Annotated in this window: 216 protein-coding genes, 2 tRNA genes and 1 other RNA gene (2 of these 219 cut by a window edge); 95 read left to right on the forward strand and 124 right to left on the reverse strand. The window is 64.6% G+C overall.

From position 1 onward, the window contains the following. A protein-coding gene (locus BMG00_RS02645; RefSeq protein WP_078573307.1) for a transglutaminase family protein crosses the window boundary here: on the reverse strand, positions 1-1,015 show its start. It extends 2,360 nt beyond the left edge of the window; only the first 1,015 of its 3,375 coding nucleotides appear in the window; the start codon lies at positions 1,013-1,015; the stop codon falls past the left edge of the window. A 328-nt stretch (positions 1,016-1,343) separates the two neighbouring features. Here BMG00_RS02645 and BMG00_RS02650 point away from each other — a divergent pair, with 328 nt between their 5' ends. After that, positions 1,344-2,345: a Fe(3+) ABC transporter substrate-binding protein gene (locus tag BMG00_RS02650; RefSeq protein ID WP_078574232.1), complete on the forward strand. Its 1,002-nt coding sequence runs from the start codon at positions 1,344-1,346 to the stop codon at positions 2,343-2,345. 6 nt (positions 2,346-2,351) lie between these two features. Here BMG00_RS02650 and BMG00_RS02655 read toward each other — a convergent pair whose 3' ends face one another. Next, entirely contained in the window at positions 2,352-3,128 is a 777-nt protein-coding gene (locus BMG00_RS02655; protein ID WP_078528349.1) for a hypothetical protein, read from the reverse strand. A gap of 158 nt (positions 3,129-3,286) precedes the next feature. On the opposite strand from BMG00_RS02655, the gene BMG00_RS02660 reads away from it, so the two are divergent. From BMG00_RS02660 to BMG00_RS02690, 7 genes are all read left to right on the forward strand, one after another. After that, a complete protein-coding gene (locus tag BMG00_RS02660; protein WP_078573308.1) occupies positions 3,287-4,222 on the forward strand; it encodes a nucleoside hydrolase in 936 nt (311 codons plus the stop codon). Between the two features lie 212 nt (positions 4,223-4,434). Continuing rightward, on the forward strand, positions 4,435-5,865 hold the full coding sequence (locus BMG00_RS02665) for a protein adenylyltransferase SelO (protein ID WP_078573309.1): 1,431 nt from the start codon (positions 4,435-4,437) through the stop codon (positions 5,863-5,865). Positions 5,866-5,891: 26 nt separating this feature from the next. Continuing rightward, positions 5,892-6,608, forward strand: coding sequence for an endonuclease/exonuclease/phosphatase family protein (locus BMG00_RS02670; protein WP_078528358.1), 717 nt, complete (start codon positions 5,892-5,894; stop codon positions 6,606-6,608). A 63-nt stretch (positions 6,609-6,671) separates the two neighbouring features. Next, positions 6,672-7,547 carry a DMT family transporter gene (locus BMG00_RS02675; protein ID WP_078573310.1) on the forward strand — a complete coding sequence of 292 codons (876 nt, stop codon included), beginning with the start codon at positions 6,672-6,674 and terminating at the stop codon, positions 7,545-7,547. Positions 7,548-7,649: 102 nt separating this feature from the next. Continuing rightward, positions 7,650-8,924, forward strand: a complete 1,275-nt coding sequence (gene eno, locus BMG00_RS02680) for a phosphopyruvate hydratase (RefSeq protein WP_078528364.1) — start codon at positions 7,650-7,652, stop codon at positions 8,922-8,924. 168 nt (positions 8,925-9,092) lie between these two features. Further along, complete coding sequence (locus BMG00_RS02685) at positions 9,093-9,824, forward strand: haloacid dehalogenase type II (protein ID WP_078573311.1); 732 nt, start codon at positions 9,093-9,095, stop codon at positions 9,822-9,824. After that, positions 9,814-10,239: a cupin domain-containing protein gene (locus BMG00_RS02690; RefSeq protein WP_078573312.1), complete on the forward strand. Its 426-nt coding sequence runs from the start codon at positions 9,814-9,816 to the stop codon at positions 10,237-10,239. Before BMG00_RS02685 ends, BMG00_RS02690 begins: the two co-directional genes overlap by 11 nt. Before the next feature lie 37 nt (positions 10,240-10,276). On the opposite strand, the gene BMG00_RS02695 is transcribed toward BMG00_RS02690, so the two are convergent. The 3 genes from BMG00_RS02695 to BMG00_RS02705 all read right to left on the reverse strand — a co-directional run bounded on the left by BMG00_RS02695 (position 10,277) and on the right by BMG00_RS02705 (position 12,384). After that, positions 10,277-10,525: a DUF2798 domain-containing protein gene (locus tag BMG00_RS02695; protein ID WP_078528374.1), complete on the reverse strand. Its 249-nt coding sequence runs from the start codon at positions 10,523-10,525 to the stop codon at positions 10,277-10,279. Between the two features lie 183 nt (positions 10,526-10,708). After that, on the reverse strand, positions 10,709-11,155 hold the full coding sequence (locus BMG00_RS02700; RefSeq protein ID WP_078573313.1) for a DUF4405 domain-containing protein: 447 nt from the start codon (positions 11,153-11,155) through the stop codon (positions 10,709-10,711). Between the two features lie 119 nt (positions 11,156-11,274). Then, complete coding sequence (locus BMG00_RS02705; protein WP_078528380.1) at positions 11,275-12,384, reverse strand: anhydro-N-acetylmuramic acid kinase; 1,110 nt, start codon at positions 12,382-12,384, stop codon at positions 11,275-11,277. Positions 12,385-12,443: 59 nt separating this feature from the next. Here BMG00_RS02705 and tyrS point away from each other — a divergent pair, with 59 nt between their 5' ends. After that, entirely contained in the window at positions 12,444-13,691 is a 1,248-nt protein-coding gene (tyrS, locus tag BMG00_RS02710; protein WP_078528383.1) for a tyrosine--tRNA ligase, read from the forward strand. 156 nt (positions 13,692-13,847) lie between these two features. Here the strand turns inward: tyrS and BMG00_RS02715 are convergent, their stop codons facing one another. The 7 genes from BMG00_RS02715 to BMG00_RS02745 form a co-directional block, all read right to left on the reverse strand. Next, the gene (locus tag BMG00_RS02715; RefSeq protein ID WP_425443993.1) at positions 13,848-14,594 is read right to left on the reverse strand and encodes an alanyl-tRNA editing protein; all 747 of its coding nucleotides are present in this window, start codon (positions 14,592-14,594) and stop codon (positions 13,848-13,850) included. Continuing rightward, positions 14,578-17,112, reverse strand: coding sequence for a DUF3772 domain-containing protein (locus tag BMG00_RS02720; RefSeq protein WP_078573314.1), 2,535 nt, complete (start codon positions 17,110-17,112; stop codon positions 14,578-14,580). The genes BMG00_RS02715 and BMG00_RS02720 overlap by 17 nt, the downstream gene beginning before the upstream one ends. Beyond that, a complete protein-coding gene (locus BMG00_RS02725; protein ID WP_078573315.1) occupies positions 17,109-18,140 on the reverse strand; it encodes a cysteine synthase A in 1,032 nt (343 codons plus the stop codon). Before BMG00_RS02725 ends, BMG00_RS02720 begins: the two co-directional genes overlap by 4 nt. Before the next feature lie 70 nt (positions 18,141-18,210). Continuing rightward, a complete protein-coding gene (locus BMG00_RS02730) occupies positions 18,211-19,335 on the reverse strand; it encodes an NUDIX domain-containing protein (protein WP_078573316.1) in 1,125 nt (374 codons plus the stop codon). 81 nt (positions 19,336-19,416) lie between these two features. After that, the gene (locus tag BMG00_RS02735) at positions 19,417-19,902 is read right to left on the reverse strand and encodes a TrgA family protein (protein WP_078528395.1); all 486 of its coding nucleotides are present in this window, start codon (positions 19,900-19,902) and stop codon (positions 19,417-19,419) included. Positions 19,903-20,212: 310 nt separating this feature from the next. Continuing rightward, positions 20,213-21,661: an IMP dehydrogenase gene (gene guaB / locus BMG00_RS02740; protein ID WP_078528398.1), complete on the reverse strand. Its 1,449-nt coding sequence runs from the start codon at positions 21,659-21,661 to the stop codon at positions 20,213-20,215. A gap of 122 nt (positions 21,662-21,783) precedes the next feature. After that, complete coding sequence (locus BMG00_RS02745) at positions 21,784-22,746, reverse strand: TDT family transporter (protein WP_093469877.1); 963 nt, start codon at positions 22,744-22,746, stop codon at positions 21,784-21,786. A gap of 120 nt (positions 22,747-22,866) precedes the next feature. Between BMG00_RS02745 and speB the strand changes: the two genes are divergently transcribed. Continuing rightward, complete coding sequence (gene speB / locus BMG00_RS02750) at positions 22,867-23,838, forward strand: agmatinase (protein WP_078573318.1); 972 nt, start codon at positions 22,867-22,869, stop codon at positions 23,836-23,838. Between the two features lie 154 nt (positions 23,839-23,992). On the opposite strand, the gene hflX is transcribed toward speB, so the two are convergent. From hflX to trkA, 4 genes are all read right to left on the reverse strand, one after another. Then, a complete protein-coding gene (hflX, locus tag BMG00_RS02755) occupies positions 23,993-25,279 on the reverse strand; it encodes a GTPase HflX (RefSeq protein ID WP_078573319.1) in 1,287 nt (428 codons plus the stop codon). 29 nt (positions 25,280-25,308) lie between these two features. Next, positions 25,309-25,542, reverse strand: a complete 234-nt coding sequence (hfq, locus tag BMG00_RS02760) for an RNA chaperone Hfq (RefSeq protein ID WP_038060695.1) — start codon at positions 25,540-25,542, stop codon at positions 25,309-25,311. Between the two features lie 173 nt (positions 25,543-25,715). Next, positions 25,716-27,239, reverse strand: coding sequence for a TrkH family potassium uptake protein (locus tag BMG00_RS02765; protein ID WP_078528409.1), 1,524 nt, complete (start codon positions 27,237-27,239; stop codon positions 25,716-25,718). 13 nt (positions 27,240-27,252) lie between these two features. Then, entirely contained in the window at positions 27,253-28,629 is a 1,377-nt protein-coding gene (gene trkA, locus BMG00_RS02770; protein ID WP_078528412.1) for a Trk system potassium transporter TrkA, read from the reverse strand. Positions 28,630-29,081: 452 nt separating this feature from the next. Between trkA and BMG00_RS02775 the strand changes: the two genes are divergently transcribed. The 3 genes from BMG00_RS02775 to BMG00_RS02785 all read left to right on the forward strand — a co-directional run bounded on the left by BMG00_RS02775 (position 29,082) and on the right by BMG00_RS02785 (position 32,263). Further along, positions 29,082-29,666, forward strand: coding sequence for a hypothetical protein (locus BMG00_RS02775; RefSeq protein ID WP_078573320.1), 585 nt, complete (start codon positions 29,082-29,084; stop codon positions 29,664-29,666). 83 nt (positions 29,667-29,749) lie between these two features. Continuing rightward, positions 29,750-30,979: a surface lipoprotein assembly modifier gene (locus BMG00_RS02780; RefSeq protein ID WP_078573321.1), complete on the forward strand. Its 1,230-nt coding sequence runs from the start codon at positions 29,750-29,752 to the stop codon at positions 30,977-30,979. A gap of 192 nt (positions 30,980-31,171) precedes the next feature. Next, complete coding sequence (locus tag BMG00_RS02785) at positions 31,172-32,263, forward strand: LuxR C-terminal-related transcriptional regulator (protein WP_078573322.1); 1,092 nt, start codon at positions 31,172-31,174, stop codon at positions 32,261-32,263. A 96-nt stretch (positions 32,264-32,359) separates the two neighbouring features. On the opposite strand, the gene BMG00_RS02790 is transcribed toward BMG00_RS02785, so the two are convergent. The 5 genes from BMG00_RS02790 to BMG00_RS02810 form a co-directional block, all read right to left on the reverse strand. Further along, on the reverse strand, positions 32,360-33,748 hold the full coding sequence (locus BMG00_RS02790; protein ID WP_078528424.1) for a TRAP transporter large permease: 1,389 nt from the start codon (positions 33,746-33,748) through the stop codon (positions 32,360-32,362). Between the two features lie 3 nt (positions 33,749-33,751). Next, positions 33,752-34,435, reverse strand: a complete 684-nt coding sequence (locus BMG00_RS02795) for a TRAP transporter small permease (RefSeq protein WP_078573323.1) — start codon at positions 34,433-34,435, stop codon at positions 33,752-33,754. 106 nt (positions 34,436-34,541) lie between these two features. Beyond that, positions 34,542-35,552 (reverse strand): DctP family TRAP transporter solute-binding subunit, encoded by a 1,011-nt coding sequence (locus tag BMG00_RS02800; protein ID WP_078528430.1) that lies wholly within the window; start codon positions 35,550-35,552, stop codon positions 34,542-34,544. Between the two features lie 242 nt (positions 35,553-35,794). Further along, complete coding sequence (locus BMG00_RS02805; RefSeq protein WP_078528433.1) at positions 35,795-37,024, reverse strand: sigma-54-dependent transcriptional regulator; 1,230 nt, start codon at positions 37,022-37,024, stop codon at positions 35,795-35,797. Beyond that, complete coding sequence (locus tag BMG00_RS02810; protein WP_245794937.1) at positions 37,021-38,772, reverse strand: ATP-binding protein; 1,752 nt, start codon at positions 38,770-38,772, stop codon at positions 37,021-37,023. The genes BMG00_RS02805 and BMG00_RS02810 overlap by 4 nt, the downstream gene beginning before the upstream one ends. Positions 38,773-38,879: 107 nt before the next feature. Between BMG00_RS02810 and BMG00_RS02815 the strand changes: the two genes are divergently transcribed. Next, positions 38,880-40,070: a cytochrome P450 gene (locus BMG00_RS02815; protein WP_078573325.1), complete on the forward strand. Its 1,191-nt coding sequence runs from the start codon at positions 38,880-38,882 to the stop codon at positions 40,068-40,070. A gap of 12 nt (positions 40,071-40,082) precedes the next feature. Here BMG00_RS02815 and BMG00_RS02820 read toward each other — a convergent pair whose 3' ends face one another. Then, positions 40,083-40,544 carry an Lrp/AsnC family transcriptional regulator gene (locus BMG00_RS02820; protein ID WP_078528441.1) on the reverse strand — a complete coding sequence of 154 codons (462 nt, stop codon included), beginning with the start codon at positions 40,542-40,544 and terminating at the stop codon, positions 40,083-40,085. A 142-nt stretch (positions 40,545-40,686) separates the two neighbouring features. On the opposite strand from BMG00_RS02820, the gene cobA reads away from it, so the two are divergent. The 6 genes from cobA to BMG00_RS02850 all read left to right on the forward strand — a co-directional run bounded on the left by cobA (position 40,687) and on the right by BMG00_RS02850 (position 45,483). Further along, positions 40,687-41,439 (forward strand): uroporphyrinogen-III C-methyltransferase, encoded by a 753-nt coding sequence (gene cobA, locus BMG00_RS02825; RefSeq protein WP_078573326.1) that lies wholly within the window; start codon positions 40,687-40,689, stop codon positions 41,437-41,439. After that, positions 41,436-41,723 (forward strand): DUF2849 domain-containing protein, encoded by a 288-nt coding sequence (locus BMG00_RS02830; RefSeq protein WP_078573327.1) that lies wholly within the window; start codon positions 41,436-41,438, stop codon positions 41,721-41,723. The genes cobA and BMG00_RS02830 overlap by 4 nt, the downstream gene beginning before the upstream one ends. A 3-nt stretch (positions 41,724-41,726) precedes the next feature. Then, the gene (locus tag BMG00_RS02835; protein WP_078573328.1) at positions 41,727-43,394 is read left to right on the forward strand and encodes a nitrite/sulfite reductase; all 1,668 of its coding nucleotides are present in this window, start codon (positions 41,727-41,729) and stop codon (positions 43,392-43,394) included. Next, positions 43,381-44,151: a phosphoadenylyl-sulfate reductase gene (locus tag BMG00_RS02840; protein WP_078573329.1), complete on the forward strand. Its 771-nt coding sequence runs from the start codon at positions 43,381-43,383 to the stop codon at positions 44,149-44,151. Before BMG00_RS02835 ends, BMG00_RS02840 begins: the two co-directional genes overlap by 14 nt. After that, positions 44,148-44,519, forward strand: a complete 372-nt coding sequence (locus BMG00_RS02845) for a DUF934 domain-containing protein (RefSeq protein ID WP_078528455.1) — start codon at positions 44,148-44,150, stop codon at positions 44,517-44,519. The genes BMG00_RS02840 and BMG00_RS02845 overlap by 4 nt, the downstream gene beginning before the upstream one ends. A gap of 145 nt (positions 44,520-44,664) precedes the next feature. Further along, positions 44,665-45,483, forward strand: a complete 819-nt coding sequence (locus BMG00_RS02850) for a ferredoxin--NADP reductase (protein WP_078528457.1) — start codon at positions 44,665-44,667, stop codon at positions 45,481-45,483. Positions 45,484-45,687: 204 nt separating this feature from the next. Here BMG00_RS02850 and BMG00_RS02855 read toward each other — a convergent pair whose 3' ends face one another. From BMG00_RS02855 to pdxH, 6 genes are all read right to left on the reverse strand, one after another. After that, positions 45,688-45,933 carry a hypothetical protein gene (locus BMG00_RS02855; protein ID WP_038072778.1) on the reverse strand — a complete coding sequence of 82 codons (246 nt, stop codon included), beginning with the start codon at positions 45,931-45,933 and terminating at the stop codon, positions 45,688-45,690. Between the two features lie 101 nt (positions 45,934-46,034). After that, the gene (locus tag BMG00_RS02860; protein ID WP_078573330.1) at positions 46,035-49,688 is read right to left on the reverse strand and encodes a vitamin B12-dependent ribonucleotide reductase; all 3,654 of its coding nucleotides are present in this window, start codon (positions 49,686-49,688) and stop codon (positions 46,035-46,037) included. A 520-nt stretch (positions 49,689-50,208) separates the two neighbouring features. Beyond that, positions 50,209-50,285, reverse strand: a tRNA-Pro gene (locus BMG00_RS02865). Between the two features lie 40 nt (positions 50,286-50,325). Continuing rightward, on the reverse strand, positions 50,326-50,823 hold the full coding sequence (locus tag BMG00_RS02870; RefSeq protein ID WP_078573331.1) for a DUF192 domain-containing protein: 498 nt from the start codon (positions 50,821-50,823) through the stop codon (positions 50,326-50,328). Beyond that, a complete protein-coding gene (locus BMG00_RS02875; protein WP_078529002.1) occupies positions 50,793-51,329 on the reverse strand; it encodes a cold-shock protein in 537 nt (178 codons plus the stop codon). Before BMG00_RS02875 ends, BMG00_RS02870 begins: the two co-directional genes overlap by 31 nt. A gap of 135 nt (positions 51,330-51,464) precedes the next feature. Then, a complete protein-coding gene (gene pdxH, locus BMG00_RS02880) occupies positions 51,465-52,088 on the reverse strand; it encodes a pyridoxamine 5'-phosphate oxidase (RefSeq protein ID WP_078573332.1) in 624 nt (207 codons plus the stop codon). Positions 52,089-52,228: 140 nt separating this feature from the next. Here pdxH and fabI point away from each other — a divergent pair, with 140 nt between their 5' ends. From fabI to trpE, 7 genes are all read left to right on the forward strand, one after another. Further along, on the forward strand, positions 52,229-53,050 hold the full coding sequence (gene fabI / locus BMG00_RS02885) for an enoyl-ACP reductase FabI (RefSeq protein WP_078528468.1): 822 nt from the start codon (positions 52,229-52,231) through the stop codon (positions 53,048-53,050). Between the two features lie 8 nt (positions 53,051-53,058). Next, entirely contained in the window at positions 53,059-53,676 is a 618-nt protein-coding gene (locus BMG00_RS02890; RefSeq protein ID WP_078528471.1) for a LysE family translocator, read from the forward strand. 10 nt (positions 53,677-53,686) lie between these two features. Continuing rightward, entirely contained in the window at positions 53,687-54,193 is a 507-nt protein-coding gene (gene gpt / locus BMG00_RS02895; protein WP_078528474.1) for a xanthine phosphoribosyltransferase, read from the forward strand. A 4-nt stretch (positions 54,194-54,197) separates the two neighbouring features. Further along, entirely contained in the window at positions 54,198-54,704 is a 507-nt protein-coding gene (locus BMG00_RS02900) for a DUF2127 domain-containing protein (protein WP_158521671.1), read from the forward strand. Positions 54,705-54,873: 169 nt separating this feature from the next. After that, complete coding sequence (locus BMG00_RS02905; protein ID WP_078573334.1) at positions 54,874-56,055, forward strand: aminotransferase; 1,182 nt, start codon at positions 54,874-54,876, stop codon at positions 56,053-56,055. Between the two features lie 65 nt (positions 56,056-56,120). Continuing rightward, positions 56,121-57,962, forward strand: coding sequence for a SurA N-terminal domain-containing protein (locus BMG00_RS02910; protein ID WP_078573335.1), 1,842 nt, complete (start codon positions 56,121-56,123; stop codon positions 57,960-57,962). Between the two features lie 11 nt (positions 57,963-57,973). Further along, the gene (gene trpE, locus BMG00_RS02915) at positions 57,974-59,485 is read left to right on the forward strand and encodes an anthranilate synthase component I (RefSeq protein WP_078528486.1); all 1,512 of its coding nucleotides are present in this window, start codon (positions 57,974-57,976) and stop codon (positions 59,483-59,485) included. 108 nt (positions 59,486-59,593) lie between these two features. Here the strand turns inward: trpE and BMG00_RS02920 are convergent, their stop codons facing one another. Then, complete coding sequence (locus tag BMG00_RS02920) at positions 59,594-61,300, reverse strand: divergent polysaccharide deacetylase family protein (RefSeq protein ID WP_078573336.1); 1,707 nt, start codon at positions 61,298-61,300, stop codon at positions 59,594-59,596. Between the two features lie 164 nt (positions 61,301-61,464). On the opposite strand from BMG00_RS02920, the gene BMG00_RS02925 reads away from it, so the two are divergent. The 6 genes from BMG00_RS02925 (at position 61,465) to lexA (ending at position 66,349) form a co-directional block, all read left to right on the forward strand. Continuing rightward, complete coding sequence (locus BMG00_RS02925; RefSeq protein WP_078573337.1) at positions 61,465-62,058, forward strand: anthranilate synthase component II; 594 nt, start codon at positions 61,465-61,467, stop codon at positions 62,056-62,058. A gap of 2 nt (positions 62,059-62,060) precedes the next feature. Beyond that, positions 62,061-63,083, forward strand: coding sequence for an anthranilate phosphoribosyltransferase (gene trpD, locus BMG00_RS02930; RefSeq protein WP_078529004.1), 1,023 nt, complete (start codon positions 62,061-62,063; stop codon positions 63,081-63,083). Beyond that, positions 63,080-63,877, forward strand: a complete 798-nt coding sequence (gene trpC, locus BMG00_RS02935) for an indole-3-glycerol phosphate synthase TrpC (RefSeq protein WP_078528494.1) — start codon at positions 63,080-63,082, stop codon at positions 63,875-63,877. Before trpD ends, trpC begins: the two co-directional genes overlap by 4 nt. Next, positions 63,874-64,359 (forward strand): cyclic pyranopterin monophosphate synthase MoaC, encoded by a 486-nt coding sequence (gene moaC, locus BMG00_RS02940; RefSeq protein WP_078528498.1) that lies wholly within the window; start codon positions 63,874-63,876, stop codon positions 64,357-64,359. The genes trpC and moaC overlap by 4 nt, the downstream gene beginning before the upstream one ends. A 2-nt stretch (positions 64,360-64,361) precedes the next feature. Further along, positions 64,362-65,546 carry a molybdopterin molybdotransferase MoeA gene (locus BMG00_RS02945; RefSeq protein ID WP_078574234.1) on the forward strand — a complete coding sequence of 395 codons (1,185 nt, stop codon included), beginning with the start codon at positions 64,362-64,364 and terminating at the stop codon, positions 65,544-65,546. An 89-nt stretch (positions 65,547-65,635) separates the two neighbouring features. After that, positions 65,636-66,349 carry a transcriptional repressor LexA gene (lexA, locus tag BMG00_RS02950; protein WP_078573338.1) on the forward strand — a complete coding sequence of 238 codons (714 nt, stop codon included), beginning with the start codon at positions 65,636-65,638 and terminating at the stop codon, positions 66,347-66,349. A 110-nt stretch (positions 66,350-66,459) separates the two neighbouring features. On the opposite strand, the gene BMG00_RS02955 is transcribed toward lexA, so the two are convergent. Beyond that, the gene (locus BMG00_RS02955) at positions 66,460-68,574 is read right to left on the reverse strand and encodes a ComEC/Rec2 family competence protein (RefSeq protein ID WP_078573339.1); all 2,115 of its coding nucleotides are present in this window, start codon (positions 68,572-68,574) and stop codon (positions 66,460-66,462) included. A 112-nt stretch (positions 68,575-68,686) separates the two neighbouring features. Here BMG00_RS02955 and gltX point away from each other — a divergent pair, with 112 nt between their 5' ends. The 7 genes from gltX to BMG00_RS02990 all read left to right on the forward strand — a co-directional run bounded on the left by gltX (position 68,687) and on the right by BMG00_RS02990 (position 75,583). Beyond that, on the forward strand, positions 68,687-70,081 hold the full coding sequence (gene gltX, locus BMG00_RS02960) for a glutamate--tRNA ligase (RefSeq protein ID WP_078528508.1): 1,395 nt from the start codon (positions 68,687-68,689) through the stop codon (positions 70,079-70,081). Positions 70,082-70,160: 79 nt separating this feature from the next. Further along, positions 70,161-71,456 carry a citrate synthase gene (gene gltA, locus BMG00_RS02965; RefSeq protein ID WP_078573340.1) on the forward strand — a complete coding sequence of 432 codons (1,296 nt, stop codon included), beginning with the start codon at positions 70,161-70,163 and terminating at the stop codon, positions 71,454-71,456. Between the two features lie 136 nt (positions 71,457-71,592). After that, entirely contained in the window at positions 71,593-72,009 is a 417-nt protein-coding gene (locus BMG00_RS02970) for a DUF1284 domain-containing protein (RefSeq protein WP_078528514.1), read from the forward strand. 86 nt (positions 72,010-72,095) lie between these two features. Beyond that, positions 72,096-72,770 (forward strand): SDR family NAD(P)-dependent oxidoreductase, encoded by a 675-nt coding sequence (locus BMG00_RS02975; RefSeq protein ID WP_078529008.1) that lies wholly within the window; start codon positions 72,096-72,098, stop codon positions 72,768-72,770. A 126-nt stretch (positions 72,771-72,896) separates the two neighbouring features. Continuing rightward, on the forward strand, positions 72,897-73,682 hold the full coding sequence (gene surE, locus BMG00_RS02980) for a 5'/3'-nucleotidase SurE (RefSeq protein WP_078528517.1): 786 nt from the start codon (positions 72,897-72,899) through the stop codon (positions 73,680-73,682). After that, positions 73,679-74,338, forward strand: a complete 660-nt coding sequence (locus tag BMG00_RS02985) for a protein-L-isoaspartate(D-aspartate) O-methyltransferase (protein WP_078528520.1) — start codon at positions 73,679-73,681, stop codon at positions 74,336-74,338. Before surE ends, BMG00_RS02985 begins: the two co-directional genes overlap by 4 nt. 54 nt (positions 74,339-74,392) lie before the next feature. Then, a complete protein-coding gene (locus tag BMG00_RS02990) occupies positions 74,393-75,583 on the forward strand; it encodes a LysM peptidoglycan-binding domain-containing protein (protein WP_078573341.1) in 1,191 nt (396 codons plus the stop codon). Between the two features lie 49 nt (positions 75,584-75,632). Here the strand turns inward: BMG00_RS02990 and BMG00_RS02995 are convergent, their stop codons facing one another. Beyond that, the gene (locus BMG00_RS02995) at positions 75,633-76,058 is read right to left on the reverse strand and encodes an Lrp/AsnC family transcriptional regulator (protein WP_078528526.1); all 426 of its coding nucleotides are present in this window, start codon (positions 76,056-76,058) and stop codon (positions 75,633-75,635) included. Positions 76,059-76,179: 121 nt separating this feature from the next. On the opposite strand from BMG00_RS02995, the gene rocF reads away from it, so the two are divergent. From rocF to BMG00_RS03010, 3 genes are all read left to right on the forward strand, one after another. Next, entirely contained in the window at positions 76,180-77,106 is a 927-nt protein-coding gene (rocF, locus tag BMG00_RS03000; protein ID WP_078573342.1) for an arginase, read from the forward strand. Further along, positions 77,106-78,161: an ornithine cyclodeaminase gene (locus BMG00_RS03005; protein ID WP_425443994.1), complete on the forward strand. Its 1,056-nt coding sequence runs from the start codon at positions 77,106-77,108 to the stop codon at positions 78,159-78,161. Before rocF ends, BMG00_RS03005 begins: the two co-directional genes overlap by 1 nt. A gap of 70 nt (positions 78,162-78,231) precedes the next feature. After that, positions 78,232-79,542, forward strand: coding sequence for an NAD(P)/FAD-dependent oxidoreductase (locus BMG00_RS03010; RefSeq protein WP_078573343.1), 1,311 nt, complete (start codon positions 78,232-78,234; stop codon positions 79,540-79,542). A gap of 25 nt (positions 79,543-79,567) precedes the next feature. Here the strand turns inward: BMG00_RS03010 and BMG00_RS03015 are convergent, their stop codons facing one another. The 4 genes from BMG00_RS03015 to BMG00_RS03030 form a co-directional block, all read right to left on the reverse strand. Then, the gene (locus tag BMG00_RS03015; RefSeq protein WP_078573344.1) at positions 79,568-80,410 is read right to left on the reverse strand and encodes an ATP-binding protein; all 843 of its coding nucleotides are present in this window, start codon (positions 80,408-80,410) and stop codon (positions 79,568-79,570) included. Continuing rightward, entirely contained in the window at positions 80,407-81,276 is an 870-nt protein-coding gene (gene tatC / locus BMG00_RS03020; protein WP_078528538.1) for a twin-arginine translocase subunit TatC, read from the reverse strand. Before tatC ends, BMG00_RS03015 begins: the two co-directional genes overlap by 4 nt. Continuing rightward, positions 81,273-81,809, reverse strand: a complete 537-nt coding sequence (tatB, locus tag BMG00_RS03025; RefSeq protein WP_078573345.1) for a Sec-independent protein translocase protein TatB — start codon at positions 81,807-81,809, stop codon at positions 81,273-81,275. The genes tatC and tatB overlap by 4 nt, the downstream gene beginning before the upstream one ends. Before the next feature lie 70 nt (positions 81,810-81,879). After that, entirely contained in the window at positions 81,880-82,101 is a 222-nt protein-coding gene (locus tag BMG00_RS03030) for a twin-arginine translocase TatA/TatE family subunit (RefSeq protein WP_078528544.1), read from the reverse strand. A gap of 189 nt (positions 82,102-82,290) precedes the next feature. Between BMG00_RS03030 and BMG00_RS03035 the strand changes: the two genes are divergently transcribed. The 3 genes from BMG00_RS03035 (at position 82,291) to BMG00_RS03045 (ending at position 84,032) form a co-directional block, all read left to right on the forward strand. Next, positions 82,291-82,689 (forward strand): helix-turn-helix transcriptional regulator, encoded by a 399-nt coding sequence (locus BMG00_RS03035; protein WP_078573346.1) that lies wholly within the window; start codon positions 82,291-82,293, stop codon positions 82,687-82,689. Between the two features lie 38 nt (positions 82,690-82,727). Then, positions 82,728-83,363, forward strand: coding sequence for a MarC family protein (locus BMG00_RS03040; RefSeq protein ID WP_078528550.1), 636 nt, complete (start codon positions 82,728-82,730; stop codon positions 83,361-83,363). A gap of 75 nt (positions 83,364-83,438) precedes the next feature. Then, complete coding sequence (locus BMG00_RS03045) at positions 83,439-84,032, forward strand: retropepsin-like aspartic protease family protein (protein WP_078573347.1); 594 nt, start codon at positions 83,439-83,441, stop codon at positions 84,030-84,032. A 254-nt stretch (positions 84,033-84,286) separates the two neighbouring features. On the opposite strand, the gene BMG00_RS03050 is transcribed toward BMG00_RS03045, so the two are convergent. From BMG00_RS03050 to BMG00_RS03095, 10 genes are all read right to left on the reverse strand, one after another. Beyond that, entirely contained in the window at positions 84,287-85,525 is a 1,239-nt protein-coding gene (locus tag BMG00_RS03050; protein WP_078573348.1) for a glycerate kinase type-2 family protein, read from the reverse strand. A gap of 193 nt (positions 85,526-85,718) precedes the next feature. Then, positions 85,719-86,840 (reverse strand): c-type cytochrome, encoded by a 1,122-nt coding sequence (locus BMG00_RS03055; protein WP_078573349.1) that lies wholly within the window; start codon positions 86,838-86,840, stop codon positions 85,719-85,721. Then, positions 86,821-88,131 carry a sulfite dehydrogenase gene (gene soxC, locus BMG00_RS03060; protein WP_078528562.1) on the reverse strand — a complete coding sequence of 437 codons (1,311 nt, stop codon included), beginning with the start codon at positions 88,129-88,131 and terminating at the stop codon, positions 86,821-86,823. Before soxC ends, BMG00_RS03055 begins: the two co-directional genes overlap by 20 nt. A gap of 59 nt (positions 88,132-88,190) precedes the next feature. Further along, on the reverse strand, positions 88,191-89,882 hold the full coding sequence (gene soxB, locus BMG00_RS03065) for a thiosulfohydrolase SoxB (protein ID WP_078528565.1): 1,692 nt from the start codon (positions 89,880-89,882) through the stop codon (positions 88,191-88,193). A gap of 151 nt (positions 89,883-90,033) precedes the next feature. Then, a complete protein-coding gene (gene soxA, locus BMG00_RS03070; protein ID WP_078528568.1) occupies positions 90,034-90,894 on the reverse strand; it encodes a sulfur oxidation c-type cytochrome SoxA in 861 nt (286 codons plus the stop codon). 133 nt (positions 90,895-91,027) lie between these two features. Beyond that, the gene (gene soxZ / locus BMG00_RS03075) at positions 91,028-91,357 is read right to left on the reverse strand and encodes a thiosulfate oxidation carrier complex protein SoxZ (protein WP_093469887.1); all 330 of its coding nucleotides are present in this window, start codon (positions 91,355-91,357) and stop codon (positions 91,028-91,030) included. Between the two features lie 23 nt (positions 91,358-91,380). Continuing rightward, a complete protein-coding gene (gene soxY / locus BMG00_RS03080; protein ID WP_078528571.1) occupies positions 91,381-91,800 on the reverse strand; it encodes a thiosulfate oxidation carrier protein SoxY in 420 nt (139 codons plus the stop codon). Between the two features lie 34 nt (positions 91,801-91,834). Beyond that, complete coding sequence (soxX, locus tag BMG00_RS03085; protein ID WP_078573350.1) at positions 91,835-92,314, reverse strand: sulfur oxidation c-type cytochrome SoxX; 480 nt, start codon at positions 92,312-92,314, stop codon at positions 91,835-91,837. A gap of 234 nt (positions 92,315-92,548) precedes the next feature. Then, positions 92,549-93,103: a thioredoxin family protein gene (locus tag BMG00_RS03090; RefSeq protein WP_078573351.1), complete on the reverse strand. Its 555-nt coding sequence runs from the start codon at positions 93,101-93,103 to the stop codon at positions 92,549-92,551. A gap of 17 nt (positions 93,104-93,120) precedes the next feature. Further along, positions 93,121-93,858: a cytochrome c biogenesis CcdA family protein gene (locus tag BMG00_RS03095; protein WP_078573352.1), complete on the reverse strand. Its 738-nt coding sequence runs from the start codon at positions 93,856-93,858 to the stop codon at positions 93,121-93,123. 98 nt (positions 93,859-93,956) lie between these two features. On the opposite strand from BMG00_RS03095, the gene BMG00_RS03100 reads away from it, so the two are divergent. The 3 genes from BMG00_RS03100 (at position 93,957) to BMG00_RS03110 (ending at position 96,018) form a co-directional block, all read left to right on the forward strand. Further along, positions 93,957-94,424 (forward strand): hypothetical protein, encoded by a 468-nt coding sequence (locus tag BMG00_RS03100; RefSeq protein WP_210401934.1) that lies wholly within the window; start codon positions 93,957-93,959, stop codon positions 94,422-94,424. Positions 94,425-94,620: 196 nt separating this feature from the next. After that, a complete protein-coding gene (locus tag BMG00_RS03105; protein ID WP_038072691.1) occupies positions 94,621-94,926 on the forward strand; it encodes an ArsR/SmtB family transcription factor in 306 nt (101 codons plus the stop codon). A gap of 45 nt (positions 94,927-94,971) precedes the next feature. Beyond that, the gene (locus tag BMG00_RS03110) at positions 94,972-96,018 is read left to right on the forward strand and encodes a YeeE/YedE family protein (protein ID WP_078528584.1); all 1,047 of its coding nucleotides are present in this window, start codon (positions 94,972-94,974) and stop codon (positions 96,016-96,018) included. Between the two features lie 6 nt (positions 96,019-96,024). On the opposite strand, the gene BMG00_RS03115 is transcribed toward BMG00_RS03110, so the two are convergent. The 3 genes from BMG00_RS03115 to BMG00_RS03125 form a co-directional block, all read right to left on the reverse strand. Beyond that, positions 96,025-96,936: an HNH endonuclease gene (locus BMG00_RS03115; protein WP_245794938.1), complete on the reverse strand. Its 912-nt coding sequence runs from the start codon at positions 96,934-96,936 to the stop codon at positions 96,025-96,027. Between the two features lie 192 nt (positions 96,937-97,128). Then, complete coding sequence (locus tag BMG00_RS03120; RefSeq protein WP_078573354.1) at positions 97,129-100,386, reverse strand: efflux RND transporter permease subunit; 3,258 nt, start codon at positions 100,384-100,386, stop codon at positions 97,129-97,131. After that, positions 100,376-101,356, reverse strand: a complete 981-nt coding sequence (locus tag BMG00_RS03125; RefSeq protein ID WP_420604789.1) for an efflux RND transporter periplasmic adaptor subunit — start codon at positions 101,354-101,356, stop codon at positions 100,376-100,378. The genes BMG00_RS03120 and BMG00_RS03125 overlap by 11 nt, the downstream gene beginning before the upstream one ends. 203 nt (positions 101,357-101,559) lie before the next feature. On the opposite strand from BMG00_RS03125, the gene serS reads away from it, so the two are divergent. Together serS and BMG00_RS03135 are read left to right on the forward strand one after the other, a co-directional pair. Then, positions 101,560-102,849: a serine--tRNA ligase gene (gene serS / locus BMG00_RS03130; protein ID WP_078573356.1), complete on the forward strand. Its 1,290-nt coding sequence runs from the start codon at positions 101,560-101,562 to the stop codon at positions 102,847-102,849. An 82-nt stretch (positions 102,850-102,931) separates the two neighbouring features. Next, positions 102,932-103,144, forward strand: coding sequence for a hypothetical protein (locus tag BMG00_RS03135; RefSeq protein WP_078528598.1), 213 nt, complete (start codon positions 102,932-102,934; stop codon positions 103,142-103,144). A gap of 67 nt (positions 103,145-103,211) precedes the next feature. On the opposite strand, the gene BMG00_RS03140 is transcribed toward BMG00_RS03135, so the two are convergent. The 4 genes from BMG00_RS03140 to BMG00_RS03155 form a co-directional block, all read right to left on the reverse strand. Continuing rightward, on the reverse strand, positions 103,212-104,060 hold the full coding sequence (locus BMG00_RS03140; protein ID WP_078528601.1) for a hypothetical protein: 849 nt from the start codon (positions 104,058-104,060) through the stop codon (positions 103,212-103,214). 185 nt (positions 104,061-104,245) lie between these two features. Further along, entirely contained in the window at positions 104,246-105,784 is a 1,539-nt protein-coding gene (gene der, locus BMG00_RS03145) for a ribosome biogenesis GTPase Der (RefSeq protein WP_078528604.1), read from the reverse strand. A gap of 49 nt (positions 105,785-105,833) precedes the next feature. Then, the gene (locus tag BMG00_RS03150) at positions 105,834-107,165 is read right to left on the reverse strand and encodes an outer membrane protein assembly factor BamB family protein (RefSeq protein WP_245794939.1); all 1,332 of its coding nucleotides are present in this window, start codon (positions 107,163-107,165) and stop codon (positions 105,834-105,836) included. An 82-nt stretch (positions 107,166-107,247) separates the two neighbouring features. Then, positions 107,248-107,925 (reverse strand): hypothetical protein, encoded by a 678-nt coding sequence (locus tag BMG00_RS03155; RefSeq protein WP_078573357.1) that lies wholly within the window; start codon positions 107,923-107,925, stop codon positions 107,248-107,250. Positions 107,926-108,110: 185 nt separating this feature from the next. Here BMG00_RS03155 and BMG00_RS03160 point away from each other — a divergent pair, with 185 nt between their 5' ends. Together BMG00_RS03160 and BMG00_RS03165 are read left to right on the forward strand one after the other, a co-directional pair. Then, positions 108,111-109,256 carry an efflux RND transporter periplasmic adaptor subunit gene (locus BMG00_RS03160; RefSeq protein ID WP_078573358.1) on the forward strand — a complete coding sequence of 382 codons (1,146 nt, stop codon included), beginning with the start codon at positions 108,111-108,113 and terminating at the stop codon, positions 109,254-109,256. Continuing rightward, positions 109,253-112,807, forward strand: coding sequence for an efflux RND transporter permease subunit (locus tag BMG00_RS03165; RefSeq protein WP_078573359.1), 3,555 nt, complete (start codon positions 109,253-109,255; stop codon positions 112,805-112,807). The genes BMG00_RS03160 and BMG00_RS03165 overlap by 4 nt, the downstream gene beginning before the upstream one ends. A gap of 171 nt (positions 112,808-112,978) precedes the next feature. Here BMG00_RS03165 and BMG00_RS03170 read toward each other — a convergent pair whose 3' ends face one another. Both BMG00_RS03170 and BMG00_RS03175 read right to left on the reverse strand, forming a co-directional pair. Next, positions 112,979-114,829 carry an ABCB family ABC transporter ATP-binding protein/permease gene (locus tag BMG00_RS03170; RefSeq protein WP_078573360.1) on the reverse strand — a complete coding sequence of 617 codons (1,851 nt, stop codon included), beginning with the start codon at positions 114,827-114,829 and terminating at the stop codon, positions 112,979-112,981. A 138-nt stretch (positions 114,830-114,967) separates the two neighbouring features. Then, a complete protein-coding gene (locus tag BMG00_RS03175; RefSeq protein WP_078573361.1) occupies positions 114,968-116,260 on the reverse strand; it encodes a LysM peptidoglycan-binding domain-containing protein in 1,293 nt (430 codons plus the stop codon). Positions 116,261-116,407: 147 nt separating this feature from the next. Here BMG00_RS03175 and BMG00_RS03180 point away from each other — a divergent pair, with 147 nt between their 5' ends. Beyond that, positions 116,408-116,962: an LOG family protein gene (locus tag BMG00_RS03180; RefSeq protein WP_078573362.1), complete on the forward strand. Its 555-nt coding sequence runs from the start codon at positions 116,408-116,410 to the stop codon at positions 116,960-116,962. On the opposite strand, the gene rarD is transcribed toward BMG00_RS03180, so the two are convergent. The 5 genes from rarD to BMG00_RS03205 form a co-directional block, all read right to left on the reverse strand. Further along, the gene (rarD, locus tag BMG00_RS03185) at positions 116,959-117,867 is read right to left on the reverse strand and encodes an EamA family transporter RarD (RefSeq protein ID WP_078528625.1); all 909 of its coding nucleotides are present in this window, start codon (positions 117,865-117,867) and stop codon (positions 116,959-116,961) included. The genes BMG00_RS03180 and rarD overlap by 4 nt on opposite strands. 309 nt (positions 117,868-118,176) lie before the next feature. Continuing rightward, positions 118,177-118,632 (reverse strand): host attachment family protein, encoded by a 456-nt coding sequence (locus BMG00_RS03190; RefSeq protein ID WP_078573363.1) that lies wholly within the window; start codon positions 118,630-118,632, stop codon positions 118,177-118,179. 425 nt (positions 118,633-119,057) lie between these two features. Then, positions 119,058-119,657, reverse strand: coding sequence for a superoxide dismutase (locus tag BMG00_RS03195; protein ID WP_078573364.1), 600 nt, complete (start codon positions 119,655-119,657; stop codon positions 119,058-119,060). Positions 119,658-119,747: 90 nt separating this feature from the next. Then, positions 119,748-120,629 carry a DMT family transporter gene (locus BMG00_RS03200; protein ID WP_245794940.1) on the reverse strand — a complete coding sequence of 294 codons (882 nt, stop codon included), beginning with the start codon at positions 120,627-120,629 and terminating at the stop codon, positions 119,748-119,750. Between the two features lie 188 nt (positions 120,630-120,817). Beyond that, positions 120,818-121,837, reverse strand: a complete 1,020-nt coding sequence (locus BMG00_RS03205) for a ribose-phosphate pyrophosphokinase (protein WP_078528634.1) — start codon at positions 121,835-121,837, stop codon at positions 120,818-120,820. A gap of 120 nt (positions 121,838-121,957) precedes the next feature. On the opposite strand from BMG00_RS03205, the gene BMG00_RS03210 reads away from it, so the two are divergent. From BMG00_RS03210 to purF, 5 genes are all read left to right on the forward strand, one after another. Then, positions 121,958-122,557, forward strand: coding sequence for a 2-hydroxychromene-2-carboxylate isomerase (locus BMG00_RS03210; RefSeq protein WP_078573365.1), 600 nt, complete (start codon positions 121,958-121,960; stop codon positions 122,555-122,557). Then, the gene (locus tag BMG00_RS03215) at positions 122,558-123,373 is read left to right on the forward strand and encodes an alpha/beta fold hydrolase (RefSeq protein WP_078528641.1); all 816 of its coding nucleotides are present in this window, start codon (positions 122,558-122,560) and stop codon (positions 123,371-123,373) included. Between the two features lie 4 nt (positions 123,374-123,377). After that, positions 123,378-124,742, forward strand: a complete 1,365-nt coding sequence (gene radA / locus BMG00_RS03220; protein WP_078528644.1) for a DNA repair protein RadA — start codon at positions 123,378-123,380, stop codon at positions 124,740-124,742. 22 nt (positions 124,743-124,764) lie between these two features. After that, positions 124,765-125,379, forward strand: a complete 615-nt coding sequence (locus BMG00_RS03225; RefSeq protein ID WP_078528647.1) for a CvpA family protein — start codon at positions 124,765-124,767, stop codon at positions 125,377-125,379. 105 nt (positions 125,380-125,484) lie between these two features. Further along, the gene (gene purF / locus BMG00_RS03230) at positions 125,485-126,963 is read left to right on the forward strand and encodes an amidophosphoribosyltransferase (RefSeq protein ID WP_078573366.1); all 1,479 of its coding nucleotides are present in this window, start codon (positions 125,485-125,487) and stop codon (positions 126,961-126,963) included. A gap of 236 nt (positions 126,964-127,199) precedes the next feature. Here the strand turns inward: purF and BMG00_RS17570 are convergent, their stop codons facing one another. The 4 genes from BMG00_RS17570 to BMG00_RS03250 are packed head-to-tail and all read right to left on the reverse strand — an operon-like array spanning position 127,200 to position 128,887. After that, positions 127,200-127,565 carry a hypothetical protein gene (locus BMG00_RS17570; RefSeq protein ID WP_078573367.1) on the reverse strand — a complete coding sequence of 122 codons (366 nt, stop codon included), beginning with the start codon at positions 127,563-127,565 and terminating at the stop codon, positions 127,200-127,202. Beyond that, positions 127,562-127,954 carry an MliC family protein gene (locus BMG00_RS03240; protein ID WP_078573368.1) on the reverse strand — a complete coding sequence of 131 codons (393 nt, stop codon included), beginning with the start codon at positions 127,952-127,954 and terminating at the stop codon, positions 127,562-127,564. The genes BMG00_RS17570 and BMG00_RS03240 overlap by 4 nt, the downstream gene beginning before the upstream one ends. Continuing rightward, positions 127,951-128,328, reverse strand: a complete 378-nt coding sequence (locus tag BMG00_RS03245; protein ID WP_078573369.1) for a cell division protein ZapA — start codon at positions 128,326-128,328, stop codon at positions 127,951-127,953. The genes BMG00_RS03240 and BMG00_RS03245 overlap by 4 nt, the downstream gene beginning before the upstream one ends. Next, positions 128,321-128,887 (reverse strand): hypothetical protein, encoded by a 567-nt coding sequence (locus tag BMG00_RS03250; protein WP_078573370.1) that lies wholly within the window; start codon positions 128,885-128,887, stop codon positions 128,321-128,323. The genes BMG00_RS03245 and BMG00_RS03250 overlap by 8 nt, the downstream gene beginning before the upstream one ends. A gap of 197 nt (positions 128,888-129,084) precedes the next feature. Here BMG00_RS03250 and tkt point away from each other — a divergent pair, with 197 nt between their 5' ends. The 3 genes from tkt to BMG00_RS03265 are packed head-to-tail and all read left to right on the forward strand — an operon-like array spanning position 129,085 to position 132,929. After that, entirely contained in the window at positions 129,085-131,103 is a 2,019-nt protein-coding gene (gene tkt, locus BMG00_RS03255) for a transketolase (RefSeq protein ID WP_078573371.1), read from the forward strand. Between the two features lie 41 nt (positions 131,104-131,144). Continuing rightward, the gene (locus BMG00_RS03260; protein WP_158521672.1) at positions 131,145-132,032 is read left to right on the forward strand and encodes a DMT family transporter; all 888 of its coding nucleotides are present in this window, start codon (positions 131,145-131,147) and stop codon (positions 132,030-132,032) included. A gap of 12 nt (positions 132,033-132,044) precedes the next feature. Further along, positions 132,045-132,929: a lysophospholipid acyltransferase family protein gene (locus tag BMG00_RS03265; RefSeq protein WP_078528678.1), complete on the forward strand. Its 885-nt coding sequence runs from the start codon at positions 132,045-132,047 to the stop codon at positions 132,927-132,929. A 47-nt stretch (positions 132,930-132,976) separates the two neighbouring features. On the opposite strand, the gene BMG00_RS03270 is transcribed toward BMG00_RS03265, so the two are convergent. From BMG00_RS03270 to BMG00_RS03290, 5 genes are all read right to left on the reverse strand, one after another. Then, a complete protein-coding gene (locus BMG00_RS03270; protein WP_078573373.1) occupies positions 132,977-134,578 on the reverse strand; it encodes an APC family permease in 1,602 nt (533 codons plus the stop codon). Between the two features lie 121 nt (positions 134,579-134,699). Next, positions 134,700-136,115 (reverse strand): aldehyde dehydrogenase family protein, encoded by a 1,416-nt coding sequence (locus BMG00_RS03275; protein ID WP_078573374.1) that lies wholly within the window; start codon positions 136,113-136,115, stop codon positions 134,700-134,702. A gap of 61 nt (positions 136,116-136,176) precedes the next feature. Then, entirely contained in the window at positions 136,177-136,962 is a 786-nt protein-coding gene (locus BMG00_RS03280; protein WP_078528685.1) for a metal ABC transporter permease, read from the reverse strand. Then, on the reverse strand, positions 136,955-137,710 hold the full coding sequence (locus BMG00_RS03285) for a metal ABC transporter ATP-binding protein (protein ID WP_078528686.1): 756 nt from the start codon (positions 137,708-137,710) through the stop codon (positions 136,955-136,957). Before BMG00_RS03285 ends, BMG00_RS03280 begins: the two co-directional genes overlap by 8 nt. Continuing rightward, on the reverse strand, positions 137,707-138,204 hold the full coding sequence (locus BMG00_RS03290; protein ID WP_093469891.1) for a Fur family transcriptional regulator: 498 nt from the start codon (positions 138,202-138,204) through the stop codon (positions 137,707-137,709). Before BMG00_RS03290 ends, BMG00_RS03285 begins: the two co-directional genes overlap by 4 nt. Positions 138,205-138,294: 90 nt before the next feature. On the opposite strand from BMG00_RS03290, the gene BMG00_RS03295 reads away from it, so the two are divergent. From BMG00_RS03295 to BMG00_RS03305, 3 genes are read left to right on the forward strand one after another with little or no spacing between them, the layout of a single operon-like run. Beyond that, positions 138,295-139,260 (forward strand): zinc ABC transporter substrate-binding protein, encoded by a 966-nt coding sequence (locus BMG00_RS03295; RefSeq protein ID WP_078573375.1) that lies wholly within the window; start codon positions 138,295-138,297, stop codon positions 139,258-139,260. A gap of 31 nt (positions 139,261-139,291) precedes the next feature. Further along, entirely contained in the window at positions 139,292-140,059 is a 768-nt protein-coding gene (locus BMG00_RS03300) for a 2-dehydro-3-deoxygalactonokinase (RefSeq protein ID WP_078573376.1), read from the forward strand. A gap of 22 nt (positions 140,060-140,081) precedes the next feature. Then, complete coding sequence (locus tag BMG00_RS03305) at positions 140,082-140,603, forward strand: GbsR/MarR family transcriptional regulator (RefSeq protein ID WP_078573377.1); 522 nt, start codon at positions 140,082-140,084, stop codon at positions 140,601-140,603. 280 nt (positions 140,604-140,883) lie between these two features. Here the strand turns inward: BMG00_RS03305 and BMG00_RS03310 are convergent, their stop codons facing one another. After that, the gene (locus BMG00_RS03310; protein ID WP_078573378.1) at positions 140,884-141,948 is read right to left on the reverse strand and encodes a YeiH family protein; all 1,065 of its coding nucleotides are present in this window, start codon (positions 141,946-141,948) and stop codon (positions 140,884-140,886) included. A 119-nt stretch (positions 141,949-142,067) separates the two neighbouring features. Here BMG00_RS03310 and BMG00_RS03315 point away from each other — a divergent pair, with 119 nt between their 5' ends. Beyond that, positions 142,068-142,961 carry a LysR family transcriptional regulator gene (locus BMG00_RS03315; protein ID WP_078528701.1) on the forward strand — a complete coding sequence of 298 codons (894 nt, stop codon included), beginning with the start codon at positions 142,068-142,070 and terminating at the stop codon, positions 142,959-142,961. Here BMG00_RS03315 and BMG00_RS03320 read toward each other — a convergent pair. From BMG00_RS03320 to BMG00_RS03360, 9 genes are all read right to left on the reverse strand, one after another. Further along, positions 142,949-143,308, reverse strand: coding sequence for a response regulator (locus tag BMG00_RS03320; protein ID WP_078528704.1), 360 nt, complete (start codon positions 143,306-143,308; stop codon positions 142,949-142,951). The genes BMG00_RS03315 and BMG00_RS03320 overlap by 13 nt on opposite strands. A 4-nt stretch (positions 143,309-143,312) precedes the next feature. Then, positions 143,313-143,618 (reverse strand): hypothetical protein, encoded by a 306-nt coding sequence (locus tag BMG00_RS03325; RefSeq protein WP_078528707.1) that lies wholly within the window; start codon positions 143,616-143,618, stop codon positions 143,313-143,315. A gap of 435 nt (positions 143,619-144,053) precedes the next feature. Further along, on the reverse strand, positions 144,054-145,373 hold the full coding sequence (locus tag BMG00_RS03330) for an acetamidase/formamidase family protein (protein ID WP_078528710.1): 1,320 nt from the start codon (positions 145,371-145,373) through the stop codon (positions 144,054-144,056). Positions 145,374-145,433: 60 nt separating this feature from the next. Further along, positions 145,434-145,835: a RidA family protein gene (locus tag BMG00_RS03335; RefSeq protein WP_078573379.1), complete on the reverse strand. Its 402-nt coding sequence runs from the start codon at positions 145,833-145,835 to the stop codon at positions 145,434-145,436. Between the two features lie 6 nt (positions 145,836-145,841). Continuing rightward, positions 145,842-148,172 carry an acetamidase/formamidase family protein gene (locus BMG00_RS03340; RefSeq protein ID WP_078573380.1) on the reverse strand — a complete coding sequence of 777 codons (2,331 nt, stop codon included), beginning with the start codon at positions 148,170-148,172 and terminating at the stop codon, positions 145,842-145,844. A 93-nt stretch (positions 148,173-148,265) separates the two neighbouring features. Beyond that, positions 148,266-149,501: an acetamidase/formamidase family protein gene (locus BMG00_RS03345; RefSeq protein ID WP_078528719.1), complete on the reverse strand. Its 1,236-nt coding sequence runs from the start codon at positions 149,499-149,501 to the stop codon at positions 148,266-148,268. Between the two features lie 42 nt (positions 149,502-149,543). Then, positions 149,544-151,139 (reverse strand): amino acid ABC transporter permease/ATP-binding protein, encoded by a 1,596-nt coding sequence (locus tag BMG00_RS17860; protein ID WP_078574236.1) that lies wholly within the window; start codon positions 151,137-151,139, stop codon positions 149,544-149,546. 92 nt (positions 151,140-151,231) lie between these two features. Further along, positions 151,232-152,149: an ABC transporter substrate-binding protein gene (locus tag BMG00_RS03355; RefSeq protein WP_078528725.1), complete on the reverse strand. Its 918-nt coding sequence runs from the start codon at positions 152,147-152,149 to the stop codon at positions 151,232-151,234. Positions 152,150-152,539: 390 nt separating this feature from the next. Continuing rightward, positions 152,540-152,616, reverse strand: a tRNA-His gene (locus BMG00_RS03360). Between the two features lie 130 nt (positions 152,617-152,746). On the opposite strand from BMG00_RS03360, the gene BMG00_RS03365 reads away from it, so the two are divergent. Beyond that, a complete protein-coding gene (locus BMG00_RS03365; protein WP_078528728.1) occupies positions 152,747-152,956 on the forward strand; it encodes a DUF6324 family protein in 210 nt (69 codons plus the stop codon). 4 nt (positions 152,957-152,960) lie between these two features. Here BMG00_RS03365 and BMG00_RS03370 read toward each other — a convergent pair whose 3' ends face one another. Further along, on the reverse strand, positions 152,961-153,419 hold the full coding sequence (locus tag BMG00_RS03370; protein ID WP_078573381.1) for an MmcB family DNA repair protein: 459 nt from the start codon (positions 153,417-153,419) through the stop codon (positions 152,961-152,963). Positions 153,420-153,472: 53 nt separating this feature from the next. Beyond that, entirely contained in the window at positions 153,473-153,823 is a 351-nt protein-coding gene (locus BMG00_RS03375; protein WP_078573382.1) for a hypothetical protein, read from the reverse strand. Between the two features lie 142 nt (positions 153,824-153,965). On the opposite strand from BMG00_RS03375, the gene ssrS reads away from it, so the two are divergent. Beyond that, a non-coding RNA gene (ssrS, locus tag BMG00_RS17930) (6S RNA) lies at positions 153,966-154,121 on the forward strand. Positions 154,122-154,187: 66 nt separating this feature from the next. Here ssrS and BMG00_RS03380 read toward each other — a convergent pair. The 5 genes from BMG00_RS03380 to BMG00_RS03400 form a co-directional block, all read right to left on the reverse strand. After that, positions 154,188-154,532, reverse strand: a complete 345-nt coding sequence (locus tag BMG00_RS03380) for a hypothetical protein (protein WP_078573383.1) — start codon at positions 154,530-154,532, stop codon at positions 154,188-154,190. Positions 154,533-154,662: 130 nt separating this feature from the next. After that, positions 154,663-155,157 carry a transcription antitermination factor NusB gene (nusB, locus tag BMG00_RS03385; RefSeq protein ID WP_078528740.1) on the reverse strand — a complete coding sequence of 165 codons (495 nt, stop codon included), beginning with the start codon at positions 155,155-155,157 and terminating at the stop codon, positions 154,663-154,665. Then, positions 155,154-155,699, reverse strand: a complete 546-nt coding sequence (locus BMG00_RS03390; protein WP_078528743.1) for a 6,7-dimethyl-8-ribityllumazine synthase — start codon at positions 155,697-155,699, stop codon at positions 155,154-155,156. Before BMG00_RS03390 ends, nusB begins: the two co-directional genes overlap by 4 nt. A 3-nt stretch (positions 155,700-155,702) precedes the next feature. Further along, entirely contained in the window at positions 155,703-156,860 is a 1,158-nt protein-coding gene (ribB, locus tag BMG00_RS03395) for a 3,4-dihydroxy-2-butanone-4-phosphate synthase (protein ID WP_078528746.1), read from the reverse strand. Beyond that, complete coding sequence (locus BMG00_RS03400) at positions 156,857-157,492, reverse strand: riboflavin synthase (protein ID WP_078528749.1); 636 nt, start codon at positions 157,490-157,492, stop codon at positions 156,857-156,859. The genes ribB and BMG00_RS03400 overlap by 4 nt, the downstream gene beginning before the upstream one ends. A gap of 207 nt (positions 157,493-157,699) precedes the next feature. On the opposite strand from BMG00_RS03400, the gene BMG00_RS03405 reads away from it, so the two are divergent. From BMG00_RS03405 to BMG00_RS03415, 3 genes are all read left to right on the forward strand, one after another. Then, positions 157,700-158,986, forward strand: a complete 1,287-nt coding sequence (locus BMG00_RS03405) for a capsule biosynthesis protein (RefSeq protein WP_078528752.1) — start codon at positions 157,700-157,702, stop codon at positions 158,984-158,986. 200 nt (positions 158,987-159,186) lie between these two features. Beyond that, positions 159,187-160,197 (forward strand): polysaccharide biosynthesis/export family protein, encoded by a 1,011-nt coding sequence (locus tag BMG00_RS03410; protein WP_093469895.1) that lies wholly within the window; start codon positions 159,187-159,189, stop codon positions 160,195-160,197. Then, on the forward strand, positions 160,197-162,215 hold the full coding sequence (locus tag BMG00_RS03415) for a capsular polysaccharide biosynthesis protein (RefSeq protein ID WP_078573384.1): 2,019 nt from the start codon (positions 160,197-160,199) through the stop codon (positions 162,213-162,215). The genes BMG00_RS03410 and BMG00_RS03415 overlap by 1 nt, the downstream gene beginning before the upstream one ends. Here BMG00_RS03415 and ribD read toward each other — a convergent pair. From ribD to dnaG, 7 genes are all read right to left on the reverse strand, one after another. Next, the gene (gene ribD, locus BMG00_RS03420; protein ID WP_245794941.1) at positions 162,185-163,288 is read right to left on the reverse strand and encodes a bifunctional diaminohydroxyphosphoribosylaminopyrimidine deaminase/5-amino-6-(5-phosphoribosylamino)uracil reductase RibD; all 1,104 of its coding nucleotides are present in this window, start codon (positions 163,286-163,288) and stop codon (positions 162,185-162,187) included. The genes BMG00_RS03415 and ribD overlap by 31 nt on opposite strands. After that, positions 163,285-163,755 (reverse strand): transcriptional regulator NrdR, encoded by a 471-nt coding sequence (gene nrdR, locus BMG00_RS03425; protein WP_078528764.1) that lies wholly within the window; start codon positions 163,753-163,755, stop codon positions 163,285-163,287. The genes ribD and nrdR overlap by 4 nt, the downstream gene beginning before the upstream one ends. Before the next feature lie 141 nt (positions 163,756-163,896). Beyond that, a complete protein-coding gene (locus tag BMG00_RS03430) occupies positions 163,897-164,313 on the reverse strand; it encodes a secondary thiamine-phosphate synthase enzyme YjbQ (protein ID WP_078573386.1) in 417 nt (138 codons plus the stop codon). Further along, positions 164,313-164,627, reverse strand: a complete 315-nt coding sequence (locus BMG00_RS03435) for a hypothetical protein (RefSeq protein ID WP_078573387.1) — start codon at positions 164,625-164,627, stop codon at positions 164,313-164,315. Before BMG00_RS03435 ends, BMG00_RS03430 begins: the two co-directional genes overlap by 1 nt. A 73-nt stretch (positions 164,628-164,700) precedes the next feature. After that, positions 164,701-165,072, reverse strand: coding sequence for a hypothetical protein (locus BMG00_RS03440; protein ID WP_078573388.1), 372 nt, complete (start codon positions 165,070-165,072; stop codon positions 164,701-164,703). A 51-nt stretch (positions 165,073-165,123) separates the two neighbouring features. Next, positions 165,124-167,118 carry an RNA polymerase sigma factor RpoD gene (gene rpoD / locus BMG00_RS03445; protein WP_078528771.1) on the reverse strand — a complete coding sequence of 665 codons (1,995 nt, stop codon included), beginning with the start codon at positions 167,116-167,118 and terminating at the stop codon, positions 165,124-165,126. A 183-nt stretch (positions 167,119-167,301) separates the two neighbouring features. Beyond that, positions 167,302-169,254 carry a DNA primase gene (dnaG, locus tag BMG00_RS03450; RefSeq protein WP_078573389.1) on the reverse strand — a complete coding sequence of 651 codons (1,953 nt, stop codon included), beginning with the start codon at positions 169,252-169,254 and terminating at the stop codon, positions 167,302-167,304. Between the two features lie 354 nt (positions 169,255-169,608). On the opposite strand from dnaG, the gene BMG00_RS03455 reads away from it, so the two are divergent. From BMG00_RS03455 to BMG00_RS03470, 4 genes are all read left to right on the forward strand, one after another. Then, positions 169,609-171,369: a pilus assembly protein TadG-related protein gene (locus tag BMG00_RS03455; RefSeq protein ID WP_078573390.1), complete on the forward strand. Its 1,761-nt coding sequence runs from the start codon at positions 169,609-169,611 to the stop codon at positions 171,367-171,369. Positions 171,370-171,392: 23 nt separating this feature from the next. Next, complete coding sequence (locus tag BMG00_RS03460) at positions 171,393-172,010, forward strand: TadE/TadG family type IV pilus assembly protein (RefSeq protein WP_078573391.1); 618 nt, start codon at positions 171,393-171,395, stop codon at positions 172,008-172,010. Between the two features lie 14 nt (positions 172,011-172,024). After that, positions 172,025-172,666 (forward strand): hypothetical protein, encoded by a 642-nt coding sequence (locus BMG00_RS03465; RefSeq protein ID WP_078528778.1) that lies wholly within the window; start codon positions 172,025-172,027, stop codon positions 172,664-172,666. Between the two features lie 115 nt (positions 172,667-172,781). Next, positions 172,782-173,693 (forward strand): pirin family protein, encoded by a 912-nt coding sequence (locus BMG00_RS03470; RefSeq protein WP_078573392.1) that lies wholly within the window; start codon positions 172,782-172,784, stop codon positions 173,691-173,693. Between the two features lie 6 nt (positions 173,694-173,699). Here the strand turns inward: BMG00_RS03470 and BMG00_RS03475 are convergent, their stop codons facing one another. Next, on the reverse strand, positions 173,700-175,394 hold the full coding sequence (locus BMG00_RS03475) for an NAD+ synthase (RefSeq protein ID WP_078573393.1): 1,695 nt from the start codon (positions 175,392-175,394) through the stop codon (positions 173,700-173,702). Between the two features lie 169 nt (positions 175,395-175,563). Next, the gene (gene phaZ, locus BMG00_RS03480) at positions 175,564-176,874 is read right to left on the reverse strand and encodes a polyhydroxyalkanoate depolymerase (RefSeq protein ID WP_078528784.1); all 1,311 of its coding nucleotides are present in this window, start codon (positions 176,872-176,874) and stop codon (positions 175,564-175,566) included. Positions 176,875-176,987: 113 nt separating this feature from the next. Between phaZ and phaC the strand changes: the two genes are divergently transcribed. The 3 genes from phaC (at position 176,988) to phaR (ending at position 180,077) form a co-directional block, all read left to right on the forward strand. Continuing rightward, on the forward strand, positions 176,988-178,781 hold the full coding sequence (phaC, locus tag BMG00_RS03485; protein ID WP_078573394.1) for a class I poly(R)-hydroxyalkanoic acid synthase: 1,794 nt from the start codon (positions 176,988-176,990) through the stop codon (positions 178,779-178,781). 143 nt (positions 178,782-178,924) lie between these two features. Further along, entirely contained in the window at positions 178,925-179,374 is a 450-nt protein-coding gene (locus tag BMG00_RS03490; protein ID WP_078528788.1) for a phasin, PhaP, read from the forward strand. Between the two features lie 151 nt (positions 179,375-179,525). Then, positions 179,526-180,077, forward strand: coding sequence for a polyhydroxyalkanoate synthesis repressor PhaR (phaR, locus tag BMG00_RS03495; protein ID WP_078528790.1), 552 nt, complete (start codon positions 179,526-179,528; stop codon positions 180,075-180,077). Positions 180,078-180,294: 217 nt separating this feature from the next. On the opposite strand, the gene BMG00_RS03500 is transcribed toward phaR, so the two are convergent. From BMG00_RS03500 to BMG00_RS03510, 3 genes are all read right to left on the reverse strand, one after another. Next, positions 180,295-182,760, reverse strand: coding sequence for an ATP-dependent helicase (locus BMG00_RS03500; RefSeq protein WP_078573395.1), 2,466 nt, complete (start codon positions 182,758-182,760; stop codon positions 180,295-180,297). Positions 182,761-182,838: 78 nt separating this feature from the next. Beyond that, positions 182,839-183,657, reverse strand: coding sequence for an inositol monophosphatase family protein (locus BMG00_RS03505; protein ID WP_078573396.1), 819 nt, complete (start codon positions 183,655-183,657; stop codon positions 182,839-182,841). A 133-nt stretch (positions 183,658-183,790) separates the two neighbouring features. Continuing rightward, positions 183,791-184,156, reverse strand: a complete 366-nt coding sequence (locus tag BMG00_RS03510) for a helix-turn-helix domain-containing protein (RefSeq protein ID WP_078528796.1) — start codon at positions 184,154-184,156, stop codon at positions 183,791-183,793. A 384-nt stretch (positions 184,157-184,540) separates the two neighbouring features. On the opposite strand from BMG00_RS03510, the gene BMG00_RS03515 reads away from it, so the two are divergent. After that, positions 184,541-185,503 carry an NADPH:quinone oxidoreductase family protein gene (locus BMG00_RS03515; protein WP_078529016.1) on the forward strand — a complete coding sequence of 321 codons (963 nt, stop codon included), beginning with the start codon at positions 184,541-184,543 and terminating at the stop codon, positions 185,501-185,503. Here the strand turns inward: BMG00_RS03515 and BMG00_RS03520 are convergent. Beyond that, on the reverse strand, positions 185,500-186,348 hold the full coding sequence (locus BMG00_RS03520) for a LysR family transcriptional regulator (RefSeq protein WP_078528798.1): 849 nt from the start codon (positions 186,346-186,348) through the stop codon (positions 185,500-185,502). The two genes, BMG00_RS03515 and BMG00_RS03520, sit on opposite strands and share 4 nt — an antisense overlap. A 113-nt stretch (positions 186,349-186,461) precedes the next feature. Between BMG00_RS03520 and BMG00_RS03525 the strand changes: the two genes are divergently transcribed. Together BMG00_RS03525 and BMG00_RS03530 are read left to right on the forward strand one after the other, a co-directional pair. Further along, complete coding sequence (locus BMG00_RS03525; protein ID WP_078574237.1) at positions 186,462-186,689, forward strand: DUF1127 domain-containing protein; 228 nt, start codon at positions 186,462-186,464, stop codon at positions 186,687-186,689. Between the two features lie 133 nt (positions 186,690-186,822). Then, the gene (locus BMG00_RS03530; protein WP_078574238.1) at positions 186,823-187,545 is read left to right on the forward strand and encodes a Bax inhibitor-1/YccA family protein; all 723 of its coding nucleotides are present in this window, start codon (positions 186,823-186,825) and stop codon (positions 187,543-187,545) included. Positions 187,546-187,624: 79 nt separating this feature from the next. On the opposite strand, the gene BMG00_RS03535 is transcribed toward BMG00_RS03530, so the two are convergent. Continuing rightward, positions 187,625-188,344, reverse strand: a complete 720-nt coding sequence (locus BMG00_RS03535; RefSeq protein WP_078573397.1) for a PAS domain-containing protein — start codon at positions 188,342-188,344, stop codon at positions 187,625-187,627. A 208-nt stretch (positions 188,345-188,552) separates the two neighbouring features. Here BMG00_RS03535 and BMG00_RS03540 point away from each other — a divergent pair, with 208 nt between their 5' ends. The 3 genes from BMG00_RS03540 to BMG00_RS03550 are packed head-to-tail and all read left to right on the forward strand — an operon-like array spanning position 188,553 to position 190,598. After that, positions 188,553-189,431, forward strand: a complete 879-nt coding sequence (locus BMG00_RS03540; protein WP_078573398.1) for a YicC/YloC family endoribonuclease — start codon at positions 188,553-188,555, stop codon at positions 189,429-189,431. A 4-nt stretch (positions 189,432-189,435) separates the two neighbouring features. Continuing rightward, positions 189,436-190,080: a guanylate kinase gene (gmk, locus tag BMG00_RS03545; RefSeq protein ID WP_078528804.1), complete on the forward strand. Its 645-nt coding sequence runs from the start codon at positions 189,436-189,438 to the stop codon at positions 190,078-190,080. After that, complete coding sequence (locus BMG00_RS03550) at positions 190,077-190,598, forward strand: gamma carbonic anhydrase family protein (protein ID WP_078528806.1); 522 nt, start codon at positions 190,077-190,079, stop codon at positions 190,596-190,598. The genes gmk and BMG00_RS03550 overlap by 4 nt, the downstream gene beginning before the upstream one ends. Here the strand turns inward: BMG00_RS03550 and BMG00_RS03555 are convergent. Beyond that, positions 190,595-191,002, reverse strand: coding sequence for a hypothetical protein (locus tag BMG00_RS03555; RefSeq protein WP_078573399.1), 408 nt, complete (start codon positions 191,000-191,002; stop codon positions 190,595-190,597). The genes BMG00_RS03550 and BMG00_RS03555 overlap by 4 nt on opposite strands. 246 nt (positions 191,003-191,248) lie before the next feature. Between BMG00_RS03555 and BMG00_RS03560 the strand changes: the two genes are divergently transcribed. Further along, the gene (locus BMG00_RS03560) at positions 191,249-192,307 is read left to right on the forward strand and encodes an ATP-binding protein (RefSeq protein WP_078529022.1); all 1,059 of its coding nucleotides are present in this window, start codon (positions 191,249-191,251) and stop codon (positions 192,305-192,307) included. A gap of 8 nt (positions 192,308-192,315) precedes the next feature. Here BMG00_RS03560 and BMG00_RS03565 read toward each other — a convergent pair whose 3' ends face one another. The 3 genes from BMG00_RS03565 to BMG00_RS03575 form a co-directional block, all read right to left on the reverse strand. Beyond that, a complete protein-coding gene (locus tag BMG00_RS03565; protein WP_078528809.1) occupies positions 192,316-192,789 on the reverse strand; it encodes a flavin reductase family protein in 474 nt (157 codons plus the stop codon). Further along, positions 192,776-193,405 (reverse strand): FAD synthetase family protein, encoded by a 630-nt coding sequence (locus BMG00_RS03570; RefSeq protein WP_078573400.1) that lies wholly within the window; start codon positions 193,403-193,405, stop codon positions 192,776-192,778. Before BMG00_RS03570 ends, BMG00_RS03565 begins: the two co-directional genes overlap by 14 nt. 62 nt (positions 193,406-193,467) lie before the next feature. Beyond that, positions 193,468-195,033 (reverse strand): 4-hydroxyphenylacetate 3-hydroxylase N-terminal domain-containing protein, encoded by a 1,566-nt coding sequence (locus BMG00_RS03575; protein ID WP_078573401.1) that lies wholly within the window; start codon positions 195,031-195,033, stop codon positions 193,468-193,470. A 160-nt stretch (positions 195,034-195,193) separates the two neighbouring features. Between BMG00_RS03575 and BMG00_RS03580 the strand changes: the two genes are divergently transcribed. From BMG00_RS03580 to BMG00_RS03595, 4 genes are all read left to right on the forward strand, one after another. Next, on the forward strand, positions 195,194-195,940 hold the full coding sequence (locus tag BMG00_RS03580; protein WP_146642550.1) for an IclR family transcriptional regulator: 747 nt from the start codon (positions 195,194-195,196) through the stop codon (positions 195,938-195,940). 131 nt (positions 195,941-196,071) lie between these two features. Then, positions 196,072-196,941, forward strand: coding sequence for a dioxygenase family protein (locus BMG00_RS03585; protein WP_078573403.1), 870 nt, complete (start codon positions 196,072-196,074; stop codon positions 196,939-196,941). 88 nt (positions 196,942-197,029) lie between these two features. Continuing rightward, the gene (locus tag BMG00_RS03590) at positions 197,030-198,211 is read left to right on the forward strand and encodes a muconate/chloromuconate family cycloisomerase (protein ID WP_078573404.1); all 1,182 of its coding nucleotides are present in this window, start codon (positions 197,030-197,032) and stop codon (positions 198,209-198,211) included. A 4-nt stretch (positions 198,212-198,215) separates the two neighbouring features. Further along, positions 198,216-198,851, forward strand: a complete 636-nt coding sequence (locus BMG00_RS03595; RefSeq protein ID WP_078573405.1) for a glutathione S-transferase N-terminal domain-containing protein — start codon at positions 198,216-198,218, stop codon at positions 198,849-198,851. Positions 198,852-198,878: 27 nt separating this feature from the next. On the opposite strand, the gene BMG00_RS03600 is transcribed toward BMG00_RS03595, so the two are convergent. From BMG00_RS03600 to BMG00_RS03625, 6 genes are all read right to left on the reverse strand, one after another. After that, positions 198,879-199,766 (reverse strand): LysR family transcriptional regulator, encoded by an 888-nt coding sequence (locus BMG00_RS03600; protein ID WP_078528822.1) that lies wholly within the window; start codon positions 199,764-199,766, stop codon positions 198,879-198,881. 115 nt (positions 199,767-199,881) lie between these two features. Beyond that, on the reverse strand, positions 199,882-200,751 hold the full coding sequence (locus tag BMG00_RS03605) for a transporter (protein WP_078573406.1): 870 nt from the start codon (positions 200,749-200,751) through the stop codon (positions 199,882-199,884). 115 nt (positions 200,752-200,866) lie between these two features. Continuing rightward, positions 200,867-201,928: a 4-hydroxy-2-oxovalerate aldolase gene (dmpG, locus tag BMG00_RS03610; protein WP_078573407.1), complete on the reverse strand. Its 1,062-nt coding sequence runs from the start codon at positions 201,926-201,928 to the stop codon at positions 200,867-200,869. Beyond that, positions 201,925-202,842, reverse strand: a complete 918-nt coding sequence (locus BMG00_RS03615) for an acetaldehyde dehydrogenase (acetylating) (protein WP_078574239.1) — start codon at positions 202,840-202,842, stop codon at positions 201,925-201,927. The genes dmpG and BMG00_RS03615 overlap by 4 nt, the downstream gene beginning before the upstream one ends. A 22-nt stretch (positions 202,843-202,864) precedes the next feature. Further along, the gene (gene dmpH / locus BMG00_RS03620) at positions 202,865-203,671 is read right to left on the reverse strand and encodes a 2-oxo-3-hexenedioate decarboxylase (RefSeq protein WP_078573408.1); all 807 of its coding nucleotides are present in this window, start codon (positions 203,669-203,671) and stop codon (positions 202,865-202,867) included. Beyond that, positions 203,668-204,468: a fumarylacetoacetate hydrolase family protein gene (locus BMG00_RS03625; protein ID WP_281251058.1), complete on the reverse strand. Its 801-nt coding sequence runs from the start codon at positions 204,466-204,468 to the stop codon at positions 203,668-203,670. Before BMG00_RS03625 ends, dmpH begins: the two co-directional genes overlap by 4 nt. A gap of 249 nt (positions 204,469-204,717) precedes the next feature. On the opposite strand from BMG00_RS03625, the gene BMG00_RS03630 reads away from it, so the two are divergent. The 5 genes from BMG00_RS03630 (at position 204,718) to pcaD (ending at position 209,689) form a co-directional block, all read left to right on the forward strand. Next, positions 204,718-206,184, forward strand: a complete 1,467-nt coding sequence (locus BMG00_RS03630; RefSeq protein WP_078573409.1) for a 2-hydroxymuconic semialdehyde dehydrogenase — start codon at positions 204,718-204,720, stop codon at positions 206,182-206,184. A 91-nt stretch (positions 206,185-206,275) separates the two neighbouring features. Next, a complete protein-coding gene (locus BMG00_RS03635) occupies positions 206,276-207,163 on the forward strand; it encodes a LysR family transcriptional regulator (RefSeq protein ID WP_078528832.1) in 888 nt (295 codons plus the stop codon). A gap of 230 nt (positions 207,164-207,393) precedes the next feature. After that, a complete protein-coding gene (locus tag BMG00_RS03640) occupies positions 207,394-207,654 on the forward strand; it encodes a 2-hydroxymuconate tautomerase (protein ID WP_078528834.1) in 261 nt (86 codons plus the stop codon). A gap of 29 nt (positions 207,655-207,683) precedes the next feature. Continuing rightward, positions 207,684-208,697 carry a catechol 2,3-dioxygenase gene (locus BMG00_RS03645; RefSeq protein ID WP_078528836.1) on the forward strand — a complete coding sequence of 338 codons (1,014 nt, stop codon included), beginning with the start codon at positions 207,684-207,686 and terminating at the stop codon, positions 208,695-208,697. A gap of 209 nt (positions 208,698-208,906) precedes the next feature. After that, positions 208,907-209,689 (forward strand): 3-oxoadipate enol-lactonase, encoded by a 783-nt coding sequence (gene pcaD, locus BMG00_RS03650; protein ID WP_078573410.1) that lies wholly within the window; start codon positions 208,907-208,909, stop codon positions 209,687-209,689. A gap of 65 nt (positions 209,690-209,754) precedes the next feature. On the opposite strand, the gene pcaF is transcribed toward pcaD, so the two are convergent. From pcaF to BMG00_RS03665, 3 genes are read right to left on the reverse strand one after another with little or no spacing between them, the layout of a single operon-like run. Continuing rightward, positions 209,755-210,960, reverse strand: coding sequence for a 3-oxoadipyl-CoA thiolase (gene pcaF / locus BMG00_RS03655; protein ID WP_078573411.1), 1,206 nt, complete (start codon positions 210,958-210,960; stop codon positions 209,755-209,757). Position 210,961: 1 nt separating this feature from the next. Next, positions 210,962-211,633: a 3-oxoacid CoA-transferase subunit B gene (locus BMG00_RS03660; RefSeq protein ID WP_078528842.1), complete on the reverse strand. Its 672-nt coding sequence runs from the start codon at positions 211,631-211,633 to the stop codon at positions 210,962-210,964. Further along, entirely contained in the window at positions 211,630-212,352 is a 723-nt protein-coding gene (locus tag BMG00_RS03665; RefSeq protein WP_078573412.1) for a 3-oxoacid CoA-transferase subunit A, read from the reverse strand. The genes BMG00_RS03660 and BMG00_RS03665 overlap by 4 nt, the downstream gene beginning before the upstream one ends. A gap of 104 nt (positions 212,353-212,456) precedes the next feature. Between BMG00_RS03665 and BMG00_RS03670 the strand changes: the two genes are divergently transcribed. After that, positions 212,457-213,218 carry an IclR family transcriptional regulator domain-containing protein gene (locus tag BMG00_RS03670; RefSeq protein WP_078573413.1) on the forward strand — a complete coding sequence of 254 codons (762 nt, stop codon included), beginning with the start codon at positions 212,457-212,459 and terminating at the stop codon, positions 213,216-213,218. A 9-nt stretch (positions 213,219-213,227) separates the two neighbouring features. Here the strand turns inward: BMG00_RS03670 and BMG00_RS03675 are convergent, their stop codons facing one another. The 12 genes from BMG00_RS03675 to scpA form a co-directional block, all read right to left on the reverse strand. Next, a complete protein-coding gene (locus BMG00_RS03675; protein WP_078573414.1) occupies positions 213,228-214,850 on the reverse strand; it encodes an FAD-dependent oxidoreductase in 1,623 nt (540 codons plus the stop codon). Positions 214,851-214,974: 124 nt separating this feature from the next. Then, positions 214,975-216,036, reverse strand: coding sequence for a dipeptidase (locus BMG00_RS03680; protein WP_078573415.1), 1,062 nt, complete (start codon positions 216,034-216,036; stop codon positions 214,975-214,977). Further along, positions 216,033-216,794: an ABC transporter ATP-binding protein gene (locus BMG00_RS03685; RefSeq protein ID WP_078574241.1), complete on the reverse strand. Its 762-nt coding sequence runs from the start codon at positions 216,792-216,794 to the stop codon at positions 216,033-216,035. Before BMG00_RS03685 ends, BMG00_RS03680 begins: the two co-directional genes overlap by 4 nt. A gap of 10 nt (positions 216,795-216,804) precedes the next feature. Beyond that, positions 216,805-217,632 carry an ABC transporter ATP-binding protein gene (locus BMG00_RS03690; protein WP_078573416.1) on the reverse strand — a complete coding sequence of 276 codons (828 nt, stop codon included), beginning with the start codon at positions 217,630-217,632 and terminating at the stop codon, positions 216,805-216,807. Then, positions 217,629-218,528: a nickel transporter permease gene (gene nikC, locus BMG00_RS03695; protein WP_078529028.1), complete on the reverse strand. Its 900-nt coding sequence runs from the start codon at positions 218,526-218,528 to the stop codon at positions 217,629-217,631. The genes BMG00_RS03690 and nikC overlap by 4 nt, the downstream gene beginning before the upstream one ends. Positions 218,529-218,530: 2 nt before the next feature. Continuing rightward, positions 218,531-219,583, reverse strand: coding sequence for an ABC transporter permease (locus BMG00_RS03700; protein WP_078528849.1), 1,053 nt, complete (start codon positions 219,581-219,583; stop codon positions 218,531-218,533). 1 nt (position 219,584) lies between these two features. Next, positions 219,585-221,180, reverse strand: coding sequence for an ABC transporter substrate-binding protein (locus tag BMG00_RS03705; RefSeq protein ID WP_078573417.1), 1,596 nt, complete (start codon positions 221,178-221,180; stop codon positions 219,585-219,587). Positions 221,181-221,414: 234 nt separating this feature from the next. Beyond that, positions 221,415-221,834, reverse strand: a complete 420-nt coding sequence (locus tag BMG00_RS03710; protein ID WP_245794942.1) for an AAA+ family ATPase — start codon at positions 221,832-221,834, stop codon at positions 221,415-221,417. 32 nt (positions 221,835-221,866) lie between these two features. After that, positions 221,867-222,895, reverse strand: a complete 1,029-nt coding sequence (locus BMG00_RS03715; protein WP_078573418.1) for an endonuclease/exonuclease/phosphatase family protein — start codon at positions 222,893-222,895, stop codon at positions 221,867-221,869. Continuing rightward, on the reverse strand, positions 222,895-223,593 hold the full coding sequence (locus tag BMG00_RS03720) for a molecular chaperone DjiA (RefSeq protein ID WP_078528852.1): 699 nt from the start codon (positions 223,591-223,593) through the stop codon (positions 222,895-222,897). The genes BMG00_RS03715 and BMG00_RS03720 overlap by 1 nt, the downstream gene beginning before the upstream one ends. 17 nt (positions 223,594-223,610) lie before the next feature. After that, a complete protein-coding gene (locus BMG00_RS03725; protein WP_078573419.1) occupies positions 223,611-224,099 on the reverse strand; it encodes a GNAT family N-acetyltransferase in 489 nt (162 codons plus the stop codon). A gap of 133 nt (positions 224,100-224,232) precedes the next feature. After that, positions 224,233-225,352, reverse strand: partial view of a methylmalonyl-CoA mutase gene (gene scpA, locus BMG00_RS03730; RefSeq protein WP_078528854.1) — the 3' portion only. The gene runs 1,010 nt beyond the window's last position; 1,120 of the gene's 2,130 nt are visible here — the last part of the coding sequence; its start codon lies off the right edge, out of view; the stop codon is at positions 224,233-224,235.

Raw genomic sequence — 225,352 nt, forward strand, 5'->3', positions numbered from 1 at the left:
CAAAGGTCGGCTCGCCTCCCATCGTCAGGCGCACATCGCCCGCCTTCAGGCTTTCATCGACCTTGCGCCCCAGCGCGTTGAGCCGCTGCCACGCCTCGTCGGAGAACGGCTTGGTGATGCGCGGATGTTCAGCCACGCGGTTCACCGTCATGTCGAAAGCGAAATTCACCTCCGGGCTGCCGACCGAGGAAAAGCCCCCCGAAATCGGCGCGGCATTGCGGAAATGGGGCGTGGCGGCGAGCGGGATATGGCTCTCGCCGGTCAGCAGCCCCGAGGTCGGATCAAGCCCGATCCAGCCCGCGCCCGGAATGAAGACCTCGCACCAGGCATGCAGGTCGGTGAAGTCGTGATCGGTGCCCGACGGCCCATCCAACGCCTCGAGATCGGGTTTCAGCTGGATCAGGTAGCCCGAGACGAAGCGCGCCGCGAAGCCGAGATGGCGCAGCACCTGCACCAGCAGCCACGAGCTGTCCCGGCAGGAACCCGACTTCTTGCCCAACGTCTCCTCGGGCGTCTGCACGCCGGGATCCATGCGGATCGTGTAATCGACGACGTTGGAGATCTTCGCATTGAGCGAGACGAGGAAATCCACTGTGCCCTTGATCGTGTAATCCAGCTCGCCGATGAACTGGGCGAGCAGCGGACCTTCGGGCTCGGGGGTGCGGTAGATCGAGAGATCCTCGCGCAGTTCCTCGGGGTAATCGAAGGGCCATTCCTCGGCATATTCCTCGGTGAAGAAATCGAACGGGTTGTAGACGGTCATATCCGCCGTCAGATCGACCTCGATCTTCAGTTCGGTCACCGGCTCGGGAAAGACGAAGCGCGCCAGCCAGTTGCCGTAAGGGTCTTGCTGGTGGTTCACGAAATGCCCGCCGGGGCTGACCTTGAGCGAATGCGAGATCACCCTTGTGCGCGAATGCGGCGCAGGGCGTAGCCGGATGATCTGCGGGCCCAGCGTCACCGGCCGGTCATATTTGTAATGGGTCAGGTGATAGATGCTGGCATGAATTGCCATCCGCTCGGCTCCCGCGTCTGCTCCGTACCGGGCCAGATTACGCCGCCCTTCGGCGGGCGAAACCCGCAATCCGTCAAATGCAGGTCAGTTTCGCCACTCATCTGCGCAGATGCGCGTTTTTTGGGCGTCACCGCCGTGACCAGCCCCCGCAACCACGAAGACCCAACCACAGCCCCCCAATCCACACGCGCCCCAGGCGCTGTCGATCAACACGGATCGAGCCGGCGCGCGTCGCTTTAAAATTTATTTCCGACTACTTCACTCAACTATTGACGCACCGGTGATCCGCCTCTACCTCTCGCCTCGGAAAAAGCGAATGGAGACGCAAATGAATCGGACCCTTGCCATCGCCCTGATCACCACCGCGATCGCAGCGCCCGCGCTGGCTGATGTGAACATCTACTCTCACCGTCAGCCCGAGCTGATCCAGCCGGTGCTCGATGCCTTTACCGCGAAGACCGGGATCAACGTGAACACGGCCTATGTCGAGAAAGGCATGGTCGAGCGCCTGAAAGCCGAGGGCGATCGCTCTCCCGCCGATCTGGTGATGACCGTCGATATCGCGCGCCTCGAAGAGGTGGTGAATGCCGGCGTCACGCAAGCGGTCGACAGCGCGATCCTCACCGATGCGATCCCGGCCCCGTTCCGCGATGCGGGCAACCAGTGGTTCGGCCTGACCTCGCGGGCGCGGATCGTCTATGCCTCGAAGGATCGCGTCGCGGATGGCGAAGTGACCACCTATGAGGATCTTTCAAGCGAGAAATGGAAAGGCCGGATCTGCACCCGCTCCTTCACCTCGGATTACAACGTGGCCCTGACCTCGGCCCATCTCGCGCATCACGGGGCGGAGGCCACGAAGACCTGGCTCGAAGGACTCAAGGCGAACCTTGCCAAGAAGCCCGAGGGCAATGACCGCTCGCAGGTGAAGTCGATCTGGGCGGGCGAATGCGATATCTCGCTGGGCAACACCTATTACATGGGGCAGATGCTCGCCGATCCCGAACAGACCGAATGGGCCAATTCCGTCCGCATCGTCTTTCCCGTCTTCGAGGATGGCGGGACGCATATGAACGTCTCGGGCGTCGCGATGACCAAGGCGGCGCCGAACCGCGAGGACGCGCTGAAGCTGATGGAATTCCTCGTCTCGGACGAGGCCCAGCAGATCTACGCCCAGACCAACCACGAATTCCCGATCAAGCCGGGCGTCGCGCGCTCGGAACTGGTGCAGAGCTGGGGCGAGTTCACGCCAGACACGCTCACGCTCGACACGCTGGCCGAATTGCGCCCCGAGGCGCTGAAACTGATCGACGAGGTCGATTTCGACGGCTGAGCGGGCTTACTGCGCGGCTACGGCGAGGGCGGGATCGGCCCCGATCCGAACGCCCTCGATCGCGGCAAGCTCTACCAGATCGCGCTGGAAGCGGCGGCGCAACCGCGCCCCGGCCAGCGTATCGAACTCCGCGATCGGCGCGCCCTGCGGCTGCCGGTCGTGGAACTTCGCGAGTCGCTGCATCTGCTTGGGACCGATATGGATGCCGGAATGATGCAGCCGCTGCATCATCGCGATCACGCTGTCGGACTGGCGCACGGGCTGGATCGGCTCGGGCGCGACCGAGGCCCCCGGCACCAGCGCCGCGAGCGCTTCCTCGAAAAGGACGGGTGCGGGCAGCACGATGATCTCACGCGGATTGAGCGCGGCCTTGAGATCGCTCACCACCTCGACCCAGCCGCGCGCGCGCGCCAGAAGACGCGGCACCGCACCGTTGAAAGGCTTGAGCGCACGTTTCTCGGCCAGGTCGCGCCAGAGCATCGGGTAATAGGCGTCATAGCAGGGAAGATGCAGAACCACCCGGCCGATCGGCGCATTCACGATCTGGGCGAAACGCGCCGCACGTTCGCGGGTGCGCGCGAAGAAATGGAAGAGCCCCGAGGCGCTGTCCCCGATCAGGCGCGAATCGAGATGGATCTGCCCCAGCGGATGCGGACCAAGCACCGCCGCACCATATCCCGCAGCCGCGAGCGCCTTCTGGCCATGCGCAAGACTGCGCGCCATTTGCGCACCAAGCCCGCCAGATGCCGGGGCCGCGATGAAGATATGGTGCTGCCTGATCATGAAACACTCCGCCCTTGTCACTCTGGTCGACCGTCGAACTAGACAGCGAATGTGGCGAAATAGCGCCGGGTTGGGGAAAGCTTCGGGGCGACGCGGCGCGGCTGGACTTCGCCGACCGCCCGCGCCAGTCTGCGCGAACCCGCAGCGAGGAGATCCCAATGGCACGCAAGATCATCATCGACACCGATCCCGGCCAGGATGACGCGGTTGCGATCCTGCTCGCGCTGGCGAGCCCCGAGCTCGATGTGCTGGGCATCACCTGCGTCGCAGGCAACGTGCCGCTGGCGCTGACATCGAGGAATGCGCGCGTGGTCTGCGAACTGGCGGGCCGGACCGAGGTGCCGATCTTTGCGGGCTGCGACCGTCCGCTCGAGCGCAAGCTGGTCACCGCGGAATATGTGCATGGAAAGACTGGGCTCGACGGGATCGCCCTGCCCGAGCCCGAGATGGCGCTGCAAGAACGTCACGCGGTCGATTTCCTGATCGAGACGCTGCGTTCCGAGCCTGCGGGATCGGTCACGCTCTGCCCTCTGGGACCGCTGACCAATATCGCCACCGCCTTGCAGCGCGCCCCCGATATCGCGGCGCGAATCTCGGAGATCGTGCTGATGGGCGGGGCCTATTTCGAGGTCGGCAACACCACACCCGCGGCCGAGTTCAACATCCATGTCGACCCGCAGGCCGCCGAGATCGTGTTCCGATCCGGCGTGCCGCTCGTGGTGATGCCGCTCGACGTGACGCATAAGGCGCTGACCACCCGTGCCCGCGTCGAAGCCTTCCGCAATCTCGGCACGCCGGTCGGCCATGCGGTCGCGAGCTGGACCGATTTCTTCGAGCGTTTCGACATGGCGAAATACGGCTCGGAAGGCGCGCCGCTGCATGACCCCTGCGTGATCGCCTATCTGCTCAAGCCCGATCTCTTCACGGGGCGTCATATCAATGTCGAGATCGAGACCACATCCGAGCTGACGATGGGCATGACGGTCGCCGATTGGTGGCGGGTGACGGACCGTGCGCCCAATGCGATGTTCATGGGCGATGTGGATGCGGCCGGGTTCTATGCGCTCCTGACCGAACGGCTCGCGCGGCTTTGAGGTGTCGGAGGGGGCGCTGCCCCCGTCGCCGGAGGGCGACAAATACTGACGAAACAGGAGGCTAGGCCTCCATCGCCGGCGGGCGACAAAAACTGACGAAGCAGGGGGCGCTGCCCCCGCCGGCCTGCGGCCAGCCCCCCGAGATATTTGGATCAAGAAGAAGGGGATTGGATTGCGCACGAAGCGGCATAAATAAGGACGAAGGAGCTCCAATGACCATTTCCTTCGACAACAGCTATGCCCGCCTGCCCGAGCGGTTTTTCGAGCGTCAGAACCCCGTGCCGGTAAAGGCCCCGGAACTGGTCGTGCTCAACCGGGATCTGGCGGCGCGGCTGGGGCTGGATGGGGATTGGCTGGAAAGTCCCGACGGTATCGCGATGCTGGCCGGGAATGCGCTGCCCGAGGGGGCGGAGCCGATCGCGCAGGCCTATGCGGGGCATCAGTTCGGAGGCTTCGTGCCGCGGCTGGGCGACGGTCGCGCGGTGATGCTGGGCGAGGTCGTGGCCCCTGATGGCGCGCGGTTCGATCTCCAATTGAAAGGTGCGGGGCGGACGGAGTTCTCGCGCGGACGTTCGGACGGGCGCGCCTGGATCGGGCCGGTCTTGCGCGAATATGTGCTCAGCGAGGCGATGGCGGCACTCGGCGTGCCCACGACGCGGGCGCTGGCGGCGTTGCGCACCGGCGAGACGGTGGTGCGCGAGGCCAGCGGGCGGCCGGGCGCGATCCTCGTGCGGGTGGCCGCGAGCCATATCCGCGTCGGCACCTTCCAGTATTTCGCCGCGCGCGACGACCTGGAAGGATTGGAAACGCTTCTCAACACCCTGATCGAGCGCCATTATCCGGAATGCGAGACGCCGCTGGAGGTGCTGCAGGCGGTTGCGGCGCGTCAGGCCGAGCTGGTCGCGCACTGGATGGCTCTGGGCTTCATTCACGGAGTGATGAATACCGACAATATGGCGCTCTCGGGCGAGACCATCGACTATGGTCCTTGCGCCTTCATGGATCATTACCATCCGGGGCGGGTCTTTTCCTCGATCGACCAGTTCGGGCGATATGCCTATGCGCGCCAGCCGCAGATCGCGGTCTGGAACCTCGCGCAATTCGCCACCTGTCTGCTGCCCTTGATGGGAGAGCGCGAGGTCGCCGTGGAGGAGGCAAGCGCCGCGGTCGACAGTTTCATCGGGGTCTATCAGCGCGCGTGGCTGCGCCGGATGGGACGCAAGATCGGGATCGCGGAGGCCAGCGAAGAGGATCTGCCGCTGATCGAGGACCTGCTGGGCCGCATGGCGACCGAGAAGGCCGATTTCACACGTGTTTTCAGTGCCCTGCGGCGCGATCCTCAGACGGCGCGCGCCGAGTTCACCGAGCCCATGGCCTTCGATCTGTGGCGCGAAACCTGGGAGGCCCGTATCGCGCGTGAGGCTGACCCGGCAGGCGTGATGGCCACCGAAAACCCGCTGCGCATTCCGCGCAATCACCGGGTCGAGGAGATGATCGCGGCGGCGATGGAGGGCGATGACGCGCCCCTGCACCGGCTTCTCGAAGCCCTCTCCGAACCTTTCGCGGAAGATACGCGTTATGGCGAATACGAGGCTGCGCCGCGCCCCGAGCAAAGGGTCCAGCGCACCTTCTGCGGCACATGAGCTTCGCGAGTTAAGGCATTGAAAAAATGACGGTTCGGATCGCCTCCTACAATCTTCATAAATGCGTGGGCACTGACCGGCGGCATGATCCCGAACGCGTCGTCGCGGTGATCAACGCGCTGCAGGCCGACGTGATCGCCTTGCAGGAGGTCGACAAGCGGATGGGCGCACGGCCCGCCGCGCTGCCGCAGAAGCTGATCGAGGCCGAGACCGATTTCGTCCGCCATGATATGCCGCGCACCGGGCCGGACAGTCTGGGCTGGCACGGGCAGGTCGTTCTGGTGCGACGCGGCTCGAAGGTGCTCGATGTGGAGCCGATCACCCTGCCGGGACTCGAGCCGCGCGGGGCGCTGGCGGTCAATATCGTGCCCGACAGCGGCGCGCCCTTCCTGCTGGTGGCCGCGCATCTGGGGCTGCGCCGGATGGACCGGCGCGCACAATGGTCACGCATCGCCCGCGCGATGCAGGACGCGAACCCCCATCCCGCCCTAGCGATCGGCGATTTCAACGAATGGCGCGCCAAGCACGGATTCGAGGCGCTGACCGGGTTTCACATCCATGAGCCGGGCGCCACCTACCCCTCGCGCGCGCCGGTTGGGCGCCTCGACCGCATCGTCACGAGTCCCGGGTTGCGGGTGGTGCGCAAGGGCGTGCTCGACACGCCGGTGGCGCGCATTGCCTCGGATCACCTGCCGATCTGGGCCGATATCGGCGGGATCCGCCATCGTCCGCTATCGGAGTGAGCGCGCTTGCCCTGTCCCGCCCACACGGCTAGAGGGGTTTGACCATCCGGTCAGAGGGCGATCATGGACAATCTGCGCGAGAACTTTCACGGCTCCTTGCTGATGGTCGCTGCCATGGCGGGCTTTGCGCTGGAGGACATGTTCATCAAGGCGATGGGCGCGCGGCTGCCGGTGGGCGAGGTACTGGCGCTTCTGGGCGCGGGTGGCGCGCTGATCTTCGGCGCAATCGCGCTCTGGCGCGGCGATCGGCTGATTTCGCGCGACCTGCTCGCGGGGCCGGTGCTGTTGCGCAATGCGGGCGAGATCCTCGGCACTATCTGTTTCGTCTCGGCGGTGATCTTCACCCCTCTCGCCCAGGCCTCGGCGATATTGCAGGCCACACCGCTTGCCGTGACGCTCGGCGCGGCACTGTTTCTGGGCGAGACCGTCGGCTGGCGGCGCTGGTCGGCGATCCTGATCGGCTTTGCGGGCGTGTTGATCGTGATCCGGCCCGGCACGGAGGGCTTCTCCGTCCTCTCGCTTCTGGCCGTGGTCGCGGTGGTGGGGCTTGCGGTGCGCGATCTGGCGACGCGCCGCGTGCCGCGCGCGATCACCTCGATGCAGCTTGCGACCTACGGGTTCGGCGTTCTGGTGCCTGCGGGTGTCGCGATCGGCCTGGTCACGCCCGAGCCGGTGCTGATGCCGAGCCTGGCCGAATGGGGGATGATCGCGGGCGCGCTGATCGTGGGGCCTCTGGGCTATTACGCGCTGATCGCGGCAATGCGGATCGGCGAGGTCTCGGTGATCACGCCGTTTCGCTACACGCGCCTGATCTTCGCGATGGCGATCAGCTGGGCGGTCTTTTCCGAGCCGCCGGACCGCTGGACGCTGATCGGCGGCGCGGTGATCGTCGCGTCGGGGCTCTATACGCTATGGCGGCAAGCCAGGTTGCGTCGCTAACAGCCCTCTTTCGCGCATTTTTCACCGCCCGCGCTCTTTTCGCGCCTGCGGCACGGGTCTATAGAGTCGCCAAGCATTCACTGGAGCCCGAGGAGAGCGCCCATGAGCACCATCATCGACATTCACGCCCGTGAGATCCTGGACAGCCGCGGCAACCCGACCGTCGAGGTCGACGTGATCCTCGAAGACGGCACGATGGGCCGCGCCGCAGTGCCCTCTGGCGCCTCGACCGGCGCGCATGAAGCCGTGGAGCGCCGCGACGGCGACAAGGCGCGCTACATGGGCAAGGGCGTTCTGGAAGCCGTGATGGCGGTCAATGGCGAGATTGCCGAAGCCCTCGTGGGCGAGGACGCGACCGAGCAGGTCGAGATCGACCGCGCGATGATCGAACTCGACGGGACCGAAAACAAGGGCCGTCTGGGTGCGAACGCCATTCTCGGCGTGTCGCTGGCCTGCGCCAAGGCCGCCGCCGATTTCTCGGCCCTGCCGCTTTACCGCTATGTCGGCGGCACCTCGGCCCGCGTGCTGCCTGTCCCGATGATGAACATCATCAATGGCGGCGAACACGCCGACAACCCGATCGACATCCAGGAATTCATGATCATGCCGGTCTCGGCGGGCAATATCCGCGACGCGGTGCGCATGGGTTCGGAAGTCTTCCACACGCTCAAGAAAGAACTCTCGGCGGCGGGCCTGTCGACGGGGCTCGGCGATGAGGGCGGCTTCGCGCCCGAGCTGGCTTCGACCACGGCCGCTCTCGACCTGATCCTGAAGTCGATCGAGAAAGCGGGCTACAAGCCGGGCGAAGACATCTACCTCGCGCTCGATTGCGCCTCGACCGAATATTACAAGGGCGGCAAATACGAGATGAAGGGCGAAGGCCTGAGCCTGACCTCGAAAGAGAATGTCGACTATCTCGAAAAACTGCTGGGCGCCTATCCGATCATCTCGATCGAGGACGGCATGGCCGAGGATGACTGGGAAGGCTGGAAGCTGCTGACCGAGCGTCTCGGCGACAAGGTTCAGCTGGTGGGCGACGACCTCTTCGTCACCAACCCGGCGCGTCTGGCCGACGGCATCAAGCAGGGCGTGGCGAACTCGATGCTGGTGAAGGTCAACCAGATCGGCACCCTGACCGAGACGCTGCAAGCCGTGGATATGGCGCATCGCGCGCGCTACACCAACGTGATGAGCCACCGCTCGGGCGAGACCGAGGATGCGACCATCGCCGATCTGGCCGTCGCGACCAATTGCGGGCAGATCAAGACCGGCTCGCTCGCGCGCTCGGATCGTCTGGCGAAATACAACCAGCTGATCCGCATCGAGGAAAGCCTCGGCGAGACGGCGGAATATGCCGGGCGCTCGATCCTGAAGTAATCTCGCCCGACGTCGCTTTGCTTCGACTTGGTCGAAATATCCCCGCCGGAGGCACCCCGCCCCGGCGGGGTTTTCTTTTGCGCCCCGCCCGGAACAGCCGCGAAGCGGCCCGGGCAGCGCCCGACCGCCCCCTCGGTCGGGCCCCGCCCTCCGTCAGGGATGACGACGATGGCAGGCGCAGCGATTGCACCCGCGCGCGATCCGGGTCAGTCTCGGGCCATGATTGAGGCTCTTATCTTCGATGTGTTCGGCACCTGTGTCGACTGGCGCAGCGCCATTGCGCGCGAGGTGGCGGCCGTGCTGCCAGAGGTGGACGCGCTGGCTTTCGCCGATGCTTGGCGCGGAGAATACGACCCGGCCATGGCGCGCATTCGCGAGGGCGGGCGGGGCTATGTCGCGCTTGATGACCTGCACCGCGAAAACCTCCACCAGGTGGCCGCGCGCTTCGGGGTCGCGGCTCCCGACGACCTTTCCCACGCCTGGGAGCGGCTCGATCCCTGGCCCGACACCTTGGCGGGACTGAGTGCGTTGAAAAGCCAGGCGATCATCGCGCCCTGCTCGAACGGGTCGATCGCGCTGATGACCCGGCTTGCGCGTCATGCGGGGCTGCCCTGGGATTGCATCCTCGGTGCGGATCTGGCGCGCGATTACAAGCCCAAACCCGAGGTCTACCTGGCAAGTTGCGCCGCGCTGCGCCTGCCCCCCGAGGCAGTGATGATGGTGGCGGCCCATAACAGCGACCTGGCGGCGGCGCGCGCCTTGGGGCTGAAAACCGCGTTCATCCCGCGCGTCACCGAATACGGGCCCGACCAGCGTCGCGATCTCGGGCCGGAGGCCGATTGGGACGTGATCGCACCGGATTTTCTTGCACTGGCAAAGACGCTCGCGCATGGAGGCTGAGGCGATCATCGAAGCTCTCGGGCTTGAGCCGCATCCCGAGGGCGGGCATTACCGCCAGACATGGGCGGCCGAGGCCGCACCGGGGGAGCGTCCCGCGGGCACCTGTATCTATTTCCTGCTCAAGGCGGGCGAGAACAGCCATTGGCACCGGGTCGATGCAGCGGAAATCTGGCATTTCCACGCGGGCGCGCCGCTGACGCTAAGCGTCGCCAGCGCCGACACCGGGCTCAAGCAGGATCTGCTCCTTGGCCCCGATGTGCTGGCAGGCCAGCGCCCGCAAGCGATCGTGCCGGCGCATCATTGGCAATCGGCGCGTTCCTTGGGCGACTGGACGCTGGTCAGCTGCACCGTCTCGCCGGGATTTCGCTTCGAGGGGTTCGAGCTGGCCGCGCCCGGCTTCGACATCCCGCACTGAGGTGCCAACCCTGCAGCCGACCGTGTCCCGCTGCCGTTCAAATGTCGCGGGCCAGACGCTGCATGATGATCGAGGACATCTTGAACGCCAGCGGGCCGACGCCAAGCGACAGGATAAAGGCAACCGGCCAGGCGGTCAGGTAATGGTGCATCCAGATCGCCATCCATCCCTCGGGAAAGCCCAGTGGCATGACAGAGAAAAGAAAGGTCATCATGAAGGCCATCATGCAGGAGATGAGGAGCTGGGCGAGAAGGATCATGCGCTTTGCGCGCTGCGAGTCAGTCATGGGTATCGGCTCTCGGTCTGAAACGGGCTGCGCCCGGGTTGATCGTAAGCCGTGGGTTCGAAAATCGACTAGCTCCCGCGGGGATCGCGGTGACCGGGGTAACCAACCGGTCGCACGTTTCTCGGCCTGACCGGATTAGCCCGCCGACCTGCGCCGGTCAATCTTCCCTATGCCTGTCGGCGGTCATCTGCCCCCGGTGCGGAACCATGCCGCCAGACTGTCCAGCCAGCTGACCGGTGGCCACCAGAGTATGGCAAGCACGATCACGCCCCCCACCAGCCCAACGGCCAGCGCCAGTTCGCGGCGGTGGCAGAGCGTGCGCGCAGCCGCCGACCAGAGCAGGTTGCGGATCACCGGCCAGTGCAGCCAGATATGCCAGACCCCGGCCCCGATGAAGAGAAGCCCCATTGACAGGTGCAAAAGCTCCCATTGCGTGCGCCCGAGACCAAGCAGAGACCAGTCGAGTTCGCGGGCAAGACGGCCTGCGGGGGCGACGGTCACGGCCAGCCCCGAAACGACCATGACAAGGAAGCTGAGCCCTACGAGGAACACCGCCGCCGCGCGGGACGAGAACGGCGCCTGCTTGCGGGCGGCGGGGGTCGGGCAAGGGTCTTGATCGGAATGGGACATGACGCGGCTCCGAGAGATTTCGCGCCAGATTAGGCACATCCGGGGAAAGAAACCATGATCGCGGTCAAATCCGCCGCTTCCCGGTCAGACCACCCAGTCAGGCCACCCAGTCGGTCCGCTCAGTCGGGCTGCGAGATCTTACCCCCGCCGATCAGCGCCGCGACCCCGGTCGTCGAAGGCCCGGAGGTCGGCATCCCGCGCGCCACGCGCACCGCGAGATAGGCGAAAGCCTGCGCTTCGAGCATGTCCCCGTCGAGCCCGATATCCTCGACCGGCTGGACCGGGCAGTTGATCCGCGATTGAAGCGCCACCATCAGCGCCTGATTGAGCCGCCCGCCACCGGTTACGTAAATCGCGGCGGGGGGCGCGGGGTAATGCTCCCCCCCGCGCGCCACGGCGGCGGCGGCACAGGCCGTCAGCGTCGCGGCCGCATCGGCGTCATCGAGCGCGCTCACCAGCGTCAGAATGTCGTGGAAATCGTTTCGGTCGAGCGATTTGGGTGGCATACGCAGGAAGAACGGATGGCCGAGGAAGGTCTCGAGCACGCCCTCGTCCACCTGCCCCTGAAGCGCAAGCTCGCCCCCGGCGTCGAATTCTCCCTTCAGCCGCAACCGGATCAGGTCGTTGATCGGCGCATTCGCGGGGCCTGTATCGAAGGCCAGCACCGCGCCCGGCACCTCCGCGCTCGGCTGGCGGGGATCGATCCAGCTCACATTGCCGACGCCGCCGAGATTGAGAAACACCACCGGCGCCTCGAGCCCCGCATGCTTTGCGCAGGCGAAATGGAAAAACGGCGCAAGCGGCGCGCCCTGCCCGCCCATCTCGACATCCATCGAGCGGAAGTCCCACACCACCGGTTTGCCCAGAACCTCGGCCAGCACCGTGCCGTCGCCCGCCTGATGGGTGCGGCGCGGGCCTTGGCGCCCCTCGGGATCATGCGCGAGCGTCTGTCCGTGAAAGCCGATCAGACGCGCCTCGCCCAGCCCGCTGAGAAGCTCGGCATGGGCGGTCTCGACCACCTCGGCCGCCTCATCGACCCCGGCCTCGCCCGGCCAGCGGCCAAGCGCTGCGTGAAGGGCTGCGCGTTCGCTTTCTGTATAGGGGCGGTAATCGGAGCGGCCGAAATCGAGGATCCGCGCCCCATCGGTCAGCACGAGCGCCGCATCCACACCGTCCAGAGACGTGCCCGACATGGCACCTGCTGCCCAGACCGGCCCGGATTTCAACATGGCTTCCCTCTCGCCGCCTGTCCCGATATATGCACGTGCAGCGAAAAGGAACAAGCACGATGACCTACCATCCGAAATCAGACTTCATGCGCGTGATGATCGAGCGGGGCTTTCTGGCCGACTGCACCGATTATCAGGGGCTGGACGAGGCTTTGGTCAAAGGCACCGTGCCGGGCTATATCGGCTTCGACGCGACGGCGAAATCGCTGCACGTGGGCTCGCTGATCCAGATCATGATGCTGCGCTGGCTGCAAAAGACCGGCCACCAGCCGATCACGCTGATGGGCGGCGGCACGACGAAGGTGGGTGACCCCTCCTTCCGCGCCGACGAACGCCCGCTGCTGACGCCCGATCAGATCGACGACAATATAGCGGGCATCAAGCAGGTCTTCGCGAAATACCTCGATTACGAGGCCGAGACGCCGGCGCTGATGCTCAACAATGCCGAATGGCTCGACGGGCTGAACTACCTCGATTTCCTGCGCGATATCGGGCGGCATTTCTCGGTCAACCGGATGCTGTCGTTCGAGAGCGTGAAATCGCGTCTCGACCGCGAGCAGAGCCTCAGCTTCCTCGAATTCAACTACATGATCCTGCAGGCCTATGACTTCCTGGAGCTGAACCGCCGTTATGGCTGCCTCCTGCAGATGGGCGGCTCGGATCAGTGGGGCAATATCGTCAACGGGATTGATCTCACGCGCCGCGTTCTCGATCAGGAAATCTTCGGCCTGACCTCGCCGCTTCTGACCACCTCGGACGGCAAGAAGATGGGTAAATCGGCGAGCGGGGCGATCTGGCTCAACGAGGACATGCTGTCCTCCTACGAGTTCTGGCAGTTCTGGCGCAACACGACCGATGCCGATGTGGGCCGCTTCCTCAAGCTCTATACCGAGCTGCCCATCGAGGAATGCGACCGCCTCGGCGCGCTCGAGGGCTCGGAGATCAACGACGCCAAGATCATCCTCGCCAACGAGGTCACGGCGCTGTGCCACGGCCGCGCAGCGGCCGAGGCGGCCGAGGCCACCGCGCGCGAGGTCTTCGAGAAAGGTGGCGTGGGCGATGACCTGCCCACCCTGACCCTCGATGCGGGCGAACTCGGCGAGGGCATCTCGCTTGCGCAACTCGTCGTGCGCTCGGGGCTCGCGAAATCGGGCAAGGACGGCAAGCGCCTGATCGCGGAAGGCGGGCTCAAGGTCGATGACGAGACCTGCACCGATGCGGGCCGCATGTTCGCCGCCGCCGACCTGGCGAAACCGGTGAAGCTCTCCGCCGGCAAGAAACGCCACGCGCTGGTCGAGCTCGGCTGAGACCCGCGCCCAACCCGGGCGTCACATCCAAACACCTGCGCGCCGCCACCACTCCGGGGGCGCGCAAACACCTCTCCCCCTTCTTCTTGATGAAAATATCTCGGGGGTGAATGGCGCAGCCAGAGGGGGCAGCGCCCCCTGCCCGGTCCCCGGCCCTCAGGCCAGATGCAGATGGACCCGCCGGTTGAGCTTGCCCTTCTTCTCGATCTTGCCGATCTTGAGCGGCCCGATCTCGCGGGTCGAGGCGACATGGGTGCCGCCGCAGGGCTGAAGGTCGATACGATCCGCCCCCTCGCCGATCGCGATCAGCCGCACCCAGCCCTGACCCGTCGGCGGGGCGACCGACATCGTCTTCACCAGTTCGGGCCGAGCCTCAAGTTCCTCGTCGGTGATCCATTGTTCGGTAACCTTGAGGTCGCGCGCCACCCAGTCGTTGAGCTGGCGCTCGATCGCCTCGAGATCCTCGGGCTTCTCGGGCATATCGAAATCGAGCCGTCCCTTTTCCGCGCCGATCTGCCCGCCCGTCACCGGCAGCGGGATCGCGACCGAGAGAAGGTGTAGCGCGGTGTGGACGCGCATGTGACGGTGACGTCGCTCCCAGTCGATCTCCTGACGCACCAGCTTCCCGACGGGCGGCAGGGGCTGCGGTTCGGCGGGCACGAGGATCACCGCCCCCGGCGCGCCCGGCTCGGCCTTCACGGCCGTGGCGATCTCGATTTCACCGCCCTCCCAGCGCAACCGTCCACTATCGCCGGGCTGGCCGCCGCCGGTGGGATAGAAGATCGAATCCGCGCAATAGATGCCGCCTTCCTCGGTCAGCCCCGTCACGCGAGTCTCGAGGTCACGCGCATAGGGGTGAACCCGGAAACTTTGCGCCTCGGGCATCTCAACGATCTCCTCCATCGGACCCTCCATCCTGTTGTTGGACGCCTTCCATCCCTTCGCCGGGCTGGGGCGTTCCCAGATCCTCGCGCGTCACGGGATGGGGCGTCTTGTCCGCCATGTCCGGTGCCGTTTCCGGTTCGGGCTCGGGTTCGGGCTCGCGTTCGGGTTTCGCCAGAGCGCCCTGCAAAACCTCGGGATTGCGCAGCCAGACGTCGCGTTGCGCGAAGGGGATCTCGATCCCGGCCTCGGTGAAGCGTTGATTGATCTCGTGGTTCATCTCGGATTTCACCCGCATGATGAAATTCACATCCGACAGGATGACCCGTACCTCGAAATCGAGACTGTCCGCGCCGAAGCCGTTGAAGATCACCGTCGGCTCGGGGTTCATCATCACCAGAGACTGGTTCTTCGCGATTTCAAGCAGGATCTCCTCGACCTTGCGGGTGTCAGTTCCATAGGCCACGCCCACCGGCAGGATCAGCCGCCCCGTGAGATTGCCGCGCGTCCAGTTCGTCACCTGCCCCGCGATCAGGTCGGCATTGGGCACGATGACCTCGGTGCGATCGAAGGTCTCGATCCGTGTCGAGCGCACCGAGATCGCCTTTACGACGCCCATCTGACCGCCGACCTCGATCCAGTCACCCTCCGAGATCGGACGCTCGATGAGCAGGATGATGCCCGAGACGAAGTTCTGCACGATGGTCTGCAGGCCAAAACCTACCCCGACCGAGAGCGCGCCCGCGACGATGGCGAGCGAGCTCAGATCGATCCCGGCAGCGGAAATGGAGATCACCGCGGCAAGGAAGATCCCCATATAGCCGACGCCGGAAATGATCGCGTTCTGGCCGCCCTTGTCGATTTTCGTCTTGGGCAGAAGCGACGCCTTGAGCGCGCCTTGCAGCAGCCGCGTGACCATCAGGCCGATCACGAAGATGATCGCGAAGGTCAGGAAGACACCGGGAGAGATCGTCACACCGCCGAGCGACATCCCGTTGCGGAACCGCGTCCACAGCTCCAGCAGATCGGAGGAGCGCGCCCCCCAGATCAGCGCCGCGAAGGGAAGCGCTGCGAGGCCCAGCAGGAAGCCGATCAGCGTCGGGGTCAGCGACTCGCGCCCTTCGTCGTTGCGCCGGGTGATGAAGACATAGAGATCGGTCAGGAAGAGATGCAGCACCAACACCAGAGCGATCAGCCCCAGTGTCATGATCGTCGGCCAGATCAGCGCGTTTGCCGCGTTCACATACCCGATCCCGCCAAGAACCGGCGCGATCACGGAAACCACGATCAACGTATTGCCCAGAAGCCCCACGAGACGATCGCGGAAGGCGCTTTCCTCGCTCGCGCTGGTCTCGTTACGCAGGTGGCGCCGCAGCAACTGGCCGAAGCGGAACAGAAGGATAGCGGCCAGCACCTGAAGCGGGAAGGCAAGCACGCCGAACCCCGCATCGAGCAGCTTGCCGACCGAGTCGACTGCCTCGGAGGTCGTGGCACCGGTATCGAGCGCCGCCTCGCCGCGCTTGACCACCCAATCGCCGAACGGGCCCTGCATGGCGGCGAGAACCGCGAGCGATACCGTGAGCAGCCGTCCTTCGCGGCGCCGTTCGGGTTGCAGCGTGAAGGGCGCGGACTGGCGGTCATTGCGAGGGAAGACCCTCCCCGCCAGCCAGATCGCCGCGAAGAAGGCCGAAACGACCGCCCCCACCGCCATCAGGAACTCGGTCCAGCGCGTGCCGAATAGCGCGGTCTGGATCAGCGCCGTCACAAGGAGCGTCACACCGACGATCGGCAGCGTGATCTGACCGATGGAGACGAGGAAGTCGGTCACTCGCTGCGTGCGCCACGCGAGCCGCTTCTCGATCAGATCGGCCAGTTTCATGATCCAGCGCCGTCCGCGCGCAACCAGAACCAGCGCGACCAGCAACAATCCCACGATCACCGGCGCCCGGTCTCGCGCGGTCGCATAGGGGTCGGGTTTTTCGAGCTGCGCCCTCATCTCGGAGGCCAGCGCGCCTCCCAGCCCCGAGAGCACCTTGATCCCCGCGGGCCAATTGATGGGGTTGAGCGGAGAGGGCGTGAGCCGCATCAGTTTGTCGGTCTGGCGCGCCCGGAGCAGCCTGTCGATATTGGCGATGATGCTGTCGGCGCGGCTCGCGGCCTCGGTGGCGCGGATCCCGGGCGCCTGCAACTGCGCAAGCTGGTCATTGAGCGCCTTGCGCCGCTCGGCGATCGCCTGATCCTCGGTCTCGCCCTCCTTGGGGGCAGGACCGAGCGCGTCGATCTGCGCCTTCACCGTCGAAATCTGCGTCGCATTCGTGCTCTCGGCCTGCTGGAACTTCGCGCGCCAGTCGGTCAGCGTATTGCGGATATCGTCAAAGGCCGCCTCTGCCGCGCTGTCGTCCTGCACCATCGTTTCGGCGCGCGAGGCGAGCTTGTCCCACGCGGCATAATCAAGCGGTGCGCTGGTCTGCGCCTGCGCCAGCACCGGCAGGGCCAGCGCAAGCACCAGCAACAGAAGGCGGGTCACGCGCAGGATCATTCCGCGAAGACCTCCGGGACGTCACGCGGCGCACGGTCGAGCCATTCCGGCACCGGCAGCGCCTTGCCCTTGAGGAAATCGGGGTTGTAGAGCTTGGACTGGTAGCGCGTGCCATAATCGCACAGCACCGTCACGATCGTGTGCCCCGGCCCCATTTCCTGCGCCATCCGGATCGCACCGGCGACGTTGATGCCCGACGAGCCGCCCAGGCACAGACCTTCTTCGGAGAGCAGATCGAACAGGATCGGCAAAGCCTCGGTGTCGGGAATGTTGAAGCTCATGTCCGGGGTGAAGCCTTCCAGATTCGCCGTGATGCGCCCCTGCCCGATCCCTTCGGTGATCGAGGAGCCCTGCGAGACAAGTTCGCCGGTGGTGTAGAAGCTGTGCAGCGCCGCGCCATCGGGATCGGCCAGCGCGATCTTCACGCCCTTGGGCTGAAGCGCAAGGCCCACCCCCGCGAAGGTGCCGCCCGAGCCGACCGAGCAGATGAACCCGTCCACCTTGCCGCCGGTCTGGTCCCAGATTTCTGGCCCTGTGGTCTCGATATGAGCCTGACGGTTCGCGGTATTGTCGAACTGGTTCGCCCAGATCGCGCCGTTCGGGTCGGTCTTGGCGATCTCCTTCGCCAGCCGCTCGGAATAGCGCACGTAATTGTTGGGGTTGCGATAAGGCGCGGCCGGAACCTGCACCAGCTCGGCACCTGCCAGCCGCAGCATGTCCTTCTTTTCCTGGCTCTGCGTCTCGGGGATCACGATCACCGAGCGGAACCCCATCGAAGAGCCCACGAGCGCCAGCCCGATCCCGGTATTCCCGGCCGTGCCTTCGACGATCGTGCCGCCGGGGGACAGTTCTCCGCGCCGGATCGCGTCGCGGATGATGTAGAGCGCCGCGCGGTCCTTTACCGACTGGCCCGGATTGAGGAATTCGGCCTTGCCGAGGATCGTGCACCCCGTCGCCTCGGAGGCCTTCCTGAGCTTGATAAGCGGTGTATTCCCGATCGCCGCCGCCAGATCCTCACTGATGCGCATCTCCACTCTCCCTTCGCGCGCCCCGTATCGGGGCCGTTGGATCCAGACTTAGGCCGCCGGGCGGCGCACCTCAAGCCTCGGCGCGAAGGCGATCGCGCATCCGGTCGAGCCAGAGCGTGAGAAGAATCAGCGGCGCATTGCCCGCCTCACCCGTATTCACAAGCCCGAGAAGCGCCTCGAAGGACAGAAGATGCGGGCGGATATCCTCGCCCTCGTCCGCCACCCCACCGGGCGCGCCGGCGCCATCGGGCAGGTCGGCAATGCCGATATAGGAATAGATGAACTCCGATTTTGCGCCCGGCGACGGATAATAGCGCGGCGCCTCGATCAGGCGCTCTATGGTGATCCCCGCCTCCTCACCGGCTTCGCGCAAAGCCGCCTGTTCGGGTGTCTCGCCGGGATCGACGCGCCCCGCGATCGCCTCGATCATCCATGGGTTGGGCTCGCCGCGCGCGAGCGGACCGGTGCGAAACTGCTCGACCAGCAACACCCGGTCGCGTTTCGGATCATAAGGCAGAACGACGGTCGCATCCCCGGAAATGAACGCGGCACGGTCGAGCTTCTCGCTCATCCCGCCTGCGAAGAGGCGGTGGCTCAGATCGTAATCTTCAACCGCAAAAAACTTCGCGTAGCCAACCGATTGCGCCTCGATCTTCAGATCCGCCCCGGTCACGGAACGGCGTAACGCCTGCGGCATCGGCTCGGCGCGCGCACGCAGGGTCGAGGCCGCGCGCACGAGGATGGCGTGGTAACGTGCATTGGCGCGCTCGGGCCCGATCGCCTCGGCCTCTGCGATGAAGCGGCGCGCGCCTTCCGTCTTGAGCGCGGCCCATTTCGGCGCCCAATCCGAGAGCGTCCAGGGCGCGCCAATCTCCCAGCGCCCCGCCTGCGGCAACCAGAGCTTGGCCAGGCGCGGCCCCTGCGCGGTCGACACCTCGCGCTCGACAGCGTCATAGCCCGCCTCATACCACGCAATCCGGTCCGCCTCGGACGCGGTCAGATCCACGAGAAGCCCCTGCGCCGCGGCCCCCTCTTCGGGCCGGAGGATCGGAAAGCCCAGCCCCTGCCCGTCGCTGCAGGCCTCATGGACCGCAAAGCCCGGCAGGCGCGCGGGGCGCAGCGCGGGAACACGACCGATCACGGCTTCCAGAAGTGGCGGGTGGCAGAGCGTTCCGTAGAAGAAATGGCGTATCATCACAGTCCAAAGCAAACGCCGCGCGATTTGCGCGGCGCGGCACAGCCTGCGGAAGCGGCCGGGGATGTCAAGCGATGGAGATCAGCGCCCGAAGCGGCGATGGCCGTATTCGGAGAGCACACCGGCGAGCATCGCGCCGATCCCGAGAGTCAGAATGGGTTGCAGGCTCAACGAAGCCAGTCCGATCCCGATGCCTTGTCCGGCCACGTCGGTAATCGCCGAGAGAACGTCATCGTAGCGCATCCGGACCGCGAGCTTGAACATCTGGATCGTGCCGAGAAAGGCGAATGTCGCCGCCAGCAGGTAGATCGCGCCGCGCAGGCCGTCATTGCACGCATCGACCCAGCGCCGCCCCGGACGAACGCCCACGACGCGCCAGCCGAACATCAGCCCGAAGGAAGCCATGATCAGCGGAAGCTCTTCCGCCCCATCGGTCCCGGCGGGTATCATGGGAACGATGCCCTGTGCAGCAAAGAACCCCGCCGCCGCGAGAGCCAGCCCCGCGAAGAGCTTCGACATCGTCGGGATCTGGACTTGCGAATTGCGGACGACAACGCGCTGCATCATTGTTTCCTCATTCCTCGACACGAGGCTGTTCAGTTCGTAGCGCTCAGAGTTAACGAACAAGTTAGGCGAAACTATGGCGAGTGACGTAGCGGCAAACGGCGCGATATCACCGCACCGCCGCCCCCCTCGCACCATTCCGGGGGCATCCTTGGCACTGATCGCGGCAAGCGATTGGCCGTTCTCGATTTTTGACGCCTGCCAAGGCCCGATCAGGTGCCGCTGCCACGTTCATCCCTTGGTCGAAAGAAAAACGGCGCGCCTCCCGCGAAGAAGGCGCGCCCATGTTCCTTGATCGGATCGCGCGACCGTGTCAGCCGATGCGGTAGTTCGGCGATTCCCGCGTGATCTGCACGTCGTGGACGTGGCTTTCCTTGAGCCCCGAACCGGTGATCTTCACGAAGTTGCAGCCGCCGCGCATATCGGCGATCGAGCCGTTCCCGGTATAGCCCATCGCCGCGCGTAGACCGCCCACGAGCTGGTGGATCACCGCACCCGCCGGCCCCTTGTAGGGAACCTGCCCCTCGATCCCCTCGGGCACGAGCTTGTCATTCGCCGCGTCCTTCTGGAAATAACGGTCGGCCGAGCCGCGCGCCATCGCGCCCAGCGAGCCCATGCCGCGATAGCTCTTGTAGGAGCGGCCCTGGTAGAGGATGACCTCGCCGGGGCTTTCGTCGGTTCCGGCGATGGCCGAGCCGACCATCGCGCAGCTAGCGCCCGCCGCGATGGCCTTGGCGAAATCGCCCGAGAACTTGATGCCGCCATCGGCGATGATCGGGATGTCACCCGCAGCGGCAGCCGCATCCATGATTGCGGTAAGCTGGGGCACGCCCACGCCCGCAACGATCCGGGTGGTGCAGATCGAGCCCGGCCCGATGCCGACCTTCACCGCATCCGCACCCGCGTCGATCAGCGCCTTCGTGGCTTCGGCCGTGGCCACGTTGCCGGCGATCACCTGCGTCTTGGCGGACAGTTTCTTGATCCGCTCGACAGCCTCGATCACGCCCTGGCTGTGGCCATGGGCGGTGTCCACGACGACGATATCGACGCCCGCATCGATCAACGCCTCGGAACGCTCGAAGCCCGCATCGCCCACCGAGGTCGCGGCCGCCACGCGCAGACGACCCAGCTCGTCCTTGCAGGCGGTCGGGTTGAGCACCGATTGCTCGCTGTCGCGCAGGGTCAGAAGCCCGGTCAGCTTGCCGCTCGCGTCGGTGACCAGAAGCTTCTCGATCCGGCGCTCGCGCATCATCGCGATTGCCTCGGCGCGGTCCGCGGGCTCTTGCAGGATCGCGAGCCGGTCCTTGGTCATCATCACCGAAACGGGCGTGTCGTCCTTTTGCGCAAACCGCATGTCGCGGTTGGTCACGATCCCCACCACGCGGCGGTTCTCGTCGACAACCGGGAAGCCCGAGAAGCCGAAGCGCTCGCTCAGCGCCTTGGCGTCGGCCAGCGTCTGGTCGGGACGCAGCGTGATCGGGTTATAGACGATCCCGCTCTCGAACCGCTTCACCCGGCGCACCTCGTCGGATTGCTCGGTCACCGAAAGGTTCTTGTGAATCACGCCCATACCGCCTGCCTGCGCCATGGCGATCGCCATGCGCGCCTCGGTCACAGTGTCCATTGCCGAGGACAAAAGCGGGATGTTGAGCTTGATCTGCTTGGTCACATAGGTCGAGACATCGGCCGTCGCGGGCAGCACCGAAGAAGCCGCGGGAACAAGAAGTACGTCGTCGAAGGTGAGTGCCTCGCGAATCTGCATGGGGGGTCTCCGGTGTCCAGATGCGTTTGGCAGTTCCCTGTTTCACGCAAATGGCACGAAGGCAACCCCCAAGGCGCGCAACCCGTTGTGCAGACGCTCCGACCCGGCCCCGCTGGCAGCCCTCAGGCGATGGCCGCGTTGGTCTTCATCGCGAGCTGCCCCTTGGCCCAGAGCTTGAACACCCGGATCGCGATCGGAATGACGATCACGGTCGCCGCGATCAGCATGACCGCCCCCGGCATCACCCAGGGCCCGCCCTGTGCGAGCCAGCACCCCGCAAGCGCCGTCACCGGGAAGGTGAACGCGCCCCAGAGCGGACTGAAACCACCCTCAAGCAACCAGCGGATCGACACGAGAAGAACGAGCGCGTAAAGCCCCGCGAGACCGGCCATCACCTGCGCGATCCCGACCGCGTCGAACCCGGTCGCGACCGTGCCCAGAAGGGCCGCCGGCGCGAGATGGATCGCAAGCAGCGGACGCAGCGGCGCGGGCACTTTCTCGCGGGCGAACTGGTTGATCGAGGCAAGCCAGATCCCCACCGCCGCGCCGAAGGCCACCCAGAACATCGCGAGCGCGGGTTGCACCAGCCCCAGCGCCTGCGCCGCGACCGCACCGACGATCCAGCCCGAGAAGGTCAGCTGCCAGGTCGGATTGACCCGGCGCTGCTCGGCGGGGCCCGTAGCCAGCACGTAGATCACCATCGCGCTGAAGCCCAGATGCACCGCGACAGCCAGCCAGAACAGAGCCACCGCCACCGCCCCGTAAGGCGCCAGCGCGGCCGCTACGAGATAGATCACCAACACCCCCGCCGCGAGGCCCGCCCGCCCCGGCAGGATGCGCAGATCCTCGGTCACCACCCCCGGACGGCGGGCGACCTTCGCGACATAGGCCAAAAGCGTGAACAGAGCGAGCAGCGTGACCGCGCCAAGAAACAGCTCGGCCAGATCCGGCGGCAGCGCAAATTCGCGCACCCCGCGCCGCCACGCGATCCCCAGCCCCATCAGCCCCAGCACCGGTGGGAACATTGCCGGTGGCGTGCGGCGAAACAGGCCCTTGGGCGTCATCTTGGGCGGGGCGAAGGACATGGGCGGTTTCCTCTCTGAGCGTCGCACCAGTCTTATCCCCGCAAAACGGGCGCTTGCAATATTTCCCGCAGGGCGAAAAGCTGTCGCTCCAGACGACATCGGACATGAAAGGTGGCGAGAATGGCGGGGCATGGCTACGAGACCGGGCGGCTCAACCTCCCTTTCGTGGGGATCTCGACCTTCGGCAAGCGCGACTACGTGGCCGACTGGGACAAGATCGAGGCCGATATCGCCGTGATGGGCGCCCCCTTTGACAGCGGCACCCAATTCCGCGGCGGTGCGCGCTTCGGTCCGCGGTCGGTGCGCGAGGCCTCGACGCTTTTCTCCTTCGGCCATGCGGGCGCCTACGACCACGAGGACGACGCGACCTATCTCGGCCCCGAGGTAACGATCGTCGATATCGGGGATGCCGATATCGTTCACACCGATACCGGGCGCAGCCATGCCAATATCGAGACCGGCGTGCGCGCGATGCTTGCCGCCGGCGCGTTGCCGGTGGTGATCGGAGGCGATCACTCGGTCAACATCCCCTGCATCCGCGCCTTCGCCGAGAATTGCGCCGAGAAGGGTCCCATCCATATCGTCCAGATCGACGCCCATCTCGACTTCGTCGATGAGCGCCACGGCGTCACGCAAGGCCATGGCAACCCGATGCGCCGCGCGGCTGAAAAGGATTACGTCTCGGGCATCACCGCGCTCGGCATCCGCAACGTCTCCTCGACCGCGAAGGACGGCTATGACGCGGCCCGCGCCATGGGCGACGATTTCCTCAGCGTTCGTCAGGTGCGCAAGCTCGGCACCGAAGGCGTGCTGGGGCGCATCCCCGAGGGCGCACGGATCTATGTCACGATCGACATCGACGGGTTCGACCCCTCGATCGCACCGGGCACCGGGACGCCCAGCCATGGCGGGTTCCTCTACTACGAAGTGCTCGAGATCCTGCAGGGGATCGCGAAGCGCCACGAGGTCGTGGGCATCGATCTGGTCGAGGTCGCCCCCGATTACGACCCGAGCGGCACGACCCCGATCCTCGCAGCTCAGATTCTGCTGAATTTTCTCGGTTTCATCTTTCACGCCCGCTCCACTCGCTGAGACGCACCGTGCGCGCCCCGACCCGAGCGCTCGTGGCACGGCCGGATGCCTCCGGCGGAGATATTTAAATCAAGAAGAAAGCCCGCCCCTTCTTCTTGACGAAAATATCTCGGGGTGAATTGGCGCAGCCAAGAGGGGCAGCGCCCCTGCCCCCTCAAAGCGCGCGGAAACGGCTGCGTTGGCTGCCCGACCATTCCACCTCGAAGGACCAGCCGTCATCGATCTGGCGCTCCGTGCGCACGACGTTCTGCTCGTGCAGCCAGGCGCGCTTGCGGCCTTCGGCGAAGGGCAGTGCTATCTCTTCGATGAAGCGCTCCTCGGCGAGCTTGTCGTCGATCGCGCCCAGCAGTCCCGATATCCCCTCGCCGGTGAGCGCCGAGATCGCCTGAAGATCGGGTTCGCGGCTTTCCTGCACCAGAAGTGCCGCGCGCGGCTCGGGCGGGACTGCATCGATCTTGTTCCAGACCTCGATCAGCGGCACGTCCTTGGCGACACCCAGCTTGGCGAGGATGTCGTTCACGTCCTGCGCCTGTTCCTCGGTCTCGGGATGCGAGATGTCGCGCACATGCAAGATCAGATCGGCTTCCAGGACCTCTTCGAGCGTCGCACGGAAGGCCGCGACAAGCTGGGTGGGCAGATCCGAGATGAAGCCCACCGTATCGGACAGGATCACCTTGCGCCCCGAGGGCAACGTGAGGCCGCGCATCGTCGGGTCGAGCGTGGCGAAGAGCATGTCCTTGGCCAGCACGTCCGCGCCGGTTACGCGGTTGAAAAGGGTGGACTTTCCGGCGTTGGTATAGCCTACCAGCGCGACGATCGGGAACGGCACCTTGCGGCGAGCGGCGCGGTGCAGCTCGCGGGTCTTCACGACCTTGGCGAGCTGGCGGCGCAGGCGCACGATCTGTTCGTCGATGGCACGGCGGTCGGCCTCGATCTGGGTCTCGCCGGGACCGCCGACGAAACCAAGACCGCCGCGCTGACGCTCGAGGTGGGTCCAGGCGCGCACCAGCCGGGTGCGCTGATAGCTCAGCGCCGCCAGTTCCACCTGCAACACACCTTCACGGGTGCGCGCGCGATCGGCGAAGATCTCGAGGATAAGCCCGGTCCGGTCGAGGAGCTTCACCCCCCATTCCTTTTCGAGGTTGCGCTGCTGCACGGGCGTCACCGGCCCGTCGATCAGCACCAGATCGACTTCGTTCGCCTCGAGCCGCTCCTTGATCTCGGCAAGTTTTCCCGAGCCGAAAAGATGCCCCGGCTCGGGTTTTCTGAGCTTCGCGATCTCGGAACCCACGACCTCCAGATGCGGCAGCGCGGCCGCCAGCGACACCGCCTCGGCCAGCGCGAATTCGGGCAAGTGCCGCTGGCCCTCTCGCGACGGAATGTCGGGATGGATGACGTAGGCCCGCGTTTCGGGCGTCTCGGTGGAATTCGTCTCGCTCAAGATGCGGTTCGCTCAGGCCGCGATGTCGCTCAATCGTCGCCTTCGTAGAGCGAGATCGGCTGGCCCGGCATGATCGTGGAGATCGCATGCTTGTAGACCAGCTGCGATTGCCCGTCACGACGCAACAACACGCAGAAGTTGTCAAACCAGGTGATAACGCCTTGCAGCTTCACCCCGTTGATGAGGAAGATCGTGACGGGAACCTTTGTCTTGCGCACATGGTTGAGGAATGCGTCTTGCAGGTTCTGTTTGTCGCCAGCCATTTTATTTTTGCCCTTATTCTTGTCGCGCGTCCCGGGCGGCCCCACACGGCCAGCCCTCTTGCTGACAAGTATGCAGCGCCGCGCGGGAGATTCCAGCCCCAAAAACATATTGTTAGGCACAAGGCGGCTTTTTGCGCACGATCTGGAAACTTATTTGCCCTCGAACCGGAACCTTACGAGCGCCAGAATTCGGGATTGAACAGCGCGATGATGGCGAGCGTCTCGAGCCGCCCGAGCACCATCGCCAGTGCGAAGATCGCCTTGATCGGGTCGCTCAGATGGGCCCAGCTCAGGGGCACATCCGCCGCGATCCCGGCAAGCGGCCCGGTATTCGAGAGCGCCGCGATCGTGAGGATCGTCGCGGGCTCGAAGGACAACCCGAAGAGCGAGACCGCCATCATCACCGCCGCGATCGAAATCGCGAAAAGCATGAAGAAAATCCAGCTGATATAGGCGCCCTCCCGGCGCAGTCTGCGCGCCATCGAACCGCCACCCGCGATCGAATTGGGGTAGATCAGCTTGTCGAGTTCGCGCTCGCCATGGCGCAAGAGCGCATAGACCCGCAACAGGCGCACACCGCCCGCCGTGGTGGCGACCCCCCCGCCGATGATCGCGAGCCCCGCGAGGATCAGCCCCGGCGTGCTCAGCCCCGACCAGTCGCGCGCATCGTGCCAGGCGCTCGATTCGAAACCTGTGGTGGTCAGGAAGGACAGCGAGGTGAAAAGCGAGCCCCAGATCGAGTTGAAGATCGCCCCGAAATCGGCGGGCATGCGCACTTCGAGCGCCGCGATCCAGTGGCGCACGAACAGGAAGGCCGGCACGATCAGCACCAGCGCCGCAGCGAGGCGCAATTCGGGATCATTGCCGAGCCGTTCGGAGGCGCGCAACTCCCCCCCGCCGGGCCAGAGCCTTCGCGAGAGCGCGGGCAGAAGGAAGACGAAGATCAGCGCCTCACCCGCGAGCCCGGAGCCGGTGCCCTGCATCCCGCCCACCGGCGAGATGCCCGAGGTTGACAGCGTCGACATCGCATGGATCAGCGCCACCAGCGGCTCGTCGCCCGCCATCAGCAAGACCACCCAGAGCAGGATCGTCAGCCCGGCATAGATCGGCGCGATGGTCACGGCGTAATGCGCGATGCGCTCGGACGTCTCGGCGCCCCCGTCGGCGGCGGGGGCCGCGGCGCTCGGGGCGCCCGAGGGCCCGCCCGAGAAGAAGACCTCGAAGCCCCCAAGACGCATCGGCGCGAGCACCGCGATCGCCATCACGAGGATAAAGAAGCCCCCCATCCACGCGACCAGCCCGCGCCACAGATGCACCGATCCGATCAGCCGCTCGGGCTCGTAGAGTGTCCCGCCGGTGGTGGTGAAGGACGAGACCATCTCCCACCAGCTGTTGAAAAAGCTCGTATCTGGCACTGCCACGTCGAAGGGCACGGCCAGCATCGCGGGCAGGATGGTGAAGGCGCCCAGCATCGTCAGCAGGCTCGCCCGCCCCGCCCGGCGCGGGCGCGGGTTGGCGGCATTGGCCAGCGCCACCAGCGCGGTGAGGAACAAAAACAGCGTGCCCGAATAAAAGAACGAGCGCGCGGTGTGGTGGTGATGGGTAATCAGCGCATGGGTCGCAGGCAGATACATCGCCAGCGCCGAGGCCCCCATCAGAAGGATCGGCAGCGGCAAGGCCCGGATCGCGCGCTCCATCGCCCGCCCGCTCTCAGAAGAAGTCGATGGAGACCTGCAACAGGCGCTCCACCTCTGGAACATCGGGGGTCAGCGCGAAGAGCACGACGATATCGCCCTCTTCGATGCGGGTATTGCCAAGCGGCTTGACGATCTTGTCGCCCTTGCGGATCGCGCCCAGCAGCACGCCTTCGGGGAAATCCACCTCGCGCACCGCCTTGCCCGACATCGGAGAAGTGCCCATGACCTGCGCCTCGATCACCTCGGCCTCGGCATCCCCGATCGAGTAGATCGCACGCACCCGGCCGTGGCGGATGTGGCGCAGGATCGAGGACACGGTGGTCGCACGCGGGTTGATATAGGCGTCGATATCAAGCGCCGAGAGCAAGGGCGCAAGCGTCGGGTCGTTGATCAGACAGATCGCCATCTTGCAGCCCGCCTGCTTGGCGCGCACCGAGACGAGGATATTGGTCTTGTCGTCATCGGTGACGGCCAGCACCGCATCGGCGCTTTCGATATTGGCTTCCTCGAGCAGTTCCGCGCTCATCCCGTCGCCATTGAGCACGATCGTGCGGTCGAGCGCATCGGCCGCGCGTTCGGCCTGGGCACGGTTGCGCTCGATGATCTTCGCGCGTACCCGGTCGGTGCGCGCCTCGAGCGCGCGCGCGACGCCAAGCCCCACATTGCCGCCGCCGATGATCACCACGCGCTCCTGCTTGCGGGTCGCCTTGCCGAAGATGTCGAGCGTGCGGGTCACGTCATCGATATGGGCGAAGACGTAGATCTGATCGCCGGCAAAGAGCTGATCGCCCGGCTCGGGCGCGAACAGCCGGCCCTCGCGGCGGATACCCACCACGAGCGCGCGCAGGGTCGAGAACAGGTCGGTGAGCTGGCGCAGCGGCGTGTCGAGTACCGGGCAATCAGCATCGAGCTCCATCCCCAGAAGCTGCAATTTTTCGTCGAGGAAGCTCTCGGTATCGAAGGTCGAGGGGGCCGCGAGACGCTGGAGTGCGGCCTCGGCCACTTCGCGCTCGGGGCTGATCACCACGTCGATCGGCAGGTGATCGCGGCGATAGAGGTCGGAATATTGCGCCTGAAGATAGCTCTGCGCCCGGATCCGGGCGATCTTGCGCGTGATCCCGAAGACCGACATCGCGACCTGACAGGTCACCATGTTGACCTCGTCGGAATGGGTCGCGGCGATCATCAGGTCGCAATCGCGCGCGCCTGCCTGTTCGAGGATATCGGGATGGGAGGCAAAACCCACCACGCCCTGCACGTCGAGCGTATCGGCGGCGCGGCGCACGAGGTCGGGATTCGAATCGACCACCGTCACGTCGTTACGCTCGCCCGCGAGATGCCGTGCGATCTGCCAGCCGACCTGACCTGCCCCGCAGATGATGACCTTCATGGCAAATAACTCCGCGCCCCGTCTCTGGCCCTATCTAGGCCGCCTTGCCCGGAAGGGTCAAACGAGAAGCGTGCGCACCCCTGCCGAGCGTGGATTTTACGTCACCCGCGCGCTGCCTCCGGCGGAGATATTTTCATCAAGAAGAAGGGGGCGGCGGGGCTGTCAGTTCCGGCAGTCCCGCGTCGCGATCGCGGAGCGCGCAGAGGCAGGGATCCCGGAAAGGCGCGCAGTACCCCGCAGGGATGCGCGGGTTTGGTGGAGGCCTTGAGAAGCCCTCTCCATCGATTTGTTCTCATTTCATTTTTCGTATCCGAAACAGATCCCAGAACGACCGAGAAGAGCCGAACCTATAGTTTCTCATAGATTGCGCCGCGCCTGCACGGTGACGTGAAATACCCGTGATCGGTCCGAGGGGGTCGGGCCGAGACGACTCAAGGAAGCAGGGATTTTTCATGACTTACAAACTCGTGCTCGCGGCGTCTGCCGCCTGCCTCGCATTGGCCGCCTGCAACACCAGCAGCGGCTCTTCCAGCTCTCTGACATCGGCCCAGGCCCAGAATGTGGATGCCACCTACGCGGACTATCAGGACCGTATCGCCAACGAAGATCTGACCATGGTCACACCGCAGGGTCAGGCCACGATGTCGGGCTATATGGGTGTCGGCGGCATCAATCCCGAAGACGACACCACCGTCGCGCTTGGGGAGCTGACGATGAATGTCGACTTCGACGGAGGCACGCTCACCGGGACGGCCGACAATTTCGGCATCTATTCCGGCGATCCGCTCGTGAAGGATACAGGCGTGACCGGCTCGCTCAACGTGGCGGGCACGGTCAGCGGATCGGGCCTTGATGCCAATGCCTCGGGGCACATGTCCGATGGCAGCGGCACCGGCGCCGATTTCGACCTTACCATGTCGGGCAGTTTCTACGACGACGCGGGCACGCTCACCACGGTCGGCGATCTCACCGGCACGATGGACGAGAGCGGGGATGTGACCGAGGTTTCGGGCGGCTTCTACGCCACCGCAAACTGAGGCAGGCCCATTTCCGTCATCCTGGGACCGGGAGCCAAGCCCCCGGTCCTTCCCATCCGGCCAACCGATCCCGGCAACGCGTGATGCGAAACTTCCTTCCGTTCAAGCGGCTCTGGCTCGCGCTCTCGATCTGCGCCGGGCTTGGAGCCGGTGTGCCGGCGCAGGCCGAGACCCGTCGCTCCGTCACCGATTGGGTCAGCATCGCCGACACGCAACTTTCGCTCGGCAAACCGGCCAAGGCGGTCGCGATCTTCGGTGAGATCGCGGCCCACCATCCCGATTACGCCCCGGCGCGGGAGGGATTGCGCCGCAGCCTCGACGCCTTCGGATCGGTCCGGCGCAGCGAGGCATTCCTGCGTTATGCACTCGCTGAAGACCCCGAGCGTACGCAGGCCCTGCTGGCCGCCTGGCAGGCGCTCGACCGCGACCATCCGTTGCGCCTCTCGGCCTCGGCCTCGATGCTGCCAAGCAACAATATCGATCATGTCGCCTCCGAGCGTTTCCTCGTGACCGATTTCGGCACCTTCCTGATCAACGATGGCGGGCAGGAAAGTTCGGGCGTGGGGCTGGGCTTCGATCTGGCGCTGGACTGGGTGATCCATCCCCGGCCCGGTCATCGGGTCCGGTTTCGTGCCGCCTATGCCGGTGCGTGGTTCGATCAACCGGATCTGCGCTATGGCGAGCCCTCGCTCGCATTGCGCTATGAACATCTCGGCGGCAGCGCGCCTTGGGCGCTGGAGGCGGAGCTGAGCGAACGGCGCTATGGCGGCGGCGCCTCGAAGGACGCACGCTCCGACGCATTCACCCGAAGCCTGAGCTTTTCCAAGGCCTGGCGTACGGGGCCGGGCGAGCGCGTGTTGCTCCAGATCGACGGCGCCTATCGCAGCTACACGACGACACCTTACCTCAACGGCCCGCGCTACGGTGTCAAGCTGGAGCACCGCACGCGGCTGGGCAAACGCGGGCGGCTGAGCTACGGGCTGAGCCTCGAACGCGCCCTGCCCCGCACCGGTTATCACCGCTACAGCGGCGCGCAACTGCATGTCGGATTCGATCGCCCGCTCCTGAAAGGTGTGCGCGGCGGGATCACTCTGGGGCTTGGCGAACGCCGTTACGACGCCGACTTCCCGGTCGTGGGTGAACGGCGGCGGGATCGGACGGTAAGCATTGGGCTGAGCGCGGAGCTGGGGCGGGTGAAACTCTTGGGGCAAGCGCCGAAGATCAGCTGCACGGCGCGGAGCACGCGATCGAACATCGCCCTCTATACGACCAGTTCGATTGATTGCGCATTCTCCCTCAAGCTTGAATTCTGAAGAAAATCAGGCATCTTCAATGTCGGTTATACAAGTTTCTTCCGTTCGTTTTCACTCTGTCTCGTGGCGTGACCGCAAGACCCTTCCACCGATCGGATTAGTGGCTTCATGGTCCGGATATCGCGACGCTCCAAATTCGCGGGACGCAGGCGCCCGTCTCGTTCCCGCATGTGCGATCCATGAACTCGTCCGATGAATAAGCTCCTATCGCATCACGACATTTACGACGCGGCGCTCGACGACACCCTCTTCAACATGCTGCCCAGCATGCTGGCGCGCGAGATCGACGTGCCCTCGGCGCTGTTCATCTGGCTCCATCCGGGCGATTACCGAGAGATCACCGCCGGGACACAGGCGCAGGCCAATCTCGATTACAACCAGTTCGAGGGCCACGACCCCTGGCTGGCGCAGGGCACGCCCGACAAGATCGGCACGGGAGCGTTCAGATTGTCGAGCGCCGTGAGCCCGCAAGATCTCGAACGAAGCGAGATGTATAACGAGTTCATCTTGAAGAACCGTCTGGATCGGTACTGGTGTCTCGGCCTCATCCAGGACACGCGCGACGGTCTGGTGGCCACAGCCTTCCACAAGGGCAAGAACGCAGAGGATTTCACCGATCAGGAGACCGCGACGATCAATGCGCATGTGGCCGATCTCGGGCGTTTGCACACGATCCGGCGCGAATTGCACCGATCCAGCATTCACGACGTCACCGCCGCCGATCACACCCTGCTCGATGATGCGCCGATCTTCGAGCTCGATCACGAGGGGCGCCTGTTGCGGATGAACGGCATGGCCGAGATGCTGGTCATGCTGCATCCGCTGCTCGTGCTCAGTTTCAGGCGCGAACTGGTGTTCCGAGGGCCAATGCATTCGGCGTTCCGCCACGCGATCGCCAAGGCAGCCAAGGCCCCCAAACGCGAGGCGGGCCTGTTCGATCTGCCCCAGATCCGCGCGACGGACGGTCGGATGATTCCGCGCCTTCGCCTGAACCTGCTGCCGCGCACCGCTGGTGGGCGCAGGGTGTTGGTGATCGTGACGACCGAGGAAGAGACGGGCTTGCGACAGATGATCGACGCCCCGCGCGAGCACATCGCGCTCACCCCGCGCGAACGCGATGTGCTTCACGGGCTGATCTGCGGCCGCAGGCGCGACCAACTGGCCCATGACCTCGATCTCGCGATCCCGACCGTCGATCTGCACAGCGCCAACCTGCGGCGCAAGCTCGGTGCGAGAACGATCGCCGAAGCGGTCGCGATCGCCCTGAAACTCGGACTGCTCTGAGCACCCAGGCGCAAGAAAAAGCGCGCCGCATGGCCAGGCCATGGGCGCGCAGGTCGGGATGCGGGACAGCTGACCTTTCGGCCCTGCCCCGGCGCTTTATTTCACGATCGTCTCCGGCCCCATCGCCATCGTCGGCAGCCAGGTCGAGAGGAACGGCACATAGGTTATCAGGATCAGGAAGACGAAGAGCACCGCAAGGAACGGCGCGGCCGCCTTCACGACCCGCATGATCGGCATCCCCGCCACCCCGGAGGTCACGAAGAGGTTCAGACCCACCGGCGGCGTGATCATCCCGATCTCCATGTTTACCACCATGATGATACCCAGATGGATCGGGTCGATCCCCAGTTCCATCGCGATCGGAAACACCAGCGGCGCGACGATCAGGATCAACCCCGAGGGCTCCATGAACTGCCCGCCGATCAGCAGGATCACGTTGACGATCACGAGGAACATGATCTTGCCGAGCCCCGCGCCGATCATCGCCTCTGTGATCTTCTGCGGGATCTGCTCGTCGGTGAGCACGTGCTTGAGGATCAGTGCGTTGGCGATGATGAACATCAGCGTGATCGTCAGCTTGCCCGCCTCGAACAGCGTGTCGCGGGTGGCCTTGTGCCAGAACACCTCAAGGATCGCCTGCGGCCGTTGCAGCAGCGAGAGCTTCGTCTCGCCCTGATCGAGCGGTCCCATGTCGCGATAGATGAAATTCGCCACGATCCAGGCATAGACGGCGGCGACGGCCGCGGCCTCGGTCGGGGTGAAGATACCGCCGGTGATGCCGGGGATGCCGTAGAGGCCGACCATGATGATCACGATCAACATCAGCCCCCAGAACGCATCGCGGAAGCTCGCCCAGACCTCGCCCCAGCCCAGCCAGTCGCCTTTGGGCAGGTTGCGGCGGATCGCGATGAAGAGGATCGTCGCCATCAGCATCAGGCCGGCGAGAATGCCGGGGATGACGCCCGCGAGGAACATCCGGCCGACCGAGACATCGGTCGCCGAGGCGTAGACCACCATCACGATCGAGGGCGGGATCAGGATGCCGAGCGTGCCGGCGTTACAGATCACGCCAGCGGCGAAATCCTTCGAATAGCCGACCTGCCGCATCGCCGCGATCACGATCGAGCCGATGGCGACCACCGTCGCGGGGCTCGAGCCCGACAGCGCCGCGAAGAGCATGCAGGCAAAGACGCCCGCGATCGCCAGACCGCCCGGGAAATGCCCCACCACGGCGATTGCGAAGCGGATGATGCGCTTGGCCACGCCGCCCGTCGACATGAAGGACGAGGCGAGGATGAAGAACGGGATCGCCAGCAGCGTCGCGTGGTTGTCCATCGCATCATAAAGCGACTGCGCGATCGAGGCGAGCGAGGCATCCGAGAAGATCAGCAGAAACAGCGTCGAGGCGAGGCCCAGCGAGACCGCGATCGGCACGCCGACCAGCATGAAGCCGACCACCATCAGAAAGAGGAAAAGGATATCCATGCCTCAGTCGTCCTTGTTCATATGGGCCACATCGGCCACCTGGTCCTCGGCCTCGTGGCTCACGATCAGCGCCGAGCGCTTGCCGAGCGCGATGCCGATCCCCGCCTGCACGAAGCGGATCAGCAGGAGGCCGACCCCGAAGGGCAGGATGAAATAGGGGATGAAACGGGGCAGCTTGTCATAGGCCTCGCCCTGATTGACGAGGTTGCCCAGCCAGACCGCGAGCCCATGCGCCATCGGCACCTGGTCGGTCTCGTAGAAGGCACGGTCGCGGGTCTGGATGAAGCCGGTCGGGAACCAGCGCCCGCCCGTCTGCTCGAGCCCCGCGAAGGGCGCCCAGTAATCCCATGCGCCTTTCATCAGCAAAGCCGCGTACAGGATGCACAGAGCCGCCGCCAGCAGGCCCATGACCCGGCGCGGCCCCGGGCGCATCATGTTGATCACCGCGTCGACGCCCAGATGCGCGGTGACCTTCACCGCGTAGGACATGCCCAGAAGAACCAGCCAGGCAAAGAGGATCAGCGTCACCTCCAGCCCCCAGATCAGCGAGGAGTTGAAGACATAGCGCAGCACCACATTGACGAATGTGACCAGGGTCATCACGCCGAGGATCAGCGCGATCAGGGTCTCTTCGGCATGGTGGATGGCGCGCGCGAGGGCGGAGCGCGGCTCGTAACGCTGCGACATGAGGCTCTCCTTGCTTGGCGGAGTAATGGGCGCGCGCGATGTGTGGGGGCCGCGCGCGCCGGGGAACGGGCAAGACCCTGCGAGGCCTGCCCGTTCGGGGTTCCGATCAGTGCTTGGCGTTGATCGCCTGGGCCGCGTCGATGTTTTCCTGGCCCACGTCGTCCTTGAACTGATCCCAGACCGGCTTCATCACATCGACCCATTGCTGACGCTGCTCGGGGGTCAGTTCGCGGATCACGCCGCCGGCGTCGATGATCGACTGCTTCGAGTTCGCTTCGACCTCGTTGATCGCAGCGTTACGCTCGACGGTGACCTCATGCAGGATAGTCGCGATCTGATCGCGGATCGCCGGATCGAGGCTTTCCCACCAGTCGACCGAGGTCACGACCATGTAGTCGAGCAGGCCGTGGTTGGTCTCGGTGGTGCCGTCCTGAACTTCGTAGAACTTCTGGCCGTAGATGTTCGACCAGGTGTTCTCCTGCCCGTCGACGACGCCCGTCTGAAGCGCACCATAGACTTCCGAGAAGGCCATCGGCTGCGGCGAGGCGTCAAGCGCCTTCATCTGGGCGATCAGCACGTCGGAGGGCTGGACGCGGAATTTCAGACCCGCAGCATCGCCCGGCACCAGCAGAGGCTTGTTGGCCGAGAACTGCTTCAGGCCCGAATGCCAGAACTCGAGACCCTGCAGACCGCGACGCACCATCGCGTTCTTCATGCCCTGACCGATTTCCGAATTCTGGAACTCGTCCACGGCATCCATGTTCTTGAACATGAAGGGCAGGTCGAAGATGCGGTAAGTCTTGGTGAAGGTCTCGAATTTCGACAGCGACGGCGCCGCCATCTGAACGTCGCCCTGAAGCATCGCCTCGAGAACCTGGTCATCGTTGTAGAGCGTCGAGTTCGGGTAGACCTCGACACAGGCCTTGCCGTCCATCTCGGCGTTCACGCGCTTGGCGAACAGCGATGCGGCGATCCCTTTGGGGTGCTTGTCGGTATTGGTGACGTGGCTGAACTTGATGACCATTTCGCCATCGTCGCAGCCTTCCGGATTGGCCATGGCGATACCGGCCGAAGCCACGAGGGCGAGCGCCGAAATGGCGGCGGTGAATTTCTTCATGTTTTCCTCCCGAAAATCAGTCCGTGCCGGTCCTCCCCGGCATTGGCGCCAGCAAAAAGCCGCCGGCGCATGGGATCAACAATTTCGTGAAAGCATTGTGACGCAGGTCATTTTCTTATTCGTTTCAATGACCTGCAGACCGAGGCTAACAACTCCCCGCTGCGTGCATGTGCGGAATTCCGCACATCCAACCACCGCCCGATGCGAGATTTCGCCACGAGTCGCCTCGCATGGCGCGGCGCCTAGCCGCGGTAATCCTCGGGACGCAAACCATGCCGCGTGAGCTTGTCATAGAAGGTCTTGCGCGGCAGGCGCAGCGCGGCCGCCGCCTCGGTCGCATTGCCCTTCGCGCGCGCCAGCGCCTCGGCCAGCAGCGACTTCTCGACCGCGGCCATCCTCTCGGCAAGGCCCAGCTCGGCCGCCGGTTCGGTCTCCGCATCCAGCCCCATCGCGAAACGCATGGCTTCGGACATCAGCGCGCGGGCATTGCCGGGCCAGTCGCGCGCCATCAGCTGCGCGGTCAGTTCCGGTGGAATGTCAGGCACCCGCAGGTTCGCCTGCTCGCAGGCGGTCGCGACGTAGTGCCGAAAGAGCGCCGGGATGTCCTCGGGTCGCTCCGAGAGCGAGGGAATGCGCACCTTGAGCGCCTCCAGCCGCCAATAGAGATCGGGATGGAACCGCCCCGCGCGCGCCTCGCCCGGAAGATCGCGATAGGTCCCCGCGATGAGGCGCGTGGCGGGGCGGGTCTCCAGCAGTTCGATCAGCGCGAATTGCGCGGGTTGTGGAAGGTCGGCCACCTCGTCGAGATATAGGGTTCCCCCCTCGGCCTGCGCAAAACCCGCCTCGAGCCCCGCGACGTCCAACCCCGCCGCGGCGAGCTTGACGAAGGGTCGCCGCGCGCTGGTCGAGAGCAGGTGGATCACCTCGGCAAGCTTCGAATTGCCCGCCCCGGGCGCTCCGGTGATCAGCACCTCCGCCCCCGAACGTGCCGCACGCCGGGCCGCCTCGCGCAACCCCTCGGCCACCGGCGAGTCGCCTACGAGAATTCGCGACGCCGCATCGCCGCGCTTGCCGGCCGCGCGCGAAAACCGCGCCTCCATCACGCGTGCACGGGTTTCAAGCGCCTTCTCGACCACGGCCAGCAAATCTTTGCCCGAACATGGTTTTTCAAGAAAATCAAAGGCACCCCCCGCCATTGCGCGCACCGCCATGGGCACGTCGGCCTCGCCGGTCAGCAATACCACCGGCAGCTCGGGATCGGCCTTCTGCACGAGATCGAGGAGCGCGAACCCGTCCTTGCCCGGCATCCGGATATCGGTGACCACCACGCCCTCGAACTCGGTCGAGATATGGTCCTTGGCCTCGATATAGCTGCCTGCCAGCGTGGGGCGCAGTCCCGCAAGCTCGAGCGTCTGGCCCAACGCCTCGCGCACCGCCCGATCGTCATCGACAAAGAGAACCCGCCGCATCATGCCCTGACCTCGTGTCGCATCGCCTCGCGCTCGACGGCTTCGCGCAGATCGACCGTGAAGATCGCCCCGCCCTCGGGCGCATTCTCGCCGCGCAGATTGCCGCCAAAGCCCTGCACCAGCCCATAGGAGATCGACAGGCCGAGGCCAAGCCCCTCGGCCGAGCCTGCTTCCTTGGTCGAATAGAACGGATCGAAGATGCGTTCGGGATCGACGATGCCCGGGCCGGTGTCGCGCAGGGTGAGGCGGATCATGCCGCCCTCACGCGACAGGCGGATCGTGATGCGCCGCACGGGCTGGTCTTCCATCGCCTCGATCGCATTGGAGAGCAGGTTGATCACGACCTGACTCAGGCGCACCTCGCCCCCCATCACGATCGCAGGGAAATCGGGGCGTTGCCAGTCGACGCTGACACCCGATTTGACAAGTCGCTGATCGAGCATCTCAAGCGCGCTTTCGACCACCGCCGCGAGCCCCACGCGGCTCGCCGGTTCGCTTTCCTGCCGCGCGAAGGCGCGCAGGTTGCGAATGATGCGCCCCATCCGATGCGCCATCCCGCCGATCTTGCCGAGCGTCTCGCCCGCCTCCTCGGATCGGCCCCGGCTCAGCAGCAGCTCGGCATTCTCGGCATAAGAAGAGATCGCCATCAGCGGCTGGTTCAATTCGTGACTGATCCCCGCCGACATCTGCCCGAGTGCCGAAAGCTTGCCCGCCTGAACGAGTTCGGCCTGCGTGCGCCGCAACTCCTCGTTGGCACTCGAGAGCTCCGCCGTTCGCTCCGCGACGCGGGCCTCCAGCGCGGCATTGGCCTCGGCCAGCGCGCGACGGCGCTCCCAGAGCGCGAAGATCACCGCGCCGACCGCAAGGAGCCCCGCGGCCGTGGACAGCGCCGCAAGCCGCGCCGAGCGCAACACCGGATCGGCCGCGGCAAGCGCATGGCCTTCCATCCCGATCACCGGCAGATCGCGCGAAACCTCCAGCGCGGGACCAGCGAGAGAACCCGCCCCCGAGACCAGTTCGCGCCCCCCGAGATCGCGCCGGTGAAGCTGGATCACCCCGGCGATCGACCCGGCCGGATACAGCGCCGCATCGGGCGCCGCGCCACGCTCGGTCAGCAGCACCAGATCGGTACGGTTGGCGAGAAAGCTCACCCCCTCCGCATCGGTGAACCAGACCGGGACCGGGTTGCCGCGCCCTTCGGCTTCGACATCCTCGGCCGAAAGCCGTAGCAAGACGATACCATCCACCGCCCCCGATGCCCCGAAGACCGGCGCGGCAAAGGTGAAAAGCCGCGCGCCCGTCGCCGGGTCGACGAAATGATCCGATCCGGTCGCGCCCTGCGCCGCACGCGCCAATGCCCGGCTCATCACGATCCGTTCGGAGGCGTCCACCGGACCGGCGAGAACCGCGCCATCGGGCGCGATCAGCCAGATGTCGCGTGCACCCGCATGATCGGCAAGCCGTTGCAGCGTCAGGCTTACCGCCGCATCGCGCCAGTCGCCCGCCGCGCGCCCCTCCCGCGCAAAGCTCTCGGCCAGCGCCACCACCTCGGGGTGATCGGCCGCCAGAACCGCGACCTCGCGGAATTGCAAGAGCGCCGCAACCAAGCGGTCGGAGGCCAGCCGCAGGTCGGACGCGCCCTGCGTCGCGATCCGCGCCAGCCCGTCGCGCGCCGAGACCCGCCAGACCCCGATCGAAGCGGTCAGCGTCAGACCGATCCAGATGATCAAAATGGCAACGCGCCCCAGCATCGCGACCCTCCTGCCCTTTCGTGAGGCTTCGCGCGATCCGATGCAAGCCAAGCCTTGCATCACGCGCCGCCATCGGGCCAACTGCACCTGCCAAGACCGGAGCGTGCATGCAGATCCTCTCCCAATCCCCGCTCGATCCCGATTTCGTCCAGAATCCCTACCCGTTCTATGACCGCGTCCGCCAGGGCGGGCCTTTCGTTGTCTGGCCTGAATACGGGTTCCGGGTCACCGCGCGCGCCGCGATCGTGGGCATGGCCCTGCGCGATCGCCGCATGGGACGCGAGGCGCCGTCCGATCAGGCGGTCGACATTCCGAGCCATCTCGAACCCTTCTACGCCATCGAGCGCCATTCGATGCTCGAACTGGAGGCCCCGCGCCACACGAGGCTGCGCAAGCTGGTCGCCAAGGCCTTCACGTCGGGCCGCATCGCGGCGATGGAAGAGCAGATCGTGGCGCTCTCAAACCGGCTGATCGACGCGATGCCCGAAGGTGGCTGCGATCTGCTGGAGCATTTCGCCAAGCCCCTGCCGGTGATCGTGATCTCACGGCTTCTCGGCGTGCCGGAAACGGATGGCCCGCAGCTTCTCGCCTGGTCGAACGCGATGGTGCAGATGTATCAGGCGCGCCGCGATGTCAGCCTCGAGGAAGAAGCCGCGAAGGCGTCGGCGGAGTTTGCCGCCTATCTTGGCGCGCTGATCGAAGCGCGGCGCAAATCGCCCGGCGATGACCTGATCTCGGAGCTGATCGCGGTCGAGGAAGAGGGCACGCATCTGAGCCGCGATGAGCTGATCTCCACGGTGATCTTGCTCCTGAACGCGGGCCATGAAGCGACCGTGCACATGATCGGAAACGGGGTGAAAACCCTGATCGAACAGAGCATCGCGCCGCATTGGCTGGAGCGTGAGCGGATCGAGGGCACGATCGAAGAACTCTTGCGCTTCGATCCCCCGCTCCATCTTTTCACCCGCTGGCTTTACGAGGACATGGAGTTTCAGGGACAGGTTCTGAGAAAGGGAGAGCGGGTCGGCCTGCTGCTCGCAGGGGCAAACCGCGATCCCTCCGCCTGGGACGATCCGAGCGTCTTCGACGCCTCCCGCCCGGTACGCACCAATTTCAGCTTCGGCGCGGGGGCGCATTTCTGCATCGGCGCACCGCTTGCGCGGCTCGAACTGCGCATCGCAATCCCGATGCTGTTTGCGCGCCTGCGCGATCTGTCCCTGCCGCGCCGCCCCTATTATGCCGATCTCTACCATTTCCACGGGTTGGAGCGGCTTGAAGTCAGCTATTCCAAGGCCTGAACCTTCGAACGCCTAGAGCGGCAATTCGGTGGTGAATTTCAACTCCTCCATCGAGAGGAGCGCGGTGACGTTGTGGATTTTCACCTCGGCGATCAGTGCCTGGTAGAAACGATCATAGGCACGCGCATTCTCGACGCGGACCTTGAGGATGTAGTCGATATCCCCCGCAAGCCGGTGCGCCTCCATCACTTCCGGGCGCGCGCGCAGCGTGGCGAGGAATTTCTCCTGCCACGCCGCCTCATGTTCCGAGGTGCGGATCAGGACGAAGAAACAGGCATCGAAGCCGAGCGCCTCGGGGTCGAGCAACACGGTCTGTTTTCCGATCACCCCCGCATCGCGCAGCTTGCGAATCCGGTTCCAGACCGGGGTCTTGGACGAGCCCACTTTCTTCGCGATCTCGTCGAGCGACTGGCTCGCATCCGCCTGAAGCTCGCTGAGGATTTTCCGATCCAGTTCGTCGATCCGCGCCACCATTCTTCCGTCCTCGCATGTTTTGGGATTCTGTCGTCCCGGCCTTAGCCATAAGGAACAAACGTCCTTATTCACAAGCCCATATGGCGCAATCATGGGATATTTTTCTATATTTACACCAGTAAATGCGGAAACGGAGCGCATCATGGTGGCACAGAGAGAACAGGGCGGGGTCATCCTTGCCGGGGCAGGTCCGGGCGACCCGGACCTTCTGACCGTGGCTGTCCTGCGCGAAATGAGCCGTGCCGACGTTATCCTGCACGATACGCTTGTCAGCCCCGAGGTGCTCGCGCTCGCGGGCCCGCAGGCGCGACTGATCGAAACCGGCAAGACCGGCTTCGGCCCCTCGATGAAACAAGAGAACATCTCGGAGATGATCGTCTTTTTCGCGCAACGCGGCTATCGCGTGCTGCGCTTGAAATCGGGCGACCCCGGCTTGTTCGGACGGCTGGGCGAGGAACTGGACGCGCTCGACGCCGCGGGCATCGCCTGGCGCGTCCTTCCCGGCATCACCGCCGCCTCCGCCGCTGCCGCCTCGCTGGGCCAAAGCCTGACCGAGCGCGGTCGCAACCGCGAGCTGCGCCTGATCACCGGCCATGACGCGCAAGGTCTGGCCGAACAGGATTGGGCCGCCCTCGCACGTCCCGGCGCCGTCGCCGCGATCTATATGGGCAAGCGTGCCGCGCGCTTTGTGCAGGGCCGGTTGATGATGCATGGCGCCTCCCCCGCCACCCCCGCCTGCGTGGTCGAGAACGCCTCGCGCGCCGATCAGGCGATCCGCGCCGCGACGCTTGCCACCCTGCCCCAAATCGCCGCCGAGGCCAAAGGCCCCGCCGTCATCCTTCTCGGGCTCGCCCCGCGCGACGCCCGCATCGCCCTCAAGGAGGCCGCGCTATGAGCAAGAAATTCACCCCCGGCGTGATCAGCGCCAATGATCTGCGCGAAGGCCATGTCGTCTACATGAACGACGCGGGCCAATGGGTGCTGCGACTGAAGGACGCCGCCTTCCTCGATGACCCGGTGATTGCCGAGATGTGGCTCAATATCGCAAACGCCCAGACCGAGAAGGTCGTGGGCGCCTATCTCGCGCCTGCCACGCTTGGCCCCAATGGCCCCGAGCCCGCGCATTTCCGCGAGGCCTTCCGCGCCACCGGCCCCTCCATCGAGCTTCCCGGGATCTGATCCATGTTCCAACCCAGCGACTTCGACAGCGCCGCGATCCGCGCGCGCGCCGCCCAGTTCCGTTCTCAGGTCGCGCGCCGCCTCGACGGAAGCCTGACCGAGGATGAGTTCAAACCGCTGCGCCTGATGAACGGGCTCTATCTACAGCTGCATGCCTATATGCTGCGGGTGGCGATCCCCTACGGCACGATCTCGGCGCGCCAGATGCGCCAGCTCGCCAAGATCGCCGACGCCTGGGATCGCGGTTACGGCCATTTCACCACCCGTCAGAACATCCAGTTCAACTGGCCCAAACTGGTCGATGTGCCGGATATGATCGACGCGCTGGCCGATGTGGGCATGCACGCCATCCAGACCTCGGGCAATGCGATCCGCAACACGACGACGGATGCTTTCGCGGGTGCGAGCGCCGACGAGATCGCCGACCCGCGTCCCTATGCCGAACTGATCCGCCAATGGTCCACCGACCATCCCGAGTTCCAGTTCCTGCCGCGCAAGTTCAAGATCGCAATCAACGGCGCGCGAGCAGACCGCGCCGCGATCCGTGCGCATGACGTGGGGCTGCAACTGGTCGAGCGTGACGGCGAGATCGGGTTTCAGGTCTTCGTGGGCGGCGGTCTGGGCCGCACCCCGATGATCGGGAAAGAGCTACGCGACTTCCTGCCCGCCAGCGACCTGCTGCCCTATCTGGAATCGATCGTCGCTGCGTGGAACCTCGCCGGACGGCGCGACAACAAGTATAAGGCCCGCATCAAGATCACCGTGCATGAGCTTGGGATCGAGGCCTTTTCCGATCTGGTCGAGGCGGAATTCCCGGCCCGTCGCGCGGCCTTCAAGGGCGCCGATCAGGCGATCCTTGCCGATCTGAAAGCGCAATTCGCACCGCCTGCCTTGCCCTCGCGCGAGAGCGCCAGCTTCGAGACCGCGCTCAATGTCGACGCGCTTCTGCGCGACTGGGCCGCGCGCTCGGTCTCGCCGCATCACAACCCCGATTACGCGGTGGTCACTATCAGCCTGAAAGAGCACGGCGCCCCTCCCGGCGATGCCACCTCGGACCAGATGCGCCTGCTCGCCGATCTCGCCGAACGCTATGGTCAGTCCGAGCTGCGCATCAGCCATGAGCAGAACGTGATCCTGCCCCATGTCGCGAAGGCCGATCTGCCCGCGCTGTTCGAAAGCTTGCGCAAGGGCGGGTTGGCCACGGCGAATATCGGGCTGACCTCGGATATCATCGCCTGCCCCGGCATGGATTACTGCGCGCTGGCCACGGCCCGCTCGATCCCGCTGGCGCAACAGATCGCGACCCATTTCCGCGATCTGGGGCTGGAGAGCGAAATCGGCACACTCAAGATCAAGATCTCGGGCTGCATCAATGCCTGCGGCCATCACCATCTGGGCCACATCGGCATTCTCGGCCTCGACCGCGCGGGTGTGGAGAATTACCAGATCACGCTTGGCGGCGATGCGACCGAGACGATGGCGCTTGGCGAACGCGCAGGCCCGGGTTTCGCCTATACGGAGGTGATCCCGGCGCTCGAACGGCTGTTGCGCGCCTATCTCGACCTGCGCCAGTCGCAATCGGAAAGCTTTCTGGACGCGCTACGCCGCCTCGGCCCCGAACCGTTCAAGGATGCGCTCTACCAAGAGGCCCAGCGTCATGCCGCTCAATGATCGACTTGGCATCGAGGACCGCGTCACCGCGCTCAACGGTCGTTACCGTCATCATGCGGCAACGGCGGTGATGGAGCGGGCGCTGCGCGACCCGGACGTGGGCGAGGTCGCGCTGGTCTCGTCTTTCGGGGCGGAATCGGTGGTGCTGTTGCACATGGTCTCGGTGATCGCGCCGGGGACACCGGTCCTGTTCATCGACACCCAGATGCTGTTTGCCGAAACCCTCGCCTATCAGGAGGAGGTCGCGGCCAAGCTCGGGCTGACCAATGTACAGGTGATCCGCGCCGCCGAGGCGGCGATTGCGCGCGACGATCCCGACGGCACCCTGCATCAGTTCAGCACCGATGCCTGCTGCAGCCTGCGCAAGACCGTGCCGCTGGAAACCGCGCTTTCGGGCTATGACGCCTGGATCACGGGGCGCAAACGGTTTCAGGGCGGCCAGCGCGCGGCACTCGATTTCTTCGAGGTCGAGACGGAGGCCCGGATGAAGATCAACCCGCTGGCCCATTGGGACAAGCAGGACGTGCAGGATTACATGATCGAGAACCGACTGCCGCGGCATCCGCTGGTGGCGCAGGGCTACCCGTCGATCGGCTGCGCGCCCTGCACCTCGCCGGTCAAACCGGGCGAGGATGAACGCGCGGGCCGCTGGCGCGGCGCTGCGAAAACCGAATGCGGCATCCACTTCATCGGCGGCAAGGCCGTACGTGTGAGGAACGATGCTCAAGAGACGGATAACAAGGAGAAAGTGGCATGAGCGTGATCGTTCGCGACGACGGCTTCCACGAGGATGACTTCACCGGGCAAAGCCTCGATATCGCGCCCGAAACCGATGCAGGCCACCTGCCCGCGCTGATCGAGGGCGCGCAGATGATCCGCGTGCTCTTCCCAGCCTTCTCGGACGGGCGCGGCTTCACGCTCGCGCGCCGGATCCGGGCGCTCGGGTTTCAAGGGCGCCTGCGCGCGGCCGGCCCGCTGATCGCCGATCAATACCCGATGGCGCGGCGCGTGGGTTTCGACGAAGTCGAGATCCCGCCCGAGATGGCCGAACGCCAACCCAGCCCGCAATGGCTCTTTCGTGCCGACTGGGCCGCGCATGACTACCGCGCGCGGCTTGCGGGCTGAGCCTTCCCAATTCACCTGAATTTCACTAAAGACACGCGGCAAGACCGGCATTTGAGCCAGATCAAGGAGGGTTGCGCCCCGCAACCTGTATCCGATCTGCATATTTGCCAGCCGAGCCTGCGCGCCCGGCCAGAGAGATGTGACAATGAACGAGAGCGCCGTGACCGAGATCCCCAAGGTAAAGACCCTGCCCGACGCCCAGGAAGTGACCGAAGTAACGCATTGGACGGACCGGCTGTTTTCCTTCCGCGTGACGCGGCCGCAGAGCTTGCGTTTCCGCTCGGGCGAGTTCGTGATGATCGGCCTGATGGGCGACAATGGCAAACCGCTGCTGCGCGCCTATTCGATCGCCTCTCCCAACTGGGACGAGGAGCTGGAATTCTACTCGATCAAGGTGCCCGATGGCCCGCTGACCTCGAAGCTCCAGCACATCAACGTGGGCGATCAGATCATCCTGCGCCCCAAGCCCGTCGGCACGCTCGTCCATGACGCGCTGCTGCCCGGCAAGCGGGTGTGGTTCCTCGCCACCGGCACCGGCATCGCGCCCTTCGCCTCGCTGATGCGCGACCCCGAGACCTACGACAAGTTCGACGAGGTCATCATGATGCATACCTGCCGGACGATCGAGGAACTGGAATATGGCCGCCAGCTGGTCGAGAACCTGATCAACGACCCGCTGATCGGCGAGATGGTCGAGGGCAAGCTGAAATATTACCCGACCACGACCCGCGAGGAATTCCACCACATGGGCCGGATCACCGACAACCTCGAGAACGGGAAGGTCTTCAAGGATCTCGGCATCGCCCCTATGAACCCCGAAACCGACCGCGCGATGGTCTGCGGCTCGCTCGCCTTCAACAAGGACGTGATGGCGGTGCTCGAAGGCTTTGGCCTGCGCGAGGGCGCCAATTCGGAGCCCCGCGAATACGTGGTCGAGAAAGCCTTCGTCGGCGACGGGATCTGAGGGATCCGGACTTGCAGAACAACCGGGCGGCCGCAGGGCCGCCCGTTTTCGTTTCGGCTCTCTGGCAAACATAATGCGGCCCTCTCCGCTGGGGACCGGAGAGGGCCAGTTTCGCCGATCAGGCTCATTCGTTGACCGCCCGAGCTTATCGTCGTTTTGCCTGGGCCTTCTCAGCGTCTGGGGCGAGCGCACCCGCCCCGGATCTCAATGCAGCGCCATTTCCCGCGCGGTCATCAGCGTGACGGTGGTCGAGCCGCCGCCCATGCGGATATCGGTCACGTCGAGCGCGTGGTGGTCGAGATCGCCACCCAGGCACTCGATCGAAGCGCCTGCAAAGGTCGCATCGAGCACCGAGGTCAGCCCCTCGCCCACGAGTTCGGCCTCCACCCCGCCGGGGATCCGGCGCAGCGCCTTGGGCATCACTCGTTTATTGCCGACGATCAGTTCCAATTTCCGCTCCTGTCCCGCGCCGCTGGCGCTTCTCTTCTGTCCCCCGGACCCTACGCCCGGTCAGTCGTCGGGGCCCCGGCCGGTGCCGGAGCCCCTGTCCCTCAGGAACAACCGCTGGTCGCCCCACAGGTATTGCACTTCATGCAGGTGCCGTTGCGCACGAGCGTGTAGTTGCCGCAATCGCCGCACGCCTCGCCCTCGTAGCCCTGCATCTTCGCCTTGGCGCGCGCATCCATCTGCACCGAACCCGTGGCCACGGCGGTCGTGGTGGTCACGCTGGCCTGCACGCTGCGCGCGGTCAGGGTTTCGACCCCGCTGCCGCCTTGCAGCACCAGAAGCTCTTGCGGCAGGCGCTTGCGAAGGTAGCCGGTCGACGAGATCTGGCGCAGCACTTCGAGCGATTTCGAGGCCTTGTCCGAGACCGGCTCGACATTGCCATCCACCAGCTTGCCTTCGTTCTCGCCACCGCCCAGATCGTCGAAGGACGCGCCTTGCGGCTTCACATGGGCCAGATCGGTGCGGTCGAGATAGGACACGGCCAGTTCGCGGAACACGTAGTCGAGGATCGAGGTCGCGTTCTTGATCGAGTCGTTGCCCTGCACCATGCCGGCGGGTTCGAACTTGGTGAAGGTGAAGGCGTCCACGAACTCTTCCAGCGGCACGCCATATTGTAGGCCGACCGAGACGGCGATCGCGAAGTTGTTCATCATCGCGCGGAAGCCCGCGCCTTCCTTGTGCATGTCGATGAAGATCTCGCCAAGCGAACCGTCGTCATATTCGCCGGTGCGCAGGTAGACCTTGTGGCCGCCCACGACCGCCTTCTGGGTATAGCCCTTGCGGCGCGTCGGGAGCTTTTCGCGGTGGCTGCGCTCGTATTCCTTGACGATCACCTTCTCGATGATCTTCTCGGCGAGCACGGCGGCCTTCTCCTGCGGCGTGCCGGTGGCCAGAACCTCTTCGGCTTCCTCGTCATCCTCGACCAGCGCGGCCGCCAGCGGCTGCGACAGTTTCGAGCCGTCGCGGTAAAGCGCGTTGGCCTTGATGCCGAGCGACCAGCTGAGCTCGTATGCCGCCTTCACGTCCTCGATCGAGGCGTGGTTGGCCATGTTGATCGTCTTCGAAATCGCGCCCGAGATGAAGGACTGTGCGGCCGCCATCATGTAGATGTGGCTGTCGACCGACAGGTAGCGCTTGCCCTTCTTGCCGCAGGGATTGGCGCAGTCGAACACGCTCAGGTGCTCGTCCTTCAGATGCGGCGCGCCTTCCAGCGTCATCGTCCCGCAGACATGGTCATTCGCGGCTTCGATCTGCTTCTTGGTGAAGCCGAGGTGACGCAGCATGTCGAAGGTCGGGTCGTTCAGCTTCTCGGCCGGGATGCCGAGCGTCTGGGTGCAGAACTCTTCGCCCAGCGTCCACTGGTTGAACACGAAGCGGATGTCGAAGGCGGTCGGCAGCGCGGCCTCGAGCTTCTCGATCTCGCGCGGGCCGAAGCCGTGGCCGATCAGCGCCGTGGTGTTGATGTCGGGGCAGTTGCCAAGTGAGGCGTGACCCACGGCATAGGCGATGATCTCTTCGATCTGCGACGAGCTGTAGCCCAGCGTTTCCAGCGCGCCCGGAACCGAGCGGTTGATGATCTTGAAGTAGCCACCGCCCGCGAGCTTCTTGAATTTCACCAGCGCGAAGTCGGGCTCGATGCCGGTGGTGTCGCAATCCATCACGAGGCCGATCGTGCCGGTCGGTGCGATCACCGAGACCTGGGCATTGCGGTAGCCGTGCTGCTCGCCGAGGCTCAGCGCCTCGTCCCAGGCCTGGGTGGCGAGCGAGATCAGCTCCTGATCGGGGCAGTTCTTGTGATCGAGCGCGACCGGCTTGATCTCCAGAGCCTCATAGCCCGCAGTCTTGCCGTAAGCCGCGTTGCGGTGGTTGCGGATGACGCGCAGCATATGCTTGGCGTTCTTCTCGTAACCCGGGAAGGTCCCCAGCTCACCCGCCATCTCGGCCGAGGTGGCGTAGGACACACCGGTCATCACCGCGGTCAGCGCACCGCAAAGCGCACGGCCTTCCTTGGAGTCGTAGCCCAGCCCCATATTCATCAGCAGACCGCCGATATTGGCGTAGCCAAGACCCAGCGTGCGGAAGTCATAGGAACGCTGCGCGATTTCCTTCGACGGGAACTGCGCCATCAGCACCGAGATTTCCAGCGTCACGGTCCACAGGCGGGTCGCGTGGATATAGCTTTCGGCGTCGAACTTGCCGTTCTTGTAGAAGGTCAGCAGGTTCATCGAGGCGAGGTTACACGCCGTATCGTCGAGGAACATGTATTCCGAGCACGGGTTCGAGCCGCGGATCTGCCCGTCCTCGGGGCAGGTGTGCCATTCGTTGACGGTGTCGTGGAACTGGATGCCCGGATCGGCGCAAGCCCAGGCGGCGTGGCCGACCTGCTCCCACAGATCGCGCGCCTTCACCGTCTTGGCGACCTTGCCGTCGGTGCGGCGGATCAGCTCCCAATCGGCATCGTCCTTGACCGCCTTCAGGAAGGCGTTGGTGACGCGCACCGAGTTGTTCGAGTTCTGACCCGAAACCGAGACATAGGCTTCCGAGTCCCAATCGGTGTCATAGGTCGGGAACTCGATCGAGCTGTAGCCCTGACGGGCGTATTGCAGCACGCGATTGATATAGGTCTCGGGGATCATCACGCGCTTGGCGGATTTGATCGCCTCTTTCAGAGCGGGGTTCTTCACCGGATCGACCGAACCCTCGTCGGAGCCGTCAAAGGCGCGGATCGCCTCGAAGATCTTGTTGAGCTCGCGCTCATGCAGCTTCGAGCCCGCGACCAGCGAGGCCACTTTCTGCTCTTCGATCACCTTCCAGTTCACGAACTGCTCGATATCGGGGTGATCCATGTCGCAGATCACCATCTTCGCCGCGCGGCGCGTGGTGCCGCCCGACTTGATCGCGCCCGCCGCGCGGTCGCCGATCTTGAGGAAGCCCATCAGGCCCGAGGATTTGCCGCCCCCCGAAAGCGCTTCTCCCTCGGCGCGCAGGCTCGAGAAGTTGGTGCCGGTGCCCGAGCCGTATTTGAACAGGCGCGCCTCGCGGACCCAGAGATCCATGATCCCGCCCTCCTGGACCAGATCGTCCGAAACCGACTGGATGAAGCAGGCATGGGGCTGCGGGTGCTCGTAGGCCGAGCTCGACCGGGTCAGCTTGCCGGTCTTGTAATCGACATAGAAGTGGCCCTGGCCGGGGCCGTCGATGCCGTAGGCCCAGTGCAGGCCGGTGTTGAACCATTGCGGCGAGTTCGGCGCGGCCATCTGTTCGGCCAGCATGAAGCGCATCTCGTCGTAATAAGCCTGCGCATCGGCCTCGGTGGAGAAATATCCACCCTTCCAGCCCCAGTAGCACCAAGCGCCAGCGAGACGATCGAAGACCTGCTTGGCCGAGCTCTCACCGGTGAACCGCGCCTCTTCGGGGAGCTGGGCGAGCGCGTCCTCGTCAGGGACCGAGCGCCACAGGAATTCCGGAACGCCCTTTTCCTTCACCGTCTTCAGCGCGGCCGGAACGCCCGCCTTGCGGAAGTACTTCTGGGCGAGCACGTCGGAGGCAACCTGGCTCCAGCCTTCGGGCACTTCGACCGAGTCGTTGCGGAACACCACCTTGCCGTCGGGATTGCGAATCTCCGAGGTCGTCGTCGTGAAGGCGAGCGCGCCATAAGCGCCGGTCTCTTCGGTGGTGAACTTGCGTTCGATCTTCATGTGCCCTGTCCCCGTTCAAAATATAATCAATTACGGCTTGCGGACGGGCAAAGGCAGTTCGGCGTCTCGCGGTCTATACCACGAGGCGGGCGCGCCCTTCTTGCGGAGCGTGCATCATCGGAAACTGTCCCTTGGCCTGCCATCGCCACTACATCTGGTGGCTTTGCTGCCGACATCCCACAACCTGCCGTAGCTCACGCAGACCGTCAACGAAACTTTAATGACGGAAACCCGCATTTTTCAGTTGACCATCCTCTCTCGGGGCAGGCTGCTCGATTCATCCACATTTCGTGAACGGCCGGGCGCCGCGACGCAGCACGAAAAAACGCCAGATTTCATTAGGACTTACCGCAACCATAGCGCGTAATTGGAGCAAATGATCCACAAACCACAATATCTTGTGGATTCTTCCCGCGCTCTCTGCCGAAAATTTGGGCAAATCCCTCCGCAGTGGCCTTGGGGCCACAATTCAGCGCGCCTACAAGATGTAGTGGCACCTGCCGTCACGATTTGGTGGGGATGGTCGGGGCGGCGAGATTCGAACTCACGACCTTCTGTACCCAAAACAGACGCGCTACCAGGCTGCGCTACGCCCCGACGCCCCCTCCTTACAAAGAGGTCCGGCGCAAGGAAAGGGTCATTTGCACGGGAAAGCCGCGAGACCGGGCTCGATCGCGGGATGTGCTAGCTCCGCTCCCGGGCCAAGACCGAGTTTCGCGGACAACCCTGCATTGATCTCGAGTACGAAGCGCACCGGACCACCGGAGGGAATCGGGGTGTCGTCATTGGGGCGCGCATTGGCTGCGACAGTGACCACCCGACCGGCCGCGTCGATGAAAAGCATGTCGAGCGGCAACGGCGTGTCATGCATCCAGAACGCGACCTCGCGCGGGGCCGGATAGATGAAGAGCATCCCCGCTCCGCTCGCCATCGAGGTCCGGCCCATCAGACCCTGAGCGCGCTCGCCCGCATCATCCGCGATCTCGACCGTGAACTCGACCCGCGTGTTCCCTTGGCGCAGAATCGCGAGATCTTCGCGGCATTGCACCGCCTCACCGTCCTGCGCGAAGACAGGGGCCGCCAAGAGCAGAGAGGCAAAGGCGATCAGCGCCCGGATTTCAGACCGGCGTCCCATGCAAGAACCTGTGCGGCCATACGGCCCCTCTTGCCCTCGATCACGCGCAGGCAAACCGCCTCGCCGGGGCTGAGATCGGCAAAGCCCGACCGGCGCAGCACCTCCATGTGAATGAAGACATCCTCGTCGCGCTCGAAGACATTAGCGAAACCGAAGCCCTTGGTCTTCTCGAACCATTTCACCCGTGCCGGTTCCAGAGGCAGAGCGGCGATCTCGTCATGCGTGTTGTCGCCCAGATCCTCGATCGGGGCGAGAGCCTCACCTTCGGGGGGCGCGATCTCAAGCACTTCGACCGCCTGCGCCCCGCGCGGCGTCACCTGGACGCGCACCCGGATCTGGGCGTGATCCGCAATCGACCCCTGGCCAAAGTTTCGAAGCACATTCGCATGGAGAAGAATGTCGGGGCCACCCCGATCATCCACGATGAATCCGAACCCTTTCACCGGGTCGAACCATTTCACGGTGCCTGTGATCTCTTCCGGATCGGTCACCGTCTCCCCCAGCATCTTCCATCCCGTTTGCATTTTCGGGCTTTCCTGTTCGCGTCCTGCCACATCCCCGGCGAGAATGCGGATCCGGGCGAACTGTTCAAGAGAAATCCTCGTAAATCAAGACCCTCTGCAATTCACGAAGCGTGAAATTCACGGGTTTAGACGCGAAATTTCCCATTCATCGGCAAGGGTTTGCCGCCGCCAGCGAAACCGATCGTGCAGCCGGAAAGCGCCATCGGCCCAAAATTCGATCTCCAAAGGCTTGATTCTGAACCCTCCCCAGAAGGGGGGGCGTTTGGGGTTCGGACCCTGGCTTGCGGTGACCTTTGCGACCTCCGCCATCAGCGCCGTACGCGAGGAGAGAGGCTCACTTTGTCGCGAGGCCCAGGCTCCGAGCCGCGATTTGAGCGAGCGCGACGCGTAATAATCATCGGCCTGCGGCCCCTCCTCGCGCTCGACCAGCCCGCGCACACGAATCTGACGGCGCAGCGACTTCCAGTGCATTACGAAAGCCGCCTTGCCCGCCTGCTCGATCTCGCGCCCCTTGGCCGAACCGTAATTCGTATAGAAGACGAAAGCGCCACCCGAAGGCATGTCGCGCCCCTCGATTTCCTTGAGCAGCACCATGCGCACATTGGGCAAACCATCGGCGTCGACCGTTGCGACGGCGATCGCGTTCGGATCGTTGATCTCGCTCGCCTCCGCCTCGTTCAGCCAGCGCTGCGCAATCGCATAAGGGTCATCGCCTGCAAAAATCCCGCCCCGGTCGCTCATCACTCACCTCCAGCTTCCTGCGCGCCCTGCCCTTCTCGTCGGTGCCACGATGCTTGACGAAGGGTCAGCGGCCTTGATGCGTCTTCACCTTTCGCCTAAAGCATTCGAACTTACCAGAGCGAAGCGGGGGAAAACCTGACATGTCGAACAACCTTATGGCGGGCAAGCGCGGGCTGATCATGGGCCTCGCCAATGACAAATCCATCGCCTGGGGCATCGCAAAAGCCCTCGCGGATGCGGGTGCCGAGCTGGCCTTCTCGTATCAAGGCGACGCACTCAAGAAGCGCGTGGCGCCACTGGCCGAGCAACTCGGCTCCGATATCCTTGTCGATTGCGACGTGGCCGACGAGGCCTCGGTCGATGCTCTGTTCGACACGCTGAAGGCGAAGTGGGGCAAGCTCGATTTCGTCGTTCATGCGATCGGCTTCTCGGACAAGAACGAACTGCGCGGGCGCTATGTCGACACCTCGCGCAACAACTTCACCATGACGATGGACATCTCGGTCTATTCCTTCACGGCCGTCTGCGCGCGCGCCGCGGCAATGATGACCGAGGGCGGCTCGCTGCTGACGCTGACCTACTACGGCGCCGAGCAGGTAATGCCGCATTACAACGTGATGGGCGTGGCGAAAGCGGCGCTGGAAGCGTCGGTGAAATATATCGCCGAGGATCTGGGCAAGGACGGCATCCGCTGCAACGCGATCTCGGCAGGCCCGATCAAGACGCTGGCGGCGAGCGGAATCGGCGATTTCCGCTACATCATGAAATGGAACGAGCTGAACTCGCCGCTGCGGCGTAACGTGACCCAGGAAGAGGTCGGCAAGGCCGCGCTCTATCTGCTCTCGGATCTGGGTTCGGGCACCACGGGCGAGACGCTGCACGTCGATGCGGGCTACCATGTCGTCGGCATGAAGGCGGTGGACGCGCCCGATATCGACGTGGTCACCGGCCGCAAGGACTGAGGCGCGCAATGAGCCTCGCGGCCCTCACGGCAATCTATTTCGTGCACCTGGCGGCCGCGATGTCGCCGGGGCCGGCGGTGTTGCTGGCCGCACGCACCAGCCTGCGCGAGGGCTTCGGCCGCGGCGTCTGGCTGGCGGTGGGGATCGGTCTGGGCGCGGTGATCTGGGCGGCGGCGGCGCTGTTCGGGCTCGCGCTGGTCTTCAAGGTCGCCCCGGCATTGCTGACCGCCCTGAAGATCGCGGGCGCGGCCTATCTGCTGTGGCTGGCCTACAAGATGTGGCGCCATGCGGGCGATCCGATGGATCAGCACATGCCCGACCTGCCCCGGACCCGCTCGGCGCCGCGGCTGGTCTGGCTCGGTATCTCGACCCAGCTCGCCAATCCCAAACCGGCCGTGTTCTTCGGCACCATCTTCCTGACTTTCATCCCGCCCTCGGCGCCCGGCTGGGCCTATGCGGCGATCCTCGGGATCGTGATGTTCAACGATACCGGCTGGAACGTGCTGGTGGCGCGGATCTTCTCGCTCGAAAAGACGCGCGCGGCCTATCTCAACCTGAAATCCGTGATCGAGCGCGTCTTCGGCGGGTTGCTCGCCCTGCTCGGTCTCAAACTCGCCCTGACCTGAGGAAAATACCATGTCCGACCGTCTGCCCCACGAAAAAGGCTTCCATGTCAGCTGGGATCAGCTTCACCGCGATGCGCGCGCGCTCGCCTGGCGGCTCGACGGAAAAGGGCCCGACGAGGGCAACTGGCGCGCGGTGGTGGGCATCACCCGCGGCGGTCTCGTCCCGGCCGCGATCGTCGCGCGCGAGCTCGACATCCGCAAGGTCGACACGATCTCGGTGAAAAGCTACAGCCACCAGGAACAGCGCGAGGCGAAGGTCATCAAGCCGACCCAGCCCGACATCATGGAAAATGGCGGCGAGGGCGTGCTGATCGTCGACGATCTCGTCGATACCGGCAACACGCTGAAACTGGTGCGCGAGCTTTTCCCCAAGGCGCAATTCGCCACCGTCTACGCCAAGCCCAAAGGCGCGCCGCTGGTCGACACCTATATCACCGAGGTCAGCCAGGACACCTGGATCTTCTTCCCCTGGGACATGGCGCTGCAATATGTCCAGCCCTATCGGGGAACGGAATAACCCCGTGCGACTGGGAGCGCCCGGCACACGGCTCGGGCAATTCCTTCACTGGTTGTTCGAGGCGACCCTGATCCTGAAGGGCTTCTTCGAACTCGCCGAAACGCTTTCGGGTCTCGCGCTGCTGGGCCTGCCGAAAAACGCGGTGCTCGATGCGGCGGTCTGGTTCACGCGACACGAGCTGAGTGAAGACCCCAAGGACCAGATCGCCAATGCGCTGCTGAACGCGGCCCATCACTTCTCGATCGAGACCCAGAGTTTCTACGGCTTCTATTTCACCAGCCATGGCGCGCTCAAACTGATCGTGGTGATCTTGCTGATGCGCGGGCTGATCTGGGCCTACCCGATGGCGATCGTGCTGATGTCGGCTTTCGTGGCCTATCAGATGTATCTGTGGAGCCTGCATCACGCCCCTTCGATGCTGCTGCTCACGCTACTCGATCTGGTCGTGATCGCGCTGACCTTGCGTGAATGGCATGTCCGGCACGGCTTGGCCTGGCGGTCCCCGCGCTAGGGGGCGCCGCCCACTCGGGCTTGCGCCCTCACCCCCGAGATATTTTCATCAAGAAGAAGAACGAAGCTGCGCGCTTCTTCTTGATCCAAATATCTCCGCCGGAGGCTCCCGCCCCTTGCCAAGGACGCGGCGCTCTGGTGATCTCGCGCGGTCAGCCAAGAGGACGTCCATGCCCCATCCGCTCAATCCCGCACTCGCCGCCACCTTCCCGCCCCCGGTGATGGAGGCGCGGCGCTGGCTGGACGGCGTCACGTTCACGCCCGAGCGCCCGCTGATCAATGTTTCTCAGGCGGCTCCGGTCGATCCGCCGCCCGAGGCGCTGCGTCAGGCGATTGCGGAGGCTGCGCTGAGCGATCCACAGGCGCATCTTTACGGCCCCGTTCTGGGCATGCCAGCGCTGCGCGCCGAGCTCGCCGCGCAATGGTCGGCGGCCTATGGCGGCGAGATCGCAGCGTCCGAGGTCGCGATCACCCAGGGCTGCAACCAGGCGTTTTGTGCGGCGATGGCCACTCTGGCGGGCGCCGGCGACGAGGTGATCCTTCCGACACCATGGTATTTCAATCACAAGATGTGGCTCGACATGGCGGGGGTCAAAACGGTGCCGCTCGTCCCCGGCGCTGCGCTCCTGCCCGACCCCGACGAGGCGGCGGCCAAGATCACGCCGCGCACCCGCGCGATCGTTCTGGTCTCGCCCAACAACCCGGGCGGGGCGGAATACCCCGCCGAGCTGATCCGCGCCTTTGCCGAGCTGGCCCGAAGCCGTCGCATCGCGCTGATCGTGGACGAGACCTATCGCGATTTCGACAGCCGCTCCGGTGCGCCGCATGATCTCTTCGCCGATCCAGACTGGGCGGAGTATTTCATCCATCTCTATTCCTTCTCGAAGGCTTACCGGCTGACGGGGCACCGCGTGGGCGCGATCGTGGCGGGCACGGACCGGCTGGCGGAGATCGAGAAATTCCTCGACACGGTGGCGATCTGCCCCTCGCAGTTGGGCCAGATCGCGGCGCTCTGGGGGATGCGCAATCTCCGCCAGTGGGTCGCGGGCGAGCGCGCCGAGATCCTTGCGCGCCGCGCCGCGATGGAGGCTGCCTTCGCCGATCTCGAGGGTTGGGAGTTGCTGGGCTGCGGCGCCTATTTCGCCTATGTCACCCATCCTGATCCGCGCCCGGCGCCCGAATTCGCGCAAGCCCTCGTGCGCGATGCGGGCGTGCTGATGCTACCCGGAACGATGTTCATGCCCGAAGGCGCCGAAGCAGCCGCGCGACAGATGCGGATCGCTTTTGCCAATGTCGATGCGGACGGGATCGCGGCGCTGCGCGCACGGCTTGCAGGGCTTGCGCGCACCTGACCTTGCAGGCCTTTGGTCAAAGCCCTAAACAGCCTCGAAAGAGAAACGCCCGAGGAGGACCCCCGATGAAGCTGCGCAGCCACGGCAAGAGTGTCGTCGTCTGGATCTTGCTGGCCATGCTGATCCTCGGTCTCGGAGGCTTCGGGTTGCAGAGCTTCTCCGGCTCGATCAAGTCGGTGGGCTCGGTGGGCGAGACGCAGATCTCGGTCAATGATTATGCCCGGGCGCTGCGTCAGGAGATGCAGAGCCGCAGCCAGCAGACCGGCCAGCCGGTGACGATGGCGCAGATGCGCGCGTCGGGTCTCGACCAGCAGGTGCTGGGCACGCTGATCGGTCAGGCCGCCTTGGGCGAGGCCGCGCGCCGGCTGGGGGTCTCGGTGGGCGATGCCGAACTGCAAAAGCAGATCTTCGACATTCAGGCCTTCCACAACGCTTCGGGCAATTTCGACCGCGAGACCTACAAGTTCGCGCTGCGTCAGCAGGGTTTCACGGAAAACGAGTTCGAAGCGCAGCTGCGTGACGACCTCGCGCGCTCGATCGTGCAGGGCGCGGTCGCAGGGGGTGTCGAGGCGCCGCAGGCCGTCACAGACGCCTATACGAAATTCGTCAGCGAGAAGCGCGGCTTCACCTGGGCCGAGATCACCGAGAGCGATCTGACCACGCCGGTGGCCCAGCCGACCGATGACGAGCTGCAAAGCTATTACGACGACCATATCACGCAGTTCACCGCGCCCGAGACCCGCGAGATCACCTATGCCTGGCTGACCCCGGAGATGCTCCAGAGCAAGGTGGCGATCGACGATGCGACGCTGAAAGCCGAATACGAGCGCCGGATCGACGAGTTCAAGCAGCCCGAGAAACGCCTGGTCGAGCGACTGGTCTATCCGAGCATGGAAGAGGCGCAGGCCGCGAAGGCGAAATACGACGCGGGCACGAGCTTTGCCGATCTCGCCAAGGAGCGCGGCCTGACGCTGGAAGATGCGGATCTGGGCGATGTGACCAAGGCTGAGCTGGGCAAGGCCGGAGACGCGGTCTTCGCGCTGAACGAACCCGGGATTGCAGGCCCGATCGAGACCGATCTGGGACCGGCGCTTTACAAGATGAACGCGGTGATCGCGGCGCAGGAGACCTCTTTCGAGGATGCGCGCGAGGAGCTCGCCGGAGAGGCCGAGGCCGACAAGGCGCGCCGCGAGATCGGCAAGATGAGCGAAGATCTTCAGGACCGTCTGGCCGGGGGCGCGACGCTCGAGGAGATGGGCAAGGAAACCGACATGGAGCTCGGCACCATTGCCTATACCGCCGGCGACACTGACGGGATCGCGGGTTACGAAGAGTTCCGCAAGGCTGCCGAGGCCGCTACGACCGAGGATTACCCCGATCTCCAGACGCTCCCGGATGGCGGCGTCTTCGCGATGCGTCTCGACAAGATCGTGCCGCCCACGCCCAAACCCTTCGACAGCGTGAAGGACGATGTGGCGAAGGCCTGGCATGCCGATCAGCTGGTCACCGCCGAGGAAACCCGCGCCAAGGAGATCGTCGCAGAGGTCGAGGGGGGCAAGTCGCTCGGCGCGACGGGGCTTCTGACCACCACGGTTGCAAGCATCGGTCGTGGCGGGTTCAGCAACAAGCTTCCGCCCGCGGTGATCTCGAAGGTCTTCGAGACCGATCCGGGCAAGCCCGCGCAGGTCACCGCCAATGGCAAGGTCTATGTGATCGTCACCGACAAGGTGATCCCCGCGGATATGACCGATGCCGATACCACGCTGATCTCCGGTCAGATCGGCAGCCAGCTCTCGCGCTCGCTCGCCAATGACCTGCTCAATTTCTACGCGACCGCCGTGGAGGCCGAAGCGGGGCTCAGCCTCGACAGTCAGGCCGTGACCGCTGTGCAGTCGCAGATGCAGTAAGGAGGCCCAAGGTGGTCGCTCTCTCCCCCTCCTTCGAGGAGTTCGAGGCCCGCTGGGCCAAGGGTGAAAACCAGCTCGTCTATGCCCGGCTGGCGGCCGATCTCGACACGCCCGTCTCGCTGATGCTCAAGCTCGCCGAGGCACAGCCGAATTCCTTCATGCTGGAATCGGTCACCGGCGGCGAAGTGCGCGGGCGCTACTCGATCATCGGGATGAAGCCCGATGTGATCTGGGAATGCCGGGGCGAGTGCGCGCGGATCAACCGCTCTGCGCGGTTTGACGAGACCTGGGAAGATCTGCCCGGCCACCCGTTCGAAAGCCTGCGGGCGCTGATCGCGGAAAGCCGCATCGAGATGCCCGAAGGGCTGCCCGCTGCGGCGGCTGGCCTTTTCGGCTATCTCGGCTATGACACGATCCGGCTGGTCGAGAAGCTGCCGAACGTGAATCCCGACCCGATCGGCGTGCCGGATGCGGTTCTGCTGCGCCCTTCGGTGGTGGCGGTGCTCGACGGGGTGAAGGGCGACGTGATCCTCTGCGCGCCCGCCTTCCAGTCCTCGGGCCTGTCGGCACGCGCGGCCTATGCGCAGGCCGCCGAGCGGGTGTCCGACGCGCTGCGCGATCTCGACCGCACGCCGGTCGAAAGCCGCGATCTGGGTGAGAGCCTTCAGGTCGGCGAGATGCGCTCGAACTTCACCAAGGAGGGCTACAAGGCCGCCGTGGAGAAGGCCAAGGAATATATCCGCGCGGGCGACATCTTCCAGGTCGTCCCGGCGCAGCGCTGGTCGGCGGCATTCCCGCTGCCGCCCTTCGCGCTTTACCGCAGCCTGCGCCGCACCAACCCCTCCCCCTTCATGTTCTTCCTGAACTTCGGGGGCTTCCAGATCGTCGGCGCGAGCCCCGAGATCCTCGTGCGCGTGCGCGAGGGCGAGGTGACGATCCGTCCGATCGCGGGCACCCGGCCGCGCGGGGCGACGCCCGCCGAGGACAAGGCGCTGGAAGAAGATCTCATGGCCGACAAGAAAGAGTTGGCCGAGCATCTGATGCTGCTCGATCTGGGCCGCAACGATGTCGGGCGCGTGTCCAAGATCGGTTCGGTCCACCCGACCGAGAAGTTCATCATCGAGCGCTACAGCCACGTCATGCATATCGTCTCGAACGTGGTGGGCCAGCTGTCCGACGATCAGGACGCGCTCTCGGCGCTGCTGGCGGGCCTGCCTGCGGGCACCGTGTCGGGCGCACCGAAGGTCCGCGCGATGGAGATCATCGACGAGCTGGAGCCGGAGAAACGCGGCATCTATGGCGGCGGCGTGGGCTATTTCGCGGCCAATGGCGAGATGGACATGTGCATCGCGCTGCGCACGGCCGTGGTGAAGGATCAGACGCTCTATATCCAGGCGGGCGGCGGCGTTGTCTATGACAGTGACCCCGAGGCCGAATGGATGGAGACGGTCAACAAGTCCAAGGCGCTGCGCAAGGCGGCCGAGGATGCTGGCCTCTTCGTGAAGTCGCGCGGCAACGGCTGAGACCGACAGGGCAGGCCGGAACGAAAAATGGCCCGGAGCGCCGCGCTTCGGGCCGTTTTCTTGGGGTCATCGACCCTGCGAGGGCCTGTGCGTCTCGCTGCGACGCGCTCACTCGCTCGCGTCGGCCTGCCCTGCGACGCTTTTCAGCACCACCGCCGAAACCGGGGCCAGCGCGAACTTGCCCTGCTCGCCCGCATACCAGTCGTCGATCCCTTGCAGCGATTCCGGCCAGGCCGAGAGAACCACCACGACCTGCCCGTCGCGATCCGCCTCGAACCCCGCGCGCGAGAGCATCCGCGCAATCACCGGCGCCTTCTCGCGACCGCCATCGACCACCCGCCACGCCTGTGCATTCGGCAGCCCCGCCGATTGGGCGATCTGGTTGGCACTGTCGAAACCGATTTTCAGCGTCACGAGCCCCAGCCCGTCACGATCGAGCGCGGAGACCATCTGGCGCGCCAGCATCCGGTTGTTCTGAAACTCGGGTTGCGGGCGCTCGACCAGCGCGACGGCTTCGGGCAGCGCTTGTTTCCAGGCCTCGAGCGCGACCTCGAGATCCTCGGGGCCCGCGCCCTGCGGCAACGGGCCGGCAAGCATCGCCACCTCGTAGCCCGCCTTGCGGAAGATCTCGGCATCGCTGGCTGCGTTCTCTCGCGTCGGGTCGATCGCGATGGTCATCGGAAGGCCGGTCGCAGCGATCGTCTGCGCATCGAGTCCCCCTGCCCCCACGCCCGGATCGATCAGCACGATCGAGTAGAGCGGCTTGCCGGGCTCTTCGGTGAAGGGCGCGGCGTAGCGCTCAAGAGGGGTGAGGCTCGCGGGATCGGGCTGATCCGTCTCGGCCTCGGAAATTTGCGTCCCGTCGGGCGCCGAACCGCCGACCTGCGGCAGCCGGTCAACCACGACGCCGGGCGCGCTCTTGAAGCCCGCGATCTGCTTGCCGGGAAGGCTGGGCGTGTCGTCGAGCGTCAGGATGCGCGGCTTGGTGCGCGGGGCGTCCGGTGCGGAAGGCGGTTCGCTCGCCATCTCCGGCGGTGCTTCGTCGGACGGTGCCATGTCGGGCATCAAAGCCGGCGCGTCGGGCAGCGCAGGCATCGGCGCGGGCGCCCCGGCCAGTTGCGTGCCATCATCCGCAGCGGAGGGCGGCATCTGGGGGACAGGCTGGGGCATCCGTCCGCGCCCGTTCTGGCCAGCCCCGCTGACAGTGGCCAGAGGCACTTCGCCATCAACCGCCCCGCTCGCGACCTCCGCGCCGATATCGGCATCGGCCAGAGGCTCGGGCGGGATTCCCTGCGCGCCGCTCGGCGCGGGGGAAGCCGCGACGATTTCCCCGGTGACGTCAGGTGCGGAAGCAGGTGCGAGCGCGGGGGCCTCAACCTCGCCGGGTGGCGGCACCGGGACGGGCTGTTCGGGGGCGACCGGCTCTGCCAGCGCCACTTTCGCGTCTTCCGGCGCGGGCGGGGCCTCGGGCATCTCGGGCGCGGCCTCGGGGCGCGCGGCAGGTTCGGTCCCGCCGATCTGCGGCGGAGGCGCAAGACTGGGTTGGCTGAGGGGCGCACGCGGCGAGGCGGTGGGGGCGCTGAGCGGCGCGCCAGCCGGGCTCGGCATCGCAGGTGTGCGGTCGCTCGGAGCAGGCGCCTGCTCATTTTCCTTGGGCGGAATCTCCGCGCCGGAGGTCTCAGGTGCGGAGGACGCCGCGATCTTCACGTCCTGCCCGGGCTCTTGCGGCACGGGGAAGATCAGTGACAACAGGCCCAAACCGAACACCGCGACCAGCCCACCCGTTACGATCCCCTTGATCACAGAACGCATCATCTGCCTGTCTCCACACTGCGCGCCGCTTTTGGATTGCGGCTTTTTACCGGGTGACTGCCCTTGACCCCGGCCCTTCGCTGATAGCATCTATAGCCCGACCCGAGCCCCGGTTCACCCCCATTCTGGCGGGGTTATCCCGGGGGACACAAGCGAAAGGCCCGGCCATGCTGCTGCTCATCGATAATTATGACAGCTTTACCTATAACTTGGTGCATTATTTTGGCGAGCTGGGCGCCGATGTGAAGGTTTGGCGTAACGATGCGCTCAATGTGCAGGAAGCGATGGGGATGGGTGCCGAGGCGATCGTGCTCTCGCCCGGGCCTTGCGATCCCGATCAGGCGGGCATCTGCCTGCCGCTGACGCTGGCGGCCGCCGAGGCGAAACTGCCGCTCTTCGGCGTATGTCTGGGCCATCAGACCATCGGTCAGGCATTTGGCGGCAAGGTCGTTCGCGCTTCCGAGATCGTGCATGGCAAGATGGGCGAGATCCACCACGAGGGCAAAGGTGTCTTCGCCGGCCTGCCCTCGCCCTTGAGCGCCACGCGCTACCACTCGCTGGTGGTCGAGCGCGAGAGCCTGCCCGATTGCCTCGAGATCACCGCCGAGCTGGCGGACGGCACGATCATGGGGCTGCGTCACCGCGAGCTGCCGATCGAAGGCGTGCAGTTCCACCCCGAATCCATCGCCTCCGAGCACGGCCACGCCATGCTCAAGACCTTTCTGACAGAGGCAGGCGTGAGCCTGAAGGTGCCCGCATGACCATGAGCGAAGCGATGAAGCCGCTGATCTTCGCGGCCTCCGAAGGCCCGCTGAGCCGCGCGCAGGCCGAGATGGCCTTTGAAATCCTGTTCAACGGCGAAGCCTCGCCCGCGCAGATCGGCGGTTTGCTGATGGCGCTGCGGGCACGCGGGGAATCCGTGTCGGAATATGCCGCCGCCGCCGCCGCGATGCGCGCCAAATGCGTGCCGGTCAAAGCGCCCGAGGGGGCGATCGACATCGTGGGCACGGGCGGCGACGGGATGCACACGCTCAACATCTCGACCGCGACGGCCTTCGTCGTGGCGGGCGCGGGCGTGCCGGTCGCGAAACACGGCAACCGCGCGGCCTCGTCGCGCTCGGGCACCGCGGATGTGCAATCGGAGCTTGGCATCGACGTGATGGCGGGTCCGGAGGCGACCGAGCGCGGTCTGGCCGAGGCGAATATCGGCTTCATGATGGCGCAGATTCACCACCCGGCGATGCGCCATGTCATGCCGGTGCGGCTGGAGCTGGGCTGCAAGACGATCTTCAACATCCTCGGGCCGCTCACCAACCCCGCGGGCGTCAAGCGCCAGCTGACCGGGGCGTTTGCGCCCGACCTGATCTTCCCGATGGCCGAGACGCTGCAGATGCTGGGCTCCGAGAAGGCGTGGCTCGTGCATGGCTCGGACGGGACCGACGAGATCACCATCTGCGGCACGACCGAGGTGGCGGCGCTGGAGAACGGCCGGATCGAGTCGCTGCAGATCCACCCAGAGGATGCGGGCCTGCCCGTGCATCCGTTCAAGGATCTGGTCGGCGGCACGCCGGCCGAGAACGCGGCCGCCCTGCGCGCGCTGATGGCGGGCGAGGCTTCGGCTTACCGCGATGCGGTGCTGCTGAATGCGGCGGCCGCGCTGGTGGTGGCCGACAAGGTCTCGGACTTGAAAGCCGGGGCCGAGATGGCCGCCGAAAGCATCGACAGCGGAAAGGCAAAAACCGCGCTGGAGACGCTCGCGAAGATCACCCAGGAGGTCGCCGGATGAGCACGATCCTCGACAAGATCAAGGCCTACAAGCTCGAAGAGATCAAAGCGGCCAAGGCCGCGCGCCCGCTTGCGGAGGTCGAGGCTGAGGCCAAGGCCCAGGCCCCCACGCGGGGGTTCGCCGATGCCCTTACCGCCAAGGCCGAAGCCGGTTACGGGCTGATCGCCGAGATCAAGAAAGCCTCGCCCTCGAAAGGGTTGATCCGCCCCGATTTCGATCCGCCCGCGCTGGCGAAAGCCTATGAGCAAGGTGGCGCGGCCTGCCTGTCGGTGCTGACCGACACGCCCTCGTTCCAGGGTGCGCCCGAGTTCCTGACAGCGGCGCGCGCGGCCTGCTCGCTGCCCGCTTTGCGCAAGGATTTCCTCTACGACACCTATCAAGTCGCGGAAGCCCGCGCCTGGGGCGCCGACTGCATCCTGATCATCATGGCCTCGGTCGAGGATGCTCTGGCCGCCGAGCTGGAAGACGCGGCGTTTGGCTGGGGCATGGATGTGCTGGTCGAGGTACATGACGCCGAGGAGACCGAGCGCGCACTCAAGCATCTCAAGTCGCCCCTCGTCGGCGTGAATAACCGCAATCTCAAGACCTTCGAGGTCACTCTTGATGTGACCCGCCAGCTTGCGCCGACGATCCTCGCCGAAGGCCGCGACCTCGTTTGCGAAAGCGGCATCTTCACGCAAGAGGACATGGCCGCGATGGCCGAGGTCGGCGCGCGCCGCTTCCTGATCGGCGAGAGCCTGATGCGGCAGGATGACGTCGCGGGCGCCACCGCAAAGCTGCTGGAGGTCGCATGAGCCTGTCACATTTCGATGATGCGGGTCAGGCCCATATGGTCGATGTCTCCGACAAGGAGGTGACCGACCGCATTGCCGTGGCCGAAGGGCGCGTGGTGATGAAGCCCGAGACGCTGGCCTATGTGCTGCAGGGCACCGCGAAGAAGGGCGACGTGCTGGGCATCGCGCGGATCGCGGGGATAATGGCGGCGAAGAAGACCGCCGATCTGATCCCGCTGTGTCACCCGTTGCCCATCACCAAGGTCACGCTCGATCTGGAGCCCGACGAGAGCCTGCCGGGCGTGAATATCCGCGCGACGGTGAAGACCTCGGGCCAGACGGGCGTCGAGATGGAGGCGCTGACCGCCGTATCGGCAGCGGCGCTGACGGTCTATGACATGCTCAAAGCGGTCGAGAAATCCATGCAGATCGAGGGCATCCGCGTCGTGCTGAAAGACGGCGGCAAGTCCGGGAGATATGAGGCCGAAGGGAGCGCGTCATGAGCTTGCTACCCGTCGAAGAGGCGCTGGAGAAGGTTCTGGCACTGGTCGAACCGCTCGGTACCGAGGTTGTGCCGCTGCGCGCAGCCGTCGGCCGGGTCATGGCCGAGCCCACAACGGCGCGGCTGACCCAGCCCCCGTTCTCGGCCTCGGCGATGGATGGCTACTGGATCGACGTGGCCGATCACCTGCCCGGCGCGGTGCTCAGGGTCGAGGGCGAGGCCGCGGCCGGTCGCGCCTATGCGGGTACGCCCACGCCCGGTCAAGCCGTGCGCATCTTCACCGGCGCACCTGTGCCCGGGCCGAGTGGCGTGGTGGTCTTGCAGGAAAACGTCACCCGCGAGGGCGACATGATTACCCTGCCGCAACAGCTTGAAACCCATGACAATATCCGTCCCCAAGGTCAGGATTTCGCGCAAGGCGAGAGCTTTTGCCCCGAGCGCCCGCTGACGGCGCGCGATCTGGGGCTGCTGGCGGCGATGAATGTCTCGGAAGTCACCGTACGCCGCCGTCCCGTCGTGGCGATCATCGCGACGGGCGACGAACTGGTCATGCCGGGTGAGGAACCGGGCCCGGACCAGATCATCTGCTCCAACAGCTTCATCATCGCGGCGTTGGCCGAGCGCATGGGCGCCGAGGCGCGGATGCTGCCGATCGCACGCGATGACCGTGACAGTCTGCGCACCGTGTTCGAACTGGCGAAAGGCGCGGATCTCGTGGTGACCTCGGGTGGCGCCTCGGTCGGCGCGCATGATTTGGTGGGAGAGGTCGCCGAAGAGCTGGGCCTCGAGCGCAGCTTCTGGAAGATCGCGATGCGCCCGGGCAAGCCGCTGATGGCGGGGCGCATGGGAGACGCGGCAATGCTTGGTCTTCCTGGGAACCCCGTCTCGGCCACGGTCTGCGCCGAACTGTTCCTGCGCCCGATGCTGCGCAAGCTTGCCGGCCTGCCACCCGAGAGCCGGGTGCAGAAAGCCGAACTGGCGACGGATAGCGGACCGACCGGCCCGCGCACGCATTACATGCGCGCCACGCTTGAGCCGGGTCACCCCCTGCCCCGCGTCACGCCCTTCGACAACCAGGACTCGGCGATGCTCAGCATCCTGTCGCAAGCCGATTGCCTGCTGATCCGCCCCTTGGGCGACGGACCCCGCAAAGCTGGGGACACCGTCGAAATTCTGCCGCTGGACTGAGCAAAGCACGCCGAGCGTTGACAGGCGCCGTGAACAAGGATAGAACAATCCTTGAACATAGGCCCTGATCCGGCAGCGGAGGACCGTGCATGCTGACACGCAAGCAATTGGAATTGCTCGAATTCATTCAGAAACGAATGATGAAGGACGGTGTTCCGCCTTCTTTTGACGAGATGAAAGACGCGCTGGATCTGCGCTCGAAATCGGGCATTCACCGGCTGATCACGGCACTGGAAGAGCGCGGCTTCATTCGTCGCCTCGCCCATCGCGCCCGCGCGATCGAAATCGTGAAGCTGCCCGAGGCCCTGGAAAAGAAGCTCGGCGCGCCTGTGGGCAGCGAAGGCGGCTTCGCGCCGCAGGTGATCAAGGGCGACAAGGTCGACCCGCCGCGCAATGCGATTCCGGTGGAAGCGGTCCACGCGATGGAACTGCCCGTGATGGGCCGGATCGCCGCCGGCGTCCCGATCGAGGCGATCTCTGAAGTGTCGCACCATGTCGCCGTTCCCGGCTCCATGCTGGGCGGACGCGGTGAGCATTATGCACTTGAAGTCAAGGGCGACTCGATGATCGAGGCGGGGATCAACGATGGCGATATCGTGGTGATCCGCGAGCAAGGGTCGGCGGAAAACGGCGATATTGTCGTGGCGCTGGTCGAAGGGCATGAGGCGACGCTGAAGCGGTTCTATCGCCGCAACGGGATGATCGCGCTGGAGGCGGCAAACCCGGCTTACGAGACACGGCTCTTGCGCGACGATCAGGTTCGGGTCCAGGGACGCCTCGTGGGGCTGATCCGCAGCTATTGAGGGCTCGACCCGTCAAGATGAGGGCGTCCTGCGGGGCGCCCTTTTCTGTTGCCGGGGGCCGCGAAGGCGGTGTGCCTTCCTCCGGCGGGAATATTTTTCCAAGTCGAAATTCAGGGGGCCGTCCAGAGGCGGCGGCCCTTGGTCTGGGCGGTGGTGGTGATCCGGCCCAGACTGTCGATCGCGACGGCGCCGGTCTCACGCAGGCGGTTGATGTCCCACAGCTCGCAGCCCTTTGGGGGCTCGGGCAGACGCGCGGCGATCACCGCGAGGGCGCCTGGCGTGCAAAGGTCGGCCAGACGTGCGGGCGCGGATTTTCCGGTGAGGAGGATCAGCGGCGCGGCGCGGAACTGTGTGAGCCGCGCGGCATCGGGGCCCGTGAAGGCGGGGCGCGCGGCGGCCTCTTCGAGGGAAGTGGCGTCCCCGTCTGCTTCGAGCCAGCGACCGGAAATGAACCCCGCCCCGGGCTTGGCGAGCACGCGGCCTTGAGCCGTCATCAACCCGATTTGCTGTGCCTCAGGCGCGATCAGGAGCGCAGGACGGTCCGCGGGGGCACGGCTCCAGAGCAGGGTCGCTGCAAGGATCGCAAGCCCACTGAGGCTGCGCCCCGCGCCGCGGGTCAGGATCATGCCGATCACGCCGAGGGCGAGGAGCGGGACCACCGCAGGACCGGGTTGCACGATGGAGAGCACCGAGCCCTCGAACCCACTGACCCAAGTGGCCACGCGCAGGATCCAGCCCGTACCGAGCCCCATAGCCCAGAGCGCAGGCCCCGCAAGCCCAAGCGGCGCGAGGATCGCGGCGAGCACCCCCATCGGCATCACCAGAAGTCCCATCGCGGGCACGGCGAGCAGATTGGCAAGCACGCCATATTCCGAGAGCCGGTGGAACTGCGCCGCGACGATCGGAGCGGTCGCGGCACCGGCGATCAGGGAGGTCGCGACCAGCATCAGGACGGGGCGCAGTGGTCGCGGCAGGCGGCGCGCCGCGCGGGTCCAGGGGCCAAGCGCCACGATCAGCGCGGTCGTCGCGGCGAAGGACATCTGGAAGCCGGGCTCGGTAAGGCTTTCGGGTTTCCAGATCAGCAGAAGGCTTGCGGCGAGCGCGACGGTACGCAGGCTCAGCGCGCGGCGATCGACCAACACCGCGCCGAGCATCACGCTCACCATGATCCAGGCGCGCTGGGTCGACACGGCGGGACCGGCAAGCCAGAGATAGGCGCTCGCAGCAATCAGGGCCGCGAGCGCCGCGAGTTTCTTCGTGGGCCAGATCAGCGCGGGGCGGCCGACCAGCGCGAGCCCGTAACGGACCAGAGCGAAGACGAACCCGCTCAGCATTCCCATATGCAGCCCCGAAATCGCGATCAGGTGGGCGAGGTTCGAGCGGCGCATCGCCTCGCGCGTGGCTTCGCTCAGCCCAGAGCGATCTCCCGTCATCAGCGCCGCGGCGATCGCGCCGGGCTGACCTGAAATGCGCTCCTGGATCGCTTGTGAGAGACCCATTCTGGTCCGATGGGCGGCAAGCGCCCAGTCGCCCGGATCGGGAGGGGCTGCGCGCAAGAGGGGGCTGCGCGTGTAGCCCACCGCGCCCAGTTGGTCGAACCAGGCGGAGCGGCGGAAATCATAGGCATCGGGCGCGGCAGGCGGCGGCGGCGGGGAGAGATGCGCACTCATCATCACCTGTGCGCCGGGCTCGAGCGTCGCAGGCACAGCGCCGTGGAGTGTCACACGGACCCTTGCCAGCGTGCGCGAAGGGCTGACGCGGTCGAGGCGCACGGTATCGAGGGTCACGCGGATCCGGTCGGAGGCCGCGCGATCGATCATAACGACCCGGCCCGTCACCGGCCCGTAATAGCGAAACGAAAGCACCGGCGCCGCGACGCTCTGGGCGCGCAGCCCGGCCAGTAGAAAACCGAGGGCTGCAAGCATCACCAGCGCCGCCGGGAAGCGCATCGGCACCGGCGCGCGCAGGGCGAGTGCCGCGGATAGGAGCCCGAACAAGACGGCAAGAGAATAGTCCGCGAAACCCGGCTCTGTCAGGCGGGAGAAATAGAGGCCGACACCCGCACTCAATGCCACCGGCATCCAGAGGAACAGCTGCAGCCGCGCTCGCGACAGCGCGCCGAGCGGATCCTCGATCCCGCCGAGGCACGCACGCAGCCAAGCTGGCCGACGCGGGGCTGTCGGCGGCTGTTCCGCCCAATCAGGCGCCTGCGCATCCCACGCCATGCTTGTCCTCGGGCCCGTCCCTGCTTATGCATCCACGCGAGACAGCCTATGCGCGTCATGGTTTCCGAAAGGTTAATGCAGGCCCCGAGCGCCCTGCGAAGAAAGGCCCCCGATGTCCGATCAGATCGTCACCCGTTTCGCCCCCTCGCCCACTGGCTACCTGCATATCGGCGGCGCGCGCACGGCGCTGTTCAACTGGCTTTACGCGCGCGGGCGCGGGGGCAAGTTCCTGCTGCGCATCGAGGATACCGACCGCGAGCGCTCGACCCCGGAGGCCACGGCGGCGATCTTGCAGGGGCTCGACTGGCTCGGGCTCGATTTCGACGGCGACGTCGTGAGCCAGTTCGAAGGGGCCGCACGCCATGCCGAGGTGGCCCATCAGATGCTTGAGACGGGTCGCGCCTATAAGTGTTTCTCCACCCAGGAGGAGATCGCGGCCTTCCGCGAGCAGCCCGAGAACAAGGGCAAGATGTTTCCCTCGCCCTGGCGCGATGCCGACCCGTCGAGCTATCCCGACGCTCCTTATGTGATCCGCCTCAAGGCCCCGCGCGAGGGCGAGACGGTGATCGCGGATGCCGTTCAGGGGGATGTGACGATCCGCAACGATCAGCTCGATGACATGATCTGTTTACGTTCGGATGGCACACCCACCTATATGCTGGCCGTTGTCGTCGATGACCATGATATGGGCGTGACCCATGTGATCCGGGGAGATGACCACCTGGTCAATGCCGCCCGTCAGATCCAGGTCTATGATGCGATGGGCTGGGACGTTCCCACGTTTGCGCATATTCCGCTGATCCACGGCCCCGATGGCAAGAAACTGTCGAAGCGCCATGGCGCGGTCGGTCTTGAGCAGTATCAGGCGATGGGCTATCCGGCGAGCGGCATGCGCAACTACCTCGCACGGCTCGGCTGGAGCCACGGGGATGATGAATTCTTCACCGACGAGCAGGCCAAGGAATGGTTCGATCTCTCGGGGATCGGCAAATCGCCCGCACGGCTCGACTTCAAGAAACTCGAAAACATCTGCGGCCAGCATATCGCGATCACCGAAGATGCCCAATTACTGAGCGAAATCGAGGGTTATCTCGCAGCCGCAGAAAAGCCCGCACTCGATGCCGCACAGAAAGATGCGCTTCTGCGCACCCTTCCATTCATCAAGGGATCGGTAAAAATTTTGCCGCAACTCCTTGAAAAATCGCACTTCTCCCTGACCCATCGCCCTATCGAGGTCGAGGAGAAGGCGGCCAAGGCGCTGGATGATGTATCCCGTGGTATACTGAGTGAATTGACCTTTGCGCTGCAACGCGCTAATTGGTCGCGGGAAGAACTGGAGGCTGCCGTCGGGCAGGTCGCGGAAGCGCATGGATTGGGGCTTGGAAAGGTCGCGGGTCCGATGCGAGCGGCTCTGGCCGGGCGTGCTGCCACTCCCAGCGTATTCGATATGATGCTCGTTCTGGGCCGGGAGGAGACTCTGGCTCGACTCGACGATCAGGCGGCCTGAGGCCTGGCCGCCCTCTCCGGGCCTGACCCGGACGCGACATCCCGGCGCGGCCCAGCCGGACGATTGAAAGGGATTTTACATGGCAGAAAACCAGAAGACCGCCACGCTTTCGCTTGACGGCACGACCTATGAGCTTCCCGTGCTCTCGCCCAGCGCCGGTCCTGACGTGATCGACATCCGCAAGCTCTATGGTCAGGCCGATGTCTTCACCTATGACCCGGGCTTCACCTCGACCGCGTCGTGCGAATCGAAGATCACCTATATCGACGGCGACAAGGGCGAGCTTCTCTATCGCGGCTATCCGATCGACCAGCTGGCCGAGAAGTCGCACTATCTCGAAGTCTGCTACCTGCTGCTCTACGGGGAACTGCCGACCCGCGCGCAGATGGAAGATTTCGAATACCGGATCACCCGCCACACGATGATCCACGAGCAGATCCACAACTTCTTCCGCGGTTTCCGTCGTGACAGCCACCCGATGGCGACGATGGTGGGTGTCGTGGGCGCGATGTCGGCTTTCTATCACGACAGCCTCGACATCAACGATCCCTGGCAGCGCGAAGTCGCCTCGATGCGCCTCATCGCGAAACTGCCGACGATCGCCGCGATGGCCTACAAGTATTCGATCGGTCAGCCCTTCGTTTATCCGCGCAACGATCTGAGCTACGCCGAGAACTTCCTGAACATGTGCTTCTCGGTACCGGCGGAACCCTACAAGGTCGAGCCCGCGCTCGCGAAGGCGATGGACCGTATCTTCACGCTTCACGCCGATCACGAACAGAACGCCTCGACCTCGACCGTGCGTCTGGCAGGCTCCTCGGGGGCGAACCCGTTCGCCTGTATCGCAGCCGGCATCGCCTGCCTCTGGGGTCCGGCCCATGGCGGCGCCAACCAGGCCTGCCTCGAGATGCTTCGCGAGATCGGCACCGTCGACAAGATCCCGGAATACATCAAGCGCGCCAAGGACAAGGACGATCCCTTCCGCCTGATGGGCTTCGGTCACCGCGTCTACAAGAACTTCGATCCGCGCGCGAAGGTGATGAAGGAATCGGCCGACGAGGTGCTCGACCTGCTCGGCATCCATGACAACCCGACGCTTCAGGTCGCCAAGGAACTCGAGAAGATCGCTCTGGAGGACGAGTATTTCGTCTCGAAGAAGCTCTATCCGAACGTGGACTTCTACTCGGGCATCATCCTCGAGGCGATGGGTTTCCCGACCTCGATGTTCACCCCGATCTTCGCGCTCTCGCGCACCGTGGGCTGGATCTCGCAGTGGAAAGAGATGATCGAAGACCCGACCAACAAGATCGGTCGCCCGCGTCAGCTCTATACCGGCGCGACCTTCCGCGACTACGTGGGCGTGGACGCGCGCTGATCTGCGCTGACCGACTTGCGCGGGCCGGAGGTAAACCTCCGGCCCGTTCGCTTATGAAGAGGTCGCGGAAAGGGGCGCTGCCCCTCGCGCGCCGGGGCGCGCTCTCCCCGAGATATTTGGATCAAGAAGAAGAACCATGCGCGAGCGCCTGAAATACCGCCCCCATCATTTTCTCTGCTCGCTGGGTTTCGAGGGAAAAGGGTATTCCGAAGACTTCACCGCGAATATGAGCGCGATCGTGGAGGGGACACTGCGGCGCGCGGACGGGGTGGAGGTCGAGATCGAAGTGGTCGGGGCCGCCGATGACATCTGCGCGCCCTGCCCTTCACGGCGCGGCGCGCTGTGTGTGGCCCAGGACAGGATCGCACAGCTTGACGCTGCGCATGGGCACGCGCTCGGGATCGCGCCGGGGGATGTGTTGCGCTGGGGCGAGGCGCTGGAGCGGATCGCCGCCCTGCCCGAAGGGGCGCTGGAGGAAATTTGCGCCGGTTGCCAGTGGCTTGCCGGAGGCATGTGCGCAAAGGCCCTGGCGCGGCTCAAGGCGGAACGCTAGCGCGTAGCGGCGAATCCTGCGGGCTGGTGTCGCAGCGTGCAACGGAGCGCTTGCGCGGGACCACGGGCGGTGGCAAAACCCGCGCCATGAGCACCGATCAGATCCAAGACCCTTCTCAGGGCAAGAAACTCGCCCTTGTCACCGGCGCCTCGCGGGGCCTCGGTGCGGCGATCGCCGAGGCACTGGCCGCCGATGGCTGGCATATCATGGCCGTCGCCAAGACTTCGGGCGCGCTCGAAGAACTCGACGACCGGATCCAGTCGGCGGGCGGCAGCGCCTCGCTGGGCCCGCTCGATGTAGCCGAGCCCGAGCAGATGGCGCATCTGGCGCAATCCGTGGGCGCGCGTTGGGGCGGCGTCGATCTCTGGGTGCATACCGCAATCCATGCTGCGCCCTTGTGCCCGGCGGGCCATATCGACGCCAAGGAGCTTGCGAAATCGACCGCGGTGAACATGACCGCCACGGCGCAGCTGATCGGGCTGATCGAGCCGCTGCTGATCGCACGAAAGGGCACTGCGCTCTTTTTCGACGATAACCGCGCGGGGCAGAAATTCTTCAGCGTCTACGGCGCAACGAAAGCCGCGCAAATGGCGATGGTGCGCAGCTGGCAGGCGGAGACCGCCAAGGTCGGGCCACGCGTCGTCATCGCCGAGCCCAAACCGATGGCGACCGCACTGCGCGGGCGGTTCTTCCCGGGCGAGGATCGCTCGGTGCTGGCCGATCGTCACGACGAGGCGCGCCGCATCCTCGCGGCACTCTGATCCGTCCCTCCTGATCCCGCCCCTGCGGCGCTTTGGCGACACTCGCGCGCGGCGGCGCGGGTCCGCTTTACCCTTGCGCGCCCTCGCGTTAAGCATCGGGTAGAACGGCAGGACAGCGGGGGCGGAATGCGTATTCTCATCACCAATGACGACGGGATCGACGCGCCGGGCCTTTCGGTTCTGAGCGAGATCGCGGAAGAGATCGCGGGACCCGATGGCGAGGTCTGGACCGTGGCGCCCGCCTTCGAGCAATCGGGCGTCGGTCATTGCATCTCCTATACCCACCCGATGATGATCTCGAAGCTCTCCGAGCGGCGTTTCGCGGCCGAGGGCAGCCCCGCTGACTGCGTGATGGCGGGGCTTTACGACGTGCTCGAGGGCCAGCGCCCCGATCTGGTGCTCTCGGGGGTCAACCGGGGCAACAACTCGGCCGATAATGCGCTCTATTCCGGCACGTTGGGTGGCGCGATGGAGGCCGCGCTGCAAGGGGTTCCAGCCATCGCGATGTCGCAATTCCTCGGGCCGGAAGTGTTCAACGCCCCCGACATGTTCGAGGCTGCGCGCGTGCATGGCGCCGCTCTGGTGCGACGTCTTCTGGAAAACGGGATCTGGGACGACGGCGATTACCGCGTCTTCTACAATGTGAATTTCCCGCCCGTCCTCGCGGCGGATGTGAAGGGGCACAAGGTGGCAGCCCAGGGCTTCCGCAAGGATTGCTATTTCTCGACCGAGGCGCATCACGCGCCTTCGGGGCGGCGGTTCCTGTGGATCAAGGGCGGCCCGCAGCATACCCCCACCCAGCCGGGAACCGATGCGGCGGTGAACCTCGATGGCTACATCTCGGTCACGCCGATGCGTGCGGATCTGACCGCCCATGACGTTCTGGCCGATCTGGAGGCCCGTCTGGGATGAGCGAGGAGCCGTCGCAGGAGGATCAGGCCGAGCGCAAGATGCGTTTCCTCTTTGCGCTGCGCTCGAAGGGGGTCACCGATGCGCGCACCCTCTCGGCAATGGAACAGATCGATCGCGGGCGCTTCGTGCGCGGGCTCTTTGCCGATCGCGCCTATGAGGACATGCCGCTTCCCATCGCCTGTGGCCAGACGATCAGCCAGCCCTCTGTGGTGGGGCTGATGACCCAGGCCTTGCAGGCGGGACCGCGCGACACCGTGCTCGAGATCGGCACCGGCTCGGGCTATCAGGCGGCGATCCTGAGCCTGCTTGCCCGCCGGATCTACACGGTCGACCGCCACCGCCGACTGGTGCGCGAGGCCGAGGCGGTGTTCTCGGCCCTCGGTCTGCCCAATATCGTGGCGGTTGCGGGCGACGGATCGCGTGGGATGCCCGACCAGGCGCCTTTCGATAGAATCATCGTGACCGCGGCGGCCGAAGACCCGCCGGGGCCGCTCTTGGCCCAGCTCAAGATCGGGGGTATCATGATTTTGCCCGTGGGCCAGTCGGACACGGTGCAGAGCCTGATCCGGGTGCGCCGGCTCGAGACAGGTTTCGATTACGAAGAGTTGCGCCCGGTGCGGTTCGTCCCTCTCGTCGAGGGTATGGCGAGCGATTGAGCGGCAGGTAGCGAAGGGTCCTCCAGAGGCCCGAAGACAGTGAGGACTGAGCGGATGGCATCGAATTTTTCCCGGATGCGGCTGATCGTGGCCGGAGGCGTTGCGCTGACGGCGTTGGCCGCGTGTAACCCCAACGGGTTCGACATGGATCTGCGCGGCTATGGCAATAACGGCGGGCTCGACACGTCCGCCGCCGCCCAGCAGGCCGTGCAGGATCGCCCGCGCCCCGATGCGCGGGGCATCATCACCTATCCCAATTACCAGGTCGTCGTGGCCCGGCGCGGCGACACAGTGACAAGCATCGCGCAACGCATCGGTGCCGATCCGGCATCGCTCGCGCGCTACAACGCCATAGCGCCCAACGCGACGCTCGGCGCGGGCGAGGTTCTGGCATTGCCGAACAAGGTCACGAGTGGCGCCACTGCGGGCAATCCCGGTGCGCTCACCTCCGAGACCATCGACATCACCTCGCTCGCCTCGAATGCGATCGACAAGGCGCAGGCCAACCAGCCCGCGACGGCCGCCGCGCCGAAGGCGGCCGCCCCGGTCACCGCGCCCGAGCCGACCCGCCACAAGGTCGCGCGTGGCGAGACCGCCTATTCGATCGCGCGCTATTACAGCGTGCCTGTCAAGGCGTTGGCGGAATGGAACGGTCTGCCCAATGATCTGAGCGTGCGCGAAGGTCAGGTGCTGATGATCCCGGTCGCGGCGAACCGCCAGCCCGCGCGGATCGAGACCGCGACCTCGACCACCGCGCCGGGGACTGGCTCGCCCACGCCGGTTCCGCCCTCGGCGACCGAACCGCTGCCCAGCCAGTCCCCGCCCAAGGCCTCCGAGCCGGTGAAGACGACCGCCGCCCCCGATCTGGGCGCCGAACGCACAAAGGCCTCGGACAACGCACAGCTGATGATGCCGGTCTCGGGCTCGATCATCCGCCCCTACAAGAAGGGCAAGAACGACGGGATCGACATCTCCGCCGCGCCCGGTACCGGGGTCAAGGCGGCCGAAGGTGGCTCGGTCCTGCTGATCAGCCAGGACACCGACGATGTCTCCTTCCTCGCGATCAAACATGCTGACGGGCTGGTGACGGTCTATTACAACGTGACCGGCATCACCGTGTCGAAAGGCGCCAGCGTGAAGCGCGGGCAGACCATCGCGAAGATCGCTCCCGGCGATCCGGGCTATCTGCATTTCGAAGTGCGCAAGGGGATCGATTCGGTCGACCCGATGCCCTACCTGAACTGATACGGTGCGCGGGCTGGCCCAATCGTCAGCCCGCGCATCGCTCTGCCGCCTACTCCGCGACCGGTGCGAGAAGCAGGCAGCTTTCACTGTTGAGAACGCCCGGAATTTCCCGGATATCCCGCAACGCCCGGTCGAACTCTCCCAGCGTTTCGGCGCGGATCTCGGCCACCAGATCCCAGTTTCCGTTCGTCGCATAAACCGTCGCCACCTCGGGGATGCGGTGCAGCGCCCGGATCACCGCGCGCGACATCTTGCCCTGCAACTCGACCATCGTGATTGCGCGCACCTGCCCCTCGACATCCGTCTCGGTCTCGATGGTGAAGCGGCGGATCTGGCCAGAGGCGACCAGCGCCTCCAAGCGCGTGCGCGCTGTGGTGCGAGACACCCCCACCCTCAGCGCCAGATCGGTCACAGAGAGCCGCGCATCCGAGCGCAGCGCGGCGATGATCGCCCGGTCCGTGTCGTCGAGCTGCATGAAACCTCCGATTTGCGCAATCACTTTATCAATTTGATCAAAATTAGTTCCGATTTGCGCAAATTGACAAGAGAAACCCGCGCGCCATTTCGACATCTTAAGACCAACAAGGGAGATCACGATGAACCGCACCTGTTCGATTCTAGGCGCGCCCGTCCAGACCGGCGCGTCGCAGCCCGGCTGCATCATGGGACCGGCGAGCCTGCGCACGGCAGGCCTCGGCACGATCCTGACCGAGCTGGGTTGGGAAGTGAACGACCTCGGCGATCTCGCGATCGGCCCGCAGGAACCGATGGCGCATGAAAACCCCGCGATCCACGATCTGGCCGAGACCCGCGCCTGGATCGAGGTGCTTTCGCAAGCCGCCTTCGATGCCGCGCAGTCTCACGACCGCCCGATCTTCATCGGCGGCGATCACGCGCTGGCGGCGGGCACGCTGAGCGGGCTCGCGCAGCACGCAAAGGCGCTGGAGCGTCCGCTGTTCGTGCTCTGGCTCGATGCGCACCCCGACCTGCACACGCTCGCCACCACGACCAGCGGCAACCTTCACGGTACGCCCGTCGCCTATGTCACCGGCCAGCCCGATTTCGAGGCTTTCCCGCCGCTTCAGGCCACCGTGGACCCCAAGAATTTCTGCATGATGGGCATCCGCTCGGTCGATCCGGCCGAACGCGACCGGATCAAGCAGATCGGCATGGAGGTTCATGACATGCGTTCGATCGACGAGACCGGCGTGCTGGCCCCGCTGCGCGCTTTCCTCGACCGGGTGCGCGCCGCCAATGGGCTTTTACATCTCAGCTTCGATGTGGATTTCCTCGACCCCGAGATCGCGCCCGCCGTGGGCACCACCGTTCCGGGCGGCGCCACCTTCCGCGAGGCGCATCTGATCATGGAGGAGCTGGGCGACAGCGACCTCGTGACCTCGCTCGACATTGTCGAGCTCAACCCTTTCCTCGATGAACGCGGCCGCACGGCGAAATTGCTGTGCGACCTTGCCGCCAGCCTCTTCGGTCGGCGCGTTCTCGACCGCATGACACGGAGCTACTGATGGATATGACCCCGCTCGCCCCCTCGAAACTGGCGCTCGTGCCCTTCGTTTCGGTTGCCAACATGATGCGGCTGGTCAACGCGATCGGCGCCGAGCAGGTGATGCGCGACCTTGCCGCCTATATCGAGGAGGATTTTCGTCGCTGGCCCGATTTCGACAAGACCCCGCGCGTGGCGAGCCATTCGGCCGAGGGTGTGATCGAGCTGATGCCGACGGCGGATGCCGAGAATTACGGATTCAAATATGTCAACGGCCACCCCAGGAACGGCCGTACCGGGCACCAGACCGTGACGGCCTTCGGCGTACTCTCGTCGGTCGCGACGGGCTATCCGCTCTTGATGACCGAGATGACGCTGTTGACCGCACTGCGCACCGCCGCCACCTCGGCGCTGGTCGGAAAATACCTCGCCCCGAAAGGCGCGCGCGTCATGGGGATGATCGGAAATGGTGCGCAATGCGAGTTCCAGGCGCTGGCCTTCCGCGCGATCTGCGGGATCGACACGCTGCGGCTTTATGATATCGACCCGGCGGCGACCGAGAAGGCGGCAAAGAACCTGACCGCCGAAGGGTTCAGCGTCACCAAATGCCGCTCGGCAGAAGAGGCCGTCGAGGGCGCGCAGGTCATCACCACCTGCACCGCCGACAAGCAATATGCGACGATCCTGACCGATAACATGGTGGGCTCGGGCGTGCATATCAACGCGATCGGTGGCGACTGCCCCGGCAAGACCGAGCTGCATCGCGACATCCTCACCCGCTCGGAAATCTTCGTCGAATACCCGCCGCAGACCCGCATCGAGGGCGAGATCCAGGCGCTCGACGAGGATCATCCGGTGACCGAACTATGGAAGGTCATGCGTGGCGAGGCCGAGGGCCGTCGCGACACCAAACAGATCACGCTGTTCGATAGCGTGGGCTTCGCGATCGAGGATTTCAGCGCGCTGCGCTACATCCATGACCGCGTGCAGGGCAGCGAATATGCGCAGATGCTCGATCTTCTGGCAGACCCCGACGATCCGCGCGATTTGTTCGGGATGCTGACGCGGGCAGGCTGAGCCCCGCTTGCGCTCGGGCGCGGCGCATGGCACCGAAGGCGAAACGGCCCATCCCAGACGAGAGCGTGACATGACCTATCAGACCCACCCCTATGCGGGCGACGGCAGCCATACCGGCAGCTATTACGCGGCATCGGCCAACCCGGCCCCGCTGCGTCCGGAAATCGTGGGGGAGGTCGAGGCCGACATCTGCGTCGTGGGCGCCGGGTTCTCAGGCCTGTCGACCGCGCTGCATCTGGCGGAAAAGGGCTACAAGGTCACTGTGGTCGAAGGCGCACGCATCGGCTGGGGCGCCTCGGGGCGCAATGGCGGGCAGATCGTCAACGGCCTGAACGCCAGCCTCGACACGATCGAGCGCCGCTATGGCAAGGACACCGCCCGGTTCGTCGCCGGTCTGGTGATGGAAGGCGGCGACATCATCCGCGAGCGCATCGCCACATACGGCATCCAGTGCGACCTGAAACACGGCAATGTCTTCGCGGGCCTGACCGGCAAGCACATGCAAGAGCTTGAAGCACGCTGGAAACTCTGGCGCAGCTACGGCATCGAAAGCCAGGAGATGCTGAGCCGCGATGAGATGCGCGAACACGCCGCCTCGGACCTCTATTCCGGGGGCATGATCGACCATAAGGGCGGCCACCTGCACCCGCTGAACCTCGCGCTTGGCGAGGCGGCGGCACTAGAAAGCCTCGGCGGCACGATCTACGAGATGTCGCCCGTCACTTCTGTCGATACGGACGCCGCTCGGCCCGTCATCAAGACCGCGAAGGGCCAGATCACCGCGAAGACGCTGGTGCTCTGTGGCAATGCCTATCTCGGCCATGTGGTGCCCACGCTGGAGCGCCGCGTGATGCCGGTCTCGACGCAGGTGATGGCGACCGAACCGCTGGGCGAAGATCGCGCCCGCGCGCTGATGCCGTCCGACGTCTGCATCGAGGACGTGCGCTATATCCTCGACTATTACCGCATGTCGGCCGACAACCACCTGCTGTTTGGCGGCGGCACCGTCTATGGCGGGGCCGACCCGAAGGACATCAAGGCGAAGCTCTGGAAGAACCTCGAAAAGGTCTTCCCGCAACTGAAGGGCGTGAAAATCGACTATGCCTGGTCGGGCAATTTCGCGCTCTCGTTCAGCCGGGTGCCGCAGATGGGGCGGATCGGGCAGAACACCTATTTCGCGCATGGCTATTCGGGGCATGGCGTGACCGGCTCGCATACCTTCGGGCGGATCCTGTCCGAGGCGATCAACGGCGATCTGACCCGCTTCGACACTTTCGCGAAACTGCCCTGGATTCCCTTCCCCGGCGGGCGCACCTTCCGGGTGCCCTATTCGGTCGCAGGGTCGTGGTGGTATGCGCTGCGCGACAAGCTGGGGGTGTAAGCCCCCTGCTGCGCGCAGGCCCGGCTTACAGCGATATCCCGCGACGCCCGGCCAGATCGGTGAAATACTGCCATGCGACGCGGCCCGAACGCGCCCCGCGCGTGGCTTGCCATTCGATGGCCTCGGCGCGCAGCTCCTCGTCGGAAATAGCCACGTCATAGCTGTCGCAATAGCCCCGGATCATCGCGAGATATTCGTCCTGCGAACAGGGGTGGAAGCCCAGCCACAGCCCGAAACGATCCGACAGCGAGACTTTCTCTTCCACCGCCTCGGAGGGGTTGATCGCGGTCGAACGTTCGTTCTCGATCATGTCGCGCGGCATCAGGTGGCGCCGGTTCGACGTGGCATAGAGGATCACGTTCGCGGGTCGTCCCTCGATCCCGCCATCCAGCACCGCCTTGAGTGATTTGTAATGCTGGTCGTCATGGCTGAAAGAGAGGTCATCGCAGAACAGGATGAAGCGCATCTCGGGGGCCGCGCGCAGATGCGCGAGCAAACGCCCGACCGAGGGCAGATCCTCGCGCGACAGCTCCACCAGTTTCAGCGGCAGACCCTCCGCCACTGCGGCCGCATGGGCGGCCTTCACGAGCGAGGATTTCCCCATCCCGCGTGCACCCCACAGGAGCGCATTGTTCGCCGCCGCGCCGCGCGCGAATTGCAGCGTGTTGGCCAGCAGCGTGTCGCGCGAACGGTCGATGCCGTGCAGCAGGTTCAGATCGACCCGGGCGACCTGCGCGACCGGCTCCAGCCGATCCGGCAAGGTGTGCCAGATGAAGGCGTCGGCCGTGGCGAAATCGGGCGCGGGCTGCGGCGCGGGCGAGAGACGCTCGAGCGCATGGGCGATGCGGATCAGCGCCTCGTCAGTCATGCCTTGTCGCCCTTCTCGTCTTCGTCCTCGTCATCATCCCACTCATCGGGGTCGATCCAGGTGCCCTCGGCGCGCATCCGCGCTTCGCGAGCCTTTTCGATCCGTTTCACAAGCTGGATCGAAACCTCGTAGAGGCCATAGACAACTGTGAACAAGATCACCTGAGAGATCACGTCCGGGGGCGTGGCGATCGCTGCCACGATCAGGATCGCGACGACGGCATATTTGCGCATGCTCGAAAGCCCTGCGGAGGACACGAGCCCCGCCTTGCCCATCAGCGACAGAAGCACGGGCAGCTGGAAGCAGATCCCGAAGGCCATGACGAACTTGATCGTCAGGTTCAGGTATTCCTGCACCGAGCCCTGAAAACCGATCGCGGCCATCTCGTTCGCGCCGGTGGTCGCCCCGATCTCGCCCTGCTGGAAGCCAAGGAAGAAATTGAAGGCGAGCGGCAGGATCACGTAATAGGCGAAGGCCGCGCCAAGGAAGAACATGATCGGCGAGGCGATCAGGAAGGGCAGGAACGCGTTCTTCTCGTTGCGATAAAGCCCCGGCGCCACGAAACGCCACATCTGATAGGCGATGACCGGGAAGGCGAGCGCGAAGCCACCCAAGAAAGAGATGTTGATCGCGACGAAGAAGCCTTCCTGCAATTTGATCAGGTAGAGGCCACACTGCTCGCCGCGCGTAGCAAGCGCATGGCAGACGGGCCGGGTCAGGAAGTTGAAGATCGGGTTCCAGACCGTGTAGCAGACCACCATCGCCGCGACGAAAGCGCCGAGCGAATAGAGGATGCGGGTGCGCAGTTCCGCCAGATGCTCGATCAGCGGGGCGGCACTGTCGTCGATCTCGTCATGATCGCTCATGCGTCATCCTTCTTGGCGGCGGGTTTCTTCGCCGCCACCTTCTTCGCGGCCGGTTTCGTCGCCGCTTTCGTGGCGGGCTTCGCGGCTGGTTTGCTGCTCGATTTCGTTGCCGGTTTGGTCGCTTTGGGCGCGGCCTTCTTGGCAGCCGGTTTCTTCGCTGTGGTCTTGGCCTGGCTGGCCTCGGGCTTGGGCGGCGCAGCCTCCGGATCAGGCTTGAGCGCTGTAGTCTTCGAACTGTCGGAGAGCTTGGGCTCCCATTTCTCGAAACTGTCAGCCGCCTTTTCCAGCGCATCGAGGCCAAGCGATTTCTTTGACGCCAGCGATTTCAGATCGCGCACGGATCCAGCGGCCTCGTCGAGCCCGGTATCCTTCGCCGCATCCTCCATCGCCCGCGAGAACTCGCGCGCCATCGACTTTGCCTTCGCGGTAAAGCGGCCAAGCTGATGGAACATCTTGGGCAGGTCCTTCGGACCCACCACGATCAGCGCCACGACGCCAATCACCAGAAGTTCGCTCCAACCGATGTCAAACATGGGTGCTCAGGCCTCCGGCCAGATCTCTGGCGCGCCCGGGGCGTGTCCGCCCGCCTGCGCGCGCTCCGGCTCAGGCCTTGTCTTTTTCTTTCTCGGTCTCGGGGGTCACGTCGCGCGCGTCCTCGGCGGTCGCGTCCTCGATTTCCTTGGTGCCGTCGTTCACGCCCTTCTTGAAGGCGGTGATCCCCTTGCCGACTTCGCCCATCAGCGACGAAATCTTGCCGCGGCCGAACAGCACGAGCACCACGACGGCGATCAGAAGAAGGCCGGGAAGGCCGATATTGTTGAGCATTGTCTTTTCCCCTCTGGGCACGGGCCCGCCGCCCGCGTCTTTGTCAGCGTCATGTTTTAGGTCCATGCGCGGGCCAATCCTAGACCGATTCCGCCGCTCTGCGGCGCTCGGGCGCAGATTACTGACAGTTCATTGTCAGTTGCCCCCGGCGGCGCTATGCTCGTCTCCACCCCAGCGAGAGGCGCTCCGATGACCCGCGACGAGCGGTTGCAACAGATCATCGCCATCCTGCGCGACGGCAAGATGCACCGCGCGCGCGACCTCGCCGCGCGTCTCGGCGTGTCCGAGCGAACGATCTGGCGCGACATGGCCGAAATCTCGGCTTACGGCGTGCCGGTCGAGGGTGAACGCGGGGTCGGCTATATCCTGCGCCGGGCGATGGGCCTGCCGCCGCTGGTGCTCACCAAGGAAGAGCTCGCGGCGCTCGAACACCTGCTGACACTGGCCGAAGCGGTCGAGGAGCCGCGCCTTTCCGCAGGTGCCGCGAGCCTCGCCGCGAAGATCCGCGCCGCCCTGCCCTCGCCCCCCGCAGAGGATACCGCCGAGGACGCCGGGGAAGGTCTGGCGGGCGCGAGGGCTTCCAGCTAGGGTTGCAAAACCGCCCTGCCTAACGCCACGGAGACCCGATGAACGGCGCCGAATACATCACCGCCTTCGTGACGCTGTTCGTCATCATCGACCCGATCGGGCTTGCGCCGGTCTTCATCGCGCTGACCTTGGGTGAAAGCCCGCGCGCACGACTGCGCATTGCCTTGCGTTCGCTCGTGATTGCGGCTGTCCTGCTGACGCTGTTTGGCATCTTCGGCGACAAGATCCTTGCCGGAATCGGCATTTCCATGCCCGCCTTCCGCATCGCGGGCGGCGTGCTTTTGTTCCTGACCGCGCTCGACATGCTGTTCGAGCGTCGTACCAAGCGGCGACAGCAACAGGGCGAGGAACACGAGGTCGAGCCCGAACACGACCCGTCCGTCTTCCCGCTGGCCACCCCCCTTCTGGCGGGCCCAGGCGCGATGGCGACGATGATCCTGCTTGCTGGCAAGGCGGAGGCCGACTGGCTGCATGTGACGATCATCATCGGCGTGATGCTGGTCGTTCTGGCCTGCGTCTTCGTGATGTTCCTGCTCGCCACCCCGATCGAGCGCGCGCTGGGGCGCACCGGAACGATGGTTGTGACGCGCCTTCTGGGGATGCTGCTGGCGGCACTCGCGATCCAGTTCATCCTCGACGGGCTGCGTGGCGCGGGGCTGATGGGGCTGGCCTGAGGCAAACCGTCCCCTGTGAAAGCGCCTCTGCGCGCCCTACATCTTCGACAAAGAGACCCTGCGTAACGAGAGCGAATGGTGGAACAGGTCATCAGCGAGAATTGGGGGCGGCTGGTCTATCTCGGCCTGCTGCTGGTCGCGGTGGGCGGCTATTTCATGCTCGAGATCCGGCACCGGCCCGGGCGCACCCTGCAACAGGCGGCGATCTGGGGACTGATCTTTCTCGGCACGCTCGCGGCGGTGGGGCTCTGGTCCGACATCCAGAAACAGGTGACGGTCCCGGAGCAGGCGGTGATGAGCGATGGCCGGATCGAGGTGCCCCAGGCCCAGGACGGGCATTACTACCTGACCGCCGAGGTGAATGGCAAACCCGTGCGTTTCGTCGTCGACACAGGCGCAAGCCAGATCGTGCTGACCCAGCGCGATGCAGAGCGTGCCGGGATCGACACCGGGCAGCTCGCCTATGTCGGACAGGCACGCACCGCGAACGGGCTGGTCGCCACCGCCCCGGTGCGCCTGCAGAGCTTCGATCTCGGTCCGATCCACGATTCCAATCTGCGCGCGGTCGTCAATCGCGGCTCGATGGACACCTCGCTTCTGGGCATGACCTATCTCACTCGGTTCGCCAAGGTCGAGTTCGCCCGCGGCACGCTGATCCTCGAGCGCTGATCGCAAGCTCTGGCGCGACGCGCGACCCGCAATCGCCGTGAACCTGCCTTTTTTGTGCCGCATTGTGTTAGCAATTTGTTGGCGTGCGGGGGGATACCTTCGCGAAACAGCCTCGACAGGCTTCGTCACAAGGATGGCAAGATGGTTTCCTTCGACACGCTCGCCCTCGCCATCATCGCGATTGCCCTGCTCCGCGAAGCCTATCTGCGCCTGCGTCCCGCCTCGAACCCGCCGGTCGCCAAGCGCAGCTGAACTCAGTTTCTCACCAACACCGCGAGGTCGGCGACATTGGTCCCGGTCGCCCCGGTGACAAGCAAAGCCCCCGCCGCCTTCAAGGCGTGATAGCTGTCATTGCGCGCAAGAGCGGCCTGCGGATCACAGCCCTCATCCCGCGCGGTGGCACAGCTTTCGGGCCCCACAAGACCGCCCGCGGCATCCGTTGGTCCGTCACGCCCGTCGGTACCGCCGGACAGGAACCGCCAGTCCCCCGTGACGCCTGCGGCCTCGGCCGCGCACGCCACGCGCAGGGCGAGTTCCTGATTGCGACCGCCCAGCCCATCCCCGCGCAGCGTGACCGTGGTTTCGCCACCGAATACGAGTGTCTGGCCGGGCGCCATCTCGCTGATCAGGGCCACGATCCGCGGCGCAAGGGCCGCGACATCGCCTTCCAGCGCGAATGGTCCTTCCTGCGCACCTTGCGCCACCATCGCCGCGACCGAGATCCCGTTCGCGCCGATCAGGCGGTTGCGTCCCTGCGGCACCGAGGAGGCCTCTGCCCCCTGCCCCAGATGCGCCCGCACCGCCTCGGGCAACGCGTCCCAGATCCCCAGCTCACGGCACAGCTCCGCCGCCCGCGAGCGGGTGCCGATCGGTGCGACGGTCGGCCCCGATGCGATCACCCGCAGATCGTCGCCCGGAACATCCGACAGGATCAAGCCAGTCACCGGCGCTTTCGAGGCGAGGAGCCAGCCGCCCCCCTTGAGTTCGGAGAGCTGCTGACGGATCAGGTTCATCTGGGTGATATCGGCGCCACATCCCAGCAAGAGCCGGCTGACCTCTGCCTTGTCGGCCAAGGTCAGCCCGGGCGCCGGAGCCACCGCCAGCGCCGAGCCACCGCCCGAAATCAAGGCCAGCACCCGGTCCTGCGGCGAGAGCGCCCGCAGGCACTCGAGGATAGCGCGCCCTGCCGCCGCGCTGCCCGCCCCCGGCACCGGGTGATCGCCCGCGATCAGTGTCATCCCGTCGCGCGGCACCGCCGTCTCGGCATTCTCGGGATTGGTCACCACCAGCGCCTGCGTGTCCTCGGGCAAAGCCTTCAGTGCCGCCGCACTCATCGCAAGCGCCGCCTTGCCGAGCGCGACGACCTGCCATCGCCCTCCCGGTTCCGGCCCCTCTGCCGCAGCCCAGCCCATCGCGCCGACAACACCCGCCGCCGGATCGGCGGCTGCAACCCCGGCTTCGAAAAGCTTTCGCGCGCGCGTGTCGATATCCATCACCCCTCCCCTTCCAATTGCCTTAAGTATCCTCGGGGGAGGCGAGCCGCAAGCCCGGCGGGGGCAGACAGCCCCGCTAAGTGGTCACCAAAAAGAGAGACGCCCGCGGGGAGCGCGGGCGTCAAAACTGGCAAGCGGAAGGCCCTTGCCGGTCTGTCGTGGCGGGGACCCGAAAGCCCCCGCCGGGGAGGTATCAGCCACCCTGGCTTTCGATATAGGCCAGAACCGCTTTCACATCTTCGGACTTCTTGAGACCCGCGAAGGACATCTTGTTCTTCGGGATGTAGCCCTTCGGATCGGCGAGATAGGCTTCGACGGTTTCCTCGTTCCAGACGAGCCCGTTTTCGCCGTGCTCCTTCATGGATTTCGAGTATTTGAACCCGTCCACGGTACCCGCGGTGCGGCCGATCAGGCCGTTGAGCACCGGGCCGACCTTGTTCGAAGCGCCTTCGCCGACCTGGTGGCAGGCTTTGCACTTCTTGAAGACCTTCTCACCAGCCGCAACCAGTTCCGGATCGGCGGAGAGCGTCTCCTCGGTGGCCGCCGGAGCTGCCGCCGCCGGGGCTTCCGCCGCGGCAGGCGCGTCTTGAGCCGCAGCTTCGGCTGCCGGGGTCTCGGTCTCGGCAGAGGCGACGACGGTATCCGCAGGCGCATCAGCCGCTGCGGTGTCTTCGCCACCCGCGTCGGGCGTCACGTCGAGGACGGTTGCCTTGCGCGTGATTTTCACGTCGGTCTTGCAGTCCGACATGCAGGCAGCCTTGGTGAATTCCGGCAGCTCGACCTCGTCGCGGTCATCCACGATGAAGCCATCGGCGTTCGGCATTTCCACGTCGAGGAAGTTCTCTTTGGTCAGAACGAAATCGCTGTCGACGAGGTCGTTCGAGTAGAGAATGTAGGCCACGATCGCATAGGTCTCGTCGACGGTGAGCGTCTGCGCATTGCCGAACGGCATCGAGCGGTGCGCGTAGTCCCACACGGTCGAGAGATACGGCCAATAGGAGCCCACGGTCTTCAGCGGGTCCTTGTCGGCCAGCGTGCCTTCGCCGCCTGCGAGTTTCGGCCAGTTGTCCACGCCTTCGGCGAAGTCACCGTGGCAGACCGCGCAGTTGTCGGCGAAGATGCCTTCGCCGTCCTCGACGGAGCCCGAGCCTTCGGGCAGGTTCTTGCCGTCCGGGAACACCTCGAGGGTCCAGGCCTTGATTTCTTCGGGCAGAGCCTCGCGGCCCAGACCGAATTTCTCGGCCAGAGCGGGCGTCGCCACGAGCGGAGCGGCCAGAAGCGTGGCCAGCAGCAGATTACGACGACACTTCGACATTCTCGGACTCCCCGTTTTCCTTGACCCACCAGGTCTGGATACCGTTGTTGTGATAGACCGAATTCTCGCCACGGATCGCACGCAGCGCATCCTTGGTCGGCTGGACATAGCCGGTCGAGTCGGTCGCGCGGGATTGCAGGAGCATCTCCTTACCATCCCACTCGATTTCGAGGTAGAAGCGCGACAGCGCCTTGTCGACGCCCGGCTCTGCCAGACGCGCCTCTTGCCAGTTCGCGCCACCGTCGATCGACACGTCGACCTTGGTGATGTGACCACGGCCCGACCAGGCGATCCCGGTGATGACCAGCGGGCCGGGGCCGTGCTTGATCGGCATTTGCGGGCTGGGCGAGGTGACGACCGATTTGGCGTCCATGACCCAGGTCCACTTGCGCGAGGTGCCGTTGGCGAGCGTGTCGGTGTATTTCGAGGTTTCTTCGCGCGACTGGACGGCCTCGTCGGTGACTTCGATGCGGCGCAGCCACTTCACCCACATGTTGCCTTCCCAGCCCGGAACCACGAGGCGCACCGGGTAGCCATGCTCCTTGCGCAGGGCTTCGCCGTTTGCCTTGATCGCCACGAGGCAGTCGTCGAGCGCTTTTTCCAGCGGGATCGAGCGGCCGTTCGAGGACGCGTCGGCGCCTTCGACATAGACCCACTTGTCCTTGAGGTTGTCGCCCAGATTGGTGATCCCGGCCTCTTCGAGCAGCACGCGCAGCGGAATGCCCGAATACTGCATGTTGTGGATCATGCCTTGGGTGAACTGAGCGCCGTTGAGCTGCGCACCGGCCCATTCCATGCCCGAGTTCGCCGCGCATTCCAGGAAATAGGTCGCGTTCACACGCGGGAAGCGCTCGAGATCCTCGTAGGTGAAGACCAGCGGCTTGTCGACAAGACCGTTGATCATCAGGCGGTAGTCTTCCTTCTTGAGCTCGATCGCGCCCGAGTGGTGACGCTCGAAGGCGCAACCGGTCGGGGTGATCGTGCCGTCGAGGGCGTGGATCGGCGTGAAGTTGATCGAAGAGATCACATCGGCAGTGAGCCAGCCCACATTGCGACGGATCACGTCGTCTTCGAATTGAATCGGCAGACCGTAGGGGGTCGCATCGACCCCGTCACCCCAGCCCGAAGCCCAAGGCTGAACCTCGGTGATCAGGGGATCGGGTTGCTGTTCTGCGCGCGCTGCACCGGCACCCGCGGCCATCGCACCGACCGCAGCCCCGGCGCGCAGAAAACCGCGGCGGCTGAGGGCGGCACTGGCGGCCGGGTTACCCTGGCGTTCCTTGTCGTCCATATCTACTCCTCCAGTCTCAAACCCCGGAAAAGGGGCAATCATCGACGGGCGTAAGCGGCTCAAGCGCCGGTCACGACCACCGAGTCATTCGGTTTCAGGTCAACGGTTTTGATCTTGCGGAGGTGATCAGCGACCACGTCCCAGATCTGCGGCCCTTCGGTCCCTTCATTGACCGAGGCCCAACCCGTCACGACATAATTGCGGCCCATGTCGATATCCGAGCCATCCTTGAGCAGCGTCATGTTCGAAATGCGCTGGCCGATCGGCGCGTTCACATCGATATGGTAGCCCATGCCACCGACGCGAACCATGTCGCCACCCTGCTGATAGTAGGGGTCGGTGTTGAAGATGTTGTCGGCGACATCCTCGAGGATGGTCTTGATCGTCTCGCCGGTCATCTCCATGCGATAGTTTTCGCCGTAGGTCATCGAGGTGCAGGTCAGCAGGTCTTCCATCGTGATCTTGTCACCCGGAAGCAGCGTGGTGCCCCAGCGCACGCCCGGGCTCATCGCGATTTCGGCGTCGCGCTCTTCGAGCATCGCCTCGCAGATCAGGTCGTCCCAGGTGCCGTTGAAGTTGCCGCGGCGATAGAGCAGCGAATTGGTCTCGGCCAGTACTTCTTCCAGCTCGGCCTTGTAGGGCTCGCGGCTCGAAGCGATGAGATCCGACATTTCCTTGTCGGCCTCGATCACATCCGAGAAGACCGGGATCAGCTTGTGGCGGAAGCCCATCATCTTGCCGTCGCGCACGTCGAGATCGACGCGGGAGACGAATTTACCGTTCGAGCCCGAGGCGATCATGATCGTCTCGCCCACCAGCACCGGCTCCGGCACGGCGTCATGGGTGTGACCGGTCAGGATCACGTCGATGCCCTTCACGCGGCTTGCCATCTTGTGGTCGACGTCGAAGCCGTTATGCGACAGGCAGACCACGAGGTCGACGCCCATGCCGCGCACTTCGTCGACGACTTCCTGCATGCGCTCTTCGCGAATGCCGAAGGAATAGTCGGGGAACATCCATTTCGGGTTCGCGATCGGCAGGTAGGGGAAGGCCTGCCCGATGACGGCGATGCGGGTGCCGTTCTGCTCGAAGATCTTGTAGGCCTCGAAGGCCGGCTCGTCCCATTCCGCGTCGAAGATATTCGCGCCGAGGAAGGGGAAGGGAAGCGTGTCGACGATCTCCTTCACGCGCTCTTCGCCATAGGTCCATTCCCAGTGCGAGGTCATCGCGTCGACGCCGAGCTTGTTCATGATGTCGACCATGTCCTGGCCGTTGGTTTTCAGCGCGGTCATCGAACCATGCCAGGTGTCGCCACCGTCGAGCAGGATCGCATTCGGACGCTCGGCCTTGATCGCCTTCACGATCGTGGCGACGCGGTCCATGCCGCCCATCTTGCCGTAGCTCTTGGCCAGATCGACATAGTTGTCATAGGTCAGCGCATAGGCGTCGGGGCTGTTCGGCTTGATGTTGAACTCATCGAGGAACGCCTTGCCGGTCAGGTGCGGCGGACGGCCCTTGGCTTCGCCCACACCGAGGTTGATCTCGGGCTCGCGGAAATAGATCGGCATCGCCTGAGCGTGGATGTCGGTGATATGGATCAGCGTCACGTTGCCCAGCGGCTCGAACGCGAGAAGCTGATCCTGGGTGAGCGACTGCTGCGCCATCGCACGCGACCAGCGCGACAGGCCCGAAGCGCCGAGGATAGTCGAGGCGGCCAAGCTCGCCTGAAGAAATTCCCGCCGGGAAATCATGCCGTTTCTCTCCTTCTTTTCCCCGCCCGCAGGACGGACAGAGCCGTTTTCAGTTCAAAAATTGACAAACGAATTCAAACAGATAGTGAATTTTGAATATGTTTGGATAAAAGAAGGCGGGACAGGGTAAACCCTGCCCCGCACATCAAGATCAGGGACGGACGCCGCCGCCTTCGATGTCGAGGCCCATGCCGCGCGAAGCGACGTAGAGCTCGAGCGCGTGGAACTCCGGCGAACCGGGGCTGTAGGTCTCGGCGCGGGTGTCACGGATGCAGCCCTTGAAGCGGTTGTGGATCGAAACCACACCGGCATTCTTCAGACGGTAGACCGGGAAGCCCTGGATCTGGCCCTGGCTGAGGTGGTCAGCACGGATGTAGTTGCCGTAGTTCTCTTCGTGGCAGGAGGCGCAGGACAGCTCGAGCTGGCCGTAGCGCGTGTAGTAGATCTCCTTGCCCTTCTCCCAGAACGGAGCCGCATCGCCGTCGATCTTGACGTTGACCGGCATGCCGCGCGACTGGACCGAGAGAGCGACGGTCATGTTGTGCATCGCACCGCTGTCCCAACCCCAGGCTTCGGCGCCCATGCGGTTGGTGCGGCAATCGTTGATGTAGTCTTCCATCGACCACAGCTCGCCCTTGGCGTTGAGCTTCGGCATCGTGGCGCGCACGCCCTTCATGCCCTCGCTGATATCGCCATGGCAATCGGCGCAGGACTTGCCTTCGGACCCGTCGGCAACGCTCCAGTTATCCATGCCCTTTTCGGCGTAGATCATGATCGGGTTGTCGAAATCGTCCTGTTCCATCGCACGGGTATCGTCCGTGCGGAACAGCCAGCCCGAATACACCTCGTCGAGGTGGCCTTCGAGGTGAGCCGCGGCAGGCGCCTTGGTCACGATCGGGGTGTCGCCGTTGATGTTGAGTTCGTCCTCGGCCATTTCGGCGTGCAGCGCAGCAGAGCTGAGCGCGAATGCTGCGGTGGCGGCAAGGATGGTGCGGCTGAAGCGCAACGTCATATTTTGTGTCCTCCCTGGGTGTGCGCCCCGCGCCCGTCGATCTCCCCAAACGGGCGCAGAGGTCTGTCCTTGGTCTTTCAGCACGCTCCCTCGCGTACTTTTGGCCCCCGCAATCGCGAGGGCCGCAGCCCGATCAGCCGACTTCGATCGACTTCGTGTCTTCGTAGACCGACCCGTCATCGTCGTACCAGGTGAACTTGAATTCACCGGCCGCCGGGACTTTCGCATCGAATTCGATGTAGGGGTTGGTCGAGACCGCGGGCTCGAGCGTGACGTCGATCACGTTCTCGCCGTTGAAGTCGCAGGTGAAGCGGTTGATGATCTGACGCGGGATCACCTTGCCGTCCTTGTCCTTGCGCTGACCCGATTCCATCGGGTGCGAGATCAGGGTCTTGATGGTGATGCTCTCACCGGCCGAAGCTTTCTTCGGCACTTTCACGCGGGGTTTAACGCCGTCCATGATGGTAACTCCTCAGATTCCGTTGATCAGCCGCCGCAGCCGCCGATGGTGACCTTCACGGTCGATTTCGCCTGGACGAAGCTGCCGTCAGCCATCTTGGCGATCGCGACCACGTCCTGCGTCTTCGACAGACGGATGCGGATCGAGGCCATCTGCGAGCCGGCGAGCGGGCCGAACTTGAAGGTCGCGACCTCGGGGGTCGGGTTGCCGGTGGCGTAGACGGCGATCTCGGTGGCGCCGGGCGCGTCGACCGAAATCGGAACCGTGTTGCCGTTTTCAGCGATTTCCGGAGCAGTCAGGGTGAGGCCACCCTCGCCCGCAGCCGCACCGCCGGTGAACTTCGCGATCGCATCGGCCGAAGCGTCGGCCAGCGCGGGCAGCGGCAGCATGGTCGCGGCAACGCCGCCCATCGCCAGCGCCAGCGCATCACGTCTGGTCATGGTCATATTTAGTCTCTCCTCTCGGGTTTCTCGTACAGGGTCACTCTTCCTTGAGCGTCATCAAGAAAGCGACCACATCTTCTACTTGCTGCGCGTTCAGGATCGGCGCCAGATCGCCGGTCGCCGCCTTGCCGGTGTAGCCATCGCCGGGACGGATGAACGGTCCGGTCTTGTACATGGACGGCATCACCGAGCCTTCGAACGTATGCTTGGCATCGACAACGATACCGCGCAGCTGTGCTTCGCTCCAACGGTCGGCCGCGCCGTTCAGCTCGGGACCGATATTGCCCTGGAACGCGGCGTCGAGCGCGGACACGACGTGGCAGGCGACGCAGTTGCCCAGCGACTTGGTCGCAGCGACTTCGGCCCCCTTGGCCGGATCGCCCGGCTGGCCGGTCAGGGAATCGGTCACCTCGCCCGCATCGGTGAACTTGACGTCCATCGGAGCGGTCTCGGCGGCGAATGCGGCGCTCGCGGCGAAAGTTGCGGCCAGTGCGGCCCACGCGACGTGGCGGTTCATTGAAGTCCTCCCAAATTCTCTCCCTGACTCACTTTTAAGCGAGTGCGTCACAGTGGCGCAATGCATAAATTCAAAAAACCGCATATTTTCCAATATGTTCGCACGGAAATATCGAAGCATACAAAGGTATACCCCGAATTTTCCACGAAAAATCAGGCGCATTCGCGAGCGCAGCGCAAATTCTGCGCCAGCGAAGGCCCGATCACAGTCTCGTCAGAGTGAGCAAGTCGGCGGTCACTTCGCCATGACTTTCTCGGCCACGTATTTCTGGAAGTTCTGTCCACTCTCGTAGCCGTGATTCTTGACCCATTCGAGCAGCGCCATCGTCGTGCCCTTGCCGAAAGCGCCCGGCATCTGCGCCACAGCCTGCTTGTTGGCGGGGTCTTCGCTGACCTCCTCGGGGAAGAACATCATGGTGGGTGTGAACATCACCCCCCATTTCATCGCCATGTCCTTTTCGGGCAGCGTCTCACCGTCGAAATCGGTCACCTCGACATCGCCGAAGAGGTTCATCTGCACAACGAAATAGTTGTCCACGATGTATTTCGCGATCTCGGGATCGGAGAAGACCTCTTCATGCATCTTCTTGCAGTAGATGCAGCCACGCTGCTCCCAGATCACAAGGAAGCGCTTGCCCGCGTCATTGGCGCTGGAGAGATCGTCGGACATATCCTTGAAGGTTTCCTGGAACCAGGGCTCCTTGTGCAGCCCGTCGTCGCCGATCTCGGCGGCATGGACCGGAACGGCCAGCATCGCAGCGGCGAAGGCCGCGGTCAGAAAATGACGCATGATCTTACTCCCTTGCTTCAGCCCAGACTCCCGCTGGGCATCACATTGATCAGAAACTCGCCGATATAGCGCAGACCACCGGTGACGATGAGCGCCGCGAAGACGATCAGCATAACCCCCATCGCCTTTTCGACATAGCCGAGTTTCGCGCGATGCTTGGCCATGAAGGCGAGGAAGGGGCGCGTGAAGAAGGCCGCGATGATGAAGGGCAGCGTCATCCCGATCCCGTAAGAAAAGAGCAGAAGCCCCCCTTTCGAGATATCGCCCATGCCCGAGGCGACCATCAGGATCGCGGCGAGCGCAGGCCCGACACAGGGCGTCCAGCCAAAGCCGAAAGCGAGCCCCATGACATAGGCACCAAGGAAGGTCGTCGGGTCCGCCTTCGATTCCATGCGCGCCTCGCGATAGAGGAACGGAATGCGGATGATACCGAGGAAATGCAGACCGAAGACGAGCAGGATCGCTGCGGCGACCCAGCTCAGCGGCCCCATCCACTCACGGAAGGCCGCGCCGAGCGCGGTCGCCCCCATCCCCATCAGCACGAAGATCGTCGTCACACCGAGCGCGAATGCCACCGAGGACGCCACCATGCGGGCCTGAGCCCCCGGCGCGATCTTGCCGTCGCCGCGCAGCTCGGACATTGAAAGACCGGCCATGTAGGACAGATAGAAAGGCACCATCGGCAGAATGCAGGGCGTCAGAAAGGACAACAGGCCGGCGAAAAATGCACCGCCATAGGTAATATCGATCGGCATGGAACCTCCCACAGCGACAGGGCCCGGCCTCCCAACCGTATTCTTGAACGCCCCGGTCAAACACATTACGATCTTTATATGTAAAGGGAGGTGCGTCAATGTCTCGCATTGTATCGCATACGATTTTCGCCGCCGCGGCGATGGCGATCGGCTTGAGCGGGATGGTCCGCGACGCAAGTGCCGAAGGGGAGACGACTCCGCCCCCCTCGGCGACGCGCACCGAAGTTCAGCCCGGCGCCCAGGTCGAGAGCGAATTCAGGCTGCTGATGGTCGAACAGGTCGGATGCGTCTACTGCCGGATGTGGGAACACGATCTTGGCCCGATCTACCCCAAGACGCCCGAGGGTCAGATTGCCCCGCTCGAACGGGTCGACCTGCACAAGCCCTTCCCCGAAGACATCACGATCACAAAGGGTAAACCGCTTTTCACGCCTACCTTCATCCTGTTGCGCGACGGGGTCGAGATCAACCGGATCGAGGGTTATGCGAGCGAGGACTTCTTCTGGGGGCTTTTGGGACAGGCGCTGCGTGACGCAGGCGCCGAAATGCCCGACCCTAACGGTTAGACGAAGGTCGCATGACGATTTTTTAGGCTCGAGACTTTGTTCCGCCGAATCGCCGTGCTAAAGCCTGAGTCATTCGATCAGTTCGGCTGCGGCACGGTTCGCGGCGACAGGGAAGGATGAAAAGGTGCGGCAAATGGCACCAGATGGGCAAACAAACACTCCCTCCGCTTCGGCGAGCAGTGGGAAATGCGCCCGTATGGATGCCGAGGAATTGCTGGGCCGCGCGCAGGATGCCTCCAATCTGATGAAGGCGCTCGCCCATGAAGGGCGGCTCATGATCCTGTGTCATCTCAGCTCGGGCGAGAAATCGGTCACCGAGCTGGAAAATCTCCTCGAATCGCGTCAGGCGGCGGTGAGTCAGCAGCTCGCCCGGCTTCGCCTCGAAGGGCTGGTCAGTGCCCGGCGCGATGGCAAGGCGATCTACTACACCCTCTCGGACCCGCGTGCGCGCCGCCTCGTCGAAGTGATCTATGACATGTTCTGCAACAGCGAACGACGCTGAGGCGAGGCGACCGGGTGGCCGCGCCACCCGGAATGGAGGTCGGCGATGGAACAAATTCCGATGGGTGCCTGGGCGGCTCTGGTCGGCCTGATCGGCGGAGCCATTCTGGGCCTCGCCGCGCGATTGGGCGATTTCTGCACGCTCGGCGCGTTGGAAAGCGCAGCCTATGGCCAGGACCAGCGCCGTCTGCGGCTGTGGGGCGTGGTTCTCGCCGTGGCGATCACCGGTTCCTTCGTCGCCGAGGCCCTGGGTTATGCCGAGATCACCAAGAGCTTCTATCACACGATCAAATGGTCGCCGCTCGCCTCGATCGCGGGCGGGCTGATCTTCGGCTACGGCATGGCTTTGGCCGGCAATTGCGGCTTTGGGGCGCTGGTGCGCTTCGGCGGCGGCGATCTGCGCGCGCTCGTGGTGGTCGTGGTCATGGGGATCTTCGCCTTCGTCACCCTCTCGGGTCCGCTTGCCCACCTGCGCACCCTGATCTTCGATCAGCAGCTGGCCGATACACCGCAAGGCATCGCGCATTGGCTTTCGGCGCGCACCGGGCTGCCGCCTCTTGTCTTCGCCCTGCCCATCGCGGCGGGTTTCCTCGCCTGGGGGCTGAGCTACAAACCGCTGCGCGCAGACAAACGCCGCGTCGCCTGGGGCGTCGCCGCCGGTCTCGCGATTGTCTGGAGCTTCGTCGGCACTTCGCTGATCTATGCCGAAAGCATGGGAGAGGTCGGGGTCGAAGCCCCCTCCTTCACTGCGCCTCTGGGCCGCACGATCCTCTATTTTATGACCTCGACCGCGGGTGGGATCACTTTCTCGGTCGGGCTCGTGGCCGGTGTTCTGGGCGGGGCGTTTCTCGGCTCGCTCATTCGTGGGCTGTTCAAATGGGAAGCCTGCGAAGACCCGCGTGAGCTTGGCCGCCAGGTGGGTGGTGCGGCCCTGATGGGCATCGGCGGGACGATCGCGCTCGGCTGCTCGATCGGACAAGGGGTGAGCGCGATGTCGGTGCTGGCCTTCTCGGCCCCCGTCACGCTTGCCTCGATCGTGGTGGGCGGGCTGATCGGTCTGCGCCAGCTGATCCACGGCTTCCAGCCGGAATAAGTCCCCTCAGAGCCGGTCCCACAGGGTCGGCTCGCCCTCCATCACCTGCCCGAACCGGTTCTCCCGGTGCCAACGCAGGTTTTCCGGATGCGGGCGGTTCCGAGGGTCTGTCGGGTGCAATAGCTTTCCATCTGGACGAATGAGCCTGTCAACGACATCGGCAGGCACCTTGTTGCGCGACACGAGAATGGTCTCGCAATCTTCCGCGATGGAAATGAGACCGCGGTCGAACATCCAGTGCAGCGTGCCCGACAATGCGAGCCCGTTTCGAACCGAGTCACTGCCTTTTTGATCGACCGGCCTGATATGCGCGGCTTGCACCTCGGGCCGCCCACCGCCATTGCGCAGGCGCAAACCGGAAATGGCACAGCGGTAATCATACGCTTCGCGAACCTTCCGTCGAAAGGCGACGTCCCGATAGGGCCTCCGCGTGAGCCTTTCCAGCACCGGACGTTCAAAGGTCATCGGCTCTTCGGCCAGTCCGGAATTTTCCGCCTCGTAGCGCATCGCCTCCAGCCGCTCGAGATCCTGTGGCAGACCGAGATCGACAATCCGCGCAAACTCGTCCTCCGGGAGGCGCCGAACCGCCAACTGCACGGCACCCCCCCTCTTCGCGCTGCCATCGCTTTCACATAAAGCCCGTTCAAGCGGGCGCCCGCCTCTCATGCGCGGCACGTCGCTGTCGAAGGGAAGGTAAGTGCCCGGAGTGATGAGCGCGAGGAACCTCCCCTCGGCGCCCGGTTTGGGAATGACGCTGTCAATCTTTGCGACGGCGAAATAGCCCCGTGGCCCGGCTTTGACAGGCTCGTAATAGACGATCCAGTCTCCGACAGCCTCCTGCATCGCACGCAGATAGGTTCGCGGGAAGTCATAGACGACATCCGGCTCGTCCTCGTAGATCGAGTCCGCCTTGTGCAAGAGAACGAGCTTCACCATGACGCCAGGAAATCGCGTCTCACGCCAAATGCAATGAATTTGTTTGGAATGTCGGCGATTGCTTTTCGCATTTGCACAGGCGTGCGCAATCTAGGCCACTCGTCGGAGGGTAAAGAGAAACCGCCCGCACGGGGTCGTCGCGCGGGCGGTCATCAGGTCAGTTTTTCACACCGTTCAGGTCTTGAAGATCCGGTAGATCGCCGGGATCACCAGCACCGTCAGCAGGGTCGAGCTGAGCAGGCCGAACAGCAGCGAGATCGCAAGCCCCTGGAAGATCGGGTCGGCCAGGATCACCACCGCGCCGATCATCGCCGCGATCGCGGTCAGCAGGATCGGCTTGAAGCGGATGGCGCCGGCCTCGATCAGCACCTCGATCTTGTCCTTGCCCTCATGCGCCCCGTGCCGGATGAAATCCACCAGCAGGATCGAGTTGCGCACGATGATCCCCGCCAGAGCGATGAAACCGATCATCGAGGTGGCCGAGAAGGGCGCGTGGAAGATCCAGTGACCGACCATGATCCCGAGGAAGGTCAGCGGCACCGGCGTGAGGATCACCAGCGGCAGGCGGAACGATCCGAACTGGGCGACGACGAGGATGTAGATTCCCAGGAGCGCGACCGCGAAGGCCGCTCCCATGTCGCGGAAGGTGACCCAGGTCACTTCCCATTCGCCGTCCCACAGGAGCGTCACATGGCTTTCGTCCTGCGGCTGACCATGCAGAGACACCACGGGTTTCTCGCCCTCGGGCCATTGCATGTTGTTGATGATGTCATCGACCGCCAGCATCCCGTAGAGCGGTGCCTCGAAATTCCCTGCAAGCTCGGCCGTGACCATTTCCGCCTCGCGCCCGTTATGGCGGAAGATCGGATAGGAGGCTTTCTCCGTCTTCACATCCACCACGTCGCCCAGTTCCACCACGCCGCGTGCGCCGGGCAGAACGTTCGCCGGGATCGGGGTCGAAAGGGTGCTCTCGTTCATCACCTTGTTGGACTTGGAGCGCTCCATCACGATCGGGATCGGCTGACGTTCCTGACCGCGATGCGAATAGCCGACCGTGGTCGAGCCGTTGAGCATCGCCAGCGTATCCCAGACATCCCCCTCGGACACCGAGTAGAACTCGAGATCGTCCGAATTCACCGTCACGCGCAGCTTGTCGGGCTGGATGCCGAAGCTGTTATCCACGTCGACGATGAAAGGCACCTCATCGAAGGCCTTCTGGATCTGTCGCGCCGCGGCACGGCGCACTTCCGGCGTGGGGCCATAGACCTCTGCCAGAAGCGTCGCGATCACCGGGGGGCCGGGCGGAGGCTCGACCGTCTTCAGGCTCGCGCCCTCGGGCAGCGTGATCGCCTTGATCTTGTCGCGGATTTCCAGCGCGATCTGGTGGCTGGTCCGGTCGCGATCACCTTTCGGCAGAAGCTGGATCTCAACGTCGCCCTGATTGGGCTGCGCGCGCAGGTAGTAGTGCCGGACGAGCCCGTTGAAGTTGAACGGCGCGGCCGTCCCCGCATGGGTCTGCGCCGAGATCACCTCGGGCATTTCCGTCACGATGCTCGCGACCTGCTGCGCTACCGAGTCGGTCTCTTCAACCGAGGTGCCGGCGGGCATGTCGATCACCACCGAGAGCTCCGACTTGTTGTCGAAGGGCAGCAGCTTCACCGTGACATGTTTTGTGTAGAGCAGCCCCAGCGAGCCGAAGGAGAGCACCGACACGATCAGCAGGAACAGCCCCGCGCGGCCCTTGGTCTTCAGGATCGGACGCGCAAATTTCGAGTAGAGCGCGCCAAGCTTGCCACCGTGATTGTGTCCGCCATAGGCGTCGTCATCCGCCCCATGGCCATGCAGCTCCGCCTTGCCCGCGACTTTCACCATCAGCCAGGGCGTGATGATGACAGCCACGAAGAAGGAAAAGATCATCGCCGCCGAGGCGACAGCGGGAATGGGCGACATGTAGGGGCCCATCAGCCCCGACACGAAGAGCATCGGCAGAAGCGCCGCGACCACGGTGAGAGTCGCGACGATGGTGGGGTTGCCCACCTCGGCCACCGCCTCGATCGCCTTGGTGATGCGCGAACCGGGCGTCTTCATCGCCCAATGTCGCGCGATGTTCTCGATCACCACGATCGCATCGTCGACGAGGATACCGATCGCGAAGATCAGCGCGAAGAGCGACACCCGGTTGAGCGTGTAACCCATCACATAAGCCGCAAAGAGCGTCAGCAGGATCGTCACCGGGATCACGACCGCGACCACGATGGATTCGCGCCAACCGATGGCCACCAGCACGAGACCGATGATCGACACGGTCGCGAGGCCGAGGTGGAACAGCAGCTCGTTGGCCTTCTCGTTCGCGGTCTCGCCATAGTCGCGGGTGACCTTTACCTCGACGTCTTCGGGGATCAGCGTGCCGTGCAGCTCGTGCACCCGGTGCATGATCTGTTCGGCAACGACCACCGCGTTCGAACCTGCGCGCTTGGCGATGGCGAGCGTCACCGCCGGGGTGCGCTCGAGCGTGCCGTCTTCGGCGCGCTGCACATTCGAGACGATGTGATCGGAGGCGTCGGGCACATAGGAGACCTTGGCGACATCGGCCACGTAGACGGGGCGGTTGTCGCGCGTGGTCAGCAGCAGCCCCGCGATCTCCGCCGGCGCGACCAGTGTCTCGCCCGCCGAAAGCGAGATCTGCTTGCCTTCATGCCGGATGGTGCCGGTGTTGAAGGCGCGGTTGGCCTGTGTGACCTTGTTCGAGAGCTGTTGCAGGGTCACGCCGTAAAGCGCGAGCTTGTCGGGATCGGGCTCGATCCGGATCTCGCTCGTGGCATCGCCCACCACATAGGTCAGGCCGACATTCTCGATCTTCGTGACCTCGGTCTGGAGTTCGCGCGCGATCCGGGTCAGCTCGTTGCTGTCGATATCGGCCCCGTCCCTGCCGGTGAGGGTCAGCGACACGATCGCCACGTCGTCGATCCCGCGCCCGACGATCACCGGATCGGGGATATCCTTGGGAATACGGTCGATATTGGCGCGCACCTTCTCGTGAACACGCAGGATCGCGGCATCCGAAGAAGTGCCGACCTGGAACCGCGCCATCACCAGCGAATAATCATCCTGGGTGCGCGAATAGACATGCTCGACCTCGTTGATCCCCTGCACGATGGTTTCCATCGGCTCGGTCACGAGCTTCATCGCATCCTGCGCCTTCAGTCCCGGCGCCTGGATATGGATGTCCACCATCGGCACCGAGATCTGCGGCTCTTCCTCACGCGGCAGAGAGATCAACGCCACAAGGCCCACCGCGACAGCGGCCAGGATCATCAGCGGCGTCAGTGCAGAGCGGATGAACGACTTGGTCAGCCCACCCGCGATCCCGAGCTTGCCGTGGATCTCGTCCTCTTCGGGCGTTGCGGGCCCGGTCTCGGTCTTATTGCTCATAAGGCACCACCGTATCGCCGGGGTTGAGGCCCGTGAGGATCTCGACCATCTCCTGGCCATCCATGTTCACGCGCACGCCGGGAACGACAGTGCGTTCGACATTCTCCTCGCCCACTTTCACGCGCACGAAATCAAGGCCGGTGCGGGTGGCGATATAGCTTGCCGGGATGACGATCGCCTGACGGTCACCCATCGGCAGCTTCACCAGAAGGCGCGCGGCGACAAAGCGCGAATCCAGATCGGGAACCTCGACATCGGCCTGCACGCGGCCGCCCTCGATCTGCGGGTAGATCTTGGCGAGCTTGCCCTCGATCTGCTGGCCTTCGGGGCCGGTGATCATGATCGTGTCGCCCGTCTTGAGCGTGTCGGCATGGCGCTCGGGAACGGAAAGGCGCAGGAAAAAGCCGCCGCCGCCGATGGTCGCGATCGTCTCGCCGCCCATTACCACCGCGTCCTTGGTCACCGGAACCGAGACCACCTTGCCGTCGATCGGCGCGGTGACGGTGCCGAATTGCTGCTGCTGCTCATAGACCTTGCGCTGCGCCTTCTGCGCCGCGATCTGGCCCTCGTAGACATTCACTTGCGTCTGAAGCTGGTCGACGTTCTGCGTGGTCGAGACCCCACGCGCCTTGAGCTCTTCGCCGCGCTTGAGTTCGGTCTGGGCGTTGGCGAGTTGCGCCTCGAGTGCTGCGATCTGCGCGTCGACCGCGCCAATCTGATACTCGATGGTCTGATCGACGATCTTGCCGATCATCTGACCGGCCGTGACCGTATCGCCTTCGGTGACGTCGAGTTCGGTGATCGTCCCCGAGATCCGCGCCCGCGCGGCGATCGTGTTCTTCGCCTCGACCTGACCATAGACCGATTTCCAGTCCGTCACGATCTGCGGTTCGACCTTGATCGCGCCATCCTGAGCCAGCGCGACCCCCGGCAGGAGCAGCGCGGCGAATGCCAGCGGCAGGAATTTCAACGTCATCTCGGATACCCTTCCCTCCGGACACGGCAGCATCGCGCCCGGTTATATTCCGGTTATTGAATATGAGCCCTTACAGCGAAATTCAACCATTGCGCAAGCCTCGTCGCCTTGACCTGTGTCATGGTCGCATCGCCGGGGGTTTTCGGCCCCACTTTCATGCGCTAAAGCCGTTTCCGCAACAGTCTTGGAGAGGTGAGATGCACGATATCCGCGCAATCCGCGAAAACCCCGCTGAATTCGACGCCCAACTGGCGCGCCGGGGGCTCTCGCCGCTTTCGCCCGAGATCCTCGCGCTCGACGAGGCGCGCCGGACGGCCATTCACGCCGCCGAGACCGCGAAAGCCGAACAAAACAGCGCTTCGAAGCAGGTCGGCGCGGCAAAAGCCAAGGGCGACGAGGCCGAGTTCGAGCGCCTGCGCGCGCTGGTAGCCGAGAAGAAGGCCGAGGTGGCGCAGATGCAAAGCGAGGCGAGCGAGCTCGACGCCAAGCTGCGCGACCTACTGATGACCGTTCCGAACCTGCCGCTGGCCGATGTGCCCGAAGGCGAGAACGAAGAACAAAATGTCGAGATTAAGCGCTGGGGCAACCCGCGCAACTTCTCCTTCACGCCGAAAGAGCATTACGAACTGCCCGCCGTGGGCACTGCCATGGATTTCGAAACGGCCGCGAAGCTTTCGGGCTCGCGCTTTGTCGTGCTCAAGGGCGGCGTGGCCCGCGTTCACCGGGCGCTTGCGCAATTCATGCTCGATCTGCATGTCGACAAGCATGACCTGTCCGAGAACATCACCCCCGTTCTGGTGCGCGACGAGGCGATGCTCGGCACCGGGCAGCTGCCGAAATTCGCCGAGGACAGCTATCAGACCACCAATGGCTGGTGGCTGATCCCGACCGCCGAGGTCACGCTGACCAACTACGCCAGCGGCGAGGTGATGGAGGAAAGCGCCCTGCCCCAACGTATGTGCGCCCATACGAACTGCTTCCGCTCGGAAGCGGGATCTGCGGGCAAGGACACCTCGGGCATGCTGCGCCAGCACCAGTTCGAGAAGGTCGAGATGGTGACGCTGTGCACCCCGGAGACCGCCATCGACGAGCATGAGCGCATGACCGGCTGCGCCGAGGCCGTGCTTGAGGCGCTCGGTCTGCCCTATCGCCGCATCGTGCTGTGCACCGGCGACATGGGCTTCGGTGCGCAGAAGACCTATGATCTCGAAGTCTGGCTGCCGGGTCAGAACACCTATCGCGAGATTTCCTCGGTCTCGACCTGCGGCACCTTCCAGGCGCGCCGGATGAACGGGCGCTACAAGCCCGCCGATGGCGGCAAGCCCGAGTTCATCGCGACGCTCAACGGCTCGGGCCTCGCGGTGGGGCGCTGCCTGATCGCGGTGCTGGAGAACGGGCAAGAAGAGGACGGCTCGGTCACGCTTCCCGCGGCACTGCATCCCTATCTGGGCGGCAAGACGCGGCTGGTGGACGGCAAGCTCGTCTGACGCTGCGGCGCAGCGACGCAAGACATCCCCCTGGGAAACGGCTAGGCTGCTCACAAATGAGTGAGTCGCCGGGGGGCTGCACATGACCGTAACATCCGTCGAAAACAGGCGCGATCACGCCCTGCACCGCATTCTCGAACTCGGCGCCGAAGAGGTGCCGGGACGCATTATCGAGATGCGACGCGAAAAGACCCTCTCGAAGCTGATCGTCGAGATCAATGCTGGGCTGGTCTCCGACAACGGAGATGAGCGTGCCCGCGCCCAAGCCGCGCTGGACCGGCTCGGCTTCATCTGAGCTTGATCGGCCAGACAAAAGAAAAGGGCCCAAGAGGGCCCTTTTCCACAATCGCTTCAGGCACCGATCAATCGAGCGGAGCCATCCAGCCAGCTGCCTGGAAGCCACCCATCGGGGTGCGAAGGTTGCTCGTCGGCTTGGCACCGAACGCCATGCGAACGCCGAGATAGACATTCGTCTCGTCGGCTTTGTCCTCGGAGTTGGCGGTGATGAGGCGACGGCTCACGGCACCGACGACGTCCAGCTTGTCATTGACCGAGTAGTTCACCTCGAGCGTCCCAGCACGGTAACGACCCCAGTCGCCGCCGCAGTCTTCGAAGCAGCTGCCCGAATAGGCTTGCTCGAGGAAGAGGTTCATGCCGAAGCGATCGGTAACCTGAGCCGCGTAACCGAGCGTGATGTCGTAGCCTTCGAACTCGTTGTCATCGGAGGCGCCATTGGCCGAGACATAACCGATCTGACCGTAGGCCTTGCCCCGCCAGATAGCTTTTTCGACTTCGAAACCGAGAGTCGTGCCAACCGCGGTGCGGCCCGCATCGGAAGCGTCGTCGTAACCGGTGAACAGACCTGCGCCAGCATAAGCGCCGAGGTAGGCGAACGAGAACTCGCGGCCGACATGGACACCGAACGCGCCCGTCGTCGTCGGGCCGGTGTAATACACGTCGTTGTTACCCGAATCGCCGTTTTTCTCGACACGGCCATCAATGGCAAAACGATACCCACCGCCAATTTCGGTCGCGGCATAGCCGCCAACGTAAGCACCGTAGAAAGGCGAACCGTCGATATCGGTGTCCGTGCTGCTGCGCGAAGTCGAGAAGACCCCGCCCTCAATCGAACTTTCCCAATCTGCAGCCGCAGCACCATGTGCAACCGCGAGGCACGAGATCGCGGCAGAAAGCAGCAATTTCATGGTCATAGCAAACCTCATTCCGTTTTTTCAGCGATCGCACAGGAGGGGAGGCAAGGTCACGGCGATCAACATACCCTTTAGAACCCACACAAGTGGATCCTAAGATGTTTTATGACATATATCGAAGGGAAACTGTCGTAGGGGAAGCTATACGCCAAAGACGTAGCGAATTGGCAACAAGAACGTGAACATTATTTATCGCCCGAAGAGGGCCCGCCTGATTTCTTCTTCGCGTCACGCACTTTCCTGGCGGCATCCTTGTGGGCCGCGCGCTTCTTCGCATCGACATGCTTCTTCAGCCGCGACGGGATCGACTTCTTGCGATCCTTGTAGGGGTTATCCTTGCCCTGATCGCGCATGTAGAGGCGGATCGGCGTGCCGGGCATGTCGAAGCTCTCGCGCAGCCCGTTGATCAGGTAGCGCTCGTAGCTCTCGGGGATCTTGTCGGCATAGGTCGTCTTGACCACGAAGCCCGGCGGGCGGGTCTTCGCCTGCGTGATGTAGCGCAGCTTGATGCGGCGACCGCCCGGGGCGGGCGGCGGGTGCGCCTCGGTCATCGCGCGCAGCCAGTTGTTGAGCTTCGCGGTCGGCACGCGGCGGTTCCAGACCTCATGCGCGTTCAGGATCGCATTGTGCAGACGGTCGAGCCCCTTGCCGGTCTTGGCCGAGACGGTCACGAGCGGCGCGCCTTTGAGCTGCGGCAGAAGGCGCTCGAACGCCTCGCGCAGTTCTTTCAGCTTTTCGGGCTTGTCCTCTTCGAGGTCCCATTTGTTCGCAGCGACCACGACGGCGCGGCCTTCGGTCTCGGCGAAATCCGCGATCCGCAGATCCTGGGTTTCGAAGGGAATATTCACGTCGAGCAGCACGACCACGACCTCTGCGAAGCGCACGGCGCGCAAGCCGTCGGCCACCGAGAGCTTCTCGACCTTGTCGGTCACGCGCGCCTTCTTGCGCATCCCCGCCGTGTCCCAGATCCGCATCGGCGTGCCCATGAACTCGGTCGTGACCGAGATCGCATCGCGGGTGATCCCGGCCTCGGGTCCGGTCAACAGGCGATCCTCCCCGAGGATCTTGTTGATCAGCGTCGATTTGCCCGCGTTCGGGCGGCCGATCACCGCGAGTTGCAGCGGTTTTGCGGCCGAGGGCGGCTGGTAGGCGGGAATGTCGCCTTCCTCGATCTCCTCGTCGATGACCACATCGGTCTCGGGCGCATTCGCGGCGTGGCGCTCGGCGAATTCGTCGGCCAGCGGCACCAGCGCGGTATACAGGTCGTCGAGCCCCTCACCGTGCTCGGCCGAGATCCGCAGCGGCTCACCCAGACCAAGGCTCCACGCCTCCATCGCGCCGGCATCGCCCGCAGCCCCTTCGGCCTTGTTGGCCGCGAGAATCACATGGGCGTTCTTCTTGCGCAGGATATCGGCGAAGATTTCGTCAGCAGGCGTCACACCCACGCGCGCGTCGATCAGGAACAGGCAGATATCGGCCTCCTCCACCGCGCGCTCGGTCAGGCGGCGCATCCGGCCCTGGAGGCTGTCATCCTCGGCCAGTTCGAGACCGGCGGAATCGATCACGATAAAGCGCAGATCGCCCAAACGCGCATCGCCCTCGCGCAGGTCGCGCGTGACCCCGGGCATATTGTCCACTAGCGCAAGGCGCTTGCCGACAAGCCGGTTGAACAGCGTCGATTTGCCGACATTCGGGCGGCCCACGATGGCCAGGGTAAAGCTCATGATGCCCTCCTTGGGCGTATACGAGCGGCCCCCTTACACCCTAAAAGCCTCACTGAAAAGCGTGCAGTTTCCCGTCGCCGCCCACAACGTAAAGGGTGCGGCCTGCCACGACCGGGTCGGTCGAGGCCCCGCCCGGGATCTTCGCCTCGCCGATGAGCGAGCCGTCGACCGGGCTGAAGACCCTCAGCATCCCGTCGGAAGAGGCCACGTAAAGCTTGCCGCCTGCGAGCACCGGGCCGTAATTGGCAGTGATCGTGCGCTGCTTCTTGACCTTTTCCTTCTCGTAATAAGGCAGGTCCTTGGACCAGATCTGCGCGCCGGACGCCGCATCGAGGCGCACCAGCTTGCCATTGTCCGAGGTCAGGAAGATCGAGCCGCCCACAACCTGCACGGGGCTGTTCGCCCCTTCGGTCGCGGTCCAGAGCCGTTGGCCAGAAGCCACATCGAAAGCGGCGAGCTTGCCCGCCGAGGAGCCGGCATAAAGCGTATCGCCCACCACGACCGGATCGCCGGTCAGATCCACGACCGAAGCATAGGCCACGCCCGGACGAGCGCCCGCGACCTTGGCCTGCCAGGTCGACATGCCCGATTTGCGCAGCGCCCCGGCAAGGAAGCCCGAGGGGAAGGGGAAGACCACCATGCGGTCGGTCACGACCGGGGCAGAGACACCCGTCATGCCCGAGCTCGACGGCGTGCCCGGCATCTGCCAGACGACCTTGCCGTCCGAGGCGCGGATCGCCCAGGCCGAGCTGTCGCGCGCCACCACATAGACCACGCCGTCACGCACGGTCGGGGCGCCGCCGATCCCGGCGTCGAAATATTGCCGCCACTTGATCGCGCCGGTGGCCGCGTCGATCGCGACGAGCTCTGCGAAATCGGAGGTCACGAAGACCGTGCCCGCGGCATAGGCGACGCCGCCCCCCGAGGCATCGCCCTCGCGGTCGCCCGGAGGCGTGATGTCGGTCTGCCACACACGCCCGCCATTGGTTGCGGTCGCCGTCACGCGGGCCTGGCTGTCGAGGGTGAAGACCTTGCCCGCCGCCACGATCGGATCGGCGGTGATGCGGTAGCGGCGTGCATTGCCCGCCCCGATATCGGCCGACCAGACCAGATTGGTGCCCGAACCGATCGCCGCGTTGAACAGGCTGTGGGTCGCCGAACCGCCGCGTTGGGGCCATTCGGCATTGTTCACCACGCCCGGCAGCTTGATCGGCAGGGACTGCTGTTGATCCGTGCCGGCCTCGACCGGCAGGCCCTCGGCGGCCAGCATCGCGTCGCGCGGCGACATGCGTTCGCCCGGCAGGATCACTTCCTTCCTGGAGCAGCCCGAAATGACCGCAGCCAGCCCCAGAACGCAGATCGCCTGTTTGCTCAGATTCACGCCCGTTCCCCCTGCCCTTCGGATCCGCTGCCCGCCCTCGCATCACCCAAGCGCGCGGCAAAGACCTCTTTGGTTCAACCCTTTACTCTTGCGGTGCCGGAGCGGCCTGCCCCGGCTCGGTCGGCACTTCGCCGCCCAGCGCCACAATCAACTCTGTCGCGCGCTGTTGCAAGCCCGGCGTGAGCCCGGCATCCGCGAGAATCTGCTTGGCGATCTCGATCGCACCGTCGCTGTCATCCGCCGCAAGCTTCACCGCCGCCTGCTGCTCCATCGCGAGCAGACGATAAGGTGCCCCGGGCGTAGCCAGCTTGACCAGAACCGCATCGCGTTTCGCGGGTTCCATCGTGTGGCCCGCCGCGATCACCGCCTTGAGCTGCGCCAGTTCGCTCAGCGAGCGCGGCACACCGGCCTGCGCGCCGACCGCGTCATAGAATTTCACCGCCTCTTCGGGATTGCCCGCCTCGAGCGCCGCATCGCCCTGCATCAGGTCGCGCACCGCCTGACGGCTACCGCCCTCGGCGTCGATCTTCGCCAGCGCCGCGCCCGGATCCTTGTCCGCCACCGCGGCCATCAGCTTGTCGCCGAAGGCGCGCGCCTCGGTCTGGGCCTTTTCCTTCTGCCAGGCGTTCCAGCCCGTGCCGCCGACGATCGCGAGGATCACCACGCCACCGATCCATCCCCATTTCTTGAAGGCGGCAAAGAGCTTGTCCTGCCGGACGGCCTCGGTGACTTCCTCGATGAAACTGTCGGTCTCGCTCACGCGTGCCTCTCCTCGCTGCTGTCGGCCCCTCTTACACGCCTCCCCCGGCGCTGCCAAGGCCCGCGCGGGACGCGAACGCGCGAGGCTTCGCGCTTGAGATCATGCCCCGCTCTCATTAATGTGAACTCGATGGTTCACCCGTGCGTAGTCGGGGAAACCGAAGCCAAGGCACAGGAGCCCACCCGATGCGCCCGATCCCGATCCTCAACGCGATCCTTGTCCTAGTGGCGCTCTACCTTCTGGTCTTCGAGCGTGATCGGGTCATGGGCTTCCTGGGCGATGCGGCGAGTCCCGCTCAGGAAGACCAAGCCGCGCAGGTCGAGGCGGAGCCTTCGGTCCCGGTTCAGGCTATCGCGTCGAAAGCGCAGCCCGTCGATCAGGGCGTTCTGACGCGTGGCCAGACGGAGGCTGCGCGCCGCGTCGAAGTGCGTGCCGAGACGACGGGGAAGGTGATTTCCGAACCGCTCGACAAGGGCGCTCAGGTTGAACAGGGACAGCTGCTCTGCAAGCTCGATCCCGGCACCCGGCCCGCAGCTCTGGCCGAGGCGCAGGCGCGGCTCGACGAGGCAAGGCTGAACGCCACGGCGGCGCAGAAGCTGCAGGCGGGCGGGTATCGCTCGGACACGGCCGCCGCCTCGGCGCAATCGGCGCTGGAGGCCGCGATGGCCGCCGTCGAGGCCGCGCAGACCGAACTCGCGCGGCTCGACATCACCGCACCCTTCGCGGGCCGGATCGAGGAAGACACGGCAGAGCTGGGCGCGCTTCTCTCCGCCGGCGGGCTATGCGCGACGGTGATCCAGCTCGATCCGATCAAGCTGGTGGGCTTCGTGCCCGAAACCGAGATCGACCGCGTCCACGAGGGTGCGCGGGTCGGCGCACGTCTGGCCACGGGCCGCGAGGTTCTGGGCCGCGTCACCTTCGTGTCGCAATCGGCCGATGCCGCGACCCGCACCTTCCGCGTCGAGGCCGAGGTGGCCAATCCCGACGCCGCGATCCGCGAGGGCCAGACCGTCGAGATGATCGTGGCCGCCGATGGCACCAAAGCGCATTTCCTGCCGGCTTCCGCGATGACGCTCAATGATGACGGCAAGCTCGGCGTGCGTCTTGCGGTCGATGGCAAGGCCCATTTCGCCCCCGTCACCTTCCTGCGCGACACGCCCGCAGGGGTCTGGCTTGCTGGTCTTCCCGAAGAGGCCACCGTGATCGTCGTCGGTCAGGATTACGTCACCGAGGGCTCGCCCGTCGCCGTCACGCTGGTCGATCATGCACCCGGCGATGTCGCGACCGACACCCCCGCCCCCGGCACGCCCGCGCCGGAGGCCGCGCAATGACCGGTATCGTCGATTGGGCCGCGGCCCGCGCGCGGATGGTGATCGCCTTCGTGGTGATCTCCATCGCCGCGGGTCTGACCGCCTATATCGGCCTGCCCAAGGAGGGTGAGCCCGATATCGAGATCCCGATGCTCTTCATCTCGGTTCCCTTCCCCGGCATCTCGGCCGTCGATTCCGAGAAGCTTCTGGTCAAGCCGATGGAGACCGAACTGGCCGGTCTCGACGGTCTCGACAAGATGACCGGCATCGCGAAGGAGAATTACGCGGGCGTGATGCTCGAGTTCGATTTCGGCTGGGACAAGACGAAGATCATCGCCGATGTGCGCGACGCGATGAACACCGCCGAGGGGAAATTCCCCGACGGGTTCGAGAAATACTCAATCAACGAGATCAACTTCTCGGAATTTCCGATCGTTGTCGTGACACTCTCGGGCAACGCGCCCGAACGCACCTTGCAACAACTCGCCCGCGAGCTTCAGGACGAGGTCGAGGGGCTGGAGCCGGTGCTGGAAGCGCAGATCGCGGGCCAGCGCGACGAGATGCTCGAAGTGGTGATCGATCCGCTAAAGCTCGAGGCCTATAACGTCACGGCGCCCGAGCTGATCAACGTGGTGCAGGCCAACAACCAGCTGATCGCGGCGGGCGAGGTCGAAACGGAGGGCGGCGCGTTTTCCGTGAAGATCCCCGCGACCTTCGAGTCCGCGCAGGATGTCTACGCCCTGCCCGTGAAGAAGAACGGCGAGAGCGTCGTGACCTTGGGCGATCTGGCTGATATCCGCCTGACCTTCGAGGACCGCACCGGCACCGCGCGCTTCAACGGAGAGCCGACCGTTGCGCTGCAGATCGTCAAGCGCAAGGGCTACAACATCATCGACACGGTGGACCTGCTGCGCAAGACCGTGGCCGAGGCCGAGAGCCGCTGGCCCGAACCCCTGCAACGCGCCGTCGATGTGGGGATCTCGCTCGACCAGTCGAAGACGGTGGGCGCGATGGTCAGCCAACTCGAAGGCTCGGTGCTGACCGCGATCGCACTGGTGATGATCGTGGTGCTGGCGACGCTCGGCACGCGTTCGGCGCTGCTGGTCGGCTTCGCGATCCCGACCTCGTTCCTTCTGACCTTCCTGCTTCTCGGCATGATGGGCGTGCCGATCTCGAATATCGTGATGTTCGGGCTGATCCTCGCGGTGGGCATGCTGGTCGATGGCGCGATTGTCGTCGTGGAATATGCCGACAAGCGGATTTCGGAAGGCTCGGGGCCGATGGCCGCCTACACGGAAGCCGCCAAGCGCATGTTCTGGCCGGTCGTGTCGTCCACAGCGACCACGCTCTGCGCCTTCCTGCCGATGCTGTTCTGGCCCGGAGTTCCGGGCGAGTTCATGGGGATGCTGCCGGTCACGATCATCTTCGTGCTTTCGGCCTCGCTGGTCGTGGCGCTGGTCTATCTGCCCGTCGTGGGCGGCGTCGCGGGTCGGATGAGCCGCCGCCTCGATATGGGAGCGCGCGTCATCAAGGGCTGGCCCTATGCGCTGCGCCTCGCACTGGCGGTCGCCTCGGCGGCGCTCGTCTTCCTTGGCGCGATCCTGACGCTCAACCCCGATTTCTTCTCGGGCACGCATAGCGCCTCGGGCGATCTCGCGCGCTCACTGCCGGGCGTGGCGCTGTTCGTGCTCGCGACGATGGCGAGCTCGATCACCTTCACCGCCGCCAAACCGCAGCGCGCGCCGAAACCCATCGAAGCTGGCTATCGCCGCCGTCCCTTCGGCCATTTCATTTCGCTGATTGCAGGCAATCCGGTCATGCCGCTGATCACGGTGGCGGTGATCGTGGGCGCGGTGATCTTCACCTTCGGATATTACGGGCGCAACAATAACGGCACCCAGTTCTTCACCGATAGCGAGGTCGAGCAGGCCATCGTCTATATCCGCGCTCGCGGAAACCTTTCCCTTTCGGAAAAGGACGCGCTGCTGCGCGAGGCCGAGAGGATGGCCCTTGGCGAGCCGGGCGTGGGCGCGGTCTTCTCCTTCGCGGGCGAAGGCGGGCTGAACCAGAACAATGGCGGGGCGAGCGCGCCGCGCGACACGATCGGCCAGATCCAGGTCGAGATGATCCCTTGGGCCGAGCGCAAGGATGACGCGGACCTCCAAGGCGAGGTGGTGATGGAGAAGATCATGGCGAAGATCGCCACGATCCCCGGCATCAAATCCGAATATCTCGCGCAGGATCGCGGGCCGTCTTCGGGCAAGCCGATCCAGCTGCGCCTGAAGGGCAACGATTTCGCCAGGCTCGACGAGGCCGTGCGCTATGTCGAGGCCCACATGGCCGACATGACAGGCGTGACCGCGATCGAGGACACCCGCCCGCTGCCCGGCATCGACTGGGTCATCGACGTGGACGTCACCCGCGCGGGCCGCTTCGGTGCGGATGTGGCGACGGTGGGCGGCATGGTGCAGCTGGTCACGCGCGGCATCCTGCTCGACACGATGCGCGTGCCTTCATCCGACGAGGAAATCGAGATCCGCGTGCGCCTGCCCGAACAGGATCGCGTCCTCTCCACCCTCGACACGCTGAAGCTGCGCACCACCGAAGGGCTCGTGCCGCTGGCGAATTTCATCACGCGCACGCCTGCGCCGAAGCTCGGCCAGATCGACCGGATCGACCAGACCCGGTATTACGACATCAAGGCGGATGTGCTGGACGGGCTGACAAACGAAGCTGGCGAACCAATCAACGGCAACGAGCGCATCGCGGCACTTGGCGAGTGGCTCGAAACCGAGGCCGTGCTTCCGCAGGGCGTCACCTATGAATGGTCCGGCGATCTGGTCGAGCAGACCGAGAGCCAGGACTTCCTGATGAAGGCCTTCGCGGGTGCGCTCGCGCTGATGTTCGTGATCCTGCTCGCGCAGTTCAACAGCTTTTACAACTCGGTCCTGGTGCTGCTTGCGGTGATCCTGTCGACCGCAGGGGTGCTGATCGGGATGCTGGTGATGGGGCAGCAATTCTCGATCATCATGACCGGCGTGGGGATCGTGGCGCTGGCCGGGATCGTGGTGAACAACAACATCATCCTGATTGACACCTATCAGGAATTCTCCCGCTACATGCCGCAGCTCGAAGCGATCATCCGCACCGCCGAAGCGCGGCTGCGGCCCGTCCTGCTGACCACGATCACCACGATGGCGGGGCTGACGCCGATGATGTTCGGCCTCTCGCTCGACTTCCTGAATGGCGGCTATTCGATCGACAGCCCGACCGCGCTGTGGTGGAAGCAGCTCGCGACGGCGGTGGTCTTCGGGCTTGGCACGGCGACGGTGCTGACGCTGGTGCTGACGCCCGCGCTGTTGTCGATCCGGGTCTGGTTCAACACCGGCGCCTATCGCGGCACGAAGGCGCTTTCTGCGTTGATGCAGGGCACCGACAGCCGCGCCGCGCGCGACCTCGCGCTGGAGCGCGCGATGCGCAAGATGCGCGGCCGCGAAATCATCTGGGACGATGGTGAAGCCGAGGGCGGCGTGAAGCCGCATCTGGTGCCGAATGCCGACGCGGCGGAGTGAGGCAGACACCAAAGCCCGGGCGCCCAGCCTGGGCCGCGCCGTTTCTTCCCCCGGAAGGCCGCATTGGCGGTGTCTCGCGGGTTCAAACGCCGTTCGGTGCTTTCCAGATAAACCGCCAAACCACAAGCGGGACAAAGCCCTCACCCAAGGCCCGGGCGCGCCCCTGATCGCTCACGCCGCGCCCTGCTCCGCCGCATCTTCCTCTTCGGCCGACTGGCGCGCCCACATCGCGGCGTAACGCCCGCGTTGCGCCAGCAGCTCCTCGTGGCGCCCGCGCTCCACGATCTCGCCCTTCTCCAGGACGATGATCTGATCGGCATCGGCAATCGTCGAGAGCCGGTGCGCGATGGTGATCACCGTGCGCCCCTCGCCCATCGCCTTGAGGCTGGTCTGGATATCGCGCTCGGTCTGCGTGTCGAGCGCCGAGGTCGCCTCGTCCAGCAGAAGGATCGGCGGGTTCTTCAGGATCGTGCGCGCGATCCCCACCCGCTGCTTCTCGCCGCCCGAGAGCTTCAGCCCCCGCTCGCCCACGGCCGTGTCATAGCCCTCAGGCAGGCTCATCACGAAGTCATGGATCTTCGCCGCCTTCGCGGCGGCGACGATCTCGGCCTCGCTCGCGTCAGCGCGCCCATAGGCGATGTTGTAACGGATCGTATCGTTGAAGAGCACGGTATCTTGCGGCACCACGCCAATCGACTGGTGCAGACTCTCCTGCGTGATGTCGCGCAGATCCTGCCCGTCGATCGTGATGCCGCCGCCCGTCACGTCATAGAAACGGAACAACAGCCGCCCGATCGTCGACTTGCCCGAGCCCGACGGCCCGACCAGAGCCACCGTCTGACCGGCGGGCACGTCGAAGGAAATCCCCTTCAGGATCGGCCGCGCCGGGTCGTAATGGAACTCGACCTGATCGAAACGGATCTCGCCGCCTTTCACTTTCAGAACATCCGCGCCGGATTTATCCTGGATTTCTGCCGGTTGCTGCAACAAATCGAACATTTCGCCCATGTCGACCAGCGCCTGCCGGATCTCGCGATAGACCGTGCCGAGAAAGCCCAGCGGCATGGTGATCTGGATCATGTAGGCCTGCACCATGACGAAATCGCCGACCGTCAGCGTGCCCGCCTGCACCTCCATCGCCGCCATCACCATGACCGCCACCAGCCCGATCGAGATGATCAGCGTCTGTCCAGCATTGAGCGCCGCCAGCGACTGGCCGGTTTTCACCGCCATCGCTTCGTAACCTTTCATCGACTCGTCGTAGCGCTCGGCCTCGCGCTTGGCGGCGCCGAAATATTTCACCGTTTCGAAGTTCAGAAGACTGTCGATCGCCTTCTGGTTGGCCGCCGTATCGGCCTTGTTCATCTCGCGCCGGATCGACACCCGCCATTCGGTGACCTTGAATGTGAACTTGATATAGGCGGCGATGGTCACGATCACGACCGCCGCGTAGCGCCAGTCGAAGACCACCGCGAAGATGATCGCCACCAGCGTCAGCTCGAGGATCAGCGGCCCGACCGAGAACAGCATGAAGCGCAGCAGGAACTCGACGCCTTTCACCCCACGCTCGATGATCCGGCTGAGGCCGCCGGTCTTGCGCGTGATGTGATAGCGCAGGGACAGCTGGTGCATATGGGTGAAGGTCTGCAGCGCGAGATGGCGCAGCGCGCGCTGCGCGACCTTCACGAAGATCGCATCGCGCAGCTCGCCGAAGGCCACCGTCATCAGCCGAGCCATGCCATAGGCCACGGTGATCCCCACCGCGCCCAGGCCCAGCGCCCATGCCGGGTTCGCGCCTGCATCGCCCGAAAGCGTATTGACCGCCGCGCGATAGACGAAGGGCGTCGAGACCGAGATGATCTTGGCGATCACCAGCATCACCATCGCGAGGATGACGCGCCGCTTCACCCAAGGCGCTTCATGCGACCACAGATAGGGCAGTACCGCGCGGATCGTGCGCCAGCCGCGGGCGCGCTCATCGGCATTCATCTTGCCCGCGGTCGTGATCTGTGACGGAGGCATCGCGCCCCTCCCCTTCTTCTTGACGAAAATATCTCGGGGGCTTCCGGAGGAAGCGGGGCAGCGCCCCTCCACGTCGGAAACCTGCGCGCAACCTAGCGGCTGGCGGGGCGAAGTCCAGCCTCGCGAGAGCCCTGTGCGTTACTGCGCAGCCGCTCCCGAGGCGCTGTCGGGGGACGGAATGGTGAAGACCTGCCCCGGATAGATCAGGTCGGGGTTGCGGATCTGGTCGCGATTGGCGTCGAAGACCCGCACATAGAGGAAGCCATCGCCATAGACCTCGCGCGCGATCGCCCAGAGCGTGTTGCCCTCGACGATCTGCACCACCTTCACCGTGCCGCCCTGATCCGAGACCGGCTGCGTCTCGGCCCCGGCGGGGCTGGCGGCGCTTGCGACGACGATCTGGTCTGGCTGGTCGAACTCGGTTTCAGCCCGCGCGATCACCTTGCCCGTGCCGTCGCGCGCATCGATACGCAGCTTGTGCTTGCCGATCCCGAGCCCCGGCAGATCGAGCGCCCAGCGCCCATCCGAGGCCGGTTTCGCCTCGGCGACCAGCGTGTCGTCGAGATAGGCGGCCAGATCCGTACCCTCGGGCGCGCCGCGCCCTTCGCTGCGCGCGCTCTTCCCTGCACCGAAGGAGATCGTGTCGATCACCAGCGACGTGCTGGCAGGCGCAAGCACACGCGCGCCGTCCGCATCGGCCACGATCGCGGCGGCGGGCGGGGCGGCGGGTTGCGCGGCGGATCCGATCGCGGTCGCCTCGGTCGCGGACACCTCGGCCGCGCCCTCGGCCACAGCGACCGGTTCGGGCTGACCACGCAGCACCAGCGTTTCGGCGCTCTCGCGGCTCTGACCATCCGCCCCGGTCACCTTGAGCGACAGCGCGCGCGGATCGGCCACCGGAGGCAGATCGAAGAGCGCCACGAAATTGCCCGCGCCATCGGCCTGCACCTGCGAGACCGATTGCCCGTCGACGAGGATATCGACCTTTGCACCGGGATCGGTGCGCCCGGCCAGCGTGACCGATCCGTCAGGGGCCGCCCGCAGCGCGTCGAACTGGACCTGAGCGAAATCGCCCGGGGCGGCCTGCGCATCGGGCGCCGGTGCGGTGAGCGTCTCGTTTTCCGCAGCTTCCGGCGCAGCATTCGCGGCAGCCTCTGGCGCGGCCTCGGCGCTCTGACCGGCCACGGGCGCCTCGTCTTCTGCGCTCGGGGCCGGCGCGGAAGCAACCGCCGCCTCATTCGCCTCGGCTGGCGTCTCGGCCGACGGAGCTTCGGCTGTCTTCTCAACGGGTTGCGGTGCAGGCGTCTCGCCCGGACGCGACAGCGCCCAGATCACCAGCCCCAGCACCACCAGCACGACCGCCACGGCCCCGCCTTTGAGCATACCGCCCGCTCCGGCGCTCTCGGCGCCCTGCTTGTCGTGTTCGGTCATCCCCGCCCCTTTTCGATCCCTTTCGATCCCTGCCCGATTCCGTGCGATATGTCCCTCTCGCACGGCTTTGTTCCCGGGTCACTTGAGCAAGCTTAGCAACCCCGCTATCACCGCTCAAGAACCGCCTTTTCCTCTGGAGCCGACGCCATGACCCATCCCCGTTCCGTCTGTGTCTATTGCGGCTCGCGCGCGGGCGCGAAACCTTCCTATGCCACAGCGGCCAAGGCGACGGGGGCGATGCTCGCGGCGCGGGGCTGGCAACTGGTCTACGGTGCGGGCGATGTCGGGCTGATGGGAGAGGTCGCACGCGCCGCCCAGGATGCGGGCGGGCGCACCTTCGGCGTGATCCCCGAGCATCTGTTCCCTCGTGAGGTCGGCAAACGCGATCTGACCACCTTCGTCGTCACCGAAACGATGCACGAGCGCAAGAAGGTGATGTTCATGAATGCCGATGCCGTGGTGGTGCTGCCCGGCGGCGCGGGCTCGCTCGACGAGCTGTTCGAGGTGCTGACCTGGCGCCAGATCGGCTTGCATGAAAAGCCGATCTTCCTGCTCAATACCGATGGCTACTGGAACCCGCTCGCCGCGCTGATCGACCAGATCGTGGGAGAGGGGTTCGCCGATGCATCGCTGCGCGACATGCTGGTGATGCTCGACGATGTCGACGCGCTCGAGACCGCGCTCGTTTCCGCCTTCGCCTAGGCCGCCTTCACCGAACGCTTCGGGCGCAGATTGACGCTCGAATAGGCTGCAAGCGCGGTCCAGATCAGCCCCAGCGCGATCGCATGCCAGATCGTGACCGGCTCCCCAAAGGCCAGGGTCGCGACCGAGAATTGCAGCGTCGGGTTGAGATATTGCACCAGCCCCACCGTCGCCATCTTCACCCTTTGCGCGGCATAGGCGAAAAGCAGGAGCGGCGTGCCGGTAAGCGGCCCCGAGAAAACCAGAAGCGCCGAGGTCTTCCAGTCGCTGCCGAAATGGCCCGCATCGACCGCCCCGCCCCACCAGCCGTAATGGAACCCGGCCAGCACCACGATCGCGACGGGCGACAAGAGCAGCACCTCGGCGCAGACCGAAACCATCGGCCCCGCGCGCAACCCCTTCTTGATCAGCCCGTAGGTGCCGAAGGTGAAGGCGAGGATCAGCGAGACCCAGGGGGCCACGCCAAGTCCAACCGTCAGCACCACGACCGCCAGGGCCGCAAGACCGACCGCAGCCCATTGCAGCGCGCTCAGCGCTTCGCGGTAGATGACGAAACCCAGAAGAACCGCGACGAGCGGGAAGATGTAATAGCCAAGGCTCGCCTGCACCGCATGGCCCGATTGCACCGACCAGATGAAGGTGAACCAGTTGGCCGAAATCATCAGCGCGGCGGTGGCGATCACCAGCGTGCCGCGCCCGCGACGCTCGGATAGCGCACGCCAGATCTCGGCGAGCCGCCCCTTGAAGGCGAGGATCACTGCGAAAAAGGCAAAAGACCACAGGGTACGATGGGCCAGAACCTCGATCGGCGGGACCATGTCGAGCATCTTGTAATAGAGCCCCGACAGGCCCCAGATGATGCAGGCCGCCACCATCGCCCAGAAGCCCTTGACCGCCTCGTTCATTCCGCACCCTTTCCACTCACCGCGCGAAATTGACCGATCGGACAGGGAAAGGGAAGAGGCGCACGCGCGCGAAGCTGTGCGCCCAGTCGCGCCTCGGGTCTGCAATCTCTCACAGATACGCGTCGCCCGAAGCCGTCACGCCGCTGCGCGGTGCATGTGCCGAATAATTTGGCGGAAGATTTGGCCGACACCGCTCCGGAGACGATCGAGCCAAAGCGCGAGCGATCCCGATTTGGAGACGCTCACGCATGGCCCAAACAGGCTGCCGGACATCTAAATATCTAAGTCCGACAGCCCCTTGGTCAGCGCTCAGGCCGCCTCGAGCTCTTCCTTCACCAACCGTTCGATCTCGTCGATCGGATGTTTGGTGAGGGTCTTGTCGATCTCGGCCACCAGAACGTCGGCAACGCTCTTGTGCAGCGATTGCCTCACCTCGCCGAGGATGCGCGGCGCAGCGGCAAGGACGAGACGGTCGATCCTGCCCTGCTGAACCATCTGCAAGAGCGTGTCGGCCAGATCATCGGCAAAACGCATCTTCGCGAGTTGATGCCAATCGGTTTCTTCCAGCGCCGAGCGCTGCCCCACCCCGGTATCGGCCATGCGCCCGGGCCTGTCAGTGCCCTGCTCCCGGTCGGCGGGATTCTCCTGCGCCTCGACGCGGCGCACGACAAGCTCGGGATGAACGGTATCGGCGACATTTTCGAGAAACAGCGCCTTCTCGCCATCGGCGATCACGACCCAGGTGCCTTTGGTCAGTTGTCTCATACCATCTCCTCCTTTTCATCCGTTTGCCGATGCCAGCTGCCACGCAGGCAAAGCCAGAAACAGCCCAAGACGCGGCGGCTGCCACGCCTGCTTCTCATGTCCCGATCGGGGCGGTATCTCAGGTCACCGGGCGGCCCGCTCCGCTCTCGCGGTCTTCGCGGGCCCCACGCCCGGACCCTCCCCGGTCGCGCGCATGAAAACTGTCTGAGCGGAGTCGCTCTATATGTTAATTGTCCGCCCGGGAGCGGTGGATTGTCAAGAAACGCGATGACGCAGGGCAATCGACGATGGGCATCCTTTCGCTCCGATATCCGGCAGCTTTTTACACGGGCGCGCGTGGCGCGCGCCATTCGGTTCAAAACCGGGAGCGAAAAACGAAAAGGGCGCCCCGACAGGACGCCCTTCGCAAATCAATCGTGCCGCGATCACATGCGCGAGGCAACGTTTTCCCAGTTCACCAGCTTGTCGAGGAAGTTCGACAGGTAGGCCGGGCGCTTGTTGCGGTAGTCGATGTAGTAGGAGTGCTCCCACACGTCGCAGCCCAGCAGCGCGGTCTGGCCGAAGCAGAGCGGGTTCACGCCATTCTCGGTCTTGGTCACCTTGAGCGAGCCATCGGTGTCCTTCACCAGCCACGCCCAGCCCGAGCCGAACTGGCCTGCACCGGCGGCCGCGAACTCTTCCTTGAACTTGTCGACCGAGCCGAAGCTCTCGACGAGGGCCTTTTCCAGCTCGCCCGGCATCTTCTTCTCGCCCGGACCCATCATTTCCCAGAACTGGGCGTGGTTCCAATGCTGCGAAGCGTTGTTGAAGATACCGTTCTGCGCGACCGCACCGGCCTGGTAGGTGCCCTTGACGATCTCTTCGACCGACTTGCCTTCCCACTCGGTGCCGGCGATCAGCTTGTTGCCGTTGTCGACATAGGCCTTGTGGTGAAGGTCGTGGTGATATTCGAGGGTTTCCTTCGACATACCCAGATCGGCAAGCGCGTCGTGGGCATAGGGAAGATCGGGAAGTTCAAAAGCCATGATGTCCTCTCTTGGTTCGAAGGTTCGGGTTTCAAACCCTAAAGAAGCGCTGGCGGTTCCGAGGTCAAGCCCGTTTTCCGAGTGAAGGGCTCAGGCTTTGCGCCTCAGCGAGAGCGCAATCCCTCCGATCACAAGGGCCGCCGAGAGCCAGAACCGTGCCGACGGGATCTCGGCGAGCAAAACCGCGCCACCCAGCGCGGCGAGCAGCGGCACGGAAAGTTGAGCGATCGCGGCGAGGCTCGCGGGGATTTGCGGCAGCACGCGATACCACAGCGCATAGCCGAGCCCCGAGGTCACGGCCCCCGAGAGGATCGCGGGCCACCAGCCCCAGCTTGCCCCCTGCCCCCAATCGCCCACACCGAGCATCCAGATCAGCGCAAGGGGAGCTGCCAGAGCAAAATTGAGCGCGGTGGCCGTCAGCGGGATGCCCACACGCCTCCCGTTGAGTGAATAGAGCCCCCAGCCGACACCGCCCAGCGCCATGAGCCCGAAGCCGCGCGGATCGATATCCGCGCCCCCGGACGCGGGCAGCAGCAGGACCGCAAGCCCCGCAAATGCCAGCCCCGCCCCGATCCAGCGCCAGAGCGAGATCGGCTCGCGCATCCACAAAGCGCCTGCGAACATCGTGATTTGCACCATGCCGAACAATGTCAGCGCGCCAACGCCCGCATCGATGAGCCCGCTCGCGATGGAAAAGCCGAAGATATAGAGCGAGAGCGTCGCGACCCCGGTTCCGAGAATCGCGGGTGGCATGCGCAGCCCCGCGGTCCCCTTCGCCCGGATCGCCAGCGCCAGCAGCACCAGCGCACCGGAGCTCAGCCGCACGAAGCCTGTCTCCGCAGGCCCCCAGCCTGCATCATGCACCGCCATCCGGTTCAGAACCGAATTGGAGGCGAAAGCGATCATCACGAGGGCGGTCAGGGCAAAGAGGCGCATGGCGCCGAGAATGGCGCGAATTGGCGCAATGTCCATCCGACTTTCAGGTCGGGCGCCGGGGAACGAACGCTGTTTTCGGCTTTGAGCCGGATGATTTAATTCAAAAACGCGAAGGTCTCATGAACCTGCGAGCCTTCGCCAATGCGCCCTGCCGAGAAATCGGCATGCGCGGCCCGGGCGAGCCGCCCGGGCAATTTTTCTCACTGAATTGCCGATCGCGCCGATCAGTCGCGCGAATACAGACCCTCGTAGATCGGGGTCAGCGTCTCGGTCTCGAAGAGCGACGAGACCGAGGTGCCCGACCAGGTGTTCAGGATCGCCTGGGCGAACATCGGCGCGGTCGGCACGATGCGGATATTCGGGCAGGCCTTCACGGCCTCGGTCGGCTCGATCGAGTCGGTGATGACCAGCGATTTCAGCGCCGAATTGGTCACGCGCTCGACGGCCGGACCAGAGAGAACGCCATGGGAGATATAGGCGTGAACCTCGGTCGCGCCGTGTTCCATCAGCAGGTCAGCGGCCTTGCACAGCGTGCCGGCGGTGTCGACCATGTCATCGACGATGATGCATTTCTGGCCCTTCACGTCGCCGATCACGGTCATGCCTGCGACCTCGCCCGCTTTTTCGCGGCGCTTGTCGACGATCGAGAGCGGCGCCTCGATCCGCTTGGCCAGCTCGCGGGCGCGTGCCACGCCGCCCACGTCGGGCGAAACGACCATGATATCGTCGGTCTGACCCTTGAAGTTGTGCAGGATGTCGAGCGCGAAGACCGGGGAGGCATAGAGGTTGTCCACCGGGATATCGAAGAAGCCCTGGATCTGCGCCGCGTGCAGGTCGAGCGTCAGGATGCGGTCCACGCCCGCCTCAGTGAGCAGGTTCGCCACCAGCTTGGCCGAAATCGGCGTGCGCGCCTTGGTGCGGCGGTCCTGACGGGCGTACCCGAAATAGGGGATCACGGCGGTGATGCGATCGGCCGAGGAGCGTTTGAGCGCATCGGTGATGATCAGTAGCTCCATCAGGTTGTCATTGGCCGGGTTCGAAGTCGGCTGGATGATGAACATGTCCTCGCCGCGCACGTTCTCGTAGACCTCGACGAAGATCTCCTGATCGTTGAACCGCTCCACCCGGGCATCCACCAGACCGACCGACATACCGCGATGCATCGACATGCGCCGCGCGATGGACTGGGCAAGCGTGCGGTTCGCATTGCCGGAGATGAGCTTGGGTTCGGTGACGACGGACATGGGGCAGCATTCCTTCGAAAGTGTCTTGCCGGGGGATGACCGGCGGGATTCGCTTGATTGCGCCTGCCTTAGCACCGGGGTAGCGTGGCGGCAATTTGCACCGTCAAGAAAGTGTTATGAATGGCACGGATCGACTACTTTTTCGGCGTCTTCAGCCCCTGGACCTATCTCGCCGGGCTGCGCCTGGAGGAGATTGCCGCCCGGCATGGCGCCGAAATCACCTATAAACCGCTCGACCTTCTGGGGCTTTTCGACCGCACCGGGGGCGTGCGTCCCGCCCAGCGTCACCAAAGCCGGATGGAATACCGGATGCAGGAGCTCAAGCGCTGGTCGGCCAAGCTCGGCATGAAGATGAACTTCACCCCGCCCGGCTATCCGCCGAACCCCGCCCCGGCCTCTTACGCGATCATCGCAGCGCAAAAGGCAGGCGGCGGCGATATCGGCGGGCTGGTTCACGCGATCGCGCGCGCCTGCTGGGCCGAGGACAAGGACATCGCCTCCGACGAGGTGATCCGCGCGGCGCTCGAGGCCAACGGTTTTGACGGCAATCTGGTCACCACCGGGCTTTTCGACGGGGCCATCGCCTATGAGCGCAACCTCGAGGAGGCGGTGGAGCGTGGCGCCTTCGGCTCGCCTTTCTATATCGTGGCCGAAACCGACGAGCGCTTCTGGGGCCAGGACCGGTTGCACTTTCTCGACGACCATCTGGGGACGCTCTGAATGCCGCGTGATCTGAGACAAGGGGCCGAAGTTTTCTGGCAAAGCTTCGGTCACGGTGAACGGCCGGCCATCGCGATCCATTGCACGCTGGGCTCCTCCAATCTCTGGGCCGGGGCACTCGGGCCGCTCGCGGGCGAGATCAGCGCCGTCGCCTTCGACCAGCCCGGTCACGGGCAATCCGCGCCCTGGCGGGGGGACGCCGCCGAGCCGGGCGCGTTCCAGACGCAGGTGACGCGGATCGCGGCGAGCTTCATCGAACGCCCCGTCGACCTGATCGGTCACAGCTTCGGCGCCTCGGTCGCGCTGCGCATCGCGGTCGGCGCGCCCGAAGCGGTTCGCTCGCTGACGCTGATCGAGCCCGTGCTCTTTGCGGCCCTGCCGGAAACCGATCCCGACTGGCAGGACCTGCGCGCAAAACAGGACCACTTCCAGCAGCTGATGGAAGCGGGAGATTACGAACCCGCGGCGCGCGGCTTCATGCGCGACTGGGGGACCGGCCAGCCCTGGGACAGCTATTCCGAGGCCCATCGCGAGCGCTTCATCGCCTCGATGCCGATGGTCGAGAACATCTCGCGCGCGAATTTCGAGGATCCCGCCCGGATCGCGCGCCCCGACGGGATCGAGCAGATCGACGCGCCGGCGATGATCATTCACGGCGACCGCTCGCCGCCGACCATGCCGAAAGTGGCCGAAGCGATCGCCGCGCGGCTGCCGGATGTGGGCGTCGCCTGCGTCGAGGGCGCGGGTCATATGCTGCCCGCGACCCATCCCGAGCACTGCGCGCGCCTGATCGCCGCCAATCTGGAACGTAGCTGACCCGATGGCCAAGGCATCCGCACTCTTTCGCTGCGCCGAATGCGGCGCGAGCCATGCCAAGTGGTCGGGGCGTTGCGACGCCTGCGGCGCGTGGAACTCGATCCACGAGGAAGCGCCGCTTTCGGCCACGCCCGGCTCGGGGCTGAAAGGCGCGAAGGGCAAGGTGATCCCGCTCACCGCGCTCGACACGAAGGAAACGCCACCTGCACGCGCGCAATCGGGCATGGTCGAGCTCGACCGGGTTCTGGGTGGCGGGCTCGTCCCGGCCTCGGCAATCCTTGTGGGCGGCGATCCGGGGATCGGGAAATCGACGCTGCTCTTGCAAGCTACTGCAGCTTTCGCCCGCAAGGGGCTGAAGGCGCTCTATATCTCGGGCGAGGAAGCGGCGAGCCAGGTGCGGATGCGGGCGCAACGCCTTGGCCTCGCGGATGCGCCGGTGGGATTGGGCGCGGAAACGAGCCTGCGCGATATCCTGACCACGCTCGAGGCCGAGCGCCCCGACCTCGTGATCATCGATTCGATCCAGACCATGTGGTCGGACAGCGTCGACAGCGCCCCCGGATCGGTCAGCCAGCTGCGCGCGGCCGCTCACGAATTGGTGAGCTTCGCCAAGCGGCGCGGCACGGCGGTGATCCTCGTCGGGCACGTCACCAAGGAAGGCCAGATCGCGGGTCCGCGCGTGATCGAACACATGGTCGACACCGTGCTTTACTTCGAGGGCGAACGCGGCCACCAGTTCCGCATCCTGCGTGCGGTGAAGAACCGCTTCGGCCCGGCATCCGAGATCGGCGTCTTCGAGATGACGGGATCGGGGCTGGCCGAGGTCGCCAATCCCTCGGCGCTGTTTCTCTCCGAGCGCGGCCAACCGGCCCCGGGATCGGCAGTTTTCGCAGGGATCGAAGGCACCCGACCCGTGCTGACCGAAATTCAGGCGCTGGTCGCCCCGTCTTCTCTCGCCTCCCCCCGGCGCACGGTGGTGGGGCTCGACTCGGGGCGCATTTCCACCATCCTCGCGGTGCTGGAATCGCGTTGCGGCATTCCCTTCGCGGGGCTCGACGTGTTTCTCAATGTCGCGGGCGGCATGAAGGTGGTGGAACCCGCTGCCGACCTTGCCGCCGCCGCCGCCCTCCTGAGCGCACGCGAAGACGCGGCCCTTCCGGCGGACATGGTCATTTTCGGCGAAATCAGCCTCTCGGGGGCATTGCGCCCCGTGGGTCAGGCCGAAAACAGGTTGAAAGAAGCGGCAAAACTTGGTTTTTCACAGGCGATCGCGCCTTCGGGAACGAAAGCCGAGGGTTCAAGCGGGATGGCATTGCGCAAGCTGGGCGATCTCGTGACCTTTACTGGTGAGATGTTCGGCGCCGGATAGGGCCGACAACACAGGAGCGCAAATGGACGGGTTCACCATCGTCGATGCCATCGTGGCGGTCGTCATCATTCTCTCGGCGATCCTCGCCTATTCGCGGGGCTTCGTGCGCGAGGGTCTGGCCATCGTCGGCTGGATCGCCGCCGCCGTGGTCGCCTACATGTTCGCCAACGAAGCGCGCCCGCTCGTGCAGCAGATCCCCGGCCTCGACAAGTTCATCGGCCAAAGCTGCGAACTGGGCATGATCGGCGGTTTCGCTGTGGTCTTCGCCATCGCGCTCGTCGTGTTCTCGATCCTGACGCCGCTTTTCGCCTCTGCCGTGCAGCGCTCGGCGCTCGGTGGGCTCGATCAGGGTCTTGGTTTCCTGTTCGGCGTTCTGCGCGGGGTCGTCCTCGTTGCGGTGGCCTTCGTGGTTTATGACCGCGTGATGAACAATGACCGGGTCGCGGTGGTGGACGACTCGCGCTCGGCCAAGGTGTTCTCGCGCATGTCGGGCCAGCTCGACGAATCGATGCCCGCCGACGCGCCGGGCTGGATCGTGAGCCGCTATGAGCAGCTCGTTTCGGCCTGCCCCGCCCCCGCAGGTGCTGCGGATGCGCCCGCGCGCACCGACGAATTGCCCCCCGCCGCGGGCAATTGATGACAAATGGATGACGGATTTGCGGGCGCGAGGGGTTAACACCTCTCGCGTTTCGCATTAAATGGGCGCGAGTGCCCGCCCCCCGCACATCTCGGAGCCGCCGCCATGTCTTGCCCCGCCGCCCAGAAAACCCATTACGCCCATCCGTTCGATGACGACAAACTCAAGGAAGAGTGCGGCGTCTTCGGCGTCGTCGGCGTCACCGATGCCGCGAATTTCGTCGCCCTCGGCCTGCATGCGCTTCAGCATCGCGGCCAGGAAGCCGGCGGGATCGTCGCCCATGATGCCAAGAAAGGGTTCAACTCGGCCCATCGCTTCGGCTATGTGCGCGACAACTTCACCAAGTCGAGCCTGATGGAGACGCTGCCCGGCGATATCGCCATCGGCCATGTGCGCTACTCCACCGCCGGCTCCAAGGGCGCGGTGATCCGCGACATCCAGCCCTTCTTCGGCGAATTCTCGATGGGCGGCGCGGCTGTCGCCCATAACGGCAACCTGACCAATGCCGATGCGCTGCGCCGCGAACTGATCGAACGGGGCGCGATCTTCCAATCGTCCTCGGACAGCGAATGCATCATCCACCTGATGGCGCGTTCGATCCAGCGCAAGCATGCCGACCGGATCGCCGATGCGCTGCGCCGCGTCGAGGGTGCCTTTTCGATCGTCGCGATGACCCGCACCAAACTGATCGGCGTGCGTGACCCGCTCGGCGTGCGCCCGCTGGTGATGGGCCGGATCGGCGACAACGGCTATGTGCTGAGCTCGGAGACCTGCGCGCTCGACATCATCGGCGCGGAATTCGTGCGCGAGATCGATCCCGGCGAGATGGTCGTCATTCAGGACGGCCATATCGAAAGCTCGCGCCCCTTCGGCCCCTCCACCGGCCGGTTCTGCATCTTCGAGCATGTCTATTTCTCGCGCCCCGACAGCATCATCGGCGGCCGCTCGGTCTATGAGACCCGCCGCGCAATCGGCGTGGAACTGGCCCGCGAAGCCCCTGTCGACGCCGATCTCGTCTGCCCCGTGCCCGATAGCGGCACCCCCGCAGCGATTGGCTATAGCCAGGAAAGCGGCATCCCCTTCGCGCTCGGCATCACGCGCAACCAGTATATGGGCCGCACCTTCATCGAGCCGACCGAGCAGATCCGCAACATGGGCGTGCGCCTCAAGCTCAACGTCAACAAGTCGCTGATCCGTGGCAAGCGGGTGATCCTGGTGGACGACTCGGTCGTGCGCGGCACGACCTCGCGCAAGATCAAGGACATGATCCTGGACGCGGGCGCCAAGGAGGTGCATTTCCGCATCGCCTCCCCGCCCACCGCCTGGCCGTGCTTCTACGGTGTGGACACGCCCAACCGCGACAAGCTGCTGGCCGCACGCATGACCGAAGAGGAAATGCGCGAGTGGATCTCGGTCGACAGCCTCAAGTTCATCTCGCTGGGCGGTCTCTATCGCGCCGTGGGCGAGGCCGAGGGGCGCAACGATGCCTGCCCGCAATATTGCGATGCCTGCTTCTCGGGCGAATACCCGATCACGCCTTCGGACCAGATCGAGAAGGGTTTCGAGATGAAGGCTGCCGAGTAAGGCTTGACCTCCACGAGATTGCGGGGAAGATCTCCGCCCCTCCCTTCCGCTCGGGCGACCAGCCCGGGCAGCGCCCGACCCTCCCCCCGGGAGGGCGCTTTTGCGACGTTTCACACCCGCAGCAGGTCATTCGGATTTGGAAAGATAAAATGCAGACCTTGGAGCGGACGACCGCCCACCCAAGGGTCGGGCGCAGCCCTTGGCGCAACGGTTCAAGCCCGCCCGACACCGCCGCTTCAGCGATAGGTCTCACCCTCGTCACCGATCACCTCGGCCCCGAGTTCGCCTGCCAGAACCCGCAGTAAACGGCGCATCGCGCTGTCTGGATCGTCGAAATCGCGCGGCGCCCGTAGCACAATCGTGCCACTGAACCAACGCAAGGCGTGCTGCCAACGCCCGTCCCGCAGGCGTATTTCCGCAAGTCCTGGCCCGGCGCGCAGGCCGATCACCTCCCCGGTCTTCGGATTGGTCACGCTCTGGTGCTCATCCGTGGACAGGCGAACCCCGTCAACCTTGCCGACCGCGTACTCCCATTCGTCGAAGCCAATCGGCGGGCCAGCCGGGCGCTCAATGTAGATCGTATAGCCCCCACCCCTGCTCACTCCTCCTGGCAGCCGCTCAGAAGGGTCTGGCTCTCGCCATCCTCGGGGATCCACTCGAGCATCGCGCCCGAACCTTTCGTCCACCAGACATAACCCGCTTCGCCCTCGCCATCCTCGGCATATTTCGCGCCGTCAGCAGAGGCAACATGGCTCATCACCACCATCCGCCCTTCCAGCATCAGGACGACGCGCTGCGGCGTGCTGTCGTTGATATAAGCGGCGGGCACGCGCGCGCCGCGTTCGCACAGATAGGTGCGGGTGATGACCGGGTTGATCTCGCTCGTGGCGCTGGTCAACGGGGCGAGCCTTTCCGGCGCGGCGCTGTCCTGCGCGGTCGCAGGCATGGTGAAAGCCGCGAGAAGGATCGCCGCGACGCTCAGGTATGTCACGCTTCGTCCTCGACCCGGTCCGCCAGCGCCTCGGCGCGCGCCGCGATCTCGGCGAGCGTATCGGTGACTTCGGCGGGCACGACCGGCACTTCGATTTGCGGCGGATTGGCCTGCAATTCGTCGATCTTCGCCTGCAACTCGCCCAGACGGTTCTTCGCCTCGCGCAGCTGATCCTCGATCCCGGCGGCCTTGTCGGCCAGCATCAGCCCCGACATCAGCAGCATACGCGGTTCGGGGATCCGGCCGATCTGGCCCAGAAGCACCCGCGCCTCGGCATCGAGCATGGCAGCGGCCGAGCGCAGGAAATGCTCCTCTCCCTCCTGACAGGCCACGTCGAAATCGCGCCCGCCGATGGTGATCTTCAGCTCAGGCATCCTCGGCCTCCCCGGTAGCACCCTCGATGATCGGGTCGAGCCCCGCGATGATCTGCTCCAGCTCGGAGCTTTCGCTCTCGCGCGCAGCTCGCAGGGCCTGCAACTCTGCCATCAAAGCCTCATCCGAGAAGGCCACGCCCTCATCCATCAGTTTGCGATTGGCTGCGATCAGCGCCGCATTCGCCTGCTTGAGCGCCGCGACCTCCTTGAAAGCCGCCTCCTGTGCACGCACGGCCGCACCATATTTGCGCTCCATCGCGTTCAGCGTCGTGTCCTGCTTCTCGCGGATCGCGCGCACGCGCTCGGAGAGCTGGGCATTGGCCTCTTTCTCGGCTTCGAGCGAGGCTTTCAGCTCGGCGATCTCGGCCGGGTCGGCGGCAGTGGCGGACGCAATCTCGGAAACGGGCTCGGGCACATGCTCGAAAACCGGCTCGGGCATCGCCTCGGGGGCCGGTTCGGGCTCAGCGGTCACCGCCCTTTGCTTGATCGCCTCGACCCCACGCCCGATCCGCTCGAGCGCGAAAGCGATGCGGCGTTCGTATTCGGCAATATCGCTCATACGCGCCTCCTCGTCCTCACATGTCCCGCTTCCCGCGCCGAATCGCGTTCCGGCGGCGGGTTTGCGCCAGTTTAACCCTGATCGCAAAGCCAAGCCCACCCTTTTACCCCAAGCACTTGCGGGCCATGCTTGATCTTGAGCCGTTCCCTGCTATCAGGGTCACAAACCCTGACTGCTGCCCCCCGAAAGGACGTTTCATGGAAATCGAAGAGCTGCGCGCCGCCCATCCCGAGCACTGGAAACTGGCTTCCGCGATCCGGGCGCTGGCGATGGATGCGGTTCAGGCCGCCAATTCCGGCCACCCCGGCATGCCGATGGGCATGGCCGATGTCGCGACCGTTCTGTTCCAGAACCACCTGAAATTCGACGCGAAAGCCCCGAAATGGGCCGATCGCGACCGCTTCGTACTCTCGGCCGGTCACGGCTCGATGCTGCTTTACGCGCTGCTCTACCTGTGCGGCGACGAGCAGGTGACGCTCGATCAGATCAAGAACTTCCGCCAGATGGGCGCGAAGACCGCCGGCCACCCGGAGAACTTCCTGCTCGACGCGGTGGAGACCACCACCGGCCCGCTCGGCCAAGGCATCTCGACCGCCGTGGGCATGGCGATCGCCGAAGAGGCGCTGCGCGCTCAATGGGGCAAGAAGATCGTCGATCACCGCACTTGGGTGATCGCGGGCGACGGTTGCCTGATGGAAGGTATCTCGCAGGAGGCCATCGGCCTTGCCGGCATGCAGGAACTCTCGAACCTGATCGTGCTGTGGGACAATAACGACATCACCATCGACGGTCGCGTGTCGATCTCGGACAAGACCGATCAGCACAAGCGCTTCGAGGCTTCGGGCTGGACGGTCTTCGCCTGTGACGGGCATGATCCGGTCTCCATCGACGAAGCGCTGACCAAGGCGAAGAACGCCAAGGGTCCGGTTCTGGTGGACTGCAAGACGATCATCGGTTTCGGCTCGCCCAACAAGGCGGACAGCTATTCGGCGCACGGCTCGCCGCTCGGTGACGAGGAAATCGCGCGCACGAAGGCGATCTATGGTTGGGACTACGGCCCGTTCGAGATCCCCGCGGATGTGAAATCGACCTGGGAAGCGATCGGCTCGCGCGGCGCCTCCGAGCGCGGCGAATGGGAAGAGCGTTTCGCCAAGCTCTCGGCGGGCAAACAGGCCGAGTTCACCCGCATCATGGAAGGTGGCGTTTCGAAGAAACTCACCAACGCGATCCGCAAATTCAAGAAGGAACAGGCCGAATCCGCACCGAAGGTCGCGACCCGCAAGGCCTCCGAAATGGTGCTGGGCGTGGTCAATGGCGCCTGCCCCGAGACGCTGGGCGGCTCGGCCGACCTCACCGGCTCGAACCTGACGAAATCGGCGGGGATGGAAGTCTTCAACCCGGCGAACCGCAAGGGCCGCTACATCCATTTCGGCATCCGTGAGCACGGTATGGCTGCGGCGATGAACGGGATGATCCTGCATGGCGGCGTGCGCGCCTATGGCGGCACCTTCTTCTGCTTCACCGATTACGCGCGCGGCGCGATGCGTCTGTCGGCGCTGATGAAGGTTCCGGCCGTCTATGTGATGACCCATGACTCGATCGGTCTGGGCGAGGACGGCCCGACCCACCAGCCGGTCGAGCATCTCGCAATCTGCCGCGCAACGCCCAACACGCTGACCTTCCGCCCCGCCGACGTGATCGAGACCGCCGAGGCCTGGGAAATCGCGATGGAGCAGCAAGGCACGCCCTCGGTGCTCGCGCTCAGCCGCCAGAACCTGCCGACGCTGCGCACCGAGTACAAGCCGCAGAACCTCACCGCGCGCGGCGCCTACGTTCTGGCCGAGGCCGATGGCAAGCGTCAGGCGATCCTGATGGCGACCGGTTCGGAGGTCGAGATCGCGCTCAAGGCCCGCGAGATCCTGCAATCGCAGGCGATCGGCACCCGCGTCGTCTCGATGCCCTGCATGGAGCTGTTCGCCCAGCAGGACGAGGGCTATCGCAAGCGCGTTCTGCCGCCGAACTCGGTCCGCGTGGCCGTCGAGGCTGCCGTGCGCCAGCCCTGGGATCGCTGGCTTCTGGGCGAGCGTGGCCGTGAAGCCAAGGCGGGCTTCGTGGGCATGGACCGCTTCGGCGCCTCGGCCCCCGCAGGTGAGCTCTACGAGAAGTTCGGCATCACCGCCGAGGCCGTGGCCGAGAAGGTCAAGAGCCTCCTCTGATGGCGTTGCCCGGCATCAAGGCAACAGCGAGGGGGCCCGCCGTGGCCCCCTCTGCACATCCCGCCGCCGATCATCCGGGGCTGGGGGTGGCTTTCATGCTGAGCGCTTTCTCGATGCTGACGCTGATGGACGCCTTCGCGAAGCTTCTGGGCGAAGGCTACCATCCGCTGCTGATCGTCTGGGCGCGCTTTGCCGTGAATGCGGTCGTGCTGGCGGCGATCTATCGTGGCAGCTTGCCCGTGCGGATGCGCAGCCCGCAACCCGGCCTGCAACTGGGCCGGGCACTGTTCCAGATGGGAGCGATCGCAGCCTTCTTCTTCTCGCTGCGCCATGTGCCGCTGGCCACCGCCACCGCGCTTGGCGACCTCAACCCGGTCATCGTGACCCTCGGGGCGGCCCTCTTTCTGGGCGAGCGGCTGGGAGTGCACCGGATCTTCGGCATCGTGGCCGCGTTCGTGGGCGCGATGATCATCTTGCGCCCGGGCTTTGGCGGGCTGCATCCGGCGGCGCTTCTGGCGCTTCTCGCAGCCTTCAGCTTCGCGGGCGCGGTGCTGCTGACCCGCCACCTGCGCGGCGATGGAGCGGCCACCTCGCAGCTCTGGTCCTCGCTGACGGGCTTCGCGCTCTCCTCACTCGCCCTGCCCTTCGTCTGGCAGCCCATCGCGCTTGGCGATCTCTGGATCTTTCTGGCGCTCGGCCTTGCCGGGAGCCTGTCGCAATTCCTGCTGATCCGCGCCTTTTCGCTGGCCGAGGCCTCTACGCTGGCGCCTTTCGGCTATTCGGGGCTTCTTTTCGCCTCCTTCTGGGGCTGGCTGATGTTCGACCAGCTGCCCGACGGCTTCACCATTGCCGGGGCGCTTGTGATCGTAGGGGCAGGCCTCTATGTCTGGTCGCGCGAGCGCCGTGCCGCACGTCTGAGCCAGTCCTGACCGTTCCGAGTGATGAAGAACCGCAGCGCAACCCTGTCCGACCGTGTCTCGAACGCCCTCTTCGTGGCGGTGATGCGGATCGTCCAGCGTATGCCCTACGAGAAGCGCATCCCCGCGGCGGGCAAGCTCGTCGCGCGTCTGGCGCCCTTTCTCGGCTTCACCCGAAAGATCCGCGACAACCTCGCAATCGCCTGCCCGCATCTGAGTTTCGAGGAAGTCCGCCAGCTGCAACGTGCGGTTCCCGACAGTCTGGGCCGGATGCTGGCCGAGATCTATTCGGGCGAGGAATTCGTGGCCCGCGTGCGCGATCTGCCGATCGAGGGGCCGGGCGCCGAGGCTCTGGAACGCGCGCATGTCGAACACCGCCCCGTCGTGCTCGCCGCGGGCCATTTCGGCAATTACGACGCCTGGCGCGCGGCACTGGTCGGGCATGGCTACCGGGTCGGCGCCATCTACCGCCCGATGAACAACCCGATCTTCAACGAGCAATATGTCTCGACCATCTCGGCCATCGCGCAACCGCTCTTCGCACGCTCGCGCCGCGGTTTGGGCGACATGATGAAATTCCTGCGCGATGGCGGGATGGTGGCCTTCGGTTTCGATCAGCATTTCAACAAGGGGGCCGAACTGAGCTTTTTCGGCCTGCCCGCCTTCACCCCGCTATCCGCCGCCGAAATGGCGCTGAAGATGAAGGCCGATCTGGTGCCGATCTACGCAATCCGCCAGCCCGACGGGCTGAGCTTCAGGATCTATGCGGACAAACCCGTACCCCATAGCGACGCCGAGACGATGACACAGGAGCTCAATGACGGGCTCGAGGAGATGATCCTCAAGCATATGGAGCAGTGGCTCTGGATTCACCGACGCTGGAAAGTGAAGAAATCCGCCATGAAATAGAATGCGCGAGGCCCGCAAGCCCCGCGCGTTTCGTTTTTCCTTTCGCCTCAGTTGCCGTGCTGGATGCGCTCCATCAGGGCACCGGTTTCCTCGGCGGGAAGGGCTGCGTTCAATGCGAACCAGATCACCACGAGCGACCAGATCGCGACCGCGGCCATACCGTCCCAGAAGCCCAGCATGCCCAGCGCATGTTTGCTCGTGCCGAGCGCGGTGATCACCCAGAGCCCACCGAACCACAGCGCCAGCCAGCCGATATTGTTCCAGCCGAACGCGGAGGCGGGTTTCTTCTGCACGAGGTGGAAGACCAGAGCGTAGATCGCGAACCCTCCCAGCAGCATCCCGAACAGGATCGAGTCGGTGTAGAAACCCGTCCAGTAGATCACGAGGTTCGAGGCGATGAAGGCCAGAGGCGCGAGGATCTCTGCGCCAGCGAGCTTGAAGGCACGGGGCGCATCGGGTTGTGAGCGGCGCAGAACCATCAGCACGATCGGGCCAAGCCCATAGGTCAGGACCGTGACCGAGCTGATATAGCCCACCAGCAATTGCCAGGCCGGAAACGGAAGCAGGAAGAACACGCCCACCGCCCACATCACGGCGACCGCCAGCCACGGAACGCCGGATTTCGTCGTGTGGGTCAGCGATTGCGGACCGCTGTCGGTGTCACCCACCGCATAGAGGATCCGCGAGCCGCCAGTGACGTAGATCAGGCCGGTGCCGCCGGGCGAGATATAGGCGTCGACGTAGAGCAGAAGCGCCAGCCACCCCATACCGAGCGTCGCCGCGAGACCCGCGAAGGGACCGGCAGATCCCGCGAAGCTCAGCGCCGTCCAGCCGTTCTTCAGGTTCTCGGGCGACAGCGCCATGATGAAAGCCACCTGCAGCAGGATATAGACGAAGGCCGCCAGAACGACCGAGCCGATCACCGCCATCGGGATGTTGCGACCCGGATTGGCGCTCTCGCCACCAAGGTCGATCGCCGTGCGGAATCCGAGGAAGGAGAAAACGATCCCCGCCGCCGGGATGGCGGTGAACATGCCTTGCGAGCTGTAAGTGCCCGGAGCGGCATGCCAGACTCCCCAATGGGTCGAGGCCGCGATCAGACCGACCACGGTCACCAGTGGCACCGCGATCTTCCACCACGTCACCGTGTTGTTGACCTTCAGAAGCGCCTTGATCGCCAGCAGGTTCAACACTGCAAGCACACTCAATAGCACCGCCGAGGCGATGAACCCCATCAGCGTCAGAGTGCCCGAGCCATCGCCCTTGATGAAATAGGGCAGGTAATTGTTGGCATAGGTCACGATCCCCTCGGCCTCGACAGCCGGAACGGGCGCGTAGCTGAGAAACAGCATCCAGCCCCAGAGTCGGCCCAGCGTTTCGCCGTGGCTCGCGTGGCTCATGTGGACGAGCGCGCCGGATTTGGAGAACATCGTGGACAGCTCGGCAAAACACAAAGCGATCAGCATGATGATCACAGCGCCGATCACCCAGGACCAGACCGAGAGCGGGCCCGCGATCTTCGAGGCGTGATAGGCACCGAACAACCAGCCCGAGCCGATCATCGAAGTCGTCGAGGCAAAGAGCAACCCGACCACCCCGGCATCGCGCCGGAGCTTGCCGGGGGGTGCGGCGGTATCGATTGCAGCCATTTTGAAATCCCCTGTTGTGAAATCGTTGATGGGGATCAGTTAGGGCAGGAACAAATGAAGCGGAGCGATCACACGGGCTTGTGGCACCATGCGATTGGGCGTGACGACGCCGTGAGCGGGCTCAGCGCAGGAATTTCTGCGCGAGTTTCGCGATCCGCGCGCCACGGTAGGGCGGCATCAGCATGCCAAGCGGCGCGAAGCGGTTCTCGAGAACGGCTCTCTCATGGCTGAAGGCGAGAAAACCGTAATGTCCGTGCGCGGCGCCCAGCCCCGAATTGCCGATCCCCCCAAAGGGCAGGTTCGGGTGCAGGTAATGGGCCAGCGCGATATTGATTCCCACCGCACCCGAGGTGCTGGCGCGGCGCAGCCGCTCGATCAGGGAGCGGTCGCGCTCGAAGATGTAAAGCGCCAGCGGTTTCGGCCCGGCCTCGATGCGGGCAAGCACCTCGTCGGGGTCGGTGAAGGGGATCACCGGCAGGACAGGGCCGAAGATCTCTTCCTGTTCAAGCTTCATCGACGGGTCGGTGCCCATCATCACGGTGGGCGCGATATAGCGGCTCTCAGGCTTCGATGCCCCGCCCGTCAGCGGCCGCGCGCCCTCCGCCTCGGCCTCGGCAATCATCTCCGTCAGCCGTGCGAAATGATCGGGATTGATGATCCGGGCCAGATCGCGCGAGGCATGCTGCGCCTCTTCGGTCTTGCCATACATCTTCGCGATGGCGGCCTTCAACTCGGCCAGGAACGGCGCCTCGATCTGTTTCGCGACAAAGACGTGATCGGGCGCGATGCAGGTTTGACCCGCATTGGCGAACTTGCCCCAGGCGATCATCTTCGCGGCCTTTTTCAGATCCGCGCCGGGGCCGACGATGACGGGCGACTTGCCACCCAGCTCCAGCGTGACCGAGGCGAGATGCTTCGCCGCCGCCGCCATCACGATCTTGCCCACGCGCGGCGAGCCGGTGAAGAAGATATGATCGAAGGGCTGCTCGAGTAGCTGCGTGCTGACCTCGACCCCGCCCTGCACGACGCGCACGAGATCTTCGGGCAGTGCCTCCCCGACGATATCCGCGATCACGGCGGCGCTCGCGGGCGCCAGCTCGGAGGGCTTGAGCACCACCGCGCATCCCGCAGCGAGTGCCGAAACGAGCGGGCCGAGCGACAGCCCCACAGGGTAGTTCCACGGCGCGATGATGAGTGCCGTGCCCTTCGACTCGGGAATGATGCGGGCCTTCGTGCCAAGCATCGCACGTGTCGGGAAGACCCGACGCACCCGCATCCAGCGCTTGAGATGGCGCAGGGTGTGGCTGATTTCCGATTGCACGGGCAGGATCTCGGTCAGGCGGATCTCGGCCTCGGGCTTGGCGAAATCGGCGCTCAGAGCCTCGATGATCTCGGCCTCTCGGGCCGTGATCGTCTCGGACAGCGCGCGCAGGGCGGCGCGGCGCTCGGCAAAGCCGAAACTCACCCGGCGCCGCTGATTGCCCGCCGCGAGATGAGCGAATGCCTGTTCGGCGTTGGCCTGCGTGCTTTGATCCATGTCGGTCCTCCGGCCGGCATTCCAGCCGCTCGCACGCCGAAAGGCAATGGGGCGTCGCACCTTAGCCGCGACGACGCAGCGGCAGGCTCAGCACGAAGAGGAAGGTGGCGGCCGCCACGATCGAAGGTCCGGCGGGCGTGTCGAATTGCAACGAACCCCAGAGCCCGAGCAGCACCGAGACGACCCCCACCCCCGTCGCGCCCGCGGCCATCGCCTCGGGGCTGCGCACGGGTTGGCGCGCGGCGGCGGCCGGGATGATCAACAGCGCCGCGATCAACAGCGCCCCCACGATCTTGATTGCCACCGCCACAGTCAGCGCCAGCGCGATCGTCAGCACCATCTGCTCGCGCCGGGGATCAAGGCCCGAGGCCATCGCCAGTTCGTCATTGATCGTGGCGGTCAAGAGCGCCTGCCAGCGCCAGGCCAGCATCGCCAGCACCACCGCCGAACCAGCCCAGACTACCGCGAGATCGGCTTTCGACACGGCAAGGATATCGCCAAAGAGCCAGGCCGTCAGGTCCACGCGCAAACCGCTCTGGAAGGAGGCGGCGACAAGGCCGAAGGCCAGCGCCGAATGGGCCAGAACCCCCAGCACGGTATCCATCGCATGCCCGCGCCCCGAAAGCCGTGCCACGGTGACCGCCATCGCCAGCGCAACGCCCAGCGTGCCGAGATAGACCGAAGCGCCGAAGGCGAAGCTCAGCGCCACGCCCAGGATCGCGGCATGGGCCGTGGCATCGCCGAAATAGGCCATGCGCCGCCAGACCACGAAGGAGCCGAGCGGCCCGGTCGCAAAGGTCAGCCCGATTCCGGCCAGCGCCGCGCGTGTGAGAAAATCGTCAAACATGGGCGTGCTCGTGGGTGCAGGTGGCGTGATCGGTATGTTCGTCGCCATGGTCATGATCGTGTTGATAAAGCGCGAAGGCCCCTTGCGTGCCCATCCCGAACAGCGCGCGATATTCCGGCGCTTCCGCGACGACTTTCGGCGTGCCCTGACAGCAGACATGGCCGTTGAGGCAAATCACCCGGTCCGAGGCCGACATCACCACATGCAGATCGTGGCTGACCATCAGAACGGCCGCCCCGGTCTCGGCGCGCACCTCTTCGATCAGTTTGTAGAACCCGGCCGTTCCGGGCTGATCGAGCCCCTGCGTCGGCTCGTCGAGGATCAGGATATCGGGCTCGGTCAGCAGCGCACGCGCCAGCAACACGCGCTGGAACTGCCCGCCCGAAAGCCGCGCGATCTGGCGTGCGCCCAGATGCGGCACGCCGGTCCGCTCGAGCGCGGCCTCGGCGCCCGCGTCCGAGACGCGTTTGGGCAGCGACAGAAAGCGGCGCACCGTCATCGGCAGGCTCGCATCGATATGAAGCTTCTGAGGTACATAACCGATCTTCAGCCCCGGCTTGCGCGTCACCTCCCCGCGCGCGGCAGGCTCCAGCCCGATCAGCGCACGTACCAGCGTCGACTTGCCCGATCCGTTCGGCCCGACGACGGTCACGATCTCGCCCGGCGAAATGGTGAAGTCGATGCCGTGGAGAACCTCGGTATCGCCATGGCGCACGCTCAGCCCTTGCGCCGTGATCAGCTCGCTCATTGCGCGGCCTCTTGATAGCATTTCGGACATAGGCCCAACGCCTCGACGGTCGCACGTTCGACATGGAAGCCCAACCGGTCCGCCGCCCCCAGAAGAGCCTGGCGCACCTCGTCGGCCCCGGCCTCGGCCACCTCGCCGCATTCGCGACAGATCAGGAAGACCGGCGCATGTTCCTCGCCCGGGCGCATGCAGGCGGCGAAAGCGTTGAGCCTGCGCACGCGATGGGCCAAGCCGTTATCCACAAGGAATTCCAGCGCGCGATAGGCCACGGGCGGCTGGTTGCCGAACCCGTCCGCCGCGAGCCGGTCAAGCACCTCATAGGCCCCCATCGCACGATGCTCCTCGAGCAGGATCTCGAGCGCGCGCTTGCGCACCGGGGTCAGACGCACGCCTTTCTCGGCCGCAACCGCCTCGGCCTTGTGAAGGGTCGTATCGGCACAATGGGCGTGATCGTGCTGGGTGAAGGCATTGGCAGGAGGGGTCGGGCTGGCCACGGATATGTTACCTTATCACATTTCTGCTTGACGTGTGATTTTATAACATACATCTTCCGCAGCCGAGATCAAGTTTTCAGGAGACCCCAAATGACTTCGCGCCTTCCGCTGTTTCTCGCCGCCCTGACTGCCGTTCCGGGGCTGGCGCAGGCCGCCGTGCCCGATGTGTTGACCGATATCCCCCCGGTACAGTCGCTCGTCGCCCAGGTGATGGGCGATCTGGGCCAGCCCGGTATCCTGTTGTCGCAGGGCTCGGACCCGCATGACTTCCAGCTCCGCCCCAGTCAGGCGCGCGATCTGCAAAACGCCAATCTGGTGTTCTGGATCGGGCCCGAACTCGAACCTTGGCTCGAGCGCGCGATCGAGGGGATCGAGGTGAAAGGCGAGACGGTGGAGTTGCTCGAGAGCCCCGGCACCTATCGTCGCCAGTTCGGGGAAAACGACCCGCACGATCATGCTCATGACGAACATGACGCGCACGAGGAGGCCGCAGACGCCCATGAGGGCGAAGCCGACGCGGGTCACATGCATGACGGCACCGACCCGCATGCCTGGCTCGACCCGGCCAATGCCGAAGCCTGGCTCGACACGATCGCCACGCAACTCGGTTCCGCCGATCCCGAGAACGCGGCGACCTATCGCGCCAATGCCGATGCCGCGAAAGCGCGCATCGAGGCGATGGACGCCGAGATCCGCGCCGAGCTGACCCCTGTTGCCGAGAAGCCTTTCCTCGTCTTCCATGACGCCTATGGCTATTTCGCGGATCACTACGGCCTGACGGTCGCGGGCGCGCTGTCGCTGGGCGATGCGGCCACCCCGGGTGCCGCCCATCTCACCGAGCTGCGCAAGACCGCGACCGAGTCCGGCGCGCTGTGCATCTTCCCCGAGGCGCAGCACGATCCGAAGATGGTCTCGCAGCTGGTGCAGGATACGCCGGTGAAGCTGGGCGAAGCGCTCGACCCCTCGGGCAGCTCCCTTGAGTACGGCCCCGAGCTTTACGAAACGCTGATGCGTTCGATGGCACAGAAACTGACCAGCTGCCTCTCGGGGAGTTGATCCTCGCGCCTGCCCGTGCGATCTGATCCGCATGGCGGATTGGATCGCATTGACGGAAGAAAACGGGCGCTGGCGGGCGCTCGACGTGGCAACGGGCGGACAGGTCAAGGACCGCCGCTCGGGGCCCTCGCCCCGCCCGCTGCTGACCGAAGGGGTCGCGGCGACTCTGGCCGCCCCATCGGTGGGGCTGCCCCCCCGTCCCCTGCCCTGCACGCCGCTGCCTGAGGCCGCCTGGCCGCGCGCCGAGATCGGCGGCGCTTCCCTGCCCGCCCTGCCGGGGTTGATCCAGACCAATGACCAGACCGAAGTGCAGCCCGCCGAGGCTGCGCGGATCGCGGGCGTGCTCGCAGGAGTGCCGCAATTCGACGGGGTGATCTGGATCTGCGGGGCAAGCGCGCTCTGGGCACATGTCTCGGCCGGGGAGGTGGTAAGCGTGATGCGGGCGGCCTCGGCTGCGCTGCTCGCCGCGATGGGTGCGCCGCTCGAGGCAGGCGCTGACTTCGGCGCGGCCCTTGCCGACACGCTTTCGCGTCCGGAGCGGCTGGCACGCGAACTCGCACCCCTGAGTCTCGGAAAAACCTCGGAACGCGCCTGCGGCGCGGTGCTCGGCGCGGAACTGGCGGCCGCCCGACCGTGGTGGCTGGGCCAGAGCGTGCTGGCGCTCTCCTCGCCCACCGCACCCGGCTGGTCGGAAATTTGCGCCCGTGCCTTGCAAGCGCAGGGCGCGCAGGTCACTTTGGGCGACGGCGAGGCCGCGTTGATCGCGGGGCTGGCCAAGGCGCGCGCCCCGGGCGCGTGAGAGAACGGCGAAGGATGCAAGAATGATCGACACCGACCTGCCCGAAGCCTTCGCCGAGCTTGCCCCCCGCTTCGGGTTTTCCCGCCCCGCTGGCCGCTGTCTCGGTGCGATCTGGCGTGCGGCGCAGGTCCCCTCGGCCGACGATCTGGTCGACCAACTCACGCTCTCGCGTTCCAATGTCTCGACCGCACTGAAGGAACTGCGCGAGGCGGGCCTCATTCAGGCCGCGCGCACCCCCGGATCGCGCAAGGATTACTTCGTCGCCCCCACCGATCCGTGGGAACTCGCGCGGCTGATGATCGCAGAGCGTGAACGCCGCGTGATGGGCCCGGCGCGCGATCAGCTCTCCGCGCTCGAAGCCCGCAGCGCCGATCCGCGCGCAGCGGCTCTGTGCGAAGTGCTCGATGCGATCTCGGGCTTCATGCAGGCGCTCACGCGGCTCGATCCGAGCGAATTGGCAAGCCATGTCGATCCGGCGCGTGGCGGCGGCAAGCCTGAGAAACCTCGCCCCAAGAAAAAGAAGAAAAAGACCAATCCGGCGTGACCCCGGACACGACGCTGCGGGTGCGTGATCTTTGAGGCGCGCCGGCGAGGCTGGTCAGAAAGACCCGCCGGAAGTGGTTCGCATCGGGGTGAGGTCGACATTCGGGAGAGCGTTTTTCTCGGCCGGTCCCGCGTGCAGGTGAGCGTCGGCATCTCGATCCAGAGGATCTGGTTCGGCCCCTCATCATGCAACAGCGCGAAGAAGACAATGGGTGAGCATTGCGAAGCGGGGAGCGCACACTCGCAGCCCCCCGCTGTTTCCTTTCGCCGGCAAGGCGCGATCAGCCCGCGAGCAGCGCCACGAGCCCCAGCCCCAGCCCGACCAGAAGCACCAGCGAAAGCGTCACGGTCGCAATCACCCGCGGCCCGGCGGCGGCCACGGCACGCGCATCGACGCCCAGCCCCAGCGCGGCCATCGCGATCACCGTCAGGATCGAAGCGCCCTGCCCCATCGGTGCCAGCGCCAGATGCGGGATCACCCCGGCCGAACGCGCCGCGATCATCGCGAGAAAGCCCAGGATGAAGAGTGGCGGCATCAGCCCCTTGCGTACCTTTCCCGAGACATTCGGATTGCGCCCCTCTTCGGGCAGGCGCGAGGCCACGAGTGACAGCACCACCGTGATCGGTCCGAGCATCAAGACCCGCACCAGCTTCACCAGAGTGCCGATCTGGATCGCGCCATGCCCCATCGGCGCAGCGGCGGCCAGAACCTGCGGCACGGCATAGACGGTCAGACCCGACAGGATACCGTAATGCACCGAGCCCATCGTAAGCGCGTGTCCCAGAAGCGGCAGAAGCAGCACGACCGCCACGCCCAGCACCGCGGTGAAGGCGATGGAGGCGCTTACATCGTCGCTATCGGCTTCGATCACGGGGGCGACCGCGGCGATCGCGGAATTGCCGCAGATCCCGTTGCCGCAGGCGATCAGCAATGCCATGCGCGCGGGCAGACCGAGCGCACGGCCCAGCAGATACGCACCCGGCACCACGAGCGCGACCACCGCGACGATGCCGATCAGAAGCGCCGGTCCGACAGACAGCAGCGTCTGCGCGCTCACCGAGGCCCCAAGCAACACGATAGCGATCTCGAGCACCGTCTTGGCCGAGAAGGAAATACCCGAGAGAAAAAACCATTGCGGCTTCCAGAACGTCCGCACCATCGCCCCGATCAGGATCGCCAGCACCAGCGGCTCGAGCCATTGCGCCCCAAAAGCCACCTGCTCGGCGCGCGCGGCGACCTCGGCAAGGGCGGCGACACCGATGCTCAGCACCAGACCCGGCGCGATTTCGCGAAGTCGCTGATGGGGACGGCGCAGGGCTTGGGGAACGGAGATCTGAAGCGCCATGGCAGGATCCTTTCGCAATCGCAGCAATTTCTTGTCTCGAGTAATTGAGCCCGGACATTCATTCTTCAAACGAAATGTTTTTATGATTATGATCGCTATATTCGATCAATGAGGCCAAGATGACTCCAGAACAGCTTCGCGTCTTTGTCACCGTGGCCGAGATGGAGCATGTGACCCATGCCGCCCATAAACTGAACATGACCCAGTCGACCGCCTCGGCCGCGATCGCGGCGCTCGAGGGGCGTCACGGGGTGAAGCTCTTCGACCGGATCGGACGCGGGATCGTCCTGACCGAAGAAGGGCGCGCTTTTCTGCCCGAGGCACGCGCGGTGCTGGCGCGGATCGCCGAGGCCGAGGCGATGCTGGCCGAGACGCGCGGGCTCGAGCGCGGCCATATTCGCATGGTCGCGAGCCAGACCATCGCAGGTTATTGGCTGCCGCCCCATATCGCGGCGTTCCGCAAGGCACGTCCCGGCATCGCGGTGACGCTGGAAATCGGCAACACTCAGGAGGCGGCGGCAAAGATCCGTGAGGGCGCGCTCGACCTGGCACTGGTGGAAGGCGAAATCGACGATCCGAAACTGGAACGGCGCAGGATCGGCGCGGATGAGCTGGTGCTGGTAAGCGCCTCGCCCACGCCTGCCCGACTCGACCCGGCCGACCTGTGCGCCGCCGATTGGGTCCTGCGCGAGGAAGGTTCAGGCACACGCTCCAGCGCAGAGGCCGCGCTCGCCCCGCACGGGCTGACGGTCGCGCAGATGCGCGCGCCGCTGGTCTTGCCATCGAACGAGGCGGTGCTGAGCGCTGTCGAGGCGGGCGCGGGGATGACGATCCTCTCGGCGCATGTGGTTGCACGCTCGCTGCGGATCGGGACGCTGCATCGCTGGCCCCTCGCCTTGCCGCCGCGCCCCTTCTACGTGCTGCGCCACCGAGAACACCATGTCAGCCATGCCGCGCGCGCTTTTCTTGATCGGCTCGCACAAGCGCATTCGGCGCGGGGTCAGCCGGACTGAGCAAGCAAATGCGAGACCTTCGCTTCGATCTCGGACGGCATCGCGGGCTTGGGACAGATCGCGGCTCCGGGATAGCGCGCAGTCAGATGGTGTGCGTCGGCATGGCCCGAATGAAACAGGATCGGCACTTTCGCATCGTGGAGCTTGTCCGCGAGTTCATAGACCTCGCCATCGGCCAGCATCACATCGAGGATCGCGATGTCGGGCAGTCGCTCGGCCACGAGTTCGAGCCCGGCCTGAACCGTCGCGCAAGGCCCACGCACCGTCGCGCCCATGTCCTCGAGCATGAATTGCAGATCAAGCGCGACGACGGCCTCATCCTCGGCCAGCAAAACCTCACCACTCATCGTCTCATTCCTGCTTGGCTTCTGCGCCATGCGCAAAGCTGTTCCTGTCGTTGCGGCCCTGGGTCAAGACAAACACCTCGCGCCCCTCGCCGATAAAGGCCGCAGGCTCGCCAGAAGGCATGAGCGAGGCGCGCACCACATCTCGCGGAACATCCCTCGCGGCATGGCCCGGGATTTCTTGAAAGCCCTTGTTCACATGAGCAAACTTCGCATCTTTGCGTTCTCGCGAAACGCTCGATAGCGGAAGTCTCGAAGGATAGAAATAGCAGATCAGGCCCTCCGGCACGTCGTGATCTTGAAGGCCTGCCATTCCTCTCCCCGCGCGAATGTTCGATGCAAGATCGATCCGCGCAGAAAAATGTCCAGAGCGCTACAGCATTTCATCACAGAGAACGCATTTGGCATCGCTTTTTCTGTATGACTGACCGCAGGAAATGCGGTGTGCCGTCTCTTCTGCCTGAACAGGGCGTCCGTGGATTCACAATCAACGGGACTTTGCTGCGGACAGAAAGATATCTCGACTGTGCAAGGCGTTACAAAATGCAGCCTTGCAGAGCGCCCCATCTCTTTCTGCCGCATCAGTCACCCCGGAATCCATATTTCGACGGCCCCGTGGAAAAGACAAAGCGATGCGCGCTATGGCCGAAGCTGGCACGACAGCCATCAGAATAGCGAAGACCGCTCCGAGGCTCCCCGCGCGCGCAGGTCGTCGTGGGCAGGCAAAACCGCCTGCCCACATTCCGGGTCAGAGACCGTATTGCTCGCGCGCGATCGCGCCCAACCCGACGGCGTCGAGCTTTTCCAGCGGCGCGAGGAAAGTGACCTGGATCACCCCGGGCGCACGACCGATCTCGATCGCCCCATTGACCGTCGCGCGGTTGCGCACCTCGGCCACGCTCATCTGCAACAGCGCAGCCGCCCGTTCGAGCCCGTTATCGATCGCCGCGTTCATCGTCGCGGCCGTTCCGATGACCGAAATCGGGGCGGTGGCCTCGATGTTCGTGACGCCAAAGGTCTTGGCCAGTTTGCGCGCCTTCTCGACCTCGGCGGCACTGAAGGGCTTGGCAAGCGGCGGCAGGTCCTCGACCAGCGGGAACAGGACCGGTCCGTCGATCGGCCAGTCCTTCAGGACGGCGACCTGCAGCGTGACAGAACCGGCGACATCCATCGTGTGGCCCGCGATCTCGCCGTCGCCCTGCCCCGCATGCATGTCGCCCATATAGAGACCGCCGCCCGCCACCTTCACCGGGCAGACCAGAACAGCCCCGGCCCGGACAGCGTCGATATCCATGTGGCCATCGGTCTTGTTCTCGATAACCTGCTCATGCGTGAGCCCATAGGCATGCGGAGCGTTCTCGAGGAAGGCGCCGAAGTCGCCCGCGTTATGGCTGTCCGGCATCGCGATCGAAGGGCAGGTTCCGAGCTGCCCCATGAAGGGGCGCATCCGGATCATCACCCCGGGCATGTCCGAGGGCGCATAGGTCAGGATCGAGTGTTGGCGCGACTTGTCTGGCAGCGATGCGTAGCTGGGCGCATCATGCGCGATGGCCTCGGCGGCCTCCTTGGGCAGCGTCAGACCAACCGCGCCGGTCGGATCGAAGGTCACTGTGTAACCATGCACGATTTCGAACGGAGTAACGGGGTTTCCACATTTGTCGCAGACCACCGCCTTCTGCCCGATCCCCTCGACATGGGTTTCCGGCCAGACCTCGTCACAGGTCGGGCAGCGCGCCGCAACGTAGGGATCCCCGAGGCAGAACCCCTCGGGCGAGCTGTCATGCCCCGAAGCGGTTGCCAGAGAGGTCACGGTGACATCGCGGATATGCACGATCAGCGCGTCGCCGGGCTGCGCACCGGAGACTGCGACCGGTCGGGTCACCTCGTGACCGCCGCGCAGCCGGGGCGTGATCATCGGCCCCCAGCATCCCGGCGCGGTATTGGCGATGATGGTGCCGCCATCGGCGAGCGGTCCCAGCATCGGCTCCGCCGGATCAAGGACTGAATTGGTGTACTCGTCGACAACGATGCTGCGAAGCGGCGTCGCGGGCTGATTTCCGTCTGGCATTTTGTCCTCCTTCAGGCTCCAGGCGCCGTCGAGGCGCCGACAATTCCGTTACAGATCCGCTCAGCGCGCTCCGCCGCTCCCGGGCCTGCGCGCGACGAGATCGATCTCGATCAAAGCATCATAGGCGAGTCCCGTCACCCCGACACAGGTCCGTGCCGGCCTGCGGTCGGCGGGGAAGTAGCTCGCATAAAGGTCGTTCATGGCAGCATAGTCGCGCTTGAACTCGGTCAGGTAGACGCGTGCCATCATCACGTCTCCCCAGCCAAGCCCGAGACCGGACAGGACTAGTTCGAGATTGGCCATCACATTGCGTGTCTGCGCCTCGATCCCCTCGGGCAGAACGCCCGGCGCCTCCGGGCTGTCGGGCATCTGGCCGGTTATATGGACGATCCCGTCATGCTCGACTGCGTGGCTGAACGGGGCGACGGGTTTGGGCCCGTTCGAAATCATGTGGAACTGCATTCTTCGCTACTCCTTGCAACCGGGTACGAGCGATTTCGGAATGATGGCATGAACGCCGAGATTGCCATCCACGACCTGCGTTACACCGAAATCGACCGCCGCCGAGATATGTGCGATCGCCTGATCCTCGGTTAGACCGAAACGCGCCATCAGGAAACGGCGCGCCTTGCGGAAGGCATCCCGCATCGCGAGGTCGAGCGAGGATTTCGCATAAACCTCACTCTGCCCCTTGGAACCGAATTCGGCGAGATAATCCGGATGGGAAAAACCGGTCAGGACCCAGGCATCCGCCGTCTCGATCAGCGGATAGGTGATGTCCGCGATCGGCGTGCCGCGCTTGTGCAGCCGGATTGTGACCCTCCCCGTCATCGAACATTCGATCGCGGTGCCTGACAGTTCTCCGTCACCCTGCGCCGCATGGGGATCGCCAATCGACAGCAACGCGCCGCGCACCGAGACAGGAAGGTAGACCGAGGTTCCCTTGCCCAGACGCCAGTTGTCGATATTGCCGCCGAAATAGGCCGGGGGCACGGAGTCGATCAGATTGGCCTCGCGCGGGGCAACCGCGATCACCCCGAAATGCGGTCTCAGCGGGACACGCAGAGGCGGATCCGGCGGGGGCTCGAACTCGACCGAGCCGGACTTCACCGGGATGCCGGGATAGTCGTAAGTCGCATGCGTCACGCCGAACGGGTCGGTTTGCGGCTTCCAGCGATAGGAATAAAGCATTTCAGCGTGACCCGACCCGTCATCGTCCTGATGAACTTCGTAGATCGTGACGGTCTCGCGCGGGTTCGGGGCCGTCAGCAGGTCCGAATAATGGTATCCCCACCAGGCCGAGACGGTGCTTCCGAATACCCGCCCCTCATATCCCGGCGCGCGGCTGGGGCGTGGGGTCATGTCATCGATATGGACCTCGACCACGTCGCCGGGCTCCGCGCCTTCGACATGGATCGGGCCGGTACAGATATGAACGCCAAAGCCTTCCCCGGCCCCTCGCCCGAAGACCGAGGCGTCCTGCGGCCCTGCCCCACGCCGATCGACGCCCTTGCGCTCACCATCCCAGAAGAACACCTCTTCAGCGGCCGGGTCGCCCTTGATCATCAACTCGCGCGCGTCGGTTGCGTGCTGGGTCAGGGTCTCGACGATCACATGATCCCCGGGCCGAACCGACAGAACAGGGGCGAGCGAGCGGCTGAAATATCCCCAATGAACCGTGTCCGGGCCAACGTTCAGATGATGGGTCTGACCAGGCTGCGCGGTGCTGTTGGACGGCTTGGCAGGCAGCAACCGGCGGGCAGGACGCGCCAGCGTCGCCCGCGGCTGGAACCGCCCGAGCGCCGAGATCGGCCAGCCGCGATTTTCCACCCCGCCCGCGCTTTCGCGCCGGGCTTCGGTAATGCTCGCGCGAAAGGCGCCCGGAGGCTGGCCGAAGCGCTGCTTGAACAAGCGGTTGAAATTGGCCGCATCGCCGAAACCGCAATCATAGGCGACATTGGCGACCGAGAAATCGGGCTCGCCAGGGCTGGAAAGCAGCGCGCGTGCGCGCTGCAGACGACGCTCACGCAGATACTGAGAGAAAGTCTCGCCGTTCCGCTTGAACAGACGCTGCATGTAACGCTCTGAGATCCCCTCCATCTGGGCGACCGTCTTCGCGTTCAGATCATTGTCGCCCAGATGGGATTCGATCGTCTGCGCGACACGTCCCAGCAGCCCTGAAAAGGCCAGACGCTGTGCGACATCAGATCCCGCCTTTCTGGGAAGGCAGAAGAACAGATCAGTCAGTTGCTGCGCGACGGCCGCCCAATCGGCGCCATGTAGCCGTTCCATTTCGGCTGCGGTCGCCTCGATCGCCGCGGCGAAGATGCTCACGATACTCTCATTGGGAAATACCCGCGGTGCCGCCAGACCGGTATTGGTGGAGCGCCGCCCGAGCAACAGCGCCTCGGGCAGCGTCAGGCAGACGGTGCGGCTGTTGCGTCCGAACCGGATGTGCCAGCCGGGATCGGTGGGCACCAGTCCCAGCTCTCGGCCACGCACGACGATACCTTCGTCACCACGCACGATCTCGATCGCCTCGTCGAGAGGCAGCACGATCAGCGGCGCGACACCTCGCCGGGCGATCGGCGACAATTCACGCCCCGTTGCAGAGAGCCGCGCCAGCATCAGATCCGGCATCTTTCCATGCGCCAGCCCGGAGCGGTAATTTCCAAGGCTCGCCGGAAGGATCTCGGGGCTCCAGACCTCGAGCAGCCCGATCGCATCGAGAAATTCCCGCCAGGCCAAGTCGCGCTGATCATTGGAATAGGACTCGCTCTGGAAACGGCTCACCGGCATGTTTTCAACACTTCCCTTCCGCGCATTGGGGTGCGGACTACCGGTGCCGGATGCTAGTGAACCGCCCATGACGTGACCAGTTTCGCCCCTTGCTCAGGAAAAGAGATCCTTGCGGATCGTTCCGTGAACGCCCCAATTTGCATCAACGACCTGCGTGACGCCGAAATCTGCGGCAACTGACATAAGCGAGACCGCTTCGTCCTCGCTGAAATGGCGGGTCGTCATCAGGAAGCGGCGCAGCTTGCGGAACGCATCGCGCATCGCGAGATCGAGACTCGAATGCTGCGCAACCGTCGACTGCCCCTCCAGCCCGAGCGTCTGGAGATAGTTCGGGAAGGTGAAGCCATAGACGGCCCACTGGTTGTCGTTTTCCATCAGCGGGTGGTCGAGACCTTCGAGGATCGTGCCTTCCAGATCGTCCTTCTTGTGAAGGATGAATTCGAAATCACCCGTCAGGGAGGTCTCGATCGCGGTCCCGCTCAGCTCGCTGTCGCCCTGCGCGGCATGGGGATCGCCGACCGAGAAGAAAGCGCCTTCCACGGCGACCGGGTAATACATCCGGACCCCCTTGCCGATGCGCCAGTCGTCAATGTTCCCGCCGGTATAGTTCGGCGGGATGGTGCTGACGAATTCCGCCTCGGACGGCGCAAGCCCCATCGTGCCGAAATGCAACCGGGCGGGGATCCGCACGCCGGGCATGATGTTCTCGCGATGCTGCACGAGGTTGTGGTCCACGCGCACGCCCGGATAGTCGATCGTGGGATGGGTGATCCCGTCCGGATCGGTCTGGGGCGTCCAGACATAGTTGTAGACCGGCTTCGCGATGGGCTCGCCGCTGGTGTCGAGTTCGTAGATCGTGATCACCTCGCGCGGTTTGGGCTCCTCGATCAGGTCGTGATAGTGAAAGCCCCAGTTCGCCGACGCGTTCGACCCGAAACAGCGCCCGGCATAACAGGCCGAGCAGCTTGGCCGCGGCCGGATGTCGAGCACGCGCACTTCCAGGATGTCACCGGGCTCCGCCCCCTCGATGGCGACCGGACCGGTCATCAGGTGAACCCCCAGACCCTCGCCCGCGCCGAAGGTGAACGGCGGCTCGATCGAGCCCGCGCCGCGACGCGAGATCGTCTTTTCTTCCTTGGTCCAGCGGAACACGGCCTCGGCGCCGGGATCATCCTTGACCATGCGCTCATAGTCGTCATTGGCGTGATGGGTGAGCGTCTCGATCGTGGCGCGGTCCCCTGATTTGAGGGTCAGAGCCGGAGTGACGCTCTTGCTGAAATACCCCCAGTGAACGGTTTTCGGGGACACCGGTAACGTGAAGTGGCGCATGGGATGATCTTCTCCTGGTCAAGCAATCGGTGGGTGGCCGCGTCAGGCCGATAACGGCGTATCGTCGGACAGAATCTGCAAGAAGCGGGCGGTTCTGGGGTTTTCCGGGTGGGTCAACATGCGATCGGCGCGGCCATCCTCGATGATGCTACCCTGATCGAGGAAGATCGCGCGGTCCGCGACATCACGCGCAAATCCGATCTGGTGGGTCGAGATGAGCATGGTCAGCCCATCCTCTTCGGCAAGGCGCCGGATCACCTGCAGCACGCCCGCCACCAGCTCCGGGTCGAGCGCCGAGGTCGGCTCGTCAAGCAGCAGCATCTTCGGGTTCGGCGCCAGCGCCCGGGCGATCGCGACACGCTGTTGCTGCCCCCCGGAGAGATGGCGCGGCAGAGCATCGGCGCGATGCGTAAGCCCGACCCTTTCAAGCAGTTCCATCGCGCGCCGATCGGCCTCGGCGGCAGACATGCCCTGCACCCAGCGCAAGGGTCCGGCGATATTCTCACGCGCGCTCAGATGGCCGAAGAGGTTGAAGTTCTGAAACACCATGCCGATCCCGACCTCGGCGCGCGCATCGGCGATTTCGCGCGGGCTCAGCGCAAATCCGTTGCCATCCACCCCGATATGGCGCCCGAGCACCTTGATCGTTCCGCTGTCCCAGCCTTCGAGCCGGTTGATGCAGCGCAACAGCGTCGATTTTCCCGATCCGCTCGGCCCGAGCAGCGCCACGACCTGACCCTGGCGCACTTCGAGATCGACCCCGTCGAGCACCTTGCGCGTGTCGTAGGACTTCACCAGCCCCTCGATCTTCAACACGGTCTTGGCTTTTGCCAGGGTCCGCGCCCGCGCCGCGCGATCAAGCGGCGGCAGTCGCGCCGGCATGCATTCCTCTAGCCCCTCTTCGGCAGCGGCAGCCGATGCGGTTTGCGCGACCGGCATCTCGCGGCGGATCCAGGGCATCAGCGAAAGCAGCCTGTCCTGCGGTTTGGGCCGATCGAGATCGAGCGCAATCTCGATGATGATCTGGAGCACCGCGATCAACCCGGCCAACACGAGATACATCAGCCCCGAAGCGAAGAAGATCGAAAAGAAATCGAAGGTCGAAGAGGCGAGCTGGGTGCTGCGCAATGTGAGTTCCTGCATCGAGATCACCGATGCGAGGGACGAATTCTTCAGCGCGCTCACCGCCTCGTTGCCAAGCGCGGGAACCATCATCCGGAATGCCTGTGGCGAGACGATGCGGCGCATGATCGTTCCCGGCCGCATCCCGAGCGCCTGTCCCGCGCTGGTCTGTCCGCGATCGACGCCAAGGATGTTGGCGCGAATGATCTCGGCGATGAAGGGGGCTTCATTGAAGCTCAACGCCAGAACGGCGGCCTCGAGCGCACTCAGCTTGATCCCGATCAGCGGCAGCGCGTTATAGGCGAACACCATCTGCAGGATCAGCGGAGTGCCACGGAAGATAATCGCGTAGATCCGTGCGAAGACCGCAAGCACCCGATATCGGCTGAGCTGCATCCACGCCAGAACCATCCCCATCAGAGCGCCGCCAAACAGTCCCCCGACCGTGATCATCACGGTGTAGAGGATCCCGGTCAGCAGATAGGGTTGCGTGAGATACTTTAAGAACAGTTCCATGATTGCCGTCTGACGCTTCTGATAGGGAGGGAAGGCGGTGCCGGACACCCAGGGGGACCGGCACCGTCATTCGTATGTCGCGAGGTGTCGCCTCAGTCGGCCAGAACCAGTTTCGGCTCTTCCATCTGATCGGCGGGCAGGTTCCACTTCGTCATCAGCGTTTCCTGCAGACCCGATTTCTGGATCTCGGTCAGCGCGGCCATGATCGCGGCGCGGAAGTCGTGATTGTCGCGCGGCACGGCGATACCCACCGAATAGGGCAGTGTCACAGCGGTCGCTTTCGACAGCTTGTCCGGGTAAGCCTTGACCGCACCATCGACGGTGTTCACGTCATTGATGTAGGTGTCGGCACGCCCCGACAGGATCGCCTGAATGCAGTTGGCGTTGTTGTCGTAAAGCTGGATTTCGGGCGCGGGCTTGCCTTCGGCCTTGCACTGTTCGGCCAGCGCCTGGATCAGCGGCACCTCGACATAGCCGGTGTTTTCCGCAGCCGTCGTTCCACACAGCGAGGTATTGATCCCGGTGATGTTCTTCGGGTTGTCCTTCGCCACGAGCACGCCGTCATAGACCTTCAGATAGGTAATGAAATCGGCCGCTTTCGCGCGATCTTTCGTGGCGTAGATATCCGAGATCACGATATCGGCCTGCCCGGCTTCCAGCGTGGTCAGCAGTGCGGCGAAAGTCACTGGCTTGTAGGTCATCGAGAAGCCGAGGCAATCGCCGATCGCTTCCCCCAGATCGATATCGAAACCGACATATTTCGACGGATCGTTCGGATCGAGCGCCTCGTAGCCCGGGGTGTGCGGGTTGATCGCGTTGACCAGCGTCTTCCCTTTCAGTTCGGGGTACTTCTCTTGCAGGGCGGCACAGGCTGCCGGCGTTTCGGCATGTGCAGCGCTACCGAAGGCGATGAGAAGTGAGCCGGTCGTCATCACGGCACCACACAACATGCCTGCGCAGGTCAGGCTTCGAAACAGGAGAGATCCCGCAAGTTTCTGAGACAGTTTCATTATACGCTCCCTTGGCCAGGTTTATGTTTGACTTGGACCAATCGGATCGTAGGAGCGCGAAACAGGCGTGGCGTTGTATCCAGCCGCACTATCGATTGTAATTTTACTGCCCCTCAGACGGTTATCGGCCAGAATTTAGGCAAACGCCTCCAACGGGCGCATTCCCCTCGGGCACGCAAGAAATTCAGGGAGATCCAGTCGAAGTGCACCCTTACGAAGAACCGGGATCTTGTAGCTCTGCACCGGCGACGTCGCGACGACGGTCGCTCCGTTCGGCTTGCGGATGCGACTCAGATCGGTCCGCTTGGCTGAACAGAGATTGCCAGCGTCGGGAAACCCGATCGGATCTTCCGATCCTGAACAGGCCACATTCAATCATTTCTGGGGGGATGGTACCGCCTCCCCGGCTTGAACGGGGGACCTCTGGATCCACAATCCAGCGCTCTAACCAACTGAGCTAAGGCGGCACTGGCGCGGGAAATAGACCGAGGCGCGCGGGATTGCAAGGGCTCGATGACGAGAAATTCGCACCAAGTCTTGCCTGCGGGCGCTGCGGGCGTTAGGTGCATTTTCCAGCCAACCTCTCAGGAGTTTCCGATGAGCATCGACAAGGAAAGCGATATCGCCGCCAATCTCCAGATCGGCCCGACCTCGTTGGGGATGGTGCGCATCTATATCGAAGGGGACGGCGTGGAACTGCCGCTCGATTTCGATCCCGAAGAAGCCGAAGAGATCGCAGAAGAGCTTCAGGCCGCCGCCGAAGCCGCGCGCGAGATGATGAAGGGCTCGAAGGGCAAGAAGCGCTGATCCGCTAGAGCCCGATCTGCCGCGCCCCCGGGTCGCACAGCCGGTGCAGCCTGCGCGCTGCGGCACGGGCGAAATCGAGCGTGAGCGCCTTGCGCCGTGCGGGGGCAAGTTTCGACAGCGGCGCTTCGCGGATCATCTCGGCCCCGTAGCCATCGGCGATGAAAAGCCCCGTGCCCTCGGGCAGAAGGTCGGTCGGGAAATCCTGGTCGACCGCCCAGAAATAGCGGTCACACCAATCAAGATAGCCATCCCATTTCCGGTCCGAGGTGAAATCGGCGCGGCTCGACTTGCACTCGACGATCCAGATCTCACCCTTGCGGTCGATCGCCATCAGATCGGCGCGCAGGCGCGGACGCAGCGGCATCTCGGCGATGCAATCGAGCCCGAGCGCGCTGAGTGCGCGCGCGGTGCCTCGGGCAAGCACCTGACCGGGCTGGAGATCGGAAAGTGGAACCTGGACCATGTGCCAAACATGAACGAAGTGTGAACAAAAGTCCAGATAGCGCGGCACCCCACTCAGAAGACCAGAACCGAGATCACCAGAACGGTCAGCGCCGCGCGCAGGATGGCGACGCCCAGATCGGCCCCGCGCAACAGGGTCGCGGCCTCGGCCAGGCCCTCGGGCGCGACATGGCGCAACAGCCCCGCGCCCATTACCCGGAAACTTTCCCCTGCAAAGAGCGCAAGCGCCAGCAGCACATAGACCAGGTAGTCCTCCAGCCGCGCATGGCCCGCCACCAGCACCGGCAGCAAGAGCGCGCCCGCAAGCACCTCGTAGCGCAGCACCTCGACGCGCCAGAGCCGCTCGAGCACCGCGCCCAGACCGGGCCGCGCGCCGCGCGGTTCGGCAGGTTTGAAATCGCTCATGAAAATCTCCCTGTTCGCGGCAAATTCCGGCTTCCACGGTAAAGGGATGCCCCCGTGCGCCAAGCGCCAAGGTGTCGCAGTGGCGAGCCTTTGCCGTCCCCCCCTTGTCGGCGCGCGATCGCGCGCCTATCTGTGGGCTCGACGGTTACTGCTCTTTCCGTGAAAGACCCTTTTCCAGTGGCCTATACCATTCCTGAGGGAGCTGGCTCTGCCGGGGTCCTGGCCTCGGTATCTGGCGCCCACCTGATTTATTCAGGTCTCCGGGAATTCTCGTCTACACGTCTGCTGCGGTTTCCGTCACCTTACCGTCAATAAAAAGCCCCGCCGGATCCGGCGGGGCTTTTGCGTGAAAGGCGATGAAAGATCAGCGTTTGAGCTGGATCTGCTTGCGGCTGGTCGGCTGATCGACCGGAACCGGGATCGCCAGACGCTCGGCCGCCAGATCGGTCGGGATGCCGTCGCGCTTGCCGCCGCCGGAGCCGTCCTCATCCTCGGCCATGCGCATGATCGCGATCGCGAATTGCACGCCGGAGAAAACGATGGTGTTGAACACGATCAACAGCGCCATCGCGATATAACCGATATCCGAGGTCAGGATCAGATGGCGCAGATTGCCGACATTGGCCCAGAGAAGCAGCCCGACAAAGGCGAGCGCAATGAAGAAGCCGATGATGACGTTCTTGATGTAGAGCCGGATCAGTTCAGGCATGAATAGTCCTCCTGCTTGATCACAATCTAGCGCAGATTCGCCTGTTTCAAACAGGGTTTCTTGCCGCAACTGCGCAATCGGCGGGATTCGACCCGTGGCACAATGTCGCGAAGCGGCCGCCCTGCTGCGATCAGAACGCTTCGGGGCGCAGCGCGCGGGCCATGTGATCGAGCACCGCGTTGACGAATTTCGGCTCTTTGCCTTCGGGGAAGAAGGCGCGCGCGACATCGACGAACTCGGTGATGACCACCTTGGGCGGGGTCGCGGGTGTGACCAGCTCGGCGCCTGCCGCGCGGAAGAGCGCGCGCAGCACCGGGTCGATCCGGTCGATCGGCCATTTCGCCACCAACGCCTTGTCGGTCGCCTGGTCGATCTTGGCCTGCCAGGTTACCGCATCGTCGATCAGACGGCGGAACAGGTTGGGATCGCCCTCGGCCATCTCCGTGCCGTCCTCATCGACCGCGCCGAAGCGGTGCGCCTCGAACTCCCGGCGCACCTTGTCGGCCCCCTGCCCGGCCGCTTCCATCTGAAACAGCGCCTGCACGGCATAGAGCCGCGAGGCAGATTTCATCTGCCGCTTTTCCTCGGTGGTCAGCTTGCGCGGTTTGGGGGCGTCTTCGGTCATGCGTTCTTCGATCCGTCAGTTTCGCCGGCGATACGGAAGGATTCGGAAGGTTTGAATCCGATACCCTTCGTCCGGCGCGCCCATTTGCGCGACAATGAGATGAGATGCAAGGCCGCAGCCGCAGCCCCGCCGCCTTTGTTCTGCCCTTTCGGGTCCGCACGCACTTCGGCTTGCATATGGTTCTCGACCGTCAGGATGCCGTTGCCGATGCAGATCCCGTCGAGCCCCATCAGCGTCAGCGCCCGCGAGCTGTCATTGCAGACCGTATCGTAATGGGTGGTCTCGCCGCGGATCACGCAGCCAAGCGCAACGAACCCGTCATAATCGGCCATGCGCGCCGCCATCGCGATCGCAGTGGGCACTTCGAGCGCGCCCGGCACCTCGACGATATCGACCTTCGCCCCCGCATCCTCGGCGACGGCCTTCGCCCCGCTGACGAGATTGTCGGCGATCATCTTGTAATAGGGCGCAACCACGATCAGCAGGCGCGGCGCACTGTCGAATTTCGGCAGGTCGAGAATGTAATGCGAAGCTCCGGCCATGTCTTACTCCGTAATGGGGCGGGTGCCGACGATGCGCAGCCCGTAAGCGTCAAGGCCCACATATTTCGTCTGGGGCTTGTCGGTCAGAAGGATCAGGTCGTGCAGCCCCATCGAGGACAGGATCTGCGAGCCGAGCCCGATCTGCTTGATCGTGCGCGGGCCCTTCTCGTCCTCGCGCAGAAGCCGGTTCGACGGGTCACGGAACAGGCAGACCAGCCCGCGCCCCTCGGAAGCGACGATCTCCATCGCGTGACGCACCTCATCGGGCGAACCCGGCCCGATCCCCAGCACGTCGTCGAGCACGTTGAGCGAATGGGTGCGCACCAGAACCGGCTCTGGCGTGGTGACGTCGCCCTTCACCAGCACGATGTGATCCACACCCTCGGCCTGATCGGTGAAAACGCGCATTTCCCACTCGCCGCCATGGGTCGAGGTGACCATCTGGCGCATGGTCTCGCGCACGAGATTGTCGTGGCGGCGACGATAGGCGATCAGGTCCGATATCGTCCCGATCTTCAGCCCGTGCTTTTTCCCGAATTCGATCAGCCCCGGCAGACGCAGCATGTGCCCGTCATCGCCCATGATCTCGCAGATCACGCCAGCCGGGGTCAGCCCCGCCAGACGCGCGACATCGACCGCAGCCTCGGTATGGCCGGCGCGCACCAGCACCCCCCCCTCGCGGGCACGCAGCGGGAAGATGTGACCGGGCGAGGCGATATCCTGCGGCCCCGTCGAAGGGTCAATCGCCACCTTGACCGTCTGCGCCCGGTCATGCGCGGAAATGCCGGTGGTGATGTTCTCGCGCGCCTCGATCGAGACGGTGAAGGCGGTCTCGTGGCGCATCGCGTTGGCGCGCACCATCGGCGCAAGGCCGAGCTGGTCGACGCGGTCTGCCGTCAGCGGCAGACAGATCAGCCCACGCCCATAGGTCGCCATGAAATTCACCGCCTCGGGCGTGCATTTCTCGGCCGGGATATAGAGGTCACCCTCGTTCTCCCGATCTTCGTGATCGACGAGGATCACCATGCGGCCCGCGCGAGCCTCTTCGATGATCTCCTCGGTCGAGGCGATCGCGCCGCGAAAGCTTTCCTCCACCGCGCCGGGCACGTCGTGGGTGCCGGATTTATCGACCGGGGTCGGCGTCTTCGTTTCGGTCGTCATGCATTCCACTCCTGCAAGCGCGCGACATAGCGCGCGAGCGTGTCGATCTCGAGATTGATCCGGTCGCCCACTTTCGCCTGCCCCCAGTTGGTGACCTGCTTGGTATGCGGGATGATGTTCACACCGAACGAGGCCCCGTCGACCTCGTTCACGGTCAGCGACGTCCCGTTGAGCGCGACCGACCCCTTCGGCGCGATATATTTCGCCAGCGCCTCGGGCGCGCGGAAGGTAAAGCGCGTGCTGTCGCCCTCATCCACCATCGCCACGATCTCGGCCACGCCGTCGACATGGCCCGAGACGATATGTCCGCCCAGCTCGTCGCCGACTTTCAGCGCGCGTTCGAGGTTGATCTTCTTGCCCACCTGCCAGCCGCCGGAATTGTCGTTGCCCCGCCCGCCGATATTCGTCTTGGCCACGCTCTCGGCCGAGATCTCCACGTCGAACCAGTTCCTGGGCCCGGTCCGGGTCTCGGTGCCGGTGGCGATCACGGTAAGGCAGCAGCCGTCGCAGGCGATCGAAGCGCCCAGATCGATCCCCGCCACATCATAGTCGGTGCCGATGCGTGCGCGCAGATCGCCGCGCTGCTCCAGCTCCAGCACCTCTCCTATATCGGTCACGATCCCGGTGAACATCACATATCCTCACAGATTTCGGACCCTAGCTAGCCCGCGTGACGCCCCTTCGCAAGAGACGAGCCCCGCACAATCCCTGCGCCCCTTGACCGCATTCGCGCGCCTGCGCCGCAAATTCGCCGCATCCAAAAGGGAAAATGGCACAAATTCCGTGACTTCGCGCCCCGCTTGCGCGATCACGGACGAAAGGCAAGGACCGCAACCGCGATGAGACGTTTCGAGACACGCCATTTCCTGATGCTGCAAGGGCCGCACGGGCCCTTCTTCCATCAGCTCGGCGCGATGTTGCGCTCTGCCGGGGCGAGCGTCTGGCGCGTGGGCTTCAATCGCGGCGACGAAGCCTTCTGGTTCCATCGCCCCTCCTTCCTGCGCTTCGACGAGGCGCCCGAGGCCTGGCCCCACCGGCTGCGCGCGCTCATCGCCGAGAAGGAGATCACCGATCTCGTGCTCTATGGCGACACCCGCCCGATCCATGCTCAGGCGATCGAAATCGGGCGCGAGCTGGGCCTGTGCATCCACGTCTTCGAGGAAGGTTACCTGCGCCCCTATTGGGTCACCTATGAGCGCGGCGGATCGAACGGCCATTCGCGCCTGATGGAGACGAGCGTGGCGCAGATGCGCGCGGCGCTGGCACAATCCGAGATCGAGTTCCCCGATGCGCCGCCGCGCTGGGGCGACATGCGCCACCACGTCTTCTATGGCGCCCTCTACCATTTCCTCGTGATGGCCCGGCCCGGCCCCTATCGTCATTTCCGGCCGCATCGCGACATCACCGTGTTTCAGGAGTTCCGCCTCTGGCTGCGCCGGTTGCTGCTGATGCCGCTGCACATGTTCGAACGCAAGGTTGCGACCCGGCGTATCCGGCGAGGCGGTTTTCCCTATCATCTCGTGCTGTTGCAGCTCGAACATGATGCAAGCTTCCGGATGCACTCCCCCTTTGCCAGCCAGACGGAGTTCATCGATCTCGTGATGGAGGGCTTCGCGCACGGCGCTCCGCGCCATCACCACCTCGTCTTCAAGGCTCACCCACTCGAAGATGGCCGCGCGCCGATCCGCGAGACGATCCGGCTTGCGGCCGACCGGCACGGGCTCGCAAACCGGGTGCATTTCGTTCGCGGCGGCAAGCTCGCGGGGCTTTTGTCGCAGGCGCGCTCGGCGGTGACGGTCAATTCCACCGCCGCCCAGCAGGCGCTCTGGCGGGGATTGCCTCTCAAGGCGCTGGGGCGGGCGATCTTCGACAAGCCCGAGTTCACTTCTTCCCAGGGGCTCGAGGAGTTCTTCGCCAGTCCCGCGCGCCCGGACAGCCGCGCCTATCGCGATTATCGTCATTACCTGCTCGAGACGAGCCAGGTTCCGGGCGGTTTCTACGCAGCGCGCGGGCGGCGTGCGCTCCTGCGGCAAGTGGTCGACATGATGCTCGCTCCCGAAGATCCCTACGATGCCCTGACCGCAGGCAACGCGGCCCCGCGGCAACAGTTGCGGGTAGTTCGATAATTTTGCTCGTTTTTTTTCCGGCATTTCGGTAGCTTGGTCGCAAAACAACAAGGCAGCATCCCGAACGAGGAGCTCGAGCAGTGAAAATCGTTACGACCCGCAGGGCCCTCTTAACGGGCCTTTCCGCGACTCTGTTGACTGCATCTTGTGGTCTGCCTCGTCCCGGCCCCAACAAACGCGAGATCTTTGCCGGCTCCGTGATGCGTCAGGGCGATGCTTTCGTCGTCAAGGTCAATGACTTCGTAACCCGTGAAACCGCCGTGCAACCCGCGCTCGGCTTCTCCTCGAAATTCCTCAATGCGGGCCAGCTCGGCTCCGACACGATCCGTCCGGGCGACACGCTCTCGCTGACGATCTGGGAAAACGTCGATGACGGGCTTCTGGCCAACAAGGGCGCGAACGCCACCCAGCTACAGCAGGTGCAGGTCGATGGCGCGGGCTATATTTTCGTGCCCTATGCAGGCCGCATCAAAGCCGCGGGCAACACGCCTGACGGGCTGCGCCGGGTCATCACCTCGAAGCTCGACGCCCAGACCCCGGACCCGCAGGTTCTGGTCAACCGCGTCGCGGGCGATGGCGCGACGGTCTCGATCATGGGCGCGATCAACGGCCAGGGCGTCTACCCGATCGAGCGCCCCACCCGCACCCTCTCGGCGATGATCGCCAAGGCGGGCGGTGTGTCGATCCCCGCCGAAGTCGCGAGGATCATCGTCAAGCGTGGCACGCAGTCGGAATCGGTCTGGCTCAAGGATCTCTACGACAATCCGAAGATGGATATCGCCCTGCGCAACAACGACGTGATCCTCGTCGAGAAGGATCAGCGCGCCTTCACCTCGCTCGGCGCCACCGGCGCGCAGGCGCGCGTACCCTTCGAGACGCAAACGCTCTCGGCGCTCGAAGCGATCGCCACCGTGGGCGGCCTACAATCGAACCTCGCCGACCCGACCGGCGTCTTCGTCTTCCGCAACGAGCCTGCGGAGATCGCGATGAAGGTGCTTGGCCGGACCGATCTCGTCGGCGATCAACGCATGATCTACGTGCTCGACCTGACCGAGCCCAACGGCATGTTCCTCGCCCGCGATTTCGCGATCCGCGACGGCGACACGGTCTATGTCACCGAGGCGCCCTTCGTTCAGTGGCAAAAGACGCTCTCGGCCCTGACCGCGCCGCTCGGTACCGCGAACACGCTCAACAATCTCGCCGGGAACTGATGGCGACACCGCAGGATCTGAAAGCCGCCGGGGCCATCCCCCGGCGGCTTTTTTTCTACAACGGCGGCGTGTTGCGCCAGCGGCGCCTGCGCGCGATCCTGAACGCGGCAGGCCACGAGCCGCGCCTTGGCTGGCCCGGGCCGGAAGATGGCGTGATGGTCTGGGGCCGTTCACCCTATGCCGCGCGCGGCGAAAGGGTGGCAGCAAGGCACGGTCTTCCGCTGATCCGTCTTGAGGATGCCTTTCTGCGCTCGGTCCATCCGGGCCGCACGGGAGATCCGCCGCTAGGCCTGCTGATTGACCCGTTGGGGGTGCATTTCGACAGCGCCCAGCCCTCGATGATCGAGCGGATGCTCGCCACCGAGCGCCTGGACGATCACGCGGTACTTGCGCGCGCCCGCGACGGGATCGCCCGCCTCCGCGCAGCCCACTTGTCGAAATACAACGATTTCGACCCGACCCTGCCAGTACCCGAACCCGGCTATGTGCTGGTGATCGACCAGATACGGGGAGATGCCTCGATCACCCATGGCGGCGCGAATGAGGCCATATTCCGCGAGATGCTCGCCTATGCCCGCATCGAGAATCCCGGCGCGCGGATCGTGATCAAGACCCATCCCGAGACACACGCGGGCCACCGTCCCGGCCATTACGGTCGCGGCGATTGCGACGCCAATACCGAGATTCTCGACGCCCCGGTTTCCCCTTGGGCGCTGCTCGAAGGCGCGATCGCGGTCTATACCGTCTCGTCCTTGATGGGCTACGAGGCGATCCTCGCAGGCCACAAGCCGCGCGTCTTCGGCCAGCCCTTCTATACCAGCTGGGGGCTGACGCAGGACGAAAACCCCGTGCCGCGCCGCGAACGCAAGCTGACCCGCGCGCAGATCTTCGCCGTCTCCCATATCCTCGCGCCCACCTGGTTCGATCCCTGTCGCGGTCGGCTGTGCAGTTTCGAGGAGGCCGTCGATCAGCTTGAGGCCGAGACCCGCACGTTCCGCGAGGATCGGCTGGGCTATGTCGCGGGCGGCATGTCACTATGGAAACGCCCGCATCTGCGCCGTATTTTCGGACGTCACGGCCCGCTGCGGTTTTCCGAAACGCCGGATCCTGCGCGCCCGTTCCTCTATTGGGCTTCTCGGATCACGCCCGAAGTCGAAAAAAACAATCCGATCCGTGTCGAAGACGGTTTCCTGCGCTCGCGCGGATTGGGGGCCGAACTTGTCCCGCCGCTTTCGCTCGTCACAGATCGTCAGGGGATCTATTACGACCCAAGGCGTCCCTCCGATCTCGAGGCGCTGATTTCGCAAGAAATGCCCCCCGGCGGGCGGTTGCGGGCCGAACGGCTGATCGCGCAGCTCACCGAGGCGCGGCTGACGAAATACAATCTCGGCGGCGCGCCGCCGGGCTTGCCGGAAGGCCACCGCATCCTGGTCCCCGGACAGGTCGAAGACGATGCCTCGATCCGATGGGGTGCCGGTGAGACTTGCACAAACGCAATGCTTCTGGCGCGTGTACGGGAGGATAACCCCGATGCAATTATCATCTTCAAACCTCACCCCGATGTGGAGGCCGGTCTGCGCCCCGGTGCAATTTCGGATGAGGACGCGCTGCGCTTTGCTGATCTGATCCTGCGCGACGCGGATACGGCCTCCCTGATCGCAGCGGTCGACGAGGTCTGGACGATAACCTCGGGCCTGGGTTTCGAGGCGCTGTTGCGCGGCAAGAAGGTCACCACGCTCGGCGCACCTTTCTACGCGGGTTGGGGGCTGACGCGCGATCTCGGCCCGGCACCGCAGAGACGCACCACGCGCCCCGACCTTTTGCAACTCGCGCATGCCGCGCTGATCGCCTATCCGCGCTATTTCGATCCGGCCAGCGGGTTGCCCTGCCCTCCCGAGGTCGCGCTCGACAGACTCGCCAACGGCCCGGCGCCGAACCGCGGGCCGCTCAACCGTGCCGGGTCAAAGCTCCAAGGCGTTTTCGCGTCTTACGCGTGGCTATGGCGACGCCAGCGGTGAAGCACATCGCCTCCGATCGGGGTCACGTCCACAAGCTCGAAACGAGGGGCATCGGCCAGCTTTTCCAGACCTATCGCGCCGATCCCGGGGCGCCCGTCCGCGCCGATCAGCATCCCGGCGGTGAAGCCGATCAACTCATCGACCAGCCCCGACTTGGCAAGCGTCGCCGCGAACTGCCCACCGCCCTCGCAGAAAATGCGGGTCAGTCCCAGACCGCCCAAAGCCTCCATCAAGGCAAACGGGTCGAGCCCACCTTCCGCAAGGCTCGGCAATTCGATCAGTTCCGCGCCCAGATCGCGCCAATAGCCCACAGCCTCTGGCGGAGCGCCGACCCCATGCATCAGCCAGAGCGGCGCGGTCTCGAGCGAGCCTGCGAGCCGATCACGCGGCAGATCGAGGCGCTCCGAGACCACCACGCGCACCGGCTGGCGTAGAGGCGTGAAATTCCGAACGGTCAGCAAAGGATCATCGGCCCGCGCCGTACCACCGCCGACCATCACAGCATCGAACTCCGCCCGCATCGCATGCACCCGCGCGCGCGCCTGCGGCCCGGTGATCCACTGGCTCTCGCCGCTCGCGAGCGCAATGCGCCCGTCGAAGCTGCTCGCCAGTTTCAGCGCGAGCCATGGACGATTGCGCGTGATCCGGCTCAGGAACCCGGCTTGCAAGTCGCGGGCTTCCGCCTCCATCACGCCAGTCTCGACAGCAATCCCGGCCTCGCGCAGCATCGCATGGCCGCTGCCAGAGACGCGCGGATCGGGATCTTCCATTGCCGAAACGACCCGCGAAACCCCCGCCTCGATCAGCGCCAGAGAACAGGGGGGCGTCTTGCCGTAATGGGCGCAGGGCTCCAGCGTGACATAAGCGGTGGCTCCGCGCGCGGCCTCACCTGCCTGCGCCAGCGCGCGCACCTCGGCATGGGGCCGTCCGCCCGGCTGGGTCCAGCCACGCCCGACGATCCGACCCGCATTGACGATCACGCAGCCAACGGCAGGGTTGGGCCAGACATTGCCAAGGCCCCGGCGCGCGAGCGTCAGGGCCAGGGACATGTAGCGCCGGTCTGTCAGGGTCACTCGGCCTCGCCCGCTCCCGGCGGCCGCAGCTCGGAAACGAATTTGTCGAAGTCGTCCGCTTCCTGGAAGTTCTTGTAAACACTGGCGAAGCGCACATAGCCGACAGTGTCGATCCGGGCCAGCGTCTCCATCACGATCTCGCCGATCACCTTCGAGGAGATATCGGTCTCGCCCATGCTTTCCAGACGCCGCACGATGCCCGAGATCATCTGGTCGATGCGCTCGGGCTCGACCGGGCGTTTCTGCATCGCGATCCGGATCGAGCGCTCGAGCTTGTCACGATCGAAATCCTCGCGCTTGCCCGAGGTCTTGATGACCACGAGATCGCGCAGCTGCACCCGTTCATAAGTGGTGAAGCGCCCGCCACAGGCCGGGCAGAACCGCCGCCGCCGGATCGCGACGTGATCTTCCGCCGGGCGGCTATCTTTCACCTGGGTATCGACATTTCCGCAAAATGGGCAGCGCATGACTTTCCCCCGTTCCTTGTCCCGCCTCATGATGGGGTCTTGTTGCCCCAGTTATCCACAAGACCTTAGCCCAGCCCCGAGAGTTTGGGTAGAAAAAATGAGAGCCCCCCAGATATGGCGGCGGGATGTGGCGGGACGGACTCAGCGCAGCAGCGCCGCGACCTCACGACGGTGCGCAGCACGGCGATGTTCGAAAAGGTAAATTCCTTGCCAAGTTCCGAGTGCGAGACGCCCTGAAATGACAGGAATCTGCAAGCTGACCGGCAGGATCGCGGCCTTGATATGGGCGGGCATATCGTCCGGCCCCTCATAGGTATGGGTCAGGTAGCCCATACTCGGGTCGGTGGTCGGCGGCACGAGACGGTGGAAGAACTCGGTCAGGTCGGTGCGCACTTCCGGATCGGCATTTTCCTGAATGAGAAGGCTCGCCGAGGTGTGGCGGATGAACAGCGTCAGCAGCGCGTCGTCCACATTCGCCAGACCGACCCATTTCGAGATCTCGCGGGTAAACTCGTAGAGCCCGGGGCCGTTGGTGGCGATCTCGAAGAGCCGGTTCATCAGGATTTGGCGGGGCGCGCCTGCGTGCGGTCCGTCGCGAGAATACGCAGGCATTCGGGATTGATATCCATGATCTTGCGCTCCTTGGTCCAGAGCGCATCCGCCTGCGCGCCGCTCAGCCCGCGCTTGATCATCGCCTTGGGCACGGGCGACCCATCGCCCACACCCGACACGACGGTATATTTGCCCGCACCCTCGTCCTCGACATAGAGAAAGCAGGTGCCTTGCTGATCCATGCGCGGCGCACCGGCGGGCGCGCCCTCCATCTGGCAGGCGGCAAGGGCGAGAGGGGCGAGAAGGAAAAGGCGGGTCATTCAGGGCTCCGTCAGAGATTTCCCGAAACTTAGCAGTGCGCCGTGTCCCGCGAAAGTCCGGATCACCTGCCCGTCAGGGCATATGGACAAGCCCGTCCATCCGGCAGCCCAGCGGCGCCAGGTCTTCCGCAACGGCCGATTTATGCGCCGCGAACCGCTTGTTATGGGCGTCGATCGCCTCCTGGCTTGGCGCTTTTCCGGTCTCGCGCTGTACACGCGTTTCCGTCTCGAGCTCGGCCGCCAGCTTCTGGTGATTTTGCGCGAAAACCGCTTGGGCCTTCGCCCAGTTCTCATTGACCTCTTCGACCGTCTCCCCCTTGCAGGTAAAGAGATAGACGAGCTTCGCGGGCTTGTCGGGAATGTAGAACTGCGCGCGTCCTTCGGCTTGGGCCGAGGCCGCACCGATCGCCAGAATCGCGAACGCGAGCTTGAGGGATTTCACCATGTCCTGCCTCCTCTCGACATGAAAACGCCCCCTTCCGGGGGCGCCTTTCTATTACTGATCGAGGAAGGAGCGCAACTTGCGCGACCGGCTCGGGTGTTTGAGCTTGCGCAGGGCTTTGGCTTCGATCTGGCGGATCCGTTCGCGGGTGACCGAGAATTGCTGACCCACCTCTTCGAGCGTGTGATCGGTGTTCATGCCGATGCCGAAACGCATCCGCAAAACGCGCTCTTCGCGCGGGGTGAGCGAGGCCAGAACCCGCGTCGTCGTTTCCTTGAGGTTCTCCTGAATGGCGGAGTCGAGCGGCAGAACCGCGTTCTTGTCCTCGATGAAATCGCCGAGCTGGCTGTCTTCCTCGTCGCCGATCGGGGTTTCGAGCGAGATCGGCTCCTTGGCGATCTTCATCACCTTGCGGACCTTCTCGAGCGGCATCTGCAGCTTGTCGGCCAGTTCCTCGGGTGTCGGCTCGCGGCCGATCTCGTGGAGCATCTGGCGACCGGTACGCACCAGTTTGTTGATCGTCTCGATCATGTGGACCGGGATACGGATCGTGCGGGCCTGATCCGCGATGGACCGGGTGATCGCCTGACGGATCCACCACGTCGCATAGGTCGAGAACTTGTAGCCGCGGCGGTATTCGAACTTATCGACCGCCTTCATCAGGCCGATATTGCCTTCCTGAATGAGATCAAGGAACTGCAGCCCGCGGTTGGTGTATTTCTTGGCAATCGAGATCACGAGACGCAGGTTGGCCTCGACCATTTCCTTCTTCGCCTGGCGCGCTTCTTTTTCGCCCTTCTGCACCTGGTTCACGATGCGGCGGAATTCGGAGATGTCGACGCCGACATATTGCCCGACCTGAGCCATCTCGGCGCGCAGATCCTCGACCTTCGCTTCCGATTTCTCGAACAGCGCCTGCCAGCCACGGCCCGATTTCGCGGCCATGCGCTCCATCCAGGTCGGGTCGAGTTCGTACCCGCGATATTCCTCGATGAACTCGCGACGGTTGATGCGCGCCTGATCGGCGAGCTTCACCATGCCGCTGTCGATCGACATGATCTTGCGGTTGATGCCGTAAAGCTGGTCGATCAGCGCCTCGATCCGGTTGTTGTGCAGGTGAAGCGAATTCACCAGCTGGACGATCTCGGAGCGCAGCTTCTGATAGGCCGCCTCTTCAGCGACCGAGAAGGACCCATCCTCGTTGAGCGTCGCCGACATCCGCAGATCCTGCATTTCGGCAAGATTCGCATAGTCGCGCGCGATCAGTTCGAGCGTCTCCAGCACGCGCGGCTTGAGCGCGGCCTCCATCGCGGCGAGCGAGAGGTTCGCGCCCTCGTCGTCGTCGTCATCCTCGGTCTGGATCGGATTGCCATCGGCATCGAGCTCGGGCTCGTCGGATTTCTGCGTCTCGGACGAAGCCGCCCCATCGACGACGGGCTCGGCCAGGTCTTCCTCGTCCTCATCGCCCTCGAGCGAATTGCCGAAGGTGGTCTCGAGATCGATCACGTCGCGCAGGAGGATCTCTTCGTTGAGAAGTTCGTCGCGCCAAATCGTGATGGCCTGGAAAGTCAGCGGGCTTTCGCACAGGCCCGCGATCATCGTGTTGCGGCCAGCCTCGATGCGCTTGGCGATGGCGATCTCGCCCTCGCGCGACAGCAGCTCCACCGAGCCCATCTCGCGCAGGTACATCCGTACCGGGTCGTCGGTACGATCGAGCGTCTCGGAAGTCGACGTGGCGACCGCCACCTCGCGCGAGCCGGACCCGGTCGCGACAACCTCGCCACCCTGCCCGCTCGAGTCGTCATCATCGGCCTCTTCGGCCTCGATCACGTTGATGCCCATTTCGGAGAGCATCGACATCACATCTTCGATCTGGTCGCCGGACACCTGTTCGGGCGGCATCACCTTGTTGAGCTGGTCGTACGTGATGTAGCCGCGTTCCTTCGCCTCGGCGATCATCCGCTTCACAGCGGCCTGGCTCATGTCGAAGGAAGTGGCGTCGTCGCTCGGGGTGTCGGACTTGTTGTCGTCGATGTCTTTGGCGGCCATGTGGGCTCCTCGGTCAGGGCTCGGGTGGGCTCGAGCTATGACGAAAGCGAATCATATCTCGTCTGTGTATCGAATCGCGGCGGCGAATCACAGAGGCGCGAGGCAGATGGACGCAAAGTTGATCGCCATTGTGTCCACAGTGATTCGCTTTCTCTTGATTCGAATGGCCCGCCGCCACCCATCTCATTGTTTCTTGCGCCAGATTTCCCCATCGATCATGGCCTGAAGCGTCGCGGAAAGGGCCGCGCGATCCTCGCCCATGTCGGAGTTGTCCTCCAGCTTCGATCTCTCGGCACGGTGGCGCAGCGAGGCGGCTTGCGCCAGTCGCCATGTCACGCCCTCGTCGGCCAGCCCCGCCAGATCCTCCATCGCATCGGCAACCTCCACGCGCACGGCACGCGCGGCGTCGAGCTTGGCGAGTTCTTCGGCCAGGCACATCCGCGCCAGATCGGTGTTGTCGGCATTGCGAACCGGGGGGGCTGATCGCAGATGGGGCAGTCCGAGAAGCTTTTCAAGGTCGGCACCCACTTCATCTTGCAGGATTTTCGCGATCTCGGGCACCGGCCGGGGCGCAAGACTCAACATCAGATGGCGCAGCCGGTCGTGGGTGGGATCGCGCAGCGGCACGTCTTCCAGCTCGGCCTCAAACTCGGCGATCAGCGCGGGATGGGTTGCGCAGATCCCAAGGATCATCGCCTCGCGCAGATGCTCGGCCACATCATCAGGCGCGGTGGCCAGCAGAGAGGCGCGGGTCTCGGGCAACGCCGGGGCGGCCGGCACGCCAAAGCGCCCACGCCCCCGGGCCCCGGGCGTGAAACTGCCGCGCGGCGGGGTCTTGCCCCCACGCGGCCCCGTTCCGAAAAGCTCCCAGCGCAGGCGCTTGATCTCTTCGCGGTAATGGCCGTGGATCGAGGGATCCTTGATGTTCGCGATCGTCGCATGCAGCTTCTTGTCGAGCGTCGCGCGCCGTTCCGGGCTGTCGAAGACCTTGCCTTCGGTTTCTCGCTGCCAGAGAAGCGTGACCATCGGCTTTGCCTCGGCGAGGATCTTCTCCATCGCACTGCGGCCCTGCTTCTTGATCACGTCATCGGGGTCCAGACCCGGCGGCATGATCGCAAAGCGCACACCCTTCCCGGCCTCCAGAAGCGGCATCGCCAGATCGATCACCCGCATCGCCGCACGCAGCCCCGCCGCATCGCCGTCGAGCGCGATGATCGGCTCGTCATGGATGCGCCACATCAGGCGCAGCTGATCCTCGGTGATCGCGGTCCCGAGCGGGGCCACGGCACCGCCGAACCCCGCCTCGACCATCGCGATCACATCCATATAGCCTTCGCAAACCACAAGCGGCGCGCCCTTGCCGCAGGCCTCGCGCGCCGGTCCGTGATTGTAGAGCGAGCGCCCCTTGTCGAAGAGCTCGGTCTCGGGCGAGTTGAGATATTTCGCCGGATCGCTCGGATCCATCGCGCGCCCACCAAAGGCGATGCAGCGCCCGCGCGCGTCGCGGATCGGGAAGATGATGCGGTTACGGAAGACGTCGAAAGGCTCGCGACCCTTCTGGCTTTCCTTCGCAAGCCCCGCGCCGATGATCAGATCGTCCGGGATGCCCTTGGCTTTCAGCGCGTCGCGCAGCCCCTGCCAGCCGGGCGGGGCGAAGCCGATCTCGAACCGGTCGATCGCCGCCTTGTCGAGCTTGCGCCCGGCGAGATAGTCGCGCGCCTCGGCCCCGGCCTGGGTGTTGAGATGCAGGCGGAAATATTTCACCGCCTCGTCCATCACCCGGGCAAGCTCGGTCCGGCGGTCGGATTTCTCCTGCGCCTTGGGGTCGCGTGCCGGCATCTGCATTCCGGCCTCGCGGGCGAGGATCTCCACCGCCTCCATGAAGCCGACATTCTCGGTCTCGCGCACGAAGCTCAGCGCGTCGCCCTTCGCATGACAGCCGAAGCAATAGTAATAGCCCTTGCGGTCATCGACGTGGAACGAGGCTGATTTTTCCTGATGGAACGGGCAAGGCGCCCACATGTCGCCCTTGGCCTGGTTCGACTTGCGCATGTCCCAGATGACTTTGCGCCCCACGACCTGAGCGATCGAGGTGCGGTTGCGCAGTTCATCGAGAAATCCAGGCGGCAGGCTCATGGTCTTTATATTGGCCCGCCGCGCGCCAGAGTCGAGAGGTGGCGCACCCACCTTAGCGATTGCTGCCTGAGTCGAAAGCCCGGCGGCAAGACCGCCCAATCCGTTAACGCTAAACCCCTCGATTGCGGACGAATCGGAATCAAACGCGCACAAAAGGCGGCACGACAATTGCCGCCACGGAAACGATTCCCCGCATCATAGCGAGACCGTTGCAGCTTGCCTTAACAATGCCGCCTAACTTGGCTGGATTAGGACATAATTTGGCCTCATGGCTTGGGCACGATTACTCGACGAAGGATTCTCACTTTCGTGTGAGGCGTAGATATGCGCAGTCACGCGAGAAAGGAGAGAGGGATGGCGGTTGTTCGCTTGAAGACGGTTTCGCAAGCCAAGACCCGACCGGGGATCACCCGGATCGGCAAGTTTGCGCGCGAAGAGGATGGGGCGATCTTCATCTTCAGCCTTCAGATCTTCTTGATTCTGATGATCGTTGGCGGTCTCGCGATCGACTTCATCCGCCAGGAAGAGCGCCGCACCCTGATCCAGGGCACGATCGACCGCGCCGCCCTCGCCGCGGCCAGCCTCAGCCAGAGGGTCGATCCGAAATATGTAGTGAACGATTATCTCAACAAAGCCGGGCTCGATTATCTCGACGTCGATCCGATCATCGAAACGAACGAGAAGAACAGCCCTAGTGACGAGGAGAAATATCGCCGCGTCACCATCGTGACGCGCGACGACATGCCGACGATCTTCGGAGACCTGCTCGGCGTCCATTCACTTGCGACGAATGTCGGTGCGCGCGCCGAAGAATCGATCGGCAATGTCGAGATCTCGATGGTGCTCGATATTTCCGGCTCGATGAACGATCGCGATCAGAATTCCACCTCCGGCGAGTCGAAGATCGCCTCGCTGCGGACCGCCGCAACGAATTTCGTCAACACGATGTTCGACGACGTCCAACCCCCGGGGGCGCCTGCCGGGCTGCTCTCGATCTCGATCGTGCCCTACAACCAGCAGGTCTCGATGGGTACGACGCTGGCGAGCATCTACAACCTGAGCACGGATCACACCAAGAACACCTGCGCGGATGTGCAGACGCTCGGTTTCGACAATCTCGCGATCTCGCCCACGGCGCCGTTGCAGCGCACCATGTATGGCTGGAGCTATGACATGGTGAATCAGGGCTACTCGATCTTCAAGACACTCAGCGAAAGCGCCGAGAACTGCTACGAATTCAGCTATTCGCCGATCATGGCGATAGAGGACAACCAGCAGGATCTGCTCAACAAGATCTCCTCGCTGCGCGCCGGCGGCGACACCGCCATCGACATCGGCGCGCGCTGGGGCTTTGCGCTGCTCGATCCCTCTTCGGAACCGGTCGCGCAGGCGCTGGCCAGCAGAGGTATGATCAGTTCCTCGGTCCAGAACCGGCCCATGCCCTATTCCGACACCGCCACCTCGGTCGACGAGAGATCGATGAAGGTGATGATCCTGATGACGGACGGGATGAACACGCGCTCCTTCTCGACCAAGATGGAATACCGTACCGGTCCGTCGGGCTTCTTCTCGACCGACTCCGCAACCGCCTTCTATGATTACGACCAGAGCCAGCTCTACTGGTATTCGGCGCAGCGCGACGCGGCGGGGCTCAAACCGATCTACCGCTTCAGGGACGGCACCTGGCGCGACCGCGTCGACGCGGGCGACAAGGTCATGGTGTCGATCTCGGGCAATCTCCGGACACTCCATTCGATTTCCTGGGAAACGATCTGGGGCAAGGGCTGGACGGTGCAATACGTGATCGACAAGTTCCTGCTGCGTCCGCGTCAGGCCGATGATCCGAGGCAATCCGTGAAGTCGATCTATGCCGAGATGGCGATCTCCTCGATGTTCGAGCAGAAGGACGCCAATCTCGAGGAAGTCTGCAACGTGGCCCGTTCCCGCGGGATCGATGTCTACACCATCGCGGTTTCTGCCCCCCCCGAGGGCAAGGCGGCGCTGGAGAAATGCGCCACGGGACCGAGCTATGCCCACGAGATCAAGGGCGATGACCTGAACGACGCCTTCGCCTCGATCGCCGCTCAGATCATCTCGCTGCGCCTGACCAACTGACGCGCCACGGACAGGACAAACCAATGCTCCCCTGCCTCGCCAGTCTCGCCCCCCTCGCCCGCAAGCCCGGCCGGTTTGCGCGCGACGAAGAGGGTGCAGTCACGATCGCAGCGCTGATCTGGGTGGTGTTCTTCATCTTCATGATGGCCTCTGCAATCGAGATGGGCGTGACCCTGACCAAGCAGGTTCTGCTTGACCGGGCAACCGACCTGACCGCCCGGGTGATCCGCCTCGGGATGGAGGGGATGCCCAGCGAGGCGACCCTGCGCGAGCGGGTCTGTCAGAAGGCGGGCTTCCTAGGCGGCGAGAATTGCTTTGACAACGTCTCGGTCGAGACGTTCGTCGTCAATCGCAACGACTGGAGCTCGTCGATCGACGCCCATCCGCTGCGCTGCGAGAATTTCTCCGACGATTCCGCCCCGCCGCCCTCGGCGACGCTGGAAGGGGGCCTGTCGAACCAGATCATGCTGATGCGTGTCTGCCTGCGGGTGAAACCGATGATGATCGACAATCCCCTCGCCCAGGCGCTGATCCGCACCGCCCCGATCGACGACCCCGATCACTTCGCCCTGATCTCCACCACAGCCTTCGTGACCGAGCCGCGCGCGACCTCGATCTTCCCGTCGGCGTCCGGAAGCTGAAGGGAGAGGTAATCATGGCACTGTCCCGCTTTCGCTTCAGACGCTTCGGCAAGGAAGAACACGGCTCGATCCCGATCGAAGGGGTCATGGGGTTTTTGCTGCTCGCAGGTTGGCTTGTGCTGGCCTTCGAGATCTACGACGCGTTCCGCATGCGCGCCAAGGTGACCCGGGCCACCTCGACCGTAGCCGATATCATCTCGCGTGAGCGCGACCCGTTCGGCCCCGCCTATGTGATGGGAATGAAGAAGATCTTCGACTACCTTGCGAAGAAATCGGATGATGAGCAGACATGGATGCGGGTGACGATCGTCCGGTGCTGGGCCGATCCCTTCGCGCCCGACGCGCCTTGCAACGGGGCCGATCCAAACCGCAAGGTCACGCTGGTTGCCTCGGATGCGACCAATATCGCTGACGTTTTCACGCAGGCCGCACTCGATGCCGAGGCCGACCGCATTCCCGTGCTCGCGCCCGGCGACACGGCGGCAATCGTCGAGACATCCTACAGCTATCACCCGCTTTTCGGCATCGGCGACAAGTGGGTGTACCACGAGGGCGACCATCTCGGTCAGATTGGCCTGAGCAAGGGGCTTCGCTTCTCCAGTTTCATCGTGACGCGTCCGCGCGGGAACCGCTTCGTCTGGGATCCCACGAAGTAAATCCAACCCCGCCTCTGTGCATTCGCTGAGTGTTTTCGTGCGCATCTGTGCAATTGCGCAAAGCCGTGGCTTCCCTATCTGCTGACGTGAGACCGCATCAGCCGGAGGAAGCACAATGTCGATCCGTCCCGTTCTCGAGACCCGCCGCGCCCAGCCCTTCATGGAAGGCGCGGGCGTCCACCTGCATCGCGCCTTCGGGTTTCAGGACCCGACCGAGGCCGACCCGTTCCTGCTCTTCGACGATTTCCGCAATGACCGCCCCGAGGATTACCTCCCCGGGTTCCCGTGGCACCCCCATCGCGGCATAGAGACGATCACCTATGTTCTGGCGGGCACCGTCGAGCATGGCGACAGCCTCGGCAATCGTGGCGAGCTCGGTGCGGGCTCGGTGCAATGGATGACGGCCGGGTCGGGCATCCTCCATCAGGAAATGCCCAAAGGCGACGCGCAGGGTCGGATGCATGGCTTCCAGCTCTGGGCGAACCTTCCTGCGGATCAGAAGATGACCGCGCCGCGATATCAAGACATCCAAGGCTCGGACATCCCCGAGGTGATCGACGATGACGGCACGGTGGCACGCATCGTCACCGGCGAGTTCTGGGGCAAGCGCGGCCCGGTCGACGGCATCGCCGCCGATCCGCAATATCTCGACATCTCGATCCCGCCGGGTGTGAAGAAGCGCCTCAAGGTCGACACCTACCGCCGCAGCTTCGCCTATGTCTTCGAAGGCGAGGCCGTCTTTGCCGACGCCTCCACCCCTTCGGGCGTGCTGCTCGAAAAGGAAGTGATGGGCCAAGAGGTCAACATCCGCGACCTGTCAGGCGACCGCACGCTGGTGCGTTTCGGCACGGGCGACGAGATCGTCGTTCAGGCGGGCGAGCGTGGCGTGCGCTTCCTGCTGATCTCGGGCGCGCCCATTCAGGAGCCCGTCGCCTGGCACGGGCCGATCGTGATGAACACCCGCGAAGAGCTGATGACCGCGATGGCCGAGCTGCGCAACGGGACCTTCATCAAGCCCGCGCATTGAGCGCGATCAGGAGCGGAAGGGATCGGTCACGGGCTCGGTTTCGTGGCCCTGATCGCGCCAGCGATTGACGATCGGATAGCGGCGATCAAGCCAGAAAGCCCGGCGCGACAGGCGCGTGCCGGGCGCCGACTGGAAACGCTTCCACTCGGAAATATAGAGCAGATGCTCGACCTTCTTGATCGTCTCGCGTTCGAAACCCTGCGCCATCAGGTCAGAGACCGAGGCATCGTTCTCCACCAGCCCTTCGAGGATCGCATCGAGCACCGGATAGGGCGGCAGGCTGTCCTCGTCCTTCTGGTCGGGACGCAGTTCCGCCGAGGGCGGCTTATCGATGATCTCGACCGGGATCACCTCGCCCTCGGGGCCCTTCATCCACGGCCGGTGATTGGCATTGCGCCAGCGGCAGGTCTCGAAGACGCGGGTCTTGTAGAGATCCTTGATCGGGTTGTAGCCGCCCGACATGTCGCCATAGATCGTGGCGTATCCCACGGCCATCTCGGATTTGTTGCCGGTGGTCAGGAGCATCTCGCCGAACTTGTTCGACAGCGCCATCAGCATCACGCCACGCAGGCGCGACTGGATGTTTTCCTCGGTTACGTCGGGCTGCGTGCCCGCCATGAGATGCGAAAGCGCCTCCGAGACCGCATCGCGCGCACCATCAATGCGCACCGTATCGAGCCGCAGCCCCTGCCGCTTCGCCAGCTCCGCCGCATCGTCCAGCGAGCCCTGCGAGGTATATTCCGAGGGCAGCATCACGCAATGGACAGCCTGAGGCCCCAAGGCATCCGCCGCGATCGTCGCGACCAGCGCGGAATCGATCCCGCCCGACAGGCCAAGGACGACCTTGGAAAATCCCGACTTGCGCAGGTAATCGCCCAAGCCTTCGACCATGGCGCGGTAATCCTGCTCCCATTCCGAAGGCTGCGGATCGTCGCGGCCCTCGACACAGGCCCAGCCATCGTCCTCGCGGATGAAATCGACATGGTCGATGATCTCGTCGAAAGGCGCGAATTGCGCAGCCAGCGCCCCGTGTCGGTTCAGCACGAAGCTCGCCCCGTCGAAGACCTGATCGTCCTGCCCGCCGACCGCATTGAGGTAGACGAGCGGCAGCCCGGTCTCGACCACGCGCGTCACCATATGGGTCATGCGGACGTCGAGCTTGCCGCGGTAATAGGGCGAGCCATTGGGCACGATCAGGATCTCGGCCCCGGTCTCGGCCAGCGTCTCGGCCACATCCGGGTGCCAGGCATCCTCGCAGATCGGGGTGCCGATGCGCACCCCGTTGATCGCGTAAGGTCCCGAGATCGGGCCGGAATCGTAGATACGGTATTCGTCGAAAATGCCGTGATGCGGCAGGTCGTGCTTGAGCATCCGCGCAACGAGCTTGCCATCCTTCCAGACCCAATAGGCGTTGAAATGACCCTCGTCGTCCCACCACGGCCCGCCGATCCCCAGCGCCGGCCCATCGGTGATGCGCGCGCCCAGAGCCTCCATCGCGGCGGTCGCATCGGCCACGAAAGCGGGCTTCGCGATCAGGTCCTGCGTCTGGTAGCCGGTGAGGAACATCTCGGGCAGCGCGACCATGTCGGCGCCCGCGCGCTTGCCCTCTTGCCAGGCGGCATAGGCCTTCTCGGCATTGGCCTCGAGCGCCCCGACGGTCGGGTTGAGCTGGGCCATGGTCAGGCGGAAACGATCGGCCATGAGGGTCCTCGCGCAGTGGTTCGGTTTCCATTTAGCAGAATGTGACCGGCAGAAAAGACCGGGCGGGAAAATGCCGCCATGCACGCCCCTGCCCTAGGCCCTTTCGCCGCAATGGCAAAGCGCCGCCCCAGGGGACGGCGCTCGCGAAACTGATGAGGACGCGCCGCGCTCAGGTGGCTTCGGTCGCCTTCGCCGCCTTGTTGCGGATCGGGGTGACGGTCGCGGGTTTGCCCTTGCCCGGAACCGGGTTGGCCGCGTTCTCGTCGATGAACTCCAGCACCAGAGGACGGATATTGTTGCGCCAGTGCGAGCCCGCGAAGATGCCGTAATGGCCGGCATCCGGCTCGAGGTGCTGCTGCTTCATCGAATCCGGCACCCCTGTGCACAGATCGAGGGCCGCCACGCATTGGCCCGGGGCGGAGATGTCGTCCTTCTCACCCTCGACCGTCTTCACCGCGACCGTGGTGATCTTCGAGATATCGACCGGCTTGCCCGCAACCGTGAAACGGTTCTGCGCGATTTCGAGCCCCTTGAAGATACGCTCGACCGTCGAAAGGTAGAACTCGGCCGTCATGTCCATCACCGCGAGATATTCGTCATAGAAGCGGTAATGCTTGTCGTGCTCGGAGCCTTCGCCATTCGCCTCGCTCCAGATCTTTTCCTGGAAGGCCTGGGCATGCTTGTCCATGTTCATCGAGATGAAAGACGCAAGCTGCATCAGCCCCGGATAGACCAGACGGCCCGCGCCCTTGTATTTGAAGCCCACGCGCTGGATCACCATCTGCTCGAGCTGGCCCATCGTCACACGGCGGCCGAAATCGGTCACTTCGGTCGCTGCGGCATCGGGGTCGATCGGCCCGCCGATCAGCGTCAGCGTACGCGGCTGCGCGGTCGGGTCTTCCTCGGCCAGATAGGCAGTCGCCGCCAGCGCGAGAGGCGCGGGCTGGCAAACTGCGATAACGTTACAGTCCGGCCCCATCTTCTTCATGAAGTCGACGAGGTAGAGCGTGTAATCCTCGACGTCGAACTTGCCCTCGCTGACGGGGATGTCGCGCGCATTGTGCCAGTCGGTGACCCAGACATCGGCATCGGGCAGCAGCGAGGCCACGGTCGAGCGCAAGAGCGTCGCGTAGTGACCCGACATCGGCGCGACCAGAAGGATGCGGCGCTCCATCGGGGCACGCCCCTGCACATTGAAGTGAACGAGGCTGCCGAAGGGTTTGTCGACGACGGTCTCGACCTCGACGAGGTGATCGCGCCCGTCCTCGGCGGCGATCGAGTGAATGCCCCAGTCCGGCTTGATGACCATCCGTGCGAAGGAACGTTCAGTCACGCGGCCCCAGGCCGACATGATCTTGAACATCGGATGCGGCGCAAGCCCCCAGACCGGATAGGAAGCCATGGCGCGGGCAGAGGCCCCCATCCATTCGTTCGTGTTCCTGACGGTTTCCATCAGGTCATAGGACATGATTGATTTCATTTGCGACTCCTCGGGGAGGTCGGCAAACACCGCCTCTGGACCAGTAAACGCCGCTTTACCCCAGGACTGCGGCAAGATTATGCTGTGTGAGAGGATAGGGAGGAAACATCATTATGACAACCGAGGACGAGAACAAAATTGCTGCATCGCAGAAAATGCAGGAGAATCTCGCCCGGATCGAACAGCTCACCGAGCGCATGGTCGATGCAATCGCCCATAAGCGCCCGATGAACCCCGCGCTCGAAGGGCCCGGAGCCGATCTTTACCTGTCCTCGAGCGCCGCGCTGATGAAGGAGTGGCTGGAAAAGCCCTCGAAGATACTCGAGGCCCAGGTGAGCTACTGGGGACAGGCGATGAAGCATTACATGGAGGCACAGGAGGCGCTTTCCGCCGGCAAGATCGCACCGCCCGAAAATCCCGGCCCCGCCGATCCGCGCTTCAAGAACCCGCTCTGGGACAGCCACCCCTATTTCAACTTCATCAAGCAGCAATATCAGATCGCCGCGAAGGGCGTTCAGGATGCCGTGGATGCGATCGACGATCTCGACCCCGTCGACCGGCAGCGGCTCGAATACTTCTCGCGCCAGATCATCGACCTGATGTCGCCGACCAATTTCCTCGCCACCAATCCCGACGCGCTTGAAAAGGCGATCGAGACCGAGGGCGAGAGCCTGGTGAAGGGACTTGAGAACCTCGTACGCGACATCGAGGCGAACCGCGGCGATCTGCTGGTGACGCTGGCCGACAAGGACGCCTTCTCGGTTGGCGAGAACATCGGCACCGCCGAAGGCTCGGTCGTCTATCGCAACCGCCTGTTCGAACTGATCCAGTACAAGCCCACCACCGAGAAGGTCCACAAGACGCCGCTGATCATCTTCCCGCCCTGGATCAACCGCTTCTACATCATGGACCTCAAGCCGCAGAACTCACTGATCCGCTGGATCGTCGATCAGGGCTTCACGCTCTTCGTGGTGAGTTGGAAGAACCCCGATTTCTCTTATGCGGATGTCGGCCTGGATGACTATGTCGAAGAAGGCTACCTGACCGCGATCGAGCAGGTGAAGCAGATCACCGGCGAGAAGAAGGTCAACGCGGTCGGCTATTGTATCGCGGGCACGACGCTGTCGCTGACCCTTGCACTGCTCAACAAGCGCAAGGACAAGTCGATCAACTCGGCCACCTTCTTCACCACGCTGACCGACTTCTCCGATCAAGGGGAGTTCGCCGTCTTCCTGCAAGACGATTTCGTCGACGGGATCGAACGCCAGTGCAAGGCCGACGGGGTGCTTTCGAGCTACTTCATGTCGCGCACCTTCTCCTTCCTGCGTTCGCGCGACCTGATCTACCAGCCCGCGATCCGTAGCTACATGATGGGCGAGGCCCCGCCCGCTTTCGACCTGCTGTTCTGGAACGGCGACTCCACCAACCTTCCCGGCAAGATGGCGATCGATTATCTGCGCGGGCTCTGTCAGAAGAACCGTTTCGCGGGCGACGGCTTCGAGGTCCTGGGCGAGACGGTTCAGGTCTCGGAGGTGAAAGTGCCGCTGATGGCGATCGCCTGCGAGACGGATCACATCGCACCCTGGGTCGCCTCCTTCAACGGGATCGCGAAAATGGGATCGAAGGAGAAGACCTTCATCCTCTCGGAATCGGGTCACATCGCCGGGATCGTGAACCCGCCCAGCAAGAAGAAATACGGTCATTACACCTCCACCGCACCGATCGCGAATCCCGCGCAGTGGAAGGCCGAGGCGACGTTTCACGAGGGCAGCTGGTGGCCACGCTGGAGCGAATGGCTGGCGAAAAAGTCGGGCGCGATGGTGCCCGCGCGAGCACCCGGAGACGCCGAGCATCCGGTTCTTGCAGACGCGCCAGGCACTTACGTGAAAGAGATCGTGCAGATCTGATTTTCGCTCTCCAATTGTAAAATTTCTGCGTCGCAGCATCTCCGGGCTTGAAATGCTGCGCCGCAGCATGTATGTACGTTACGTAAGCAAACGGGCCCTGCCGACGTTCCAACCTACGGGCCCCAACCCAATGGAGCATTACAATGGCCAAGACCCAAGACTACACCAAGATCATGCAGGACATGATGGCGAGCTTCCCCGTCGACACCGCGAAATTCCAGGAAGCCTTCAAGTCGCAAGCCGCACTGGGCGAGAAGATGTCGAAAGTGGCTCTCGATGCCGCCGAGAAGACGGCCGAAATCTCGACCAAGTGGACCAAGGGCACGCTCTCCAAGGTTGGTGAACTGACCAAGACCAAGGAAGAGCCGGCCGACTACGCCAAGGCTGTGAGCGACTTCGCGTCGGCTTCGGCTGAAATGGCTGCCGAGAACATGGCTGCCTTCGCCGAGATCGCGAAGAAGGTCCAGATGGATACCGTCGAGCTCATGATGGCTGCTGGCAAGGACATGTCGGCCGAAGCGACCGCGACCGTGAAGAAGGCGACCGCCGACATGACCGCGGCCACCAAGAAAGCCGCCGCGGCTGCGAAGTAAGTTCCTCCCGTAGCTCCCGGCCTCCTCCTCCCTGCCGGGACAGCGGAACCTCGGGCGCGCCTTTCCGGCGCGCCCTTTTTCTTTTGTTGCTTTTGCGCGCGCAGCGTCTCACAATCGCTGCAACGCAAAAATCCGGGGAGGATCGCACCACATGGCCGAAGACGAAAAGCCCTTGCTGATCAAGCGCTACGCGAGCCGCCGTCTCTACAATACCGAGACCAGCGATTACGTGACGCTCGAAGATATCGCGAAGTTCATCCGCGACGGTCGCGAGGTGCAGATCGTCGATCTCAAATCCGGCGACGACCTGACGCGGCAATACCTGCTGCAAATCGTCGCCGAGCACGAGAGCCGCGGCGAGAACGTTCTGCCGGTCGATGTGCTGACCGATCTCGTGCGCTCCTATACCGGGGCCGCGCAATCGGTGGTGCCGCAATTCCTCGCCGCCAGCTTCGAGATGCTGCGCGAGGGCCATTCGCAGATGCTCGAGAACATGAACAAGATGCCCAACCCGATGGCCACCATGCCCGGCTTCGAGGCGCTTCAGGCCCAGCAGCAGGCCTTCCTCAAGAACATGATGGCTGGCTGGGGTACTGCCGGTTCCTCAGGCCCCGCGCCCGAGGGTGGCGGCGACGAGCGCGGAGAGCTCGACGCGATCAAGAAACAGCTCGCAGACCTGCAAAGCAAGCTCAACAAGATGTAAGCGACAAGGCGCCCCGTGGCGCCTTTTTGCCGCGCGGGATCAGCGTCCCGCACAGGCAAGCATCGCCGTCCCCTCCACGTGTCTTACGCAGGCGGTGATCATGGTGGCACTGGTGACGAGGGCTCGACCGGCGCATGAGGGGCGCTGCCCCTCGGCGCTTCGCGCCTCACCCCGGGATATTTGAACCAATCCGAAAACAAGCGCAGGTCGCGAGGCCTCAGAACGGCACGTCATCGGCATCAGCGGCAGGCACCACGAAGCTCGCCAACAGACGCTTTTCGCCCGCCTTGTCGAACTCGACCACGAGCTTGTCGCCCTCCGAGCCCATCACCTCGCCATAGCCGAACTTCTTGTGGAAGACGCGGTCACCGATTTCGTAATCGCTCTCGCCGCTCGCATCGATGGTCATGTGACGCGCCTCGCGCGGTGAGCTGATGCCGCGCGATTGCGCGTTTTGCAGCCGCCGCCAGCCGGGAGAATTATAGACATCGGCGCGCGAGACGCGGTCCTCCATCGCGGTCGAACCGCCAAAGCCGCCCGCAGAGACCCCGCCCCCGTTCATGCCGCCACCGTAGAGCCCCGGCGGGGTCAGCACCTCGACATGTTTCACCGGCAACTCGTCGATGAAACGCGACGGCATCTGGCTTTGCCACTGACCATAGACACGGCGGTTGCCCGCAAAGGAGATCGTGCACAGCTCTTCCGCCCGGGTGATGCCCACATAGGCCAGACGACGCTCTTCCTCGAGGCCCTTCAGCCCGCTTTCATCCATCGAGCGCTGCGACGGAAACAGCCCGTCCTCCCATCCCGGCAGGAAGACCACCGGAAACTCCAGCCCTTTTGCGGCGTGCAGCGTCATGATCGAGACCTTCTCCTCGGTCTCGGATTTATCGTTATCCATGATCAGCGCGACGTGCTCGAGGAAGCCCTGGAGATTGTCGAACTGCTCGAGCGCTTTCACCAGTTCCTTGAGGTTCTCCAGCCGCCCCGGCGCCTCGGGCGTCTTGTCGTTCTGCCACATCTCGACATAGCCGGATTCCTCGAGGATCCGTTCAGCCAGCCGCACATGGCTGAGGTCATTCGCGGGCGCCACACCATCCTCGGCGGGCTCGATCAGCAGATCGTCATCCTCGGCTCGCGTCACCGCCGTCGCGGGCGAGGCCTGCGCAATTTCATCGTGCCAGCGAGTGATATTCTCGACGAACAACCGCAGCTGCCCCCCTGCCTTGCCCGTCAGCGCCCCTTCGGCCACCAGCAGCTTCGCGCCGTCGAGCAGGCTCAGACCGTTCTCGCGGGCGGCGATCTGAATGCGCTGCTGTGCCTTGTCGCCAAGGCCGCGTTTCGGAGTGTTGATGATCCGCTCGAAGGCCAGATCGTCCTCGGGCGAGGTCACGAGGCGGAAATAGGCCATCGCGTCGCGGATTTCCAAACGTTCGTAGAAGCGCGGGCCACCGATCACGCGATAGGGCAGACCGATGGTCAGGAAACGGTCCTCGAAGGCGCGCATCTGGTGCGAGGCGCGCACGAGGATGGCCTGATCGTTCAGGCTGACGGGCGGATTGCCACGGGTGCCGCGCTGGATCGCCTCGATTTCCTCGCCGATCCAGCGGGCCTCTTCCTCGCCGTCCCAATGGCCGATCAGGCGGACTTTCTCGCCGCCCTCGGCCTCGGTCCAGAGCTCCTTGCCCAAACGCCCCTCATTCGCGGCGATCAGGCCCGAGGCGGCGGCAAGGATATGTTCGGTCGAGCGGTAATTCTGCTCCAGCCGGATCACCGCCGCGCCGGGAAAATCCTTCTCGAATTTCAGGATGTTACTGACCTCGGCCCCGCGCCAGCCATAGATCGACTGATCGTCATCGCCCACGCAGCAGATATTCTTGTGCCCCTGCGCCAGCAGCCGCAGCCAGAGATATTGCGCGACGTTGGTATCCTGATACTCGTCGACGAGGATGTAGCGGAACCAGCGCTGATATTGCGCGAGCACATCCGCATGGGTCTGAAAGATCGTCACCATATGCAGCAGCAGATCACCGAAATCGACCGCATTGAGCGTCTTCAGCCGGTCCTGATAGGCGGCGTAGAGCTCGGACCCGCGATTGTCGAAGGCGGCGGTCTCGCGCCCCGAAACCTTCTCGGGCGTCAGCGCCTTGTTCTTCCAGCCGTCGATCAGCCCGGCAAGCTGACGCGCGGGCCAGCGTTTCTCGTCCATATTGGCGGCAACGATCAGCTGTTTCATCAGCCGGATCTGGTCGTCCGTGTCGAGGATGGTGAAATTGGATTTCAGCCCCACGAGCTCGGCATGGCGGCGCAAAAGCTTCACGCAGACCGAGTGGAAGGTGCCAAGCCAGGGCATCCCCTCGATCGCACCGCCCAGGTGTCGCCCCACGCGCTCTTTCATCTCGCGCGCGGCCTTGTTGGTGAAGGTCACGGCGAGGATCTCGTTCGGGCGCGCCCGGCCCGTATGGATCAGATGCGCAATCCGCGCGGTCAGCGCCGAGGTCTTGCCGGTGCCCGCCCCCGCCAGCATCAGCACCGGACCGTCGAGGGTCTCGACCGCCTGACGTTGCTCGGGGTTCAGCTTGTCGAGATAGGCTACCGCGCGCGCCTGCGTGGCGCCCATCATCGCGCGTTGCGACAGGCTCACGGCGCCCTCGTAGGGATCGTCATCTTCCATCCAGCTCATGGCGGCAATCTACCCGCTTCGCCCCTTGAGGAAAAGAGCCATGTTCGACTTCTGTTCACATCCGCGACGGAACGCGGATCACGTCGCGAGATGTTCCAGCGCGGCGGCGTGGATCTCGGGGTTGGCTGCGGCGATCACCCGACCGCCGCGATGGGCCGGGCGGCCCTGCCAGTCGGTGACGATCCCGCCCGCCGCCTCGATCACCGCGATCGGGGCCGCGACGTCATAGGGCTGGAGCCCCGCCTCCACCACGAGGTCGATCTGCCCCGCCGCGACCAGCGCATAGGCGTAGCAATCCATCCCGTACCGCGTAAGCCGGACCTGCCGCGACAGCCGCGCGAAGGCCGCGCCTTCGGCCTCGGTGCCAACTTCGGGGAAAGTGGTAAAGAGCACGGCCTCGTCGAGCGCGCGCGGAGAACGGGTGACAAGCGGGCGATGGCCGAGCGGGCCCGAGACCTCCGCCGCGCCGAAGCCGCCCGAGAAACGCTCACCGATATAAGGCTGGTCAATCACCCCGAGAAGCGGCGCACCGGGGCCATCCTCTTCCTGCGCGCACAGCGCGATCAGAACGCCCCAGGTCGGCGTGCCCGACATGAAGCCGCGCGTGCCGTCGATCGGGTCAAGAACCCAGGTGAGCCCGCTCGTGCCGTGCTTGACACCGTATTCCTCGCCAAAAATCCCGTCCTGCGGGCGGCGTTCTTCAAGATGTGCACGCATCACGGCCTCGGCGGCGCGATCGGCCTCGGTCACCGGATCGAAGCCCGAGGCGAGCTTGTTCTGCGCGCCGATCCCGCCTTCGGGACGAAACTGCGCCAGCGTCTCCGACCGCGCCAGATCGCCAAGCTCCCCGGCCAGCGCCAGAAGTTCGTCGCGTTCGGAAGGGCTCAGGGACAGCATGGATGGCTCCGGACGTTGGGGGTGCGACCCGCGCCGGGCCTGCAAAGGACAAGGGGAGCGGTAAACGCCCCCCTTATCCGGGTCAAGCCACCCGATCCGTCCCCACCCGGGCGAACGGCTCCCCCTAACGGCTTCAGGCCGCGTCCGAGAGCACCTTGGCCAGCTCGAAGAGCCGACGGCGCTGTGCCTCGGGAATCGAGTAGTAGGAGCGCACCAGAGCGAGCGCTTCCTTGTCCGACAGGATGTCTCCGGCAACCTCGGGCTGCGACACACCGCTATCTTCCGACAGACCTTCAAAGAAGAAGGAGATCGGAACCTCAAGCGCATCGGCGATATCCCAAAGGCGGGACGCCGAAACGCGGTTCATACCAGTTTCGTATTTTTGGATCTGTTGAAATTTGATGCCCACCTGATCGGCGAGCTGTTGTTGCGTCATGCCGATCATCCAGCGGCGATGCCGAATTCTCTTACCCACATGCACATCCACAGGATGTTTCATCTTCAACCCCTCGAAGCGAAATTGCGCTGTAAAACTACCATGCGCTGAGTTTGACCAAGGCGGCAAAAAAACAAACCTGTCCAAAAAGACAGGCGAAATGACCGATTTTTCAGGCGACTTGACCTAAAGGACAGGTCGGAAGGAACTCTCCCTCTGCGTGTTTTGCAAAATGCGATGCGTGACGCAATTTTCCGCTACGTCAACCTTATCGCCCTGCAACTTCCGGGCGATCGACTGATTCGCCCTCAGCGGGTACTCAAAGCGGCGGATTTCGCCTTCACGGTGGGGTGCGCCAACCGGCTCTGGCCCTGCCCGCACGCTGCCGCTATCACGGGGGCGAACGGGCCCGCGTGGCCCAGCCCCCAGCCGACCGAGGAGACCCCGATGCGCGCCTTCCAGATCGCCGAGACCAAGACCCAGCCAAAAATCGTCACGCTCGATCTGCCCGCCCCTGGCCCCGGAGAGGTTCAGGTCGCGATCCGGGCCTGCGGGCTCAACTTCGCGGACCTACTGATGATCGAGGGCAAATATCAGGACACACCCGAGGCCCCTTTCGTTCTCGGCATGGAGCTGGCGGGCGAGGTGGTCGCGGCAGGTCCGGGCACGGCGCTGACACCGGGCACGCGTGTCGCGGTGTTCTCGGGTCAGGGCGGGCTGGCCGAGGCGGGCAACTTCCCCGAAAACCGCTGCACACCGATGCCCGACGCGATGAGCCATACCCAGGCCGCCGCCTTCCAGATCGCCTATGGAACGAGCCATGTCGCGCTCGACGCCCGCGCGGGACTGAAACCGGGCGAGACGCTTGTGGTGCTCGGCGCCGCCGGCGGGGTCGGCCTCACCGCGGTCGAGATCGGCAAGAAGATGGGCGCGCGGGTGATCGCCTGCGCACGCGGTGCCGAGAAACTTCAGATCGCACGAGAGGCCGGGGCCGATGAGACGGTCGACAGCGAGACCGAAGATCTCAAGGGCGCGCTCAAGGCGCTTGGCGGGGTGGATGTCGTCTATGATGCGATCGGCGGCACCGCGGGCGAGGCAGCCTTCCGCGCGCTCAAGCCCGGAGGACGTTTTCTGGTGATCGGGTTTGCCAGCGGCAGCCAGCCGAAACTGCCGCTCAACCATGCGCTGGTGAAGAACATCACGATCCACGGGCTCTATTGGGGCGGCTATCTCAAGCTCGACCCGGGCCTTCTGACCGGTTCGATGGCGCAGCTTTTCGACTGGTTCGTCCAAGGTGGGCTGACCCCGCATATCGGCGGCACCTACCCGCTGGAACGGGTCGCGGAGGCGCTCGAAGACCTGCGCGCGCGCCGCTCCACCGGCAAGCTGGTGATCGAGATCGGCGGCTAGGCGTAAGCCTCGCGCAGCAGCGCACGCAGACCATCGACGGGTTCTCCGGTAAGCTGCCCGGTATCGTAAAGACAGATCCGTGAGCGCCCGAGCGGCGGCAGCCCGCTCTCGGGACCAAGCGGCACGCAGCCCGCGGGCACATCGCGCGACAGCCGCACCGCAACACCCATATCAGCGGCAACCGCCGCACTCGCCATCTCGTCGGATTGCCCGTCGAAGGCGGGCTTTGAGACGATCCCCGCCCCTTCGAGAGCTGCCATCGCGGCCCCGTGAAAGGCGCAGCCCTCCTCGATCGACAGCATCAGTGGGCGCTCATGGACAGCGCGCCCGGCTTGAGCCCCGATCCAGACCAGCTGATCCTCGGCCAGGATCTCCGCCGCGGGGCCGGGCTCGTCTTCGGTCGTCAGGATCATGTCGAACTCGCCCGCCTCGAACATCCGGCGCAGCGTCATCGAGCGGCGCGAGGCCAACTGGAGCCGCACCATCGGCCATTGCAACGAAAGCGCGCGCAACAGCGCAGGCATTTGCGGGCGCACGAGATCATGCGGAAGGCCGAAGCGGACATTGACCTCCGCCCCCGCTGCGCGCAGCCGCGCCAGCGCCGCGTCATTCTCGGCACAGATCCGGCGCGCATGATCGATCAGCGTCGCCCCATCGCGGGTCAGCGCCATCTTGCGATTGGCCCGATCGAAGAGAACCTTGTCGAGGCTCTCTTCCAGCCGCCGGATCTGCATCGAGACCGCCGATTGCGTCAGATTGAGCAGCTTTGCCGCGCGGGTAACCGATCCCGTATCCGAGACCGTCAGCACCGCGCGCAGGGCTGCGACATCGAGGTTCTGCGGCATCCGTCACCCATACATCACATTTCGTGATAATTAATAGCACAATCATTCGTTTTCATCATAGTCAAAACTGCTTCATCCTCGATCACAGATGATTTCCCATGGAGGATGAGATGATGACCTTCCTGTCCCGTCATGACGCCCGCAGTGCCTCGCGCGCGCCCCGCCGGACGAGCCTTTTCGCGACGCTTATGCGTCTGATCGAAATCCATCGCTCGCGACTGGCCCTGCGCCGGCTCGATGCACGGCTGCTCGACGATATCGGGCTCAATGAAAGCGAAGCCGCCGCGGAGGCCCGCCGCCGTGTCTGGGACGCCCCCGATCACTGGCGCGCGGGCCGATGAAACAAAAGGGGGGAACTCGCGTGAAACAATGCGTTTTCGATGTATCCCAAATCTTGAATTTAGGGTGTGCTATGCCAATATCGGTCCCGAAACCGGCGTGAGGGACGGCCGGAACGAATTGTTGGAGGTGCTGATGGCTGATTTCGAAACGATGCGGACCCCCCATGCGGGCACGCGTCAGGCTGCGATTGACGAGGGTCTTCGCACGCATATGAACAAGGTCTACGGGCTTATGTCGCTGGCTATGCTGGTGACGGGCGCCGTGGCGTTCGGCGTGGGCACGAACCCGGCTCTGGTGGCCGCGATCTTCGGCTCGGGCCTGAAATGGGTCGTGATGCTCGCGCCTCTTGCGGTGGTCTTCGCCTTCGGCGCGATGATCCACAAGATGTCGACCGCGACCGCGCAGCTGGTCTTCTTCGGCTATGCCGCCCTGATGGGGCTGTCGATCAGCTTCATCTTCGCCGTCTATACCGGCGTGTCGATCGCGCAGACCTTCCTCGTGACCGCGATCGCCTTCGCGGGCCTGTCGCTTTACGGCTACACGACCAAGCGCAATCTCAGCGCCATGGGCTCCTTCCTGATGATGGGCCTCATCGGCCTGATCGTCGCCTCGATCGTGAACATCTTCCTCGCCTCCTCGGCGATGGCTTTCGCGATCTCGGTGATTGGCGTGCTGATCTTCGCGGGCCTGACCGCCTATGACACGCAGAACATCAAGAACACCTACCTCCAGCTCGCCGCTGGCGATGGCCGGGACTTCATGGGCAAAGCCGCCATCATCGGCGCGCTTCAGCTCTACCTGGACTTCCTGAACATGTTCATGTTCCTGCTGCAATTCCTCGGCAACCGCGAGTAATCGCGGCCGAGACGAAACAGATGAAGCCCCGCCGATCCGGCGGGGCTTTTTCTTGTTCCGGGAAGATATCTCGCGCGCGTCAACTCTCGCGAACGACGCGGAACATCGCGCGGCGTTCTTCAGGCGTCATTTCCGTGAGATGCTCGGCAGGTGTCTTGCGCGGCGGCTCGAAGCGCGCCTGCGCCTCGGCAAACCCCATCGGCGCCCCGCGCAGCGCTTCGGGGCGCAGCGGATCGGGCCCAAGCTGGGCTGGCGTCATCGGGCGCGTCGTCGGCAGAAGGCGGGTCTGGCTCCGGATCAGCTCGAAGCGGCGCGGGCTGCGCCCGATTTCGCCCTCGGCCACCAGACATCCCAGCGCGCGGCTCACATCGCCGAAATCCGAAGTCAGCGGCAGGATCAGCAGCCGGGCAGAGAGCGGGGGCCGGCCAAGCGCGCGATCCGCGCTCAGCTGCGCCTCGGCAATGGCCGGGCTCGCAAAGACCGCCTCCGTCAGCTCGGCCACACCCTTGCGCGCCTCTGGCGTGAAGAAGGACGTCAGCGGCATCCCACGCACCTCCATTCCCATCAGGTCGTTGAGATGCATCCCGGCGAGCCGGAACCGCGCGATCCCGGGAGCCACACGTTCCAGAATGAAGGCAAATGCCAGCGCCCGGTCGATCCCGCGCGGGTCGATCTCGGCACGCGATGGCATCGGGCGTCCCGCCCGCAGCGCCTCCCAATAGGCGCGCAGCTCGTTGGAGACGCGCCGGCCGGTGCCAGCGCCGAGCCGGGAGATATTCGTGTCGGTGTCACGTTCCATGGTCCACCTGTCGAATGGGCGGGCAGCCCGCCCGCACAAGAGGGGTGAAATGCTCCGGCCCATTCTGATGCGCCGGTCGTTTCGGTTGACCGTCGGAGCGAAATGATTACTGAACTCTTAATACGCCACTTTTTCGCCATATGGGAAAAGAAAGTCTTAAATGGTTAAAGCCACAGAAGCCCCGCTTACGCCGTGTAGAACCGTTTCGATGACGGGCTTCGCCTCCGGTCAGGGGGCGGCAGCGGGACATGACTGGAGCTGGGATATCCGTTCGGTCAATGGCAAGGGCTTCGATCTGCGCATGCGCCTGCCCGAGCTTGAAGGGCTCGAAGCCGCGCTGCGCAAACTGGTCTCGGAGCGCGTCTCGCGCGGGAATGTCTCGCTGAACCTGCGCCTGACCCATAGCGATGCCGCAGAGGCCCTGCGCATCGACCCCGCCGCCCTAGAGGTCGCGATCACCGTGGCCGAGGCGGTGCAGGATGCCGCCCGCGCCCGTGGCCTTCCCATCGAACCGATGCGGGCGGGCGATCTGCTGGCTCTGCGCGGCGTCGTCGAACACGGCGCCCCGCCGGTGACCGACCCGGAAGCGCTGCGCAACGCGATCCTCGCCGAGATCGAGGAAGGGCTTGGATGTTTCGCCGCGATGCGCGCCAGCGAGGGCGCCGAGATCGGGGTGGTGATCGGGGCGCAGCTCGACACGATCGAAGCCCTCGTGGCTCAGGCGGCGACTGCGGCGGCGGCACGCAAACCATCGGCCGCCGAAACGATACGCGCGGCGCTGACCCGGGTGATCGAGGCCGCCCCCGATCTCGACGAGCCGCGTATCGTTCAGGAACTCGCCCTGATCGCGATCAAGAACGACGTGACCGAAGAGATCGACCGGCTGCGGGTCCATGTAAGCGCCGCACGCGCGCTTCTGGCCGAAGCCGGACCTGTCGGCCGCAAGTTCGAATTCCTGACCCAGGAATTCGTGCGCGAGGCCAACACGCTGTGCTCGAAATCGGGCGATGCGGCGCTGACCCAGATCGGGCTTGCACTGAAATACGCGATCGATCAGATGCGCGAGCAGATCCAGAACGTGGAGTGACCCGATGCCCGAGACCGCCCGCCGTGGCCTGCTGATCATCCTTTCCTCGCCCTCGGGCGCCGGGAAATCGACGCTGGCCAAGCGGCTGATGAGCTGGGACCCGACGCTCCGTTTCTCGGTCTCGGCCACGACCCGCGATCCGCGTCCGGGCGAGACCGACGGGATCGAGTATTATTTCAAGAGCCGCGCCGAGTTCGAGACGATGGTCGAGGCCGGAGAGATGCTGGAACATGCCGAGGTCTTCGGCAATCTCTATGGTACCCCCAAAGGCCCCGTGGAACGGGCGATGTCGGAAGGACGCGACACGCTCTTCGATGTGGACTGGCAGGGCGGCCAGCAGATCCGCAACTCCTCGCTGGGCAAGGACGTGGTCTCGATCTTCATCCTGCCGCCCTCGATCGCGGCGCTCGAACAGCGGCTGCGGTCACGCGCGCAGGACAGCGATGCGGTGATCCGGGGCCGGATGGAGAAATCGCTGGCCGAGATCAGCCATTGGTCCGAATATGACTACGTGTTGGTCAATGACGACCTCGATGCGGCCGAGGAGCGCCTGCGCACCATCCTCACCGCCGAACGGGCCCGGCGCGATCGCCAGACCTGGCTGACCGGCTTCGTGCGCGGACTGAACAAGGAGTTTGACGACCGATGATCTATGAGCTCGACGGAATTGCCCCGCAGATCGGCGCTGGCGCATGGGTCGCGCCCGATGCGAACCTGATCGGCAAGGTCGTGCTGGAAGAGGCCGCCTCGGTCTGGTTTGGCTGCACCCTGCGCGGCGACAACGAGGAGATCCGCGTCGGGCGCGGCTCGAACGTGCAGGAGAACGTCGTCTGCCACACCGATATGGGCTTTCCGCTGGTGATCGGCGCGGATTGCACGATCGGGCACAAGGCGATGCTGCATGGCTGCATAATCGGAGACGGCTCGCTCATCGGGATGGGGGCGACGGTTCTCAATGGTGCAAAGATCGGCAAGGGCTGCCTGATCGGTGCCGGAGCGCTGATTACCGAGGGCAAGGAAATTCCCGATGGCAGCCTCGTCATGGGTGCGCCGGGCAAGATCGTGCGCGAACTGGATGAGGCGGCGCGCCAACGGCTGCTCGCATCCGCAGAACATTACAGGCAGAACGCCGCGCGCTTTTCCAAGGGGTTGCGGGTCGTCAGCTAATTCTCGCGATCACCGACATCGGGCACCGCGAAAATATCGAAATCGAGCTTCGGGAAGTCCGAACGCATCTCGGCACGGATAAGCTGCACGCTCGGCAGGGGGGCGCTGTAGGCGCGCAAGGCTCCGCCATACCCGAGCCCGTCGAGTTTGCGCGCAAGATCGAGGATATCAAACCGCGGCGTCATCAGCGGGGCCAGGATCATCTCGGGGCGGGCACTGTCGAGCAAATCGCTATCGAGCATCTCGAAACGTGTGCTTGTGAGATTGAGCCCATCGATATCACGCAGCGCGGCAGGCAACTCAAACGCAGGGTCGATCAGCAGCAGGCGCTTGCAATTCGCGACGGTGTGGCTGTGAAGCAAAAGGGCGCGCAAAGCCTGACTGGAAAAAAGCGGACGCGCCATGGCGGTTTTTACCTTTTTGAGGGCGATTCTTTTTTATTTCGATCAAGCACTAGTAAAGACGAGACATGCGAATACACGCTTAGGTTTATCTTGCGTCACGCATGGCGGCAACCCGATTTCCTTGCAAACTGCGATCCCCCCATGTGAAACGCTAATGACTTAAGAAACCGTGTAATTCGGGAAGGTCCCTTTACATACCCCATGGAATTTTCCAATGCTCCGACCGTGCGCTTGGGAGGGCCGGATATGGTGGAAGGTTTCTTGCAGACGGTATTCGACGGTCTGCCCGAGGTAACCCTGCTGATCAGCGCCGACGAACGTATCGCACTGGCCAACACCGCTGCGCTGCGCCTCTTCGGGTCACAGATCGCGGGGCGGCCCTATGTCACCGCCCTGCGCCAGCCCGCCTTCGGCCTCGCACTCGGCGAAGCAATGCGAGGCGGCCGCCCTGAACCGGTACGGCTTCGGCTCAACTCCGGCGGGCGTGGAGAAGCGATCCTGCTTGTCCATCTTGCCCCGCTGCCGCCCGCGCCCGAAGGCCCCCTGCCCCAATCTTCCGTGCTGGCGAGCTTCGAGGACATCTCCGCGCTCGAGGAGGCCGAGGCGATGCGACGCGATTTCGTCGCCAATGTCAGCCACGAGCTGCGCACCCCTCTCACCGCGCTGATGGGCTTCATCGAAACGCTGCGCTCTTCGGCGCGCGACGATGCTGCTGCACGCGACAGGTTCCTCTCGATCATGGAGCGCGAGGCGGCCCGGATGAACCGTCTCGTGGGCGACCTGCTCTCGCTCAGCCGCGTCGAGAGCGAGGAGCGGATGCGCCCGACGGGCACGGTCGATCTGGGCCTCGTATTGCGCGGCGTGCTGCAAGGGCTTGCGCCGGTCGCAGAAGCGGCTTCGGTCGTCCTTCTCCGCGACGGCGACGCGCGCGGGCTGAACGTGAAGGGAGATCCCGACCAGCTGACCCAAGTCTTCTCGAACCTGGTGGAGAACGCGATCAAATATGGGGGCCAAGGCGGAGAGGTCCGCGTCGCGGTGGAACATATCGCGCATGAGCCGGTACTGCGCGGTCCCGCCTATCGCGTCTCGGTCATCGACAAGGGTGAGGGCATCGACCCTCAGCACCTGCCGCGCCTGACCGAACGGTTCTACCGCGTCGACACGCATCGCTCTCGCGAGAAGGGCGGCACCGGGCTCGGGCTCGCCATCGTCAAGCATATCGTTGCCCGCCATCGCGGACGGCTGCGTATCGAGAGCGAGAAAGGCCGGGGCAGCACCTTCTCGGTGGTCCTGCCCGCAGCCTGAACGCTGCATCAGCTTGCCAGCGCGCCGAATTTGCCGCCACAGAACAGAAGCGGTTTGGCGGACAGATCGCGCTCGATTTCGGTAACGCGACCGATGAAGAGCGTATGATCGCCCGCCTCGACTTCCTGCACGACCTCGGTCAGGAAGACCGTCGAGGCGCCGGGGACGACGGGCAATCCGTCGCGCTCGATGAAGGGATCGGCATGGGCCGGATCGTGACGGCCCGCGAAATGCATCGCCAGCCCCTCCATCTCGTGGCTCAGGATGTTGACCGCGTAGCGGCCCGAGGCGCGGACCTTCTCGCGCATTCTGGATTTGTGATCGAGCGAGATGGTGATCAGCGGCGGGTCGAGCGAGACCGACATGAAGGCATTGGCCGTCATCCCGTGATCGCCGTCCGCGGTGCGCGTCGAGATCACCGTCACGCCGGTTGCGAAACTGCCGCAAGCGTCGCGCAGATCGCGCGGGTCAATTCCGGACATCGAATTCCTCCCCAAATCTCATGTCCCGTGTCAGAAGCGCGCCCGACATCAGCGCCGACGGATCGGTGGAGCCCTGAAGGGCCACCGCCTCCGCCGCGCGACCCTCGGCACGCAGGCCCCGGATACGCGTGGACGAGATCACCTCTCCCTCTTCGCACAACACCGCGGGCGCCAATGTCACGTTGAACCGCTCGGCCAGCGTGGTCACCGACCCCGCCTGTTTCGCGCCGAAGCGGAAATCGGCACCGACATGAATGCGGGCCGGGTTGATCCGCGCCAGATCCTCCAGAAACGCCTGCGGGCTGCGCGCGGCATAGCTTTTGCAAAACGACGCCAGCACGATGTAATCCGGCCCGAGCCGCGCAATCCGTGCGAGCTTTTCCGATATCGGCGACAGTTGCCGCGCCCGGCCGAAGAACACTTTCGGCGGCGGATCGAAGGTCCAGACGACCGACGGGACACCCGCCGCGCGCGCCTCCGAGACCGCCCGCGCGATCAGCGCTTGGTGTCCACGATGTACGCCGTCGAAGGCTCCGATGGTCAAGATGCTGGACTCGAGCGCGATCTGGTCGTCCCGCAACACCTGTGTCTGCATGCCTGTGAAATCCAAACTCATGGGGCTCCTCCTTCCCCGGGGTCTGGGTGGCGCAGCCCGAGGGCCGCGCCACCCGATCAATCTCAGGCCTGGAAGCCGTCCTTGAGGCGGTTCACGTCCCACGGGTTCACGAGATCCTTCGACACCCAGCCATTGAGGTCGTATTCGCTCATGAAATCGTCGACGAGGCCGCGCATCATGTCGAGCTCGCCCGTCGCTTGCGCGGTGAACATCGTCTCCATCCGGATCGCTTCGTAATTGCCCGCATAGTTGCTCTCGTAGAGCTCGTGACGGCCGCCGAATTCGGAGCCCATCGCGTCCCAGAGCAGCTTCAGCAGCTTCACGCGATCCACCGCGACCATCCCGTTCGAACCGCGCACGAAGCGGTCGAGATAGGGGCGCACCTCTTCGGATTGGAAGTCGAGCGTCGAGGATGGCAGGTAGATCAAACCCGAGGCAACGTGGCGCTCGATCAGTTCCTTGATCCGGCTGTAGGCCATCGGCGCGAAGACGCGGTAAGCCATGGCCGAGGACGATTTCGGCGCGAGATAGCCATCGGTGCCCACCCATTGATCCGGGTTCATCACCATCGCATCCGACAGGCCCCAGAACAGGTTGCGCCAGCCGATCACCTCACCCACCGCGGTTTGCGGACCGCGGAAGCCACCGGCGCCCGTCGCATCGAGCGCTTTCGAGAACAGCCCAGCGATGAAATCTAGCTTCACCGCAAGACGGGTGCAGCCATGCAGGGTGAAGCGCGGAGCGAAGCCGGATGCCGGCACGAAGCCGTTGAGCTTCTCGATATCGCCATAGATGAACAGGTTCTCCCACGGCACCAGCACCTTGTCGAAGACGAGGATGGCGTCGTTCTCGTCCAGACGCGACGAGAGCGGGTAGTCGAAGGGCGTGCCCATGACGGCCGCGTTCAGCTCGTAAGACGCCCGACTGATCAGCTTCACGCCGGGGCTGTCCATCGGCGCGGTGAAGGTCAGCGCGAATTTCTTGTCCTTGATCGGGACGCCGTAGTAGCCGATGAAGTTGTAATGCGTCAGCGCCGAGCCGGTGGCCACGACCTTCGCGCCCGACACGATCACGCCGGCATCGGTTTCCTTCTCGACCTGCATGAACACATCGCCAGCCTCTTCGGGCGGCAGGTGGCGGTCGACCGGCGGGTTGACGATCGCGTGGTTCCAGTAGTCGATCCGCTCTTGCGTGCGGGCATACCACCTCTTCGCGTTTTCGGCATATTCGCCGTAGAACGCGGAGTTCGCGCCCAGCGTGCCGAGAAAGGCCGCCTTGTAATCCGGCGCCCGGCCCATCCAGCCACTCGCGACGCGCTGCGTCTCTGCGATGGCATCGCGCCCAGCGATCAGATCCTCCTTGGACTTCGCCCCCTTGAAGAACGGGTGCGTCCAGCCGCCCGAACCGGTATCGGTCGGTCGTCCGATCTCGTCCTTCTTCTCGTGCAGCTTGTCATACCAGCGCGCCACCATGCGCGACGAGTTACGAAAGGCCGGGTGCTTGGTCACGTCCTTGACGCGCTCGCCATGCAGGTAGATCTCGCGGGCGTCCTGCAGACTGCCGAGATATTCCGCACCGGTATAGGGGGTCGTGACGCCGCTTGGGGCGTCCTTCACATTGTCTTTCATCTTTCCTCCTCCAGCAGGTCGGGATGAACGAAAGACATGGCCGACCTGACTGAACCGAACGTGCCGGAGAGAAGTGATTACCGAAAGGTATCGACAAATACCGGTACTTTTTCCGACAATACCGGAAAAGTTGATCGGCAAATTGTCCTCGGAGGCCAAAATGAAGACTTTGCGCAAGGTTGGAGAGCTGCTTCGGCAGTTCACCGCCGCTCAACCCGAACATTCGGTCACGGATCTCTCACGCGCGATCGGCAATTCCGTGAGCGGAACCCATGACCTCGTGAACGGTCTGGCGCGAATCGGAATGTTGCGAAAGGTCGAGCGCGGGCGCTATCGGCTCGGGCCTTTGGTCGCCACGCTCAACCGCGCGCTCGAGGACAGCTCGGCGCTCACCCAGGCCGCGCGCCCGGTTCTGGCCGGGCTGTGGCATGATTACGGAGAGACGCTCCACCTGACGCTCCATGACCACGGTCGGCTGCTGGTGCTTGATGCGCTCGAGGGCACGCAGTCCCTGCGCGTATCGCGCGACGCGCTGGGGTCGTGGATCGCGCTCCATGACAGCCCCGCAGGCCTGCTGCATCTCGCGCAGTTTTCCGACGCCCAGTTGACCGAGTATCTCGAACGCAACGCCCGGCCCGGTTCGCGGCTGGCGGAACGCGCCGACCTCGCCGCAGAGCTCGAAGCACCGCGCCGCGACGGATTTCTCGCCGGACCGATGGCGAAGGAACCTGACGTGATCTGCGTCTCTGCCGCGATCCGGGACCATATCTCCCGGCCGATCGCGGTCCTCGCGATGTCCATCCCGCGCTCCCGCCATGAAGTCCAGCCGCGCGCCTATCGCAACATCGCGCTGGAGGCCGCGCGCCAGATTTCCATACGCCTGGGGTATGACCCGGAGCAAAGATGAACCTTTCAGGTATTACAGGATACCGCGCACCCGTCTGGCCAGCCTGCGTTTCACCGTGCCAGTCTCCCCTCCATCGAATTCATGGCGCCGCCCGGAGGAGGGCCGCCCGCCGCATTCCAAGGAGGAGAGAAATGCGCAACGTAACCGTTGAAAACGTGACCGATGTGGTCATCGACTCGCTCGGCCAGCACGACAAGATCGGCCCGCGCCAGCGCGAGATCATGGAAAGCCTGATCAAGCATCTGCACGGGTTCTGCAAGGATGTGAACCTGACCCACAAGGAATTCCTCTACGCTTGCGATTACCTCGGCCGCGCCGGAGCGCTGTGCTCGGACAAGCGCCAGGAATTCATCCTGCTGGGCGACATCCTCGGTGTGGAAGTGCTGGTCGACATGCTCTCGAACCCGATCTCCGGCAACGAAACCGTCTCGACCGTGCTCGGCCCGTTCTTCCGCGAAAACGCGCCGGTGATGCCGAAAGGCGCCTCGACGATCCAGAAGCATTTCGACGGTCAGGAAACGGTCTATGTCGAAGGCGTCATCCGGGACAACAAGGGCAACCCGGTTGCGGGCGCGATCATCGACGTCTGGGAAGATGCGCCCAACGGCCTGTATGAGAACCACGATCCTGATCAGCCCGAATACAACCTGCGCGGCCGCTTCGAGAGCGACGAGAACGGTCATTACGCCTTCACCGCGATCCGCCCCGTGCCCTACCCGATCCCCGGCGACGAGACCGCGGGAGAGCTGATCCGCTACATGGGCCATCACTGCATGCGTCCGGGCCACATCCACATGATGGTCACCCGTGAAGGCTACCGCCCGCTGATCTCGCAGATCTACGACGCCGACAGCGACTATCTCGACAACGACTCGGTCTTTGCGGTGAAGGAAGATCTCATCGGCAAGTTCGAGAAAGCTCCCGAAGGCGCTCCGACCGATCTCGTGCTGCGTTTCGACTTCACATTGGCCGATCAGGCCCAGGCCATGGCAGCGGAATAATCCGCGCAAACGAGTATGCTCCGGCGCCGCAGGACGGCGCCGGATTTTCCCTTTGATCACAATTACCTCTTCCCGAAGGACAGATCCGATGAACAAGCCCGGCGTCACGCAACTTGCCCCGCATTTCGAGGCCTCGGATCCGCGGGCCGGACGTCAGATCGCCAGGATCGAAACCATGATCGTCGATTGTCCGACCACCCGGCGCCACAAACTGTCCAACACGGAGATCAATTTTCAGTCCTATGTGATCGTGCGCGTCGAGCTGGCAGACGGCGCCGTTGGCTGGGGTGAGGCATCGACGCTGGGCGGCCCTCGCTGGGCCGAGGAAAGCGTCGAGGCGATGAAGGCCAATATCGACACTTATCTCACCCCGGCGCTGGCGGACGCCAACGCGCTCGATTTCGAACTGAACGCGGCACGGATGGCCAAGGCCGCAAACCGCAACAACGCCGCGCGCGCGGCCGTCGATGCAGCGCTTCACGACGCGGCCGGGCGTTCGCTCGGCCTGCCCGTCTCGGTTCTGATGGGGGGCGCCGTGCGCGACAGGATCGAGGTGATCTGGGCGCTGGCCTCGGGCGATGCCGATCAGGAGATCGAGGAAGCCAACCGGAAATTCGAAGCGCGCGAACATCGTCGCTTCAAGATCAAACTGGGCTTCAATGCGCCCGGTGACGATATGATCCGCCTGCGCAGGATCGTCTCTGCGCTGGAAGGCAAGGCCACCGAGATCGTGGTCGACGTGAACCAGGGCTGGACCGAGGCGACCGCGATCCGCTACCTGCCGCAACTGGCCGAGATGGGCGTGTCGCTCATCGAACAACCCCTGCGCCCCGGTCTGATCGCCGCGACCGCGCGGGTCGCCGCGCGCGCGCCAATCCCCGTCATGGTCGACGAGGCCGCCTTCACCGGCCCCGATATCGTGGCCAACGGGATCGCAGCGGCGGGCTCGGTCTATTCCTTGAAACTGGTGAAATCGGGCGGGCTGAACGAGATCAAGCGCGCCGCCGGTATCGCACAGGCCTGCGGGATGGAGCTTTATGGCGGCTGCCTCATCGAGAGCGGTATCGGCGCGGCGGCGCATCTGGCCGTCTTCTCCACCCTGCCCCGTCTGGAATGGGGCTGCGAGCATTTCGGCCCGAAGATCCTCAAGACCGATCTGACGGGCGGCGAGATCCGCTTCGAGGACTTCCACGTTCATTGCCCGACCGGCCCCGGCCTGGGCATCACGGTCAACGAGGACGTGCTGCAATCTTGCGCGCGCAAGGCCTGAGCCGATGCCGATCCTGCACTGGTCGCCCCGCTCGCCCTATGTCCGCAAAGCGATGGTCGCGCTGCACGAGAAAGGCTTGGCCGACAAGGTCGAGACCGTGCGCACCCATGCCGATCCGATGATCCCGCATGAGGGGCTGATGGCCATCAACCCGTTATCGAAAATTCCGACGCTGGAGCTCGAAGACGGGCGCGTGCTGTTCGACAGCCACGTCGTCTGCGAATGGGCCGATCTGGAAAGCGTCGAGGGCCCGACGCTCTTTCCCGCCGATCCCGGCGCGCGCCTGGAAGCGGAGCGCGACGAGGCGCTTGGGACGGGCCTTCTGGATGTCGCCCTGCCCTGGCTGGTGGAGCTGAAGATGCGCCCCGAGGCGCAACGATCCGCGCAAATGCTCGAGGTCTATCGGACCAAGATGAACAGGGTCGCCGACTGGCTGGAGGGCCACGCCGCGCGGCTGACTGAGCGGCCTTTCGACATTGGCCATATCAGCGTCGGCGTCGCGTTGTGCTATCTTGATTTCCGCTTCGACGCAGAGAATTGGCGCAACGGCCGCCCCGCGCTCGCAAGATGGCACGAGAGCTTCAGCGCACGCCGCTCCGTTCAGGCCACGACATTTCGAGACGATCCGCGCCCGACCTGATCCGCCCCGTCAGCGTTGCAGCACAAGCTACTGTTTGCGCGCGAATTTCCGGGTCACTTCCAGGAAGTGCATCACCTGCGGTGCGCGATTGTCGAGCCGCGCATGTACGGTCAGCCCGGTGCCGGGATTATACCCTTTGTAGGGCCGGAAGATCACGCCGGGCCGCTGGGTGCGCGAGACTGATTGCGGCACGACGGCGATCCCCACACCGACCGAGACGAGGCTGATCGCAGATTGGAAATCCTGCGCCAGATCGACCGCCTTCGGCTTGAAGCCTTCGCGCGCGCAGATATCGAGCACCTTGTCGGCATAGCTGGGGCGGGGTTTGCGCGGATAGAGCACGAAGGTCTGATCGGCCAGATCTGCAAAACGGATCTCCAGCTGCGTCCCGAGCTCGGAATTGTCGGGCAAAGCCAGGATCAACGGCTCTGTGCACAACGGCTCACGCCGAAACTCCTCGTCATCGAGCACAGGCCGCGCGACCGCGATATCGATCTCCCGGCTGATCAGCGCGGTCTGCAATTCGGCGTTGTTCATCGCCGAGAGCTGCAATTCGACCTCCGGATAGAAGGAGCGATAGGATTTGATCAGCGTCGGCAGCACACCATGCGAAGCAGAGCCCACAAAGGCGATGCGCAGACGCCCAGACGCCCCCGAACCCACCATCTTCGTTTCGCGATAGGCCGCGTCGAGACGTTCGAGCAGCTGGCGTGCGTGGTCTTGCAGCACCTCGCCCGCCTGCGTGAGACGGATCTGACTGCGCGAGCGGTCGAACAGCTGAACCTCCAGCTCGGCCTCCAGCGCCGCAATCTGGCGCGACAGCGGCGGCTGCGCGATATCGAGCCGGTTCGCGGCCCGCCCGAAATGCAATTCCTCGGCCACTGCGAGAAAGTATTTCAGTCGCTTGAAGTCCATTCCCATATTCCCTCCCGTTGATACCATATAGGTCATAACGGAGCCCTCCTCACTATCGAAAAAGGTATCAGACAATGCCGGGTGCAACGCAACCGTCGCACCCGGCCGGGAAGGTTCAGAACACCTTCAGCAGGCGTAACTCGGCCACGTAGTCATTCTTGAAGCCACCGTCGACATGCACATCCTTGGCCAGCATCCCCTGAACCTGCAGGGTCGGGCTAACGAAGGTATTGGCGTAGAGGCGCAGCTGGTCGCGCTCGGTGCGCTGGCCGGTATCGACGCCGTTCACCTTGACCTTGCCGCCCCGCTGGGAGGACACGCCGAAGGAAACGGAGGTCTTCTGACCGAATTGCTTGCGCAGATAGGCCTGCACCTGCGGCGCGGGGGAGCGCTCGATCTTGTCACCGTTCTCGGTGTGATCCCTGGTCAGTGCCACGTCCGCGACCATGTCGAGATAGGCGCCGCCGCCAAGCCCCTGGATGAGGCCGATCTGGGGCGTCAGCGTCCAAGTGCCCGAACCCGCGCTGACCTTGGCTGCGTCATAATTTCCCGTGGGCGCGGTGAGAAAGGCGGTGAGGCCCAGTGTCGTGCCGGTCTCGGGGTTCGAAGGCTGCACCGGCCAGACCGAGAAACCCAGCGTCAGATCGCCGATCCCTTGCGCCTTGGGCATATCGGCCCCGCCGATCCGCGCGCTCTCGAACCCCACCACGGGCAAGACCGCCTGATAGAGCGCGGGCATCCCGAAGGCCTGCGAATAATGCAGCCCGCGCAGGACCATCACATTCGCCTCGATCTTCGAGTCCGGCACCTTGCCGCCGCCGATCTCGAAGGTTCCCGAGCTCTGATGCTGGAGATAGAGCAGACCGATATTCGTGCCCGAGGGCATGATCGCGTAATCCCCCGGGGCCACGTCGATCGCATGGGCCGGCATTGCGGCAAGCGTCATCAGCGCGCTCAGAGCGAGCGCGGCGCGTTTCGTCTTCATAGGTTTCCCTCCCTTGTGTTCGCTGATCCGGTCGTTCCGGGCGGCGGGCTCCTCTTCCCGTGGCCTGGTCCGGCTTTCCGCGCGCCTATGGGTCCGGCGCGCGGAAAGGATTTCGTCAGGCGCTCTCCTTCAGCAGGCCGCGTTCGCGCGCCATTGTCATCGCGGTGTCCTGGATCATGTCTTCCTGACCGCCGATCATCTTCTTGCGGCCCAGCTCGACAAGAATATCGCGCGCCGGGATGCCAAAGCGTTCAGCCGCGCGCTTCGCAGGCAGCAGGAAGGTCGAGTAGACCCCGGCAAAGCCCAGCGTCAGGGCCTCGCGGTCGGCGCGGACAACGTGATCCATGAACGGCACCACGACATCCTCGGCCAGATCCATCAGCGCGAAGGTGTCCGAACCGGTCTCGATCTCCATCCGGTCGCAGACCGCAGCCAGCACCTCGATCGGCGCATTGCCCGCGCCCGCACCAAGCCCTGCGAGCGAGGCGTCGATCCGGGTCGCGCCCGCGCCGATCGCGGCGATCGAATTCGCGATACCGAGGCCCAGATTATGGTGGCCATGGAAGCCGATCTCGGTCTCGGGTTTCAGCGCATCGCGCATCATCGAGATCGCGTGGCTGACCTCATGGGTCAGCATCGCGCCCGCCGAGTCGGTGACATAGACGGTGTTCGCGCCGTAGCTCTCCATCAGGAGCGCCTGTTCCGTCAGCCCTTCGGCCGAGTTCAGATGCGACATCATCAGGAAGCCCGAAGCATCCATCCCGAGCTTGCGCGCGAAGGCGATATGCTGCGGCGAGGTGTCGGCCTCGGTGCAATGGGTCGCGACATGGACCGAACGCGCGCCGCACTCAAAGGCCTCTTCGAGTTCCTTCATCGTGCCCAGACCGGGGATCAGCAGCACCGAAATCGTCGCCTGCTTCACAACCTCGGCCACCGCCGAGATATATTCCGCGTTCGAGGCCAGCGCGCGGCCATGCTGGATCGAGTTGCCGCCCAGACCCGCGCCATGGGTGACCTGCATGTAAGGCACGCCCGCCGCATCGAGACCTTTGGCGATCTTGACCATCATCTCGACCGGGATCTGCTCGCGCTTGGCATGCATCCCGTCGCGCAGAGACATGTCGTGCAGTTTGACCTTCAGGCCTTCCATGCCCGATTTCGCTTTTTCATGGGTCATTGTGCCGGCTCCAGTTTCTTGAGTTCCATCGACCCGTCGAGGATTCGTTCGGCGAACATCTCGGCGGTGCGTGCGGCGGCCGCCGTCATGATGTCGAGATTGCCCGCATAGGTCGGCAGGTAGTCGCCAAGCCCCGCGACCTCCATGAAGACCGCGACGCGGTTGCCGTCGAAATCGGGGCCGTTCACCAGCTTGTAGCCGGGGACATAGCGCTGAACCTGCGCGATCATCTCCTTGACGGATTTGGTGATCGCCTCCCTATCCGGCTCGCCATCGACCTCGCAATAGATCGTGTTGCGCATGATCATCGGCGGATCGGCGGGGTTGATGATGGCCAGCGCCTTGCCCTTCTTCGCGCCCCCCACCTTCTCGATCGCGTTCGAGGTGGTGAAGGTGAACTCGTCGAGGTTTGCCCGCGTGCCCGGCCCGATGGATTTCGAGCTGAGCGAAGCGATGATCTCGGCGTATTCGACCGTCTGAACCGCACCCACGGCCGAGACGATCGGGATCGTCGCCTGACCTGCGCAGGAGATCATGTTGACGTTCATCGGCGTGGCCTTGGCCAGATCACCGAGGTTCACCGGCGGCACGCAGAGCGGGCCGATCGCTGCGGGCGTCAGATCGACCATGAACACGCCCAGCTCATTGAGCTTGCGCGAATTTTCCGCATGGACATAGGCCGAGGTCGCGTCGAAGGCGATCTGGATGCAGTCTTCCTCGACATGCGGCAGCAGTCCGTCGACACCCTCATGGGTGACCTTCAGCCCCTTTTCCTTTGCGCGCTTGAGGCCGTCGGAATTGGGGTCGATCCCGACCATCCAGACGGGCTCCAGCACCTCGGAGCGCAGCAGCTTGAACATCAGGTCGGTTCCGATATTGCCCGACCCGATCAGGGCACATTTGATCTTGCGCATCTTCATCCTCCTTGGCTCGGGATCACTCGGTGAAAGTCACCGTGATCGAGCCCATCTCGTAAAATCTCGCGGTAATGGAATCGCCGGGCTTGACGGCCACGGCGGCGGTGATCGCACCGGCCATCACGAAGCTGCCCGCGGGCAGCACCTCCCCCATGTCGTGCAAAACGCCGACCAGCATCGCGATCGCCTCGGCCGGGTGGCCCAGCACCTCGGCGCCCGCGCCGATCTGGGCGATCTCGCCGTTATGCTCCAGCACGACCCCCACCGTGCGCAGATCGAGCGCGTCGGGGCGGATCATCCGCCCGCCCGGCACGAAGCGTGCCGAGCTGGAATTGTCGGCCAGTACCGATTCCAGATCGAACTTGAACCCGGTGAAGCGGCTATCGATCACTTCCAGCGCAGGCTGGACGTAATCGGTTGCGGCCAGTACCTCTTCGCGGGTGACCTTGCCCGACAGTTCCTTGTTGGTGACGAAAGCGATCTCGGCCTCGACCCGCGGGTGGATCATGTCCGACACCGTGATCTTCGAGTTCGCCGGACGCTCCATCGCATCGGTCAGGAAGCCCACGCCGGGGGTCGAGACCCCCATCTGCGCCATTTTCGGTTTCGAGGTCAGGCCCGCTTTCCAACCGATCACCCGCTCGCCCTTCTTCTCCAGATTGCGCCGCAGCGCGGTCTGGACGCGATAGGCGTCGGCGATGGTCAGATCGGGATAATCCTCGGTCAGCTTGCGGATCGGGGTCGCGTAACGCTGCGCGGTCTCGACGCGCTCGGCCATGCGGATGATCGCTTCGTCATCGACGCTCTTCGGTTGATCGAGGCTCATACCATTGCCCTCCCGACAAAACGCATCTCGCACGAGCCGATGCCCGCGATTTCACAGGTGAAATGATCGCCATCACGCACATCCAGCAGCGGCGCCTGCGCGCCCGACAGGATGATCTCCCCGGCCTTCAGCGGGATGCCGAGACGGCCCAACGTATTGGCGAGCCACGCGACCGCCATTACCGGCGAGCCCTGCACCGCAGCCCCTGCCCCGGTGGCGACCACTTCGCCGTTCTTCTCGATCACCATGCCCGCAAGGCTCAGGTCCAGATCGCGCGGATCGGCCTTGGCATCGCCCAGCACGAACACGCCGCAAGAGGCGTTGTCGGCCACGGTGTCCTGGATCTTGATTTTCCAGTCGTCGAAACGGGTATCGACGATCTCGAAACAGGGCGTCACGTAGTCTGTGGCGCGGATCACATCCGTCACCGTCACGCCCGGCCCGATCAGGTCCTCTTTCAGCCGAAAGGCCAGCTCGCCTTCCAGACGCGGCTGCATCAGCGTCGACAGGTCGATCGTCGCGCCGTCCTCGAACAGCATGCGCTTCGTCACCTGCCCGAAATCGGGCTGGTAGACGCCGAGCGCGTCCTGAATGGCACGGCTCGTCAGGCCGATCTTCTTGCCGACCACCTCGTCGCCCGCCGCCAGACGCCGCTCGAGCATCCGCAGCTGGATACGATAGGCGTCTTCGATATCGCTCTCGGGTTCGAGCGCGCTGATCTTCTGGGTCGGTCGGCCCGAGCGCAGCGCCTCGTAAAGCGCATCGCCCAAGCTTTCGATCTTGGTGCTGTCCAGCATGTATCCTCCGTCGCAACCCTCTTCTGCATCGGTCTTGCAAAACCGATGCGGGCCGCCTCAGGGTCAAGGCTAGGACGGTGACGCGATACGCTCCAATACTTTGATGGGCGGGGCTTGATACGGGTTTTGCATCGCCCCTCCGGTTATCATCATGCAAAAACGGTATCGAGCATGGGCCACAAAAGCATTGGCGAGTATCGCGCGGCCTCCTTAGCTTGTCCCGCAAGCGATGTCTTACGGGAGGACGACATGACCACGCACAAGCTCTTCATCGACGGCGAGTATCGCGCCGCGAAATCGGGCAAGACCTTCGACAAGATTTCCCCCTCGACCGGCAAGAAGATCGCCGATGTGCATGAGGCTCTGACCGAGGATGTGAATGACGCGGTGGAAGCTGCGGCGGCGGCACTCGAAGGCCCTTGGGGCAAGATGCCCAAGGGCGAGCGTTGCGACCTGCTGATGAAGCTCGCCGACGCGATCGACGCGCGCAAGGCCGAGTTCATGGAGGCCGAAGTTCAGGATACCGGCCACACGCGCGGTTTCGCCGAGAAGGTCGAGATCCCGCGCGGCGCGGCCAATTTCCGCATCTTCGCGGAGATGCTGAAGAACACCGGCGGCGAGTATTTCCACATGGACACCCATGACGGAACGGGCGCGGCCAATCTTGAGCTGCACCGCCCGAAAGGCGTGATCGGGGTGATCTCGCCCTGGAACGCGCCGTTCCTCCTGATGACGTGGAAAGTCGGCCCGGCGCTGGCCTGCGGCAACACCGTGGTCGTGAAACCGTCCGAGGAAAGCCCCGCCACCGCGACCTTGCTGGGCGAGGTGATGAACGAGGTGGGCATCCCGAAGGGCGTCTATAACGTGATCCACGGCTTCGGCCCGGCAAGCGCGGGCGAGCTGCTGACCCAGCACCCGAAGGTCAACGGCATCACCTTCACCGGCGAGACCCGCACCGGCGAGGCGATCATGAAACAGGCCGCGGTGGGTCTACGCGACGTCTCCTTCGAGCTCGGCGGCAAGAACCCTGCCATCGTCTTCGCCGACGCCGATATGGACAAGGCGATCGAGGTCACGATGCGCTCGTGCTTTGCCAATACCGGGCAGGTCTGCCTCGGCACCGAGCGGATCTATGTCGAACGGCCCGTGTTCGACGAGTTCGTCTCGCGCCTGAAAGCGGGCGCGGAAGGTCTCAAGCAAGGCGGCCCGGATACCGATGGCGCGACCATCGGCCCTCTGATCTCGGCCGAGCATCGCGAGAAGGTACTGAGCTATTACAAGAAGGCCGCCGATCTGGGCGCCACCATCGTCACCGGCGGTGGTGTGCCCGACTTCCCCGAAGGCGATTACCGCAACGGCGGGTTCTTCGTCGAGCCGACGATCTGGACCGGACTTCCTGAAGACAGCCCGATCGTCCAGGAAGAAATCTTCGGCCCCTGCTGTCACATCCAGCCCTTCGACACCGAAGAAGAGGTGATCGCGATGGCCAATGACACGAATTACGGCCTCTCGGCCACGATCCTCACCGAGAACCTCGGTCGCGCGCATCGCGTCGGCGGAAAGATGGAGGTCGGGCTCGTCTGGGTGAATTCGTGGTTCCTGCGCGACCTGCGCACCGCATTCGGTGGTTCGAAGTCGTCGGGCATCGGGCGCGAAGGCGGGGTGCATTCGCTCGAATTCTACACCGAGCGGACGAACCTCTGCCTCAAGCTTTGAGCGTCCTCCCCCGTCTCAACGCTTGCGCGCGCGTCCCGGCTTGCCCGGATCGCGCGCGTTCGCGTAACTGTGAAAGCGGAAAGGGAGAGCCATGAACCTGCGCCAGCTTCGCTATTTCATCGCCGTGGCCGAGGAGCTGCATTTCGGCCGCGCGGCCGAACGGTTGCATGTCTCCCAGCCCCCGATCACGCGCCAGATCCAGGCGCTGGAGGAACAGCTTGGCGCGCAGCTCTTCAACCGCACCCCGCGCGGGGTCGAGCTGACACAGGCAGGCGCGCTGTTTCTCGATGAGGCGCGCAATATCGTGGGGCTGCTCGATCAGGCGGCCGACCGGGTGCACCGGGCCTCCGAAGGCGGTCTGGGACGGCTCGACATCGCGATCTTCGGCACCGCGATCCTCAGTTTCATTCCGCGCATCATCCTCGAATTCAAACGCCGCTATCCGGATGTGAAAGTGGTGATGCATGCGCTCAACAAGACGGCACAGATCGAAGCCTTGCAGAACCGCTCGATCGATCTCGGCTTCAACCGGATGCTGACCCCGGTGCCGGGACTGGCGATCGAGGAACTGGCCTCCGAACCGCTCTACGCCGTCGTTCCCGATCCCGGCCCCCTTGCCGGACGCAGTTCGATGCGGCTATCCGAGCTGTCGCAAGAGCCCATGCTGCTCTTCCCGGCAAGCCGCGCGCAGGGCTTCGTCGAGAAGGTGACGGGGCTGTGCCACGAGGCGGGATTTGCGCCCAATGTCGCGCAGGTCGTGGGTGACGGCTTCACCGCGATGGCGCTCGTCGCGGCCGGTTTCGGGGTTTGTCTGGTGCCAGCCTCGATCACGAGTGTGATTATGGAAGGGGTGAAATGCATCCCGCTCGAGGGGATGGACAAGAGCGCGCGGGTCGACATCTCGTGCATCTATCGCGAAGCTGACCCCTCTCCGATCCTCGCCAATTTCCTCGAAGTGGCGCGCGGCTTAACGCATTGATATAAAATACTTAACGCAAGACCTTCGATCCTCTTGGGAAATTTCGTACCCGCGCCCCGGCGCGGCGCAACACGTTGCGCATAGCCTCAGACACGATGCGCAATAGGTATCGAGACAGGGATCAAATGGTATTTGATTGCATCGCTCCTCTTGCCCAATCTCGACCCATGGGCGCGTTCAGGAGGACCGGATCATCCGGAAAAGAACGCGGGTCAGCGAAGAGGAGCATCATGCCGGTAATTCAGATTCACCTGATGGAAGGCCGCACCGAGGCGCAGAAGGAAGCGCTCATGCGTGAAGTCACGCGCGCAGCCGTCGATACGCTCGGCGTCAAACCGGAATCGGTGCGCATCCTTCTTCAGGAACTCCGTTCGGGCCATTTCGCGGTCGCGGGCGAACCGAAATATGTCGAGGAGGCGGGCAAGCGCGCCGGGTCGTCCTCGAATGGAACGGGTCAGGCCAACGGGCACGAGAACGCCACGGCCAATTGAGCCAAGCAGAACAGCTTTAGGGAGGAACCATGAGCTTTCAGGAACAAATCCACGACGTCGCGCAGCTTGCCTGCGTTGAACTTTTCACCCCCAAATTCGAGGAGAGCTTCTGGTTCTTCCACGACGTGCTGGGCATGACCCCAACCGAGGATGACGGCAAGTCCTGCTATCTGCGCGGCTACGAGGATCGCTACCACCATTCGCTGAAACTGACCCGTTCGGACAAGGCCGGGATCGGCATGGTGGGCTGGCGTGCGTCCTCGCCGCAGGCACTCGAGCGCCGCGTGGCGGCCATCGAGGCGTCGGGCAGCCCCGGCAAATGGGTCGAGGGCCACAAGGGCTATGGCAAGGCTTACGAGTTCACCACGCCTGACGGCCACAAGCAGCACCTGTTCTGGGAGGTCGAGTATTACGAAGCCCCGGCGGAGATGAAATCGAAGCTGCTCTCGCGCGCCCAGAAGCGCCCCCTACGCGGCGTGCCGGTGCGCCGCCTTGACCACGTCAACCTGCTCTGCTCGGACGTGACCAAGAACGGCAAATTCCTTCAGGACAATCTCGGCTTCCTGAAGCGTGAAAACGTGGTCTTCGGTGGTCAGGACGAACTCGCTGCCTGGTTCTCAGTCAGCCCGCTCGTTCATGAAGTGGCCTTCACCAAGGATCAGGCCGGTCCGGGCAACCGCCTGCACCATGTGGCCTTCTGGTACGGCAATCAGGGGCAGATGCTCGATCTCGCCGACATCTTGCAGGAATACGATGTCACCATCGAGGCTGGCCCGGCCAAGCACGGCGTGTCGCAGGCTTACTTCATGTATGTCTACGAGCCCGGCGGCAACCGCATCGAGCTCTTCGGTGACACCGGCTACCTGATCTTCGACCCGGACTGGAAGACCCTGACCTGGGACGAGAGCAACTTCTTCAACGGTGGCGGCGTCTGGTTCGGCGGCGAGCTTCCGCAGGACTTCTTCGTCTACGGCACTCCGATCGTCGAGGCCGCCATGGCCGAGGCCGAGGAGACGGGAGCAGTCACCGAACCCGCCGAGTAATTCCCCTCAGTCCCCCGGAAACTGGCCACCTCTTCGTGAGGTGGCCTTTTTCGTTTGCCTGCGGCTGCCCACGGGGCTGATTGCCCCTGCGCCGGGAGAAACGCGCTGTCGTCATCTGAGGTATCATGCCGGTAAGCCCTGATACCCTCAGGGTATGTTCCCTTTCTCACGGTTTGCGCGCTACAACTGCCGCAAAGAGGGAGGCATTCATGCAGTCAGTAAGCCATTGCGGTGTAACGCTCCACATTCGCGATGAGGGTCCGCGCGACGGGCGCGTCGTGATGTTCGGCAATTCTCTGGGCAGCGATCTGCGGCTCTGGGAAGGGCTGATCCCCCTACTCCCCGAGGGGCTGCGGCTGGTTCGTTTCGACAAGCGCGGGCATGGGCTCTCGGATTGCCCTCCGGGGCCGTATTCGATCGAAGACCTTTCGGGCGATGCGGCCGCGATCTGCGACGCGCTGGAGCTGCGCGACGTGACCTTCGTGGGTCTCTCGATCGGCGGGCTGATCGGACAGAGCCTCGCCGCACGCCGCCCCGATCTTCTGCGCGCACTGGTGCTGATGGATACGGGCGCCAGGATCGGCGCACCCGATATGTGGCAACAGCGGATCGACGCGGTACGGCGCGACGGCATCGCGAGCATCTCCGATGCAATCCTCGCGCGCTGGTTCGCGCCCGGGTTTGAGAAAGCCACCCCCACCACATTCGCGCTGTGCCGCAACATGCTCGAACGCGGGCCGGATGAAGGTTACGCGGGCTGTTGCGCGGCAATTGCCGGGGCCGACCTGACCGAGAGCACGGCCAAACTCACGCTACCCGTCATGGCGATGGCAGGGGCGCAAGATGCCTCGACCCCGCCCGATCTGGTGCGCGCCACGGCGGCCCTGTGCGGGGCGGAGTTTCACGCGATCGCGGATGCGGGCCACCTGCCCTGCGTCGAAAAACCCGAGGTTGTCGCGGCGCTGCTGAAAGACTTTCTGGGCAGAACCTGAGCGGGCAGGCACCCGCTCAGGGTTTTGTGCCGGGGGGCGTCACCGCGCTTTGGCGGCGGCCCCGCTCACACCGCTTCGAGTGCGATGGCGATGCCCTGCCCGACGCCGATGCACATCGTGGCGAGCGCCCGGCTCCCCTTGCGTCGCACCAGCTCCAGCGCCGCCGTGCCGGTGATGCGCGCCCCCGACATGCCCAAGGGATGCCCCAGGGCGATCGCGCCGCCGTTCGGATTGACGCGCGGATCATCATCGGCGATGCCGAGATCGCGCAGTGTCGCCAGTCCCTGGCTTGCGAAGGCCTCGTTCAGCTCGATCACGTCGAAGGCGTCTTGCGTAAGCCCCAACCGCGCCATCAGCTTTTTAGACGCAGGTGCAGGGCCGAACCCCATGATCCGCGGCGCCACGCCAGCCGCCGCCCCGCCCGAGATCTTCACCAGCGGGGTCAGCCCATGCGCCTTCACCGCCGCCTCCGAGGCTATGATCAGCGCCGCTGCGCCATCATTCACGCCCGACGCATTGCCCGCCGTGACCGTACCGTCAGGCCGCACGATGGGCCGCAGCTTCGCCAGCGCCTCGAGCGTGGTGCCACCGCGCGGATGCTCGTCAGTATCCACGACCACCGGATCGCCCTTGCGCTGCGCGATCGTCACCGGCGTGATCTCCGAAGCCAGACGGCCTTCGCTCATTGCCGCCGCAGCACGGTCCTGCGAGCGCAGCGCGAAAGCGTCCTGATCTTCGCGGCTGACGCCGAAATCATCGGCCACGTTCTCCGCCGTCTCGGGCATCGAGTCGACGCCATGCATCTCCTTCATCAGCTTGTTCACGAAACGCCAGCCGATCGTCGTGTCATAGACCGCATTGGAGCGACTGTAGGCGGCCTCGGCCTTCGGCATCACGAAGGGCGCGCGGCTCATGCTCTCGACGCCGCCCGCGATCACCAGATCGGCCTCGCCCGCCTTGACCGCGCGCGCCGCCGTCAGGATCGCATCCATCCCCGAGCCACAAAGCCGGTTGATCGTGGTTCCCGGCACCGCCACGGGAAGCCCCGCGAGCAGCGCCGACATGCGCGCCACGTTGCGGTTGTCTTCCCCCGCCTGGTTCGCACAGCCGAAGATAACGTCATCGACCGCCTCCCAATCGACACCCGAATTGCGCGCCATCAGCGCGCGCAGCGGGATCGCCCCGAGATCATCGGCACGCACCGAGGCCAGCGCGCCGCCGAAACGGCCGATCGGGGTTCGAATGTAGTCGCAGATATAAGCGTCACGCATGTCAGAGCTCCGGACAGATCAGGTCTTCCACCGGGGCTGTCACGTGCAGCTTCGCCCCGGTGAGATTTTGCAGGTTTTCCATCGTGATCGCGGGCAGCTTCTCGCGCAGCACGAAGCGCCCGCCTTCGATGTCGATCACGGCAAGCGAGCTGTAGACCCGCGTCACGCAACCCACGCCGGTCAGCGGCAGCGAGCAGCGCTCGACGAGTTTCGGCTGCCCCTTCTTGGTGACGTGATCGGTGATCACCGCGACCCGCTTGGCCCCGTGCACCAGATCCATCGCGCCGCCCACCGCCGGAACGCCCTTGGGCCCCGTCGACCAGTTCGCGAGATCGCCCGTCTCGGCCACCTCGTAAGCCCCGAGGATCGCGACATCGAGATGCCCCCCGCGGACCATCGCGAAACTGTCTGCATGGTGGAAGAACGCGGTGCCGGGCTTGAGCGTGATCGCCTTCTTGCCAGCGTTGATCAGATCCCAATCCTCTTCGCCGGGCTCGGGGGCGCCGCCAAATCCCAGAACGCCGTTCTCGGTGTGAAAGATCGCCTCGCGGCCCGGCGGCTGGAAGCGCGCGACCATCTCGGGAAAGCCGATCCCGAGGTTCACATAGGCGCCGTCCGCGATATCCTGCGCGGCGCGCCAGGCGATCTGTGCATTGCTCAGTTTCTCGGTCATGGGTGATGGGCTCCGGCGCGGTTCAGCTCTTCTTCCTGGGCGGGATTGGCGACCTCGATGATCGCATCCACGAAGATGCCCGGGGTGACGATATGTTCGGGATCGATGGCGCCTGGCTCGACAGCATGGCTCACCTGAACCACCGTCCTCGCGGCTGCGCTCGCCATCAGCGGCGAGAAATTGCGCGCCGCCATCCGATAGGTGAGATTGCCCAGGGCATCGCCCAGCTCGGCCTTGATCAGCGCGTGATCGGCCTTTAGCCAGCGCTCCATGACGTAGTCGCGCCCCTCGAACTGCTGCACTGGCTTTCCCTCGGCCAGTTCGGTACCGACGGAGGTCGGCGTGAAGAAAGCCGGGATACCCGCGCCACCCGCGCGGATCCGCTCGGCCAGCGTGCCCTGCGGCACCAACTCCAGCTCGATTTCACCCGCGAGATAGGCCTGGGTGAACACCGTCGGATCGGCCGAGCGCGGGAAAGAGCAGATCATCTTCTTGACCATGCCCTGTTCGATCATCGCGGCGATGCCGACATGGCCGTTGCCTGCGTTGTTGTTGATCACGGTCAGCCCCTTGGGCGATCCGGTCTCGATGAAGCGGTCGATCAGGGCGTGGATCAGTTCGATCGGCGCGCCCGAGCCGCCAAAGCCGCCGATCATCACCGTGGCGCCATCCTGGATGTCGGCCACGGCCTCGATCAGCGAGGAAAGTCTCTTGTCCATATGCGGTCCTCCTGCGGCTTTCGATCTAGACCCGCCTGGAAAACGCTTCCACGGATTTCGTGCGCATATTGACATTTGTTCATATCGCGCAAAAACCTGTTCGCATGTTGAACAAACCGACCGATTTCATCGCCTCCTTCGCCAAGGGCCTGCGCGTCATCGAATGTTTCGGGGCAGAGACACCCCGGCTGTCCATCGCCGAGGTTGCGCAAGCCACGGGCTTCGACCGGGCCACCGCGCGGCGCTGCCTGCTGACGCTGCATGCCGAGGGCTATGCCGATTACGATGGGAAGTTCTTCACGCTGACGCCGAAGGTCCTGCGGCTTGGCATGGGGGCGCTGGCCTCGCTGCCGCTGCCGCAGGTGGTGCAGCCCTGGCTCGATCAGCTGACCGACCGGATCGGGCAAAGCTGCTCTGTCTCGATCCTCGACGGGACCGAGATCGTCTATCTCGCCCGCGCGGCCCAACGCCGGGTAATGTCGATCGGGCTGATGCCGGGATCGCGCCTGCCGGCTCATTGCACCTCGATGGGGCGCGTTCTGCTGGCCGCGCTCCCCGAAGATGAGGCCCGCGCCCGTATCGCCGCCTCGGACCTCACGCCGCGCACGAGCTTCAGCCTGACCGACCCCGAGGAGATCATGGCACGGATCACGCAGGTCCGCCGGGACGGTTTCGCCGTGATCGATCAGGAGGTGGAGATCGGCCTGCGCTCGCTCGCCGTGCCGCTTTACGACACGTATGGCCGGATTATCGCCGCGCTCAATACCGGCCTCGCGGCAAGTGCCGAGCCTGCCGGGACGTTGGTCGAGACCTACCTGCCCGAACTGCACCGCGTTCAAGCAGGGCTGCGCCGGGTGCTGCGCTAGAGGGGCGCGTCAGCCCTCCTTGTCCGAGCCCGCGCCGGGCAGTTCGACCCCGTGCTTTTCCATATAGGGGCGGAAATAGTCGCGGAAGGCCTCGAACCCCTCAGCCAGCATCAGGAATTCCTGCCGGTTCATCACCAGAACCTTGCTGTCCTCGACCGCGCGCACCGTGGTGCGCCGCCGGGTCGCGCCAAGGATGAGACGCTCGCCAAAGTGATCGCCGGGGCCAAGCCGACGGGTCACGGTCTCGCCGGTCGCGGGATCGGTGCGGTCCATCTCGAGCGCACCCGAGATCACCGTGTAGAACCCGTCCGAGCGGTCGCCCTCGTTATAGATCCGGTCGCCCGCGCGGAAATAGACGTAACGCATCGGCGGCTTGCGATAGCTGCGCAGCTGCACGAGGCTGCGCGCACCCAGCATGTCGAGCGTCCAGTTCAGCATCACCCGAACCTTCGTTCCCAGCCCCGGCAACAACGCGAGATAATAGGCGCGCCAGACGACCCATGCCGGGAAGCCCTTGAGCTTGAAGCCCATCAGGTCGGCCACGCCGCGCCGTGCGCCCAGCGAAGCCAGCGCCCCGCGCGAGCGATAGGCGAAGGGCTCGGGCGCGCGCCCGCCCAGAACCGCCTCGATATTGCGCGCTACGCGGTCGGCCTCGCGCACCGCGAATTGCGCGGTCGGCGGGGCGAAATCATTACGCTCGCTCGCGCCTTCCTTCATCGGGATCAAGGCGCAATCGCCCAGCGCCCAGACATCCTCGCGTCCCTCGACACGCAGGTTGCGCTCGACCTTGAGCCGCCCGTGTTGCAGCGGCAGCCCCATACGCAGCACGACCGGCAACGGCGCATTGCCGATGGTCGCGACGATGGTGCGCGTGTCGATCACCTCGTCCTTGTTGGTCACCAGCTGGCGATGCGTGCAGCTTTTCACCCCGGTTTCGAGCATCAGCTCGATCCCGTGCTTTTGCAGGTGCTTGGCCGCGTAATCGGCCAGTTCCTGCGGCATCTCGCCAAGAATGCGCGGCGCGAACTCGACAAGTTTCACCCGGACCTCCTCGGGGGAGATCTTGGGATAGAAGGGCAGCGAGCGGTCGATCAGCTCCTTCATCTCGCCCACGGTCTCGACGCCTGAGAACCCCGCGCCGATCACGGTGAAGGTCAGCGCGCCGCGCTTGGTATCGGGCAGGTTGGTCACCTGCGCATGTTCGAGCTGCTCGATGACATGGATGTGCAACCGCCGCGCATCTTCGAGCGTCTTCATCTTCAGCGCATGTTCCTCGAGCCCCGGCATGCGCGAGAAATCCGTGCCCTGCCCCAGCGCGATCACCAGGTGATCGTAAGGCACCTCGGTCGGGCGGCGCTGGATGCCCTGAAAGACGATCACCGCCTTGCGGGCGAAATCGACGCTGTCGACCACCGCCTTGCGCACGGTGACGTCCTTGAGGATGAAGCGCAGCGGCGAGACGGCATGGGCGGGCGTGATCGACCCCGCGCCGACTTCGGGCAGGAGCGGCTGGAATACGAAGTAATTCTCGGCATTGACCAGCTCGACCTCGACTTCCGCGCCAAGCCGGCGTCGCAGCGCCCGCGCCGTATACATGCCGCCGAACCCGCCGCCCAGAACCACGATCCGCATCTGTCCCTCATCGTCGCTGCTTCTGCCTCGCAGCTTATCCAAGGCGCGCCGGACCGCTACCGCAAATCGCCGGTCGGGCGCTTTCGACGCAGCCTCCGCCTTGCGACGGGGGGCAAGGGGAGTCTCAGCCGCCCCAGGTCCGTTCGAGAGCCGCGAGCCAGTTGCCATGCGCGAGCTTCTCGATCAGCGCCGCGTCATAGCCATGGCCGCGCATCGCCTCGATCAGGCGCGGCAGCCCCGCCGCATCGCCCAGATCGGGCGGGATCGCCGCGCCGTCGAAATCCGAACCGAGCCCGACACGGCCCTCGCCCAGTTTATCGATCAGGTAATCGAGATGGCGCAGCATCGGGTCGAAGCCTTCGAAGGGCTCTCCCTTGCCGTCCTCGCGCAGAAAGCCGAGCGCATAGTTCAGCCCGACCATGCCATCACTCTCACGGATCATCGCGAGTTGCCGGTCGGTGAGGTTGCGCGACGAGGGGCACAGCGCATGCACGTTGGAATGGGTGGCGACCAGCGGTGCATCCGACAGCGCCGCGACATCGTCGAAGCCCTTCTCGTTGAGATGGCTCAGATCGATCATGATCTTCAGCCGGTTGCATTCCGCCACCAGCCGCTTGCCCGCCTCGGTCAACCCGTCGCCGGTATCGGGCGCGGAGGGATAAGCGAAGGGCACGCCATGGCCAAAAGCCGTCGGGCGCGACCAGACCGGCCCGAGCGAGCGCAGCCCCATCGCGTGCCAGACATGCAGCGCATCGAGATCAGGCCCGATCGGCTCTGCCCCCTCGAAATGCAGGATCGCGGCGATCTTGCCTTCCGCCATCGCGGCCCGGATCTCGGCGACCGAGCGGCAGATCTTCAGGTTGCCCTCGCGCTCCATCCACATCAGATGGCCGACCATCTTCATCGCGACCGGCAGCGCATCCTCGAAGGGGATCGCCTCGGGTAGCGGCAGCGAAAAGGGCGGGTTGCGCATGATTGCGTCGAAATCGGGATCGTCATGGGCGACCGGAGAGGGGATATAGACCGCGAAGAACCCGCCCGCGAAGCCGCCCGCGCGCATCCGGGGCAGGTCAAGCTGGCCCTGCCCGGTGTCGCTCAGCCAGGTCGTCTCGCGCGCCTCGGGATCGCGCAGCAGGCGCAGCAGAAAATCATTGTGGCCGTCGAAAACCGGGACCGGGGCGCTCATGCGGGTTCATCCTCTCTCGTGTAGCCCGCCGACGCTTTCAAGAGCTTGCGGGTGTAATCGGTTTCGGCGCGGTGGCTGCGCAGATCGGCGCGGGTGAGTTCCTCCACCGCCAGCCCGTGCTCCATCACCACGAGCCGCTCGCACATATGCGAAATGACGGCGAGGTCATGGGAGACCATGACATAGGTCAGCCCGCGCTCGGCGCGCAGCCGGTCGAGCAGGTTCAGCACCTCCGCCTGGATCGAGGCGTCGAGCGCCGAGGTCGGCTCGTCGAGCAGAAGGATCTGCGGCTCGAGGATCAGCGCGCGCGCCACCGCGATCCGCTGGCGCTGGCCGCCCGAAAGCTGGTGCGGGTAGCGAAAGCGGAACCCCTGCCCCAGCCCCACTTCCTCGAGCGCCTGCGCGATGCGTTCGTCGCGCCGGTCGAAGCCCTGGATCGAGAGCGGCTCGGAGAGCACCGAGTCGATTGTGTGACGCGGATGGAGCGAGGCATAGGGGTCCTGAAACACCATCTGCACCCGGCGGTAGAAGTCGGGCGTGCGCGGCGCGGGGATATCCACCCCGTCAAGCGTCACCCTGCCGCCCGAAACCGGCGCGAGCCCGCAGATCGCGCGCAGCACCGTCGATTTGCCCGACCCGGATTCCCCGACGATGCCGTAGCTTTCGCCCTGCTGGACGTTGAAACTCACCCCGCGCACCGCGCGCACCTCGTCGGTGCCAAAGGCGAAGGTCACTTCGAGATTGTCGACACTCAGCATATCGCCCCCCTCAATCAGCCCATGCCGCATCGCGGTCGAGCGTGGGCAGCGGGTGGCGGTCCTCGTCGATCTGCGGCAGGCAATTCAGAAGCCCCTGCGTGTAGGGATGTTGCGCCTGGTGCAGCTCGGAGGCTTTCAGCTCCTCGACCACGCGGCCCGCATACATCACCAGCACCCGGTCGCAGAAGGAACTCACCAGCCGCAGGTCGTGCGAGATGAAGATCAGCCCCATCCCCTGTTCGCTCACCAGCTTGTCGAGGATGCGCAGCACCTCGATCTGGATCGTCACGTCGAGCGCCGAAGTCGGCTCGTCCGCGATCAGGAGGTCCGGCTCGGAGACCAGCATCATCGCGATCATTACGCGCTGCCCCATGCCGCCCGACAGCTCGTGGGGATAGGCGCGGAACACCCGCTCGGGGTCGCGGATCTGCACCGCATCGAGCATCTGCAACGCCTTCTCGCGCGCGGCCGCCCGCCCCGCCCCGTGGGTGCGCAGCACCTCCATCAGCTGTTTGCCCACCGGCATCACCGGGTTGAGCGAGAATTTCGGGTCCTGCATCACCATCGACATGCGCTTGCCGCGCAGGCCGCGCCATTGCTTGGCCGAGAGGCTGCGCAGGTCCGTCCGGTCGAAGCTGAGCCGGTCCGCCGTTGCCGCGCCCGGCGGCGGCGTCAGCCCGAGGATCGCCCGCCCGGTCTGGGACTTGCCCGAACCGCTCTCGCCGACGATCCCGAGGCGCTCCCGCCCAAGGGTGAAACTTACGCCGCGCACGACCTCGGCCGGCCCCTTGCGGGTCGGAAAGGTGACGCGGAGATTTTCGACTTCGAGCAGGCTCATTTCTGCCTCTTCGGATCAAGAACGTCGCGCAGGCCGTCACCCAGCAGGTTGAAGCCGAGCGAGACAGTGAAGATGGCGAGGCCCGGCATCGTGGCGACCCACCAGTAATCGACGAGGAAATTGCGCCCGCCCGCGATCATCGCGCCCCATTCGGGCTGGGGCGGCTGCGCGCCGAGGCCCAGAAAACCCAGACCGGCCGCCGTCAGGATGATCCCCGCCATGTCGAGCGTCACCCGCACGATCACCGAGGACATGCACAGCGGCACGATATGTTTCCAGATGATGCGCGCCGAGGACGCGCCCTGCAGCTTGGTCGCGGCGATGAAATCCGAATTGCGGATCGTCAGCGTCTCGGCGCGGGCAAGGCGGGCATAGGGCGGCCAGGCGGTGATCGAGATCGCGATGATCGCGTTTTCGATGCCCGGACCCAGCGCCGCGACGAAAGCCAGCGCAAGGATCAGCTTCGGGAAGGCCAGCACGATATCGGTGAAGCGCATCAGCACCGTGTCGACCCAGCCGCCGAAATAGCCCGCCGTGGTGCCCACCAGAAGCCCCACCGGGGTCGCGATCACCGCGACCAGCGCCACCACCGCCAGCGTGATCCGTGAACCGTAGATCAGCCGCGAGAGGATGTCGCGCCCCTGATCATCCGTGCCGAGCCAATAGCCCTCCGTCAGCGGCGGCAGCAGACGGGTGGTGTTGAGATCGCCCACCAGCGGATCATGCGGCGCCAGCCAGGGCGCGAAGACCGCCAGCAGCACCAGCACCAGCACGATGAGAAAGCCGAACATCGCCAGCCCGTTGGTGCGGAAATCGAGCCAGGTCCGATAGGCCTGCCCCAGCCGTGCCTGCCGGCGCGATACGGGTTGGTCGCTGAGGAGCCACTCGCGGGTCATGCTCATTTCTGGTTCCTCGTGCGGGCGTCAAGCAGCGTGTAGAGAAGATCGGAAAACATGTTCAGCCCGACGAAGATCGCGCCGATCACCAGCGTGCCGCCCAGCACCGCGTTCATATCCGCGTTCTGCAGCGAGTTGGTCAGGTATTGCCCGAGACCGGGCCAGGCGAAAACCGTCTCGGTCAGCACCGAACCTTCGAGCAGGTTGGCGTAACTCAGCGCCACCACCGTCACCAGCGGCACGGCGGCATTGCGCAGCGCCTGCACCCAGATGATGCGCCATTCCGGCACGCCCTTCACCCGCGCGGTGGTGATATATTCCTGCGCCAGTTCGTTGAGCATGAAGCTCCGCGTCATCCGGCTGATATAGGCCAGCGACAGGTAGCCCAGCAGCGAGGCGGGCAGGATGATATGCGAGAACACGTTGCGGAAGGCGGGCCATGCGCCCTGCATCGCCGTATCGAGCAGAAACAGCCCCGTCTTCGGCGTGAAATCGTATTCATAGGAGATATCGACCCGCCCGGGGCCGGAGATCAGGTCGAGCTTGAAGTAGAACAGCAACAGCCCCATCAACCCGAGCCAGAAGACCGGTGCCGAATAGCCCACAAGCCCCACGACCCGCACGATCTGGTCGATCAGCTTGCCCTGACGCACCGCCGCCCAGACCCCCATCGGAATGCCGAAAGCGGTGCCGATCACGATCGAGACCGTGGCGAGCTCCAGCGTGGCCGGGAAGACCCGCGCGATATCCTGAGAGATCGGACGCGTGGTCAGGTTCGAGGTGCCGAAATCGCCCTGGAAAACCTTCTGAAGCCAGATCCAGAACTGCTCGATCAGCGGTTTGTCGAGGCCGAGCGCGTGATAGGCGGCGTCATATTGCGCCTGTGTCGCGCGATCGCCCACGACCGAGAGCACCGGGTCCACCGGCACGACGCGTCCGATCAGGAAGGTCACGACGAGCAGGCCGAGGAATGTCACCGCCACCGTGCCCAGCGTCGAGACGAGCTTGCGAAGCCAGAGGGCGCCGCGGCGCCCCCTGATAGTCCGTGTCGTCATGTTACTTGGTCACATGCGCGAAGTTGTTGTCGTTGAAGGACGGCCCGACGATCACGCCCTCGACATTCTTTCGCTCGCCCATGACCTCGATCTCCTGTGCGTAGATCACGAAGGGACCGGCCTCCATGACCTTCTTCTGCTCGTCGACATACATCGCCGCGCGCTTGTCCGCATCGGGCTCGAGCATGGCCGCATCGGTCTCGGCGGTGAGCTCGGGAATATCCCAGGCGTTGCGCCAGGCCAGCGGCTTCGAGGTCGCGTCATCCGAATTGTCGGGGTTGTAGGCGAAGGTCGAGGCGTTGGTGTGGGGATCCTGGAAGTCCGGCCCCCAGCGGCCGATATAGATGTCGTGGTTGCGCGCGCGGTACTTGGTCAGCGTCTGCTTGCCATCGCCCGGGATCAGTTCCAGCTCCACGCCTGCCTGCGCCATCGTCTGCTGCATCGCCTGCGCCATCGCGGTGATCTCGGGCGTGTTGCGGGTGTCCATCGTCACCTTGAACCCGTCGGGAACCCCGGCTTCGGCCAGCAGCTCCTTGGCCTTCTCGATATTGAGCGAGAACGGGTTCTCGTTATAGGCGCCAAGGAAGCCCTCGGGCAGGAAACCCTGATGCACCTTCACCTTGCCGGCCATGATCGTGTTGGCGATCGTGTCGTAATCGACGAGATATTTCATCGCCTGACGGACCTGCGGCTTGGACAGGTATTCGTTCTTCTGGTTCATCCCGAGATAGTAGAGCGAGCCTTTCGCGCCGCTCTCGATCTTGACGTTCGGGTCGTCCTTGAGCGCCGCGATGTCCTCGGCGGTCAGGTTGCGCGCGATGTCGATATCGCCTTTTTCCAGCAGCAGGCGCTGGGTCGAGGTCTCGGGGATGTGGCGATAGATCACCCGCGCCATCGGCGGGGCATCGCCCGAATAATTCGCATTGCGCTCGAGGATCACCGCCTCGTTCGGGCGCCAGTCCTTGATCGTGAACGGGCCCGAGCCCGCATAGTTGGTCTTCAGCCAGCCATAGCCGAAATCGCCATCGGCCTCATGCTCCATCGCCAGTTTCTTGTCGACGACCGAGGCCACGGTCGCGGTCAGGCAGTAGAGCACAAGCGTCGGCGCATAGGCCTTGTCCATCTTGAAATCGAAGGTCATCGGGCCGGTCTGGACGATGTTTGCCTCGACATTCTCGGGCGTCATCCCGAGCTGACCGATGATGAAGGCGGGCGATTTGTTGAGCTTGACCGCGCGCACCAGCGAGAAGACCGCATCCTCGGCGGTGATCGGGTTGCCCGAGGCGAAGGTCCGGCCTTCCTTCATCTTGAAGGAGATCGTCTTGCCATCCTCCGAGACGGTCCAGCTTTCGGCCGCCTTGCCGAAGATATCGGCGACGTTCTTGGGATCATAGCCGATCAGCGTCTCATAGGTGTTGCCCGCGATCTCGGAGGCGGTGAATTCGAAGATCTCGGCGGGATCGAGCGAGATGATGTCGTCGATCGACCAAGCCTGGATCAGCGTGTCGGGCGGGGTCTCGGCAAAGGTGACGGCGGGCGTCGCGCCCAGCATCAGCGCGCTCAGCGCGACGCTGGCCAGAATACGGCTGTGAAGCATTGGGGTACCCTCTCTGTTGGTTTGGCGCGTCTTGTGAGCGCGCCTGATCCGGTGGATCCGGATTCGATACCCCGATTAACCGTCCGGTAAAAATTCCTGTCAAGCCGGAAGCGTCCCCGCCCCGGCGCGCGGCCCTGCGGACGCTGTCGCGAAATGCGCATCTCGCAGCCAAATGCTGGATTTTTCAGCCATTTTTGATCGACGAAAAGCGACATCCCCACGAAAAGAGTGCGCTCACAGGTCGATCGCCCCATCCGAATCCGGCTCAGGCAGATTGTCCGGCGGGAGGCTCTTGCGCGGCGCATCTTCCTCGGGCGGCTCCGTCAGGAGCGGCGGGGGCGGCGGCGCGTCCGTCTTGCGCCGCAAGATGATATCGCCATTCGAGAGACGCTCGGGCGCCTCGTAATTCTTCACGTCATCGATCAGCGCGAGGAACTGGCGCAGCTTCGGGCCGAGTTGAGACGCCGCCTCGCCCAGCCCTTTCTGCATCTCTTCGAGCTCGGGCTTCATATCATCGATCAGCCCGCGAAACAGCAGCTGCGCGCCCTCTTCGAGCAGCGAGAACCCGCGATCGACATCGCCCCCCTCCTCCTGCGCGGCAGCGGGAGAGACGATCAGCCCGAGGGCGAGAACCGAAACAAGCAAACGTGTCATGGCGGCAATCCTACGCGCTCGTGCTGAGAAAATCACGCCCCTTGCGCGACCGGCAGATCGAGATCGACGGTGACCGGAAAATGATCCGAGGCTTGCAGCAGCGCCTCGCGCAGCTCCGGCACACGGTAGATATGCGGATCGTCGAACGGGTGCCAGATCCGCCAGTGCCTGGCCTGCGACACTAGATCAGGCGAGAGCATCACGTAATCGAGCATCGCCGAGAAATACTGTTGCCGTTCGGGATGATAGAACCGCGCCGAGCTTGGCGCGGCAGAGGACCTGTGCACGTGGCTGAGGTGGGCGTGAGGGTCGTGCAGACGCGTCTCGTCCGGTCCGCCCTCTCCGGCGACGATCTCCACCGCCGAGCGCCCGAAGAGCTTTTCATATTCATCGAGCCCCGGGCCATCGTTGAAATCCCCAAGCACGATCAGGCTTTCGCCTGCGGCCAGATGCTCGTCGATCCGCCCGCGCAACCAGATCGCCTGCGCAAGCTGCTTGCGGCGGTTCTCGATGCCGATGCGGATTGCGGCCTCATGGCTCGTGGCCCCGTGCGGCGCCTTCGACTTGATATGCACACCGATCAGCCGGATCGTCTTGCCTGTCTTGGAGATAAGTTCGACCTCCAGAGGCGGCTTGGAGAACTCCACCGTATCGAGCCGCGCATCGATATCGAGGTCGATCTTCATCACCCCGTCAAAGCGCGGCCAGGTCTCGCTCGAACGCGGCTCGTGGCGCGCGCTCACCACATCGGGGTCATACATCAGCGCGATTTCCTGCTGCGTCTCGTTGGGAAACCCGATCAGCGCCTTGCGCTGGCGCAGCCCGTATTTCTCGGCAAAATGTTCGAGCATGCTCACCGTGTGATGGCGGTGGTTGTCGTCGGGCGCCTCGACCACCAGCAGCACATCGGCCTCGAGCGCGCTCATCACGATGCCGATCGCGCCCAGTTGCTCGCCCCGCGTGATCTGGTAGCGCGCCGACCATTGCTCATCCTCGAGCATCCGCCCCCGCTTGTCGAAAAGCGCGTTGAACCATTCGACATTCCAGGTCGCGACGCGCATCACGCGCCCGCTTGAGAGGCGCGGATTTCTTCCCAAGCCTTGTTGAGCGCGATCACCCGCGCCTCGGCAAGCTGCACCGCTTCTTTCGGCAGGCCTCGCGCGATGGCGCGGTCGGGATGGGCCTCGCGCACTTTCGCCCGCCAGGCCTTGCGCACCTCGTCGAGAGGCGTGCCGGGCTCCAGTTCCAGAACCGCCCAGGGGTCGGGATCGGCCTCGGCCACGAAGGCCGAACGCATCGCCCGGAAACAGCATTCCTCCAGCCCGAAGATCCGCGCGACCTCATGCAGGAAAGCGTCCTCGCCCTCGTGATATTCGCCATCGGCCAGCGCGATGAAGAACAGCCCCTCGAGCACGTCCTTCAGGACCGGCGCCCCGGGGCCGAACATCCGCGCGATCTTCGCGGCATAGGCGTCGAACCCCGCGACATCGGTGCGCGCCATGTCGAAGACGCGCGCGGCATTCGCCTCCTCGCCGGGCGGGATCTGGAAGATACGCCGGAAGGCCGCCACCTCGTCGCGGGTCACCTGCCCGTCGGCCTTCGCCATCTTCGCGCCCAAAGCGATGACCGCGATGGTGAAGGCGACCGAGCGTTCGGGCGGCGCGCGCAGATGATCGAACACGTCCGACAGCGCCTCGCCCCGCCCCAGGGCGGAGAGCGCCTGCGCAATGCGCGACCAGAGGGAAAGCGGCTTGTCCATAATGTGAGTTTAACGCCTCAGAGGATCTTTTGCATCAACACAAGATCGAGCCACCGGTCGAACTTGCGCCCGGCCTCGCGCACCCGGCCCGCCTCGACATAGCCAATCGCTGCGTGAAAGGCGATCCCGGCGGCATTTTCGCCCGACACGCCCCCCATCATGATATGGGCCCCCGCGCCGCGCGCATGCGCCTCGATCGTCTCCATCAGGGCGCGCCCCAAACCCCGCCCGCGCGCCTCGGACCCGAGGATGACCGTGTGCTCCATCGCATGAACGTAACCGTTGCCGCCCCGGAACTGGTCGTAGCTCGCAAATCCCGCAACCGCGCCCGAACCGGTCTCGGCCACGAAAAACTCCCGCCCCCTGCCACGCCGAGCCTCGATCATCTTCGCAAGGCTCTCGGGGGTTTTCTCCTCGCTCGAGAAGGTCACCGTTGTGTCACGGATGATCGGGTTCCAGATCGCGAGAAGAGCGGGCAGATCGGCGGTACGGGCGGGACGGATCATGGCAGTTGGCCTCGGGGAGGAAAGACCCGCGCAGGCTGCGTCGGAAACGCGAAAAGGGCAAGGTCTCCCCTGCCCTTCGAATTGGACAAAATATCCTCGGGGGGTCCGGGGGGCAGACAGCCCCCCGGCGCCATCAGCTGCGCGCCTGACGCACGATATCGAGGATCTCGCGTGCGGCGAGCGGGATATTGGTCCCCGGTCCGAAGATCGCTTTCACCCCGGCTTTCTTGAGGAAATCGTAATCCTGCTGCGGGATCACGCCGCCGCAGATCACGATGATATCCTCGGCGCCCTTCTCCTTGAGCGCCTCGATCAGCTTCGGTGCCAGCGTCTTGTGACCGGCGGCCTGCGACGAAATGCCAACCACGTGCACATCGTTGTCGATCGCGTCCTGTGCGGCTTCCTCGGGCGTCTGGAAGAGCGGGCCCACATCGACGTCGAACCCGATATCGGCAAAGGCGGTCGCGATCACCTTGGCGCCGCGATCATGGCCGTCCTGCCCCATCTTCACCACCAGCATGCGCGGGCGGCGGCCTTCTTCCTCGGCGAAGGTCTCCACGTCCTTCTGGATCTGCGCAAAGCCCTCATCGCCGTCATAGGCCGCGCCATAGACACCGGCGAGCGTCTTCACCTCGGCCCGGTGACGGCCGAACACCTTTTCCATCGCCATCGAGATTTCTCCCACAGAGGCCCGGGCGCGCGCAGCTTCCACCGCCGCCTCGAGCAGGTTGCCTCCCTCGGACGCACGCCGCGTCAGTTCTTCGAGCGCCGCCTGACAGGCCGCCTCGTCGCGGGTCGCGCGCATCTTCTCGAGCCGCGCGATCTGGGCCTCGCGCACCTTCACGTTGTCGATATCGAGAATGTCGATCGGGTCTTCCTTCGCGAGGCGGTACTTGTTCACCCCCACGATCACCTCTTCGCCGCGGTCGATCATCGCCTGACGCCGCGCCGCCGATTCCTCGATACGCAGTTTCGGCATGCCCGAGGCCACGGCCTTGGTCATGCCGCCCATCTCCTCGACCTCCTCGATCAGCTTCCACGCCTCCTCGGCGAGCTTCGCGGTCAGCGTCTCGACATAATAGGAGCCCGCGAGCGGATCGACGACATTGGTGATGCCGGTCTCTTCCTGCAGGATCAGCTGCGTGTTGCGCGCAATCCGGGCCGAAAATTCGGTGGGCAGCGCAATCGCCTCGTCGAGCGCGTTGGTGTGCAGCGACTGGGTGCCCCCCAGCGCCGCCGCCATCGCCTCGTAA

This window comes from Thioclava marina, from assembly GCF_002020135.1.
GTDB classification, from domain to species: domain Bacteria; phylum Pseudomonadota; class Alphaproteobacteria; order Rhodobacterales; family Rhodobacteraceae; genus Thioclava; species Thioclava marina.

Bases quoted from the DNA above. Each gene is read 5' to 3' on its own strand.
- BMG00_RS02650 (WP_078574232.1), top strand. From the start codon at position 1,344: ATGAATCGGACCCTTGCCATCGCCCTGATCACCACCGCGATCGCAGCG.
- BMG00_RS02655 (WP_078528349.1), bottom strand. From the start codon at position 3,128: ATGATCAGGCAGCACCATATCTTCATCGCGGCCCCGGCATCTGGCGGG.
- BMG00_RS02660 (WP_078573308.1), top strand. From the start codon at position 3,287: ATGGCACGCAAGATCATCATCGACACCGATCCCGGCCAGGATGACGCG.
- BMG00_RS02665 (WP_078573309.1), top strand. From the start codon at position 4,435: ATGACCATTTCCTTCGACAACAGCTATGCCCGCCTGCCCGAGCGGTTT.
- BMG00_RS02670 (WP_078528358.1), top strand. From the start codon at position 5,892: ATGACGGTTCGGATCGCCTCCTACAATCTTCATAAATGCGTGGGCACT.
- BMG00_RS02675 (WP_078573310.1), top strand. From the start codon at position 6,672: ATGGACAATCTGCGCGAGAACTTTCACGGCTCCTTGCTGATGGTCGCT.
- eno (WP_078528364.1), top strand. From the start codon at position 7,650: ATGAGCACCATCATCGACATTCACGCCCGTGAGATCCTGGACAGCCGC.
- BMG00_RS02685 (WP_078573311.1), top strand. From the start codon at position 9,093: ATGGCAGGCGCAGCGATTGCACCCGCGCGCGATCCGGGTCAGTCTCGG.
- BMG00_RS02690 (WP_078573312.1), top strand. From the start codon at position 9,814: ATGGAGGCTGAGGCGATCATCGAAGCTCTCGGGCTTGAGCCGCATCCC.
- BMG00_RS02695 (WP_078528374.1), bottom strand. From the start codon at position 10,525: ATGACTGACTCGCAGCGCGCAAAGCGCATGATCCTTCTCGCCCAGCTC.
- BMG00_RS02700 (WP_078573313.1), bottom strand. From the start codon at position 11,155: ATGTCCCATTCCGATCAAGACCCTTGCCCGACCCCCGCCGCCCGCAAG.
- BMG00_RS02705 (WP_078528380.1), bottom strand. From the start codon at position 12,384: ATGTTGAAATCCGGGCCGGTCTGGGCAGCAGGTGCCATGTCGGGCACG.
- tyrS (WP_078528383.1), top strand. From the start codon at position 12,444: ATGACCTACCATCCGAAATCAGACTTCATGCGCGTGATGATCGAGCGG.
- BMG00_RS02715 (WP_425443993.1), bottom strand. From the start codon at position 14,594: ATGGAGGAGATCGTTGAGATGCCCGAGGCGCAAAGTTTCCGGGTTCAC.
- BMG00_RS02720 (WP_078573314.1), bottom strand. From the start codon at position 17,112: ATGATCCTGCGCGTGACCCGCCTTCTGTTGCTGGTGCTTGCGCTGGCC.
- BMG00_RS02725 (WP_078573315.1), bottom strand. From the start codon at position 18,140: ATGCGCATCAGTGAGGATCTGGCGGCGGCGATCGGGAATACACCGCTT.
- BMG00_RS02730 (WP_078573316.1), bottom strand. From the start codon at position 19,335: ATGATACGCCATTTCTTCTACGGAACGCTCTGCCACCCGCCACTTCTG.
- BMG00_RS02735 (WP_078528395.1), bottom strand. From the start codon at position 19,902: ATGATGCAGCGCGTTGTCGTCCGCAATTCGCAAGTCCAGATCCCGACG.
- guaB (WP_078528398.1), bottom strand. From the start codon at position 21,661: ATGCAGATTCGCGAGGCACTCACCTTCGACGACGTACTTCTTGTTCCC.
- BMG00_RS02745 (WP_093469877.1), bottom strand. From the start codon at position 22,746: ATGTCCTTCGCCCCGCCCAAGATGACGCCCAAGGGCCTGTTTCGCCGC.
- speB (WP_078573318.1), top strand. From the start codon at position 22,867: ATGGCGGGGCATGGCTACGAGACCGGGCGGCTCAACCTCCCTTTCGTG.
- hfq (WP_038060695.1), bottom strand. From the start codon at position 25,542: ATGGCTGGCGACAAACAGAACCTGCAAGACGCATTCCTCAACCATGTG.
- BMG00_RS02765 (WP_078528409.1), bottom strand. From the start codon at position 27,239: ATGGAGCGCGCGATCCGGGCCTTGCCGCTGCCGATCCTTCTGATGGGG.
- trkA (WP_078528412.1), bottom strand. From the start codon at position 28,629: ATGAAGGTCATCATCTGCGGGGCAGGTCAGGTCGGCTGGCAGATCGCA.
- BMG00_RS02775 (WP_078573320.1), top strand. From the start codon at position 29,082: ATGACTTACAAACTCGTGCTCGCGGCGTCTGCCGCCTGCCTCGCATTG.
- BMG00_RS02780 (WP_078573321.1), top strand. From the start codon at position 29,750: ATGCGAAACTTCCTTCCGTTCAAGCGGCTCTGGCTCGCGCTCTCGATC.
- BMG00_RS02785 (WP_078573322.1), top strand. From the start codon at position 31,172: ATGAATAAGCTCCTATCGCATCACGACATTTACGACGCGGCGCTCGAC.
- BMG00_RS02790 (WP_078528424.1), bottom strand. From the start codon at position 33,748: ATGGATATCCTTTTCCTCTTTCTGATGGTGGTCGGCTTCATGCTGGTC.
- BMG00_RS02795 (WP_078573323.1), bottom strand. From the start codon at position 34,435: ATGTCGCAGCGTTACGAGCCGCGCTCCGCCCTCGCGCGCGCCATCCAC.
- BMG00_RS02800 (WP_078528430.1), bottom strand. From the start codon at position 35,552: ATGAAGAAATTCACCGCCGCCATTTCGGCGCTCGCCCTCGTGGCTTCG.
- BMG00_RS02805 (WP_078528433.1), bottom strand. From the start codon at position 37,024: ATGATGCGGCGGGTTCTCTTTGTCGATGACGATCGGGCGGTGCGCGAG.
- BMG00_RS02810 (WP_245794937.1), bottom strand. From the start codon at position 38,772: ATGCTGGGGCGCGTTGCCATTTTGATCATCTGGATCGGTCTGACGCTG.
- BMG00_RS02815 (WP_078573325.1), top strand. From the start codon at position 38,880: ATGCAGATCCTCTCCCAATCCCCGCTCGATCCCGATTTCGTCCAGAAT.
- BMG00_RS02820 (WP_078528441.1), bottom strand. From the start codon at position 40,544: ATGGTGGCGCGGATCGACGAACTGGATCGGAAAATCCTCAGCGAGCTT.
- cobA (WP_078573326.1), top strand. From the start codon at position 40,687: ATGGTGGCACAGAGAGAACAGGGCGGGGTCATCCTTGCCGGGGCAGGT.
- BMG00_RS02830 (WP_078573327.1), top strand. From the start codon at position 41,436: ATGAGCAAGAAATTCACCCCCGGCGTGATCAGCGCCAATGATCTGCGC.
- BMG00_RS02835 (WP_078573328.1), top strand. From the start codon at position 41,727: ATGTTCCAACCCAGCGACTTCGACAGCGCCGCGATCCGCGCGCGCGCC.
- BMG00_RS02840 (WP_078573329.1), top strand. From the start codon at position 43,381: ATGCCGCTCAATGATCGACTTGGCATCGAGGACCGCGTCACCGCGCTC.
- BMG00_RS02845 (WP_078528455.1), top strand. From the start codon at position 44,148: ATGAGCGTGATCGTTCGCGACGACGGCTTCCACGAGGATGACTTCACC.
- BMG00_RS02850 (WP_078528457.1), top strand. From the start codon at position 44,665: ATGAACGAGAGCGCCGTGACCGAGATCCCCAAGGTAAAGACCCTGCCC.
- BMG00_RS02860 (WP_078573330.1), bottom strand. From the start codon at position 49,688: ATGAAGATCGAACGCAAGTTCACCACCGAAGAGACCGGCGCTTATGGC.
- BMG00_RS02870 (WP_078573331.1), bottom strand. From the start codon at position 50,823: ATGGGACGCCGGTCTGAAATCCGGGCGCTGATCGCCTTTGCCTCTCTG.
- BMG00_RS02875 (WP_078529002.1), bottom strand. From the start codon at position 51,329: ATGCTGGGGGAGACGGTGACCGATCCGGAAGAGATCACAGGCACCGTG.
- pdxH (WP_078573332.1), bottom strand. From the start codon at position 52,088: ATGAGCGACCGGGGCGGGATTTTTGCAGGCGATGACCCTTATGCGATT.
- fabI (WP_078528468.1), top strand. From the start codon at position 52,229: ATGTCGAACAACCTTATGGCGGGCAAGCGCGGGCTGATCATGGGCCTC.
- BMG00_RS02890 (WP_078528471.1), top strand. From the start codon at position 53,059: ATGAGCCTCGCGGCCCTCACGGCAATCTATTTCGTGCACCTGGCGGCC.
- gpt (WP_078528474.1), top strand. From the start codon at position 53,687: ATGTCCGACCGTCTGCCCCACGAAAAAGGCTTCCATGTCAGCTGGGAT.
- BMG00_RS02905 (WP_078573334.1), top strand. From the start codon at position 54,874: ATGCCCCATCCGCTCAATCCCGCACTCGCCGCCACCTTCCCGCCCCCG.
- BMG00_RS02910 (WP_078573335.1), top strand. From the start codon at position 56,121: ATGAAGCTGCGCAGCCACGGCAAGAGTGTCGTCGTCTGGATCTTGCTG.
- BMG00_RS02920 (WP_078573336.1), bottom strand. From the start codon at position 61,300: ATGATGCGTTCTGTGATCAAGGGGATCGTAACGGGTGGGCTGGTCGCG.
- BMG00_RS02925 (WP_078573337.1), top strand. From the start codon at position 61,465: ATGCTGCTGCTCATCGATAATTATGACAGCTTTACCTATAACTTGGTG.
- trpD (WP_078529004.1), top strand. From the start codon at position 62,061: ATGAGCGAAGCGATGAAGCCGCTGATCTTCGCGGCCTCCGAAGGCCCG.
- trpC (WP_078528494.1), top strand. From the start codon at position 63,080: ATGAGCACGATCCTCGACAAGATCAAGGCCTACAAGCTCGAAGAGATC.
- moaC (WP_078528498.1), top strand. From the start codon at position 63,874: ATGAGCCTGTCACATTTCGATGATGCGGGTCAGGCCCATATGGTCGAT.
- lexA (WP_078573338.1), top strand. From the start codon at position 65,636: ATGCTGACACGCAAGCAATTGGAATTGCTCGAATTCATTCAGAAACGA.
- BMG00_RS02955 (WP_078573339.1), bottom strand. From the start codon at position 68,574: ATGGCGTGGGATGCGCAGGCGCCTGATTGGGCGGAACAGCCGCCGACA.
- gltX (WP_078528508.1), top strand. From the start codon at position 68,687: ATGTCCGATCAGATCGTCACCCGTTTCGCCCCCTCGCCCACTGGCTAC.
- gltA (WP_078573340.1), top strand. From the start codon at position 70,161: ATGGCAGAAAACCAGAAGACCGCCACGCTTTCGCTTGACGGCACGACC.
- BMG00_RS02970 (WP_078528514.1), top strand. From the start codon at position 71,593: ATGCGCGAGCGCCTGAAATACCGCCCCCATCATTTTCTCTGCTCGCTG.
- BMG00_RS02975 (WP_078529008.1), top strand. From the start codon at position 72,096: ATGAGCACCGATCAGATCCAAGACCCTTCTCAGGGCAAGAAACTCGCC.
- surE (WP_078528517.1), top strand. From the start codon at position 72,897: ATGCGTATTCTCATCACCAATGACGACGGGATCGACGCGCCGGGCCTT.
- BMG00_RS02985 (WP_078528520.1), top strand. From the start codon at position 73,679: ATGAGCGAGGAGCCGTCGCAGGAGGATCAGGCCGAGCGCAAGATGCGT.
- BMG00_RS02990 (WP_078573341.1), top strand. From the start codon at position 74,393: ATGGCATCGAATTTTTCCCGGATGCGGCTGATCGTGGCCGGAGGCGTT.
- BMG00_RS02995 (WP_078528526.1), bottom strand. From the start codon at position 76,058: ATGCAGCTCGACGACACGGACCGGGCGATCATCGCCGCGCTGCGCTCG.
- rocF (WP_078573342.1), top strand. From the start codon at position 76,180: ATGAACCGCACCTGTTCGATTCTAGGCGCGCCCGTCCAGACCGGCGCG.
- BMG00_RS03005 (WP_425443994.1), top strand. From the start codon at position 77,106: ATGGATATGACCCCGCTCGCCCCCTCGAAACTGGCGCTCGTGCCCTTC.
- BMG00_RS03010 (WP_078573343.1), top strand. From the start codon at position 78,232: ATGACCTATCAGACCCACCCCTATGCGGGCGACGGCAGCCATACCGGC.
- BMG00_RS03015 (WP_078573344.1), bottom strand. From the start codon at position 80,410: ATGACTGACGAGGCGCTGATCCGCATCGCCCATGCGCTCGAGCGTCTC.
- tatC (WP_078528538.1), bottom strand. From the start codon at position 81,276: ATGAGCGATCATGACGAGATCGACGACAGTGCCGCCCCGCTGATCGAG.
- tatB (WP_078573345.1), bottom strand. From the start codon at position 81,809: ATGTTTGACATCGGTTGGAGCGAACTTCTGGTGATTGGCGTCGTGGCG.
- BMG00_RS03030 (WP_078528544.1), bottom strand. From the start codon at position 82,101: ATGCTCAACAATATCGGCCTTCCCGGCCTTCTTCTGATCGCCGTCGTG.
- BMG00_RS03035 (WP_078573346.1), top strand. From the start codon at position 82,291: ATGACCCGCGACGAGCGGTTGCAACAGATCATCGCCATCCTGCGCGAC.
- BMG00_RS03040 (WP_078528550.1), top strand. From the start codon at position 82,728: ATGAACGGCGCCGAATACATCACCGCCTTCGTGACGCTGTTCGTCATC.
- BMG00_RS03045 (WP_078573347.1), top strand. From the start codon at position 83,439: ATGGTGGAACAGGTCATCAGCGAGAATTGGGGGCGGCTGGTCTATCTC.
- BMG00_RS03050 (WP_078573348.1), bottom strand. From the start codon at position 85,525: ATGGATATCGACACGCGCGCGCGAAAGCTTTTCGAAGCCGGGGTTGCA.
- BMG00_RS03055 (WP_078573349.1), bottom strand. From the start codon at position 86,840: ATGTCGAAGTGTCGTCGTAATCTGCTGCTGGCCACGCTTCTGGCCGCT.
- soxC (WP_078528562.1), bottom strand. From the start codon at position 88,131: ATGGACGACAAGGAACGCCAGGGTAACCCGGCCGCCAGTGCCGCCCTC.
- soxB (WP_078528565.1), bottom strand. From the start codon at position 89,882: ATGATTTCCCGGCGGGAATTTCTTCAGGCGAGCTTGGCCGCCTCGACT.
- soxA (WP_078528568.1), bottom strand. From the start codon at position 90,894: ATGACGTTGCGCTTCAGCCGCACCATCCTTGCCGCCACCGCAGCATTC.
- soxY (WP_078528571.1), bottom strand. From the start codon at position 91,800: ATGACCATGACCAGACGTGATGCGCTGGCGCTGGCGATGGGCGGCGTT.
- soxX (WP_078573350.1), bottom strand. From the start codon at position 92,314: ATGAACCGCCACGTCGCGTGGGCCGCACTGGCCGCAACTTTCGCCGCG.
- BMG00_RS03090 (WP_078573351.1), bottom strand. From the start codon at position 93,103: ATGCGTCATTTTCTGACCGCGGCCTTCGCCGCTGCGATGCTGGCCGTT.
- BMG00_RS03095 (WP_078573352.1), bottom strand. From the start codon at position 93,858: ATGCCGATCGATATTACCTATGGCGGTGCATTTTTCGCCGGCCTGTTG.
- BMG00_RS03100 (WP_210401934.1), top strand. From the start codon at position 93,957: ATGTCTCGCATTGTATCGCATACGATTTTCGCCGCCGCGGCGATGGCG.
- BMG00_RS03105 (WP_038072691.1), top strand. From the start codon at position 94,621: ATGGATGCCGAGGAATTGCTGGGCCGCGCGCAGGATGCCTCCAATCTG.
- BMG00_RS03110 (WP_078528584.1), top strand. From the start codon at position 94,972: ATGGAACAAATTCCGATGGGTGCCTGGGCGGCTCTGGTCGGCCTGATC.
- BMG00_RS03120 (WP_078573354.1), bottom strand. From the start codon at position 100,386: ATGAGCAATAAGACCGAGACCGGGCCCGCAACGCCCGAAGAGGACGAG.
- serS (WP_078573356.1), top strand. From the start codon at position 101,560: ATGCACGATATCCGCGCAATCCGCGAAAACCCCGCTGAATTCGACGCC.
- BMG00_RS03135 (WP_078528598.1), top strand. From the start codon at position 102,932: ATGACCGTAACATCCGTCGAAAACAGGCGCGATCACGCCCTGCACCGC.
- BMG00_RS03140 (WP_078528601.1), bottom strand. From the start codon at position 104,060: ATGACCATGAAATTGCTGCTTTCTGCCGCGATCTCGTGCCTCGCGGTT.
- der (WP_078528604.1), bottom strand. From the start codon at position 105,784: ATGAGCTTTACCCTGGCCATCGTGGGCCGCCCGAATGTCGGCAAATCG.
- BMG00_RS03160 (WP_078573358.1), top strand. From the start codon at position 108,111: ATGCGCCCGATCCCGATCCTCAACGCGATCCTTGTCCTAGTGGCGCTC.
- BMG00_RS03165 (WP_078573359.1), top strand. From the start codon at position 109,253: ATGACCGGTATCGTCGATTGGGCCGCGGCCCGCGCGCGGATGGTGATC.
- BMG00_RS03170 (WP_078573360.1), bottom strand. From the start codon at position 114,829: ATGCCTCCGTCACAGATCACGACCGCGGGCAAGATGAATGCCGATGAG.
- BMG00_RS03175 (WP_078573361.1), bottom strand. From the start codon at position 116,260: ATGACCGAACACGACAAGCAGGGCGCCGAGAGCGCCGGAGCGGGCGGT.
- BMG00_RS03180 (WP_078573362.1), top strand. From the start codon at position 116,408: ATGACCCATCCCCGTTCCGTCTGTGTCTATTGCGGCTCGCGCGCGGGC.
- rarD (WP_078528625.1), bottom strand. From the start codon at position 117,867: ATGAACGAGGCGGTCAAGGGCTTCTGGGCGATGGTGGCGGCCTGCATC.
- BMG00_RS03190 (WP_078573363.1), bottom strand. From the start codon at position 118,632: ATGAGACAACTGACCAAAGGCACCTGGGTCGTGATCGCCGATGGCGAG.
- BMG00_RS03195 (WP_078573364.1), bottom strand. From the start codon at position 119,657: ATGGCTTTTGAACTTCCCGATCTTCCCTATGCCCACGACGCGCTTGCC.
- BMG00_RS03200 (WP_245794940.1), bottom strand. From the start codon at position 120,629: ATGGACATTGCGCCAATTCGCGCCATTCTCGGCGCCATGCGCCTCTTT.
- BMG00_RS03205 (WP_078528634.1), bottom strand. From the start codon at position 121,837: ATGTCCGTCGTCACCGAACCCAAGCTCATCTCCGGCAATGCGAACCGC.
- BMG00_RS03210 (WP_078573365.1), top strand. From the start codon at position 121,958: ATGGCACGGATCGACTACTTTTTCGGCGTCTTCAGCCCCTGGACCTAT.
- BMG00_RS03215 (WP_078528641.1), top strand. From the start codon at position 122,558: ATGCCGCGTGATCTGAGACAAGGGGCCGAAGTTTTCTGGCAAAGCTTC.
- radA (WP_078528644.1), top strand. From the start codon at position 123,378: ATGGCCAAGGCATCCGCACTCTTTCGCTGCGCCGAATGCGGCGCGAGC.
- BMG00_RS03225 (WP_078528647.1), top strand. From the start codon at position 124,765: ATGGACGGGTTCACCATCGTCGATGCCATCGTGGCGGTCGTCATCATT.
- purF (WP_078573366.1), top strand. From the start codon at position 125,485: ATGTCTTGCCCCGCCGCCCAGAAAACCCATTACGCCCATCCGTTCGAT.
- BMG00_RS03245 (WP_078573369.1), bottom strand. From the start codon at position 128,328: ATGCCTGAGCTGAAGATCACCATCGGCGGGCGCGATTTCGACGTGGCC.
- BMG00_RS03250 (WP_078573370.1), bottom strand. From the start codon at position 128,887: ATGAGCGATATTGCCGAATACGAACGCCGCATCGCTTTCGCGCTCGAG.
- tkt (WP_078573371.1), top strand. From the start codon at position 129,085: ATGGAAATCGAAGAGCTGCGCGCCGCCCATCCCGAGCACTGGAAACTG.
- BMG00_RS03265 (WP_078528678.1), top strand. From the start codon at position 132,045: ATGAAGAACCGCAGCGCAACCCTGTCCGACCGTGTCTCGAACGCCCTC.
- BMG00_RS03270 (WP_078573373.1), bottom strand. From the start codon at position 134,578: ATGGCTGCAATCGATACCGCCGCACCCCCCGGCAAGCTCCGGCGCGAT.
- BMG00_RS03275 (WP_078573374.1), bottom strand. From the start codon at position 136,115: ATGGATCAAAGCACGCAGGCCAACGCCGAACAGGCATTCGCTCATCTC.
- BMG00_RS03280 (WP_078528685.1), bottom strand. From the start codon at position 136,962: ATGTTTGACGATTTTCTCACACGCGCGGCGCTGGCCGGAATCGGGCTG.
- BMG00_RS03285 (WP_078528686.1), bottom strand. From the start codon at position 137,710: ATGAGCGAGCTGATCACGGCGCAAGGGCTGAGCGTGCGCCATGGCGAT.
- BMG00_RS03295 (WP_078573375.1), top strand. From the start codon at position 138,295: ATGACTTCGCGCCTTCCGCTGTTTCTCGCCGCCCTGACTGCCGTTCCG.
- BMG00_RS03300 (WP_078573376.1), top strand. From the start codon at position 139,292: ATGGCGGATTGGATCGCATTGACGGAAGAAAACGGGCGCTGGCGGGCG.
- BMG00_RS03305 (WP_078573377.1), top strand. From the start codon at position 140,082: ATGATCGACACCGACCTGCCCGAAGCCTTCGCCGAGCTTGCCCCCCGC.
- BMG00_RS03310 (WP_078573378.1), bottom strand. From the start codon at position 141,948: ATGGCGCTTCAGATCTCCGTTCCCCAAGCCCTGCGCCGTCCCCATCAG.
- BMG00_RS03315 (WP_078528701.1), top strand. From the start codon at position 142,068: ATGACTCCAGAACAGCTTCGCGTCTTTGTCACCGTGGCCGAGATGGAG.
- BMG00_RS03320 (WP_078528704.1), bottom strand. From the start codon at position 143,308: ATGAGTGGTGAGGTTTTGCTGGCCGAGGATGAGGCCGTCGTCGCGCTT.
- BMG00_RS03325 (WP_078528707.1), bottom strand. From the start codon at position 143,618: ATGGCAGGCCTTCAAGATCACGACGTGCCGGAGGGCCTGATCTGCTAT.
- BMG00_RS03330 (WP_078528710.1), bottom strand. From the start codon at position 145,373: ATGCCAGACGGAAATCAGCCCGCGACGCCGCTTCGCAGCATCGTTGTC.
- BMG00_RS03335 (WP_078573379.1), bottom strand. From the start codon at position 145,835: ATGCAGTTCCACATGATTTCGAACGGGCCCAAACCCGTCGCCCCGTTC.
- BMG00_RS03340 (WP_078573380.1), bottom strand. From the start codon at position 148,172: ATGCCGGTGAGCCGTTTCCAGAGCGAGTCCTATTCCAATGATCAGCGC.
- BMG00_RS03345 (WP_078528719.1), bottom strand. From the start codon at position 149,501: ATGCGCCACTTCACGTTACCGGTGTCCCCGAAAACCGTTCACTGGGGG.
- BMG00_RS17860 (WP_078574236.1), bottom strand. From the start codon at position 151,139: ATGGAACTGTTCTTAAAGTATCTCACGCAACCCTATCTGCTGACCGGG.
- BMG00_RS03355 (WP_078528725.1), bottom strand. From the start codon at position 152,149: ATGAAACTGTCTCAGAAACTTGCGGGATCTCTCCTGTTTCGAAGCCTG.
- BMG00_RS03365 (WP_078528728.1), top strand. From the start codon at position 152,747: ATGAGCATCGACAAGGAAAGCGATATCGCCGCCAATCTCCAGATCGGC.
- BMG00_RS03370 (WP_078573381.1), bottom strand. From the start codon at position 153,419: ATGGTCCAGGTTCCACTTTCCGATCTCCAGCCCGGTCAGGTGCTTGCC.
- BMG00_RS03375 (WP_078573382.1), bottom strand. From the start codon at position 153,823: ATGAGCGATTTCAAACCTGCCGAACCGCGCGGCGCGCGGCCCGGTCTG.
- BMG00_RS03380 (WP_078573383.1), bottom strand. From the start codon at position 154,532: ATGCCTGAACTGATCCGGCTCTACATCAAGAACGTCATCATCGGCTTC.
- nusB (WP_078528740.1), bottom strand. From the start codon at position 155,157: ATGACCGAAGACGCCCCCAAACCGCGCAAGCTGACCACCGAGGAAAAG.
- BMG00_RS03390 (WP_078528743.1), bottom strand. From the start codon at position 155,699: ATGGCCGGAGCTTCGCATTACATTCTCGACCTGCCGAAATTCGACAGT.
- ribB (WP_078528746.1), bottom strand. From the start codon at position 156,860: ATGACGACCGAAACGAAGACGCCGACCCCGGTCGATAAATCCGGCACC.
- BMG00_RS03400 (WP_078528749.1), bottom strand. From the start codon at position 157,492: ATGTTCACCGGGATCGTGACCGATATAGGAGAGGTGCTGGAGCTGGAG.
- BMG00_RS03405 (WP_078528752.1), top strand. From the start codon at position 157,700: ATGAGACGTTTCGAGACACGCCATTTCCTGATGCTGCAAGGGCCGCAC.
- BMG00_RS03410 (WP_093469895.1), top strand. From the start codon at position 159,187: ATGCGTCAGGGCGATGCTTTCGTCGTCAAGGTCAATGACTTCGTAACC.
- BMG00_RS03415 (WP_078573384.1), top strand. From the start codon at position 160,197: ATGGCGACACCGCAGGATCTGAAAGCCGCCGGGGCCATCCCCCGGCGG.
- nrdR (WP_078528764.1), bottom strand. From the start codon at position 163,755: ATGCGCTGCCCATTTTGCGGAAATGTCGATACCCAGGTGAAAGATAGC.
- BMG00_RS03430 (WP_078573386.1), bottom strand. From the start codon at position 164,313: ATGAACCGGCTCTTCGAGATCGCCACCAACGGCCCCGGGCTCTACGAG.
- BMG00_RS03435 (WP_078573387.1), bottom strand. From the start codon at position 164,627: ATGACCCGCCTTTTCCTTCTCGCCCCTCTCGCCCTTGCCGCCTGCCAG.
- BMG00_RS03440 (WP_078573388.1), bottom strand. From the start codon at position 165,072: ATGGTGAAATCCCTCAAGCTCGCGTTCGCGATTCTGGCGATCGGTGCG.
- rpoD (WP_078528771.1), bottom strand. From the start codon at position 167,118: ATGGCCGCCAAAGACATCGACGACAACAAGTCCGACACCCCGAGCGAC.
- dnaG (WP_078573389.1), bottom strand. From the start codon at position 169,254: ATGAGCCTGCCGCCTGGATTTCTCGATGAACTGCGCAACCGCACCTCG.
- BMG00_RS03455 (WP_078573390.1), top strand. From the start codon at position 169,609: ATGGCGGTTGTTCGCTTGAAGACGGTTTCGCAAGCCAAGACCCGACCG.
- BMG00_RS03460 (WP_078573391.1), top strand. From the start codon at position 171,393: ATGCTCCCCTGCCTCGCCAGTCTCGCCCCCCTCGCCCGCAAGCCCGGC.
- BMG00_RS03465 (WP_078528778.1), top strand. From the start codon at position 172,025: ATGGCACTGTCCCGCTTTCGCTTCAGACGCTTCGGCAAGGAAGAACAC.
- BMG00_RS03470 (WP_078573392.1), top strand. From the start codon at position 172,782: ATGTCGATCCGTCCCGTTCTCGAGACCCGCCGCGCCCAGCCCTTCATG.
- BMG00_RS03475 (WP_078573393.1), bottom strand. From the start codon at position 175,394: ATGGCCGATCGTTTCCGCCTGACCATGGCCCAGCTCAACCCGACCGTC.
- phaZ (WP_078528784.1), bottom strand. From the start codon at position 176,874: ATGAAATCAATCATGTCCTATGACCTGATGGAAACCGTCAGGAACACG.
- phaC (WP_078573394.1), top strand. From the start codon at position 176,988: ATGACAACCGAGGACGAGAACAAAATTGCTGCATCGCAGAAAATGCAG.
- BMG00_RS03490 (WP_078528788.1), top strand. From the start codon at position 178,925: ATGGCCAAGACCCAAGACTACACCAAGATCATGCAGGACATGATGGCG.
- phaR (WP_078528790.1), top strand. From the start codon at position 179,526: ATGGCCGAAGACGAAAAGCCCTTGCTGATCAAGCGCTACGCGAGCCGC.
- BMG00_RS03500 (WP_078573395.1), bottom strand. From the start codon at position 182,760: ATGAGCTGGATGGAAGATGACGATCCCTACGAGGGCGCCGTGAGCCTG.
- BMG00_RS03505 (WP_078573396.1), bottom strand. From the start codon at position 183,657: ATGCTGTCCCTGAGCCCTTCCGAACGCGACGAACTTCTGGCGCTGGCC.
- BMG00_RS03510 (WP_078528796.1), bottom strand. From the start codon at position 184,156: ATGAAACATCCTGTGGATGTGCATGTGGGTAAGAGAATTCGGCATCGC.
- BMG00_RS03515 (WP_078529016.1), top strand. From the start codon at position 184,541: ATGCGCGCCTTCCAGATCGCCGAGACCAAGACCCAGCCAAAAATCGTC.
- BMG00_RS03520 (WP_078528798.1), bottom strand. From the start codon at position 186,348: ATGCCGCAGAACCTCGATGTCGCAGCCCTGCGCGCGGTGCTGACGGTC.
- BMG00_RS03525 (WP_078574237.1), top strand. From the start codon at position 186,462: ATGACCTTCCTGTCCCGTCATGACGCCCGCAGTGCCTCGCGCGCGCCC.
- BMG00_RS03530 (WP_078574238.1), top strand. From the start codon at position 186,823: ATGGCTGATTTCGAAACGATGCGGACCCCCCATGCGGGCACGCGTCAG.
- BMG00_RS03535 (WP_078573397.1), bottom strand. From the start codon at position 188,344: ATGGAACGTGACACCGACACGAATATCTCCCGGCTCGGCGCTGGCACC.
- BMG00_RS03540 (WP_078573398.1), top strand. From the start codon at position 188,553: ATGACGGGCTTCGCCTCCGGTCAGGGGGCGGCAGCGGGACATGACTGG.
- gmk (WP_078528804.1), top strand. From the start codon at position 189,436: ATGCCCGAGACCGCCCGCCGTGGCCTGCTGATCATCCTTTCCTCGCCC.
- BMG00_RS03550 (WP_078528806.1), top strand. From the start codon at position 190,077: ATGATCTATGAGCTCGACGGAATTGCCCCGCAGATCGGCGCTGGCGCA.
- BMG00_RS03555 (WP_078573399.1), bottom strand. From the start codon at position 191,002: ATGGCGCGTCCGCTTTTTTCCAGTCAGGCTTTGCGCGCCCTTTTGCTT.
- BMG00_RS03560 (WP_078529022.1), top strand. From the start codon at position 191,249: ATGGTGGAAGGTTTCTTGCAGACGGTATTCGACGGTCTGCCCGAGGTA.
- BMG00_RS03565 (WP_078528809.1), bottom strand. From the start codon at position 192,789: ATGTCCGGAATTGACCCGCGCGATCTGCGCGACGCTTGCGGCAGTTTC.
- BMG00_RS03570 (WP_078573400.1), bottom strand. From the start codon at position 193,405: ATGAGTTTGGATTTCACAGGCATGCAGACACAGGTGTTGCGGGACGAC.
- BMG00_RS03575 (WP_078573401.1), bottom strand. From the start codon at position 195,033: ATGAAAGACAATGTGAAGGACGCCCCAAGCGGCGTCACGACCCCCTAT.
- BMG00_RS03580 (WP_146642550.1), top strand. From the start codon at position 195,194: ATGAAGACTTTGCGCAAGGTTGGAGAGCTGCTTCGGCAGTTCACCGCC.
- BMG00_RS03585 (WP_078573403.1), top strand. From the start codon at position 196,072: ATGCGCAACGTAACCGTTGAAAACGTGACCGATGTGGTCATCGACTCG.
- BMG00_RS03590 (WP_078573404.1), top strand. From the start codon at position 197,030: ATGAACAAGCCCGGCGTCACGCAACTTGCCCCGCATTTCGAGGCCTCG.
- BMG00_RS03595 (WP_078573405.1), top strand. From the start codon at position 198,216: ATGCCGATCCTGCACTGGTCGCCCCGCTCGCCCTATGTCCGCAAAGCG.
- BMG00_RS03600 (WP_078528822.1), bottom strand. From the start codon at position 199,766: ATGGACTTCAAGCGACTGAAATACTTTCTCGCAGTGGCCGAGGAATTG.
- BMG00_RS03605 (WP_078573406.1), bottom strand. From the start codon at position 200,751: ATGAAGACGAAACGCGCCGCGCTCGCTCTGAGCGCGCTGATGACGCTT.
- dmpG (WP_078573407.1), bottom strand. From the start codon at position 201,928: ATGACCCATGAAAAAGCGAAATCGGGCATGGAAGGCCTGAAGGTCAAA.
- BMG00_RS03615 (WP_078574239.1), bottom strand. From the start codon at position 202,842: ATGCGCAAGATCAAATGTGCCCTGATCGGGTCGGGCAATATCGGAACC.
- dmpH (WP_078573408.1), bottom strand. From the start codon at position 203,671: ATGAGCCTCGATCAACCGAAGAGCGTCGATGACGAAGCGATCATCCGC.
- BMG00_RS03625 (WP_281251058.1), bottom strand. From the start codon at position 204,468: ATGCTGGACAGCACCAAGATCGAAAGCTTGGGCGATGCGCTTTACGAG.
- BMG00_RS03630 (WP_078573409.1), top strand. From the start codon at position 204,718: ATGACCACGCACAAGCTCTTCATCGACGGCGAGTATCGCGCCGCGAAA.
- BMG00_RS03635 (WP_078528832.1), top strand. From the start codon at position 206,276: ATGAACCTGCGCCAGCTTCGCTATTTCATCGCCGTGGCCGAGGAGCTG.
- BMG00_RS03640 (WP_078528834.1), top strand. From the start codon at position 207,394: ATGCCGGTAATTCAGATTCACCTGATGGAAGGCCGCACCGAGGCGCAG.
- BMG00_RS03645 (WP_078528836.1), top strand. From the start codon at position 207,684: ATGAGCTTTCAGGAACAAATCCACGACGTCGCGCAGCTTGCCTGCGTT.
- pcaD (WP_078573410.1), top strand. From the start codon at position 208,907: ATGCAGTCAGTAAGCCATTGCGGTGTAACGCTCCACATTCGCGATGAG.
- pcaF (WP_078573411.1), bottom strand. From the start codon at position 210,960: ATGCGTGACGCTTATATCTGCGACTACATTCGAACCCCGATCGGCCGT.
- BMG00_RS03660 (WP_078528842.1), bottom strand. From the start codon at position 211,633: ATGACCGAGAAACTGAGCAATGCACAGATCGCCTGGCGCGCCGCGCAG.
- BMG00_RS03665 (WP_078573412.1), bottom strand. From the start codon at position 212,352: ATGGACAAGAGACTTTCCTCGCTGATCGAGGCCGTGGCCGACATCCAG.
- BMG00_RS03670 (WP_078573413.1), top strand. From the start codon at position 212,457: ATGTTGAACAAACCGACCGATTTCATCGCCTCCTTCGCCAAGGGCCTG.
- BMG00_RS03675 (WP_078573414.1), bottom strand. From the start codon at position 214,850: ATGCGGATCGTGGTTCTGGGCGGCGGGTTCGGCGGCATGTATACGGCG.
- BMG00_RS03680 (WP_078573415.1), bottom strand. From the start codon at position 216,036: ATGAGCGCCCCGGTCCCGGTTTTCGACGGCCACAATGATTTTCTGCTG.
- BMG00_RS03685 (WP_078574241.1), bottom strand. From the start codon at position 216,794: ATGCTGAGTGTCGACAATCTCGAAGTGACCTTCGCCTTTGGCACCGAC.
- BMG00_RS03690 (WP_078573416.1), bottom strand. From the start codon at position 217,632: ATGAGCCTGCTCGAAGTCGAAAATCTCCGCGTCACCTTTCCGACCCGC.
- nikC (WP_078529028.1), bottom strand. From the start codon at position 218,528: ATGACCCGCGAGTGGCTCCTCAGCGACCAACCCGTATCGCGCCGGCAG.
- BMG00_RS03700 (WP_078528849.1), bottom strand. From the start codon at position 219,583: ATGACGACACGGACTATCAGGGGGCGCCGCGGCGCCCTCTGGCTTCGC.
- BMG00_RS03705 (WP_078573417.1), bottom strand. From the start codon at position 221,180: ATGCTTCACAGCCGTATTCTGGCCAGCGTCGCGCTGAGCGCGCTGATG.
- BMG00_RS03710 (WP_245794942.1), bottom strand. From the start codon at position 221,834: ATGACACGTTTGCTTGTTTCGGTTCTCGCCCTCGGGCTGATCGTCTCT.
- BMG00_RS03715 (WP_078573418.1), bottom strand. From the start codon at position 222,895: ATGCGCGTCGCGACCTGGAATGTCGAATGGTTCAACGCGCTTTTCGAC.
- BMG00_RS03720 (WP_078528852.1), bottom strand. From the start codon at position 223,593: ATGGACAAGCCGCTTTCCCTCTGGTCGCGCATTGCGCAGGCGCTCTCC.
- BMG00_RS03725 (WP_078573419.1), bottom strand. From the start codon at position 224,099: ATGATCCGTCCCGCCCGTACCGCCGATCTGCCCGCTCTTCTCGCGATC.